Annotated in this window: 281 protein-coding genes, 4 tRNA genes and 1 pseudogene; 115 read left to right on the top strand and 171 right to left on the bottom strand. The window is 34.2% G+C overall.

The genetic code is table 11. The features are described from left to right. The first annotated feature begins 61 nt into the window (after positions 1 to 61). Positions 62 to 289, top strand: a complete 228-nt coding sequence (locus C5F50_RS03920; protein ID WP_179372379.1) for a hypothetical protein — start codon at positions 62 to 64, stop codon at positions 287 to 289. A 316-nt stretch (positions 290 to 605) separates the two neighbouring features. Here C5F50_RS03920 and C5F50_RS03915 read toward each other — a convergent pair whose 3' ends face one another. The 4 genes from C5F50_RS03915 to C5F50_RS03900 all read right to left on the bottom strand — a co-directional run bounded on the left by C5F50_RS03915 (position 606) and on the right by C5F50_RS03900 (position 2,220). Beyond that, positions 606 to 845, bottom strand: coding sequence for a hypothetical protein (locus tag C5F50_RS03915; RefSeq protein WP_246282136.1), 240 nt, complete (start codon positions 843 to 845; stop codon positions 606 to 608). A 66-nt stretch (positions 846 to 911) separates the two neighbouring features. After that, complete coding sequence (locus tag C5F50_RS03910; RefSeq protein WP_179372378.1) at positions 912 to 1,214, bottom strand: DUF8036 family membrane protein; 303 nt, start codon at positions 1,212 to 1,214, stop codon at positions 912 to 914. 27 nt (positions 1,215 to 1,241) lie between these two features. Continuing rightward, positions 1,242 to 1,730 carry an ArsR/SmtB family transcription factor gene (locus C5F50_RS03905; RefSeq protein ID WP_246282135.1) on the bottom strand — a complete coding sequence of 163 codons (489 nt, stop codon included), beginning with the start codon at positions 1,728 to 1,730 and terminating at the stop codon, positions 1,242 to 1,244. A gap of 37 nt (positions 1,731 to 1,767) precedes the next feature. Beyond that, positions 1,768 to 2,220 (bottom strand): DM13 domain-containing protein, encoded by a 453-nt coding sequence (locus C5F50_RS03900; RefSeq protein WP_246282134.1) that lies wholly within the window; start codon positions 2,218 to 2,220, stop codon positions 1,768 to 1,770. 247 nt (positions 2,221 to 2,467) lie between these two features. Here C5F50_RS03900 and C5F50_RS03895 point away from each other — a divergent pair, with 247 nt between their 5' ends. From C5F50_RS03895 to C5F50_RS03870, 6 genes are all read left to right on the top strand, one after another. Continuing rightward, positions 2,468 to 3,199: a cytochrome c biogenesis CcdA family protein gene (locus C5F50_RS03895; protein ID WP_179372377.1), complete on the top strand. Its 732-nt coding sequence runs from the start codon at positions 2,468 to 2,470 to the stop codon at positions 3,197 to 3,199. Positions 3,200 to 3,202: 3 nt separating this feature from the next. After that, positions 3,203 to 4,309, top strand: coding sequence for a redoxin family protein (locus C5F50_RS03890; RefSeq protein WP_179372376.1), 1,107 nt, complete (start codon positions 3,203 to 3,205; stop codon positions 4,307 to 4,309). 710 nt (positions 4,310 to 5,019) lie between these two features. Further along, the gene (locus C5F50_RS03885; RefSeq protein WP_179372375.1) at positions 5,020 to 6,081 is read left to right on the top strand and encodes a hypothetical protein; all 1,062 of its coding nucleotides are present in this window, start codon (positions 5,020 to 5,022) and stop codon (positions 6,079 to 6,081) included. A gap of 79 nt (positions 6,082 to 6,160) precedes the next feature. Continuing rightward, positions 6,161 to 7,252, top strand: a complete 1,092-nt coding sequence (locus C5F50_RS03880; RefSeq protein WP_179372374.1) for a phosphotransferase family protein — start codon at positions 6,161 to 6,163, stop codon at positions 7,250 to 7,252. A 6-nt stretch (positions 7,253 to 7,258) separates the two neighbouring features. Further along, the gene (locus C5F50_RS03875) at positions 7,259 to 8,215 is read left to right on the top strand and encodes a T3SS effector HopA1 family protein (protein WP_179372373.1); all 957 of its coding nucleotides are present in this window, start codon (positions 7,259 to 7,261) and stop codon (positions 8,213 to 8,215) included. Continuing rightward, positions 8,216 to 9,469, top strand: a complete 1,254-nt coding sequence (locus tag C5F50_RS03870) for a lanthionine synthetase LanC family protein (protein ID WP_179372372.1) — start codon at positions 8,216 to 8,218, stop codon at positions 9,467 to 9,469. Positions 9,470 to 9,919: 450 nt separating this feature from the next. Here C5F50_RS03870 and C5F50_RS03865 read toward each other — a convergent pair whose 3' ends face one another. Next, complete coding sequence (locus C5F50_RS03865; RefSeq protein WP_048117026.1) at positions 9,920 to 10,111, bottom strand: cold-shock protein; 192 nt, start codon at positions 10,109 to 10,111, stop codon at positions 9,920 to 9,922. Between the two features lie 60 nt (positions 10,112 to 10,171). After that, positions 10,172 to 10,483 carry a translation initiation factor eIF-1A gene (locus C5F50_RS03860; protein ID WP_179372371.1) on the bottom strand — a complete coding sequence of 104 codons (312 nt, stop codon included), beginning with the start codon at positions 10,481 to 10,483 and terminating at the stop codon, positions 10,172 to 10,174. Between the two features lie 99 nt (positions 10,484 to 10,582). On the opposite strand from C5F50_RS03860, the gene C5F50_RS03855 reads away from it, so the two are divergent. Continuing rightward, positions 10,583 to 11,146, top strand: a complete 564-nt coding sequence (locus tag C5F50_RS03855) for a YkgJ family cysteine cluster protein (protein ID WP_179372370.1) — start codon at positions 10,583 to 10,585, stop codon at positions 11,144 to 11,146. Between the two features lie 268 nt (positions 11,147 to 11,414). Here the strand turns inward: C5F50_RS03855 and C5F50_RS03850 are convergent, their stop codons facing one another. Further along, a complete protein-coding gene (locus C5F50_RS03850) occupies positions 11,415 to 12,491 on the bottom strand; it encodes an alcohol dehydrogenase (protein ID WP_179372369.1) in 1,077 nt (358 codons plus the stop codon). 95 nt (positions 12,492 to 12,586) lie between these two features. On the opposite strand from C5F50_RS03850, the gene C5F50_RS03845 reads away from it, so the two are divergent. From C5F50_RS03845 to C5F50_RS03795, 11 genes are all read left to right on the top strand, one after another. Then, on the top strand, positions 12,587 to 13,264 hold the full coding sequence (locus C5F50_RS03845; RefSeq protein WP_179372368.1) for a chromosome segregation protein ScpA: 678 nt from the start codon (positions 12,587 to 12,589) through the stop codon (positions 13,262 to 13,264). Between the two features lie 53 nt (positions 13,265 to 13,317). Then, positions 13,318 to 13,893: an SMC-Scp complex subunit ScpB gene (gene scpB / locus C5F50_RS03840; RefSeq protein WP_179372367.1), complete on the top strand. Its 576-nt coding sequence runs from the start codon at positions 13,318 to 13,320 to the stop codon at positions 13,891 to 13,893. Positions 13,894 to 13,957: 64 nt separating this feature from the next. Beyond that, positions 13,958 to 14,341 (top strand): 30S ribosomal protein S8e, encoded by a 384-nt coding sequence (locus C5F50_RS03835; protein ID WP_179372366.1) that lies wholly within the window; start codon positions 13,958 to 13,960, stop codon positions 14,339 to 14,341. Between the two features lies 1 nt (position 14,342). Next, on the top strand, positions 14,343 to 14,642 hold the full coding sequence (locus C5F50_RS03830) for a signal recognition particle subunit SRP19/SEC65 family protein (RefSeq protein WP_179372365.1): 300 nt from the start codon (positions 14,343 to 14,345) through the stop codon (positions 14,640 to 14,642). Between the two features lie 74 nt (positions 14,643 to 14,716). Further along, positions 14,717 to 14,983: an H/ACA ribonucleoprotein complex subunit GAR1 gene (locus C5F50_RS03825; protein WP_179372364.1), complete on the top strand. Its 267-nt coding sequence runs from the start codon at positions 14,717 to 14,719 to the stop codon at positions 14,981 to 14,983. Next, a complete protein-coding gene (locus C5F50_RS03820) occupies positions 14,983 to 15,939 on the top strand; it encodes a transcription initiation factor IIB (protein ID WP_179372363.1) in 957 nt (318 codons plus the stop codon). The genes C5F50_RS03825 and C5F50_RS03820 overlap by 1 nt, the downstream gene beginning before the upstream one ends. A 96-nt stretch (positions 15,940 to 16,035) precedes the next feature. Further along, entirely contained in the window at positions 16,036 to 16,812 is a 777-nt protein-coding gene (gene sufC, locus C5F50_RS03815; RefSeq protein WP_179372362.1) for a Fe-S cluster assembly ATPase SufC, read from the top strand. Between the two features lie 28 nt (positions 16,813 to 16,840). Further along, complete coding sequence (locus C5F50_RS03810; RefSeq protein WP_179372361.1) at positions 16,841 to 17,053, top strand: DUF167 domain-containing protein; 213 nt, start codon at positions 16,841 to 16,843, stop codon at positions 17,051 to 17,053. 45 nt (positions 17,054 to 17,098) lie between these two features. Further along, the gene (locus C5F50_RS03805) at positions 17,099 to 17,773 is read left to right on the top strand and encodes a chlorite dismutase family protein (protein WP_179372360.1); all 675 of its coding nucleotides are present in this window, start codon (positions 17,099 to 17,101) and stop codon (positions 17,771 to 17,773) included. A 153-nt stretch (positions 17,774 to 17,926) separates the two neighbouring features. Beyond that, positions 17,927 to 18,925: an aldo/keto reductase gene (locus tag C5F50_RS03800; RefSeq protein WP_179372359.1), complete on the top strand. Its 999-nt coding sequence runs from the start codon at positions 17,927 to 17,929 to the stop codon at positions 18,923 to 18,925. Between the two features lie 7 nt (positions 18,926 to 18,932). Then, positions 18,933 to 19,271, top strand: coding sequence for a hypothetical protein (locus C5F50_RS03795; RefSeq protein ID WP_179372358.1), 339 nt, complete (start codon positions 18,933 to 18,935; stop codon positions 19,269 to 19,271). On the opposite strand, the gene ahbA is transcribed toward C5F50_RS03795, so the two are convergent. Further along, positions 19,268 to 20,284 (bottom strand): siroheme decarboxylase subunit alpha, encoded by a 1,017-nt coding sequence (ahbA, locus tag C5F50_RS03790; RefSeq protein WP_179372901.1) that lies wholly within the window; start codon positions 20,282 to 20,284, stop codon positions 19,268 to 19,270. The two genes, C5F50_RS03795 and ahbA, sit on opposite strands and share 4 nt — an antisense overlap. A gap of 103 nt (positions 20,285 to 20,387) precedes the next feature. On the opposite strand from ahbA, the gene C5F50_RS03785 reads away from it, so the two are divergent. Genes C5F50_RS03785 through C5F50_RS03770 form a run of 4 tightly spaced genes read left to right on the top strand, consistent with a single transcriptional unit; the run spans position 20,388 to position 23,622 of the window. Then, positions 20,388 to 21,041, top strand: a complete 654-nt coding sequence (locus tag C5F50_RS03785; RefSeq protein WP_179372357.1) for a precorrin-2 dehydrogenase/sirohydrochlorin ferrochelatase family protein — start codon at positions 20,388 to 20,390, stop codon at positions 21,039 to 21,041. Next, complete coding sequence (gene hemA / locus C5F50_RS03780; RefSeq protein ID WP_179372356.1) at positions 21,038 to 22,303, top strand: glutamyl-tRNA reductase; 1,266 nt, start codon at positions 21,038 to 21,040, stop codon at positions 22,301 to 22,303. The genes C5F50_RS03785 and hemA overlap by 4 nt, the downstream gene beginning before the upstream one ends. 30 nt (positions 22,304 to 22,333) lie before the next feature. Continuing rightward, on the top strand, positions 22,334 to 23,314 hold the full coding sequence (gene hemB, locus C5F50_RS03775; RefSeq protein WP_179372355.1) for a porphobilinogen synthase: 981 nt from the start codon (positions 22,334 to 22,336) through the stop codon (positions 23,312 to 23,314). Then, positions 23,311 to 23,622 carry a hypothetical protein gene (locus C5F50_RS03770; protein WP_179372354.1) on the top strand — a complete coding sequence of 104 codons (312 nt, stop codon included), beginning with the start codon at positions 23,311 to 23,313 and terminating at the stop codon, positions 23,620 to 23,622. Before hemB ends, C5F50_RS03770 begins: the two co-directional genes overlap by 4 nt. Here the strand turns inward: C5F50_RS03770 and C5F50_RS03765 are convergent. Then, positions 23,619 to 24,239 carry an HD domain-containing protein gene (locus C5F50_RS03765; protein WP_179372353.1) on the bottom strand — a complete coding sequence of 207 codons (621 nt, stop codon included), beginning with the start codon at positions 24,237 to 24,239 and terminating at the stop codon, positions 23,619 to 23,621. The genes C5F50_RS03770 and C5F50_RS03765 overlap by 4 nt on opposite strands. Then, complete coding sequence (locus tag C5F50_RS03760; protein ID WP_179372352.1) at positions 24,240 to 24,857, bottom strand: hypothetical protein; 618 nt, start codon at positions 24,855 to 24,857, stop codon at positions 24,240 to 24,242. A gap of 187 nt (positions 24,858 to 25,044) precedes the next feature. Here C5F50_RS03760 and C5F50_RS13185 point away from each other — a divergent pair, with 187 nt between their 5' ends. Next, complete coding sequence (locus C5F50_RS13185) at positions 25,045 to 25,167, top strand: hypothetical protein (protein WP_280924469.1); 123 nt, start codon at positions 25,045 to 25,047, stop codon at positions 25,165 to 25,167. 37 nt (positions 25,168 to 25,204) lie between these two features. Here the strand turns inward: C5F50_RS13185 and C5F50_RS03755 are convergent. Next, positions 25,205 to 25,305: transfer RNA gene (locus C5F50_RS03755), tRNA-Leu, on the bottom strand. A 119-nt stretch (positions 25,306 to 25,424) separates the two neighbouring features. Here C5F50_RS03755 and C5F50_RS03750 point away from each other — a divergent pair. Further along, positions 25,425 to 25,739 (top strand): single stranded DNA-binding domain-containing protein, encoded by a 315-nt coding sequence (locus C5F50_RS03750; RefSeq protein WP_179372351.1) that lies wholly within the window; start codon positions 25,425 to 25,427, stop codon positions 25,737 to 25,739. Here C5F50_RS03750 and C5F50_RS03745 read toward each other — a convergent pair. Both C5F50_RS03745 and C5F50_RS03740 read right to left on the bottom strand, forming a co-directional pair. Beyond that, positions 25,733 to 26,335 (bottom strand): hypothetical protein, encoded by a 603-nt coding sequence (locus C5F50_RS03745; RefSeq protein ID WP_179372350.1) that lies wholly within the window; start codon positions 26,333 to 26,335, stop codon positions 25,733 to 25,735. The genes C5F50_RS03750 and C5F50_RS03745 overlap by 7 nt on opposite strands. Positions 26,336 to 26,390: 55 nt before the next feature. Further along, positions 26,391 to 27,314: a histone H1-like repetitive region-containing protein gene (locus C5F50_RS03740; protein WP_246282132.1), complete on the bottom strand. Its 924-nt coding sequence runs from the start codon at positions 27,312 to 27,314 to the stop codon at positions 26,391 to 26,393. Between the two features lie 136 nt (positions 27,315 to 27,450). Between C5F50_RS03740 and C5F50_RS03735 the strand changes: the two genes are divergently transcribed. Then, on the top strand, positions 27,451 to 27,762 hold the full coding sequence (locus C5F50_RS03735; protein WP_179372348.1) for a hypothetical protein: 312 nt from the start codon (positions 27,451 to 27,453) through the stop codon (positions 27,760 to 27,762). On the opposite strand, the gene C5F50_RS03730 is transcribed toward C5F50_RS03735, so the two are convergent. Further along, positions 27,751 to 28,419, bottom strand: coding sequence for a phosphatase PAP2 family protein (locus tag C5F50_RS03730; RefSeq protein ID WP_179372347.1), 669 nt, complete (start codon positions 28,417 to 28,419; stop codon positions 27,751 to 27,753). The genes C5F50_RS03735 and C5F50_RS03730 overlap by 12 nt on opposite strands. Positions 28,420 to 28,540: 121 nt before the next feature. On the opposite strand from C5F50_RS03730, the gene C5F50_RS03725 reads away from it, so the two are divergent. Beyond that, the gene (locus tag C5F50_RS03725; protein ID WP_179372346.1) at positions 28,541 to 29,767 is read left to right on the top strand and encodes a phosphoglycerate kinase; all 1,227 of its coding nucleotides are present in this window, start codon (positions 28,541 to 28,543) and stop codon (positions 29,765 to 29,767) included. Here the strand turns inward: C5F50_RS03725 and C5F50_RS03720 are convergent. From C5F50_RS03720 to C5F50_RS03660, 13 genes are all read right to left on the bottom strand, one after another. Then, positions 29,760 to 30,107, bottom strand: coding sequence for a hypothetical protein (locus C5F50_RS03720; protein ID WP_179372345.1), 348 nt, complete (start codon positions 30,105 to 30,107; stop codon positions 29,760 to 29,762). The genes C5F50_RS03725 and C5F50_RS03720 overlap by 8 nt on opposite strands. Position 30,108: 1 nt before the next feature. Further along, complete coding sequence (locus C5F50_RS03715; protein WP_179372344.1) at positions 30,109 to 30,552, bottom strand: iron-sulfur cluster assembly scaffold protein; 444 nt, start codon at positions 30,550 to 30,552, stop codon at positions 30,109 to 30,111. Further along, a complete protein-coding gene (locus C5F50_RS03710; protein ID WP_179372343.1) occupies positions 30,549 to 31,793 on the bottom strand; it encodes a cysteine desulfurase in 1,245 nt (414 codons plus the stop codon). The genes C5F50_RS03715 and C5F50_RS03710 overlap by 4 nt, the downstream gene beginning before the upstream one ends. Positions 31,794 to 31,796: 3 nt before the next feature. Beyond that, on the bottom strand, positions 31,797 to 32,105 hold the full coding sequence (locus tag C5F50_RS03705) for a Rieske (2Fe-2S) protein (RefSeq protein ID WP_179372342.1): 309 nt from the start codon (positions 32,103 to 32,105) through the stop codon (positions 31,797 to 31,799). A 5-nt stretch (positions 32,106 to 32,110) separates the two neighbouring features. Next, positions 32,111 to 33,511, bottom strand: a complete 1,401-nt coding sequence (gene sufD, locus C5F50_RS03700) for a Fe-S cluster assembly protein SufD (RefSeq protein ID WP_179372341.1) — start codon at positions 33,509 to 33,511, stop codon at positions 32,111 to 32,113. A gap of 19 nt (positions 33,512 to 33,530) precedes the next feature. Continuing rightward, entirely contained in the window at positions 33,531 to 34,931 is a 1,401-nt protein-coding gene (sufB, locus tag C5F50_RS03695) for a Fe-S cluster assembly protein SufB (RefSeq protein ID WP_179372340.1), read from the bottom strand. A gap of 113 nt (positions 34,932 to 35,044) precedes the next feature. Continuing rightward, a complete protein-coding gene (locus C5F50_RS03690) occupies positions 35,045 to 35,842 on the bottom strand; it encodes a uroporphyrinogen-III synthase (protein WP_179372339.1) in 798 nt (265 codons plus the stop codon). Further along, the gene (gene cobA, locus C5F50_RS03685; RefSeq protein WP_179372338.1) at positions 35,842 to 36,582 is read right to left on the bottom strand and encodes a uroporphyrinogen-III C-methyltransferase; all 741 of its coding nucleotides are present in this window, start codon (positions 36,580 to 36,582) and stop codon (positions 35,842 to 35,844) included. Before cobA ends, C5F50_RS03690 begins: the two co-directional genes overlap by 1 nt. Beyond that, positions 36,579 to 37,505 (bottom strand): hydroxymethylbilane synthase, encoded by a 927-nt coding sequence (gene hemC, locus C5F50_RS03680; RefSeq protein ID WP_246282196.1) that lies wholly within the window; start codon positions 37,503 to 37,505, stop codon positions 36,579 to 36,581. The genes cobA and hemC overlap by 4 nt, the downstream gene beginning before the upstream one ends. A 5-nt stretch (positions 37,506 to 37,510) precedes the next feature. Continuing rightward, positions 37,511 to 38,785, bottom strand: coding sequence for a glutamate-1-semialdehyde 2,1-aminomutase (hemL, locus tag C5F50_RS03675; RefSeq protein WP_246282130.1), 1,275 nt, complete (start codon positions 38,783 to 38,785; stop codon positions 37,511 to 37,513). A 752-nt stretch (positions 38,786 to 39,537) separates the two neighbouring features. Then, positions 39,538 to 39,960 carry a hypothetical protein gene (locus C5F50_RS03670; protein ID WP_179372336.1) on the bottom strand — a complete coding sequence of 141 codons (423 nt, stop codon included), beginning with the start codon at positions 39,958 to 39,960 and terminating at the stop codon, positions 39,538 to 39,540. Positions 39,961 to 40,041: 81 nt separating this feature from the next. Beyond that, complete coding sequence (locus C5F50_RS03665) at positions 40,042 to 40,719, bottom strand: MIP/aquaporin family protein (protein WP_179372335.1); 678 nt, start codon at positions 40,717 to 40,719, stop codon at positions 40,042 to 40,044. Continuing rightward, the gene (locus tag C5F50_RS03660) at positions 40,719 to 41,123 is read right to left on the bottom strand and encodes an arsenate-mycothiol transferase ArsC (RefSeq protein WP_179372334.1); all 405 of its coding nucleotides are present in this window, start codon (positions 41,121 to 41,123) and stop codon (positions 40,719 to 40,721) included. Before C5F50_RS03660 ends, C5F50_RS03665 begins: the two co-directional genes overlap by 1 nt. A 40-nt stretch (positions 41,124 to 41,163) precedes the next feature. On the opposite strand from C5F50_RS03660, the gene C5F50_RS03655 reads away from it, so the two are divergent. Beyond that, positions 41,164 to 41,463 (top strand): ArsR/SmtB family transcription factor, encoded by a 300-nt coding sequence (locus C5F50_RS03655; protein ID WP_179372333.1) that lies wholly within the window; start codon positions 41,164 to 41,166, stop codon positions 41,461 to 41,463. Here the strand turns inward: C5F50_RS03655 and C5F50_RS03650 are convergent. The 8 genes from C5F50_RS03650 to pstC all read right to left on the bottom strand — a co-directional run bounded on the left by C5F50_RS03650 (position 41,460) and on the right by pstC (position 48,027). Next, the gene (locus C5F50_RS03650) at positions 41,460 to 41,762 is read right to left on the bottom strand and encodes a P-II family nitrogen regulator (protein WP_179372332.1); all 303 of its coding nucleotides are present in this window, start codon (positions 41,760 to 41,762) and stop codon (positions 41,460 to 41,462) included. The two genes, C5F50_RS03655 and C5F50_RS03650, sit on opposite strands and share 4 nt — an antisense overlap. Next, positions 41,759 to 42,844 (bottom strand): sodium-dependent bicarbonate transport family permease, encoded by a 1,086-nt coding sequence (locus C5F50_RS03645; protein WP_179372331.1) that lies wholly within the window; start codon positions 42,842 to 42,844, stop codon positions 41,759 to 41,761. The genes C5F50_RS03650 and C5F50_RS03645 overlap by 4 nt, the downstream gene beginning before the upstream one ends. A gap of 51 nt (positions 42,845 to 42,895) precedes the next feature. After that, a complete protein-coding gene (locus C5F50_RS03640) occupies positions 42,896 to 43,882 on the bottom strand; it encodes an inorganic phosphate transporter (RefSeq protein WP_179372330.1) in 987 nt (328 codons plus the stop codon). Positions 43,883 to 43,891: 9 nt separating this feature from the next. Then, the gene (locus C5F50_RS03635) at positions 43,892 to 44,569 is read right to left on the bottom strand and encodes a DUF47 domain-containing protein (protein WP_246282129.1); all 678 of its coding nucleotides are present in this window, start codon (positions 44,567 to 44,569) and stop codon (positions 43,892 to 43,894) included. 70 nt (positions 44,570 to 44,639) lie between these two features. Beyond that, positions 44,640 to 45,299, bottom strand: a complete 660-nt coding sequence (locus C5F50_RS03630) for a phosphate signaling complex PhoU family protein (protein WP_179372329.1) — start codon at positions 45,297 to 45,299, stop codon at positions 44,640 to 44,642. After that, positions 45,300 to 46,127, bottom strand: coding sequence for a phosphate ABC transporter ATP-binding protein PstB (gene pstB, locus C5F50_RS03625; protein ID WP_218843337.1), 828 nt, complete (start codon positions 46,125 to 46,127; stop codon positions 45,300 to 45,302). Then, entirely contained in the window at positions 46,124 to 47,053 is a 930-nt protein-coding gene (pstA, locus tag C5F50_RS03620) for a phosphate ABC transporter permease PstA (protein ID WP_179372328.1), read from the bottom strand. Before pstA ends, pstB begins: the two co-directional genes overlap by 4 nt. Then, complete coding sequence (gene pstC / locus C5F50_RS03615; protein ID WP_179372327.1) at positions 47,050 to 48,027, bottom strand: phosphate ABC transporter permease subunit PstC; 978 nt, start codon at positions 48,025 to 48,027, stop codon at positions 47,050 to 47,052. Before pstC ends, pstA begins: the two co-directional genes overlap by 4 nt. A 117-nt stretch (positions 48,028 to 48,144) precedes the next feature. On the opposite strand from pstC, the gene C5F50_RS03610 reads away from it, so the two are divergent. Then, complete coding sequence (locus tag C5F50_RS03610) at positions 48,145 to 49,188, top strand: phosphate uptake regulator PhoU (protein ID WP_179372326.1); 1,044 nt, start codon at positions 48,145 to 48,147, stop codon at positions 49,186 to 49,188. A 40-nt stretch (positions 49,189 to 49,228) separates the two neighbouring features. Here C5F50_RS03610 and C5F50_RS03605 read toward each other — a convergent pair whose 3' ends face one another. The 6 genes from C5F50_RS03605 to C5F50_RS03580 form a co-directional block, all read right to left on the bottom strand. After that, complete coding sequence (locus tag C5F50_RS03605) at positions 49,229 to 50,863, bottom strand: hypothetical protein (protein ID WP_179372325.1); 1,635 nt, start codon at positions 50,861 to 50,863, stop codon at positions 49,229 to 49,231. Positions 50,864 to 51,053: 190 nt separating this feature from the next. Continuing rightward, entirely contained in the window at positions 51,054 to 52,307 is a 1,254-nt protein-coding gene (pstS, locus tag C5F50_RS03600; protein ID WP_179372324.1) for a phosphate ABC transporter substrate-binding protein PstS, read from the bottom strand. Between the two features lie 86 nt (positions 52,308 to 52,393). Beyond that, positions 52,394 to 53,968, bottom strand: a complete 1,575-nt coding sequence (locus tag C5F50_RS03595; RefSeq protein ID WP_179372323.1) for a 6-bladed beta-propeller — start codon at positions 53,966 to 53,968, stop codon at positions 52,394 to 52,396. Between the two features lie 95 nt (positions 53,969 to 54,063). Further along, complete coding sequence (locus C5F50_RS03590) at positions 54,064 to 54,849, bottom strand: ABC transporter permease (RefSeq protein ID WP_179372322.1); 786 nt, start codon at positions 54,847 to 54,849, stop codon at positions 54,064 to 54,066. After that, on the bottom strand, positions 54,846 to 55,844 hold the full coding sequence (locus C5F50_RS03585) for an ATP-binding cassette domain-containing protein (protein WP_179372321.1): 999 nt from the start codon (positions 55,842 to 55,844) through the stop codon (positions 54,846 to 54,848). Before C5F50_RS03585 ends, C5F50_RS03590 begins: the two co-directional genes overlap by 4 nt. Before the next feature lie 228 nt (positions 55,845 to 56,072). Then, the gene (locus C5F50_RS03580) at positions 56,073 to 56,579 is read right to left on the bottom strand and encodes a hypothetical protein (RefSeq protein WP_246282128.1); all 507 of its coding nucleotides are present in this window, start codon (positions 56,577 to 56,579) and stop codon (positions 56,073 to 56,075) included. A gap of 33 nt (positions 56,580 to 56,612) precedes the next feature. Here C5F50_RS03580 and C5F50_RS03575 point away from each other — a divergent pair, with 33 nt between their 5' ends. Continuing rightward, positions 56,613 to 56,936 carry a nitroreductase/quinone reductase family protein gene (locus tag C5F50_RS03575; protein ID WP_179372320.1) on the top strand — a complete coding sequence of 108 codons (324 nt, stop codon included), beginning with the start codon at positions 56,613 to 56,615 and terminating at the stop codon, positions 56,934 to 56,936. A gap of 1 nt (position 56,937) precedes the next feature. Here C5F50_RS03575 and C5F50_RS03570 read toward each other — a convergent pair whose 3' ends face one another. Further along, positions 56,938 to 57,762, bottom strand: coding sequence for an ArsR/SmtB family transcription factor (locus C5F50_RS03570; RefSeq protein ID WP_246282127.1), 825 nt, complete (start codon positions 57,760 to 57,762; stop codon positions 56,938 to 56,940). A gap of 89 nt (positions 57,763 to 57,851) precedes the next feature. On the opposite strand from C5F50_RS03570, the gene C5F50_RS03565 reads away from it, so the two are divergent. After that, complete coding sequence (locus C5F50_RS03565) at positions 57,852 to 60,059, top strand: beta-propeller domain-containing protein (protein WP_179372319.1); 2,208 nt, start codon at positions 57,852 to 57,854, stop codon at positions 60,057 to 60,059. Between the two features lies 1 nt (position 60,060). Here C5F50_RS03565 and C5F50_RS03560 read toward each other — a convergent pair whose 3' ends face one another. Then, positions 60,061 to 60,705: a hypothetical protein gene (locus C5F50_RS03560; protein WP_179372318.1), complete on the bottom strand. Its 645-nt coding sequence runs from the start codon at positions 60,703 to 60,705 to the stop codon at positions 60,061 to 60,063. Positions 60,706 to 60,786: 81 nt separating this feature from the next. On the opposite strand from C5F50_RS03560, the gene C5F50_RS03555 reads away from it, so the two are divergent. Continuing rightward, positions 60,787 to 61,260, top strand: coding sequence for a hypothetical protein (locus C5F50_RS03555; protein ID WP_179372895.1), 474 nt, complete (start codon positions 60,787 to 60,789; stop codon positions 61,258 to 61,260). Positions 61,261 to 61,272: 12 nt separating this feature from the next. On the opposite strand, the gene C5F50_RS03550 is transcribed toward C5F50_RS03555, so the two are convergent. Continuing rightward, the gene (locus C5F50_RS03550) at positions 61,273 to 61,632 is read right to left on the bottom strand and encodes a tetratricopeptide repeat protein (RefSeq protein WP_179372317.1); all 360 of its coding nucleotides are present in this window, start codon (positions 61,630 to 61,632) and stop codon (positions 61,273 to 61,275) included. A gap of 61 nt (positions 61,633 to 61,693) precedes the next feature. Further along, positions 61,694 to 63,199, bottom strand: a complete 1,506-nt coding sequence (locus C5F50_RS03545; protein WP_179372316.1) for a peptidase — start codon at positions 63,197 to 63,199, stop codon at positions 61,694 to 61,696. 106 nt (positions 63,200 to 63,305) lie between these two features. Between C5F50_RS03545 and C5F50_RS03540 the strand changes: the two genes are divergently transcribed. Continuing rightward, entirely contained in the window at positions 63,306 to 63,449 is a 144-nt protein-coding gene (locus C5F50_RS03540) for a hypothetical protein (RefSeq protein ID WP_179370588.1), read from the top strand. A 245-nt stretch (positions 63,450 to 63,694) separates the two neighbouring features. Here the strand turns inward: C5F50_RS03540 and C5F50_RS03535 are convergent, their stop codons facing one another. Then, positions 63,695 to 64,567 (bottom strand): hypothetical protein, encoded by an 873-nt coding sequence (locus C5F50_RS03535; RefSeq protein WP_179372315.1) that lies wholly within the window; start codon positions 64,565 to 64,567, stop codon positions 63,695 to 63,697. Between the two features lie 111 nt (positions 64,568 to 64,678). Between C5F50_RS03535 and C5F50_RS03530 the strand changes: the two genes are divergently transcribed. Beyond that, positions 64,679 to 64,753 (top strand) — tRNA-Glu (locus C5F50_RS03530). Positions 64,754 to 65,277: 524 nt separating this feature from the next. Here the strand turns inward: C5F50_RS03530 and C5F50_RS03525 are convergent. Beyond that, positions 65,278 to 66,000: a hypothetical protein gene (locus C5F50_RS03525; protein WP_179372314.1), complete on the bottom strand. Its 723-nt coding sequence runs from the start codon at positions 65,998 to 66,000 to the stop codon at positions 65,278 to 65,280. Between the two features lie 324 nt (positions 66,001 to 66,324). On the opposite strand from C5F50_RS03525, the gene C5F50_RS03520 reads away from it, so the two are divergent. Then, positions 66,325 to 66,618, top strand: a complete 294-nt coding sequence (locus tag C5F50_RS03520) for a hypothetical protein (protein ID WP_179372313.1) — start codon at positions 66,325 to 66,327, stop codon at positions 66,616 to 66,618. Beyond that, positions 66,611 to 67,054, top strand: a complete 444-nt coding sequence (locus C5F50_RS03515) for an SHOCT domain-containing protein (RefSeq protein ID WP_179372312.1) — start codon at positions 66,611 to 66,613, stop codon at positions 67,052 to 67,054. The genes C5F50_RS03520 and C5F50_RS03515 overlap by 8 nt, the downstream gene beginning before the upstream one ends. Before the next feature lie 77 nt (positions 67,055 to 67,131). On the opposite strand, the gene C5F50_RS03510 is transcribed toward C5F50_RS03515, so the two are convergent. From C5F50_RS03510 to C5F50_RS03495, 4 genes are all read right to left on the bottom strand, one after another. Then, positions 67,132 to 67,845, bottom strand: coding sequence for a hypothetical protein (locus C5F50_RS03510; RefSeq protein WP_179372311.1), 714 nt, complete (start codon positions 67,843 to 67,845; stop codon positions 67,132 to 67,134). Between the two features lie 458 nt (positions 67,846 to 68,303). Beyond that, entirely contained in the window at positions 68,304 to 69,158 is an 855-nt protein-coding gene (locus C5F50_RS03505) for a PEFG-CTERM sorting domain-containing protein (protein WP_179372310.1), read from the bottom strand. A gap of 248 nt (positions 69,159 to 69,406) precedes the next feature. Next, positions 69,407 to 70,072 (bottom strand): hypothetical protein, encoded by a 666-nt coding sequence (locus tag C5F50_RS03500; RefSeq protein WP_179372309.1) that lies wholly within the window; start codon positions 70,070 to 70,072, stop codon positions 69,407 to 69,409. Between the two features lie 148 nt (positions 70,073 to 70,220). Next, positions 70,221 to 70,865 (bottom strand): DsbA family protein, encoded by a 645-nt coding sequence (locus C5F50_RS03495; protein WP_179372308.1) that lies wholly within the window; start codon positions 70,863 to 70,865, stop codon positions 70,221 to 70,223. Positions 70,866 to 71,009: 144 nt separating this feature from the next. On the opposite strand from C5F50_RS03495, the gene C5F50_RS03490 reads away from it, so the two are divergent. After that, positions 71,010 to 71,855, top strand: coding sequence for a sulfurtransferase (locus tag C5F50_RS03490; RefSeq protein ID WP_179372307.1), 846 nt, complete (start codon positions 71,010 to 71,012; stop codon positions 71,853 to 71,855). A gap of 17 nt (positions 71,856 to 71,872) precedes the next feature. Here the strand turns inward: C5F50_RS03490 and C5F50_RS03485 are convergent, their stop codons facing one another. Beyond that, positions 71,873 to 72,409 (bottom strand): DUF192 domain-containing protein, encoded by a 537-nt coding sequence (locus C5F50_RS03485; RefSeq protein WP_179372306.1) that lies wholly within the window; start codon positions 72,407 to 72,409, stop codon positions 71,873 to 71,875. A gap of 147 nt (positions 72,410 to 72,556) precedes the next feature. Here C5F50_RS03485 and C5F50_RS03480 point away from each other — a divergent pair, with 147 nt between their 5' ends. The 3 genes from C5F50_RS03480 (at position 72,557) to C5F50_RS03470 (ending at position 74,672) form a co-directional block, all read left to right on the top strand. Then, positions 72,557 to 72,997 carry a hypothetical protein gene (locus C5F50_RS03480; RefSeq protein ID WP_179372305.1) on the top strand — a complete coding sequence of 147 codons (441 nt, stop codon included), beginning with the start codon at positions 72,557 to 72,559 and terminating at the stop codon, positions 72,995 to 72,997. 557 nt (positions 72,998 to 73,554) lie between these two features. Further along, on the top strand, positions 73,555 to 73,803 hold the full coding sequence (locus C5F50_RS03475) for a hypothetical protein (protein ID WP_179372304.1): 249 nt from the start codon (positions 73,555 to 73,557) through the stop codon (positions 73,801 to 73,803). A gap of 170 nt (positions 73,804 to 73,973) precedes the next feature. Then, complete coding sequence (locus C5F50_RS03470) at positions 73,974 to 74,672, top strand: ferric reductase-like transmembrane domain-containing protein (RefSeq protein ID WP_179372303.1); 699 nt, start codon at positions 73,974 to 73,976, stop codon at positions 74,670 to 74,672. A 28-nt stretch (positions 74,673 to 74,700) separates the two neighbouring features. Here C5F50_RS03470 and C5F50_RS03465 read toward each other — a convergent pair whose 3' ends face one another. Both C5F50_RS03465 and C5F50_RS03460 read right to left on the bottom strand, forming a co-directional pair. Beyond that, positions 74,701 to 76,326, bottom strand: a complete 1,626-nt coding sequence (locus tag C5F50_RS03465) for a spermidine synthase (protein ID WP_179372302.1) — start codon at positions 76,324 to 76,326, stop codon at positions 74,701 to 74,703. Between the two features lie 736 nt (positions 76,327 to 77,062). Further along, positions 77,063 to 77,365, bottom strand: coding sequence for a hypothetical protein (locus tag C5F50_RS03460; RefSeq protein WP_179372301.1), 303 nt, complete (start codon positions 77,363 to 77,365; stop codon positions 77,063 to 77,065). Positions 77,366 to 77,795: 430 nt separating this feature from the next. Between C5F50_RS03460 and C5F50_RS03455 the strand changes: the two genes are divergently transcribed. Continuing rightward, the gene (locus C5F50_RS03455) at positions 77,796 to 78,137 is read left to right on the top strand and encodes a winged helix-turn-helix domain-containing protein (RefSeq protein WP_246282125.1); all 342 of its coding nucleotides are present in this window, start codon (positions 77,796 to 77,798) and stop codon (positions 78,135 to 78,137) included. A 319-nt stretch (positions 78,138 to 78,456) separates the two neighbouring features. On the opposite strand, the gene C5F50_RS03450 is transcribed toward C5F50_RS03455, so the two are convergent. The 3 genes from C5F50_RS03450 to C5F50_RS03440 form a co-directional block, all read right to left on the bottom strand. Beyond that, positions 78,457 to 79,491, bottom strand: coding sequence for a cupredoxin domain-containing protein (locus C5F50_RS03450; RefSeq protein WP_246282124.1), 1,035 nt, complete (start codon positions 79,489 to 79,491; stop codon positions 78,457 to 78,459). Positions 79,492 to 79,729: 238 nt separating this feature from the next. Continuing rightward, positions 79,730 to 79,975 carry a hypothetical protein gene (locus C5F50_RS03445; RefSeq protein ID WP_179372300.1) on the bottom strand — a complete coding sequence of 82 codons (246 nt, stop codon included), beginning with the start codon at positions 79,973 to 79,975 and terminating at the stop codon, positions 79,730 to 79,732. Beyond that, complete coding sequence (locus tag C5F50_RS03440; protein ID WP_179372299.1) at positions 79,963 to 80,700, bottom strand: high frequency lysogenization protein HflD; 738 nt, start codon at positions 80,698 to 80,700, stop codon at positions 79,963 to 79,965. Before C5F50_RS03440 ends, C5F50_RS03445 begins: the two co-directional genes overlap by 13 nt. Before the next feature lie 230 nt (positions 80,701 to 80,930). Between C5F50_RS03440 and C5F50_RS03435 the strand changes: the two genes are divergently transcribed. After that, entirely contained in the window at positions 80,931 to 81,815 is an 885-nt protein-coding gene (locus tag C5F50_RS03435) for a ribose-phosphate diphosphokinase (RefSeq protein ID WP_179372298.1), read from the top strand. On the opposite strand, the gene C5F50_RS03430 is transcribed toward C5F50_RS03435, so the two are convergent. Together C5F50_RS03430 and C5F50_RS03425 are read right to left on the bottom strand one after the other, a co-directional pair. Continuing rightward, positions 81,816 to 83,357: an AMP phosphorylase gene (locus C5F50_RS03430; protein ID WP_179372297.1), complete on the bottom strand. Its 1,542-nt coding sequence runs from the start codon at positions 83,355 to 83,357 to the stop codon at positions 81,816 to 81,818. Positions 83,358 to 83,361: 4 nt separating this feature from the next. Further along, complete coding sequence (locus tag C5F50_RS03425; protein WP_179372296.1) at positions 83,362 to 85,527, bottom strand: heavy metal translocating P-type ATPase; 2,166 nt, start codon at positions 85,525 to 85,527, stop codon at positions 83,362 to 83,364. A gap of 466 nt (positions 85,528 to 85,993) precedes the next feature. On the opposite strand from C5F50_RS03425, the gene C5F50_RS03420 reads away from it, so the two are divergent. Then, a complete protein-coding gene (locus C5F50_RS03420) occupies positions 85,994 to 87,127 on the top strand; it encodes an alpha/beta fold hydrolase (protein WP_179372295.1) in 1,134 nt (377 codons plus the stop codon). 166 nt (positions 87,128 to 87,293) lie between these two features. Here C5F50_RS03420 and C5F50_RS03415 read toward each other — a convergent pair whose 3' ends face one another. The 3 genes from C5F50_RS03415 to C5F50_RS03405 all read right to left on the bottom strand — a co-directional run bounded on the left by C5F50_RS03415 (position 87,294) and on the right by C5F50_RS03405 (position 89,247). Further along, a complete protein-coding gene (locus C5F50_RS03415; RefSeq protein WP_179372892.1) occupies positions 87,294 to 87,473 on the bottom strand; it encodes a hypothetical protein in 180 nt (59 codons plus the stop codon). Positions 87,474 to 87,836: 363 nt separating this feature from the next. Beyond that, positions 87,837 to 88,520, bottom strand: coding sequence for a DsbA family protein (locus C5F50_RS03410; RefSeq protein ID WP_179372294.1), 684 nt, complete (start codon positions 88,518 to 88,520; stop codon positions 87,837 to 87,839). A 13-nt stretch (positions 88,521 to 88,533) separates the two neighbouring features. Continuing rightward, positions 88,534 to 89,247, bottom strand: a complete 714-nt coding sequence (locus C5F50_RS03405) for a hypothetical protein (RefSeq protein ID WP_179372293.1) — start codon at positions 89,245 to 89,247, stop codon at positions 88,534 to 88,536. 457 nt (positions 89,248 to 89,704) lie between these two features. Here C5F50_RS03405 and C5F50_RS03400 point away from each other — a divergent pair, with 457 nt between their 5' ends. From C5F50_RS03400 to C5F50_RS03375, 6 genes are all read left to right on the top strand, one after another. After that, on the top strand, positions 89,705 to 90,370 hold the full coding sequence (locus C5F50_RS03400; protein ID WP_179372292.1) for a hypothetical protein: 666 nt from the start codon (positions 89,705 to 89,707) through the stop codon (positions 90,368 to 90,370). Positions 90,371 to 90,433: 63 nt separating this feature from the next. Then, a complete protein-coding gene (locus C5F50_RS03395; protein WP_179372291.1) occupies positions 90,434 to 90,895 on the top strand; it encodes a cupredoxin domain-containing protein in 462 nt (153 codons plus the stop codon). A gap of 82 nt (positions 90,896 to 90,977) precedes the next feature. Further along, positions 90,978 to 91,643: a DsbA family protein gene (locus tag C5F50_RS03390; RefSeq protein ID WP_179372290.1), complete on the top strand. Its 666-nt coding sequence runs from the start codon at positions 90,978 to 90,980 to the stop codon at positions 91,641 to 91,643. An 89-nt stretch (positions 91,644 to 91,732) separates the two neighbouring features. Further along, positions 91,733 to 92,725, top strand: a complete 993-nt coding sequence (locus C5F50_RS03385; RefSeq protein WP_179372289.1) for a cytochrome c biogenesis CcdA family protein — start codon at positions 91,733 to 91,735, stop codon at positions 92,723 to 92,725. Further along, a complete protein-coding gene (locus C5F50_RS03380) occupies positions 92,722 to 92,862 on the top strand; it encodes a YHS domain-containing protein (protein ID WP_179372288.1) in 141 nt (46 codons plus the stop codon). The genes C5F50_RS03385 and C5F50_RS03380 overlap by 4 nt, the downstream gene beginning before the upstream one ends. Then, positions 92,852 to 93,079, top strand: a complete 228-nt coding sequence (locus C5F50_RS03375) for a thioredoxin family protein (RefSeq protein ID WP_179372287.1) — start codon at positions 92,852 to 92,854, stop codon at positions 93,077 to 93,079. The genes C5F50_RS03380 and C5F50_RS03375 overlap by 11 nt, the downstream gene beginning before the upstream one ends. A 1-nt stretch (position 93,080) precedes the next feature. Here C5F50_RS03375 and C5F50_RS03370 read toward each other — a convergent pair whose 3' ends face one another. From C5F50_RS03370 to C5F50_RS03325, 10 genes are all read right to left on the bottom strand, one after another. After that, positions 93,081 to 93,323, bottom strand: coding sequence for a hypothetical protein (locus tag C5F50_RS03370; protein WP_179372286.1), 243 nt, complete (start codon positions 93,321 to 93,323; stop codon positions 93,081 to 93,083). 308 nt (positions 93,324 to 93,631) lie between these two features. Beyond that, positions 93,632 to 94,765, bottom strand: coding sequence for a S1C family serine protease (locus C5F50_RS03365; RefSeq protein WP_246282123.1), 1,134 nt, complete (start codon positions 94,763 to 94,765; stop codon positions 93,632 to 93,634). A gap of 61 nt (positions 94,766 to 94,826) precedes the next feature. Next, a complete protein-coding gene (locus C5F50_RS03360; RefSeq protein WP_179372284.1) occupies positions 94,827 to 95,261 on the bottom strand; it encodes an AsnC family transcriptional regulator in 435 nt (144 codons plus the stop codon). Between the two features lie 60 nt (positions 95,262 to 95,321). Beyond that, entirely contained in the window at positions 95,322 to 96,500 is a 1,179-nt protein-coding gene (locus tag C5F50_RS03355) for a ZIP family metal transporter (protein WP_179372283.1), read from the bottom strand. Between the two features lie 3 nt (positions 96,501 to 96,503). Then, positions 96,504 to 97,505: a multicopper oxidase domain-containing protein gene (locus tag C5F50_RS03350; RefSeq protein ID WP_246282195.1), complete on the bottom strand. Its 1,002-nt coding sequence runs from the start codon at positions 97,503 to 97,505 to the stop codon at positions 96,504 to 96,506. Positions 97,506 to 97,699: 194 nt separating this feature from the next. Continuing rightward, positions 97,700 to 98,188 (bottom strand): metal-dependent transcriptional regulator, encoded by a 489-nt coding sequence (locus C5F50_RS03345; protein ID WP_179372281.1) that lies wholly within the window; start codon positions 98,186 to 98,188, stop codon positions 97,700 to 97,702. 135 nt (positions 98,189 to 98,323) lie between these two features. Next, complete coding sequence (locus tag C5F50_RS03340) at positions 98,324 to 99,121, bottom strand: DsbA family protein (protein ID WP_425340049.1); 798 nt, start codon at positions 99,119 to 99,121, stop codon at positions 98,324 to 98,326. A gap of 261 nt (positions 99,122 to 99,382) precedes the next feature. Then, a complete protein-coding gene (locus tag C5F50_RS03335; RefSeq protein WP_179372279.1) occupies positions 99,383 to 99,913 on the bottom strand; it encodes an OsmC family protein in 531 nt (176 codons plus the stop codon). Between the two features lie 13 nt (positions 99,914 to 99,926). After that, entirely contained in the window at positions 99,927 to 101,234 is a 1,308-nt protein-coding gene (locus C5F50_RS03330; protein ID WP_246282122.1) for a DUF4175 domain-containing protein, read from the bottom strand. Positions 101,235 to 101,340: 106 nt separating this feature from the next. After that, complete coding sequence (locus C5F50_RS03325; RefSeq protein WP_179372278.1) at positions 101,341 to 101,847, bottom strand: hypothetical protein; 507 nt, start codon at positions 101,845 to 101,847, stop codon at positions 101,341 to 101,343. A 249-nt stretch (positions 101,848 to 102,096) separates the two neighbouring features. On the opposite strand from C5F50_RS03325, the gene C5F50_RS03320 reads away from it, so the two are divergent. The 3 genes from C5F50_RS03320 (at position 102,097) to C5F50_RS03315 (ending at position 104,506) form a co-directional block, all read left to right on the top strand. Next, positions 102,097 to 102,870 carry a SurA N-terminal domain-containing protein gene (locus C5F50_RS03320; RefSeq protein WP_179372277.1) on the top strand — a complete coding sequence of 258 codons (774 nt, stop codon included), beginning with the start codon at positions 102,097 to 102,099 and terminating at the stop codon, positions 102,868 to 102,870. A gap of 733 nt (positions 102,871 to 103,603) precedes the next feature. Further along, positions 103,604 to 103,732 carry a universal stress protein gene (locus C5F50_RS12975; RefSeq protein WP_218843336.1) on the top strand — a complete coding sequence of 43 codons (129 nt, stop codon included), beginning with the start codon at positions 103,604 to 103,606 and terminating at the stop codon, positions 103,730 to 103,732. A gap of 117 nt (positions 103,733 to 103,849) precedes the next feature. Further along, complete coding sequence (locus C5F50_RS03315; RefSeq protein WP_179372276.1) at positions 103,850 to 104,506, top strand: phospholipase D-like domain-containing protein; 657 nt, start codon at positions 103,850 to 103,852, stop codon at positions 104,504 to 104,506. Here the strand turns inward: C5F50_RS03315 and endA are convergent. After that, entirely contained in the window at positions 104,503 to 105,066 is a 564-nt protein-coding gene (endA, locus tag C5F50_RS03310; RefSeq protein WP_179372275.1) for a tRNA-intron lyase, read from the bottom strand. The two genes, C5F50_RS03315 and endA, sit on opposite strands and share 4 nt — an antisense overlap. A 98-nt stretch (positions 105,067 to 105,164) precedes the next feature. Between endA and C5F50_RS03305 the strand changes: the two genes are divergently transcribed. Then, complete coding sequence (locus C5F50_RS03305) at positions 105,165 to 105,674, top strand: 50S ribosomal protein L16 (protein WP_179372890.1); 510 nt, start codon at positions 105,165 to 105,167, stop codon at positions 105,672 to 105,674. On the opposite strand, the gene C5F50_RS03300 is transcribed toward C5F50_RS03305, so the two are convergent. Beyond that, entirely contained in the window at positions 105,666 to 105,929 is a 264-nt protein-coding gene (locus tag C5F50_RS03300; protein WP_179372274.1) for a hypothetical protein, read from the bottom strand. The two genes, C5F50_RS03305 and C5F50_RS03300, sit on opposite strands and share 9 nt — an antisense overlap. Before the next feature lie 63 nt (positions 105,930 to 105,992). Here C5F50_RS03300 and C5F50_RS03295 point away from each other — a divergent pair. Next, positions 105,993 to 106,069 (top strand) — tRNA-Gly (locus C5F50_RS03295). Between the two features lies 1 nt (position 106,070). On the opposite strand, the gene C5F50_RS03290 is transcribed toward C5F50_RS03295, so the two are convergent. Next, positions 106,071 to 106,502 (bottom strand): hypothetical protein, encoded by a 432-nt coding sequence (locus C5F50_RS03290; protein WP_179372273.1) that lies wholly within the window; start codon positions 106,500 to 106,502, stop codon positions 106,071 to 106,073. After that, positions 106,495 to 107,820, bottom strand: coding sequence for a cation:proton antiporter (locus C5F50_RS03285; RefSeq protein WP_179372272.1), 1,326 nt, complete (start codon positions 107,818 to 107,820; stop codon positions 106,495 to 106,497). The genes C5F50_RS03290 and C5F50_RS03285 overlap by 8 nt, the downstream gene beginning before the upstream one ends. Positions 107,821 to 108,248: 428 nt before the next feature. Between C5F50_RS03285 and C5F50_RS03280 the strand changes: the two genes are divergently transcribed. Next, on the top strand, positions 108,249 to 109,775 hold the full coding sequence (locus C5F50_RS03280; protein ID WP_179372271.1) for a chemotaxis protein: 1,527 nt from the start codon (positions 108,249 to 108,251) through the stop codon (positions 109,773 to 109,775). On the opposite strand, the gene C5F50_RS03275 is transcribed toward C5F50_RS03280, so the two are convergent. From C5F50_RS03275 to C5F50_RS03260, 4 genes are read right to left on the bottom strand one after another with little or no spacing between them, the layout of a single operon-like run. Further along, positions 109,772 to 111,838: a cellulose synthase family protein gene (locus C5F50_RS03275; protein ID WP_179372270.1), complete on the bottom strand. Its 2,067-nt coding sequence runs from the start codon at positions 111,836 to 111,838 to the stop codon at positions 109,772 to 109,774. The two genes, C5F50_RS03280 and C5F50_RS03275, sit on opposite strands and share 4 nt — an antisense overlap. 51 nt (positions 111,839 to 111,889) lie before the next feature. Beyond that, positions 111,890 to 112,837 (bottom strand): 4Fe-4S dicluster domain-containing protein, encoded by a 948-nt coding sequence (locus C5F50_RS03270; protein WP_179372269.1) that lies wholly within the window; start codon positions 112,835 to 112,837, stop codon positions 111,890 to 111,892. Positions 112,838 to 112,873: 36 nt separating this feature from the next. Further along, positions 112,874 to 113,182, bottom strand: coding sequence for a hypothetical protein (locus C5F50_RS03265; protein ID WP_179372268.1), 309 nt, complete (start codon positions 113,180 to 113,182; stop codon positions 112,874 to 112,876). Between the two features lies 1 nt (position 113,183). Further along, on the bottom strand, positions 113,184 to 114,029 hold the full coding sequence (locus C5F50_RS03260) for a sulfurtransferase (protein ID WP_179372267.1): 846 nt from the start codon (positions 114,027 to 114,029) through the stop codon (positions 113,184 to 113,186). A 93-nt stretch (positions 114,030 to 114,122) separates the two neighbouring features. Between C5F50_RS03260 and C5F50_RS03255 the strand changes: the two genes are divergently transcribed. Together C5F50_RS03255 and C5F50_RS03250 are read left to right on the top strand one after the other, a co-directional pair. Further along, on the top strand, positions 114,123 to 114,938 hold the full coding sequence (locus tag C5F50_RS03255) for an NAD(+)/NADH kinase (protein ID WP_179372266.1): 816 nt from the start codon (positions 114,123 to 114,125) through the stop codon (positions 114,936 to 114,938). Continuing rightward, the gene (locus C5F50_RS03250) at positions 114,928 to 115,407 is read left to right on the top strand and encodes an NOB1 family endonuclease (protein WP_179372265.1); all 480 of its coding nucleotides are present in this window, start codon (positions 114,928 to 114,930) and stop codon (positions 115,405 to 115,407) included. The genes C5F50_RS03255 and C5F50_RS03250 overlap by 11 nt, the downstream gene beginning before the upstream one ends. Here the strand turns inward: C5F50_RS03250 and C5F50_RS03245 are convergent. The 5 genes from C5F50_RS03245 to C5F50_RS03225 all read right to left on the bottom strand — a co-directional run bounded on the left by C5F50_RS03245 (position 115,393) and on the right by C5F50_RS03225 (position 119,639). Then, the gene (locus C5F50_RS03245) at positions 115,393 to 116,151 is read right to left on the bottom strand and encodes a sulfurtransferase (RefSeq protein ID WP_179372264.1); all 759 of its coding nucleotides are present in this window, start codon (positions 116,149 to 116,151) and stop codon (positions 115,393 to 115,395) included. The two genes, C5F50_RS03250 and C5F50_RS03245, sit on opposite strands and share 15 nt — an antisense overlap. Positions 116,152 to 116,175: 24 nt before the next feature. After that, entirely contained in the window at positions 116,176 to 116,865 is a 690-nt protein-coding gene (locus C5F50_RS03240) for an ERCC4 domain-containing protein (RefSeq protein ID WP_179372263.1), read from the bottom strand. 52 nt (positions 116,866 to 116,917) lie between these two features. Next, entirely contained in the window at positions 116,918 to 117,310 is a 393-nt protein-coding gene (locus C5F50_RS03235; RefSeq protein WP_179372262.1) for a prefoldin subunit beta, read from the bottom strand. 331 nt (positions 117,311 to 117,641) lie between these two features. Then, complete coding sequence (locus tag C5F50_RS03230) at positions 117,642 to 118,310, bottom strand: hypothetical protein (RefSeq protein ID WP_179372261.1); 669 nt, start codon at positions 118,308 to 118,310, stop codon at positions 117,642 to 117,644. 30 nt (positions 118,311 to 118,340) lie between these two features. Next, positions 118,341 to 119,639, bottom strand: a complete 1,299-nt coding sequence (locus tag C5F50_RS03225) for a hypothetical protein (protein ID WP_179372260.1) — start codon at positions 119,637 to 119,639, stop codon at positions 118,341 to 118,343. A gap of 146 nt (positions 119,640 to 119,785) precedes the next feature. On the opposite strand from C5F50_RS03225, the gene C5F50_RS03220 reads away from it, so the two are divergent. Next, entirely contained in the window at positions 119,786 to 120,751 is a 966-nt protein-coding gene (locus C5F50_RS03220; RefSeq protein ID WP_179372259.1) for a UbiA prenyltransferase family protein, read from the top strand. Between the two features lie 101 nt (positions 120,752 to 120,852). Here C5F50_RS03220 and C5F50_RS03215 read toward each other — a convergent pair whose 3' ends face one another. Then, positions 120,853 to 121,839 (bottom strand): phospholipase D-like domain-containing protein, encoded by a 987-nt coding sequence (locus tag C5F50_RS03215; RefSeq protein ID WP_179372258.1) that lies wholly within the window; start codon positions 121,837 to 121,839, stop codon positions 120,853 to 120,855. Between the two features lie 236 nt (positions 121,840 to 122,075). Here C5F50_RS03215 and C5F50_RS03210 point away from each other — a divergent pair, with 236 nt between their 5' ends. Beyond that, positions 122,076 to 122,360, top strand: coding sequence for a hypothetical protein (locus C5F50_RS03210; RefSeq protein WP_179372257.1), 285 nt, complete (start codon positions 122,076 to 122,078; stop codon positions 122,358 to 122,360). Between the two features lie 44 nt (positions 122,361 to 122,404). Here the strand turns inward: C5F50_RS03210 and C5F50_RS03205 are convergent. From C5F50_RS03205 to C5F50_RS03170, 8 genes and pseudogenes are all read right to left on the bottom strand, one after another. Continuing rightward, a pseudogene (locus tag C5F50_RS03205) lies at positions 122,405 to 122,653 on the bottom strand (hypothetical protein); the annotation flags it as partial. A 248-nt stretch (positions 122,654 to 122,901) separates the two neighbouring features. Continuing rightward, the gene (locus C5F50_RS03200; RefSeq protein WP_179372255.1) at positions 122,902 to 123,048 is read right to left on the bottom strand and encodes a hypothetical protein; all 147 of its coding nucleotides are present in this window, start codon (positions 123,046 to 123,048) and stop codon (positions 122,902 to 122,904) included. A 207-nt stretch (positions 123,049 to 123,255) separates the two neighbouring features. Continuing rightward, the gene (locus C5F50_RS03195) at positions 123,256 to 123,519 is read right to left on the bottom strand and encodes a KEOPS complex subunit Pcc1 (RefSeq protein ID WP_179372254.1); all 264 of its coding nucleotides are present in this window, start codon (positions 123,517 to 123,519) and stop codon (positions 123,256 to 123,258) included. Beyond that, a complete protein-coding gene (locus C5F50_RS03190) occupies positions 123,503 to 123,715 on the bottom strand; it encodes an eL43 family ribosomal protein (protein ID WP_048117285.1) in 213 nt (70 codons plus the stop codon). Before C5F50_RS03190 ends, C5F50_RS03195 begins: the two co-directional genes overlap by 17 nt. A 1-nt stretch (position 123,716) precedes the next feature. Next, the gene (rrp42, locus tag C5F50_RS03185; protein ID WP_179372253.1) at positions 123,717 to 124,535 is read right to left on the bottom strand and encodes an exosome complex protein Rrp42; all 819 of its coding nucleotides are present in this window, start codon (positions 124,533 to 124,535) and stop codon (positions 123,717 to 123,719) included. 2 nt (positions 124,536 to 124,537) lie between these two features. Then, entirely contained in the window at positions 124,538 to 125,272 is a 735-nt protein-coding gene (gene rrp41, locus C5F50_RS03180; protein ID WP_179372252.1) for an exosome complex exonuclease Rrp41, read from the bottom strand. Beyond that, on the bottom strand, positions 125,272 to 125,952 hold the full coding sequence (gene rrp4 / locus C5F50_RS03175) for an exosome complex RNA-binding protein Rrp4 (protein ID WP_179372251.1): 681 nt from the start codon (positions 125,950 to 125,952) through the stop codon (positions 125,272 to 125,274). Before rrp4 ends, rrp41 begins: the two co-directional genes overlap by 1 nt. Then, complete coding sequence (locus C5F50_RS03170; protein ID WP_179372250.1) at positions 125,952 to 126,638, bottom strand: ribosome assembly factor SBDS; 687 nt, start codon at positions 126,636 to 126,638, stop codon at positions 125,952 to 125,954. The genes rrp4 and C5F50_RS03170 overlap by 1 nt, the downstream gene beginning before the upstream one ends. 60 nt (positions 126,639 to 126,698) lie before the next feature. Here C5F50_RS03170 and C5F50_RS03165 point away from each other — a divergent pair, with 60 nt between their 5' ends. The 5 genes from C5F50_RS03165 to C5F50_RS03145 are packed head-to-tail and all read left to right on the top strand — an operon-like array spanning position 126,699 to position 129,383. Continuing rightward, positions 126,699 to 127,364 carry a DNA-directed RNA polymerase subunit D gene (locus tag C5F50_RS03165; protein WP_179372249.1) on the top strand — a complete coding sequence of 222 codons (666 nt, stop codon included), beginning with the start codon at positions 126,699 to 126,701 and terminating at the stop codon, positions 127,362 to 127,364. A gap of 45 nt (positions 127,365 to 127,409) precedes the next feature. Then, a complete protein-coding gene (locus C5F50_RS03160; RefSeq protein ID WP_179372248.1) occupies positions 127,410 to 127,757 on the top strand; it encodes a 50S ribosomal protein L18e in 348 nt (115 codons plus the stop codon). After that, on the top strand, positions 127,750 to 128,214 hold the full coding sequence (gene rplM, locus C5F50_RS03155; RefSeq protein WP_179372247.1) for a 50S ribosomal protein L13: 465 nt from the start codon (positions 127,750 to 127,752) through the stop codon (positions 128,212 to 128,214). Before C5F50_RS03160 ends, rplM begins: the two co-directional genes overlap by 8 nt. After that, a complete protein-coding gene (gene rpsI, locus C5F50_RS03150; protein WP_179372246.1) occupies positions 128,211 to 128,660 on the top strand; it encodes a 30S ribosomal protein S9 in 450 nt (149 codons plus the stop codon). Before rplM ends, rpsI begins: the two co-directional genes overlap by 4 nt. Before the next feature lie 3 nt (positions 128,661 to 128,663). Next, positions 128,664 to 129,383 (top strand): nucleotidyltransferase family protein, encoded by a 720-nt coding sequence (locus C5F50_RS03145; RefSeq protein ID WP_179372245.1) that lies wholly within the window; start codon positions 128,664 to 128,666, stop codon positions 129,381 to 129,383. Here the strand turns inward: C5F50_RS03145 and leuD are convergent. The 4 genes from leuD to C5F50_RS03125 are packed head-to-tail and all read right to left on the bottom strand — an operon-like array spanning position 129,361 to position 133,123. Next, entirely contained in the window at positions 129,361 to 129,945 is a 585-nt protein-coding gene (gene leuD, locus C5F50_RS03140; protein WP_179372244.1) for a 3-isopropylmalate dehydratase small subunit, read from the bottom strand. The two genes, C5F50_RS03145 and leuD, sit on opposite strands and share 23 nt — an antisense overlap. A gap of 1 nt (position 129,946) precedes the next feature. Further along, complete coding sequence (gene leuC, locus C5F50_RS03135) at positions 129,947 to 131,362, bottom strand: 3-isopropylmalate dehydratase large subunit (RefSeq protein WP_179372243.1); 1,416 nt, start codon at positions 131,360 to 131,362, stop codon at positions 129,947 to 129,949. Position 131,363: 1 nt separating this feature from the next. Then, positions 131,364 to 131,855, bottom strand: coding sequence for a LeuD/DmdB family oxidoreductase small subunit (locus tag C5F50_RS03130; protein WP_179372242.1), 492 nt, complete (start codon positions 131,853 to 131,855; stop codon positions 131,364 to 131,366). Continuing rightward, the gene (locus C5F50_RS03125; RefSeq protein WP_179372241.1) at positions 131,852 to 133,123 is read right to left on the bottom strand and encodes a 3-isopropylmalate dehydratase large subunit; all 1,272 of its coding nucleotides are present in this window, start codon (positions 133,121 to 133,123) and stop codon (positions 131,852 to 131,854) included. Before C5F50_RS03125 ends, C5F50_RS03130 begins: the two co-directional genes overlap by 4 nt. An 86-nt stretch (positions 133,124 to 133,209) precedes the next feature. Between C5F50_RS03125 and C5F50_RS03120 the strand changes: the two genes are divergently transcribed. Continuing rightward, a complete protein-coding gene (locus C5F50_RS03120; protein WP_179372240.1) occupies positions 133,210 to 133,884 on the top strand; it encodes a TIGR00266 family protein in 675 nt (224 codons plus the stop codon). A 333-nt stretch (positions 133,885 to 134,217) separates the two neighbouring features. Here C5F50_RS03120 and C5F50_RS03115 read toward each other — a convergent pair whose 3' ends face one another. Further along, positions 134,218 to 135,276 carry a baeRF10 domain-containing protein gene (locus tag C5F50_RS03115; protein ID WP_179372239.1) on the bottom strand — a complete coding sequence of 353 codons (1,059 nt, stop codon included), beginning with the start codon at positions 135,274 to 135,276 and terminating at the stop codon, positions 134,218 to 134,220. 126 nt (positions 135,277 to 135,402) lie between these two features. Between C5F50_RS03115 and C5F50_RS03110 the strand changes: the two genes are divergently transcribed. Continuing rightward, on the top strand, positions 135,403 to 136,173 hold the full coding sequence (locus C5F50_RS03110) for a coenzyme F420-0:L-glutamate ligase (RefSeq protein WP_179372238.1): 771 nt from the start codon (positions 135,403 to 135,405) through the stop codon (positions 136,171 to 136,173). Between the two features lie 53 nt (positions 136,174 to 136,226). Further along, positions 136,227 to 136,781, top strand: coding sequence for a hypothetical protein (locus C5F50_RS03105; RefSeq protein ID WP_179372237.1), 555 nt, complete (start codon positions 136,227 to 136,229; stop codon positions 136,779 to 136,781). A gap of 2 nt (positions 136,782 to 136,783) precedes the next feature. Here C5F50_RS03105 and C5F50_RS03100 read toward each other — a convergent pair whose 3' ends face one another. Continuing rightward, a complete protein-coding gene (locus tag C5F50_RS03100; protein WP_179372236.1) occupies positions 136,784 to 137,110 on the bottom strand; it encodes a hypothetical protein in 327 nt (108 codons plus the stop codon). Positions 137,111 to 137,209: 99 nt separating this feature from the next. Between C5F50_RS03100 and C5F50_RS03095 the strand changes: the two genes are divergently transcribed. Further along, positions 137,210 to 137,743: a hypothetical protein gene (locus tag C5F50_RS03095; RefSeq protein WP_179372235.1), complete on the top strand. Its 534-nt coding sequence runs from the start codon at positions 137,210 to 137,212 to the stop codon at positions 137,741 to 137,743. Here C5F50_RS03095 and C5F50_RS03090 read toward each other — a convergent pair. The 4 genes from C5F50_RS03090 to C5F50_RS03075 are packed head-to-tail and all read right to left on the bottom strand — an operon-like array spanning position 137,736 to position 141,288. Further along, a complete protein-coding gene (locus C5F50_RS03090) occupies positions 137,736 to 138,176 on the bottom strand; it encodes a hypothetical protein (protein ID WP_179372234.1) in 441 nt (146 codons plus the stop codon). The genes C5F50_RS03095 and C5F50_RS03090 overlap by 8 nt on opposite strands. A gap of 50 nt (positions 138,177 to 138,226) precedes the next feature. Further along, positions 138,227 to 139,189: a 2-oxoacid:ferredoxin oxidoreductase subunit beta gene (locus C5F50_RS03085; RefSeq protein ID WP_179372233.1), complete on the bottom strand. Its 963-nt coding sequence runs from the start codon at positions 139,187 to 139,189 to the stop codon at positions 138,227 to 138,229. Next, positions 139,179 to 141,089, bottom strand: a complete 1,911-nt coding sequence (locus C5F50_RS03080) for a 2-oxoacid:ferredoxin oxidoreductase subunit alpha (RefSeq protein ID WP_179372232.1) — start codon at positions 141,087 to 141,089, stop codon at positions 139,179 to 139,181. Before C5F50_RS03080 ends, C5F50_RS03085 begins: the two co-directional genes overlap by 11 nt. 49 nt (positions 141,090 to 141,138) lie before the next feature. Continuing rightward, positions 141,139 to 141,288 carry a hypothetical protein gene (locus C5F50_RS03075; RefSeq protein ID WP_179372231.1) on the bottom strand — a complete coding sequence of 50 codons (150 nt, stop codon included), beginning with the start codon at positions 141,286 to 141,288 and terminating at the stop codon, positions 141,139 to 141,141. Between the two features lie 52 nt (positions 141,289 to 141,340). On the opposite strand from C5F50_RS03075, the gene C5F50_RS03070 reads away from it, so the two are divergent. Further along, a complete protein-coding gene (locus C5F50_RS03070; RefSeq protein ID WP_179372230.1) occupies positions 141,341 to 142,309 on the top strand; it encodes a 2-hydroxyacid dehydrogenase in 969 nt (322 codons plus the stop codon). Between the two features lie 193 nt (positions 142,310 to 142,502). Here C5F50_RS03070 and C5F50_RS03065 read toward each other — a convergent pair whose 3' ends face one another. After that, entirely contained in the window at positions 142,503 to 142,877 is a 375-nt protein-coding gene (locus tag C5F50_RS03065) for a ChuX/HutX family heme-like substrate-binding protein (RefSeq protein ID WP_179372889.1), read from the bottom strand. 26 nt (positions 142,878 to 142,903) lie between these two features. Then, a complete protein-coding gene (locus C5F50_RS03060) occupies positions 142,904 to 143,185 on the bottom strand; it encodes a hypothetical protein (protein ID WP_179372229.1) in 282 nt (93 codons plus the stop codon). 87 nt (positions 143,186 to 143,272) lie between these two features. On the opposite strand from C5F50_RS03060, the gene C5F50_RS03055 reads away from it, so the two are divergent. After that, positions 143,273 to 144,583: an NAD(P)/FAD-dependent oxidoreductase gene (locus C5F50_RS03055; protein WP_179372228.1), complete on the top strand. Its 1,311-nt coding sequence runs from the start codon at positions 143,273 to 143,275 to the stop codon at positions 144,581 to 144,583. A gap of 3 nt (positions 144,584 to 144,586) precedes the next feature. Here the strand turns inward: C5F50_RS03055 and C5F50_RS03050 are convergent, their stop codons facing one another. Beyond that, positions 144,587 to 145,786 (bottom strand): cupredoxin domain-containing protein, encoded by a 1,200-nt coding sequence (locus C5F50_RS03050; protein WP_179372227.1) that lies wholly within the window; start codon positions 145,784 to 145,786, stop codon positions 144,587 to 144,589. A 195-nt stretch (positions 145,787 to 145,981) separates the two neighbouring features. On the opposite strand from C5F50_RS03050, the gene C5F50_RS03045 reads away from it, so the two are divergent. From C5F50_RS03045 to C5F50_RS03035, 3 genes are read left to right on the top strand one after another with little or no spacing between them, the layout of a single operon-like run. Then, positions 145,982 to 146,152, top strand: coding sequence for a hypothetical protein (locus C5F50_RS03045; RefSeq protein ID WP_179372226.1), 171 nt, complete (start codon positions 145,982 to 145,984; stop codon positions 146,150 to 146,152). A 39-nt stretch (positions 146,153 to 146,191) separates the two neighbouring features. Further along, complete coding sequence (locus tag C5F50_RS03040) at positions 146,192 to 146,662, top strand: universal stress protein (protein WP_246282119.1); 471 nt, start codon at positions 146,192 to 146,194, stop codon at positions 146,660 to 146,662. 60 nt (positions 146,663 to 146,722) lie between these two features. Then, entirely contained in the window at positions 146,723 to 147,190 is a 468-nt protein-coding gene (locus tag C5F50_RS03035) for a universal stress protein (RefSeq protein ID WP_179372225.1), read from the top strand. Positions 147,191 to 147,242: 52 nt separating this feature from the next. On the opposite strand, the gene C5F50_RS03030 is transcribed toward C5F50_RS03035, so the two are convergent. After that, the gene (locus tag C5F50_RS03030; RefSeq protein ID WP_179372224.1) at positions 147,243 to 147,623 is read right to left on the bottom strand and encodes a hypothetical protein; all 381 of its coding nucleotides are present in this window, start codon (positions 147,621 to 147,623) and stop codon (positions 147,243 to 147,245) included. 104 nt (positions 147,624 to 147,727) lie between these two features. Beyond that, a complete protein-coding gene (locus C5F50_RS03025; RefSeq protein WP_179372223.1) occupies positions 147,728 to 148,735 on the bottom strand; it encodes a TIGR00341 family protein in 1,008 nt (335 codons plus the stop codon). Between the two features lie 345 nt (positions 148,736 to 149,080). On the opposite strand from C5F50_RS03025, the gene C5F50_RS03020 reads away from it, so the two are divergent. Both C5F50_RS03020 and C5F50_RS03015 read left to right on the top strand, forming a co-directional pair. Further along, positions 149,081 to 149,350 carry a hypothetical protein gene (locus C5F50_RS03020; RefSeq protein WP_179372222.1) on the top strand — a complete coding sequence of 90 codons (270 nt, stop codon included), beginning with the start codon at positions 149,081 to 149,083 and terminating at the stop codon, positions 149,348 to 149,350. Between the two features lie 173 nt (positions 149,351 to 149,523). Then, complete coding sequence (locus C5F50_RS03015) at positions 149,524 to 149,730, top strand: hypothetical protein (RefSeq protein ID WP_179372221.1); 207 nt, start codon at positions 149,524 to 149,526, stop codon at positions 149,728 to 149,730. Between the two features lie 149 nt (positions 149,731 to 149,879). Here C5F50_RS03015 and C5F50_RS03010 read toward each other — a convergent pair whose 3' ends face one another. Then, positions 149,880 to 150,143: a helix-turn-helix domain-containing protein gene (locus tag C5F50_RS03010; protein WP_179372220.1), complete on the bottom strand. Its 264-nt coding sequence runs from the start codon at positions 150,141 to 150,143 to the stop codon at positions 149,880 to 149,882. Between the two features lie 83 nt (positions 150,144 to 150,226). Here C5F50_RS03010 and C5F50_RS03005 point away from each other — a divergent pair, with 83 nt between their 5' ends. Together C5F50_RS03005 and C5F50_RS03000 are read left to right on the top strand one after the other, a co-directional pair. After that, a complete protein-coding gene (locus tag C5F50_RS03005; RefSeq protein WP_179372219.1) occupies positions 150,227 to 150,403 on the top strand; it encodes a hypothetical protein in 177 nt (58 codons plus the stop codon). Between the two features lie 111 nt (positions 150,404 to 150,514). Beyond that, a complete protein-coding gene (locus C5F50_RS03000; protein ID WP_179372218.1) occupies positions 150,515 to 151,510 on the top strand; it encodes an IS110 family RNA-guided transposase in 996 nt (331 codons plus the stop codon). Between the two features lie 627 nt (positions 151,511 to 152,137). Here C5F50_RS03000 and C5F50_RS02995 read toward each other — a convergent pair. Next, positions 152,138 to 153,064: a transcription initiation factor IIB gene (locus C5F50_RS02995; RefSeq protein WP_179372217.1), complete on the bottom strand. Its 927-nt coding sequence runs from the start codon at positions 153,062 to 153,064 to the stop codon at positions 152,138 to 152,140. A gap of 252 nt (positions 153,065 to 153,316) precedes the next feature. Between C5F50_RS02995 and C5F50_RS02990 the strand changes: the two genes are divergently transcribed. Beyond that, positions 153,317 to 153,538 carry a hypothetical protein gene (locus C5F50_RS02990; protein WP_179372216.1) on the top strand — a complete coding sequence of 74 codons (222 nt, stop codon included), beginning with the start codon at positions 153,317 to 153,319 and terminating at the stop codon, positions 153,536 to 153,538. A gap of 370 nt (positions 153,539 to 153,908) precedes the next feature. On the opposite strand, the gene C5F50_RS02985 is transcribed toward C5F50_RS02990, so the two are convergent. From C5F50_RS02985 to C5F50_RS02965, 5 genes are all read right to left on the bottom strand, one after another. Beyond that, positions 153,909 to 154,115 (bottom strand): hypothetical protein, encoded by a 207-nt coding sequence (locus C5F50_RS02985; protein WP_179372215.1) that lies wholly within the window; start codon positions 154,113 to 154,115, stop codon positions 153,909 to 153,911. Positions 154,116 to 155,367: 1,252 nt separating this feature from the next. Beyond that, positions 155,368 to 155,781: a hypothetical protein gene (locus tag C5F50_RS02980; RefSeq protein WP_179372214.1), complete on the bottom strand. Its 414-nt coding sequence runs from the start codon at positions 155,779 to 155,781 to the stop codon at positions 155,368 to 155,370. A gap of 427 nt (positions 155,782 to 156,208) precedes the next feature. Then, on the bottom strand, positions 156,209 to 156,367 hold the full coding sequence (locus tag C5F50_RS02975) for a hypothetical protein (RefSeq protein ID WP_179372213.1): 159 nt from the start codon (positions 156,365 to 156,367) through the stop codon (positions 156,209 to 156,211). Between the two features lie 690 nt (positions 156,368 to 157,057). Next, positions 157,058 to 157,564, bottom strand: a complete 507-nt coding sequence (locus C5F50_RS02970; RefSeq protein WP_179372212.1) for a hypothetical protein — start codon at positions 157,562 to 157,564, stop codon at positions 157,058 to 157,060. Between the two features lie 64 nt (positions 157,565 to 157,628). Continuing rightward, the gene (locus C5F50_RS02965; RefSeq protein WP_179372211.1) at positions 157,629 to 159,908 is read right to left on the bottom strand and encodes a beta-propeller domain-containing protein; all 2,280 of its coding nucleotides are present in this window, start codon (positions 159,906 to 159,908) and stop codon (positions 157,629 to 157,631) included. Positions 159,909 to 160,056: 148 nt separating this feature from the next. On the opposite strand from C5F50_RS02965, the gene C5F50_RS02960 reads away from it, so the two are divergent. Continuing rightward, positions 160,057 to 160,893 carry an ArsR/SmtB family transcription factor gene (locus tag C5F50_RS02960; RefSeq protein ID WP_179372210.1) on the top strand — a complete coding sequence of 279 codons (837 nt, stop codon included), beginning with the start codon at positions 160,057 to 160,059 and terminating at the stop codon, positions 160,891 to 160,893. A gap of 228 nt (positions 160,894 to 161,121) precedes the next feature. Here the strand turns inward: C5F50_RS02960 and C5F50_RS02955 are convergent, their stop codons facing one another. The 24 genes from C5F50_RS02955 to C5F50_RS02845 form a co-directional block, all read right to left on the bottom strand. Further along, entirely contained in the window at positions 161,122 to 161,880 is a 759-nt protein-coding gene (locus C5F50_RS02955; protein ID WP_179372209.1) for a cupredoxin domain-containing protein, read from the bottom strand. A 313-nt stretch (positions 161,881 to 162,193) separates the two neighbouring features. Next, entirely contained in the window at positions 162,194 to 163,267 is a 1,074-nt protein-coding gene (locus tag C5F50_RS02950) for a hypothetical protein (protein WP_179372208.1), read from the bottom strand. A 4-nt stretch (positions 163,268 to 163,271) separates the two neighbouring features. Next, complete coding sequence (locus tag C5F50_RS02945; RefSeq protein ID WP_179372207.1) at positions 163,272 to 163,505, bottom strand: hypothetical protein; 234 nt, start codon at positions 163,503 to 163,505, stop codon at positions 163,272 to 163,274. Between the two features lie 110 nt (positions 163,506 to 163,615). Then, the gene (locus C5F50_RS02940; RefSeq protein ID WP_179372206.1) at positions 163,616 to 164,284 is read right to left on the bottom strand and encodes a DUF6438 domain-containing protein; all 669 of its coding nucleotides are present in this window, start codon (positions 164,282 to 164,284) and stop codon (positions 163,616 to 163,618) included. After that, the gene (locus tag C5F50_RS02935; protein ID WP_179372205.1) at positions 164,281 to 164,535 is read right to left on the bottom strand and encodes a hypothetical protein; all 255 of its coding nucleotides are present in this window, start codon (positions 164,533 to 164,535) and stop codon (positions 164,281 to 164,283) included. The genes C5F50_RS02940 and C5F50_RS02935 overlap by 4 nt, the downstream gene beginning before the upstream one ends. Positions 164,536 to 164,538: 3 nt before the next feature. Beyond that, complete coding sequence (locus C5F50_RS02930) at positions 164,539 to 165,048, bottom strand: hypothetical protein (RefSeq protein WP_179372204.1); 510 nt, start codon at positions 165,046 to 165,048, stop codon at positions 164,539 to 164,541. Between the two features lie 15 nt (positions 165,049 to 165,063). Further along, complete coding sequence (locus tag C5F50_RS02925; RefSeq protein WP_179372203.1) at positions 165,064 to 165,231, bottom strand: hypothetical protein; 168 nt, start codon at positions 165,229 to 165,231, stop codon at positions 165,064 to 165,066. Positions 165,232 to 165,607: 376 nt separating this feature from the next. Further along, complete coding sequence (locus C5F50_RS02920; protein ID WP_342448760.1) at positions 165,608 to 165,946, bottom strand: type II toxin-antitoxin system death-on-curing family toxin; 339 nt, start codon at positions 165,944 to 165,946, stop codon at positions 165,608 to 165,610. A 259-nt stretch (positions 165,947 to 166,205) separates the two neighbouring features. Beyond that, positions 166,206 to 166,328: a hypothetical protein gene (locus C5F50_RS13180; protein WP_280924468.1), complete on the bottom strand. Its 123-nt coding sequence runs from the start codon at positions 166,326 to 166,328 to the stop codon at positions 166,206 to 166,208. Between the two features lie 422 nt (positions 166,329 to 166,750). Then, positions 166,751 to 166,851, bottom strand: a tRNA-Ser gene (locus C5F50_RS02915). 64 nt (positions 166,852 to 166,915) lie between these two features. Then, positions 166,916 to 167,362 (bottom strand): hypothetical protein, encoded by a 447-nt coding sequence (locus tag C5F50_RS02910; protein WP_179372886.1) that lies wholly within the window; start codon positions 167,360 to 167,362, stop codon positions 166,916 to 166,918. A gap of 23 nt (positions 167,363 to 167,385) precedes the next feature. After that, positions 167,386 to 168,387, bottom strand: coding sequence for an RNA-guided pseudouridylation complex pseudouridine synthase subunit Cbf5 (locus C5F50_RS02905; protein WP_179372202.1), 1,002 nt, complete (start codon positions 168,385 to 168,387; stop codon positions 167,386 to 167,388). Next, positions 168,384 to 168,944, bottom strand: a complete 561-nt coding sequence (locus C5F50_RS02900; protein ID WP_179372201.1) for a cytidylate kinase-like family protein — start codon at positions 168,942 to 168,944, stop codon at positions 168,384 to 168,386. The genes C5F50_RS02905 and C5F50_RS02900 overlap by 4 nt, the downstream gene beginning before the upstream one ends. Beyond that, positions 168,941 to 169,573, bottom strand: a complete 633-nt coding sequence (locus C5F50_RS02895) for an EMC3/TMCO1 family protein (RefSeq protein WP_179372200.1) — start codon at positions 169,571 to 169,573, stop codon at positions 168,941 to 168,943. Before C5F50_RS02895 ends, C5F50_RS02900 begins: the two co-directional genes overlap by 4 nt. 3 nt (positions 169,574 to 169,576) lie before the next feature. Further along, the gene (locus C5F50_RS02890) at positions 169,577 to 170,164 is read right to left on the bottom strand and encodes an adenylate kinase (protein WP_246282118.1); all 588 of its coding nucleotides are present in this window, start codon (positions 170,162 to 170,164) and stop codon (positions 169,577 to 169,579) included. Next, positions 170,142 to 171,572: a preprotein translocase subunit SecY gene (secY, locus tag C5F50_RS02885; protein ID WP_179372198.1), complete on the bottom strand. Its 1,431-nt coding sequence runs from the start codon at positions 171,570 to 171,572 to the stop codon at positions 170,142 to 170,144. Before secY ends, C5F50_RS02890 begins: the two co-directional genes overlap by 23 nt. Beyond that, entirely contained in the window at positions 171,565 to 171,990 is a 426-nt protein-coding gene (locus C5F50_RS02880) for an uL15 family ribosomal protein (RefSeq protein WP_179372197.1), read from the bottom strand. Before C5F50_RS02880 ends, secY begins: the two co-directional genes overlap by 8 nt. A 1-nt stretch (position 171,991) precedes the next feature. Then, entirely contained in the window at positions 171,992 to 172,459 is a 468-nt protein-coding gene (locus C5F50_RS02875; protein WP_179372196.1) for a 50S ribosomal protein L30, read from the bottom strand. A 6-nt stretch (positions 172,460 to 172,465) separates the two neighbouring features. Further along, entirely contained in the window at positions 172,466 to 173,185 is a 720-nt protein-coding gene (locus tag C5F50_RS02870; RefSeq protein ID WP_179372195.1) for a 30S ribosomal protein S5, read from the bottom strand. A 2-nt stretch (positions 173,186 to 173,187) separates the two neighbouring features. Then, positions 173,188 to 173,670: a 50S ribosomal protein L18 gene (locus C5F50_RS02865; protein ID WP_179372194.1), complete on the bottom strand. Its 483-nt coding sequence runs from the start codon at positions 173,668 to 173,670 to the stop codon at positions 173,188 to 173,190. A 36-nt stretch (positions 173,671 to 173,706) separates the two neighbouring features. Further along, the gene (gene argF, locus C5F50_RS02860; RefSeq protein ID WP_179372193.1) at positions 173,707 to 174,621 is read right to left on the bottom strand and encodes an ornithine carbamoyltransferase; all 915 of its coding nucleotides are present in this window, start codon (positions 174,619 to 174,621) and stop codon (positions 173,707 to 173,709) included. Next, positions 174,618 to 176,081: a signal recognition particle-docking protein FtsY gene (gene ftsY, locus C5F50_RS02855; RefSeq protein ID WP_179372192.1), complete on the bottom strand. Its 1,464-nt coding sequence runs from the start codon at positions 176,079 to 176,081 to the stop codon at positions 174,618 to 174,620. Before ftsY ends, argF begins: the two co-directional genes overlap by 4 nt. A gap of 3 nt (positions 176,082 to 176,084) precedes the next feature. Further along, a complete protein-coding gene (pfdA, locus tag C5F50_RS02850) occupies positions 176,085 to 176,513 on the bottom strand; it encodes a prefoldin subunit alpha (protein ID WP_179372191.1) in 429 nt (142 codons plus the stop codon). Positions 176,514 to 176,611: 98 nt separating this feature from the next. After that, a complete protein-coding gene (locus C5F50_RS02845) occupies positions 176,612 to 177,232 on the bottom strand; it encodes a superoxide dismutase (protein ID WP_179372190.1) in 621 nt (206 codons plus the stop codon). A gap of 78 nt (positions 177,233 to 177,310) precedes the next feature. Here C5F50_RS02845 and C5F50_RS02840 point away from each other — a divergent pair, with 78 nt between their 5' ends. Continuing rightward, a complete protein-coding gene (locus C5F50_RS02840; protein WP_179372189.1) occupies positions 177,311 to 179,332 on the top strand; it encodes a S8 family serine peptidase in 2,022 nt (673 codons plus the stop codon). 1 nt (position 179,333) lies between these two features. Here C5F50_RS02840 and pckA read toward each other — a convergent pair whose 3' ends face one another. Further along, positions 179,334 to 180,938 carry a phosphoenolpyruvate carboxykinase (ATP) gene (gene pckA / locus C5F50_RS02835; RefSeq protein WP_280924482.1) on the bottom strand — a complete coding sequence of 535 codons (1,605 nt, stop codon included), beginning with the start codon at positions 180,936 to 180,938 and terminating at the stop codon, positions 179,334 to 179,336. A gap of 148 nt (positions 180,939 to 181,086) precedes the next feature. Between pckA and C5F50_RS02830 the strand changes: the two genes are divergently transcribed. Both C5F50_RS02830 and C5F50_RS02825 read left to right on the top strand, forming a co-directional pair. Further along, a complete protein-coding gene (locus C5F50_RS02830; protein ID WP_179372188.1) occupies positions 181,087 to 181,491 on the top strand; it encodes a 50S ribosomal protein L32e in 405 nt (134 codons plus the stop codon). Continuing rightward, a complete protein-coding gene (locus C5F50_RS02825; RefSeq protein WP_179372187.1) occupies positions 181,475 to 181,930 on the top strand; it encodes a 50S ribosomal protein L19e in 456 nt (151 codons plus the stop codon). Before C5F50_RS02830 ends, C5F50_RS02825 begins: the two co-directional genes overlap by 17 nt. Here the strand turns inward: C5F50_RS02825 and C5F50_RS02820 are convergent. After that, positions 181,927 to 182,226: an MGMT family protein gene (locus C5F50_RS02820; protein ID WP_179372186.1), complete on the bottom strand. Its 300-nt coding sequence runs from the start codon at positions 182,224 to 182,226 to the stop codon at positions 181,927 to 181,929. The genes C5F50_RS02825 and C5F50_RS02820 overlap by 4 nt on opposite strands. After that, on the bottom strand, positions 182,223 to 182,999 hold the full coding sequence (locus C5F50_RS02815) for a D-aminoacyl-tRNA deacylase (RefSeq protein ID WP_179372185.1): 777 nt from the start codon (positions 182,997 to 182,999) through the stop codon (positions 182,223 to 182,225). Before C5F50_RS02815 ends, C5F50_RS02820 begins: the two co-directional genes overlap by 4 nt. A 39-nt stretch (positions 183,000 to 183,038) precedes the next feature. Here C5F50_RS02815 and C5F50_RS02810 point away from each other — a divergent pair, with 39 nt between their 5' ends. The 6 genes from C5F50_RS02810 to C5F50_RS02785 all read left to right on the top strand — a co-directional run bounded on the left by C5F50_RS02810 (position 183,039) and on the right by C5F50_RS02785 (position 186,782). After that, positions 183,039 to 183,212: a protein translocase SEC61 complex subunit gamma gene (locus tag C5F50_RS02810; RefSeq protein ID WP_179372184.1), complete on the top strand. Its 174-nt coding sequence runs from the start codon at positions 183,039 to 183,041 to the stop codon at positions 183,210 to 183,212. A gap of 2 nt (positions 183,213 to 183,214) precedes the next feature. Further along, complete coding sequence (locus tag C5F50_RS02805) at positions 183,215 to 183,673, top strand: transcription elongation factor Spt5 (RefSeq protein WP_179372183.1); 459 nt, start codon at positions 183,215 to 183,217, stop codon at positions 183,671 to 183,673. Positions 183,674 to 183,708: 35 nt separating this feature from the next. Continuing rightward, positions 183,709 to 184,188, top strand: coding sequence for a 50S ribosomal protein L11 (locus C5F50_RS02800; protein WP_179372182.1), 480 nt, complete (start codon positions 183,709 to 183,711; stop codon positions 184,186 to 184,188). A 201-nt stretch (positions 184,189 to 184,389) separates the two neighbouring features. Continuing rightward, positions 184,390 to 184,590, top strand: a complete 201-nt coding sequence (locus tag C5F50_RS02795) for a hypothetical protein (RefSeq protein ID WP_179372181.1) — start codon at positions 184,390 to 184,392, stop codon at positions 184,588 to 184,590. 190 nt (positions 184,591 to 184,780) lie between these two features. Next, positions 184,781 to 184,963 carry a hypothetical protein gene (locus C5F50_RS02790; RefSeq protein ID WP_179372180.1) on the top strand — a complete coding sequence of 61 codons (183 nt, stop codon included), beginning with the start codon at positions 184,781 to 184,783 and terminating at the stop codon, positions 184,961 to 184,963. A gap of 130 nt (positions 184,964 to 185,093) precedes the next feature. Beyond that, the gene (locus tag C5F50_RS02785) at positions 185,094 to 186,782 is read left to right on the top strand and encodes an acetolactate synthase large subunit (protein ID WP_179372179.1); all 1,689 of its coding nucleotides are present in this window, start codon (positions 185,094 to 185,096) and stop codon (positions 186,780 to 186,782) included. A 245-nt stretch (positions 186,783 to 187,027) separates the two neighbouring features. Here C5F50_RS02785 and C5F50_RS02780 read toward each other — a convergent pair whose 3' ends face one another. The 3 genes from C5F50_RS02780 to C5F50_RS02770 all read right to left on the bottom strand — a co-directional run bounded on the left by C5F50_RS02780 (position 187,028) and on the right by C5F50_RS02770 (position 188,180). Continuing rightward, positions 187,028 to 187,441 (bottom strand): DUF6659 family protein, encoded by a 414-nt coding sequence (locus C5F50_RS02780; protein WP_246282117.1) that lies wholly within the window; start codon positions 187,439 to 187,441, stop codon positions 187,028 to 187,030. After that, the gene (locus C5F50_RS02775; protein ID WP_179372178.1) at positions 187,442 to 187,606 is read right to left on the bottom strand and encodes a hypothetical protein; all 165 of its coding nucleotides are present in this window, start codon (positions 187,604 to 187,606) and stop codon (positions 187,442 to 187,444) included. Between the two features lie 136 nt (positions 187,607 to 187,742). Then, positions 187,743 to 188,180 (bottom strand): Lrp/AsnC family transcriptional regulator, encoded by a 438-nt coding sequence (locus tag C5F50_RS02770; protein ID WP_179372883.1) that lies wholly within the window; start codon positions 188,178 to 188,180, stop codon positions 187,743 to 187,745. 189 nt (positions 188,181 to 188,369) lie between these two features. Here C5F50_RS02770 and C5F50_RS02765 point away from each other — a divergent pair, with 189 nt between their 5' ends. The 4 genes from C5F50_RS02765 to C5F50_RS02750 all read left to right on the top strand — a co-directional run bounded on the left by C5F50_RS02765 (position 188,370) and on the right by C5F50_RS02750 (position 192,019). After that, a complete protein-coding gene (locus C5F50_RS02765; protein ID WP_179372177.1) occupies positions 188,370 to 189,032 on the top strand; it encodes a 50S ribosomal protein L1 in 663 nt (220 codons plus the stop codon). After that, positions 189,025 to 189,891, top strand: coding sequence for a 50S ribosomal protein L10 (locus C5F50_RS02760; RefSeq protein WP_179372176.1), 867 nt, complete (start codon positions 189,025 to 189,027; stop codon positions 189,889 to 189,891). Before C5F50_RS02765 ends, C5F50_RS02760 begins: the two co-directional genes overlap by 8 nt. Positions 189,892 to 189,960: 69 nt before the next feature. Then, on the top strand, positions 189,961 to 191,610 hold the full coding sequence (locus tag C5F50_RS02755; protein ID WP_179372175.1) for a sensor histidine kinase: 1,650 nt from the start codon (positions 189,961 to 189,963) through the stop codon (positions 191,608 to 191,610). A gap of 46 nt (positions 191,611 to 191,656) precedes the next feature. Further along, the gene (locus C5F50_RS02750) at positions 191,657 to 192,019 is read left to right on the top strand and encodes a response regulator (RefSeq protein ID WP_179372174.1); all 363 of its coding nucleotides are present in this window, start codon (positions 191,657 to 191,659) and stop codon (positions 192,017 to 192,019) included. A 4-nt stretch (positions 192,020 to 192,023) separates the two neighbouring features. Here C5F50_RS02750 and C5F50_RS02745 read toward each other — a convergent pair whose 3' ends face one another. Further along, positions 192,024 to 192,881, bottom strand: a complete 858-nt coding sequence (locus C5F50_RS02745; protein ID WP_179372173.1) for a hypothetical protein — start codon at positions 192,879 to 192,881, stop codon at positions 192,024 to 192,026. Between the two features lie 49 nt (positions 192,882 to 192,930). Here C5F50_RS02745 and C5F50_RS02740 point away from each other — a divergent pair, with 49 nt between their 5' ends. The 3 genes from C5F50_RS02740 (at position 192,931) to C5F50_RS02730 (ending at position 193,877) form a co-directional block, all read left to right on the top strand. Beyond that, the gene (locus C5F50_RS02740) at positions 192,931 to 193,098 is read left to right on the top strand and encodes a hypothetical protein (RefSeq protein WP_179372172.1); all 168 of its coding nucleotides are present in this window, start codon (positions 192,931 to 192,933) and stop codon (positions 193,096 to 193,098) included. Positions 193,099 to 193,203: 105 nt separating this feature from the next. Beyond that, entirely contained in the window at positions 193,204 to 193,401 is a 198-nt protein-coding gene (locus C5F50_RS02735) for a hypothetical protein (protein ID WP_179372171.1), read from the top strand. Next, positions 193,398 to 193,877, top strand: coding sequence for a hypothetical protein (locus C5F50_RS02730; protein WP_246282116.1), 480 nt, complete (start codon positions 193,398 to 193,400; stop codon positions 193,875 to 193,877). The genes C5F50_RS02735 and C5F50_RS02730 overlap by 4 nt, the downstream gene beginning before the upstream one ends. Positions 193,878 to 194,040: 163 nt before the next feature. On the opposite strand, the gene C5F50_RS02725 is transcribed toward C5F50_RS02730, so the two are convergent. Then, positions 194,041 to 194,358, bottom strand: a complete 318-nt coding sequence (locus C5F50_RS02725) for a hypothetical protein (RefSeq protein WP_179372170.1) — start codon at positions 194,356 to 194,358, stop codon at positions 194,041 to 194,043. Between the two features lie 132 nt (positions 194,359 to 194,490). Further along, the gene (locus tag C5F50_RS02720; RefSeq protein WP_179372169.1) at positions 194,491 to 194,916 is read right to left on the bottom strand and encodes a Fur family transcriptional regulator; all 426 of its coding nucleotides are present in this window, start codon (positions 194,914 to 194,916) and stop codon (positions 194,491 to 194,493) included. A 98-nt stretch (positions 194,917 to 195,014) separates the two neighbouring features. Here C5F50_RS02720 and C5F50_RS02715 point away from each other — a divergent pair, with 98 nt between their 5' ends. Both C5F50_RS02715 and C5F50_RS02710 read left to right on the top strand, forming a co-directional pair. After that, complete coding sequence (locus C5F50_RS02715; RefSeq protein ID WP_179372168.1) at positions 195,015 to 195,188, top strand: hypothetical protein; 174 nt, start codon at positions 195,015 to 195,017, stop codon at positions 195,186 to 195,188. A gap of 392 nt (positions 195,189 to 195,580) precedes the next feature. After that, positions 195,581 to 196,174 (top strand): hypothetical protein, encoded by a 594-nt coding sequence (locus C5F50_RS02710; RefSeq protein WP_179372167.1) that lies wholly within the window; start codon positions 195,581 to 195,583, stop codon positions 196,172 to 196,174. A 79-nt stretch (positions 196,175 to 196,253) separates the two neighbouring features. On the opposite strand, the gene C5F50_RS02705 is transcribed toward C5F50_RS02710, so the two are convergent. Beyond that, the gene (locus C5F50_RS02705) at positions 196,254 to 196,394 is read right to left on the bottom strand and encodes a hypothetical protein (protein ID WP_179372166.1); all 141 of its coding nucleotides are present in this window, start codon (positions 196,392 to 196,394) and stop codon (positions 196,254 to 196,256) included. A 135-nt stretch (positions 196,395 to 196,529) separates the two neighbouring features. Between C5F50_RS02705 and C5F50_RS02700 the strand changes: the two genes are divergently transcribed. Continuing rightward, positions 196,530 to 196,814, top strand: coding sequence for a hypothetical protein (locus C5F50_RS02700; protein WP_179372165.1), 285 nt, complete (start codon positions 196,530 to 196,532; stop codon positions 196,812 to 196,814). A 122-nt stretch (positions 196,815 to 196,936) separates the two neighbouring features. On the opposite strand, the gene C5F50_RS02695 is transcribed toward C5F50_RS02700, so the two are convergent. Beyond that, entirely contained in the window at positions 196,937 to 197,359 is a 423-nt protein-coding gene (locus C5F50_RS02695) for a DoxX family protein (protein ID WP_179372164.1), read from the bottom strand. A 360-nt stretch (positions 197,360 to 197,719) separates the two neighbouring features. Then, a complete protein-coding gene (locus tag C5F50_RS02690) occupies positions 197,720 to 198,244 on the bottom strand; it encodes an Lrp/AsnC ligand binding domain-containing protein (protein WP_179372163.1) in 525 nt (174 codons plus the stop codon). A 277-nt stretch (positions 198,245 to 198,521) separates the two neighbouring features. Here C5F50_RS02690 and C5F50_RS02685 point away from each other — a divergent pair, with 277 nt between their 5' ends. Further along, positions 198,522 to 198,857 (top strand): hypothetical protein, encoded by a 336-nt coding sequence (locus C5F50_RS02685; protein WP_179372162.1) that lies wholly within the window; start codon positions 198,522 to 198,524, stop codon positions 198,855 to 198,857. Here C5F50_RS02685 and C5F50_RS02680 read toward each other — a convergent pair. Then, positions 198,843 to 199,178 (bottom strand): hypothetical protein, encoded by a 336-nt coding sequence (locus tag C5F50_RS02680; RefSeq protein ID WP_179372881.1) that lies wholly within the window; start codon positions 199,176 to 199,178, stop codon positions 198,843 to 198,845. The genes C5F50_RS02685 and C5F50_RS02680 overlap by 15 nt on opposite strands. Before the next feature lie 755 nt (positions 199,179 to 199,933). Here C5F50_RS02680 and C5F50_RS02675 point away from each other — a divergent pair. Both C5F50_RS02675 and C5F50_RS02670 read left to right on the top strand, forming a co-directional pair. After that, positions 199,934 to 200,098 (top strand): DUF1059 domain-containing protein, encoded by a 165-nt coding sequence (locus C5F50_RS02675; protein ID WP_179372161.1) that lies wholly within the window; start codon positions 199,934 to 199,936, stop codon positions 200,096 to 200,098. Positions 200,099 to 200,122: 24 nt separating this feature from the next. Continuing rightward, positions 200,123 to 200,776, top strand: a complete 654-nt coding sequence (locus C5F50_RS02670) for an EMC3/TMCO1 family protein (protein ID WP_179372160.1) — start codon at positions 200,123 to 200,125, stop codon at positions 200,774 to 200,776. Between the two features lie 34 nt (positions 200,777 to 200,810). Here C5F50_RS02670 and C5F50_RS02665 read toward each other — a convergent pair whose 3' ends face one another. Then, positions 200,811 to 200,966 carry a hypothetical protein gene (locus tag C5F50_RS02665; protein ID WP_179372159.1) on the bottom strand — a complete coding sequence of 52 codons (156 nt, stop codon included), beginning with the start codon at positions 200,964 to 200,966 and terminating at the stop codon, positions 200,811 to 200,813. 83 nt (positions 200,967 to 201,049) lie between these two features. On the opposite strand from C5F50_RS02665, the gene C5F50_RS02660 reads away from it, so the two are divergent. Then, a complete protein-coding gene (locus tag C5F50_RS02660; protein WP_246282115.1) occupies positions 201,050 to 201,535 on the top strand; it encodes a cupredoxin domain-containing protein in 486 nt (161 codons plus the stop codon). 77 nt (positions 201,536 to 201,612) lie between these two features. Then, the gene (locus C5F50_RS02655; RefSeq protein WP_179372157.1) at positions 201,613 to 202,335 is read left to right on the top strand and encodes a VIT1/CCC1 transporter family protein; all 723 of its coding nucleotides are present in this window, start codon (positions 201,613 to 201,615) and stop codon (positions 202,333 to 202,335) included. A 53-nt stretch (positions 202,336 to 202,388) separates the two neighbouring features. Here C5F50_RS02655 and C5F50_RS02650 read toward each other — a convergent pair whose 3' ends face one another. After that, positions 202,389 to 202,697, bottom strand: coding sequence for a hypothetical protein (locus C5F50_RS02650; protein ID WP_179372156.1), 309 nt, complete (start codon positions 202,695 to 202,697; stop codon positions 202,389 to 202,391). A gap of 58 nt (positions 202,698 to 202,755) precedes the next feature. Continuing rightward, positions 202,756 to 203,043 (bottom strand): hypothetical protein, encoded by a 288-nt coding sequence (locus C5F50_RS02645; protein WP_179372155.1) that lies wholly within the window; start codon positions 203,041 to 203,043, stop codon positions 202,756 to 202,758. An 86-nt stretch (positions 203,044 to 203,129) separates the two neighbouring features. Here C5F50_RS02645 and C5F50_RS02640 point away from each other — a divergent pair, with 86 nt between their 5' ends. After that, positions 203,130 to 203,378: a hypothetical protein gene (locus tag C5F50_RS02640; protein ID WP_179372154.1), complete on the top strand. Its 249-nt coding sequence runs from the start codon at positions 203,130 to 203,132 to the stop codon at positions 203,376 to 203,378. A 138-nt stretch (positions 203,379 to 203,516) separates the two neighbouring features. On the opposite strand, the gene C5F50_RS02635 is transcribed toward C5F50_RS02640, so the two are convergent. From C5F50_RS02635 to C5F50_RS02615, 5 genes are all read right to left on the bottom strand, one after another. Beyond that, positions 203,517 to 204,149: a trimeric intracellular cation channel family protein gene (locus C5F50_RS02635; RefSeq protein ID WP_179372153.1), complete on the bottom strand. Its 633-nt coding sequence runs from the start codon at positions 204,147 to 204,149 to the stop codon at positions 203,517 to 203,519. A 95-nt stretch (positions 204,150 to 204,244) separates the two neighbouring features. Then, positions 204,245 to 204,541 carry a 50S ribosomal protein P1 gene (gene rpl12p / locus C5F50_RS02630; RefSeq protein ID WP_109876401.1) on the bottom strand — a complete coding sequence of 99 codons (297 nt, stop codon included), beginning with the start codon at positions 204,539 to 204,541 and terminating at the stop codon, positions 204,245 to 204,247. A gap of 101 nt (positions 204,542 to 204,642) precedes the next feature. Then, positions 204,643 to 204,819, bottom strand: coding sequence for a DUF1059 domain-containing protein (locus C5F50_RS02625; protein ID WP_179372152.1), 177 nt, complete (start codon positions 204,817 to 204,819; stop codon positions 204,643 to 204,645). 206 nt (positions 204,820 to 205,025) lie between these two features. Further along, entirely contained in the window at positions 205,026 to 205,535 is a 510-nt protein-coding gene (locus C5F50_RS02620) for a hypothetical protein (RefSeq protein ID WP_179372151.1), read from the bottom strand. Positions 205,536 to 205,761: 226 nt separating this feature from the next. Further along, positions 205,762 to 206,019 carry a CFI-box-CTERM domain-containing protein gene (locus tag C5F50_RS02615; RefSeq protein WP_179372150.1) on the bottom strand — a complete coding sequence of 86 codons (258 nt, stop codon included), beginning with the start codon at positions 206,017 to 206,019 and terminating at the stop codon, positions 205,762 to 205,764. Positions 206,020 to 206,596: 577 nt separating this feature from the next. Between C5F50_RS02615 and C5F50_RS02610 the strand changes: the two genes are divergently transcribed. Next, positions 206,597 to 207,472 (top strand): Fic family protein, encoded by an 876-nt coding sequence (locus C5F50_RS02610; protein WP_179372149.1) that lies wholly within the window; start codon positions 206,597 to 206,599, stop codon positions 207,470 to 207,472. Positions 207,473 to 207,803: 331 nt separating this feature from the next. Continuing rightward, on the top strand, positions 207,804 to 208,529 hold the full coding sequence (locus C5F50_RS02605) for a hypothetical protein (protein ID WP_179372148.1): 726 nt from the start codon (positions 207,804 to 207,806) through the stop codon (positions 208,527 to 208,529). 45 nt (positions 208,530 to 208,574) lie between these two features. Here C5F50_RS02605 and C5F50_RS02600 read toward each other — a convergent pair whose 3' ends face one another. Beyond that, on the bottom strand, positions 208,575 to 209,726 hold the full coding sequence (locus C5F50_RS02600) for a hypothetical protein (RefSeq protein ID WP_179372147.1): 1,152 nt from the start codon (positions 209,724 to 209,726) through the stop codon (positions 208,575 to 208,577). A gap of 335 nt (positions 209,727 to 210,061) precedes the next feature. Between C5F50_RS02600 and C5F50_RS02595 the strand changes: the two genes are divergently transcribed. The 3 genes from C5F50_RS02595 to C5F50_RS02585 all read left to right on the top strand — a co-directional run bounded on the left by C5F50_RS02595 (position 210,062) and on the right by C5F50_RS02585 (position 213,031). Then, complete coding sequence (locus C5F50_RS02595; RefSeq protein WP_179372146.1) at positions 210,062 to 211,873, top strand: WD40 repeat domain-containing protein; 1,812 nt, start codon at positions 210,062 to 210,064, stop codon at positions 211,871 to 211,873. 111 nt (positions 211,874 to 211,984) lie between these two features. After that, complete coding sequence (locus C5F50_RS02590; protein WP_179372145.1) at positions 211,985 to 212,512, top strand: hypothetical protein; 528 nt, start codon at positions 211,985 to 211,987, stop codon at positions 212,510 to 212,512. Between the two features lie 330 nt (positions 212,513 to 212,842). Beyond that, positions 212,843 to 213,031, top strand: a complete 189-nt coding sequence (locus tag C5F50_RS02585; RefSeq protein ID WP_179372144.1) for a hypothetical protein — start codon at positions 212,843 to 212,845, stop codon at positions 213,029 to 213,031. A 571-nt stretch (positions 213,032 to 213,602) separates the two neighbouring features. On the opposite strand, the gene C5F50_RS02580 is transcribed toward C5F50_RS02585, so the two are convergent. Further along, complete coding sequence (locus tag C5F50_RS02580; RefSeq protein ID WP_179372143.1) at positions 213,603 to 213,824, bottom strand: hypothetical protein; 222 nt, start codon at positions 213,822 to 213,824, stop codon at positions 213,603 to 213,605. 96 nt (positions 213,825 to 213,920) lie between these two features. Continuing rightward, positions 213,921 to 214,814 (bottom strand): IPT/TIG domain-containing protein, encoded by an 894-nt coding sequence (locus tag C5F50_RS02575; protein ID WP_179372142.1) that lies wholly within the window; start codon positions 214,812 to 214,814, stop codon positions 213,921 to 213,923. 244 nt (positions 214,815 to 215,058) lie between these two features. On the opposite strand from C5F50_RS02575, the gene C5F50_RS02570 reads away from it, so the two are divergent. From C5F50_RS02570 to leuS, 3 genes are all read left to right on the top strand, one after another. Then, positions 215,059 to 215,919: a DUF6973 domain-containing protein gene (locus C5F50_RS02570; protein WP_179372141.1), complete on the top strand. Its 861-nt coding sequence runs from the start codon at positions 215,059 to 215,061 to the stop codon at positions 215,917 to 215,919. A gap of 97 nt (positions 215,920 to 216,016) precedes the next feature. Continuing rightward, positions 216,017 to 218,686 (top strand): alanine--tRNA ligase, encoded by a 2,670-nt coding sequence (gene alaS, locus C5F50_RS02565; RefSeq protein WP_179372880.1) that lies wholly within the window; start codon positions 216,017 to 216,019, stop codon positions 218,684 to 218,686. A 6-nt stretch (positions 218,687 to 218,692) separates the two neighbouring features. Next, a complete protein-coding gene (gene leuS, locus C5F50_RS02560; RefSeq protein WP_179372140.1) occupies positions 218,693 to 221,572 on the top strand; it encodes a leucine--tRNA ligase in 2,880 nt (959 codons plus the stop codon). A 3-nt stretch (positions 221,573 to 221,575) separates the two neighbouring features. On the opposite strand, the gene C5F50_RS02555 is transcribed toward leuS, so the two are convergent. Then, on the bottom strand, positions 221,576 to 221,752 hold the full coding sequence (locus C5F50_RS02555; RefSeq protein ID WP_179372139.1) for a hypothetical protein: 177 nt from the start codon (positions 221,750 to 221,752) through the stop codon (positions 221,576 to 221,578). 157 nt (positions 221,753 to 221,909) lie between these two features. Between C5F50_RS02555 and C5F50_RS02550 the strand changes: the two genes are divergently transcribed. Beyond that, positions 221,910 to 222,230 (top strand): hypothetical protein, encoded by a 321-nt coding sequence (locus C5F50_RS02550; RefSeq protein WP_246282114.1) that lies wholly within the window; start codon positions 221,910 to 221,912, stop codon positions 222,228 to 222,230. 26 nt (positions 222,231 to 222,256) lie between these two features. Here the strand turns inward: C5F50_RS02550 and C5F50_RS13175 are convergent, their stop codons facing one another. The 5 genes from C5F50_RS13175 to C5F50_RS02530 all read right to left on the bottom strand — a co-directional run bounded on the left by C5F50_RS13175 (position 222,257) and on the right by C5F50_RS02530 (position 224,929). Further along, on the bottom strand, positions 222,257 to 222,385 hold the full coding sequence (locus C5F50_RS13175; protein WP_280924467.1) for a hypothetical protein: 129 nt from the start codon (positions 222,383 to 222,385) through the stop codon (positions 222,257 to 222,259). A gap of 34 nt (positions 222,386 to 222,419) precedes the next feature. Then, positions 222,420 to 223,442 carry an LEA type 2 family protein gene (locus C5F50_RS02545; protein WP_179372138.1) on the bottom strand — a complete coding sequence of 341 codons (1,023 nt, stop codon included), beginning with the start codon at positions 223,440 to 223,442 and terminating at the stop codon, positions 222,420 to 222,422. A gap of 46 nt (positions 223,443 to 223,488) precedes the next feature. Then, positions 223,489 to 223,695, bottom strand: coding sequence for a hypothetical protein (locus C5F50_RS02540; RefSeq protein WP_179372137.1), 207 nt, complete (start codon positions 223,693 to 223,695; stop codon positions 223,489 to 223,491). A gap of 79 nt (positions 223,696 to 223,774) precedes the next feature. Beyond that, positions 223,775 to 223,945 (bottom strand): hypothetical protein, encoded by a 171-nt coding sequence (locus C5F50_RS02535; protein ID WP_179370587.1) that lies wholly within the window; start codon positions 223,943 to 223,945, stop codon positions 223,775 to 223,777. A gap of 384 nt (positions 223,946 to 224,329) precedes the next feature. After that, on the bottom strand, positions 224,330 to 224,929 hold the full coding sequence (locus C5F50_RS02530) for a nitroreductase family protein (RefSeq protein ID WP_179372136.1): 600 nt from the start codon (positions 224,927 to 224,929) through the stop codon (positions 224,330 to 224,332). 301 nt (positions 224,930 to 225,230) lie between these two features. On the opposite strand from C5F50_RS02530, the gene C5F50_RS02525 reads away from it, so the two are divergent. After that, positions 225,231 to 226,244 carry an NAD(P)/FAD-dependent oxidoreductase gene (locus C5F50_RS02525; RefSeq protein ID WP_179372135.1) on the top strand — a complete coding sequence of 338 codons (1,014 nt, stop codon included), beginning with the start codon at positions 225,231 to 225,233 and terminating at the stop codon, positions 226,242 to 226,244. Here the strand turns inward: C5F50_RS02525 and C5F50_RS02520 are convergent. Further along, positions 226,241 to 226,945, bottom strand: a complete 705-nt coding sequence (locus C5F50_RS02520) for a YkgJ family cysteine cluster protein (protein WP_179372134.1) — start codon at positions 226,943 to 226,945, stop codon at positions 226,241 to 226,243. The genes C5F50_RS02525 and C5F50_RS02520 overlap by 4 nt on opposite strands. Positions 226,946 to 226,980: 35 nt before the next feature. Here C5F50_RS02520 and C5F50_RS02515 point away from each other — a divergent pair, with 35 nt between their 5' ends. Continuing rightward, positions 226,981 to 227,301 (top strand): hypothetical protein, encoded by a 321-nt coding sequence (locus tag C5F50_RS02515; RefSeq protein ID WP_179372133.1) that lies wholly within the window; start codon positions 226,981 to 226,983, stop codon positions 227,299 to 227,301. Positions 227,302 to 227,360 lie beyond the last annotated feature (59 nt).

Below are 227,360 nucleotides of genomic sequence, written 5' to 3'. Positions count from 1 at the left end.
AGGATGTTTTCATAGGAGCGTGCAATTATATAATAATATATTCATAAATTTATGAATACTAGTGGCATTTAAAGTAAAATATAGATTTGTGGATGAAGAAAAATACCATACGTGTGTTTTGACTCTTGAGCAATTCAAGAATTTTAGAGAATTACCAGTGGTAGAAGAATGTGAAATAGTCAAGAATACTAAAGAGTATAAAGATTACCAAGAAAAAATGCAAAAGGCAATAAACTTGGCAGTAAAAAACAACACAACACATATCCTCAAATTATCTGAAAATGCATAAGATTATTTCAGTGATAGAAATCAGAGAATATGTTTTAAACAAGTATAATAACTAACAGCAGTATGCAATTTCCTAAAGAGTGTAAATTCTGCAAGTCTACAAATACTGAGGCCTTTTCTGAGAATTCTTTTCTTCACAAGACCTTGGCCGTTTTTTGCAAAGACTGCGGTCTTGTAACAAGTGATAGCCCATAAATCAGACAGGAGTAGATTACAAATAATTCTAAAACCATATCACAGATTTTTGCTCTCATGATAGAAAAGAAGAACTTGAGACATATGAAAAGATCCTCCAGAAACTCCCTTTGATCTAATTATTAGTGACAACTCGATGCCCGAAATGAATGGAGTGGAAGCAGGAAGAAAAATCCTGTATCTTTTGAATGAGTTATCAAGAGTGGTGGTATGATTGGTTGTCCAAGAGTAAGATTGGTTATCGTAACCTCATACATCTGTGACTTTGCTGCGTTTGATGCAGGGATTCCTGCTACGCTTACAACAGATAACATTGTAACTATTGTAGTCATTGCTAGAATTCCTGTCTTTTTTGATTTCATTAAACAAGTAATGTGAAAAAATCACCTTAAGGATTTATCCATTTTTGACCCCAATCTTTTTTGGAATTATCTTCTTGTAATCCAGACTAGAATGGATAATCCAACGGTCTGAATTATATTAATTACAAACAAGTAATGTGAAACCATGTCAGCTGACATCATCAAAGATTTATCATCCATGTAAAGGGTAGACCAAAACAATACAATCACAATATTTTGAAGCATTAACAATGCTGCCACTAGAACTAATCCTGAAGTATAGTATGATCTAATCACCTTCATGTTTTGTAGATAGGTTCCAATAACCACTAGCAACAATGCAATGTTAAGAAATGCAGACACTACAGCAGCTAGCATAAAGTCTATCATGGTTCATCTCTCCTGAGATGTGTTAATTTACTTTGTTCCAATTTTTTGCATAATCTCCTCTAATACGGTTTGATTTTCTTTCATGATTTGTGTTAATTGATATTCTGCACCATAGTCTTTTTCTGCTTTTGAAACCAGTTCATTTTTTGAAAGAATTTTTACGTGATGAACTACTGTTTTGTGATCTAAACCAAGTACGGTTGCAATTTTGTTTGCATTCATAGGTGTATCCTTAATTAAATTGAGGATTTTTGCTCTGTTTGGCCCTCCACGAGTACCACAGATTATTGACCACAAAATAATCTTGAATCTTCTAGAATCATTGAAATCATTATGAGATACATTATTTCCAAAGCTGTGAAAAATAACAGAAATGAATGATGAGATAGATGGGACACATATGAGTGAAATTGAAGTAGAAAACATCCTATGAAAATAACTTTTAGATAAAACAGATAAACCTTTCAAGGCAGGTTCTTTTTTAAATTCTAAATCATTATGATTTAGTTTTACCATATGATAAAGAATCAGATTTGTTTTCATGTTAAAAAAATTAGGAGTGGGAGGTTAGATCTGCACTACCAAACAACGTACTGAAGGATTTACACCAGATCAAAACATTATTGTATTTTTCTAGGTCTGTTCCTTCAGGAATTCCATAATTCTGATTTCCCATATTGGCCTTTAATGCTCCGAGATTTACAATATCTGTTGCTTGAGTGTCTGTTGAGAGATATACAAAGAGATCGGGGCCGTTTGTAGATTTAAAATTCTCCAATCGAAGTATATCTCTACCGTCATCCAAGAAAATAACTCTGGATTGTCCTTCTGCATTATGTATTCCATCGTTTACTCCCACAAAAGTTCCTTGGTATGATTTTGGCATCATAGTGTCGTCCATCATAGTGTCGTCCATCATAGTGTCGTCCATCATAGTGTCGTCCATCATAGTGTCGTCCATCATAGTGTCGTCCATCATAGTGTCGTCCATCATAGTGTCGTCCATGGAATTGGCTCATTGATTTCTGTATCATAAAATAGCGGACTAGCAAAGGCAATAGATATTCCTACAAGTGCTACGACAACTGTAACTATTATGAATTTATTCATTGACAAAATTAATACAAAAAAGTATTAAACGGATTTTCCAGTTTACACCCCAATCTTTTGGACTTTGAAAAAATAATTCCTCAAAAAAAGATTGGGGTCTAATGTGGACGAATTCTAATAAGTTAAATTTAGTAAATTGCTTTATGTCAGAAGTAACCATCGCAATTGCAGTTCTTGCAGGATTAGGCTCATTTGTTGCTCCATGCATCCTGCCAATGGTTCCTGCCTTTATTGCGTATATTTCTGGAAGTACAGTTAGTGAGTTGAGCGGAAACAACAAAACCATTGTTTCCATAAACAGAGTAAAGGTAATACTAAACTCCATATTTTTCGTATTGGGATTTTCAATTGTTTTTTCATTTCTAGGCATTTTGATTAACGGTTTTTTATCAACTGGAATTTCAGAGTTTGTTTCAATTCTAAACTATGTTGGAGGAATAATCATCATAGGGTTTGGAGTGTTTATTGTTCTAAGTACAAAAATTCGTCAGCTTAACATGGAGAAGAAATTTTTCCCACAGGGAAAAAACACTAGTTTTCCTATGTCATTTCTTTTCGGATTAGCTTTTGCAGTAGGTTGGACTCCATGTGTTGGTCCAGTGTTAGGAACCGTTCTCACACTTGCAGCCACTACTCCATCTGTAGCATTTAATCTTCTTTTAGCATATTCACTTGGTTTAGGAATACCATTCATACTAATCGGGGTGTTTTTCTCAAGGGCAACTAAAATAATACAAAAAATGTCAAAACATCTAAAGTATTATTCATTGATTCTTGGTGGATTTATCATTATTCTTGGAATTTTAGTAATGACAAACCAATTGGCATACATTGCAAATTTTCCAATCCTAAACGAATTGGTATTGTGGGGATAAGACATGAATTCAGATAAAAAAAATGCAATAGTGTTTGGAATATCAATAGTTATAGCGATAGCTGTAATAAGCTCAGCCCTTTCGTTTTTTGATACTCAAAATACGGATGTTATTGAAAAATCTGAAATTATAACATCAAAAATAGACAAGAGCCAATTCAAAAAAGCCCCCGAATTAAAAGGAATTGCAGGATACATTAACACTACACCAGATGAACTCAAAGAAAAAATCAAAGGCAAAGTTGTGCTATACGACATCTGGACATACAGCTGCATCAATTGCATCAGAACTCTACCTTTTATCACAGCATGGGATGAAAAATATTCAGACCAAGGATTACTGATCATAGGAGTCCATTCCCCTGAATTTGAGTTTGAAAAAGATATTGATAATGTAAAGATGGCAGTTACAAAATATGGGATCAACTACCCTATTGTTCTAGACAATGACAAAGAAACATGGGATGCTTTTGAGAACAGATACTGGCCAAGAAAGTATATTGCAGATCATGAAGGGTTTATTCGATATGATCACATTGGTGAAGGCAGATATCAAGAAACAGAGAAAATTATCCAGAAGCTACTTCAAGAAAGATCAGATTCTATGGGAATGGACATGCCAGTTGCAGGAGAATTAGTTCAAATAAACGAATTTGAACATTCGTGGATTAGAAGTCCAGAATTATATTTTGGATTTAATTTTGCGTCTGGAAGAAATCAGTTGGGAAATTCTGAGGGGTTTTCTCCAAATCATAATGTTACATATTCTGTACCAGAATCACTTAACAGGCATTACTTTTACTTGGATGGAACATGGACCAATCTTGAAGGTAGCATGAGACTAGTTTCAGATTCAGGAAGAATTGTTTTGCCATACAGTGGTAAAGAGGTAAACATTGTGACTGCAGGAGAAGCAGATTTACAGATACTCTTTGATGGAAATATAATACAGACGGATAATGCAGGCGATGATGTAGGTACAAAAGGCAGAGTACACACACATCATCCTGGCCTATACAACATTATCAAAACAAACGAGTCCGAACAACATACACTTGAGATTTTGGTGAATAATCCCGGATTTGAGATTTTCACATTCACGTTTGGGTAAAAAATTAGTTCCTTGAACGGGATTTACAAAATCACTTCAAATCTCTAACTCCTAAAGGGTGTTGAACTTTTAGTTTGATACTCGTAGACCATCAAAGGATCTTATGTTTTAGGTTAGAACTCTAACATCTGCAAATATTTTAGAAAATAATGTCCAAATTTACAAATTCAATTGAATTCTTTATAAACAAAGTAGATGGACATCTGACTAATTTAACAAAACTTGATGATATCTCAATCAATCAATTGCATTGCAACTAGACAAAAGCGCCTAAGAACACGCTTCACTATCAAGATCCCTAAACAAGAATTGCTAGGTGCTTTAAAAAAGGACATCAATAATTTGGTTTTCAGAATAACGGATCGATTTCCAGATTCGTCTCTAACTGAAGATCCAGATCTCATTTAATAACTTTCATATCATATTAACAAAGTATTTTTGTATATAAATACAATGACAAAAATTCAAATTTTTTATTAAATCTAGCTACTGTGTTATTTTTCGGGGTATTTGTACTATAAAAAATATAGTCCATATAAGGTCATTGATCAAATTTGATTGGGAATTTTTAAGAATGTTTTTGATGGTTGCCTTAATGTTGAATAATTATTTCAATACATATATCACATCACCGTAAAATAATACTTAAGTACGTTATTATAAATTATTTTGTAATGATTTTAGAAACATCACATCTGAGAGAGATCTAAATGGCAAAGAAAAGTACGAAAATCTTAACCAGAATAGGTCCACGATGTATCAAAACCGTACTAGGTCCACGATGTATCAAAACCGTACTAGGTCCACGATGTATCAAAACAATCATTGGTCCAGGTTGTACCAAGACAATCGTAGGTCCACGATGTGGAAAGACATTGATTGGCCCAGGTTGTAAGACAATCATCGGTCCAAAATGTAAAACAGTGATTGGTCCACGATGTAAGACAATCATCGGTCCAAAATGTAAAACAGTGATTGGTCCACGATGTAAGACAGTCGTAGGTCCAGGTTGTAAGACAGTCGTAGGTCCAGGTTGTATCAAAACAGTCGTAGGTCCAGGTTGTATCAAAACAATACCTGCTCCAAGATGCAACATAGTAACAGTTGTAGGTCCACGATGTAAGACAGTCGTAGGTCCAGGTTGTAAGACAATCATCGGTCCAGGTTGTATCAAAACAATACCTGCTCCAAGATGCAACATAGTAACAGTTGTAGGTCCACGATGTAAGACAGTCGTAGGTCCAGGTTGTAAGACAATCATCGGTCCAGGTTGTAAGACAATCATCGGTCCAGGTTGTATCAAAACAGTCGTAGGTCCAGGTTGTAAGACAATCATCGGTCCAGGTTGTAAGAGAACAATTGTAGGTCCAGGTTGTAAGACAATCATCGGTCCAGGTTGTAAGAGAACAATTGTAGGTCCAGGTTGTATCAAAACAGTCGTAGGTCCAGGTTGTAAGACACTTTTACCACCAGGTTGTAAGAGAACAATTGTAGGTCCAGGTTGTAAGACAATCATCGGTCCAGGTTGTATCAAAACAGTCGTAGGTCCAGGTTGTAAGAGAACAATTGTAGGTCCAGGTTGTAAGAGAACAATTGTAGGTCCAGGTTGTAAGACAATCATCGGTCCAGGTTGTATCAAAACAGTCGTAGGTCCAGGTTGTAAGAGAACAATTGTAGGTCCAGGTTGTATCAAAACAAGATTGGGTCCACTTTGTTCAAGAAAACCAGTAAAACCAAAACGAAAAGTACGAAAAACAAGACGCACAAGATAAGGGAGTTATGGACGTAGCCACCTTTAACCCCTTATTTTTTTTTATTCACACATATTAGCAAAATGGAAGTAATGTGATCATGGATAGTGCAAGATTAATAATAGAATTAGAAAACATTGTACCTTATTTGCTTAAAAATAATTTAATTCATAAAAAATCAGTTGTTGAAGACAGGGTTACAATCAAAGATGTGTCCAGAATGAATAAAAATATTCAAGTCATTCAAGGTTCAGAAAACAGCTATATTGTCAAACAACCTCAATTATCAAATAGTTATGATAACGAATTTGTAAATCGTGAAGCAAAGTTTTACAACGTGATACAAAATAAAACTAATCTATTAACTAATAAAATAATGCCTCAGTTTATCAAATATGATAAAAAAAACGCCATTTTATTATTAGAATTTATTCACAATGCAGAATCTTTTGCCACATATTATGAATCTGTAAAGAATAACAAGAAACAGATTCTATTGGCATTAGCAGATCTTATTGCTCTGTATCATAATGAGTTTAGCGATTATATCGATGATTCCTTATTTTCTTTTTTACCAGATACACTTCCAATTACATTGTTCATAGTTAGACCAAGACCCGAAATTATGACGGTCATAAGTCCAGGCAATTATCAATTGTTGAGGGCAATGCAACAAGAAACAGAGATTTATCCATACATTCAGGATATTCCCAATATTTGGAACAAATCCACCATAATTCATGGAGATATGAAACTAGATAATGTATTATTAAAAAATACTCAGGACACAGATGATTATATTCTCAGGGTAATTGATTGGGAACTTGTTTTAAAAGGAGATCCACTTTGGGATGTTGCATGCATAATAAGCAACATCATTGAACGGAATCTACATCATAGGATATATGAATCGGACAGAGATTCATTAACATATGATTCGCTAATTGAGGAAACGGGGATTACAACCAGATTATTTTGTAAAGAATACAAGAAAAATATCAAAGAAACACTAGTGTCTTCAAATTTTTTCTCAAAATTAAGCAAATTATGCATTGCCAAATTAATTCATATGGCATATGAATCTGCTTATCAATCAGATGAAATAACTATTGATGCAAAAAACATAGTTCAGTATTGCGATTATTTGGTCAAAGATAACGGTAGAAAAATTAAAAAAATGTTAGAGGATTAAGCAAAAATGACACAATCCAATCTCATTAATGAAATCTTAGATGCCATCACCATAACATCTCCCACCACATATCTTTATGATGGAATAGAATATAGTAACAATGCAGATGACTCTGGATCATATTTTGATCTTACAGATATGATTTATCATATTTTTCATTGTAGAAATTTACTTGTACATAATTCTGAAGAATACACATCCAATGAAGAACTTCTAGAAACATTTTCACAACACAATACAGGTATTGGAACATGGGATATAGGTTGGACCATCACCGGAACATATGATGGCCAATTATTGGTGGAAAAAGACGGTCTTGTGATTTGGGCAACGCCTGAGGAGTTTATGAATTTAAACGACACACAAGAAATCGGTTGTGAAGGATTGTTATTCATACAAAAAGAATACAGACTCTTGAATTCAGGATTCTACATGGCATTAAGTGACGCTACTTTTTCTTATCAGTCACCCCATGTCAAAATATATTGGAACATACAGATAGATGCAGCTGCATTATTGCTTTATGAAATAACATACAGATTAAATGAAAAAGAAATACCTTTTAGGTTTAAAATTCTAAATAATAAAAATAGTTATCCACGTTCTGACGCGGCAGTATTATATGTGGATATAGAGAATATCCCCCACATACAAAAATCATTATGTGAAATTTATAATGAAGTTAAAGAATTTTTAAATCCTTCAACGTCATTGTTTGCAAAAAGATTAGCACCAGGTATAGGATTGGCTGAAGACGTAATTGATGATGAGGGATTCGGATATAGAACAAGCAGAATTATTGCAGAATCAATGATTGAATGTTATCGTAAACAAATATCAATAAAAAGGGAGATCAGGATGGAGATAGACAAGGTTTTTAAAAAACGAGGTCTTTCATTGACATGTCCTTATCTTAATCAAGACTCTATAAATAATTACGAGCAATTAAGTGGATTTACATAAATGGTTAGAGAAAATTTCCTAAACATAGCAGAATCTATTGGCAATGAATTTTGTACAAATGCCATTTGGTACGAAGATAAATGTAATTGGATAGGAAGAATGGAGAATCCAGATGATGATTGGGAAAATTATATAAAAAACTATTCAGTGATAATTTCATATGATTCATTAGGATATAGTTTCTATGAAGGAACTTCAGGTATTGCATATTTTTTATTACAACTTTTTAAGATTACAAACAAACCGGTTTATCTCAATACCGCAAAGGGTGCAATTCGTCATGCATTGTACAAAATTTCAAAGGAAAAAGATTTGAGTTTTGGATTTTATGAAGGTATAACCGGAGTTTGGTTTGTATCTAATGAAATAAGTTTGACATCAAAAGACAGTAAACTCGCATTGCAAGGATATAAAATTCTCAAGAAAATTCAAACTTTGATTAATTCAGAACATATGTTAGACGTGATTGCTGGAAATGCAGGTGTAATTCCACCTTTATTGTCATTGTATAAGAATTTACAAGATGAGAAAATTCTAAATATTCTAAAACAATTAGGAGAAGAGATCATTAGTAGAGCAAGTGTTGAAAAAATAGGCATATCATGGGATGCTAAATGTAATGGAGCAGATAATGCACTTCATAATTTGACAGGATTTGCACATGGCGCTGCAGGAATTGGTCATAGTTTAGTTAAACTCTATACATTAACAGGTGATAAAAAATATCTCGAATCTGCAAAAAAAGCATTCGCATATGAAGATTCTCATTATATTCCCGAGCAAAAAAATTGGCCAGATTTTAGGAGAGATACTAATACCGAAGAAGACTTGTTAGATCTTACAGGTGCTATGGGATGGTGTCATGGATCTCCTGGAATTTGTATTTCCAGACTACATATTTTTGAATTACTTGAAGAGGAAAAATATGCAAATAAGGCACAAAAGGCATTAGAAGAAATAAAAAATCAAATTCAAAAAAATCAAGATGTCTTTCGAGATTATTCATTATGTCACGGACTTGGAGGAATTGGAGATATTTTTTTGTATGCTAGTAAGATATTAAAAAATAAAGAATATGAAGAATTTGCAGAATTTATTGGGAATAAAGGATTTGAAACATATCAAAAATCAAACTCATGGGAATGCGGAAACAGTGGAGGGGAATTATTAGATCTAATGACTGGAAAAGCAGGAATTGCATATTTTTATCTTCGACTGTATGACAAGAGCATTCCATCCGTTCTTGCAATGTAAAATTGAATATGTTTGGAATTCTTTAGAGACAATTACTCCATAGTTTCACCAAAGATCTAAAGTACCTTCAAAAATAATTCTAGCCACACAATACTTTAGAAAATAGTATCTAATTTTTACTTGATTTGTTGATTCAAACTAGAAAATTTGTCATTTCATGAATAGTATTGGGTCGGTATCAAACTAATTTCACAAAACTCGTCCACGGCATTTGAAAATTTAATCCCCTCACATATCGAATATAAAATTATTCCAGTAAGATAAGAGAAAATATGCTTAAACATGTTACAAATAGTTTGTGCCTAGGTAGCACAAGAGATTAAACTAGTTGAGAAAACCTTGCTTGGAACCACAAATTTTTCTAAGGAAAAAAATGAAATTAAAAATAATAAAAAGATAGACTGATTTAAGAAAACAATGTTGAACTCTTAAATTAAAAAAACTTGTTGCCTATGCTGATTTTTTGACTTTTTGGGCTGCGGGTCCTTTTTGACCTTCGCCTACTTCAAACTCGACTTTATCGCCTTCGTTGATGAATCCGTCAACGTCTGATTTATGAACAAACAGATCGTCTCCACCTTCTCTTTCGATAAAACCAAAGCCCTTAGTACGGTTAAACCACTTTACGGTGCCTTGTTCCATTTGATACTCAAGTAATTTATTCGCTATATTAACTAAGCAAAGCAAAACAATGTAACAAAACTAGAAATCTTTTGGAATGTGATTGTTATCTTTTAACCACTCAACTTGAGGAAGTGTAAATCTCCAAACAATGTCACCACGTTCTGCTTCTTTAAAATCCCAAGGAGCAATAATTACAATATCGTTATCTCGAATCCAAACTCTTCTTTTTAGTTTTCCTCTTATTCTTCCTCTTCGAGTCACATTATCAGCACATTTGACCATAACATTTTCACCACCAAGCATCTTCAATACACGCCCAAAAAGTTCACCTTCTTCAGGAAGACGAATTTCTTTTAATGCACTTTCATTTTTTACTTGGCGCTTACCCATGACCTACATTAACAATTTGAGCATATAATTGGTAGGGTTTTTGATTGGAAAAATTTGGTCATGCGCAAGAGATTTTATCCAATATGATGAAAAAAATATGTGGAATTCAAATGTATTGATGAATGCTCACAGTGTTGCATTGAGAGAGAGTATTATCCAAGTAAAGAATTTGGAAAAATTGGAGTTCTCATACTTCCTGAAGAAAAAGAAAGGATTGAAAAAATTTCAAAAGTACATCAAACCAATATCAAAATTCTTCCTAGAATTGGTGTTTCAACAGAAAAAGATTCCTTGCCAACAAAAATTTTAGCATATCAAATGATGGGGATTGAAAAAAATGGGAATACTTGTCCTTTCCTAGATACTGCTAGTGGAAACAAATCACCACATGGCGGATTTCCCTGTAAAATTTATAACGAGAGACCACTTGCATGCAGAGCCTATCCACTGATAGAATCAGAACCAATCACACTTGATGAAAAATGCAAGTTTTGTAAAGAACATGGTAATGCAGATCAGAATCTGAATTCAGAGATGGAGTCACTTTTAAAAATTAAAGAAAGGATGAATACAGATGCCCCCATCATTTGGAGATTTGCCACAGGTGTGGGAGAAGACAATGACCTAGGGATTTTAAAATCAGGTTGGATTTTAGAAGACTAAACTAATCCTAGAAATTTGATGTGCAATATAGAATCAACCAAAAATTCAAAAGGCATTAGAATTTGTAAAGGATCTAACCGAATTGATAAAAAGATGAACAGATAACAATCATGATTGAGGTTAAAAAATGAAGAAGAAATGGGTTGTCGTTTAATTTAGAAATAATAAAGACTGTAAACATATCATATATTATTGTAATAAAGAATATTCAGATTTTGTAATATCGATATCTAATTTTTTATTTTATAAGATTTTGTAGTTTTTCAAACTATGGATTAATTACAGCACGGCCAACTATTTTTCTTGCTTTTAGATCCTCCAAAGCTGTATTTGCCTCATCAAGGGTGTATCTTTTTGAAATCATAGGATTAATGATTCCTTTTCTAGCAAGATCAAGAAGTTCCACCATGTCAGCGTAATTTCCAGTATATGCACCCTGAATAACAATTGATTTTAGTGGAATTGTAACAAGAGATATTTCAAGGGATCCTCCAAATAATCCCACTAGAACAATGTTTCCTCTTTTTCGTACAACACCTAATGCAGTTCTTACAGTTTGAGGTGCATTTACAAAGTCAATAACACTGTCAGCTCCTTTACCATTACAAATAGAAATTATTTTATCAACCGGACTTCCAGTTCCACTAGATAAAGATCCTGACACACTTGTATTTACAACAAAGTCTGCACCCATCTTTTTTGCAGTGTCAAATTTTTTGTCATCATTGTCAATACAAATTATTTTGGCTTTGGTTATTGCTTTTGCAATTTGAATTGCCATCAATCCTAAACCTCCTGCACCAATGATTAGTAAAAATTCAGGTAAATTCTCGTTTGCTTTTTTGACAGCACTGTATGCGGTAAGACCAGAACAAGCAAGCGAAGTTGCAGAGTCAGAATTAACACCATCAAGTTTAGCTAAATATTTGTAATTTGGAATCAATACATAATCAGAATAACCACCATCTTGAAAAACACCCATTGATCTTGGCGTATCACAAAGATTTTCATTTCCGACTTTACATGCAGGACATTTTCCACAGCCAATCCACGGAAAAACTAGAACCTCATCACCTTGGGATATGCCAGAGACATCATCGCCTAGATCTTCAACAGTGCCAACAATCTCATGCCCTGGAGTTACAGGATATTTCACTCCTCTATCGGTGACTTTCATAAATTGTCCATCCCCAAGATCATATCCGCCTTCCCACAAGTGTAAATCACTATGACACACACCCACAGATTTTACTTTAAGCAGAACCTGACTTCCTTGAGGTTTTGGTGTCTCAGATTCAGATATTGCAAGAGGCTCATTTGGGCCTGTGATCCTAGCAGATTTCACAAAGTGGTTTTTTTTCTGAACAATATAAGAGTTGACTGGAAGTGAGAAAAAAATAGAGCCCTTAGATATTATTGAATAGGTAAGAAAATTACCATGTGAGCGAAGCACAAACTCCAAACAGTATTTCTCAGGAACCAGTAAACATCCTGTTTAGCCCATCATCAGTTGCCAAGAAAGATGTGTGGGAGATTGATCTAATCCAAATTTTAAATTTATTGATAAAAATTCTTGAAAAAACAGGTAAGAAAGATCTCAAAGTAGCAGGAATGGCAGCATTATCATCATCATTAATTTACAGAATGAAAGTTGAAAGTATTTTTGCATTACAAAAAGCTGCAATGGAGAAAAAGCCAATGCATCAAAGAACAGATGTAGATATTGAATTAATAGATATTCCATATAGACATGAATCTACTTACCCAGTTTCATTAGATGATTTGCTAGGATTACTTCAAAATCTTATTGGAACTATAGCAAATCCCCAATCAAGAAGAAATAGACAAGTGGACATTGAGCCAATTGTAGCACCAGATTTCCAAGAATATTTCATTTCACTTGAAAGCATAATAGGAAAATATGAAGATTTAGTGATGAAAAAAATTTCATTGACGGGATTTGGATTACTTCAAGACATTATTTCGGAATTAGATCAAGTCGATTCAATAAGATGCTTCTTTGCAATACTATTTCTAGCAAGAGACCAAAAAGTAGATCTTGAACAAATAGAAGACGACATCAAAATTATCTTGATAAAAGAAGAATTAACAAACTGATCAAAAATGGAGAAAAGATTTCTTTAACTAGATTTTAGAGGAAATATAGATAATTGACTAAAATTGAGAATATGAATGAGGCAACTGCAAGAATAGAGGCGGCACTTTACTCAGCAGGCAGACCACTTAGATTGGAAGATATTATCAGAGCATCAGGCACAGAATCAAGGACCAAAACACTAGAATTACTTGAGAGCATCATGAAAAAAACCAAGAATGTCTTCAAAGCACTTGAAGTAGTCATACTACCAGACGGATCATATGTAATGCAACTAAAACCAGAATACAGTTCCACTGTCAAAAGATATGCATCAAAACCAGTTCTTCCAAATGCTACACTTAAGACATTGTCATACATTGCATACATGCAACCAATCTCATCAAAGCAACTTGTAGAGACAAGAGGTTCTGGAGTATATTCTCATCTTAAAGAACTACGACAATTAGATTACATCAGCCATCAAAATGTTGGAAGATTGAAAATTTACAGCACTACAGAAAAATTCCAAAAATACTTTGGAATTCAAGGAGACGTAGAAGATCTAAAACAGCGACTATTTTCCAAAGTCAGAAAAACAGCAAGCATGAGCAGAACAAATCCTATTCAAATAGTTACAGAGACAAATTAAGAAAAAGTAATCATGGCTAATTTTTTGCGTTTTGTATAAATTAGAGTAATTCAGACAAGTTTTCGTGAGAAAATCCGTAGAGAACTTAGCAACAAGTAAAATTACTGGAGGAAGAAGGCATCCGCTAAGAATTAGAAGAAAATATGAAACTGACAGATACCCAAATGAACCAAACACTGGAGCTCAAATAACTATTACAAGAAGAGTTCGTGGAAATAATAAAAAAACAGCATTGAAATCAATTGATTTTGTTAATCTAGCAACAGGGGATGCTAAAGTAAAGAAAACAAAAATTCTCAAAGTATTAGATAATGCAACAAACAATGATTACAAAAGAAGAGGCATTATTACAAAAGGTGCAATACTTGAAACACAAGAAGGTAAATGCAAAGTTGTTTCAAAACCAGGGCAAAACGGAATAGTTAACGCAATTTTACTAAAGGAATAAAATGAAAGATTACGAACACATCGTAATCTGGTTGGATTATTTTAACAAAAATTTAAAAAAATCAAAAGGTAGACGCGTTGGATTAGAAAGATGTGTTTTTGATCCTTCGCTAAAAGAATTAATGGATGCAACAACAGCTGCAGGATTTGAGATTACAGAGTCTGATGACAAAGTAAGATTTCCAAAACGACCCTTTGTCAGGTCAGGGTATATTATTTTACCAAAAGAATCTTCAAAGACAAAAATTCTTAACAAGATTTCAGAAAAACTCGTATCAAAAAGAAGCAAGCAATCAAGATAAAATCAATTCTAGCTCTTAGCTAAAGTAAAGTTGACAGAAGTCTATGATAAGAATATCATGATTAGTACTTTTAATTGCAGGAGGTAGGCGAAATAATGCACCTAGCCGGTAGTGGCAGGGTAATCATTCAACTATCTAAAGAATTAGTTGAAGGACAAATACTCTGTGACGAGAAGGGAACTAGAGTTGCAAAAGTAAATGAAATGATTGGTCCAGTAAGTAGACCATATGCGTCAGCAACGCCATTAACAAATAGTATCAAAAAATACATTGGCAAAAGCGTTTACGCAACAGAGCAATCTCCTGCCAATAAACCAAAAAAATTTAGGAGAAGAAAATAATGAACATACTAGAAAAACAAAACTGTCCTGAATGTAAATCTACATTAGTAGATGACATGCAGAACGGTGAAATCATCTGTTCTGGTTGCGGCGTAGTAGTCGATGATCAGATATCAGATTATGGTCCAGAAACTATTAGCTCAAATTTCGAAGACAAAATGAAATTAGCACGAGCTACAGGACAAACAACTTATTCTCAACATGATTTGGGAATAACAACTGAGATTTCAATCAGTGCAAAAGACTTTAGCGGAAAAACAATCAATCGTGAAGTTGCAAATCAAATGCACAATCTCAGAAAGTGGCAACAAAGAGTAAGAGTTTCCTCACCAAAAGAGAGACGACTTGCAAATGTTTTAACAAAAATGGGAGAAACATGCGATAGTCTTAGTCTTTCAAAAAATGTTTTGGAAACTGCTTCTATGATATACAGAAACTTGGACGGACATGTTGATGTGAAGGGAAAATCAGTAGTTAGCATAACTGCTGCTACAATTTACATGGCATGCAAACAATGTGACGTAGTAAGATCACTAGAAGAAATTTGTCGCGGAATTTGTCCACCAAAAGATGTAAAATCTAAAACAAAACTTGCAGCAAGATACTACAGAACCATGGTAATGGAAATGGGACACTTAGCATCCCCAGTTGTAACCATGGACAAATACATCTCAAAGATAGCAAATATGACGCAAACTGAGGTCAGAGTTGAAAGACTAGCCTTGGAAATTGCAGAAAAAACTAAAGATAGTAGCATTGCAGACGGAAAAGCTCCAAATGGAATTGCAGCAGCATATCTGTATGTGGCATCGGTACTACTTGGACAAAACGTTCTACAAAGAGACGTTTCAAGTATTGCAGGAGTAACAGAAGTTACTATCAGAAATAGATGTAAAGAAATTCTAACATGCTACAAACTCAAAATTACTTTAAGACCATCTCTGGCCAAATATTAAACCCCCCCCCCCTCTTTTCATTTTATTATTAAAAAATCACATTAGGATTAGCTAAATTTCGTCGGTATTATATAGAGAAACAAAGGAATGTGCATTATGGCAGTTTTAGAAATTAAAGATCTACATGTATCAAGAGAAGGAAAAGAGATTCTCAAAGGCGTGAATCTAAAAACTGGACCTGGAGAAGTACATGCCATAATGGGACCAAACGGTTCTGGAAAAAGTACACTGGCCTACACATTACTTGCACATCCAAAATACGAAGTTACAAAGGGGGATATTTTGTTAGATGGCGAGAGCATTTTAGATTTAACAGCAGATGAAAGAGCAAAGAAAGGATTATTCTTAGGATTTCAGTATCCAACTGAAGTTTCAGGTGTTGGATTCTCTCACTTTCTAAGAACAGCTTACAATGCTCTTAGTAAAGCACTTGAAGGTGACGATAGAGAAGTATTCATCACAGTTAGAGAATTTCAAAAATACCTAAAAGAGAATTTAGAAAAAGTCGGATTAAAAGAAGAATTTCTATCAAGATATCTCAATGAAGGATTCTCAGGTGGAGAGAAAAAGCGTGCTGAAGTTTTGCAAATGGCAGTACTAAAACCAAAGATTTCAATTTTAGATGAGCCAGATTCAGGATTAGATATTGACGCAGTCCAAGCAGTTGCACAAGCAATCAGTAAAGTATCCGGCAAAGATGCAACAGTGATTGTAATTACTCATTATGCTAGAATTTTGAAATTCTTAGATAAACTAGATTTCGTTCATGTATTTGCTAGAGGTCAAGTGTTAAAAACAGGTGACGCATCCCTTGCAGACAAACTAGAAGCAGAGGGTTATGATTGGGTTTTAGAACAACCACAGATCAGTTAGATTTAACGGAAAATATTTTCTAGATACATTGATTTACAAAGTACACGTAGAATTTTCTAAAGAATTTTTAGAAATTATTGATGAACAAATTAACATAGGAATAAAATCAAAACCACTCAAAGGAGAGGCAAATAAGGAGATAATTAAAAAGATTGCAAAACGATTTGAAATATCTACTGCATTAGTTCAAATAAAATCAGGCCATAAATCACGAGATAAAATTATAGAGATTCGAGAATAGAGAATCTAGTTTTTGTTTAAATAGGGTTTCAAAATTGTAAAAAGCATGTCAGAAAACAATAATCAATATTTTTTCAATTTTTCATTTTTCAAAGTAGATCCTAAATGGAGATGGATGGCAGATTTGGCAAAAGAAGAATCTGCAAAAGAGGTTGAAAATGTAATTAATAACTCAGGAATAATGTTCAGGTCATATTCAAATTTAGGATTAAGAGACGATGCAGACTTTTTGTTTTGGTTTGCAGCAAAAACAGTAGAAGAAATTCAAATAGTAATTGAGAAAATTTACAAAACAGTTTTTGGAAAATACATTCTTCCTTCTAGGACATATTTGTCATGTACAAGACCATCAATTTATGTCCAAGAACAAAAAGCCCATGGATTTGTAACAGGAAATGAACCAAAAAAACATGTAATTGTTTACCCATTTACTAAAACTAGAGAATGGTATCTACTCCCAAAAGAAAAACGTCAAGAAATAATGGATGAGCATATCGAGGTAAGCAAGAAATACCCTCAAGTGATTCTCAATACAACATACTCTTTTGGAATACACGATGAGGACTTTATGTTAGCCTTTGAAGTTGACAATATCAGAGATTTTCAAGATCTCATAATGGATTTAAGGGAAACACAAGTTTCAACATATGTGAAAAACGATATTCCAATGATTGTATGTGTCAAAAAAGATATCGTTCCATTGATTTCAAGTTTGGGATAATTATTCAAAATTTAGTTTCGAATACAGGCCAATTTTACCTCAAAAACCAAAATATCATGTTTGCAAATCTTGGATAAACATAAATGATGAAATTGTAAATGAGGAAATAGTTTTGAAATACATGATACAAACTCAACTTAAGGAGATAAAAAATTGAATTACAATAAACTAGGAAAAACAGACATCAAAGTATCTGAACTCGGATTTGGCGCATGGTCTATCGCACTTGATTGGTGGGGCAAAAAAATTGAAGAAGATGAAGCGAAAAGAATGCTCAAAAAAGCATATGATTTAGGAATTAACTTTTTTGAAACAGGAGATATGTATGGTAAAGGAAAAAGTGAAAGACTAATCGGCGAAGTTTTCAAAGACATGAGAGATGAAATTGTAATATCTACTAAATACGGGTATGATTTTTCAGAAGTAGAGCAAATTGGACACAGTGAACTCCCACAAAGATTTGATGAAGATTTCACTAGAAAAGCATTGAGAGATAGCTTAGAGAGATTACAAACAGATCATCTAGACATGTATGGGCTACACAATCCAAAATTAAAACACATTAGAGATGATTCCATTTTTAATGTCTTAGACAGTTTCATAGAAGATGAATTGATTAAGACATATCAAGTTGCACTAGGTCCTGCAATTGGCTGGACACAGGAAGGTCTAGAAGCAATGGAGAGACCAAATGTTAGTGCAGTTCAAACAGTTTACAATATTTTAGAGCAAACACCTGGAAATGAATTGATGAGAAAAGCAGAAGAGAAAAATGTTGGAATTCTAGTAAGAGTTCCAGAGGCATCAGGAATTTTAACGGGCAAAGTAAATGCAGAGACCAAAATTGATGAGAAAGATCACAGATCAGTTAGAAAAGGTGAATGGATTAAAGCATCGTTAGAGAAAGTTGAACTGTTAAGACCAATTGCAGAAAGAAATGAACTAACAATTACAGAATTGGCAATGAAATTTATCATGACAAAGAAAGGATTTGCATCAGTATTCCCCACTGTTGTTAGTGAAGAAGAGATTGTAAATTATGTAGAGATGGCTAAGGTAGGATACATTCCAGCATCAGATATGAAAGAGATTGAAGAATTGTATAACACATGGCCTTCCTATGAATTAAAGGCAACACCTCAGGCAAATTAATCAACAGATGGACATTCCAATAGATTCAGAAAAAACTTTAGAAGTTATAGAAAGAATGAAGCTTGCCAAGATTGGTAAATATAAAAAATGGAAGGCAATAATTAAAAAAATCAAAAATAAAGAGCCATTAAATCCTGGAGAATTAGAATATTATTCAAACCTGACTAGAATTTACAAAGATTCAGGCATAACGAGTAGGAGTAAAGTATACCATACAAAACTCTCAGAACTGGATGAAAGACCAACATGTAATTTATGTGGAGAGGATTCAGAATTTTATTGCAATATGAACGACCAATATTTTTGTACAGTTCATGTCGTTGGACATGATGAAAATGAGTTTTAGGAAGCTGGAACTTTTTCTTCCAAACTAAAGGAGTTCTCTACAAAATATTCAACTCGTGTTTTTTTAAATTCACGAGAACTGAAGAGTATTTTATAATCATCAACATGTATTTGATCTTGGATTGTTTTTGCCATTTCATTTGCCTCATCATGGGTTTTGCAATGTATCATTGAAAACACGTTGTATGGCCAGTCAGGATATGTAGGACGTTCATAGCAATGACTCACCTGAGGAAACGATCCCAGAGTTTCTCCAACTTTTGAAATTCTATCTTCAGGCACTTTCCAAACAATCATACCATTTGCAGTAAATCCAACTTGTCTATGTCTCAAGATGGCTGCAAATCTTCTCATCACACCAATTTCTTCATAGTATTTCATTTTTTCAAACAATTCTTCTTCAGTTATTCCAAGATTCTTGGCAGTCTTTACAAAAGGCTCATCAATTATTTCCATATCTTTTTGTAATTCACGGATAAAATTTTTGTCTTCTTCGTTAGGATCAAATTTAATATTTTTAATTTCTTTTTTCTCTTCTGTTGGTGCAATTTCATGTTTTTTATCATCTACCATGTCAAGCTTTACACCAATCTTGAACAATTGTAAAGTTGGAAGCATTCTTACTTTTTTAATTCCTGGAAGAACATTGAATTTATCAAGTTCATCTTTTAAATCAGTACCTGGAGGAACAGCCAATGTGAACCAGAGATTAAATTGATGATCTCGCTCATAATTATGACTAACACCAGGATGATGATTGATTTGACTAGCAACATATTCTAGTTTACCATCTTCAATTTCCATTGCAACTAATGAACTAGTATAACCAAGTTTTCTAGTATCAAAAATTGCGCTGAGCTGTCTCAAAACACCAATCTCTTTTAGATGATTAAGGCGTTCTTTGATGAATTCGGGCGTAGTGTTGAATTTTTTAGCAATAGCATCAAAAGGTCTTGTAACGAGTGGAAAAGTCCATTGAATTTCATTTAGGAGTTCTTTATCAGATTCATCCATTGAAGTCATCAAGTCAGTATCTTGGTCATTCAATTAAAAATGTAGCTAGAAATTTACTCGTTGATTTTTAATACATAAATAGAAACTCCAGCCCCTTTGATCGATGATAGTTAATCTTAATCTTCAAAATAAGACAGTGATAGTCATAGGAGGGGGAAATGAGGCAGAAAAAAGAATCAATTCTCTATTAAAGCAAAATTGTGAGATTCTAGTAATCAGTGCTTCAGTAAATCCCCAAATTAACAAATTATACAAATCCAACAAAATCAAATTAAAAAAACAAAAAATTCAAGATATAAAATTTATTTCAAAATTCAAACCACATATGATCATTACAACAACAAATGACAAAAAGATGAATCAGAAAATAATCAATGCCGCTAAAAGAAAAAAAATTATTGCATATAGTTCAGATAATCCTGAAGATAGTGGTTTTTCAAATCCATCAATTATTGATTTTGACAATATGATTCAGATTGCAATATTTACAGGCGGTCAAAGCCCAGCAATGTCAAAGAAAATAAAAGAAAAATTAGAAAAAGCACTCAAGAAAATAATTTCAAAAGAGGACATTGCTCAGATTAGAATTCAGAAGATCGCAAGAAAATTTGCAAAGGAATTCATCCCCTCTAACACTCAGAGAGGAGAATGTCTGCGTAAAATCATGAGTGATAATGAGATTGATCAGTTAATAAAAGACGGTCATGTAAAAAAAGCTGAAAAGCGAGCAATTACAATATTGAGGAATTGGAAATGAATCAAAACATCATCAATGCACGTGTTACTTTTCGTAACTCACCAATTCACATTCTTGAACAATTTACAATAAAAAATATGGAAAGTGCATATGAACAATTCAAAAAACATTCAGGATTAGATGAATGTGTAATTATTCAAACATGTAATAGAATAGAATTATTTGGAAAATCAAAGACGTATGATATAGGTAAAATTAAGAAAACATGGGCATCAATTACTGGTCTTGAAGAAGAAGCATTTGATGAAAATATAGAGTGTGTGGAAAACAAAGAAGCACTTCATCATTTGTTGAAACTAACATCGGGATTAGATTCAATGGTGTTAGGTGAAGAACAAATTCTGGGTCAAATAAAAAACTCTATCACTTCTGCCAGAGAAGTTAAAGCATCAGGACAACATCTCAACAAATTATTTGACAAGGCAATTCGAATAGGTGCAAGGATTAGAAACACTAGTGGTATTGGTGCTGGAGGAATATCAGTAGGTTCTATGGCAGTAAAGCTTGCAGAAGAGAATATCGATGAATTAAAAACAAAGAAAATGTTGTTAATTGGAACAGGCGAAGTGTCAACTCTTGTTGCAAAATCATTACAAAGAAGAGGATATGCATTTGATGTCACAAGCAGAACACTTGGAAGATCAGAGGCGTTTTGTGAAACAATGGGAGGAAATCCAATTAAATTTGAACAAGTTCTATCGGGATTTGATAATTATGATGTAATATTTGTAGCAACAACAGCACCATATTTTCTTGTAACAAATGAAAGAATAGCTAATGCAATGAAAAACAAAAAAGGTGGAATGATGATCTTAGATTTATCAAATCCAAGGACAGTTGATGAAAAAGTTGCAACTGTAGGAGGCGTTAAACTGATGAATCTAGATCAAATTGCAGAAATGGTTGAAAAAAATATGAATGCACGATTAAACAAAGTAAAGACCGTTGAAAATATAATTAATGAGGAAGTTTGTGTATTAGAAGCCTCAATGAAAAGATTAGATGCAGAACCACTTGTTAAAGACGTATTCAAAAACATAGAGAACCTAAGAGAAAAGGAATTGCAGAAAGCACTTCAAATGCTTGATGAAAAAGATGAGGAAAAAATCAAGATTATCGAAGAACTAACAAAAGCCGTTGTAGAAAGCATCGTATCAACACCCATGAACAATATCAGAAAAGCCTCTGAGCAAGGAAAGCCAGGCATTTTAGAATTGGCAAGCAAGTTATTTGACTATAAAAAACAAGACCAGGCAGACTAGGATTATATTTTACCCAAAAAGAATTTCAATATGTCATTTCCTGCAAGACGTCTCCGTAGACTAAGAACGACTGAAAAAATGAGAGAGTTGATTCAGCAGATCACTCTATCTCCAAGGGATTTCATTTGTCCAGTATTTGTTCAAGAAGATCTAAAGACTAGAGTCAAAGTAGAATCGATGTCAGAAATTGAAAGGCTCCCATTAGAAAACGTAAATGACGAGGTAGGAACAATTAGTGAGTTAGGAATTCCTGCAATCATGCTTTTTGGAATTCCAACCCAGAAAGATGAAGCTGGAACTTCGGCATTTGATGACAACGGAATAGTTCAAAAGACAATATCTCAAATCAGGGAAAATTTTGGGGATAAAATTGTAATAATGGCAGATGTGTGTTTATGCCAATTTACATCTACAGGCCATTGTGGAATAATTCAAGGTGATAAAATCGATAATGATACCAGTTTGGACACTCTTGCAAAGATTGCAGTTAGTCAAGCAAAAGCTGGGGTAGATACAGTATCACCATCAGCAATGATGGACGGTCAAGTTGCTGCAATAAGAAAAGCACTTGATGATGAAGGATTTACAGATGTGTCAATAATGTCACATTCAGCTAAACACAGATCAAACTTTTATTCACCATTTAGAGATGCAGCAGAATGTGCACCAAAATTTGGTGACAGAAAAACATACCAAGTGCCATACACAAATGCAAGAGAAGCCATGATGGAAGTAGAAACAGACATCAATGAAGGGGTAGACATTGTAATGATAAAACCTGCATTATCTTATTTGGATTTAATTGCTGAGACTCGAAGAAAATTCAACATCCCAGTTTCTGCATACAGCGTATCTGGAGAATATGCATTAGTAAAAGCTGCATCACAATTAGGATATGTAAATGAAAAAGACATCACAGAGGAAATTTTATACTCGATTAAAAGAGCAGGTGCAGACATGATAGTAACATATTTTGCAAAATCTGCCTCTAAATTTCTTCAAGAATCATGAGAAACGACGAACGATTTGAAATTCAAAGAGCATTTGATTTATTGCCACATGTGGTAGGCTCAAGCTGGGCAGTGGTATGGTTTAGAATGAAAGGAATCAAAAAACCCACAAGGGAAGAATACCGAGAGAAAACATTAGAATTTTTAAAGAAAATGGAACCAGTCTTTGACTCTTATCCAAAAGAAGCGGAATTTTTAGATATTATGAAATACATTGAATTTAGAAAAAATGAAGAATATGAGAAGATAAAATCAGGAGAAAACAAAGAGGTCGAAACTCGATATAATAGATATGTGGATTATGGCTAAATCTCATGTTTTAGTTGTTTTAAAAATTCCTTCAAGATTTTAGTTCTTTTCTTTGCCTCTTCTTTTCCAGATTTTGTATTCATCATAGACTCTAGTTTCAATAATTTTTTGAAAAAATGATCAACTGCCCATATTTTATCATCAGGAATTCTTTTTTTGCAAAAAGGATCATCCATGTTATAAAATTGACGCTTGAGTAAACCACTCGTAGCAAAAACTCGAGCAATTCCAATTGCACCTAACGCATCCAACCTATCTGCATCTTGAAGAATTTTTCCTTCAATAGTAGTTGGAATTTTATTTTGTGAAAAACTATGATCACGAATAGCATCAGAGATGAGGGATATTTCCTCAGTTGAGAAACCATATTGTTGTAAAATACTTTGTGATTTTTTTGCACTTTCAATTGAAGACATTTTAGAGCGTTTGTCAGATTTTGGATGCGATATTAAATCATGTAATAATGCAGCACACAAAACAAATTTTTCATTTACTTTTTCTTTTTTACAGATTTTTTGAGCATTTTTGTAAACTCTCATAATATGATCAAAATCATGAGCAGGATCATTTTCGATTCTTTTTTTTATTTCTTCTTTAATCGAATCAAGTATTCTCATTTAGATTCTCCATATTTTTGGTTTAACAAACTTTAATTTTTTCTGAGTTATTAAAACAGTCCAATTAATAGATGCAAAAAGAATGATAGCACCTATCCCAGCGCCATCAATAAGCAAAATTCCAGTGAGGCGATCTTCAAAGATTTCAAAAAATGGCCTCAAAACTGTATCACCAAAATAAATCATCATTACATAAGAAATGGTTCTACCAAACCAAAATCCCACATAGATACTTAGACTCTTGGCACGCATTAATCCATAGGCAATAAACAGCATATTGCTTGGGAGGGGAGTAGCTCCAAACAGAAAAGATGCAATTACGTATCCATATTTTTTTTGATTTAGATATTCTCCAATAATGTCTAGATTTGATTTCTGTTCTTCTCCAACAAATTTTCTAAATAATCCACTAATTTTTTTGAGAAATAATCTTCCAAGAGTAGCACCTGTAGCGCCAACCATAGCAAGTAGGACAATATTCAAGCTAGGATCAAGAAGATAAAAAGATGTCAAGATAATCCAGCTGGGAGGCATCAGTATTGGCGCAGTATTTACGCCAATCAAAACTAGAAAAATTCCCAAATACGAAAATTCGCTAAAAATTTCAAAAATATCCAATTTCTCTCAAAAATTCTGTCTCTTTTTTTATTTCTAAACCCTTGGATCATCGTTTAGTCATAAAAAAATTTTATTATGATCTAAAAAATTAAAAGAATTACAAGATTTTTACAACAATGAACATGTTTTGTAACAAATTGGATCAATCATGCAATATCTTTATAAGTAATTTGTGACTACACTGAACATGTCAGAGATAGTTTGGAAATGTTTTAGATGCAATCTATCTTTCAAGGATGAAGAATTGGCTGAAATGCATAAAAAAATATCAAGGCATTCAACAACCAAAGTAAAAGCAATTGTTGCTTAATTTTTCAATAATTCAGCATATTCAAGTTATAATAAAATGCAGAGGGTGGGATTTGAACCCACGAACTCCTGAGAGAAGGGATTTCCTATTATGAAGATCTTGAGTCCCTCTCGGTTGACCGGGCTTCGATACCTCTGCAATGAGAATGTGTATGGACCAATATTTCTCAATTACTATTATGAAAAAATAGAATATTGATCCAAATTTTCATTATTTTTGAGAAAACTTATAATCGTGCTAATTTGATTCAAAAATGCATGACAGAGTTCATACCAATTTCACAAGCAAAAAAAATGCGAAGTGGAGTTAATGTAAACGCCGAAGTGAAAAGCAAAGGAGATCCAAGAACTGTAAATCTAAAAAGTGGAGGAACAGTTGATGTCTGCGATGCAATCATATCTAACGGTGAAACTGAAGATGACCAAATGAAACTCACATTGTGGGGCGATGACATTAAAGCAGTCAATGTTGGAGACACCGTTGTGATCACAAATGGATACACAAATGAGTTTAAAGGTGAAGTATCCCTTACCAAAGGTAAATTTGGTCAGATGGAAATAAATCCTCAATAACTTCTTTTATTGTTTTGATTATTTTTCAAATCTACGAGCATCACTATTGTTCCAATAACTGAAATAATTATTCCAAGAATTAGTAAAAATCCAGAGATAGCAAGAACCAAAACCACATTCATGGTCGAGGAATCGGAATTAGACAGAGGATCAAAATTGTCTGGATCTTCAGAAAACATTGCTACGACGTTGACATTTCTTGTTCCAATATTTTTAACTTCTAGATTTAATGTGTCAGATTGAGGAATTTCCAGCATCTCAAAAAGAATAGGATTATTTTGAATAAAATCACCATAATCATCTCCAAAAATATTTGAAATGTTTATGGATAATTTATCACCAGGCTGATAATCAACTATTCCAATACCCCACATTAGTGACACGTCTGATGAAAATGTACTATAGGAAAAAGAAGTGGAATCGCCAGACATAATTTGAATTTCATCGGTAATTTCATTAAACATTCCTTCAAGTAACGAATCAGAAAAATTGTTTATTTCAGAAATGTTATTTGGCACAATAGAAGATGCAATTGAAAGTGAGATTACTACCAATACCAATCCAGATATAGAAATTATTGGGCCACGTTTTTTCATAATCATATTATGAAACCAAACCTACTTTTATGTTCTAGAAATCGTATTATGAGACTTATCGTTTAGACTTTTTTGATACTTTCTTTTTAGCTGCAGTCTTTCTTGCTGGTTTCTTTTTAGCTGCAGTCTTTCTTGCTGGTTTCTTTTTAGCTGCAGTCTTTCTTGCTGGTTTCTTTTTAGCTGCAGTCTTTCTTGCTGGTTTCTTTTTAGCTGCAGTCTTTCTTGCTGGTTTCTTTTTAGCTGCAGTCTTTCTTGCTGGTTTCTTTTTAGCTGCAGTCTTTCTTGCTGGTTTCTTTTTAGCTGCAGTCTTTCTTGCTGGTTTCTTTTTAGAAGACTTGTGTTTCTTTACCAAAAGTTCTCGTAATTTTGATGATGCCTTTTCCAATGTGTTTTTAATAGATTCTTCAGTTTTAATTCGTCTTTCTAATTCTTTTTCAAGTTTTTGAGTTGTCTTATGACTTTCAGTTATTGTCTCACGCAAAGTTGGTTTTGATTTTGTTTGTTTTTGAATTTTTGAGTCAATTTTTGATTTAACATCTGAATAATTTGAAATATCATCTGAGATTTTTTTGGCAGTTTTTCGCCTGTTTTTAATTTCAGATTCTAATTCTTGGATATGATCACTTAATGAGTGTAATCGAGCCTCAGCATTCTCCTTTTCTTCAGGATTTTCAGCAAATTCTATTTCTTGTTGGGCTTGTTCTATAGCCTCTTTTTCTCTAGTTAGTTTTTCTTGTGCTGCAGCCACCAGTCTTTCAATACTCTCCAATTGAGAGGTTTTTTGTGTAAGGACAGTAGACACATCAGACACATCCTCTCGTTCAGATTCAATTTTTTTATCGATGCTGGTTAAACCAGATGAAGAACGTCTTTCAGCTGAACGAGCTTCTTTGAATTGTTTTTCAGCTTTTTGCCTAAGCTTGGATGCGTCCTGTTTCTTTTTTCTTAATTGAATTACTAATTTTTCTAATGATGTCAATGATACAATCAAAGAAAAAGAGTCGGTTAAGTTGTTAATATAATCAGGATTTGACTTACCAGTTAAGAAAATTAACTAATTTTGATCGCAAAAATCATTTTTTAAAAAATATTAGTTAAGAGAATTCAAGAAAAGTATGGATTTTCATCCAAAAAATTTGCCAATATCAAAGACATATGATCTAAAAGACGAAAAAGATGCAGTAGATGCAGTTGAAGATATGGTAAAACTTGGATTTAAAGAAAGAAAAGAAGGATTCAGAGTTCTCATGCCAAAAGAATCAAAAATTGCTAAAAGAATTGGGCACTCGGTTACAACTGGAGTAACTCATGGACTCAGACAAAAAAATGAAATCCGAGATATTAGATATTGGACATATCATCATGATGATGAACATTATGCAATTGTTCTGATAAGTAATTCTGCTTTAACTGAATTAGGTTTTTGATCTCTCAAAAAGTTTGTAAAGTTTTGTTCGTTTAGCCATTACTCCGGCAAGCATTATTCCAATTACAGTTCCACCAATGACATCCATAGGATAATGCTGTAAAACATAGATTCTGCTAAGTGAAATCATTGCAGGATACAAGAACATCAAATATGCACCACGTGGGAATCGTTCTGAAAGTGCATAACCCAAAATTATTGCGAAAATCATTGATCTTGCAGCATGTCCAGAAGGATATGATGCATCAAATCCACCCTCACAGAATAAAGCAAAGGTATCACGGCTAATTGTAACAGGGAATTCCACGCCTTCATACTCAAAATTAGGTCTATCCCTATCCACACCGCATTTGATATAGCCTGTAAGGAGCGTAGATATTACGATTAGAATCATAAGAGTAATTCCGATTCTTCGAGTTTTGGGAATGATTAAAACCACAATTCCAAACATCAACATATTGAAGACATCACCACTTTCTGTGACATACTGCATAATGATGTCAATTGATGGATTTCCGACATTTTGTGAGAAAAATAAAACTACATTTTGATCAAAGATATCAGTTATTCCCGAATAAACGAATCCAGTAAGAACAAGAAATAATGCAGTCAGTAAAACAAAGGAGCGGGACCTAATATCAAAAATCCAATTTTGCAATTAATTAAACCTCAAGTTAGTAGTTTTTAATTTTTGTCAGTAGATAAGTTTTGAAATTATGAATTACTGTTTGTAAATAATATTAGTGAAAATAAATGATCGGCTCAAAGAATTTAACCAAGTGGATAATAGAAAGGGCGTGAAGGTACTCACACTAGATGATTTTGACCTAAAAGGCAAGACCGTTTTTTTAAGAGTAGATATGAATTGCCCAATAGATCCAGATACAATGGAAATTTCAGGTACCAAAAGAATTGAAGAAGCCATTGAAACTTTACAATCACTAAAAGAAGCTAAAGTTGTTGTTGCATCACATCAAGGAAGAGTTGGAAATGACGATTATACAGGAATGGACAAACACGCAAAAGTTCTTGAGAAATTGATGAACAGAGAAATCAAATATGTTGAAGATACAATTGGTGAAGCTGCACAAAATGCAATTAAAAATTTAGAAGACGGAGACATTTTACTTTTAGATAATCTAAGATTATGTGCAGAAGAAAATTATGAATTCACACCAGAAAATGCTGCAAAAACAATCATGGTTTCACGATTATCAAAATTGTTTGATCTATGTGTATTAGATTCATTTCCAAGCGCACACAGATCACACCCATCAATTGTCGGATTCCCACAAGTCATTCCTGCTTGTGCAGGAAGAATTGTTGAGAGAGAAGTTAGAAATCTAGATGAGATAATGACTGTAGCCAAGGCACCACATGTAATTGTCCTCGGAGGCTCCAAAGTACCAGACAGATTGGAAGCAATCAGACTATTGATTCAAAATGGACGTGCAGATCATGTTCTATTAACAGGATTAATTGCCAATGTGTTTATGCGTGCACAAGCCAGAATCAAATCCCCTCTTGGAATTAAAAGAGAAGATGAAGTAGTATCAAAAGCTCATTCGTTGATAGGAGAATATCCAGATGTTTTTGCCACACCTGTTGATATTGCAATTGATAAAGATGGAGCAAGAGTCGAGATGGATGTCAGAGAGATTGCCAAAACTGATAAAATTTATGATTTAGGTCCAAAAACTGTAGAATATTATTCAAAACTAATTGCTGGTGCTGGAACCGTCTTTATCAGCGGACCTGCAGGATTTTTTGAAAAAGAAAATTTCAGTTTTGGAACAAAAGCATTACTTGATTCAGTTGCAAACTCCATGGCAACAACAATCGTTAGTGGCGGACATTTGACATCTGCTCTAAAAAAACTTGGACTTGCAGAAAAAATCAATCATGTCAGCACAGCAGGCGGGGCACTAGTGCTTTATCTTACAGGAGAAAAATTGCCAATGATCAAAGCACTTGAGGATGCTGCAAAAAAATACAGATCTAAATAGAAGATTTACAAGAAGAGTTTGGACATATTCTTTCTTCAGATGGTCCAAGATAGACATCATTGTTACAAGAATTGCAATGAAGTTTTTCAATTGGATCAAATAGTTTCATCCATATCGTTGTAAAGTTCTGGGCAATATTTCTTGCAAGACCAGAATCACAAATTTCGTTAAAAAAGGATTCAGTGTCATCAATTATCCAAGAAGGATCAAGATCACCATTTTCTTTTATGATTTCAAAAATTTCATCATTTGTGAATTTACCATCAGGATCATTAAATTTTTCAAAAATTATTTTTCGTATTTGCAATGAAATTGGCATTGTGGGAGTAAAATCACTCATACTAGTACAGATTTGCTGCCTCTTCTTTTAGTTTATCTACATCAGGAGTATCTTCTAAATTCTTTCCAATGTAGGTATAAAGAGCAGATTTCAGTACTTTAAGAGAAAGCAAGGCACATTTTATTCGTACAGCCTGAAGATGCTCTAGACCCAATTCACTTAACACATCATTTTTCTCTATTGCTCGTGCTTCATCAAGAGTCTTACCCTTTGTGATTTCAGTTAGGACAGAAGAACACGCCATACAAATTGCACATCCCTTTCCATGAAATTTAATATCTGTCACTTTGTTATCATCAATTTTCATGTCAATATCTATACTGTCACCGCATAGTGGATTTGAATCATGAAAAGTAACATCATGATTTTCAATTTCTCCATAATTAATTGGGTTTCTAGAATAATCCACAATCATTTCATGATAAATATCCGCATTGCCACTCATAGTTTGAACACCTTTGCCACAATTTTTAATGAATTTACCAGAATATCAATGTCTTCTTTAGTATTGTAAATGTAAAAACTAGCCCGTGATGTTGCTGCAACATTTAGTCGCTCCATTAACACTTGTGCACAGTGATGTCCAGAACGTACCGCAATACCTTCTTCATCAATAATTTGAGCAACATCGTGAGGATGTACATCTGCAAAATTAAATGAGATCACACCACCACGTTTTGACATATCCTTTGTACCGTAGATATGAAGTCCTTTGACTTCAGATAATTTTTTCATAGCATATTTTGTTAGTTCAATTTCGTGCTCCCTTACATTATCCATTCCAATCTTTGTAAGATAGTCAATTGCAGCTCCTAATCCCACAACATCTGCAATGTTTGGAGTACCTGCTTCAAATTTGTATGGTAAATCATTCCAAGTGGTTTCATATTTGTGAACTTCTCGAATCATATCACCACCACCATGAAATGGCACCATTGTTTCCAAAATAGACTTTCTAACCCACAAAACACCAATTCCTGTGGGGCCTAACATCTTGTGTCCAGAAAATGCAAAAAAGTCACACCCCAATTTTTCAATGTCAACTTTCATGTGAGGTACTGCCTGAGCACCATCAATTAGGGTGAGAACGCCTGCTGCTTTACATTTTTCAATGATTTTTTCAGCATTAGTTATAGTTCCAAGAACATTTGACATCAGACTAAAGGTTACAAGTTTGACTTTACCTGTTGCAAGATATTTGTCAAGATCATCTAAAATTAATTCACCATCATCATCCATTCCAATGTATTCTAATTTGGCATGTTTTTCTTGAGTAACAAGTTGCCAGGGTACAATGTTGCTGTGATGTTCATATTCAGTAGTAACTACAATGTCACCTTCTTTGATGTGAGGTCTACCCCATGCATATGCAACTAGATTAATTGCTTCAGTGGTGCCCCTAACAAAAATAATTTCTTGACGATTTTTAATGTTAATGAAATTTACAATTTTATCTCTAGTTGCCTCATAAGCTTCAGTAGCTTCTTCAGCTAGTGCATATACTGCTCTGTGTATGTTGGCATTGTGATTTTGATAATAGTCAGTAATCGAATCAATTACTTGATTTGGTTTTTGTGTGGTAGATGCATTATCAAGATAAACAAGTTTTTTGTTATCTCGAACAGTTCTTTGAAGTATTGGAAAATCTTTTCTTATATTTTCAAATAATGATTCTGTACTTTGCATATTTTAAAGCTCCACGTAAATTTCGTTGTCATCTATTTTAACATTGTATACTTTAAGAGGAATTTCTGCAGGAAGATTTTGAGGCTCGCCATTCTCTAAATTAAAAACAGAAAGATGTAATGGGCATCTCACGCCTTCATCACTGAGAAAGCCTGTAGAAAGATCGGCATCAGCATGAGTGCATATTAAATCAGTTGCATGAATTTTTCCTTTAAGATTAGCTAGTAGAAGTTTTTTATCATCATGTACAAATCCAAAAAGCTGTCCTTCTTTTACCTGCTCCAAATTGCAAGCTTTAATCCATTCTGACAAATTAATCACCGATACTTGTAGTGTTGTTCAATTTCTGCGTCTTCGTTATAACGTGTCTCTTCTACTTCAACAAATTTAGTTAATTCTGCATCAGTGTTAATAGTGAGTTCACGATTTTCCCATTTAGATTCAATAAGATATGCAATCCATGCTCGTACTTGGAAGGACATTTTCCTTGAAAGTGGTTCTAAGAATCCCTCAACAATGGTTCTTTCTGCCTCTTCGTGAGTAAGACATCTAGTTTTAAGATAAAATATTTGCTCTTCGTCAATTTGTGCAACAGATGCAGAGTGCGTAGCCTTTACATCATTTGTAAATATTTCCAGTCCAGGAATTGCATCAGATTTTGCATCTTTATCTAAAAGAATAGAACGACCAGATAAAAATGAATTTGATTTTGCAGCGTGTTCTTTAATTCTTATCATTCCCTTGAAAAGAGACTTTGATTTGTTTCTAAGAATTGATTTTTCAACTACCCTTGCATCAGTAGATGGACTTTCATGATTCACATTAGTTTGGATATCAAATGATTGCTCATCATTTCCAAATATTACTTCAGAGTCATTTACAGATGCACCACTACCATTAAGAAAATATTCAATTTTGTATCTAGATAAAATAGAACCAAACAAGCCAGAATACCAATTTACTTTGGCATCTTGTGCCAAATCAGTTCGTCTTGTTGAAAAGTTTACTGTATGCTGATCCATTAACTGTAAAGTTGTAACATCTAGCTGTGCATTTGCTGCAAGATTTGTGTTTAGTAATTCAAGATATGCTGGTTGTTTTTCTGTTTTAGGAGAATAGATTTCTTGGACAATTGTGGCTTTGCTGTTTTCATCTGCAAAGACAATATTTCTAGCAATAGTAGAATTACCATCTTCTGAGAGACATGCCAAAAAGTGAATTGGTTTGTCCAAGACGAGATTACGTGGAATATGGATGAATACTCCTGAATTAAAGGCAGCATTGTTTAACGCAGTAAATTTATCATCATTTGAGTTTGAAGATTCTAGTGCTTTTTTTACCAGGTCAGAATTATTTTTAATTGCATCAGATATTGAAGAAATTACAAGTCCTTTTGATTTTAATTCATCAGAGATATTGATTTTGTGAACATTTGTTCCAATCTGAATAATACAAGTTTCATTTTCTAGTTCGGTTAATCTTTTGTTTAGGAAACTTGGAATTGTTTCAGTAGTGGATGTTGAAAGTAATACTTTTTCTGGGTCCATTTTTTTGGCATCAGTGTATTTGTTGTAAAGAGGAGACATTTCAATTGGAAGACGATCATAGATTGTTAGTGAATTTTTTCTGTAATCTTTGAGCCATTCAGGTTCATTTCTTGATGAGGAAATTTCATCGATATGGCTTGTGTTGAGTTTTGAGAGTGTTTCTTGAGACATTTTTAATCAAAGTGGGAGTTTACCCCACAGAGTCATCCATCTCTAATTTGATGAGTCTGTTGAGTTCTACTGCGTATTCCATTGGAAGTTCTTTTGTAAATGGTTCCATGAAACCATTTACAATTAATGAAAGGGCTTCCTCTTCAGTGAATCCTCTAGTCATCAAGTAGAAGATTTGTTCATCACCAATTTTTCCAACTGTTGCTTCGTGAGTAATTGTTGCATCTTCCTGATTGATTTCCATGTATGGATATGTATCAGTCTTGGACGTATCATCTAAGAGTAATGCATCACATCTTACGGTTGCTTTAACATTTGTAGCACCTTTTGCCACATTGAGTAGTCCTCTGTAAGTTGAACGTCCATCTAGTCTGCTTACTGACTTTGATGTGATTTTAGAGGTAGTATTTGGTGCAAGATGAACCATTTTAGCACCTGTATCTTGGTGTTGCCCTTTTCCTGCAAACGCAATAGAGAGTGTCTCACCATATGCTCGCTCACCCATAAGATAGATTCCAGGATACTTCATTGTCAGTTTACTTCCAATGTTTCCATCAATCCATTCTACTGTTGCACCCTCATATGCATAAGCACGTTTTGTAACCAAGTTATACACATCGCTACTCCAATTTTGGATTGTCGTATATCTTAGTTTAGCATCTTTGTGTGCAACTAGTTCTACAACTGCAGAGTGAAGTGATTCTGAAGAATAAACAGGAGCAGTACATCCTTCAATATAGTGAACTTCTGAGCCTTCATCAGCAATGATCAATGTTCTTTCAAATTGACCGATGTTTTCAGCATTAATTCTAAAGTATGCTTGAAGAGGCATGTCAACTTTGACACCTGGTGGAATGTAGATAAACGAACCACCACTCCAAACCGCACTGTTTAGTGCTGCAAATTTGTTATCTTCTGGAGGAATAATTTTACCAAAGTATTTCTTGAAAATCTCTGGATGTTCTTTAAGCGCTGCATCAGTATCTAAGAATAGAACACCTTGTTTTGCCAGATCCTCTCTTAGACTATGATATACGACTTCAGATTCATATTGTGCGCCAACACCTGCTAAGAATTTCTTTTCAGCTTCTGGAATTCCAAGTTTGTCAAATGTTTTTTTGACATTGTCTGGTACATCATCCCAGCTCTTTTCTACTTTGTCAGATGCTTTTGCATAATAGTAAATATTTTGGAAATCAATAACGCTAAGATCTCCGCCCCAAGTTGGCATTGGTTTTTTCATAAAAATTTCAAAAGAACGTAATCTAAATTCAAGCATCCATTCTGGTTCATCTTTCATTTTACTGATGCTAATCACAGTTTCCTTAGACAGGCCTTTCTTGCTAAGGTGAACATAAAGTTCTGTAGAGTCTTTAAAATCATATTTGGAATAATCCATGTCGAGGTTTTCAGTTGCCATGCCCATCATAACCCCGTTATATTATAAATACATGAGGAAAAATAGGCACAGCTAAATAGGTTTAGCTAAGATTGTGGTTTAGAAGATCAAGTTAAGCGCAATCAATGTTCAGATTATGCAGTAAGAGTATTTTTCATTGCATCAAACGCCCCTGCAACTGTATGAACTTGAGATACAATATTTTTAACATTGAATTTTTTCAATTCATCTGAAGTAAATGGACCAATAGAAACTACAGATAATTTTGCAAGATGTTCAAGTAATTTGTCTTCACCATAATCTTTTGACATTATCTCAAAGAATCCACGTACAGATGATGCACTGGTAAACACTATACCATCCACTTTATTTTGAGAGAATAATTCTCTGAATTCATTCCATTGAGTAGTATCTCTGAATGCACAAACATCATAGAGATGAATTTCTAGCACATCAATTCCAATTTTGTTTAAAAGTTCTTTGAGAAATGGTGTAGATGCGCCACTTCGAGGAACAATAACTTTTTTCCCAACTGCGTTGATTTGTGTGAATTCCTCACCCACTCCAACAGATGAAAATGTAGTAGGTTGAAGATTAACTTTGATTCCTTCGTTTTCAAGCGCAATTGTTGTTTTTGGGCCAACAGACATTACGATAGTATTTGCAACAGCTAATTGTAGATTATCTAATTTACCAACATGTTTTGCAGTATCAAAAAGTAGTTTGACTGCTTTTGAGCTCATAAAAACAGAATAGTCAGGATTGTATTCCTCCATAGATTCTAAAAACTCATCAACTATTTTTTCACCCTTACTTACAAGTTCAATTGTAGGTAATGGGAGTGGTTTTGCATGATTTTGTTCAGTAAGTGAAATGAATTCAGTAGCATCATCCTTAGAACGAGTTATAGCAATAGTTTTTCCATCAAGCATTATTTCCACCCAATAGTATCTGACAAATCAACGACATTTCCAATAATAATAATTGTGGGAGGGGTTATTTTATTTTCTTTAATTTTTTTTGCAATATTTGTTATTGTTCCTTTGATCATTTTTTGGTTAGGAGTAGTTCCATTTTGAATGACTGCAACAGGAGTCGTCTTATCCATTCCTCCTGCAATAAGCTGTTTGCAAATAACATCAATTCTTGAAAGCCCCATCATAATCACAATTGTATCAACAGATTTTGCAAGTCTTTGCCACTTTACGATCTCTTTTTTCTTTTCAGGATCTTCATGTCCTGTAACAAAAACTACAGATGAGGCATATTTTCTGTGAGTCAAAGGGATGCCTGCATATGTAGCAGAACCAATTCCAGAAGTAATTCCAGGAACAATTTCGTATTTTACTTTATTGTCTTTTAGAAATTCTGCTTCTTCACCACCACGTCCAAAGATTATAGGATCACCGCCCTTTAGTCGAACAACATTTTTTTTGGATTTTGCATGTTTTACCATCAAATCGTTTGTGGTATTTTGATGAGTGGTGTCATCCCCTACTGCTCTGCCAACGTAAATTTTTTCAGCTGATTTTGGAATCATTGAAATTATTTTTTTACTTACTAGCCTATCATACAAAACAACATCTGCCTTTTTGAGTAATTCAACTGCACGGAGTGTAATTAATTTATGATCTCCAGGTCCTGCTCCAACAAGATACACTTTTCCAGTCATGTCTTATTCCATTCCTCTACTTTTTCTCTCCAATTTAATGCAAGATCATTTACGCCTTTTTCTTGCAATTCTTCGCCAGCATTTTTTCCAAGAGATGTAGGATCATTTTTGCTACCAGTTTTACTGACTTGCAATGATTGTTTTCCATCAACAGAGAATGCAGATACTGTTAATGTCATTTCAGAACCATTTGATTTTGCATATGCACCTAATGGAAATCTGCAACCAGAATCAACATAGTCAGATAATGCTCTCTCTGCCTCTATTTCCAATCTAGAATCTGCATCTTCAATTTTTTTTAGCATAGAAATTGTGTTTGAATCATCTACTCTAGCGACAATTGCAATTGCGCCTTGCCCTGGAGATGGAGAAAAATTATCGATAGATAAAGGAGTAAATTTCACATCAACTTCTAATCTTGAGATACCAGCTTGCGCAAGAACTATTGCATCAAAATTTTCACCTGATACTTTTCTTATTCGGGTTTCTATATTTCCTCTTATTGGTTTTACTGTAACATCAGGCCTGATTCTTGAAACCTGAACTGCACGTCTAAGTGAACTTGTTCCAATTACTGCACCTTGTTTGATATTTTCCAAAGACGAACCATCTGATGAAATAAAGACATCATTTACTGATTCACGTTTTGGAATAGATGCAATGATCAGACTCTCATCTAACTTTGAAGGGACGTCCTTTAGACTATGTACTGCAAAATCAACTTCTTTTTGAGCAACTGCTCTATCAACTTCTTTTTCAAAGATTCCTTTCTGATTTATTGTAAATAATGGCCTAGAATCAGTATCACCTTTTGTAGTGATGGATTTAATTTCATATTCACAATCAGGATTTACTTTTTTTAGTTCTGAAATCACCCAGTTTGTTTGAGCTATAGATAATTGACTTCCTCTTGCACCTACCACATACTTCAATTTTTCACCGATTTTAGTGCTGCATCATATGCATCAAGTGTTTTGTTTAGATCATTTTCAGTGTGAGCATCAGATAGAAAGACCACTTCAAACTGTGAAGGGGCTACGAATATTCCTTTCTTTAATAGTGTTCTAAACATTTTTTGAAATTTCTTAGAGTCTGCTTTTTTAGATGTCTCATAATTAGTCACAGGTTTGTTTGTAAAGAAAATCTGAAACATAGATGCTGTAAAGTTGATTTGGTGTTGGATATTCATGTCAGTGGCCATATCATCAAGTGCAGTAGTAAATAACAGATTGAATCGTTCCAGTTTAGAGTAGAGTTTGTTTTTTAGTTTGTTAATTGTCTTAATTGAGCTAATTGCAGCACTAACAGAGATAGGATTTCCCGCAAAAGTACTTGCTTGGTAAACTTTACCTCCGGGAGATAGTAAATCCATGATTTCTTTTCTACCACCTACGGCAGCAATTGTAAATCCATTGCTCAAAGCTTTTGCCATTGTAGTGATATCAGGTTTTATTCCAAAATGTTCTTGGGCACCACCAGGTGCAACTCTAAATCCAGTAACAACTTCATCGAAAATTAACGGGATGTTGTTTTCTTTGGTAATTTTTCTCAAATCATAAAGGAAATTATTTTCAGGCAAAATCAAACCCATGTTAGCCAAGATTGGCTCTACAATTACTCCTGCAATATCTTTATTTTTTTGTATTGTCTTTTGTAGATCTTCTATATTGTTATACTGTACAACCAAAGTGTTTTTTGAAACTTCATCTAATCCACCATCTGAAACTGAAATGCCATTATGTGCAGAACCAGATCCGGCTTTTACCAGCACAGAGTCATGTGCACCATGATAACATCCTTCAAATTTAATTATTTTCTTCTTTTTTGTAAAACCACGAGCTAGTCTAATTGCAGTCATTGTTGCCTCACCTCCCGTATTTACCAATCTGACTTTGTCAATTGATGGAAAGTTTCCAATGATTAGTTTGGAGAGTTCGATTTCGGATTCTGTCGGGGTACAGTAAAGAGTTCCCTTTGAAAGTTGATTTGATACAGCAGAGATAATTTCTTTTCTTCTATGACCTAACAGTAATGCACCATAACCATTACAAAAATCAATGTACTTTTTGTTCTCAGCATCCCAAAGATATGCACCGTTTGATGATTTTGTAAAGAAAGGATATGGTTCGAAATATCTAACAGGGCTGTTTACTCCTGAAGGAATGACTTTCTTGGAATCTGAAAATAATTTGGAATTAGTCATCAACATAGGCTAAACTAGGCCATTATTATTCGTAAAAGACAGAATTTTTTGGATTTTCAGGCATGAATCATCCAATTAAGGAATCATCAGATGTTTCTTGTTTGCACCAGCATTTTGGACTACATGAATACTTTGGTTTTTCAGACATCATATTCTCCTTTATTGATCTTCCCGTCATTGCTTTCAAGATGAATCGTCTGAATAGACTCCCGTACAACCTGTTTAATGATGCCTGCTACTTCTTTTGACAATAGAATTTTTGAAAATGAGGTATTGTCATGCTCAGGGAAGGGAATAGCACACACTGAATATGATTAGATGAAATTTGATAAAACATGATTGTAGTTATTTTCCATAATGAACTAAAAAGTTGTAATCTATATAGAAATTAAACAATCATGCAATTTTGTTACATATATCATCACAGTAAGGACAAAACAAAACGTCTTCTGCAAATTTGCCACGCCTTAAAATTTCAGCCTCATCATTACCACATTTTTGACATGTCACTTTTTGCATCATAGTGTTTACTCGGTTTTGATCTAAAAAAACATCCTAAAGGATTTATGATAAATATGTAAAGTAATACAATTTACGTAAATCAAAATGTAAAACCATATTCTTGTTTACAAATATGATATCGCGGTAATGTTTTTTGGTTACAATTAAAACAAATATCTTGAAATAACATATTACATATTTTACATTTCAAATGATTCTTTAGAAACAATCCACACTTTCGGCAGCTTTCATCAGGCATTATACATATGAGTGTTCTTTAATGTCCAATCAAAATCATGTAGAATAAATAATATTTTTTTTGCAAGATAATACGGAATAACATCCAAATCACATACTGCCAACATTAGTCCTTTAGAGTAGGGAAAAATTAATTCCAAAACAGTTTCTCTGTGAATAGTTATGAAATTTAGTGGACCAATCAGATCATCAAATTCTTTGCAAAGAGATGTTTGTAGAGCTCTTTGCATGTAAAACATTTCTATTTCAGGTTTGGACATTTTTGTAATAATTCTATCATTTCGAAATTTTGACTCAACGGCTCTTCCATTTTTGTTCAACGATGATACAAAAAAAATGCGTTCATTTGAAGCCAAAATATCCTTACACAGGCGTGAAATTCTCAAATCTTGAACAAAATCAGATGATATCATCATTATATCTACCACCAAGAAAGACTAAAGCAGACCGTCTTTAGATTTGATAAAACTCCGTAGTCTATGTAGTAGATAGTATCACTATGATTCTTGTTTTCGCTGATTCTGAAATTTTTTCCTAAACAAAAATGCAACAATAATTGTTCCAACATAGGGTGCACTCCAATAAAGCCATAGATTATCCAACATTCCAGACAATAAAGCAGGTGCTAAGGCTCTCGCAGGATTCATTGATGCGCCAGAAATAAATGCCAAGAAAAAGATATCCAGTCCAACAATACCACCAATTACAATTCCACTAAATCCTTTCAGACCCTTAGTATACACCACAGTAAATATTACTGCCATAAGTAATGCAGATGCTAAAACTTCTACTGGAAATATTAGAAATATAGAATAATCATAGTTTGGAGCATTTGCCCCAAGGTTTGCATCTCTTCCGATAAACATCATAACAAACAGAGAACCAAGTATTGCGCCAATGATTTCAGCTGCAAAATACCAGAGAATTTGGATTTTTGAAATATGACCTGTAATGTAGTACCCAATGGTTACTGCTGGATTGAAATGAGCAAGGGAGATTTTCCCAAAGGAGTAAACACCAATGATTAATGCAATAAAAGGAGCAACAGCTGCAAACCATATTCCATATGGACCACCGATTTGAACATCATACACAATAGAGCCTGTTGCAAAAATTACAAGAATGAATGTACCAATTAGTTCTACAATAAAGATTTGGAAATTAGAATATACCATTATTGGTCATCTAATTTTGTAATGAGGTTTAACACCTCATTTTTTATTTGATCACGGATTTTTCTTAATTCTTCAATGTCCTTGTCTTTGGGATCAGAGATATTCCAATCAATTACATCATCTACAAATAATGCAGGGTATGACTTTTTATCCATACATCCCATATTGACAGTGATTGATTGTGCAATCATTTCATTTGTTAATTCTTTTGGTTTTTGTTCAGTTATGTCAATTCCAATCTCTTTCATTACATCAATTACATTTGGGATGAGTTGAGATTTTGGTTTAGTTCCTGCACTAATAACATCAAACTGAGGAGCAAATTTTCTAAGAAGTCCCTCTGCCATCTGGCTACGACCGGCGTTTTCTACGCACACAAAAAGGATTTTTTTGGATTCTACCATAAGATCAAATAAATAGTGGTTTATATAAATTTAAATTGATATGAATGGAATCAGCCTCTTAAAATGCATTTGTGATGAAACAAGATTTGAAATTCTAGAGATATTACAAAAAAACAAAGAGCTGTGCGTAAATGATTTTGTTGAAAAATTAAAGAAAGACCAACCGCTAGTATCACATCATCTAAAAACATTGAAAAAATGCGGTATTGTAAAATCAAGGGATGAAGGTAAAAAAGCAATGTATTCAATTTCAAACAATCAACTATCAGTGTTGATTTCAAGTATTACAAATGCAAGTAAGAAGATTCCAGTTCTTTGTTCAGATGATTCTTGCTGCTAAAATTTTTCAGTTCTAACTACATCAATGTCACTGACATAAAGGACTATAGCAAAATTTGCAAACAATGTTCTTGAGATCTCCTCAACAATATCAGATAGTTTTTCTTCACGCATGATTACTTCAACCTTAACGTTTTTTTCATTCTTGAATCCTTGACCACGTAAACCACGTGCCCCATTTCCATCTACCTCATAAGTCGTATATCCTGTAATTTCATGATTTTTTAAAATTTCAATTATATTTTTTTGAGCAAGAATTTCACAAGTAATTGTAAGTAATTTTACGTTGTAGAGTTTCATATCCAGTCCTTTATGATATAATCGAATAAGTCTATCGATCCTTCTCCTGTGTGAACAATAGATGAAATTGTAAACATTATTGGCAACAATACAATGATGTTGTAAGGGAATGTAATTCCTAATGCAGAAGTAATGTAAAGACTAGGCTTTGCTTGAGGAATTGCATGACGTAATACTGCAGGTGCTGCAATAAATGATGCACTAGCTAACAACAATCCAAACATAACTGCACCGCCAAGACTCAAGCCCATTGCAGTTGCAACTAGAACACCTATAATTCCATTAAAAGTAGGCATGATTACAGCAAATGCAGTAAGGAAAATTCCAACTTTTTTAATATCATCTAGTCTTTGACCTGCAATTATTCCCATCTCTATCATAAAAATTACAATTGCTCCAGTAAACATTTCATCAAATACAATTTTGATTGAGCCAAATCCATCCTCACCTATTATGTATCCTATTACGATACTACCAAGTAGAATTACTATTGCCTTACCAGTGATTGATTCATGTAAAACCTGAGAGAGCTTTGTTTTGGCACCCTGTATCCCAATTTCAATATCAGATGTATCATCACTTGTGAAATATTTTTTCTTTGCTTTGATTTGTTTTGACACGGTCATATTTGTCAAAAAGATAGCCAAGATGAACGCTACTGGTTCTAGTACTGCTAAAATGGCTGCAAGAAATCCTTCTGATGAGACACCTTGATTTTTGAGAAAAGACAAGCCAACTGAAAATGTCACAGCTCCTACTGCACCATATGTTGATGCTAGTGCATAAGAATCAAAAATATTGAATTTTCCCAATCTTCTTAAAATTTGATAATGATTCAAAGTAAACAAAAGCGAAAGTCCAATTGCAACCAACATAGGAATCAACATATTTTCAAATCCAGTATTTCTCATCTCAATTCCACCATGAAGACCAATTGCGGCAAGAAGATAGATTGGTAAAAATTCTGAAATTGCCTCAGGGATTTTCAAATCAGATTTTATTCTAGCTGCAATAATTCCAAACAAAAAGAATAGAATGATAGGAGTAAGAAGATTTGATTGAATTAATTGTAAAATATCCATTTGAACAATACAAAAAATTTTTGGCAGAATAAAAATTAAGACATCAAAAAATCAAACAAATAGGTGAATTAGATAAGTAATGATAATTCCCATTAAGGCACTACCAGGGATGGTAATAACCCATGAAAAAACAATCTGTCTACTAACTTTCCATCTTACAGCATGTTTTCTGCGTGCAGCACCTGCACCCATGATAGTACCAGTTATTGCGTGTGTGGTACTAGCAGGAATACCAAATACTGCAAATACTGCCAACATCAACCCCCCACCAGTTTCTGCTGCAAATCCTTGGTATGGTTTGAGTTTTGTAATTTTTACACCCAAAGTTTTGATTACTTTGTATCCACCAAAGAAAGTTCCCAAGCCCATTGCAGTTGCTGCCGCAATAATTACCCATAATGGCATTTCAAGTTCAGGGATCATACCTGCTGAGAATAAAATCAAGACAATAATTCCCATAGTTTTTTGCCCATCATTTGCTCCATGAGTTAATGCAAACCAAGCCGAAGAAATTATTTGTAATTTACCAAAAGTTTTGTTTACTGGTCCAGGTTTGCGACCTGCAAAAATTGTAATTATTAATCCAGTCAACAATAATCCAAAAATGATTCCACCCATAGGCGCAATTACAATACCTGCAAAGATTTTGGTTAGGCCACCATAAACTAATTTTTCAAACCCTAATCCTGCAATACCTGCACCCATAATTCCTCCAACTAAAGAATGGCTGTTTGATATGGGTAATCCAAAATAAGTGCAAAGGGTACTCCAACCAATTGCACCAGCTAATCCACCTATAATCATGTAAACAGTAATGTCATCTGGACTGACGATTCCTTTTGCAATAGTAGTTGCAACAGCAACACCAAAAACAAAAGGGCCAATAAAATTCATGGCCGCAGATAAACCTACTGCATGGATTGGTTTTAGAACACGTGTTCCAATTACAGTAGCAACGGAATTTGCAGAATCATTGAACCCGTTTACAAAATCAAAGATTAATGCTACAATGATTGCACCTATTGCTAGCTCTAACATTTAATCATCTCAGGTGTATTTTAGAACGATGTCTTCAATGACATCTGCAACATCAACACATCTGTCAGAAGCAGTTTCCATTGTTTCATAGATATCCTTTAGTTTGATGATTTTGATTGCATCATCACTTTCAAACAGTTCTCGGATGGCTTCCCTATACAAATCATCAACGGCATGCTCAATATCACCCGTATTTCTGCAATGTTCAATCATATCTTTTGAATTTTTTATTCTCTGTAATTTTGAAATCATGTACTCTACTTCTTTTGTAGCTTTGACTAGTTCTTTGGCCATTTCTTCACAGTATGGAGGAGGAGTGGTGATTTTGTAGCTGTATACCCTTGCAGCAATACCATCCATGAAATCAATCACATCATCAATTTTTGATGCAATTCTTTGCATGTCTTCTCTATCTAAAGGAGTAATGAAGGTCTTGTTTAGTTCCGCAAAAATATCGCGTGTCAGGACATCAGCTTCAGTTTCAAGTCTATGGATCTTTTTAGTTTGATCAATATTACTAAGATCTGAGAATAAAACCACTACGGCTTCAGAAGTTTCAACTGCTTTTTTTGCTAAATTATCAAGAATCGTTAAGAGTTCTTTTTCATTGGATTTTATCCAGGATAACCATTGCCCCATAGATTTTTCAGATATCATGGAAGTAATAAACTGATATAGAAAGAACATGACACCTATATAGAAAAATCATCAGTGAAATGTTTTGATCGCAATTATTCAATAAAAATTCAATTAATTATTACTGGTTTTTTGTATGAGATGCTATTCGCTCTTCACTTGGTCTGTGTTTTCCAGTTACAATGTAATTAATTGCATCACTCATGAATACAGCATGATCCCCAATTCGTTCCAAATATCTTAAAAGTAAAGCTTCAGCTAAAGCACACTTTGTATTATTTGATTCAATTAGTTTTGGCAGTCTTTCTTTATATATTCTATCAATGACTTTTTCATCCTCTCGAATTTTGATTGCTTTGCGTACATCAAGTTCAGCAAATGACATTACAGCTTCTTTGATCATGTGCTTGACTTTTTTTGTAGATTCAACAAGAGAGGCGTTGGTACATTCAGATACATCACCAAACAAGTCTCTCACTTGTGTTATATCATATGCATATCTACCAAATCTAGAAAATGCATAAGAAATTTCAGTAGATGAACGAATAAGTCGAAAATCATCTGCAACAGGTTGATATTTTAAAAGCATATCAAATGTCAAATCTTCAACTTCATAGTATTTTGAGCGAATAGAATCAGACAGTGACAGAACTTTATCCATAGTGTTTGTACCATCAAGGTAAGAATCAATTGCTAAAGATACGGATTCAATTACCATATCGCCCATTTCAGCCATAATGAAAGAAAGTTTTTGCAAGGAAGGATCAATTAATCGAGTCATTTATCCGAATTGTCCTTGAACGTATTTTGCAGTTAATTCATCTTTTGGATCTGTAAAGAGTTTTTTCGTTTCTCTAAATTCAATCAAATCACCCAAATACATGAATCCAGTATAATCTGAAACTCGAACTGCTTGTTGCATATTATGAGTTACAATGATTATGGTGTACTCTTTTTTTAATTCTGTAATAGTTTCTTCAATTTTTTGAGTCGCTATAGGATCAAGGGCAGATGCAGGTTCGTCCATCAATAAAACTTCAGGCTGTATTGCAAGGGCTCTTGCAATGCAGAGACGTTGTTGTTGACCTCCAGATAATTCAATTGCAGATTTATTTAGATCATTTTTTACTTCATCCCAAAGATATGCCATTTTTAGGGAATCTTCTACAATTTCATTTAGAATTTTTTTATCTCGTATGCCGTTTAGTTTCAAACCCGCTGTAACATTGTCATAAATTGACATAGTTGGAAACGGATTTGGTTTTTGAAAGACCATCCCGACTTTTCTTCTGTGGTAAATAGGATCTATTGCTTTATCATAAAGATCAATGTTGTCAATCATTACTTTTCCTTCAACTTTGGCATTTTTTGTCATATCATGCATTCGGTTAAGACAACGTAGAAAGGTAGTTTTACCACAACCAGATGGACCAATTAAAGCAGTAACTGATTTTTCTTTGAACTTCATCGTGATATTTTTTACTGCTGCAATTCCATCATAACTTATTGTTACATTTTCTGCAATCATTTTGTATTTTTCAGAATCGACAGTAAAAGAGGGAGTTACCTGCTCTTCAGTATTTGCGGTTTTAACACTCAATGCCGTCAATTTTTAGCATGTATTCCTTTCTTAATTAATCGTCCGAATATTCCCTGCTTTCTCTTTCTATTTGCAAAGTGGTATCTAACTGCAAGATTGATTCCCAGAATAATTATTATCAAAACTAGTGCTGATCCCCACCCTTGTAATTGTGCACTATCATAAGGTAGCAAAGATAATCTCCAGATTCTAAGAGGAAGTGCATCCATTGGAACATCCATGCTGCTGAAGAATTGACTGCTTCCAAGAATAGTCATTATTAATGGAGCTGTTTCACCGCCAATTCTTGAAACAGATAGTAAAATTCCTGTTATCATTCCACTTTTAGCTGCAGAAATTACAATTCTAAAAGTAATTACCCATTTTTTCAAACCTAAAGCAGTTCCTGCCTCACGATAAGTCACTGGAACCATTTTTAGAGATTCCTCAGTTGTTCTTGCAACAATTGGGAACATGATTAAAGATAGTGCAAAGGCGCCTGCCCACACTGAAAAATGACCCAGAAGCAAAACAATTACTAAAAATGCAAAGATTCCAAGAACAATAGATGGGAATTCCATGAAAACATCATTGAAGAATCTAATAGTTCTTGCAAGCTTATTGTCTCCATATTCAGAGAGATAAATTCCTGACATTACACCAATCGGAACTCCAATCAAACTAGATAATCCAATTATTATCAGAGTCCCTTGAATTGCAGGGCCAATACCACCTTCGCCTGAACCAATAGAGCCAGGAGTCGCAGTTAAAAATTCAAAACTGATTGCCATAATACCATTTTTGAAGACTTCGACTAGAATACTTCCAAGGGGGATAATTGCAATTATTACACATGCAAATACTATGATTCGAACTATTTTATCAACAACAAGTCTCTTCCCCACATTTTGTTTGAATAATGTCCTATACTCTTGTCGTCTCTCATTAGTAGTCAATTGTTAATTGCACCCTCTTTTACTTTCATCATTCTAGTTACTAGAAGATGAGCCACAATATTGATTGCAATTGCAATTAGTAGTAGAACCAAAGCAACTCCAATTAATGCAGGAAGATGTAGTGATGCAGGCGAGGCTTCAACAAATTCATTTGCAATAATGCTAGACATTGTTTGACTTGGTTTGAATAATGATGATGGGATTGCAGCAATTCCTGTTGCATTACCAATCAACATTGTCACTGCCATTGTTTCGCCAACGGCTCTACCAAGTCCAAGAATTGAAGCACCGATTAATCCAGTTTTAGAATATGGAAAAACAGCTAGTTTGAACATCTCCCATTTTGTTGCACCCAGCATGTATGCAGCCTCTTTTTGTTGTTGAGGAACTGCCTTCATTACTTCACGAGATACTGCTGAAACTGTCGGGATGATCATTATAGCTAAAATCACACTAGCAGTAATAACGTCAAGACCAAATGGAGTTCCGGAAAATAAAAATATTGAATCACCAAATAAATCATGAAGTGGCTCTTCAACCCAATCCTTAAAGTAAAGTCTAAAAACAAAGAGACCCCAGAGACCATAAATCACACTTGGAACTGCAGCTAAAAGTTCAACTAGAAATCCTAATGGACCACCTATTTTTGTAGGAGCATCTGAGATAAACATTGCAATTCCAAGACTTAGTGGAACTCCAATCAGCATTGCAAGGGATGCAGTAACTAGAGTACCCAAGATATAGGGTAATGCGCCAAAAGATTCCCTGCCTTCAACTGCGTTCCAATCAGTACCAGTGATAAATGACAATCCATCTTCTTCCCAGATTGGGTAGGATTCAGAAATTAATTGAAAGACTAACAAAGTAATCATTACTAAAACATAAACACCTGCAACAGTTGCGCCGATTTTGAAGATTCTATCAGAAATTTGGCGCCTGCCTTGCTTTTCAGGTGTGAGATTTATCTTTGCCACACATTCAGGCGTGAAAATGGAGTTATCTAAGATTTGATCATATTTTATGAGAACGTCATAGTTCTATATAGATCCTCAACTAAATTGTAAATAAGTAACTAACCAAATAGATCATAATTGGAAACATTAGAAAGCTCAAAGCAGACAAGGCGGATGCAGCTTAGCGGGGGTTCCACGTACATTATTTCCCTTCCGAAGAATTGGATAGAAGAGTTAAAGATCAAAGTTGGGGAAAATGTCACCATTGTAAAAAATTCTAACCATTCATTAACACTAATTCCAAAAGAAGGCGAAAATAAAACAGAAAAAAGTACTGCAGTTGTTTTTTCCAGTCAGAAAGACTCTGGTGAATCAATCAAACGAAAAATAATTGCAGCTTATCTTTCAGGTTACAAGACAATTAAAATTAGAACAAAAGGAATGAGAATTCCTTCAGAGCATTCTAGAAGTATTAGAGAATTAGTTCGCTCTACAATGATTGGTACTGAAATTGTAGAGTCAAGCTCAGAAACTATTACAATTCAAATTCTTACAAGACTCCCTGAATTGTCGTTTGATACAGCATTGAAGAGAATGTATTTAATGGCAAACAATATGGTTATAGAAGCAATAGAATCACTAGAAGATGCAGACACAATTCATGCAGATGAGGTTGTAAGTATGGATGATGAAGTGGACAGATTTAGCCTCTATATGAGACGCAATTTGGTTCTAGCAGTTGGAAATGAGAATATTTTACAAGACATGGGATTGAGAAAACCATCTGATTGTCTAGGACATAGGGCTATTGTTAGTAGAATTGAGAGAATTGCAGACCATGCAGCACTAATTGCAAAAAGAACAAAATTCATCGAAGATAAAATAGATTCAAAAACTTTTGCAAAAATAAAAAAACTCTCAGAGAAATCACTTGAAGTGTTTGAAAAATCAATTACAGCAGTTCAAGAGCATGATTTTGAAAAGGGAGAAAATGTTGCAGAAAAAGTCAACAAAGTAATTGATGAGGAAAAGCAGATTATGAGTAAAATCAAAGAGACTGAAAAAAATGCCACAATTATAAGATTTGTCTTGGAGGATTTGAGAAGAATAGCAGAATATTCAAGCGATATTGCCGAAGTTGTAATAGATGAAAACATTCAAAGTATCATTTCAGAAGAATAAATAGATAAAATTTTAATTTAAAAATAAAAAGAAAAAAAGTCTACTCTACGTAGAATCCTGGAGCCCAGTCATCAGTCTGTCTTAAATCACCGCTGCTGGTAGTTTTTGCTTTTTCGACATTAAACATTGCATCATAGATGGGATTGTTTGGATGGTATCCTTGGCATTCAAAGTCAAAAATGTTTTCTAGTGCAAATGTGCCTTTGACATAACTCTCTTCGGTGTTTGGATTAGTAGAAACAACATAATCAGTTGATCTACAGTTTGAATAGTTAAAGCCACGAATTACTTCATTACCAGATACTATCTTGACATCAATGTCAACAAGATTGCGATTGTTATTTCCAATCACACCCTGAATGGATAGATTGTCATCAACATGGTTGTATAGTAATGGATAATCACCAACAATTCCTCTCAACTCTACAGTTGGATATGTCGTTTTTCTTGTAAATTGTTGAGTTCCAGCAGTATTTTTACCACTTGCAGTATTAGTGTTTTCTGTTGCTGTAAGCACTTCACTTTGTTTGAACATGGAGAACTCTACAGTTTCAATACCATTTTCAAAAGTGAATGTAGTAAAAGCACTCAAGCCTTTGGCAGTGTTCTGAAGTGGCTCTACATATTCATGTGTAATTTGAGTTGTTTTCCAAGAAGGGCCATCACCATGAAGTTCATCATAATACATGTTTAATGCGTCAATTCCTGAACATTCAAATCCTAATTGATAAGCGGTTACAAATCCGCTCTTTCCGGTAAATCCCTCTTCTTTGTCTGTCAGAGTAGTTATTTTTGCATCAGATACACGACAACTTGAGAAATCAAATCCCCTCAATGTTTTTTCGCCATTAGTAAATTCAACTAATGCATCAAAATCATCATTAGAAGATCCTGAATAACCTGATACTTTTCTTGCATTATCGATTTTGCTCTGCAATAATGGATAGTAATCTAAAACTCCCTCTACAGAAAATTCGGCTGAAACATTTCGTCCAGATTCAGCATATCCCGATACTAGATCAAATACGGGAAATTCAATTTTTTCTTGTCCTTCATTAAAGGAGAACGTAACAGATGTTTTCATACCATTAATGAATTTAAATCCAGATTCACCATGATCAATTAGAGTTCCCGGAGTTACAGGTGTTGAATCATTATTAGAATTTACTCCACTGCATACAAAGTCAATTTTATCTACTATTGCAAATCCAACTTCTTTGGTATAACTTTCATAATCATTTGAGTCAAGTGTTTCAACTTGATAGTTATCTACTCTACAGTTGTTGTAATCAAGAGAGATTATAGATTCGCCGTTTTTTACAAAATCAGCATAAATATCAAAGTATTTGAATTGATGATCAAATGCTGCATTTGAATATCGATAAATGTATGCATCATCCAGTGCTTTATGTAGTAATGGTGATTGTGTAACAGTACCTTCTACTGAAAATGAAACACCTGAATCATCAACAAAGTTTTCACCCATTTTAAAAACAGGGAATTCATGGGTTTCTATTCCATCTCGAAATGTAAATGTCAATACTGGCATTACATCGCCAACCATTTTGTAGCCTTCACTTTCTTCAGCGTATGCATTTGAAAGCCCAAAGGAAGTCACAGTGAATAATGCAACAATACTAAAAATTGCAATGTTCTTTGCGTTTTTGTAAGTCATTGGGAATCAAAAGAAAAAAACTATCTATAAAATGGATCCTCATTTTATACGAGTAGAACATATGTGTAGATAGTATTCGTAACACTATATAGATAAATTCTAAATTTAAAAACTTGTTATAAAAAATTAAAGTAAAACTTTGGGAGTAAATCTAATGGAAAAAAATTAGAAAAGAAAGTAAAAAAAGGATTTAGACTTTGAGAATTCCTTCTTTAATGAGGAATTGTAGTCCGTTGATGTAGTCTTGATCAGATATCAATCCTTCTGACCACCATTTTGCATTATCTCGAATCCATTTTGGAATTTCTAAAGAGCCAGAACTTGCAGCTGCTTTGTAATCCCATAGTTTTTCGCCACCATAGGTTACTTTGGATAATCCTTGTTTTCCCAATTCTATTACTTTGTCAGCTAGTGGAACATACAGTAAACTTGATGAGAATTCTTGACCATCAGTAATCATCCAATAAATCATGTGGATTATAGCTTTTGCCTGATCTTTGTTTTTAGTTACTGGTTTTAGATCATCATACACTAGAAGGTATGTGAAACTAGCAATTGGGTAAGATTTGCTTCCTGGTGCATTAACAAGGGATACATCAACCCAGCTGTCTTCTGCTGCAGGTAAAGTATCAGCCACCCCACTAGATGCAGCAGAGATGCTGTCTAATGTAGGCTCGACAAATGCAGTTTTGTCAGCATTTTGAATTGATGCATAACTCATTCCTGTTTGGAATGCATATGCTAGCTCAATGTAGCCAATTGCATATTCAGTAGACTTTACAATTCCAGCAACACCTTCGTTTCCTGCAGCGGCTAGACCTGTAGGCCATGGCACAGATTTTCCTTTACCTATTTGTTCATCCCATGTGGGACTGACAGTTGATAGATAATCTGTAAAGATGAAAGTGGTTCCAGAGCCATCTGATCTATGTGCTGTAACTATATCTTTGTCAGGAAGATTCAATCCGGAATTCTCTGCAGTGATTGCAGGATCATTCCATTTTGTAATTTCTCCTAAGAAAATTTTTGAGACAGTATTTGCAGTTAGTTTCAGTCCTTTATTTGGTACTTCAGGAATGTTGTATACTACAACTACACCTCCGATTGATTCAGGGATGTGTAATGTTCCTTTAGCCAATTCTCTTTCAGATTCACTCATTGGTTTATCTGATGCTGCAAAGTTTACAGTTTTCTCAATGTGTTGTTTAATTCCACCACCACTTCCAATTGATTGATAGTTTAGATTTACATTGTCGTATACATTTTTGTATTCAACTCTCCACAAATCAATTAGAGGGAATGGAAATGTTGCACCAGCTCCTGTTAGATTGAATTCTAAATTTTCAGCAGGTGCATCTGGCATTGAAGAAGCATTTGCGTGTAATGTGGGCAAGATTGCAACAAGTGTTGCGATCAACAATATTGACGTTATTTTTGTTCTCATTGAGATAACATGATTTGAAATTTATTTACAAATAGCAATAATAGATTACGAAAAAACAAGATCACACTATTGACTATATAGATTACTTATGATTCACAATTTATCAGCAGATCAGTTGTAGAATCTACTGGAGAATAACATCCATCAGAATCATCTCCACCATCCATTACATCAGAGCCAGAATTTGAATAAATTATATCAAATCCCGAACCACCCTTTAAAACATCATTTCCAGAGTTACCCATAATGGTGTCATATCCATTATTTCCATAAATGACATCATCGCCATTTCCGCCAAAAATACAGTCATTTCCGTCATTGCCACTAATAATATCAGCACCATCCAATCCAAAGATGAGATCATTTGCAGCAGTTCCTTGGATGAAATCATCATCAGCAGTGCCTACTATCATGTGATAGTCAGAGTAAACATGGCCACATGCATTAATTGTGATGGTTTGATATGTTTCTGCAGTATTGCCAGCATAATCAAATGCAATCCAGGTAACCTTGTTGACACCTAGAGAGAATTCTTCAGGAGCATTATTCAATATGGCTTTGATTCCACTTTCACTATCAGCAGCTATCGCCTCACCAATATTAACAAAAGTGGACAATCCGGTTGCATCTAGAATCATATCACTTGGGGCCATGATGGTAGGATTGATTTCATCTCTTGCGAAAACTTCAGTCATCTCAGGTGTAATAACTTCAATAATTTCTGTAACTTCTGAAATTTCAGGTTCAACATAAAATGGAGTTTCAAGGGAGTAAATTTTGTGCCCTGCAGAATCTACAACTAGTAATTCACCATTAATTCCTAACGCGATATCAGTAGGAGAGCTAAACATTTGAGGATAGGGTCCATTTTTTTCAAAGATGTTAAGTGTCAAACCAATATCTTGCTCAAGATACAAGATTCTACCATTGTCAGAATTTATAACATATATTGTTCCGTTAGGATCAATTTCAATTCCTGAAGGTGAAAAAACATAATTCAAACCACGAAATGGAAATGACTTTATCAATGAACCATCTGAATCAAATTTTTCAATTTTACGATTTCCTTTATCAGTTACATACACATTACCTTGATCATCAACATCTATTCCAATTGCTGTAAGGAATTGACCAGGACCCATTCCACTTGTACCAAAAGATAAAACAAATTCACCATCAGAAGTGAATTTTTGAATTCTTTGATTACCTGTATCTACAACATAAACAAAGTTCTCAGAATCAACTGCTATGTCGTTTGGATACTTGAATTCTCCATCATGAATTCCTTTACTTCCCCATTGATCAGCAAATGTTCCATTGAGATAAAATTTCTGAATTTTATGTAAATCGTGGTCTGCAACAAAAACAAAATTACTACTCACTGCAATTCCAGAAGGATAATGAAATTCTCCAGGCAATGTTCCACTTTGTCCCCAGTGAGTAATGTATTGACCATCACTGGAAAATTTTTGAATTCGTTTATTTCCCAAATCACTTATATAGGAATTTCCTTGCTCATCAACTGCAATAAATTCGGGATATGAGAAATGTCCAGGTTTTGCAATTCCAAACTGACCCCACTCTGAGATTAAATCATAATTTCCAAGGGCAAATGAAGATGGAATTAAAGCACTAGATACTAGGAATATTGAAAAAACCATGACAAGTAGGACAAACTTTGACAACAAATACTTGTTCTAAAATTTGGCAAATATCATCAGAGTTAACAATTATTTCATTTTTTGTCAACTTTGTGTCAAAATGGTTTGTTTACTTCACGCGTGAACACATAGCTTGCAAGACCCACCATCACAAGAACAAACACAGAGATGATTCCAAGGCTCAGAGCAATTGAGATTCCACCTTCTGAGACTCCCGTCATCAACTCTCTTACCAGTAATACGGTATATGTAACAGGATTGAGTTTTGCAATTACTGCAAGCCAATCAGGTAGTAATTCCAGTGGAAATAATGCAGGACTTAGCATGAATAGAGGCATTCCTAGGAAATTAATCACACCCCAAAAAGTCTCTTGAGACTTTGCAGTAGCTGCAACAATTACTGAGATTCCAGAAAATCCCAATGAAAACAAAATTACAATTGCCATGATTGGTGCAATCATTAATGGATTTGGAAAGTTAACACCTATTGCCAGTGCAATTCCCAAAATCAAACTAGCCTGCATAGCTGCAATCAAAGAAATTGCGGACATTTTTCCAAGTGCAATTGCTGAACGAGATATTGGAGAAGTTAGTGCTTTATTCATAAAACCATAACGTCTATCCCAAAGAGTATTGACACCGCCGAAAATACTTGTGAAAATTGCAGTAAGAATAATGACACCTGGTGCCATAAACTCAATGTATTCACCTTCAAATCCGACTGATTGAATGAGTGGTTGAGTTCCTGAAAAAGTATTTCCAATAACGATAATCCAAATTGCAGGTTGAATTAAACGAATTAAAACGCCGCTTCTGGATTTTTTGTATCTCTTTAACTCTCTCCAAAAAATTGTATAAGTGTCATACATCAAGGTATTCATGCACGTAACCTCTTCATTTTTGCATGTTCTCGTTTTCGATTAAACTTTGAATCATCATCTCTTATTTCATGTCCAGTATACGAAATGAAAACATCATCAAGTGTTGGTTGAGTCAAAGCAATGGAAACAATTTTTATTTTAAGATCAGATGAAATTTGGAAAATTTTTGGAATAACTTCTGTTCCATTTGATGCAAATAGTGTAAGCTTGGGGCCATCGACATTTATTTTATTCACAAACTCTATCTTTTGAAGTTCTGATGAAAATGAATCAAGGTTTTCTTCATCCTCTATAATGATTGAGATTACTTCATTGCCCATTGCATTTTTCATGTTTTTAGGAGAATCAATTACTTGTATCTGTCCGCCATCAATAATTCCAACCCTATCGCAGAGCTGATCTGCCTCTTCCATGTAGTGAGTTGTAAGAAAGATGGTCATCTCAAACTCATCGTGGATTTTTTTCAGATATTTCCAGATCTTTCTACGAGTCTGAATATCTAAGCCTACTGTAGGCTCATCAAGAAACAATACTTTTGGCCTATGCAGTAGACCTCCTGCAATATCGAGTCTTTTTCTCATACCACCAGAATATGTTACTACAGAGTCATGTTGTTTGTCAGTTAGTTCAATTAATTCTAAAACAGAATCAATTCTTTGGTTGATTTCATTTTTTGGAATATGATTGAGTTTTGCTTGCAATATCAGATTCTCTCTGCCAGTAAGATATTCATCAACAGTAGTCTCTTGTTGAACATATCCAATGCTTTCTCGTACTTTTTTTGCGTCAGTCATGACATCAAATCCAGAGATCAAAGCTTGTCCCGAGGTTGGTTTCAGTAGAGTGGTAAGAATCATCATAGTTGTACTTTTTCCAGCACCATTAGGTCCTAGAAATCCAAAGATCTCCCCACTTTCAACTGAAAAAGAGATATCATTTACAGCAATCACATTCCCAAATGATTTTGTGAGAGATTTAGTCTCTATAGCGGACAACGCTTTGATCGCATTGCGCAATTATAAATTGCTAAGTATTCATTTGAGAACACAAAAAAAAATTTAAAGAGCAATCAGATGACTTGTTGTATGATAGGATTATGTCAGAAATGCCACTCATCAAATGTAGAGATAACAGTTCAGGAAGGAATTCCTGTTTGTGAAGTATGTTCTAAAAAAACAGACTAAATAAAAAAGGTTATTTTGAAAAAAGAAAAGTAAAAGAGATTATTCAATTTTTTTGAATTCTTCTTTGCTCATTCTTAAAATGACTTTTTCGCCTATTCCCCAAATTTCAGATTTGGATAAGATTTTCGAATGCATCAAGCCATCAGTTACTTCAATTGATTCCAGTTCGTTGGTGTCAGGATTTCTATGTAATCGTTTGACTTTGCCAATTTTATGACCATCAATGTCAACTACTGGAACTCCTGTTCTTACTGGAGGTCTGCTAAGAAGCAAAGTTTCCTCAGAAAATTTGTCAATATAATCCTCTGAAAGAAAATAATCCTTGTTGAATCCCTGATGGATTGTCACGCCAGATACTGTGAGTGTATCTTGGTGAATGTGTATGTGTTTGACTTTGCCATATTGAATTCCCTCTCTATCTATGACTTTTTTTCCAGTAAACGAATCAGCTGTTGCAATGTTTGTAGGCATGCCTTCTAGTTTTACGGACATGATATCAGATATGCAGATTTGCTTATCATACCAGATATCAGAAATTTCTATCAATGGGGTTAAATTACTTGACAGAAAAAATTACGCATGGAGATAAAGGAGACCATATTCAGACCAATTCTAACTACAAAGGGAAGGAATACTGGCAACCCACATTCAGTTATGCTTCGAGCAGTCAACTATAATGGTAAAATTTACTTTTCCAGACACAGGCCAGATGGAGACTGGTTCAAAAATGCATTGGCAAATCCTGATGTCAAAATAGAGTACAATGATATAGTTTTTTCAGGAAAGGCAAAGTTAGTTACTGATGAGGAATTTAGCAAGAAAATTTCAGAATTAAAATATCCAGATGAAGAGAGAGCAAAAGAGAAGCGAGTGACAATCGAGATTACACTTGATAATGCATAAATTATTTTGAATTTTTTAGATACTTTATCAAATAGTAAACAGTTAGTCCGCCAAGTATTACCGTAGCTATTACAAATGGGATATACAAGTCAGTTCCTAAATTAACAATGTCGGAGTCAATTACAGTCTCTGCAATATCCAAATTTTCTTGAGTAAAATCTTGTGGTGCAACGCTTTTTTCAAATTGCATTTGGGATTCAGATTCTGCAACCATTGGTGCAGAGGCTGCAACAGATTCGGCAGATTCGTCCATTCCAATAGATTCAGTACTTTTTGCAGAAAACTCAGGAGATGCCATCCTACTTGCAATCTTACTTGATGGAATTTGTTTATCTTGTAATTGAGATATTGAAAGCAATCCAGACAGACCAGTTGCAATTCCAAGTCCTGTAACTTTGTAAATATGTCTAAAGGAGCGAACAAGTAATTTACTTTCTTTAGTTTTTTCTGAAAAACTTGGAGGAACAATAACAATACTAAATTTTGTTGCAGTGTAAATTTTCATATCTTGAGATTTTGAGTTTTTTTCAATCTTTGAAATTTTAACCACGCCCAAATCCTGAAGTTTGTTTAGATGATACTTTACGAGTTGAAGTGAAACCTCAGTCTTTTGAGCAATCTGAGTTGCAGTTAATTCCTCATTGAAAAGTAGTTGAAGTATTTCACGGCTAGAATCGTTAGTAAATAGTTCACCAAACATCTTTATTTTTTTGTCATCTGTTGCAAGAATTTTGATTTTTTCAGTAAAATCATCATCAGGGATTTCAGAAGACATTAGAGTTGATAGTACAAATCCAGCATATGTAAGTTGTTTGGTAAAATCCAAATTTCACTAAACCTTTTATCTCAAACTACAAAATCATAGTAATCACTAAATGTCAGTTTTCAAAAAACTGAACTAGTAAGGAGAGAAAAATGAATTCAAAAATAACAATCCCAATTGCAATTGTCATTTCGGTCATAGTTACTGCAGGGATTATGTACTCAATAGAGTTTGAGCAACCTCAAGTATCACAAGTATCAGAGCCAGAAATTATCTATGTCGACAAATCAGTGTCAGAATACTTTGAGGGTACGCACGACATCAAGCAAATATCATCACAAGAAGAGCTAAAAAAGATTCTAGAGGCATCAGCGTTTTTTGGTGGGCAATTTTTCGATAATAGAGTATTTTCTACTAGAATGATGGTAGAGGAGGCAGTTATGATGGAGTCAGATGGATTTGTCGGAGTACCAGTTCCAGAAGGAGCAGTTGCTAAAACAGAATCTGGAGGATCTGACTATTCAACTACAAATGTTCAAGTTGAAAATGTTGATGAGCCAGACTATCTGAAAAATGATTCAAAATACGTATACATCGTATCTCGAAATACGCTTTCTATTATTGATGCATATCCTGCAGATTCTGCAAAACTGATTCTAAAGATTGCACTTGACATTGAATCACAGCATATTCAAAATATGTTCCTAAATGATGATAGACTAGTAATATTTTACAATGGACAAAGCAATGATGAGATAATTCCGCTTTATGACTTTGTTCCAAGGCGCTCTTACAGTTCAGTTACTCATGCGTTAATTGTAGATGTATCAGACAAAGAGAACCCAACCATTCTCAAAGATTATTCAATAGATGGCTACTTTAGTGATGCTCGAATGATTGGAAATTATGCATACTTTGTCACAAATAGTAACATAGACTATCAGTATCCAAGACTTCCAGTAATTTTAGAGCGTTCAATTCCTATACTGACACCTGATGCATTTTACTTTGATAATGCAGAGCAGTTTTCTAACTTTAACACATTAACTGCAATCGATATTTTTGGAGATACGATAAATTCTGAGACATTCCTTATGGGGCATTCAGGATCAATTTACGTCTCTGAAGATAATTTTTATTTGACTTATCAGCAAAATATGCCGTTTGGGTTTTATGAAAACTCATCACGTGACAGATTCTTTGATGTCATAGTTCCATTATTATCAAATGAAATTCAAGAAAAAATTAAGGAGATTCAAAATGATTCTTCAATTAGTTCATCTTCTCAATGGATGAAAATTTCAGAATTAATGCAAAATTCATACAATAAAATGAATAAAGAAGGCAAAGAAAAACTATTTGACAAAATTAAAGGCGCCCTAAACAAATATGATGCAAAAATTCAAGAAGATACAAACAAAACAATCATTCACAAAATTTCAATTGATGAGGATAAAATAGAATATGTTGCAAAGGGTTCAGTTCCAGGTAGACTGTTAAACCAGTTTTCAATGGATGAAAATGGAAATAGATTCAGAGTTGCAACCACTACAGAATACTATGTTCAACATCAGGGAACTGTTCGTGCAAACGCAGTTTATGTATTAGATGAGCAGCTAAATATCGTCGGAGGATTAGACAAGATTGCGCCTGATGAGAGTATTTTCTCAGCCAGATTTATGGGCGATAGACTATACTTGGTAACATTTCAGCAAATTGACCCATTCTTTGTAATTGATTTGTCAACAGACAAACCAAAGGTTCTAGGAGAATTGAAGATTCCAGGATTTTCAAACTATTTGCACCCATATGATAAAGAGCATATAATCGGAGTTGGCAGAGACACCAAAGAAATTGAAAATGGTAGAGTTCAGCAATTAGGAGTAAAGATTGCATTGTTTAATGTAGCAGACGTAAAAAATCCAAAGGTTGTAGATGACATAATAATCGGAGATAGTTCCACTTATTCTGAATCACTAAATAATCACAAAGCATTCTTTTTTGATAAAAAAAGAGACGTTCTTTCAATTCCAATAAATAGTGATGCTAATAGTTTGAAGGAAATTCCAAGTTCAAAAATGATTGCACCAGATTATAATCGCTGGAGTGGATTCTATGTTTTTGATTTAGATAAATCAGACGGATTTAATCTCAAAGGGACAATAACTCACTCAGCTGAGGACTCTCGCTATTACGGAATGGGATATGCAAGAACATTCTATATTGATGATGTGCTGTATACTGCATCTGAAGAATATCTAAAGATGAATTACTTTAACAATTTAGAACAAATCAATTCAATAAAACTTGAAAACACTGGAAAGTTTATTGAATATATGGAAGATGGGATTTTACGTTAAATCATACAAGATGAACGATAGTTGAAATTCCTCTTCGGTCAATTTCAACATCATTTTCAATTTCACAAACAGTTACAGTAAAGGAAATCACATCACGAGTATTTGCATTTTCTGCATGAAGTTTAAGATGAATATCCAAGAGATCAGATTCTTGCGTTGGTAAATTATTCTCATCTATGTATGCATCACAAGTAGATTCTATTCTAAATCTATCATCTTTAAAATGAAATCCAAGTTTTGTTTTTCTTCCTTCTCTTCCGTTGGCTTTAACATTTACGTCAATTATACCAAGCCTTGTTTCTGTGTAACTCGATTTTTGATTTACAAAAACTCCAATTTGAAATGGTTTTCCAGCAGTTGATTCGGCCATTTTTTGTATTCCATCATTCATCACTACATCTACTGCCTTGATAGACTGGGCAACCTTTGCTATCCACTCATTTGTTCTAGTAATTGTTGCACGAATACCTGCACGTCTTCGTTTGTCTTCATCTTCAGGCAATTTGTAATAGTCTACCCATGCCTCATAATCATGTGATATATCTTCGATAAAATCAATGCAGGTTCTTCTGTATTCATCAACGTTGTCTGTTCTCTCTGATGCATCATCAGTGCGCATTCCATCAAAATCCATTGGCATTGCCATGCTCAGAATTAATCTAAGTTCTAAAAAAACCAATCTTGAGATAGATTAATGATTATAATAGGAATTTTGGTTAGAAAAAGTATGATATTTTCAGAAATTGTCACTGATCTGCAAGAGCAATTAAAAAAAGACTTGGCACAAATCAGATTTCTTTTAAAGAAAAATCCAGGAATGGGATATGCAAGAATTGTTGAAATTGGAAAAGAAGTAGGTAAAAAATACAATATCAAATTAATTGTCAATTTTCCAAAAGAAGGAACAATTGAAGAATTTGACATGTATGGAAAAAGAGATTTAAGTTTAATTGTTAACTATGATCTAAAGAGATTTCCCATAGATAGAGAAACAATTAAACAAAAAGCAAAAGAGATGCTCGGAGATGTTCAAACAGAAGATGCTTACATGTATGAAAATAAAGAAGGTGTCAGAGTATTTACAAAAAATTGGAAGATAGACATACTACCACACTCGATTCACATCTGGACTGAGTTTACTGAAAATGTTACAGAATTTTGTAATTGGTTATTAGAGAATGCCTATCCTATGAAGAAATAAAAATTTTTCAAATTAGAGACTTTCTAGTTGCTCAAGTAAGGATTCAGCTTCAGAGTTTTCTGGTTGTAATTTAAGAATACGTCTACAACAATCAATGGCCTCATCTTTTTGCTCCAATGCCAAATGAACATTAGTTTTCAGTGTAAGGTTTTCTATGTCATTATTGTCAAGTTCAAGGGCTTTCTCAAAATAGGGTAATGCTTTTTTTGCGTCATCTACAATAAAATAAACACTTCCCATGATGAACATAAAATCATGATCATCAGAATATTCAGATTCCAGATTCTTTCCAAATTTTACAGCCTCATCATATTCGCCATCCTTTAGTAATTTTTTCAGACGACGTTTTGGATGTTTGAAAAGACCCACCATTTTAATTCATTATTTTAAAGAAATTTAGTAATTTGAATGTAGAACATCAAATAATTGGTTTTTAATCAAACAGGGATTCGGGCTGATAGCCAGTTGGTTTTTTAGGAGTTTGGGGAATCTTCATGATTCCTTCTTTGATTAAGAATTGTATTCCTTGTACAAATGAATTGTCATCGATAGAGCCATCTGCCCACCATCCTGCATTGTTTTTAATCCAGGATGGGATGTTTTTTGCACTACCATCAGAGCCTTGAGGGGTTTGTGGAATCTTCATGATTCCTTCTTTGATTAAGAATTGTATTCCTTGTACAAATGAATTGTCATCGATAGAGCCATCTGCCCACCATCCTGCATTGTTTTTAATCCAATCAGGGATTTTTTGTACAGTAGTTCCATCAGGAGCATAGATTTGAACAGGGATTTTCAAAAAATCAGAAGGAGACTTGGATGGATTTGGGACAACTCCCTCAGGAGCTAATCCATAAATCCATATCACATAATTTGCAGTTCCAGGTTTTTCTTTGATAATAAAATCAAGAAGTGCTTGTCCAGATGGGGAATAAAGATATTGTTTACTTTCTTCTTGCGCAAGTGATCTTATTGGATTTGAATTCTTATCAACAACTAGTAAATCATATTGAACCTGATTCAGATATTCAGTATCATCGAATTTACTAATGAAACTAACTAGCCATTGCATTTCACACCCTACAACAGGATCTTCAGGACCATAAAATACATGAACTTGATAAGTGAATTCTGTTGTAGGTTTTTTAACACTGACAGATTTTTCAAAATTAGTTTCACATCCTGCTGCTGCAAACTCATCTTCAGTGGATATAATTCCTTCAAAGGGACTGGTTTGGACATTTTCTCGATACTCTAATAATGTAAATTCGTATTCAGTTGGAGGTATTCCCTCTGATACATGTGTGTAAGTTTTAGCTTTTATTGGAAATGGAAAATCATCTACAATCCAAACTTTACTTCCAACTCCCCCAGTTTTCCAATACATTTGTACGGTTTCCCAAGTACCTGCTGGAACTGTAATGGTCTCTATTGCTTTTGGAAGTACTTGTTCTCCACCAATGTTTCCAATTTTACCCCATGACGTAGCTTTGAATTCTTTAGGACCTTTTCCGCCAGAGCTGGCATCAGATGTTGCAAATGCGGAAAGCCAAACTACAGATGATTTGAATGCACCTCGGTAAACGCCCAATTCAATACTACCACCGGTTGGCTCTGGCGCAATTTTTCCGAGCTCCATTTCACCTACAACTCGTTTGTCACCATCATAAACGACAACTTCAGCTAACCACTTGGTTTCGCTTCCCACTTGTTTGTCACCTTTTATCCACATATCCATTTCAAATTTAGTGCATTCTTTGTAATCAACATGACACATTGAATAAGAAAAGAAATCTCCTTTTTTGAGACCTTCACCTGCATACCATGATCCTTCTTTATCTACACCACCTGATTGGAATTGCGCAAATGCAGATGGAAGTGATAATGAACCTAACAGTAAAGCAGCAAATAGTGGAATTATTAGTAATGATCCTTTCAAATCTGAAAAAAATTGGCAAAACGGATAGTTAAAGGTTATTCAAATAAGCAAATATAGAGGAAAATGTACAGGAATTCCAGAAATGTGTGAATGCTCCAAAGTACACTTGTTTGAAGTAGAGTTCAAACTAGATGGTATGACAGTTGTTCCAACACACAAGAACTGCGGATTTGGATTAGATGAGAAACAAGCAGACAAGTTCCAAAAAGAATTAGTAAAATCTTGGGGCTTTGAGGAAGATGAAGATTAATTAAAAAAATAAAAATAAGATTGTAATAAACTATCGAACTACATATTTCCGACAGCTTCTTTACAAACGTCAGTTGAACATTTGCAATCTGCGCTGCATATACAATGACCTTGCATAGCACAATCGCATGAGTATTCAGGATCGCCGCTATCAGCTTCGCATCCGCATGCTTGATCTACCATGAATATTGAGTAATCTTACTTGTTTTAAAAGGTTAGTACAAGAGATGAGAAATTACTCATCCTTCAAAGAATGCCAAGTATGGAATTGCATGACTTTTCTACAGTATTTGCTTGTTGTTCAACTAAATTCATGTCAGCCTCAACATCAAAGGCCACCTTTAGAATATGAATAAGATCCTGTTCCCTATTCAGATTATTCTTAATTTTTATGAAATTTTCTTTGTTTGTCCAACCCAAGTAAAAATAACAGTCAGAGAGCATCGAGTTGTTTACAAAGAAATCGTATTTTTGCTGAATTATTTGAGAGTGGTTGTTTTTTTCAACCAAATCAGAAAAACCAATCGTAGATTTTAGCATCCTTTCAAGTAATGGAGGAGTAGCTCTCTCAATTCCCACAGTTTGAGTAACAGTAGAAATATGCTCATTGATTTGATTTTTTTCTAACTTTCGTAGAAGATCAAGCATGTGAGAAGGACTGATTCGCTGATAGTTTAGAGAAGAGATAGCGTCTGCCAAATAAAACGCAGCACATTTTTGCCAACAAGGACCAAATACATCAGAGAATTTAATTGATTCTTTAGTTTTTTGACAACAAAATAGTGATTCAATCAGAGAGTTTTTGGCAAAATCAGAATAAAGTAATGTACGTTTTTCATTGATCTTTGATAGAAACATTCTAAGTTCCCAAGACTCATCTTGAATAATTTGCAGTTTATCATATTGCAGTAGCTGTTTGGATTGGGTTTCAGATAAGGATGCATGATGAATCATAACAATCCCATTTTCAAACTTTAGAATTTCTTGCCCTGATTTATCATCAAAAACGAAAACATCATAGCCACATGAATTATCAGTTATCTCAGATATTCTACAACCGCCCAAACCAACTGGAAATCTAGTTAATTCATGTTCTACAATGAATTTTTGAATATCCATAAATTGGTACCTTTGCTTTTTTCTATAAAGGAACTAACTCACAAAGTTTTACAAATTCATGCAAAGTCAAAACATTTCCTTTAAATTGAGATTTGATTTGTTTTTTATCAAGCTCCTATAGTGTAGTCCGGTTAAGCATTTTGGCTTCTCAAGCCAAAGACTCGGGTTCAAATCCCGATGGGAGCATTACACATCGGGGGATATAGACAACCCCCTCTCATTTAACCATTAAGGAAAACTATAGATAAAAAAAATTGATCAAATTATGCTCCATAGACTGATAATCAAAGAGTTTTCAGTTTCTATATCGACTAGTCTTTTGTTTAACTTTGTGATATTGGAATTAATGATGTCAGAATCTTCCTTGAGCCTTAAACACTTTCAGAATCAGAATAAGCCCATTCGTATCTTAAGATATTTTGTTCATCAAACTATATCTGTGCACTCAAGCAATGATGGGAAGAAAATACAGATCTTGGGAGTTTACTGATTGCCTGATGAATCATGTAGAAAATATGGGAATAAATTATATGATTTTTCAAAATGTTCTGAATGTAGAATTTCATATATTGAAATTTGTTTGAAATGTGGACAAAAAACTTTGCCTAAATATCATGATTGTATGATATCTGAAAGAAATGTTGCTATCTGTGGATACTTATGTAGTTTCATTTTATCTCTCAAGAGTAAAAATAAGAAAAAAGAAGTGATTAGAAGTGAGGATTTCTCATATTGAGAAATGATGATTTGAGTTCATGTAGTTGGTCTTTGATTGATTGTGCAGTTTCAGTATCTCCATTCTCGTATGCATCTCTTAATTGTTGCATCAAGTCTAGAAATTGAGCCCTTGCAGCATCAACTTCTGCATCACCAGTTGGTTCAGAGAATTTTTGTTGGAATTTTTCAAACTTTGCAGTTTTATCACCATGCATTCTCTCTTTCATTTCTGAATGATCAAATGATTTGGTAATCGTAGTAAAGTTTACAGCATCACCTGCATCTACAACAAAGATATTCTTAGTTATTGTTTCAGATTCTGTATCCTTGTCTATGCTGGTAATGGTCCATACAACATACTTGTTGCCTTCAGCATCTTTTACAATTCCAATACTTGCTTTCATTGCATCAGTAACACCGTTATCCTCAGCAACAGAAACAGCTTGACTTAGAGAAACTGTAACTTGGTCTTTTAATTCACTATGTGTTTCTCTGGTCATCTCTTCAGGAACCTGGATTGAACCAGTAAATCCTTCAACTAGGATTGCCTTTTTTCCATGATTTCCTTTTTTGAAGTGTTTTTCACCACCCCATTTTGCATGTTTTTCATTTGTATATTCCCCGTCTTCTTCTGCCATAACAAATGGCGTAAAGGCAAACATCAAAGCAAAAACTGCTGCAAATGCTGGAATCATGTACTTTGTTTTTCCGTTCATTGCTAGTTTCATTGTATTTTGAATAAAAGGCCTTGTTATCAAATGATACGTAACAATGTTCCTTCATCCTTAAGTTTCAAAAGTCAATTTTGTGCCTATGGGACAAATATGTAAGGGAATTTGTGAGAGATTAAAACCAAATTCTATGCCAAACAATTTACGTTATAAATCAGGACAGAAAAGATGTGGACTGTACAACTGCTTTCTTGAATATGAAGGAGCATTTTGTCCATGTTGTAAAACTAGACTTAGATCTAAACCTCGGAGCAAAAAAGTATGGAATCAGTTGTGATAAAACATGGCAAAGATTAGTGGTGAATCATATTGGGTCGTGAATATCGTGATAGAATCTACATTAGGAAGGATGTATTGTTGAAACTTTTTGAATTTGGCGAGATGAATCAAAGTAGATTGATGAGTATTTGTGGATTAAACAATGTAAAACACAAGGGAATTTTAGATGATATGGTAAAAAAAGAGATGATAGAAAGAAATATTGAACCTTGGGGAAACAAATCCATAATCAAATACAAGATATCTGATAAAGGTAAAGAAATTTTCAAACAGGTTTTAGAACCATACGAAGAACTATTTCCAAGAGGAAATAAAAATGAGTAAACCCAAAGACAACAACCATGAAAGCATCTTTGAGATACTAGATGGGATGATGTTCCAATTAAGCAGAACAAAAAAGATGTTCATGGTGATGATTCTAACCGTTTTGATTATTCCTCCTATTGCTTTACTTGTTATGACATCTACTTTGGAATCTCCCTTCCATGAACAATTTGAAGAACGTCTTCAAGAAAGATTAGCAAGTGGAGATATAACTGAAGAAGAATATCAGGATATGAAACATAAATTTGGAGAAAAAAGATCTAACCACTTTTTTCGTCCCCCACAACTAATTATTTTTGTAATTTCCTTAGTGTGGTTAGGGGTGGGAATTAGACAATGGATAGTTTTATCTAAATGGGATAAAAAATACCAACAATTCAAAGAAAAACAAGAAGAGATTGACAAAAAATTTGAAGATGAATCTAATGATGAATAATTTGCTTATTCATACTTCAGAGAATGAAGTAATTACTTAAGGGGATGAATCATTTTTGTGGATGAAAATGGATGCGATTAGGCATGAAAAAGATCTTCAGTCAAAGTAATCATTTTGTAAAATTCATCTTCATTTGGAACATACTTGACAAATTCAACTAAACTTGATAGTCTGAAACAATTTGCAATGTCAGCCACAGGATACTTGGTATTGGTAAGATCTAATAAAATATCCTCATTGGCGATTTCTTTATTCAACTTTAATTCATAACTCAAGAAAAGTTGAATAGCTTGATTGACTTTTCCATATGTTTCTTTGTATTGCTTTTCTTCAAAATTCTCTTTTGCTTGTAGGATAAAATTATTTGATGCTAAGATGTAATCAAATTTTTTTGATAAACTCTTTGAAATCACAGGTTTTACTGGCATTTTCTTTTTTATTTTCAGTTTTTTGTACAAAAAGTACACTGTAACAACTATTGGCAATATACCTAAAAGAGGTAGTAAGTATGAATAATCACTTTCAGGTTTTTCAAGATTAATTTTGGTTAATTCATCTACATCAAATTCAGCATTTATGGTTGCAGTTTGAAATTCTTCATTTTGATATTCTAATAAAATAGATGTCATATTTTTATCGAAAGTAAATTCCAAATTTTGTTCTGCAAATCTTTCTGTGGCTAGTTGTTTTTCACATTCTTGAAAGGTAGAATCTTCTCTAAGTTTTGATAATAAACTATCCCTCTCTTCTTGAGTTTGCTTTTGTAGTTCAGTTAATGTTCCATTTACCATACTGCCCTTAATTTTGGCCCATTTCCCTTGTTCATTTTCATAATTTACTTCAAATTAATAAAATTTGCTTAACAATGTATTGTATTCTTTTAATTTAATATTGTTAGAAAATATCACATTAGAAAAATATGTAGACATATACTTAATAATCATAGTTTACAAATGTAAAAAAATAATTTTTCTAAGATTCAACTCCCATGGATTTGAATAATTTTCAGGAATAATTTTTTTTAGATTTACAAATGTAAATCGAAAGTATTAAACAAAGAATAGAGAACGTATTTTTGATGGATAATGGATAAAAAAGATGGTTTGGTTTTAGTTGGAATTTTAATAGGAACTGGCGTTCCAGTAGCATTGATGTTTCTAGTGGCAAATGGAATAATCAAAACTCCATTTTCATAGATTAGACTTTTGTTTATGATGCAACATATTTTTAGAAAAGTAACAGAAGTTATCTAAATTCTTGGCATGATGCTGAGTTTAGACTTTGTAGTTACTGCAACCATACTAACTATTGCAACTACGAGAATCATCATTACTATGGTACCAAATTCTGGAACTACTTGTTTTGTGGTTATCTCACTTGAAAAATCCACATATTGTTCATCGTGTCCAAATCCTACAGATTCAACGCTAATTACAACAGGCATGTCATCTGACGCATCTACAGGTAAAGTAGAAGTCACATGATTATTAGTAATCGTGCCCTTGTGCATATGACCCTCTTCATTTAGTAAAATTTCAGAACCTTGAGTTGCCTGGATATTGTATGTAATGTGTTCTACGCCATTACCTTCAAGATCGGTAATAATAAGATCAATTGTCATCGCCTCATTTGCAACTCCATCACTAGCAATAATTTCTGCCATCATTTCATCAGGTTGTACTATAGTTGCCATTTGAAGTACAGGTTCAGCCATAGCTTCTTGTACTGTAATTGTACCTTGCATCCAAGTATGTAACATACAGTAGTATGGATATTCACCTGCAGCATCTGCAGAAAATTCAAAGGATTGATCTGCGTTTAATATTCCAGAATCAAACTTTCCATCAGAGCTAGGAGAAAAACCATCTACGGTTCCAGAAGTAAATGTGTGTATTCCTGTAGTGTCAATGTTGGTCATTATTATTTTTTCACCAACAGGTACTATTAGTTCACTTGGAGTGTAGCATTCATTTGTTTCCTCACATCCAGGAGTACTCAAATTACCAGGCCCTGTTGTAATGCTGACTTGTGCAAAAGCAGATGGAAAAATACTGATAACAGAAATTATTGTAAAAAGCAATAAGATTGAAGCTAATGTCCTCACACACATCATCTATACATGGTAAATAAAAGGATGTTGATATTATAAAATAAGAAATTGGAATAGAGGATTAACCCCATTACAATCAATGAAGACATCAGCTTTGGGCCAAGTCTACAACATACAAAGTCCCATTAAATATAAGATTGATGATCTTAGATGAGGATTAATCTCAAGACGCATAGAAGTTCAAATCCTAAATTTTTATCTTAAGGCTGCATTAATAAGAAAAAGTTCGATTTGAAACAAGTCTAAAGTTTAGCCCAACCTCGTTCAATTAATTTATCTACAGTTGTTGTTTTCACACAAGCAGGATTATCATCCATATTTTTGAATACTAGTTGCAAGTCTTCTTTACATATTACATCTATCGAAGATATTCCATTTGCAATTTGTTTTAGAGGAGGCATTTTAGAATGGAAACGCCTTTCATCATTTTCTTCTATAGAATTATTATTCATATTATTGATTAAATAATTTTCTTTAGATTCTTCTGTAATTTGTTTTACCATGAATTCAAAGGTTAACGTTTCTGTGTTGTTTGTTATTAGAATAAGCTTGTATGTTCCTGGAAGTTCATTGAAAAAAAACGTTTGTGGTATTTGCCATTCACTATGAGATGTTGATGGTGAAATTCTCGTTTCTTTATTTATTGTTGTCCAAAGATGATTATCTCTAAAAAATTTTATTTTATCAGGAATTGTTCCATTTCCTCCTATTCCATAAAATGATCCTAAATCTACTATTGTTAATTTTGTATTGGGATCTTTGATAATCCCAATAGAGCTGTCAACAACACTAAACACGTCTACTGATTGAGTTCTAAATTTTTCTTCTTCAGCAAGTATATCACTACTAAATATCAACGTCAACAAAAGTGTAAACAAAGAAATCACATTAATTTTTTGTAAAACCATACTTGTTTAAACCTGAACTAGGAACTCATAAAGTGTTCTAATCTTAGTTACAAAATATTATAAAATTGAATTATATTTTTTACAATATCCAAAGCAATTTTATATGCATGAATTGCATATTTTGTAAATCCGTTTATTGTGACTATAATTAATCCTGCATAGATCTTATTTTTTCTTTAAAAATAGAATATGGCTGTGCTCCCAAAATTTTTTCATATTTTCCACTGGAATCCATTATTATGAATGTTGGAAGTCTATTAATCCCATTCTTCTTTGCCTCATATATGCTGTATTTTATCTTCTTTTCATATTTTTTAGTGTCTAGACATTCTTCAAATAACTTCATATCCAATCCAAGTTCCACAGCATATTGTTTTAGGTGATTAACATCTATTTTATTTTCTAGCACATTACGAAATAATGCGTCATGATAATCCCAGTATTTTTTCTGATCATTAGCACAGTATGAAGCAAAAGATGCAAGTGGAATGTCTTTTGTAAGTTGTGTATCAATAAAGATCATATTGATTTCTCCCTGATTGATATAATCCCTGATTATATCAGGCCTAGTTTCCTGAAACCATGTTTGACACTCAATACATGGATAATTTCCAAATTCAATTATTGTGATAGGTGCTTGAGATGAGCCTAAAAATGGAGAACCTAATGATGTTGTGATGGTTCCAAAATTTTTACTAATTACGATTTCTGAAGTATAAGGTTGAGTGAAAAAAACACCATATGTTACAAATCCGGCAACTATCAATAAAATTATCACAATGGATGTTTTCAAGATAAAAATTAGTTTTTGAACTTATTATTTCTTTTTTAATAAATAATTTCATTACAACATATTTCATAATGCTTAGACTTTTTGAATTTTAATTTTTCAATTGTAAAGTAGATAAACTAAATATCTCACAATATTATCTAGATCATGAGTTACGCACATCCTGAAGTTTTAGTTGATACTGAATGGGTATCACAAAATCCCCCAAATGAACATAGAAAAATAGTTGAAGTTGATTATGATCCAGTTAATGGATATCAAAAAGGTCACATTAATGACGCAACTCTGATTTGGTGGAAACGTGACATTAATGATCCAGTTACAAGAGACATCATTAGCAAAAAACAATTTGAGGCTTTAATGGCTAAAAACGGAATTACTGCTGACACTGAAGTGATTCTTTATGGTGACTTTAACAACTGGTTTGCAGCATTTGTTTTCTGGGTTTTCAAAATCTATGGTCATGAGAATCTCAAAATAATGAATGGTGGACGAAAGAAATGGGAATTAGAAAGTAGAGATTACACTACTGATGAACCACAATTACCATCAACAACATATGTTGCACAACCTCCAGATGAGGGATTACGTGCATACTTGTTTGATGTAAGCAGAGCATTAGACAAAGAAGACACTGTAATGGTTGATGTTAGATCGCCTGCAGAGTTTACTGGTCAAATCACTGCTCCGCCAGAATATCCGATGGAGCATGCACAAAGAGGCGGGCATATTCCGGGCGCAAATAATATTCCATGGGCAACTGCAGTCAATGACGCTGATGGAACCTTCAAAGCAGTTGAAGAACTACGACAAAACTATGAGCCAAAAGGTGTAACTCCAGACAAAGATGTAATCTGTTATTGCCGAATTGGAGAAAGATCTTCTCACAGTTGGTTTGTCCTAAAATATCTACTTGGATATCCCCAGGTTCGAAACTATGATGGTTCTTGGACTGAATGGGGTAACATGATAGGAAATCCTGTGGAAAAATAAATTGCTTGTATATTTTTTTATATTTTAGAATGCCATGTTACCAAATCTCCAATTTCAATATTATTTGTCATGGTAAATCCACCATTGACTTCTAAGACGTATTTTGCAGGCATGTTAGAAGTATAATTTGGACATGATTCAATTATACATGGAGGTACATTTTCTTTTATGTCGATTATTCTAAAGTCTTCATCTATAAACAACATATCTAAGGAAATCAATGTATTCTTCATCCAAAATGATCGTTTCTTTTCACTATCATACACGAACAACATACCTGAATCCCAATCCAGATTTTGTCTAAACATCAACCCATTGATTTGTTTTTGAAGTTCATCTGCAATTTCCACATTTATTAAAATTACAGAGTTATCTGATTGTATTGATAATGTTGCAATATCCTGAACATATGATGGCTCTTCAATAATTTCAATACAATCAAAAAAGCTAAAATTTTTTCCTTGTAATGAACAGTCATACATAATTCCAATTTGTAAAGATCCTAAAACAAGAACTGCAATAATGATTGTAAGAAGCCATCCATCTTTCTGCATATATGTATAGTTTCACGTTGTAATAGTTTTTTATTTATTGTTGCTCTAAAAACATCATATTTTTTACAATTGTAAAGTAATATCAATTAATACTTGAGTGGTTTTATTTCTAAAGAGTTAATGTGTCAATAAAATTCTACGAGCAATATGGCAATTGAGAAATGGCTTGCGATAACCAGTATGGGGTTATTTGTAATGTTTGCAGGAGAAATAATTTCTGTATATAATTTTATGATTTATGTACCTGAAAATATTGAATTTATACAGGTATTTGAACCAGATCCCAAAATATTTCAATTCATTTCTATTGGAGTTGCACCAGCTGGGATTTTAGCAGCAGTATCATATATCATGTCAAAACAATATGGTTCTAAATCAATTGGTAGTATGATCATGATTGGTGGTGTGATGATGTTTATCGGAATGTATGTTTCTTACTCCATGTTAGATAAAATTAATGAAAATTATCTTACAGATGTAGTCATGTATGTACCGATTTTGTTTATGGTCCTATCGGTTCCAGTAATTAGTGTGGGATTTTTCTTAACTAAACAAAAAAAGAAACGTCCTAAAAAAGAATATTTCTAAAATTAGCGTAGTAAAAATACCAATGAGAGGTTTAGGAAAGATGAAGTTTTCTTTATAAACAAAAGTGAGAAGTGTTTAACTGATCTGACAAAATCCGATAGGAGCATTATTACACTTTTGGGAATATAGACAGACCAAAAGAAATGTCACAAATTATCCAGTAAAATGTATGAAAAATTAAGAGAGTAGTTCATCCTACACCAATCATTTCTATTTATTGATCCTCCCTCTTCTCAGAAAGCTGTTAATTTTCTATTATGTGGTATGAATGTATTTTAAAAAGAAAATGATTTAAACACAAAAATTAGCTTGTAATTGTGACGAACCCTATACAAAAAACAATTCCTATTTCAGAGTTTTGAATTTGAACGATAATTTAACATAGAAAATATTGACTGTTTCTTTTAATGAGTGACTTTATCAGAAATTAGAATTATTCATTTTAGATCCTCTTTAGGGAGAATATGCATGCATTTGGTGATGAAAATGGATGTAGATAGGCATGAAAATAAAAATTACAGTAATCATTTTATTAAATTCAAATAAAGTGTGAAACCATGAAACCAATAATTATTATCGTAATAACAATTATTGTTTCAGTTGTTGTGTTATGGGCAGTTTTTGGTCAAGAGTTTTCAGATTCAGAAGGATTACAAAATGCAATTGATGCATGTACTAAGGAGATTGACAATATGGAAACAACTGGTCGTGATTTAGAAAGTTGTTTGGATGATGCTTATAATCAACATGGTAGTACAGAAGAAAAACAAAGTTGGTTTGATGATGAGCATCAAGACAAAGATTAAATTAATAATTCTTTACATTTGAAAAAAATAAATGATGATAAACAAATTATAATTTTACAATTGTAATGTACATAAATTAAGTATTAGAAAAAAATAAAGTGATTGTGAATAATGTAGGTTCTAAACATCAACTGGAATGTCATTTATCATGATGAAAATTTTAATAAAAAATGAACAAAATTAAAATAAAAAATAATTTTGTTAGGCGACATATACTGGTTGGAATTATTGCTATTTTTCTAATGTTTATTTTTTGGGTTTCACATTATGAATGGGATGATGAAATGCGATTATGGCGTGCATTTGGTGATGTTGGCTATTCATTACTTTTTGTGGTATTAATAATTGGACCATTAAGTAAATTGTGGCCACGTTTGAATTCTTTGCTTTCATGGAGAAGAGAAACGGGCATATGGTTTGCAATTATGGCATCAATTCATGGAATCTTAATTGTGAATGGATGGGCAAATTGGGATGTTCTCAAGTTCTTGGGTTATGAGTTTGTTCCACAATTAGATAGAATTGCTAGAATGGAGCCAGGGTTCGGATTGGCAAACGTGATAGGTTTTGTAGCAATCTTGTGGATTGCAATTCTTGCATTAACCTCATCAGACAAGGCCATGAAATGGTTAGGAGCATCATCTTGGAAGTGGCTACATACAGGTTCAAACATTGTGTTTTATCTTGTTGCAATCCATACAGCATACTTTCTTTTTATGCATTATACAGAATCATTTCACAAATCGGTCCCTCCACAAAGCACATTCACAATTCCATTTATTGTAATGAGTATCATAGTCATAGTTTTACAAATTGTATCATATGTAAAAATTGTAAAATCAAAGAATAACCATATTAAACAAAAATAATCGTTTATGTTTTTGATTTAGAAAAACATTAATTCAAAGTATTTTTCCACGTACTTTTGAAAAATACTAACCATGTAAATACGACTGCAATCAAAAGTCCAATTTTTACTGAAGTACTTTCACTAAACCAAATTCTTGATTCGTCTTGTGAAAATATAGAATCTTCATCGAAAAAAGGTTGGCTAGTAACAGGATTTATCATAATTTCTACTGGAGAAAAATTATCAGTAAGAATTGGAATAGAATCAGTTCTCATTCCAGACATATGGTAATTTTCCAAATATTTTGTATCTGCTAACAAGTTATTAGCATTGTTTTGTATAGACAAATTTTCAAGTTCAACTCTAGTCAATTGTTCATTATTATTAATAGCTACAAAAATTAGATTTTGTACAATATTTAGATTGTTCTCGGCAGTAGTAAAAACATAGACAGTTGGAAATAAACTAGTCATTGTTTTGTATACGGAACTAGGCAGATTAGAGGTATCTCCTTCAAGTGAGCCTATCATGTTTGAAACAACTACGCCGTCAGGTTGAAGATGATCTTGTAATATTTGAAAATACTCTTGTGTTAGCAAGTGAAATGGAACATAGTCAGTAGCAAAAGCATCTAAAATTATTAAATCATATTTATCATCAGAATTCATCAAAAATGTTCTTGCATCTTCATTGAAAATTTGTAACCTAGAATTATCTTTTAATGAAAAATAGGTTTTTGCCACATCTATAACTTGAGAATCAATTTCAACAACATCAATAAAGGAATTGGGATAAGTGTCTAAGAAGTTTTTTGGGCCTGAAAAACCACCACCCCCTACAAACAAGATTTTTTCGAGTGAGGAATTAAACAATTGCCCCAAATGAAAATACTTGGTATACGTTAAAGTTAGGTCATTCGGATTGTCTTTGTCCATTTGACTATGTCGCATTCCATTAAGATATAGAGTTCGTTTGTTATCAGAATCTACAACATCAAGATGACTATACTCAGTTTCTGTTTCAACAATCACAGTTCCAGTATGAGGCATCAAACCTGTAACTATGGAAGATGAAGGAGTAAACAAAATTAAGATTACAGCAATTGTTAATATTTTAGGCAAATTCTTTAATCCTAACAAAGAGACAATCATCAATGTAATTCCCAATCCAAAAAGAACAATTCTTACTTCGAGGGTTGGAATCAAAACAAAAATGGTCAAAAAGGTTCCAAAGATACTACCTACAGTAGATATAGAATACAAAGTTCCTGAAACATTTCCAACTTGACGAAGTGTTACAGTACCAAGTTTGATCACATAAGGAGAAACAAATCCCAATAAAGTTGTAGGAAAGAAAACTAAAGCAAAAGTTGCAAATAAAGAAGAAAATTGATTTTGAGGCAAGTCATTTAATGTGAATCCCAATATCGCAGGTGCAATAAATGGCACAAATACAATGTACAGTCCTGCAGTAAATACAACAGAGCAAATTTTTCTAAATGTAGGATCTCTGTCGGAAATCTTACCACCAAGAAAATATCCCAGACTCAAGCCTGTCAAAATCAGACCTATCAAACTACCCCACGTGTAAGTAGAACTACCAAAAACAGGCGTAAGAACACGACTGATAATTAATTCCATGGACATAACTATAGCACCAGAACCAAATGCCAACAAACAAAGATGGAAAAACTTCCCATGAAAGATATTTAGCTGTTTTAAGTTCATAGTAATGGTAAAATCAATAAATTATCATTACTTTTTAAAATTTGTATTATCAATCTTTTCTATCTTGAATTCTTTTTGTTTTACCTGTTTTCCCACAAAATTTGTAAAAAAAATAAATATTAAACATTAGTACTTTACAAATGAAAAATTACTATTTAAAAAAACTATGAATTTTAAAATTATACAAAAAAAGATATTAATCTAAGAAAGAGTTTACTGTGTATTTTATTTTATATGTGTATGATTGTGATTTTCACTTTACAATTTGATTTTACAATTGTACATGAAAAAATATATTCAACGATGATTTTAACAACAATGAATGAATTTCATTTCAAATATAACAATTAAATTCTATTGCAACATGGAGTTAATAGTTTGATATAGGGATAAACGAAATAGTTTAGTTTTATCTGGAATTTTAGTAGGAGATGGAATACCCGTAACACGGATGATGTTAGTAGCAAATAGAATTATCAAGACTCCGTTTCCATAAATTTAATTTTTCTGAAAAAATATTATTTTAAAAATACCCTACACATTAAGATTCAAAACATTTTGTTTTAGATTTTAATGTCTAGGGTAAACTATCTCTAGAAAAGTTCAACTCCACGAAGATTCACCTACCTAATTGGGGTTCAAATTGGATATAGATAGGCATGAAAATAAAAAAATGGTTGGATCAACGAGACAATACGGACAAAATTGGCATTGCATCCCATTGGTGCAGGTAATAATTCAAAATATCAGAACAGATATTCTCATATTTTTTGAAAAATTCTTTTGCTTCATTTTCTGTTGCCTCAAATACTGCCATTGATGATTGTTCATTATCAAATGCACCAGACCACATGATTCTTCCCTTTGATTGCCATTCATCCACAAGTGCTGTAATTTGTGGTGCAATCATTTGCAAGTCTAGAGAAGTCGTATCTTTTTTGACATTACTTACTAGTACCCAAGGTTTTGTTTCTTCTTGACTCATAACTAATCTGATAGAAATTTTATTTTAAACATAATGATGAATTTCTTATTCTATAACAACGATATAAAATGAAAATCCAACAATCACAATATGGTTTATGTTTTTAGAATACTATTGTAAAATACTAGGCATCTATAATAATTCGGCAATGATAAATCATATTGGTCTTGAATGTTTGGTCTATCATTCCTTTACATGGCATTACAAGATCAAGAATCATTGAAAAATGGGTACATTATAGTTATTCATCCTGACCTACCAGGAAGTATTTCTATTGGCACTATTGGTTCAACAACCAATTTTTCCAATGTATTCTATCTAAAGAAAAAATACCTACGATTGCTGTACACCAAAAATTGTTTTAGATTCATATTCCAGGCTTTTAAAATCACTAGATTTCTTAAATTACAGATAACTCTACAATTTTCACTTGGCAGCAAAACTCAAACCATCACTAGTAGAAAAATACGATATTTCTCATAAAATGTTCAATGAACTTATACATTTAGAATCAAGATACATTTTATTTTCAATAATTAAAGAACCAAAAACAGTTCTAGATATTTCTAAAGAATTGAAAATTCCACTCAGCTCAGTATACAAACAAATCCAAAGTCTCAAAGAATGCTCCTTAATTACAGAAAAAACAGATTTTACAGAATCAGGACATATTGCAACATTTTATCAGAGTTTAATCAAAGATGCCAAAATCAGCATTACAAAATTTGAGCCCTCAATTTCATTTTCCAAAAACAAGATTACAAAAAAATGACCAAGCAAGCATCTCCAAAAATATGTGTTTTGTGTGCGCAGGTGTTTATACGATATACCCACTAACAAAATCAAAAAATTGCGTCCTAAATGCAAAGGACTCTTGGTTCCATGAGAATTGGCTTGCGGGGGAATTTGTGAACGATATAGGTCAGAAAATAAAAGATATGGTCAGGGAGTAAAAAGATGTATTTCATGTGATGCATATTTAGAGTATGATGGAATACAATGCCCATGTTGCAGAACACATCTTCGTGGAAAGAGAAAAAGTAAATGATTGATTGATCTTTGAAAAAATTTGATGTTTTAGTTCAGAATTCTCAGATTGGTGTTGAATGTGTTTCCTGTGAAGAAATTTCATGTTTTTTAAATTTCATGTATAAAACTATTCCAAGCAGCATTAATGCAGGAACTAGTATTATGGCAACTAAAAGTTCGTAATAGATATCTAGTCTCTGTGCAGGCTGCACAACAGTTTCAGACGAAGTAGTTTTTTCTGAATTGTCATATACTATTGTGGTAAATACAACTGTACGAAATATTGGTTGATCAACAGGTGCCCTTGCAGCACTAGATATGCCAGAAGAGCCACTGCTCACGATATTTTGAAACATGATTTCTATCGGACCTGATGTCTCAAAGATGACATTTCTATAATCCCCACCAACTTGGGTTACCCCAGAATCTTGGAATACTTTTTTTCCATTTTGAGTTATGATTAGGTCATATTGCATCTTGTCTAGATTTGAGTTTGTCATGGCATCATATGTCTGATAAATGAATTTAGTTTTTTCAAATGTTTTGATAACATTTGGCTCCCATGTAATATCAAACTCTATTAATTTATCAGGAGTATATTGTATTATTGGAAATGTTTCTATTTTATTTCCTGCCGCATCATGAGGAAAATCAGGTATTATTTGTTTTACAATTACAGTTCCGCTCATCCATGGGTGAATTACACAAAAATAATTGAAGATACCTTCTTTTTCAAAAGTATATGACCAAGACTCATTTGGCATGAATCTTTCACTATCAAATAATCCATCAGGCTTACCAAGATCTTTGGCATCCATCCATTCAAATCTTCCTGAACCCTCACCACTAGTTACAGTATGTCCCTCTCGATCATCATTAATCCAAGTTACGGTATCCCCGGTCTGAATTGATAGTATTGGTGGATTATACCAAACCACTGCAGGAGTGTTTAATTCGGGATTAAAAGCACCAAAGGGAATGCCAATAGTAAATTCTTCAGCATCAGCATCCAGTACGTTACCTATAGCAAATAAGATAACGATATAACTAGAAAATACAAAATACATTGAAAATTTTCTAAACTTTGTTGCAAGCATAGAAATTAACTACTCTGTGCCGCGATAAATAATTATAGAATTTTACAAATGTAAAGTCGATGATTTAATTATCATAAACCAATTTTAACAAATGTAAAGTTCTCAATCTAAGTATGTATTACTCCTAAATCAAATAATGCGGAAAAATCTAATCTGTATAACTACGTGCAAAAAATTCAACAGTCTTTGCAAGGAGGCGATAATGAAATAGAATAGTCGTTTCCCTCTCCAAGTTTTTTTATTTTTTTAATTTAGCTAGTTGTTCATTTATTTTTTCAATATTTTTTTTCCAAATGGCAATTATCTCATTTTGTTTACCTATTTCTTTTTCCAAATTTATTTTTGATTCATCACCAATTATTTTTATCTCATTTTCTAGACGTTTCTTTAGCTCTTGATGAAACTTTAGTTTTTGTAATGCCTCATTTAGTTTTTTTGCATGATATTTTTGGACTTTTTCTGTAAAGAAATTTAAAATAACCACCCAATTTGATACATTATGTTAAATCCAATAATAAGACTTAGTGTTCCTGTCACATAACGAAATATTTTTTGGATTGATGTAAATCTAGTTCCAAATGCAAATGGAATGCCAATCAAGCTTCCTACAAATACCATTCCAGCCATAGAGCCAACCCCAAAGACTGCAATAAATCCCAAAATCATACCAATATCATTCATGGAAAAAGCAGTCAAAACTACCAAACTTCCACTTCCCGCCAATCCATGTATCAGACCAATTAGATATGATTTGTGAGTGTGTCTATGTTCAGAGTCATCATGAGTATGTTTTTCAAGATGAATGGTTCCATCTTTATGCTGATGTGGATGTTTGTGTTTTAATTGGATTTTTTTATTAAGAATTGTTGTTACCCCTAAAAATACAAGCATTATCCCAACTATGAATTCAAATCCTGAAAAGATTTTGTCCTGTATTGTTAATGCAAATGCATATACCAAAAATCCAATTAAAACAAGGGTTGTAGTATGCCCAGATCCCCAAAGTACACCTAAAATTGATGATTTTGTTATGGATTCTCTGATTAGTTGTTTTGTAGATTTTGCCATAAATTTTGATTTTAAGATCTGAGTACTTACCGCTGTAACATGATCTGGCTCAAATGCATGTTGTATTCCAACTGCAAGTCCCAACCCCATTATCAATAAAGGTGAAAGAATTCCAATGTGTTCAAGAGTTTCTTCAATCATATCAGATGTTATTCATTATGACATCGTATTTACAATTATAAAGTATGTAATTATTGTACCAAAAATTATCAGCAAAGAAATTTTTGTGTTAGATTTTATCTTCAATTTGATTTACTGACAGATTTTATTGTAGATAATTACACTATTTTACAATTGTAAAGAAGAATTTCAATGATCCCAGTTCATTTTATTTCATTAAATTTAAGACATATGATTAGGCATTACATGTATTGGAAAAATATCTTGTTATTGGAGGACCATCATCAGAAGGTTTAGCTCAAAAAATTTCAAGGAAACTGAATTCAAAATTCTTGAAGACGGAATTAAAGAAATTTCCTGATGGTGAAAGTAAAATCACAGTAAAAGGAATGATAAAAGCTCAAAAAATTATAGTAGTTCAATCAACACACATTCCTGTAGATACGAATCTTGTACATGCCTTTTCATTAATCTATCAGGCAAGAAAAATGTCAACAGTGGTATATGCAGTAATTCCATATGTTGGATATGCAAAGCAAGACAAGGAATTTTTGAAAGGAGAAATCATCACAATATCTGTCATTGCAAAACTGTTCAAGGCTGCAGGGGCAACTAAACTAATTGTAGTGGATATTCATAGTGGTGAAGAGCTGAATTTTTTCAAAATTCAATCAAAAAATCTGTCTGCAGTACCATTACTTGCAAATTATTTTAAAAAGATAAACCTTCATCATCCACTAGTTGTATCTCCTGATCTTTTTTGGGAAAACAAAGCAAAGGAGTTTGCAAAAATTCTGAATTGCAACTCAATTGCATTAAACAAACAAAGGAATAGAAAGACAGGAGAATTAGTCATTAAATCATCTAAATTGATTAATGTGGATTTTCAAGACGTGGTTTTGTTAGATGACATGGTAAGCACGGGAGACAGCATTGTAAAGGCAATAAAATTTTTTAAAAAGAAAAACATTGGAAGAATTTATGTTGCATGCACTCATGCAGTGTTGGCAGGTAATGCTGAAAAAAATCTAAGAAATGCAGGGGTATACAAAATTGTCAGTACGAATGCTATTTCTGGAAAACATTCACTTGTTGATTTGTCAGGTATTATTTCCAAGGCAATTCAAGAATGGTAATTATCTATCCAAAATAAAAGATCTTCTTACAACTGGGGATTCTTTTACTCTATGGATCAACATTTCCATTTTGTCCCCTATTCCCATAGGCATTTTTTCATCAAGAATTTGTTCTGCTCTTGAGAGTTTCGGGGATTTTTCAGCGTAAACAGTAAAAAGAACATCATTTTTGGAAACTTTGTCTCCATTTTTCTTATTAAATATAATTCCAGAGCCTTTGTTTTTTGGAGCACCTGCAGCTCTTGCTATTTCGACCATAATGTTGTTATCCATCCATAAAACTTGTCCTTCATTGACAGAACGGTATTCAAATGTATTAGTACCGATAACAAAATCAAATGGTTTAATTTCTGATTGACCCCCTTGTTGAGATATTATTTCTCTGAGTTTTTTTTCTGCTTTTCCTGAAAGAAGAATATCTCTTGCTAATTCAAATCCATTCTTTTTTCCAGTTATTTCAAAAATTGAACCTGCAACATGACATGCTTTGTCAAACAAATCCGGAACTTGAGATGTCTTCATCAATACCTCAAGTGCTTCTCGTGCTTCAAGAGATGGACCTATGGTATTTCCAATTGGTTGCTCCCCATAAGTCAATACGCAATGACAGTATATTCCAAGTCGTTTTCCTAACTCAATAATGTCTTTTGCAAGTAGATCTGCCTCTCCAATTGTTTTTACTTTGGCGCCTCGCCCTGTTGGAATGTCAACTACCAAATGAGTTGCGCCAACTGCTTTCTTTTTACTCATAATCGAAGGTAATAGTAAAGGATCAATACACAATGAATATTCTGTTTTTACAAAAATATCATCAGCAGGTGCTAAATCTAGAGCGCCACCCCACACAATACAACCATTTGTTTTATGAACCACTTCTTTCATTTCTTCAATTCCTAAATCCACTGGCATCAATGTCTCTGCCCTATCAGCTGTTCCAGCAGCAGATGTGATTGCCCTAGAGGATGTTTTTGGTATAATCAGTCCAGAAGCTGCAATGATGGGAACTACAAGCAAAGTCGTTTTATCTCCAGGAACACCACCGATACTATGTTTGTCTACAATTTGAGGAGAATTAAGAACAAGTTGCTTTCCAGTCATCACCATTGATGAAGAAAGACTAGTGGCCTCATCAAGACTCAATCCTTGAATATGTAATGAAGTTACAAAAGCGGCAATTTCATTTTCATTGAGGTTCCCATTAACAACCCCATTTACGATTTCATGAATTTCTTTATCGGTGAGTTTTTTCCCATTTAGTTTGTTACGTATGAATTGTAAAGATTTTGGAAATGGTGAAATTTGTACATCAACAACTGAATCTTGTTCTAACTTTAAAATTTTTTGCACTTCCTCGCTAATTCCCAAATATCCTTTTTGTACAGTAACTGACGCAATGTTAACTATCACTGTTAACGATCTTCCAGAATTAATCTGCAGCCTTCCCGATGCAGATACACCTAGTTCATCAGCATCCAAAACATTAAGAAATACAATTGGTTTTCCACCAGATTCAATACCTAGATTCTTAATTATAAGATCCATATGATTATCTCATAGCCTCAAGTTTTTGTTTTTGAAACATCTCAGATTTCATTAATTTTTCTTCTCCACTTGTAATATTGTATCGCTTAAGCATAGAAGAATTTGCAATGACTGAAATTGAACTTAGAGCCATAGCAGCAGCTGCAAAGATTGGACTAAGTAGACCTAGAGCTGCAATTGGAATTCCGCCAGAGTTGTATGCAAATGCCCAGAAAAGATTTTGTTTGATTTTCTTCATGGTTGCTCTGCTCAATCGAATTGCACGAGAAACATCCATTAGATCATCTCTGATCAGAATTATTCCTCCTGTTTCCTTTGCAATGTCAGAACCACTACCAATTGCAATCCCTATATCAGCTTGTGCTAAAGCGGGGGCATCATTAATTCCATCACCCACCATTGCAACAAATTTTCCTTGTGCTTGTAGTTTCTTGATCTCTTTGGCTTTATCTGCGGGTAAAACATTTGCAATGATTTTCTCAATACCAACTTTTTTTGCTATTGCTTGTGCTGTTTTTTCATTGTCACCTGTAATCATAATTGACTCTATCCCAAGATCAGTAAGTGCAAAAATTGCCATTTGAGAGGTTTCCTTTAATGAATCTGCAACTGCAATGATGCCCTCTATTTTATCATCAATTATCACCATTATTGCTGTCTTTCCTTCTGACTCTAGTCTTTCCATGTTTTGTTCAGCAAGACGAACATCAATGCCAAACTGTTTCATCATTTTCCTGTTTCCAGTATAGATTTTTTTCCCATGAACCATAGCTTTCACCCCCAATCCGTTTAATGATTCAAATTCTTCAGGAGTAGTAAGAGGAATATTCATTTCTTTCATTTTATTCACAACAGCTTTAGCGATAGGATGTTCAGAACCCGATTCTACTGTTCCACCATATTCAATAATTTGTTTTTCACTTAGTTCATTCAAAGACACTATGTCTGTAACCTCTGGCTCTCCTTTTGTTATGGTGCCTGTTTTGTCAAATACGATTGTGTTGATTTTTTGTGAGCGTTCCAAGTATTCTGCGCCTCTGATTAGAATTCCTGATTCGGCACCCTTTCCAACTCCAACCATTAATGCAGCAGGCGTAGCTACCCCAAGTGCGCAAGGGCATGCAATAATCATAACTGCAACAAATGCAAGCAAGCCTGCAACAAAATCACCTATAACAAAATACCAAAGTAGAAATGTTATGACGGCTGCTCCTACCACAGAAGGAACAAATTTCGCAGCAATAGAATCAGCCATCCTTTGTACTTTAGCAGTAGAAGACTGTGCTTGCTCTACTACATGAACAATTTGAGATAATGCAGTATCTTTTCCTATTTTGGTTGCTTTGATATGAAGCAATCCTTGTTTGTTAACAGTAGCCCCAATAACTTGATCACCCGGCTTTTTTCCAACAGGGAGGCTTTCACCTGTAATCATTTTTTCATCTATAGAGGATTCACCTGTAATGATAATTCCATCAGTTGGAATTTTTTCACCAGGTTTTACGATCATCACATCATCCATCTTGATCTGATTAGAAGGAATTTCCATTTCTGAGCCCTCACGAATCACACATGCCATTGGTGGACTCAAGTCAAGTAATTTTCTTACAGCAGATGAACTTTTCTTTTTTATTGCCTCTTCCATGTATTTTCCCAAAAGAACAAAGGCAATAATTACAGCAGATACCTCAAAATAGACGAACTTTTCTTCGCCTGGAATTGCATCAGGAAAGAAAAGAACTATGGTACTGTAGATATATGCAGTGAGTGTTCCAATTGAAATTAGCAAGTCCATGTTTGCAGTTCTTCTAATAATTGCATGGTACCCTCCAACATAGAACGTCCACCCTCCAATGAATTGTACTGGAGTCACAATTATGAAAAGAAGCAAGCCATATGAGAGAAACGGTATTTCTGGAAAAGGAACCCATGTAACTGTGATTGCACCAGCTGCAACACCAAGATACAGAGCTCCACGAATTATTGCAAGGGCCAAAGCTCCTGAAGTAGCCACATAGATTCGCTTCTTCATTCGTGAAAGCTCTTTTTCAGGTTCTGTGAATGTTTTCTGGCAAACAGGACTACAAAAGTAGAATTTTCTACCACCAAATTCAGAAGATATTCCTGTTTTTTCATTTACAATCATGCCGCAAACAGGATCTTTTGCCATACTAATCTCCGATAATTTTAATGAGTACGATTTGTCTTAAAGACAAATGATGATTCTCATGCTTGATTTCATTTTTCAACAAAATCTATTCATCATATTTCAATATTGTATTTTACAATTGTAAATTAATTTAATGTCAAAGATGATAATCATGACATCATTAAATTAACCTCAGATAGAAATTTTAGTATGTTATTCCAGAATATTTTAGTATCTTGGGATGGTTCCAAGTACTCCAACCATGCGTTCAAGATTGCATTGGATATGGCAAAAAAATAAACATAAAATGAATAATTATAATTATGATACATTACGTGAATTTTCATCTTCATACATAGATTATGTCCTGAATCAAAACCAATTATTTATTAAATACAATATCATTTTATCGGATTCAGTTTCAAAAACTTTGTATGAAAATAACATTACATTAAGTAATTTTTTATCCAACAATTCACAATCAAAAATGAGGAAGACTTTTGATCAAGAGTTCCGGAAAGGAATAAAAAAAGATGATTTTGTGAATTCCTTTTCAAAAACCATTGACTCTTGGTTTACATTGTCAAAGTTTTTTGGAATTGGTGAGTTGTATCAAAAATATACTGAACAATTTTTTCTCCTTAACAAAATACTTGAACCCATACGGGACAATCTAAACAGAACAGACTCTGAATCAATAGAGATGAATGGACAGTATCATTTACTTCACTACAAATCTAAAAAGTCAAACAAGACCCCAATTCTTATTGTTTATTCATTGATAAACAGGCATTACATCCTTGATTTGCTACCTAAAATCAGTGTTGTGCAACATTTTATCAATAAAGGATTTGACGTATATGCAACAGATTGGGAAACACCCACTACTTTTGATAAAGATATGACTCTTGAAAAATACATTCATGAATATGTAGAAAACTCTGTTAAAAAAATTCAAGAAATTACAGGTTTTAAGAAAATAACGTTGTTTGGGTATTGTTGGGGAGGAATTCTTTCACTTATTTATACTACAATGCATCCAGAAACGGTAAAAAATCTCGTCTTACATGCAACACCGCTTGATTTGGAAAAGCCAGACACAGTAATTGAAAAATGGACAAAACAAATCAATCTAGATATTATGATAGAAAAATTAGGAAATGTTCCAGGACAACTTTTGAATTTTGCATTTATAATGAGAAATCCCTTGGAATCAGTTCTAAAATATCCAAACTATTTCAAAAAACCACGTTCTTTAGATGAGATTCAACAGTTTATGGCAATTGAAATGTGGTTGTATGATAGTAGACCGATTACAGGCAAAGTATACAAAGAGATTATCAAAAAAATCTACCAAAAAAATCAACTAATCCATAACAAGATGAAAGTGGGTGGAAAATTTGTTGATCTTAACAAACTAACTATGCCTGTTTTAAACATAGTTGGACAAAATGATGATTTGGTCCCATCAGATTCTAGCAAATATGTTATGTGTCACATTCCTAGTACAGATAAAGAACTAATAGAATATCCAACAGGACATGTAGGCTTATGCATTAGTAAAAAAGCACATGAAGAATTATGGCCGAGAGTTACCGAATGGATTACAAAAAGGTCATAACAAAATAATTTGAATCAGGAGAAGAATATTTTCAACATAAAGCATGAAAATCAATTGAAAAATATTCTGAGAAGAATTCTTATCAAGAAGAATGGTAAGGATTTTTGTATATTTCAATTGGAGAAAAATAAAGATGCATCTTCGAAACAAATGTCATTTCAATTAATTAAGTAGTCAATTCAGGCTTTAGACTCCATGCCACTCCCAACATAACAAATGGAATAGACATGATGCCGATAATTCCCAATATTGTATAAAAAGAAGATTCAGAAACAAGGGGATTGTTAATTATCCAAGGCAATGGCAGTGTAATAATAAACCAAATCAATGAAAGTAAAATGATCATTTTTGTTTTTTTGTTAAAGTGCAATTGTATGATTTACAATCATCATGTATTAATTTGATACACTTTACAGATGTAATCTAGTCTAGTTAAATATCTAAAAAAATTGTAAAATAACATCAAGATGGTAACTACATGTAAAGGAGTCTGTACAAAGTACAGAGCGACAGGATATGAAGGACGACACAGGTATGAAAACGGGCAAAAATTGTGCCCAGTATGCGAGATATTCCTCACATATCAGGGCATTCGATGTCCTTGCTGTAGTGTAAAATTACGAATTACGCCTAGAGGTAATAGAGCCAGAAAAGAAATACATGAAAAAAGAAACTGTGTTTGGCAGTAGACATAAAGCCTAAAGACGAATTATTGAAATTGTTCCACAATATTTTCAAAAACTGTACTTGAAATGCCTCCTTTGAGAACGTGTTCTTTTCCTTCAAAATTAACAATTTTGAAAATTGGAATTTTTTCTACTCCGATACTTTTTGCATAATCTATATTTGTTATTACATCTTTTTCATATTTTCCAGAGTCTAAACATCTCTCAAATGACGCCACATTCAGATTCAAATCCATTGCAAAATTCTTCAATTGAACCGATTTTGCCCATCCATCAATTTTTTGTTGTGAGGAAAACAATACTTCTTGATATTCTGAATATTTTCCCTGTTCATCCGCACAAAATGTTGCTTGTGATATCAAAATAGAATCATTTCCTACAGGTTCTGAATCTAAAAATATTATTTTTGCTTTTTTCGTTTCAATTAATTTTTTTGAAATATCTTCATAGGAATTTTCATACCATGTTTTACAGGATAAGCATTGATAGTCATTAAAAACGATAATTGTTACAGGTGCATCAGAGAAACCAATTACGGGCGAATTAAAAGAAGACAACGTATCAAAAGATGTGTTTGTTGAAACTTTATCAAGTTCGTTTCCAGATTGAACTGAAATAAAATGTTGAAATAAGAATGAGGATAGAAACATTGCAATCAAGATTCCAATAGGAATTACAATTAAAATTGTTTTTCTACTATTCTTCATGATAATTTTTCTTCTACTTCATGGATTGATGCATTGGTTGATTTGGCATTAGAACTTGCATTTCTTTCATGTGATTCTGCATCAATTCTGTCATCTGTGTGTTAAACTCACCATCAGGTAATTCTGAAGAAAGTAATTCTTGCATTTCAGATACATGTTTAGACATTATCTGAATCATTTTTTCTCTTGTTTCAGGATCTTGCATTATTTGCATCATCATGTCTTGATTCATCATACCTGAATTCATCATTCCTCCTGACATATTGCCCATCATCATTCCAGAATCCATCATACTCTGATTTGCCATACCTGAATTCATCATATTCATCATTTGTTGCATCGCCTCAGGATTTTCTGTCATATGACCTATCATCTGCAATCGTAAAGCAGAGTCTTCAATCATTGTATACATCATCCTCATAGCAAAATCATGATTCTCTCTCATTATAGTGGCCATTTCCTCTACATGTTGAGTATTTTCCATCCATGATCTCATGGCAGATGGATCTTGTGTCATAGTGTCCATCATTTGATTTCTGGTTTCAGGATCATTTAGTAATTGATTCATCATTTGTTGTTGAAATTGTGGATCTTGCATCATTGCTTGTTGGTTTTGGATTGGCATATTTCCAATATTCATGGTACCTGTAAAAATCCCAAATCCAATGACAAGCCCCACAAAAAAGACCCCAATAGCAATTCCTATCCATGCAGATTGGTTCACCATTTCTATATTTACTATCTATTTTTAGTTATTAAAAACAAGTACTTTACAAATGTAAAATTCTAAATTAATACACATAATCTACACTATAATATAAAATCAGAAATAACGATATTTCATTTTTAATCACATCGTTTTTCAAAAATAGTTAGAAGAATTATCAAATTCTGAATTTTGAAGGGGGAAATCCCATTAGGATTAAGATTTCATAAAAAATCCCCATAAAATATTTCTGCTCAATAACATGTGAAACGAACAGAGTCATTAAGCATGTATGACATGAATCTAAAAGATACTTAATGGATATAGTTTACAGTTGTAAAATCAAGCAGTAACAAAATATCAAAAATTGAATGTTACTTTACAAAAAAATACTAGAAAAAATTTACAGTGCAAATAATTTTTATTATCATTATCATTTGTTGATTAGATTTTTATTCAATCAAACTTGTTTCTGCTTGTGAAGTATCTGTTTGCAGTATTGTTTTTAGGACTTTTCATCACTCCCGCATTTGCCCAAGAAGTAAAAAACCCGTCACTGCTCATTGATACAATAGAGATTCCTGCAGATGAGTTCAACAGAGTCTTGCGAGATGCGCCAATAGTATCCCTTGATGACGTTCATGCCGTTAGCTGGCAGGTGACAATTGATAACAATCTGCTATATGCAAATCCAAACGGAAACGCAGTTCTCAGAATATATGATGAGGAGACTCACGATGAATTTGTCGAAGTTGGCATGGGACCTCAGCCTGACAACAAGTTTTGGGTTGCAGTCCAAACTCCAAAAGAAGGATACGTCGTAGTTCACAGTGCTCCGGACAGGGGCTGGTATCCGCAAGCCAAGTCCATCGTATCATTTACTGACAGGGCAGGACTTACCGTGAATAATGGGGCAAGAATTGTAGTTACCAATTTGGATATTGGCACGTTTGCAATTGATTCGTATTCAGTACATGGGATGGAGGGCTCCACTGATCCTCCGGCAGTTAACTCTGGGAGCATGACTATAGAAATTCTTTCAGGCGATCCTGCAAAGAATGTGTTTGCACTGTTTCCATTTTACATAGCAGCAGGTGTTGGAATAATAGTCGGAGTGTTGTTTCTAACTAAGAAGCGTTCTTAGTTTTGTAATATTTGCAATTGTAAAGTATCATCATTAAATACACAACTTCAACAAATTCAGTAATTGAGCTCTCCATCATCGAGTCATGCATATGGCATAGGAGTTATTGCAGTAATCATTGGCATGTCTGCATCTGTAGTTTTTTACACATCATTTTATCTTCCTGAATCTTTAGCAAAACCCTCTGTAGCTGAATATATCTTAAATCCTGAAGAAGAATTTACAATTGAAATTGTTCCCGGTGCGGTAATTGAAGGAAATGAAAACTATGTTCCAAACACATCCAATGTACTGTTGGGGATTAATAATAAAGTAATTTGGCAAAACAATGATGATGCTGCGCATACGGTAACTCCTGATCACAGAACAACGGATAGTTACAGTGGAGATTTTGGTTCTATTGGCGTCATAAAACCGGGGGATTCCTACGAGTTTCTGTTTACTGAGCCTCAAGAGGTACCTTATCACTGTGAACCTCACCCATGGATGAAAGGAAAAATCATTGTTGAGCTAAGTAGATTCTAAATCCCATTTTCATTTGTAAAGTACTGTGATTAAGTATAGCTGGTTTTTAAAATATTATGAATGTTGGAGAGGGTAAAATAAATTGAAACCTAAACATATCATCTATGCATCTAGCATAGGTCTTGTATTGGTGATACTTGTTTTATTTTATCAAATTCCTACAAATTCTGAAGACATTAATCTTGATATGAATAGAAAAATCGGTACTATTGACACCTCACTGGGTTCTCCAATCAGGGGGTCTTCAAATGCACCAATCACAATAATTGAGTTTGGAGACTATCAATGTCCAAACTGTAAAAAATGGTTTCTAAATACAAAACCTGATATTGTAACCAATTACATAGAGACCGGAAAAGCTAAACTAATTTTTGTAGATATTGCATTCCTAGGAAAAGATTCCATACCTGCATCAATTGCAAGTTATTGCGCAGAAGAGCAAGGAAAATATTGGGACTATCACGGATTCTTGTATTCAAATCAGTTATCAATTGATAATGGTTGGGCAAATTCAGACAGCCTAAAGGGATATGCATACAATCTAGGATTAAACATGGATATGTTTGTGAGTTGCCTAGATTCTGCAAAATACCAAAAACGTGTACAATTTAACACATCTGAGGCACAAAATAATGGAGTTACTGGCACCCCTACGTTTTTCATTGTAGGTCCAGATGGCTTCCAAGAGACAGTTGTTGGACCACAGCCATATTCAGTATTTGAAAAAATAATTGAATCCATGCTATGACGACATTAATGTGGGCCTATTATTTCAGAAACTATTATTTTACATTTGTAAAGTCTACTTGTTAAGTATAGAAATAGGATTATGATAACATGTCAACAATTGTACTAGCAAAAAAATCCATGGTGATTATTTCATTTGCTTTATTTTCATTAATTTTTCTTGGAATTGTATTTTCGTTTGGAACAAATTTTACAATTGACGGAAAAGAACACACAACATATCTTTCGTGGATTGTAATTGCATATGTAGCGGGATTGTCCATGATAGTTTTACCATGTACGTTACCACTTGTTTTCATTATTGTTCCATTGAGTATGGGTAAAGGTTACAAGAAAGGATTGTCCATGGCTTTACTTTTTGGTTTGGGATTAACCATAACTATTGCGTCTTATGGTATAGCAATAGCAGCTATCGGGCAAAGCGCATCATTAGATCAAGCATCCACCATCATGTTTTTGATTGCAGGAATTGCTGCTTTTATTTTTGGATTATCACAATTAAAAATTATATCTCTAAGACTACCATCATATTCAGGCACTCCTAAATTTATACAAAAGCGAGGTGAATACACAAAATCATTTTTCATGGGTTTGCTGTTAGGGAATGCAGGAGTTGGATGTCCTAATCCTTTATTTTACTGGCTTCTCATTTACATTGCTGGTACTGGTAGTATCGAAGTAGGTGCTTCATTAGGAGTAGTTCATGGGGTTGGAAGAGCAATTCCATTGATTTTGATGTCAGTACTTGCAGTGATTGGAATTAACGCAACAAAAAGTCTTACAGTTAAACGAGAATCAATTGAGAGAGCATCTGGTTGGATGCTGATAGTTATAGGTGCATTTTTGATCATTAATGGACTTCCGGAGGGTCATGAATGGTACGAGGAAACATTCATCCATCAAGGGTGGAATACTTTGATTGAAATTACTCCAATTCCAGCGGAATTTGAGATGGATGAGCACGAACATGGCCATAATGATGTACAGATTTTTAAGAATTTTTTCACAGTTTTGTTAGCAATACTAATAGCAAGTCCAATTTTTGTACTTTCGGTTCGTAGACTAAGGGAGGCAAATAGATGAAAGATCCAGTATGTGGAATGGAAGTTGGTGACAAGGGAGAAAAATTATCCTACAAAGGAAAAGAATACCATTTTTGCTGTGCTAGTTGCAGATGGGCATTTGAGAGCAATCCAGGACAATTTGAAAATGAATCATAAGATTGAAATTTTGACAACACCATCTTGTGGAAATTGCAAAGTTGTAGAACAAATGTTAGATGAGATGAACATGCTCTATGACATAATTGATGTCACAGAAAAACCAGAATACTTGGAAAAATATCCCATCTTCACAGCACCAGGAGTTGTTATTGATGATAAATTAGAATTTACTGGAATTCCAAAAAAACAAGAATTATTGGAAAAATTATCATAGACTATTGGCAAACTTTATTGTCATAACTTGTAACACAAAATGTTTCATCTAGTTTTCCTTCTCCAGCAAATAGATCAATATATTTTCCTTTAATGGAGTCATACCAACCCAGATAATTGCCAGATAGTATTTTGCCCCAGTCCTTTATCTTTATGGCATCGGTAAAATCTTGTCTAAATTCTCGTGGTTCTTCATCAATGTTGATTCCAATAAATTTCCCGGCACAATCTTTCTCTACAGGCACAAAATATCCTGCAACATACCAGCCGTCACTACAAGATGAATATTATTCAGTGTTTTGATTTTGCGTTAGACAGTAAAAAATTTGTTTTAACACAATAGGTTTTATGCAAAATAAGATCCACAACATCATTTTTCTCCAGATAAGTTAGCATAGTGGCAATTCTTCATCAGGAATTTTCTCATCAGTCCAAAAACCATGTACTGTAAAAACTCATTCAGGAATTTTGACAGTTTCAGCACTAGCTGGATTAAAAATTAAAATTAAAAACAAGAAAAAATAAAACCGAATACTTGAATATTGTCATTTTATTATTGTGGTCTTTCTTCAAGAGTCAAAATGATATTAATTATTTTTCCATCACGTAGTATTTCCAGATTTAATTCATCTCCCACAATTTTATTGCGCTGCAGATGAGTTAAAATGTCATCAATTTTTCTTACCTCGTTTCCATCGACTGATAAAATGATGTCTCCCCCTACTGTATATTCAATATCATCTGCAACTGCTGTTTGAGAGGATCCTACTAGTCCTGCCTTGTCAGCCGGACTATCTTTTACTACTGTCATGATCAAGACACCTTTTGCATCTTCAAGTTTCAATAATTCTGCAATATCAGGAGTAATATTTACACTAGATATTCCAACCCATGGGTGTTGATAACTTCCTTCTTTGATCAGTATTGGTACAATTTTTAAAACAACGTTAGACGGAATTGAAAACCCAACACCTGAGAAACTACCATCATTAGAATAAATCGCAGTGTTTATGCCTACTACCTCCCCTTTCATGTTAAGTAGAGGACCTCCTGAGTTTCCAGGATTAATGGCAGTGTCTGTTTGAATTACATCTGGAATTGAAAACCCAACACCTGTTGGAAGTAATCTTTCTAGTTGACTCACAATACCCGAAGTCATAGAACCTGATAACCCAAATGGATTTCCAATTGCAGCTATTTTTTCTCCCACCCTAAGACTTGAGGAATCTCCTATAGGTAAAGGATAAAGTTTTTCAGGACTCACATCTAATTTGATTACTGCGATATCCGCATAGGGATCAGTGCCAACAATTTGTGCACGATATGAAGTTCCATCTATAAACGTGACAGAAATTTTCTTTGAGTTTTCAACAACATGGTTATTTGTGATTATGTGACCTTTTTTGTCAAATACAAATCCTGAACCAACACTGTTAGAATCACCAATCTCTGATGCTTTTGTAACAGTAATACTTACTACTCCAAATTCAGAACGATCAAAAAGTTCAGTTAATGAATAAATTTTTTCTGATGATTGAAAGTCATTTCTTGTTTGTAGATTCTCAGAGGAGTAAGAGTTGTCTTGTGCTAATACAGGGGGCAGTATGACCAGCGAAGCCAACGATAGCAAAACAACACTAAAAACTACTCCTCCAAGCAAAACCTTTGATCTATTTGAATAAAACAATCTAATACACATAGATTGTAAATTATGAGATAAATAACAATAGTATTTTACATTTGTAAAATCATTTATCTTCTGCTTTGTCTATGATTGACTGAATTCGCCCTTTGTTTTTTTCTTTATACTGTGTTTTGCAGGTATTACAACAAAAAAATCTCTCAAAAGTTGCAAATTTTAAAACATGAGGTTTATCTCCAATTTGACCCTCACACAAATCACATTTTATTTTTACAGACATGCCTGATTTCAAATCTATGTTATGTGGTTCATTGCAACCACATGTCTCTAGTTTGTTTTTTTGTTCATTTGCAAGATTAGTAGAATCAATAACAGGTGAGATTGACTTTATCAATCCGATATTGACTAATCTTTGATATCTTGCTTGGACTGTGGGGGTACTAATGCTGAGCTCTCTTGAAATTTGTCTAAAGGATTTTCTTCCGTCTTGTTGTAATGACGTCACTATACCAATATCAATATCATCTAACTCATGAGGCATGTATTTAATGTGCAGTGACTGTATTTATTATCACAACTTTACAAATGTAAAATATTTTGGCTAAATTAGAATGCCAGTAAGATACATTACCACCATCCCCACAGATATGCCTGAGACTACAGCTGCACTTGACAGATTGTTGTTACATTCTACTCGTATCATATTCAATATGATGATAATTACTTGAAATATAGCACCCGCACCTATTGAGAGAAATACTACAGAAGAAAACGGTGAATATACAAATCCTCCTACCCATGCACCAAAAATGGCAGGGGAACCTGCAATCATTCCCATAATTGCTAATTTTCCAATCACTTTCCTCTCTCTAGACATTGGTGCTGCAATTGCAATTCCCTCAGTAGTATTATGCAAAGCAAATCCCACTATCAAAAAAGTACTAAATGCAATTGACCCAATGCCAACGGCTGCTCCAATTGCAAGTCCTTCTCCAAAGTTATGCAGTCCAATCCCTATTGAAATCATCAATGCAATTGCTACAGGTTTTGTAAGTCTGGATGACTCTGATTTTTTTAATAATTTTTCACCAGCATAGTATAATCCAAGAAAAGAAAGCGCAGTAACTGTAGCAACGAGTAGTATTCCATTGAAGACATCTGCAAGGTTTTCTTTAGAAACTTCTATTGCTTCTTCAATAGAATCAATTCCCAAGAACAACAAGAGTCCAACAGTTAAAGCCAAAAAGAAATGGTATTTACTTTTGTTAATTTTTTTGATAAATGGAAGCCATAATAATCCAATCATTACTGGGATTATTCCTACATATGTTCCAATTATTGCAAAAAAGATTGCAAGATCAAGAGTTGGTTCTAAAGCAGGGGCCGCAGCCTCGATTTGTTTTTCAAATCTAGTTCCATCCTCAACCGTAATCCCAATAGCATATGGTTCTGCCTCATTCCATTCAAAGGGAATTCTCACTAATGCTGTCTCATATCTTTCTAAGAATCTATCAGGTTCTATTGCAGATGGTTGAATTCTATCATTTACATCGGCCATAGCTATTTCGACAGGAATTGGACCAGTGTTTCTAATGGTAGCTTGAATCTCCGACTCAATAAAATCTACTTTTTCAATAGTTATTTCGGGTAATGCAACTCCAAAATCTAACAATCCTGCACCAGGGCCAAAAATATACGCCATCATGAGAATGATGAAAAAAAATGGGATTATTCCACTTACAACAACTTTTACTTTGGATTTATTATTATCAAGTTCCATTCTCTATTCCTTGATACCTATGTTATCTTTTACTAGAAATATCCCAACCCACCCTTTTTCTGAAAACTCGACTTTATGAGCATGAAACAAATATTTTCCAGGATACTGATACTTGAACTCCATTATTCCTCTCTCTGTTTGGGATAAAGTGATCATGTCTGTAAATTCAGATGGAATAATATCCGTTCCTGTTGGGTAGTACTGATACAAATTTCCATGTAGATGTAAATTATTTATTGGATCAAACTCCACCATGTTTACAACATACACTCGAATCAGTTCATCTTTATTGATTTGAATAGGATGGTGTTGATAGTAAAATGGGATTGTGTTTGCAGCATAAAAATTATTTTCAGTATCAAAGTCTGTGTCAAATCCATTTAGCACCATGACCATCTCATCAGCCGCAGGTCTTCCTTCTTTTGGATCAACTATGAAAACACCATAAAGTCCATGTGAAATGTGTTCTTCAAGTGGCATCACATGACAGTGATATGGATGAACTCCTGCTGGCCCTGCTTCAAATTCATAAGTGAACCTACCTCCATTTCCTCCAACAATCTCAAAGACCCCATCCATTTCAGCAGGATGAATCCCATGAAAATGCATTGTGTGTTCTTTTGAGCCATTGTTGATGAAATTAATTTTTAGTAAATCTCCTTCTGTTGCTCTAAGGGTAGGTCCTGGAACTGTTCCGTTAAATGTCCAAACATTGTAAAAAACACCTGGAGAAATTTCCTGTACTCTGTCATCTTCAGCTATTATGGTAAACTCTCTTAATGTCTGACCGTTTTCTAAAGTGGACACTCTGCCGTAATTGAATTCCCTCAAATACTTGTCAGGATCAAACTCTACTTCAGATACCTGGTAAACTGGATCTAATACCTCGCCTGAAGTTTTTACAACAGCACCCGTATGGGTAACAAATGTTTGATCTTCTTGTTGAGCACTGATCCCTTCTGAAAATATAAAATAAAATGCAAATATCATAAACACTGGGATCATAAACACGATCATGATATTAGAGCGTGATTTTTCCATTACTGATAATTGATAGTGTTATGGTCATATAAAGTTAGCCTAGGCTAATTTTTTTAGCATAATGCAATATTATTAGTACAAGGCAATTTAGAAAGGATTCAATCTGAATCAGATACATTTAGGACATGGAAATCATAAATAAAAAATTAATTTTTTCATTAAAAATCTGTTTGGTTAAAACGAATAAGTAGATCAGGTTTTGACTTTAGAAAAGTTATAAATTTTCTTAATTGTTTCATCGTTTTTGGATTCATGTGGTGTTCAATTCCTTCTACATCTTGATTTGCAATAGAACTGTTTACTCCGATTATCTCAAAAAATTCTAAAAGATCACTGTGCTTTTGACGAATTTCATTAGCTAGATTTTTTCCTTTAGGATTCAGATTTAATCCATGATATTTTGTATATTCCAAGTAACCATCATCACCCAATCTTTTTAACATCTTAGTAACACTAGGAGGGCGGACACTCATGTAATTTGAAATATCCATTGGTGTTGCATATCCTTTCAGTTCAACTAATTCAGAGATTACCTCAAGATAATCTTCCATTCTAGTAGTAAACTTGGTATTTTTTTGACTATGGGCTTTTTTTATAGATTCTAGTCGTTCTCCTATTTTAGCGGATATTTTGTTTTGTTTTAACATCGTTATTGTTATCTTCTTTAATCAATCATAAATTTTTAATGTATTGAATTTTTCTAATTAAATGGAATACTGTTGAAATTCAAGTAATGGTGTCTTCAAAAAGAACTATCATTGATGAAATTATTAACTTATATTTTATTGTGCTAACTGCTGCTCAATCACTCTTTGAAATGATGAGAAGGGTTGGGCTCCGATTAGTTTGGTAAATCCAATTTTTTCATTACCTACAAAAAAACCAGGAGTGCCAGTCACACCATATGCACGACCATCATCCAGATCATTACTAATCTCTTCAAGATATTTTCCAGAATCAAGGCATAAATCAAATTCTTTACCATCAAGTCCTATTTCTGATGCATATTGTTTGAAAAGACTTACTGACTGGGGAATTTCTAAGCCTTGCCAAGCCACTTGATTTTTAAAAATCATATCGTGTATTTCCCAGAACCTTCCTTGATCATCAGCACATTCTGAAGCAAGTGCGGCTGGAATTGCATTTGGATGAATGCTCTGAATTGGAAAATCCCTATACACAAAATTTACTTTTCCTGTAGAAATGTAATTTTGTTCCAGCTGTGGAAGAGTATCTTTATGAAATTTTGCACAAAATGGGCATTGAAAATCAGAAAATTCTACTATAGTAATGGAGGCATCAGGATTTCCTTTCATTGGATCATCATCAAAAGATATGTTTCTAATGATTTGAGATCCAAACTGCTCTTGTGTTGTAGGTTTTGTTTGGGAATTTTGTATAGATTCTCTCACGATTACTTCTTTTGGCTCTACTGTTTCCCCACCAACAACATAGCCGCCTAAAAATGCTGAAACAATAGCTACTGAAACTATTGCTGTTATTAGTCGATTATACGTTGATTTGGTTATAGAAACATGGGTCTTTTGTTTGTCATCCTCAATAAATTTAAAATCATCCACACCTAACATAATTTTTCAAGGAATATAATTACAGGTCTTTACAATTGTAAAATTTTGTAATCATTTATTTCCTAATCAAACAATTAATGTGATACTTGCAAGAATGTTTAAAAATTTTCAGGATCTGGAGTTCAATCGTTACATATTGGAGTTTAAACTACTACGCTCATGGGCATATGTTGCTATTAAATTCAATTTCACGTGGACTCTAAACCCTATTTTTAGGATAAAAATTGACGCAGATAGGTATGAAATTTTGAATTAAACTATTTTTGCGTTAACATCAACTTTGTGTGACATACTATACATGGCAGGACAACGCTCTTCTGCCATTTTCAATATTGCTTGTAGTTTTGAATTATCCGCATTTTCACTTTGAGCTTCTATTTGGAAATTAATGCCCTCAGTAATTGGTTCATCAGCTAAATCAAAGGTTTTTGCAAAATTGATGTTACATTCTGTATTTACTTTTAATTTTGTTAGTTTCACTCCTTGCTGTGCAGCAATTCCCACAAATGTACCAATAAAACAGGATGTTATTCCTGCAATGCAGTAAGCCATTGGTCCCAATCTGTTACCACCCCCACCCAGAAATGATGGAGAATCTATTTCGATTACCTCTTTTCCATTTTCAAAAGATAGTTCTGTTTTGAATTGGCATTCTGAATCTGGGTCTAAATTCCATTCCCCTTGTAGATTGACTGGTTTTTTTAGAGTGTTTTTGTCTTCTTTTCCCTTTGCCACAGTGTTGGAAACTTTGTCAAGATCAACATTATTTATTTTGTTTGTCATATCATTCAAAAAATTATGGATTCAATTGTTGCATGAAGGATTGATTATCCATCATACTTTGCATCATCTGTGGATTCATCATTATGTTGTTCATCATCTGTTCTCTTAGTTCAGGATCATCCATTATAGAGTTCATCATGGGACTCATCATGGTTCCCATCATCCCTTGCATGTTCCAAGGGTTATTCAACATCATTTCATTCATCTGTGACATCATCTGAGGATCATTCATAATTTGATTTATCTTGTCTTGCATCATCTGGGGATTGTTCATCGTCCAGTTATCGTTCATGTTTGAATTCATCATACCCATATTACTCATCATTTGTTTATTCTGCATCATACTATTCATCATCTGAGGATTCTTCATCATATTATTCATCATGTCTTGTCTTACTTGAGGATCATTCATCATTGGGACCATGTTTGTCATATTCATGGTTGATATCTTTCCTTGGTTGGTTCCCATCATTCCTCCTTGCATTCCTTGTCCCATGGACGACCCCATCATTCCTTGTTTCATTCCAGTCATGTTACCCTGCATCATGTTACCCTGCATCATGTTACCCTGCATCATGTTACCCTGACTCATGTTACCCTGACTCATGGAGTTCATCATGCCTTTTCCTTTCATCATGTTCATCATTTGATTATTGTTTTTCATATCTTGCATCATTAGTTGATTATTCATCATATTATCCATCATCTGTTGTCGTGAATCAGGATCATTCATCATGCCAGACATGCCTTGGTTCAGACCCATCATATTTCCTGATTGCATCATGTTCATCATCTGACTGTTTGTTTTTATTCCTTGCATCATCTGAGAATTTTGTAACATCTTATCCATCATCTGTTGACGTAGGTCAGGATCATTCATCATAAAATTCATCATTGGTTGCATTTTCTGTGGATTTTGTTTCATGTTTGAATACATTTGATCAACCATGTTTTGGACATTTTGTTGGTCAGTAGTAACTATATCATACCAAAGTTTGCCAACTTGAGGATTCTTCATCATATTATTCATGACTCCTTGCATTTGTTGATTATTTGTCATCATGTTCATGTCAAAATTACCCCACCCACGATCTGCTAATCTTAGATAGCTATTAGGACTTACACAAACAGGGGTTCCGGAAGATTTCATCATAAGGACTTTATCATTAGTACATGTAATCTGGTTTGGATTTGTTCCCATCATCATTTGTTGTTTAGGAGACGTCATAGTTTGAGCCATAACTTGTTCAGAAATTAATGACAATGAAATTATTGTAATGGTAAAAACTAAGATTCCAGAAGACAGATGAGTTTTCAACATATTGAAAATATGATAATAAAATATAAATGAAATTCCGAATGTCAACAATGATTCTAAACTAAGAGAACAGATACTTTACAAATGTAAAGTTGTTTTAAATTAAGAATTAATTGTTCTCATCAACAGTATTCAAATTTACTTTGCATCCTTTTGTTATTCCCTTAATCATGGCAAAGTAGGTGCCAGAGAGTATTGCTATGGCAATTAATCTAATGGGAATCTCATATGCTGTTAAAAATGATAGAGATGTAGCACCTGCAATTCCAAAGGTAGAGATTATTGTGAATCCGATTTGCCCACAACTAGTACACACTCCCGCACCTACACCAATAATAGAACCAACTACTCCAGTTCCAGCCTTCCTGGAATTTGCTTTTATAGTTCTCATTTGAAAAACAGCTAGACCAGTCACTAGTGCAATAAGTCCTGAAACAATTATGATTAGAACAAAGCTTAGAATCCAATCCATTGGAAGATGAAATGTAAAAAAGGGCTCAAAAAATAAAAATTCTCTAGCATATAACATGAATATAAAAAGAACCGAGAATAAAGAACCTGAAATTATCCAAGAAGAGATATCAGCGTAAACTAGTTTGAGAGTTTGTTTATGCAAAATTATCACATCTAACAGTTACAGTCACTACTTTTATCTTTTTTAGGATCACATATTTCACAATCTAAAAGACGCTTGTCTTCAGGGCAGTAACCACCAATTTGTTTTTTCTTTGATTCCAAACCTTCTATTTCCCAAAACAATTACAAATATGAAATCTTTTTTCCACATATCAATTCTATACATTACAATTGTAAATCACAGTGAATAAATATACAAATTAAAATTCATTTTACATCGTGAAAATTTATGGAAGATGAAAATAAAGAAAAGATAATTAATAATACCAACAATGTGGTGATGGAAAAATTAACATTTGTGGGATTACTTGTTGTTCTGGTATCAATAGCTTCAATAGCATCTTTTTTTGTAGGCGCCTACACTATAGATTTTGATTCAGATAAAAACGTGCAATTTGATTTCAATAATGAAATTTCAAAATTAGAATCACAAACAGAAGACAATCCAATTGTAGCAGAAGTTAATGGTCAAGAGATAAGACTAGAAGAAGTAAATGATGTCATCAAGGCAGGATTCACTCAAGGGCAATCTCTGGACGGTACATCTGCACTGGATATGATTATTACAAAGGTTTTGCTTCTTGACGAGGCACAAAAACGCGACATTGTAGTAACTATGATTGATGCAGAAGAAAAACTAACTGCATCATATGTCCAAAATGGACTATCCAAGGAACAATTTGAAGAAAAATTAGGAGAGTTTGGAACTACATATGATCAAACTTTGGATAGGTTTAGAGATGAATTGATCATAAATGAGATGTTGACTAGTGAGATCTCAAATGTAGATATTCAAATAAGTGATGAAGAAGCAAAGATTTTCTTTGATGATAATGAAGACATGATTAAAGCTCAAGTTGGAAACAGCACAGTTTTTGATGATATTTCATCTCAGATTAAAACAAATTTGTTACAGCAAAAACAACAGCAAATGGCACTAGACTTTATTGAGAACCTTGAAAGCAAAGCAATGATCATAACATATCAAGAGAAATTACAATAGGCTTAAAAATTATATTTACTTCATGGCTAAATTAACAATTTTTTGGCAAATTAATAATCACATGATGATTTACTATCTTTCTTTGGATGACAAATTTTAGTCTAGCAGACATTTGTTTTCAGGGCAATAATCACAAAATTGTTTTTTCTTGTGTAATTCCAAGACGATCAGTGTTCCCAAGATCAGATGTATGATCATTTGACAGAACATACATTTACAAAATTTACTTAAAACCCAACATACAAATCGTCCATAGGAATCATTAACATTACCTAAATACTATTTTGGAAAAGTCCATACAGTTGGAATTGTCACTAGACAACAAATCGTTGTTGGTCTTAAGTTCCAATTTTATTTCTTTAAATAAAATTTTTTGAAAATAAAAGTAGGGAGTGTTTAGCTGATCTGACAAAACCCGATGGGAGCATTACACATCTAGAGATATAGTTAGCGGTAAAGATTTTGCATTAACTTCCCTGATCTCATAATTTAGAGGTTCAGATTGTATGATTTGCTGAAGATTAATCTTAAATCACTCGGATTGTTTCAGAAAGTGAATCTTGATGGGGCATGGTTCTGATGAAAATCTTTGTGACTGTGGAGAAAATTGTGATCCATATAGATTCTGCAAAAAATGTGATGCAAAAAAGTCCAAGACTGTAAAAAGAAAGTAGCAGATATTACACAATGATGATTTCTGCATCATGTCAAATAATACACATATTCAATAATCATGTTGTACAAAAAAATTCTTGTTCCTCATGCAGAAACAAAAGACGGTGACGAAGCATTAAAACATGCAATTTTTGCATCAACTGACGCTTCCAAAATCATTATTTTACACATTGTAGAAGCAATTTAGTATCATGTATCTTTTGCATTATCTTCATCTGAACGAAAAAGTTTGTTAAAATTTGATGGTTTACACACGACCTCCCAAGATTGTTTCTTTAAATAATAAAATTAAGAGAAATAATTATTGGGGTTAAGAGACATTGAATTAAAAGAAGAATATCGTTCAGACAGAGACGACATTGTAGCGGAGTTTTTCTTTCCTTGCCTCAGTCATTGTATAGAATATGATAGGTGTGTTGACTTTTTATCGATTCAGACTTTAGCCACAATTTCAATGGCATTTGACAATTTTTCAGGAGGTAAGGCAAAATTAAGAATGATTACTGGTCACAGATTCAGGACAGGTGATCTCAACCTATTTACAAAATTATTTTCAGAAAAATTTACAAAATCATTTGAAGGAAAATTTATCAGAAATACTAAAATCCAAAAACTCCAAGACATAGTAAATAATGGACAAATTGAATTAAAAATTGCAATTACAAATTCAGAACAAGTGTCAAATTCATTTTCGGAGAGAATTGGAATTTTCAGAGATGACGATGATGAAGCAGTTGCATTTACAGGAACTTCCAGAGAATCATTTTCTATCCAATCAAGAGATTTTGAATCAGTAGATGTTTTCACATCGTGGAATGATAAATCAAGAGTTGAAAGAAAGATGAAAGATTTCCAAGATCTCTGGGACAACAAGACAAAGTATGTAGATGTCTATGATTTTATGTTTGCAGAAGAAAATAATCTTTTAAAATATTCATCAGAGTGGATACTGCAAGATTAGATCTGAAATGATTCTTCTAATCTAGCTTTATTCTCATAGAAATTCATCCTGTTGATTTTGTAATAAATTACTTCACCACGCCGCTCAATTACTGCAATTATTGGTTCTTTTCCCATTTGAGTGATGTCTTCAATCTTTTTCTGTAGACTACCCATCTTCTCTTGTTGGCCTTCATTTAGTCCAAAGATCAGAAATTTTGCTCCTTTCTCACCAAAATGTCCTCTCTCATAAACTCTAAAGTCAGAACCAAATCCAAATCCATCCTTAACAACATAACCACGATTTCGAAGATCACGATATATTAGAAATTTAGTAAGAATATCAGAATCAGTTTTTTGACAAATGCTCATAAAAGTATCAAAATCAATTTGCTTTTTGCCTTTCTTTAAAATCAGCCTTTTGGAATATAACAGAAATAGAGTCTCAAATTGTTTTAAGAATAATTTTTCATTTTCAATTTCCCCGTATCCCTTTAGATCAAGTTCATGAATCATATTTTTATCAGAAATACAAGTTTGATCAGAAATCATCTCACCGTTAACTATTGGGGTCTCTTCCATGATGATGAGAAAATCAAAGAATTTCCATATAAGCATTGGAAAATACGAATGCATATCGGCTCACCGTTAAAATATGGGCGTTATGGTTTGAGAATGTAATGCATGGCGCCAATTATAGAACTGCAACGGGGCAAATCTTTACCAGAAAAGAGTACATCAAAGGTAAACCACAGATCAAAATTGCAAAATTTCAGGGCGGTAAAAGAGGAATTTACAAGTATTGTGTTCAGTTACTAATTAATGAAAAGATTCAGATCAGACACATGGCAATTGAATCAACTAGATTGGCAGCAAACAAAACGCTAGAGAAGACTACAGGTGAAACAGGCTACTATTCTAGATTAAGAATTTATCCACATAATTTACTTCGAGAAAACAAACAGATTGCAACTGCAGGTGCAGATAGGGTTTCTGAAGGAATGCGAAGATCATGGGGCAAAGCAGTTAGTTTGGGTGCCAGAGTCAAACAAGGGCAATGCATTATGGAAATGTATGTCAATACAGAGGCCCACTTAGAGGCAGCAAAAAAAGCACTTCATGGTGCATGTGTGAAATTGCCAGGAACCCCCACCATCAAGGTTATTGAATGGGATAAATCATCACCATAAATTTTCTAAATCAGATTTCTTATTTTTAACAAATTCTAAAAACTCTTCAAATTCATCTTTTGTTGGTTCTCGATTTAGAATTCTTTTTGATTGATAGTAAAAAGCGTTGTAAATTCTTCCAACCATTACACCCAGTGCAAATGATTTTGAATCATCAATGTTTGAAAGCGATTGAATTAGTTCTTTAATTTCATCTTTGTTGGAAAGTGTATCTTGAATTTTTTGTTCTATTTTAGCAAGAAGAGTTTCATCCATGGTATTTCTTGATTGAAATAGTTAAAAACAGTTTAATATCCAAATTCAACCTCTAGGGGTGTTGCAGTTATAGTACAGTCTGGTTAGTACTCGTGCTTGCCAAGTACGTGACCCGGGTTCAAATCCCGGTAACTGCACCACTTATTTTTGATTTTTTGGAATTAGTGCATTATTAATAATTTCTAATGCGTCCTGAGCTTTTTCTGGACGAGGCAACTGAATCATAAACACATTGTCTTTTCCATAATTTGATTTTGGAGATGATAGTGCAAACATTGATGTTTTTGCAAGAGTTTCAAAAAAGTCAAGATGGGTTTTTGCATTTATCATAAATGTCTCAACAATATTTCCTTTAGAAAATGTCAAAACAACTTCAACGAAGACATTACCCAATCCATCTTGCAAGATGTTAAGATCAGTGTTAATAGACAAAGATTGTCCTGCAATCTTTGCAAGCATGTCATCATATTTTTTTTCTTCAATTATGATACATGGTGTTTTGTTACCATCAAAATCAAAAGTAGTGATTCCGTCGTGTGCTTGCTCTGTTAGTTTTTTTAATTCATCAGACATCTTTTTTTTCTAGCATAGGTACTATTTTATCTCCAGCTTTTACTAAAAATGGAGAAATAAATGCAGTGACTATAGAAATTATACCTATCAATGGAAACAAGAAAGCGCTAACTGCCCCTATGTCCACCCCAACCTTTACAATTACAATTGAGAATTCACCCCTTGGAGCAGCTAACGTAAATGCCGAACGGATTGCTTTACCACGTCTTTGCCGAAAGACAATATTTCCAACCAAGTTACCACCAAACTTCATTCCAGTAGCAACTGCTATCAAAGCAATTGCAATGAAAATATAATTTTCAAGTTCTGACACATCCATCAAGGCACCAACTGAAATAAAGAAAATTGCTACAAACATGTCTTTGATTGGACTGGAAAGCAATTTTGCAACTTCAGCAGATTTTGATTCAGCCACTAGCACCCCTGCCAAAAACGCTCCAATTGCAACTGATAATCCAACGATGTTTGCAAGTAACGCATAGCCAAAGCAGACACCCAGAACACTAAGCAATAGAATCTCGCGATGCTCAGCTGCTGCAACCTTGTCAATTAATGGCGGGATTATTCGGGTTCCAATTGTGAATGTTCCAACTATAAGACCAGATGCGACCAGTGCAATTATTATTACGGACTCAATAGATACAGTTCCAACTAAAGCAATTGATTGCAATGATGAAATCAGAATAACTGCGATTATGTCCTCTACAATCAAAATTCCTAAAACAAGAATGGAAGATTCATTTTTGATCCTTCCCATCTCTTCTAAAATTTTGACAATTATGGCAGTACTGGAAATAGATAACGCTGCTGAAATAAACAATGCATCTAGAAATCCCAAACCCAATGCAGTTGCAGCATAAAATACGACACCTAATGTTAAAAATAATCCCAATGTTCCAACACCCACTGCCACTCGCCCAATGCTTTTGATTTTAGCATATGGAAACTCAATCCCAATTACAAAAAGAAGTAAAATTACACCAATTTCAGCAAAAAGATTCAATGCAGAGATGTTAGATAGTATTCCAACACCTCCCAACGCATCAGTAGATGGACCACCTTCAGGCAATACCCAGGACCAAAACGGTGAGAGAGGACCAATGAGCATTCCAGCAAAAAGATAACCAATTATCAGTGGTTGTCTAATTTTAAAAAAAGCCAAAGTAACTACGGCACCAATTATCATGATAAATGCCAAATCAGTTACAAATGTTGCATGAGGAAGTTCAGGAGTAATCTGTTCAATTAAACTAGTAACAGTTGTGTTAAGTGAGCTATGAATTTCACTAGTATCTAACTGAAGTGAAATGCTTTGCATGTTTTCAGTTGACAAATTTCTTTAAAAATGATTTCTGACTAGAAATTCTGAAATCAAATTAATGAAATTACTAATAATTGAAAATAGGCTCAACAGACATAATCTTTAACCTCTTTATGATCATTTATCATAATGATTTTGCAGAGTGATGATTAGGTCATCTGAACATTATGTAGAAAAATGACCTGGGGTATCTGACTGCATCATTGGTTACGTTATAATCACCTGAGTATTAATAGTACGGTACCATACCGTACTATATGATTCAATGTGAATATTGTACAAGAGGGTTTATCGAAACGGCAAATGGGCTGGCTGAGAAGACCTTTCATGAGTTACTACACGAACCAACTGTTGTAAATAAGTAACTCTTTACATTTTTTATTTTAGACCCAACTTTTTTATCATCATTTTTTAATTGACTGTATATGGCAGCTAAAACTACAAAGAAAAAGACGTCAGCGCAAGCAAAAAAAGTTGTAAAAAAAGTTACAAAAGAGCCAACGCCATCAGCAGTACTAAAGAAGGTAGCATCAGTTTCAGATTCTAACAAGGCATTACAAAAAGAGATCAAAGTAATGTCAAAAATTTTCGGAGAAAACCAAAAAGTCCTACTATCAATGAAAGATATGATTGACACACTAACATCAACATTAGAGTATATTCAGAAACAATCAAAACAAATCAACATTATAGAAGATGATACTCAGAAACTGTATGCAGGGTTAAATCAAGTAAGAACCCAATCTAATCTAGTAAGTAAGATCAATGATCAAACTGCAAAACTACAAGATGAGATAAATAAAATTTCAGAGATTCAAAAAACAACAAAGCCTCAAGAAATATCTCAGCAAGTACAAGACAGTATGAATTCAATTAAGAATAATTCCCAAATGATAATAAAAATTGCACAGAGAATCGATGAAGTAAGAGATGATCTCAGAAAAGTCTCTGGAAAAACAGATTCATTTTTAGAGATTAGCTCTGAGATGAACAAACTAAAAAATAATCTTGATGAAATCTCAGATAAAACTGCAAAACTAGATACTGGAAATCAAATCATACAAAGCCTCAAACAAGAATTTGAAAGGATTGCAGAAGGTGCAATTTCGACAACAGATCTTAATGCAGAACTTGAAGCAATCAAAATTACAATTGATTCAATTTCTTCAAAAGCATCAAAAATTGATTCCCTTGGAGGAGTAATTGATGGTCTTAAGCAACAATTTGAGACAATCTCTACAAATGCAAAATCTGCTGAAAATCTAAGCATGCAGACAATTAGGGATTTAGGAGGCAAAATTGATAAAATTGAGACTGAAATTGGAGGATTATCAAAAAGGGCAGACTCTACAGCATTTGTGGGAGAAGGACTCAAATCAGTTCAGGAAGACATTTCAGATTTCAAGCAAAACGTCTTTGATAAAACAAACAGCATAGAGCAAAAAATAGCATCAGCTTCAGATATTCTAAAAAGACAAGACGCGTCAACTGCAGAATTTCATAAAAAATCAGATAAACTATTTGAAGAGATACAATCAATCAAAAACGTCACAAACAAGGCAACAAGTGATTCATCAAAAGAGATGATGGCATTGCTAAAACTTTCAGAATATCAATCAAATGTCAGAATGAATACTGAATCAAAGTATGGCGAATTAAAAGACATTGAAAATATGGCAACACAAACTGCAGACATTGTAAATCTATTTGATAGGATATCAATAGAGTCTGGTGAAAAGATTCCTCTACCTCAAGAAGTAAGACAATGGGCAGTTAGTAAAATTTTAGATTGTGCAGACAAGTGGGAAGTTCGATTCAGTGATGTCTATTCAATTTTAACTAATGCGATAGGCAGAGATATGTTAAAAGAAACAATTAGAGTTCAGCAAATAAGAGACATTTATGGAATTAGAGCAGTAGATGAACTAAGAAAAGATCTAAATATTCCTTAAACTCCAGTCTCATCTATTTCTTTGAATTGTTGTTTCTTTTTCTTTAATGCAGCAAAGATTCCCAAAATTGCTGCAATCCAAATTGTACTGAATATAATGTTTGCAACACTTACATACATGTATGGAGTCGCATCCATGATATTGGTTTTCAAGGATAGTGCTCTGCCGTTAATATCTAGCATTCCTGTATGATATGCAGAACTATCCTTTGGAACAGTTGAAATTTTCTCAATACTTGCAGCCATCGTATCTACATCATTTTGTATTCTAAGCAAGTTTGTAGATTCTGTAGCGAATATCCAAACGGGGTTTTTAGAAATAACCTCACCATTAGCATCGGTGGTTTCAGGTACACGATCCATTACTAGTTCCAGATCTTCTTGAATTGCCAATAGATGACTCTTTATTGTAACAGGATCAGATGAGCCTACAATTCCATCAAGATGGCCCCTGATTCGGTCTAGAGGATAGATATCAGTATTGTAACCATAAATTGCCATAAATCCTCCAAAAATAATAATTCCCACAATTCCAATCATGGAAAGTTTGTAAACAGTATTTGCCATTTTTTCTTTCTTAGTTTTTGGTCGGGGCTTACTTGATTTATTTCTTTTAAATCGCGTATGAGACAAACTCATGTATGCAATATAGAAAAATCCTGTAGCCTGAAGTCCAATTATAGGGACAAAGATAGGATTATTTGAAAAAACTGCAACAAAGATGCCCATTATTCCATATACGCCAAAAAAGATCTCAAGCAGTGTAACTTGTGAGAAAGGTAAATTGTATGCATTGTCTTTCCAATCATCTTTTGTTTTTAGGACACCGTATTTTGGAGTTCTAAGAAACTCGTTTTTCTTCCCAATTACTGCATCAAATACTGCAACTGTATTGTTTACAGACATTCCTGCATTGTAAATTAGCAATGCCGGAAGTATCTTGGCTTTAGACTTCCATGACTTTTGATACATGCTTTGCATGATCATAATGTACGCACCAGGCCCCATTGCAAGATATGTTGCAATAGTTATTGCCGGAAGAAAGCTAATCACGTAGAGATTGACTTGTCCTGCCAGTAAAATGGGCAATGCCAAAAACTGTATCAGCATTAATGGGTAAACAACATGACGAGTTAGTTGAATGAATGCTTGAACTTTTGCTTCAATTGCAACTTTACGTTTTAGTGCAATGTCAGTAAGTAATTTTATTGCACATTGGATAGAGCCTTTTGCCCAACGGAATTGTTGTCTTTTTGCAGCATTCATCTGCACAGGAAGTTCTGCATCAACTACAATGTCAGGTAGAAACAAACATTTCCAGCCTTTCATTTGTGCTCTGTAACTTAGATCAAGGTCTTCAACTAGTGTTGCAGTATGCCAACCTCCTGCATCCTCAATGCAATCACGTCTCCATATTCCCGCAGTACCATTGAAATTCATAAACAGATGAGAATTGCTTTTTGCTTTTTGTTCTATAAGAAAATGAAAGTCAAGACTCAGTGCTTGTGCCTGAGTGATTGCAGAATAGTTTTCATTTACATGTCCCCAGCGACATTGAACAAGACCAATCTTTGAGTTTGTAAAGTGGGGGATTGCTCGTTTAAGAAACCATGTTGGAGGAATAAAGTCAGCATCAAAAATTGCAACAAGTTCTGTATCAGTTGATTTCATTGCATGCTTTAGTGCTCCTGCCTTGTATCCGCTTCTTGTTCCACGTCGTACATGTTCTATTTGAAATCCCTGATTTTTGTAATCATTAACTGCATTTTCAAGTAAATCAACTGTATCATCATCTGAATCATCTAACACCATTATTCTCATTTTGTCTTTTGGATAATCCAAGTTGCAAACAGCATCAACCAATCTTTTTGCAACGTACTTTTCGTTGTATATTGGGAGTTGAATTGTAATTGATGGATTTCCCCAATCAGTAGTGGTGAGAACATCTTTTCTTTTTCTTGAAAGAAATGCCAAATAGTAAAAATTGCAAGTATATGCCGTGATGATAATAGCTGATAAGATGAACAGATCAAAAACAAACTGGGTGAAAGGATTGATTGCCATATCCCTAATCTCACAAAATGACTAGTCGCTATTTATAGTTGCAATAATTGATTATTTTTGCTCAAAGATCTTGATTGCTTGTGGGGGGCATACACCTTCACATGCAAGGCAAAAGATACAATCTGGCTCTTTTGACATCAATGGTTTCTTGTCAGATGCTGGATTTCCCGGAGTATCAAACCACTCATAGACTCCAACTGGACATGCTTCAATACAACCGCCATCAGCAATACAAATATCATAATCTACTGAAACAAATTCTCCCCAAATACCCATGATGCCATTGCTCGTACCCTTTCTGCCCCAAGTCTTGATTGTATGTTCTGGTGCTTCATATGCTGCAGAAGATTTCATCTTTGATTTGTATTCAACATCAATAGGTCCTGGTTTCGCACCATCTGGGATTTCAATATCTGCATCATCATCTTCAGCATCATCTTCTTTTGCTTCAACTGGTTTTGGTTTTGCACCAAGAACAATTTTAGCCAATGGAGTGAGTTCTTCTAGTTTTTGAATTGCGGCAACTTCAGAAATCTTTTCAGTTTTTGCCAAATAAGATATCATCTTGTCTGCCAAGATGGTATTACGTAAAATAGTGTCAATTACCATTTTTGCAAAATGGTCTGCTTTCTTTCTATAGTCTTTTACCCAGTTTGGATCACCGAATTTTTCAATTGGAAATATTTGATAAATAATATCAACTACTTCACCTGTAACAATTTCTACTGTAACTGAAAGTTCAACTTCTTCGTATCCTTTGGCATCAACATCATCCATGTTTTGCTCCTTCCAACGATATGTTGCGTAAATTCTATCAGCATACATGTCCATTTCAAACGTCTTTTTGAGACCATCATGGACGGATTTTAGCTCTACAGGTTCTTCTAGTTTAATTGGCAATCTGTATAATCCAAGTTTGTAACCATGTAAAGGATAAACTCCACGCTTTGCAGTTGGGGCCTCCATGGAATAAACTCGATCTTTTAAAAGTAAAGACATCTGACTTTGATGATTCGATTTTATTTAAAAAGGTTATCAGTCATCATCTGGACACGTCAACTCTCTGAGCTCAGTGTATTTTTTTTCCATGGCTTCTGCATGCTCTAAAACTTTGGATAGATCATGTGAATCCTTTGCAAAATACCACCTAATCACTACCCAGTGTCCAATACCATCCATGTCATGAATCATGCCCTTGTCTGCTTTGACGTTTAGTTTTTTATCAACAGAGGTCTCCTTTATGGTAAGGCCTCGTTTTGTTTTATCCTCTAAAATAAAATGAGTATTGTCATCTTTGATAAAATAAAAAGTGCCTTTCTCAAGAATTGGAAGGTCTAGTAGCAATTTATTTTTCCACAGGATTTCCTATCATGTTACCCCATTCAGTCCAAGAACCATCATAGTTTCGAACCTGAGGATATCCAAGCAGATATTTTAGAACAAACCAACTGTGAGAAGATCTTTCTCCAATTCGGCAATAACAAATTACATCTTTGTCAGGAGTTACACCTTTTGGCTCATAGTTTTGTCGTAGTTCTTCAACTGCTTTGAAGGTTCCATCAGCGTCATTGACTGCAGTTGCCCATGGAATATTATTTGCACCTGGAATATGCCCGCCTCTTTGTGCATGCTCCATCGGATATTCTGGCGGAGCAGTAATTTGACCAGTAAACTCTGCAGGCGATCTAACATCAACCATTACAGTGTCTTCTTTGTCTAATGCACGGCTCACATCAAATAGATATGCCCTAAGTCCTTCATCTGGAGGTTGTGCAATGTATTTTGTTGGCGGCAGTTGTGGTTCATCAGTAGTGTAATCTCTACTTTCTAATTCCCATTTCTTTCGTCCACCATTCATTATTTTGAGATTCTCATGACCATAGATTTTGAAAACCCAGAAAACAAATGCTGCAAACCAGTTGTTAAAGTCACCATAAAGAATCACTTCAGTGTCAGCAGTAATTCCGTTTTTAGCCATTAAAGCCTCAAATTGTTTTTTGCTAATGATGTCTCTTGTAACTGGATCATTAATGTCACGTTTCCACCAAATTAGGGAAGCTCCATTAATGTGACCTTTTTGATATCCATTAACTGGATCATAATCAACTTCAACTATTTTTCTATTTTCATTTGGGGGATTTTGTGATACCCATTCAGTATCAACTAAAACTTCAGGATGTGCGTAACTCATGATGTTTTATCCATTGTTTTCATACTTATTTGTTTTTTTCCAAAAATCTCCAAAAATATCATTTTTAAGTACAATGAAATTCAGTAGAACTGCTTGAAGCTTCAAAAAGTTGCAGTTGTAAGTAAAGTAGGTTCAAAGGATTCAGAAAAAGCTGCAAGGGATGTCGCAAAAAAGTTTTTGGCAAAAAAATCTATAGTTTATACAATTTCCCCAATTGAGGTTGAAGGGGCAAAAAAAATAGAAGATTTAGCAGAGTTGAAAAAAATAAAACTTGACCTAGTCATCACTCTTGGCGGGGATGGAACAACTCTCAGGGTTTTTAGAAATCTGCAAAACGAGACACCAATTTTGACCATAAACGTAGGTGGAAACAGAGGAATCTTGGCTGAAATTACAATTGAAGAAATCGATGATGCAATAAATCAAATTTTAAAAGGCAATTTCTTTTTAGATAAAAGAATCAGAGTTGTTGCATCATGTGGCGGAGTAGAATTCCCTCCTGCATTAAATGAGATATACATCAGTAGAGTTAACTTGACTAAAACTGCAGAGATTGAAATTAAATTTCAAAACGATACAGTAAAACAAAAAATGGATGGAGTAATCATTGCAACCCCAAGCGGATCAACTGGTCATTCCTTTTCACTAGGAGGTCCAATCTTGCATGAGAGTTTGAATGTTTTAATAATCACACCTGTTGCACCAGTTTACAGATTGGCATCAATAGTAGTTCCAGATGAGAAAATTGAAATTATTTGTTCTCAGGATTGCAACATTGCAATGGATGCGCAAGTAATCAAAACAGCAGGATATGAAGAACCAATAATTATCAAAAAGTACAACAAACCAGCAGTCTTTGTAAGATTAAAAAAACGTGGACTGAGGCAAATGAGCAAACTTGGATTTTAGAATTTTAGACGCTAGTGCATTTTATGCTGGAGTTCCGTTTGGATCAGCTGATGATTGCTACACAACATCTTTAGTTTATGATGAAATTAAACACATAAAAAAAAATCAAGATGCATTGGGAACATTACTTGAAACTAATAGATTGAAAATCAGAGAGCCTGAAAAAGAGTCAACAATAGCTGCAGTAAAGGCCGCAAGAGATACAGGGGACTATCAACAACTATCAAAGCAAGACGTCTCAGTCATTGCATTGTGCATTGAGCTAAACGGGGAGATAATTAGCGATGATTTTGCAATTTCAAATGTTGCAAGAAATCTTGGCCTAAAAATTTCACCAATAATGACTCAGGGGATTGCAGATGTTGGAAAATGGGTTCATTACTGTCCTGGGTGTAGAACTAATCATACCTCTGGAAGTGAATGTCCAATGTGTGGAACTCCATTAAAGAGAAAATTACTCAAGGGGTAAATTTTTTCCATTCCACTCTACAAAAGAGCCGTCATATAGTTTTACATTTTCAAATCCTGCAATTTTTAGTTGCAAAAATAGATTTGATGCTCTGTGTCCATGCATACAATAGCAAACAATCTCTTTGTCCTTTGAGACATTGTTTTGCAAAAATAACTCATCAAGGAATCCCTTGTCACGAAATAGATTTCCGTCATAACCAATCCCTTCAGTGAATGGAATAAGTTTTGAGTTTGGAAGATGACCTCCCATGAATTCCTGAGAACTACGTGCATCTAAAATTACAAAATCATTCAAATGATCTTTTAGAAAATCAGATTCTATTCTGATTTTGTTGTTAATTTTTGGAGAGAATTTTGCAGGTTTTGGAGTTGATGTTTGGCGTGTTAATTCTAATCCGTGTTTTTGTAAATCAGATGCATTTGCACTGAGTAGACAAGTTTTTTCATGTCCAAAATACAAAAACGTCCAAACAATTCTTGCAACAGATGGATCCATTGCATCTCCAATCAATAGAACTGTTTTTGATTCATCAATTCCTAAACTACCAAAGAGATCAGTAATTTTTTCTTGCTCAGCTACTAGGTTAGACCCGAATTCATCAAAACGAATTATCTGCTCTATGGAAAGGAACTGAGCATTTGGAATATGCCCATAAAGGAAGATTGTTTTGGGACGTGTATCTAAAATTACAACATTAGTATCAGCCAGGTGTTCTTTGAGCCAATCAACTGATACTAACATGATAAATTCATCTTTGTTAAATTATTAATTTGTATCATGCAAAGTTTTTTGATTAGATTTTTTTAGATGTTTACTTTTAGAGTCTAACATGTTTTTTATTTTCTTGGCTCGTGCTTCACCTAGGCCCTCAACTTTTGCCAAATCAGCAGTTGTTGCAGTAAAAACCTTCAGAGGGGTTCCAAATTTCTCAAGCATTCTAATTGCAAATTTCTCTCCAATTCCAGGTAAACTGCAAAGTGCCGATAGTTGCTGTCGTTCTAGATCAATTGATTTTTTTATTTTTTTCAGATAGGGTCCTTTATGTGATTCTTTTCTAGAGCACATCGATACCAACAATTTTGCAGTGTGAGCAGCGCTTGGCGTAGGAATGACGGGGATTTTAAAATCAAGAACAACTGTAGATATTGCACCATAAAATATCAGAGGGTTTTCAGTAATTTCTTCAATCTCATCGACATTTCCCTCCATGAGAACAATCGGATTCTCAAAGTGCTCCTTTAGTCGTGAGCACTGATCAAATAGTCGTCCATCAAAGACTGACGCCATAAGATCACGGATACTTTTTCGCTCAACAATTGTTTCAGGTCCAACAATATAATCTCCAATAGGAAGTGTCTTCATCTCAAGATTCATTCCAACTGATTTTAAGAGTTCAGGAATTCCACTTTTGCGCTCTCGCTCATCGACAATGATGCGGAGATTTTCTAATTTCACAAATAGTACTTGGAATGAATTGTTAATATCTTATATGAAATAGGATTGAGGATTACTTTCTAGGATTATCTTCTGCTGGGGGCGTAGAACTTGTAGAACCGCTTTTCATCATTTCGGTAATTTTTGTTTCTTGTTCTTTGAGTGATTCTTTGAGACGTGCTTCTTGTTTGTCAAGTACAGTTACACGTGTTTTTGCCATCTCTGTTCTCTCTTCTAATTCATCAATTAGTTCTTGTTTTGTTGATTTTATCAAAACAGTTCCTGCTTGTTTAAACACGGCATCACCATCTGCAATTTTTTTTAATTCATCTAGTGCCTTTGCAGTTTCTGCTTTTTCCATCTCAAGATGTTGTTTTTGAGTCATAACTGATTGGAGGCTTTGCTGAGATTGTTGTAGTTTCATTATTTGCTCTTGAAGCCACGGAGGCATTTGTGGTGATGACATGGTTACTCAAAAAATCTGTTTCATTATATCTTTACCGATGTATGCCAATATTGTGTTGGATCATGCCTAATCTACGAATAATATATCTGGATTAGTGGCCAAAGAAAAGCACTTCATGCTGGGTTACCAAGAAGTTATCTCTAACACGGGTAAAAATTCCTTTTGAGACAAATCAGATAAGAAAATTTGCAGACAATATGTCATGATAGTCTAGATTTTTGCCCAACCACGTTCAAGTGAAGATTCAACAGATGTAGATTTTATTCAAACTGTTTGGTTTCCAATGTTTATCCAAGGTTCGAGCTCTGTAGAATCAGGTTTTTTGTAACTATTATACAGGTTCAAGATCAAAACCACGTTCCAGCAGCTTTTCATATGTTTGGGGTTTGACGCATACTGGAATATTTCCGTTATGCTTGTACAGATCAAGTCCGTCATTGCAGCGTATCTCGTTTGGCTGTATGTTAAACTCGTTTATCTGGATTTTTGGTGATGTATGTTGGTCCAAGATTCTTGCTGCTATCTCATATTTGTCTTCTCCAAATACTCTCAGGTTTTCAGTAGCATTGCTTGTCTGAGGATGGCGTATACGAAATTCATCTTGTTCTTTTTCTGATGGGAGATAATCATAGCTTGTAATATCTGCACATGAATTAAAGGTAACTGCAAAACTGGGATATGGAATTATCATGTCCTGCCTCTTTTCCCGTATTACCCATACACTTGCAGGATCAAAACTCAAACCCGATATCAGTGCCTCATCTAATGACATATTGGGATTCTTGTGCAAAAATAGTTGGGTCAAATAATCATTCTCCAACATACTTCTCTCATCATCTGTTGTGACTTTCAATCCCTCACAGTTTAATCTGTAAAGACAAGAAAAAGTTAATGAGCCAGGATGTGTGAGTGTCCGTTCATAATCATACTTACATTGATCCTGTTTAGCATCGTCCTCTGATGCTTCTGCAAAAACGGCAGTGCTATACAAAAGAACCAACAAAAAAAAGAGAGGGGAAAAATATATCATTTATTGTGTTTGTCCGGTGACACCTATTTGGTTTACTATTGTGCTGTATGTCATGAACTTTGAGTATGTATCACTACCAGAACAAGATGGTTGATTGAAGAACGGTCCACTACCAACAGTACCAAGGTGCATACCATAGAAGGTAAAGTCTGCACCCAAAACTGTTCCAACTGGGGAACCGCTGTCTCCTTTACATTGGGTGTATGAGGCATAAACACCATCAGTATTGACAGACTGTACGAATCCAAAAGTTGTACCAGTGGCCAGTCCTGATTTATAGACATAGTGACCTATGGTCGGATTGCCTGTTAGATAACTTGCAATGTTATAGGTGGCTCCATTAATATCGACTTCTTTGTTTACTGTCTTGCCTAGCGATAGCTTGACAAATGCGGCATCTTCATTCTGACTTGCATCATATACTCCATATGAGAGCGTACCAAGGATCTGTGCTTGCCAATTCAAATCTGTTAGAGATTGACCGGTAGGCACAACTCCAATTCCATTACCATTAGTATCAGCCGGACCTGGTTGATATACTGGTAGTTGGTTTATTGCGTTGGAGGGATATGTGTTTAGACCTTCTTGTAATGCATGGCCTACAGTGACAAATCCATTAACACTACTTTTTGTTGCTGGAAATGAGATTGTAGCCTTGTTACATATTTGATTGTATCCAGAATTACCAGATCCAACTCCTGCACAGGCTTCATCAGAAGCCATGACAGCGCTTGGAGTAAAGTGTTTGATTCCAACTTTAATGTTGCCTACATCATCAGCAGGGGTTGCTGGTTTTTTAGAGGCAATAGAATCTGCTTTGCTTTTGACAGTATCCTTGTGTGATTCGAAATAGTCTGAGTACAGGATGACCTGAATTGATTCGTCTGAATGATCAATGAATATATCATCTATCATTCCAGTACCATCGTATTCTTCGAGTATCTGTTGCTTGGCTTCAAGCAGTTTTTGGTATCTTTTTTCAGGAATCTCAAATAGCTTGTAGGCTTTCGCTTGTAACCTGTCTAATTCACCATAGGATGCAGCAAGAGTTTTTTTGATACTCTCTTGTTCATCTACATTTCCTTCTGATTCTAGATTGGCTAGTGTTGCCTCAAGGTCAAAGATTTTGACAGAAAGTGCTTGCATTTTGTCTCCCAGGTTTGCGATGTTTTGTTTTTTTGCTTCCATTCTCTGATTGTTGTCTTGTATTGCATCTGCGATACCCATCATTGAGAATGGCAGAATCATTGCAGCAATCAAAGAAGCAAACAAAATTGTTTTTGCGTTTTTTGTAATCATTGTCATTCCAACTAAACAGCTTAAATATAATAATTACTATTTTTGGTAAATTATATCACTATTTTCCTAGTATTAGTAAATAATTGATCTTATAGAATGAGTAATTTTACACACTATCAATTATAGTATAATACTATTTCCCATTATTGGTAAATAATATCAGTAATTCACCATATTTTAGATATAATGACAATCAGACGTCAGTAAAATCAATCTATCTTACACTATTACCGTTTGTAACATCACGAATCAAGATTACCTATGTCTTTGTAATGATTGCCCTGGTGTCTGGTCTGATTGCCCTTGGAATGTTCTCAAATGATACTAATCAACTGAATTCTATAAATGCAGCAATTATAATTTTTGGAACAGGGGCATGCGTTACCATGGCATCGCTTGCAACATACCTGTATAACGATCTTTATGACATAAAATCTGACAGTAAAAACAATCGCAACATCAGACTTTCAGATGTACAATACCAGTATAATGTGATATTTGGTGCAACTGTTTTGCTTTTTGTATCATCTGGAATGATTGCCTTTGCGTTGAATTTTTTTTCAGGCATTGCGTGTCTTGCATTTATTGCATTGAGTGTTGTGTATTCACATCCAGCAACATCACTTAAAGACAAATTCATGGTAAAGACAATAGTTACAGCAGCTGGTGCGTCACTGGCATCAATGATTGGGATCTTTTCATATTCAACATCATTGGAAGCATTTGTTGTTTCAGATGTTTTATGGACTTTGCCTTTGTTGTCATTTTTGTTTTATTTTGTGTTAGGTCCGTTGGGAGACATTTCAGACTTTAAGGGAGACAAGTTTGCAAACAAGGTTACAATCCCAATAAAAATTGGAGTGACAAACACGTTTTATCTAATGTTTGGGGTCATTTTTACAATATCCCTAGTGTTGATATTTTTGTATGTAATGTATGATACACATATCATTACGCCAATTATTGGAATTTGTATTTCTTTGTTGTTGGCATCATTGTTACAAAACACAAAAAGCAATCCAGACAAACAGAGAATCAAGCATGCAAGGAAATATTCCAGGTGGCATCTTCTTGGGATGCTGTGTTCGGTCCTTGTAGGGACACTGTTGTAATTAGATACTGTTACTTTTGGTTGAGTGTGAAAATTCTTTGTCATTGATTAATAATTTCTGTAATTAAAAAAATACAAAAATAGCTAAAATCTGTGCCTGTTTTATGTCTTTTTTGACATTTTTTGCACTATTGGTGATTCTTCTCTTGCCAGTTTCCACCAACCAGAAAATGTCTCTATCATGTCTTTTGCAAGCATGAAATTATAGCAAAACATTGCCTTGTCAAATTTTGTAACATCTGAGCTGTCAACTAGCTCCCATCCGACAAACTTTTGGTCTACAATTAAAATGCAAAACGGAATATTTCCGTATTTTCTCTTTATCTTTGCAGGATAAAATGGATCAGACACTATTTGTATGCGTTCTTTTTTGTTCTTGTCATTTTTGATTTTTTCATTTTTGTTATAGTTTTTGACCATGGATTCATCTGCTAGAACGGTAACGCTTACTCCTCTTTGTGCTTTTTTTATCATTGCGCCAATTATTGATTCATCTGAGAATCTAGATGCCAGTATTATCTCTTTTGTTGCGTCATTAATTGCATCAATTATAATTTGTGACATTTCATTATACTTTGCAGCAATAAAAAATGTATCATCTTTTGTATTGGTTGTAGTTGTCTTTTCGTGTATTCCAATCTTTGATGCAATCTTTGTAATTTCTGCATCATCGAATTTTTTGCTGCTCTTTAGTACTTCAAGTATCTCAAGTTCTTTTGAATCCTTTATTGTGTGCGGAAGATTTTGGACATAGTTTTTGTATATCATATTGCCAAGTCCAGAATGGATATATTGTTTTTGTAATCCTCTTTGTTTTTTTGTGGTCGTTTTTGTTATTAATCCTGAATCTACAAGCTGGTGCAGTCGGGTGTAGTACTGTTTTTGCGTAATGCCTATCTTTGAATGTGACTCTATCTCAGAGGGAATGCCGTCTTGTGCCAAAATGAATATGCTTAGCGCATCAGGCTTTGAGAGGATAGATAAAATATCAATCATGGAGCCAAGGTATGAGCCATCCACTTTGCCCATGACTTTGGAGCAGATCCTCTCCAACGGTGCAATACTGGGATTACTGGATTCCTGCTGCATTGTCATAGAATGGGAAATCCTGTGATTTATACCTGTTCTATGGAAAATATTATCGAGTATTCAGGCATGCCAAAGCATGAATATACCAGTTGGCTCAATTTTTGTTTTAATCACTAATTGGAAGGTGATGGTCAGTATTCCCCAGTTATCCTCTCATCATTTCTAGTAAATTATGTTAAAATGTGTCTTTAGATATATACATAAATGTATATATACATTAATGTACATTACATAGTATGAATGAGAACGCTATTCTGGAAAGGAAAACCCATAGTCCTAATCTGGATACAATACAGATGATAGAGCAAACAATTGAGAAAAATCATGATTTTAGAACTGTAACTAAATTATATGATGCATTACCACGCGGGGTACAACATGCCACTTTCAAGAAAGTTTTAGTCTATTTAGAAGACTCAAATAAAATTGCATATGATAAGAATGGCGCAGTATTCTGGATCTTTGCAAGAAACAAACCAGGGTTAATTGAATTAGAACAAAATTCAACATTATTGAGATAATCAATAACCAAATAATCTATCATATTCTTTGTGTGGTATTGCCATCAGAACATGTATTTTTTGTTATTTGGATATCCGACTAAGGTATACAATAAACGCCAATCTCTTGTAACTTTTACTCTTAACAAGTTATCTAAATCTGGATATTTTTTCTTAATGGATTTAGGAATCAATTTAAATTCGATAGATTCGCCCATTCTTGGATTCTCAGCAATCACATCCAAAATTGCATCTATTGTTTTGTATAATTGATCTTCTTTGTTCATTGATTTTAAAAATTTGATAAATTCGGGGGTCCACCTAAGGTATTCTCATGAGGAAAACTCCAACATTATGCATTTAAGAGATTTCTTTTTAAAAAAACGGAGAAGATATGTAAAATGAAGAAAATTATAAAATTTACCTATTACAAGATTATCATAAAAGAAGATTATTCGGTAGGTTGGTAACAATAGAATAATATCTTATGTGTATTTTTAAAAAAAGAGATCAGAAATCCCAATTGCAATTCATACAATACAGATTATTTTTGAAATCTACATCATACATATTTTTTGGATGGGTACATTTTGGAATCAATCCAGTTAGAATCTGCTTTTGTTCGTCTAACTAACTCATTGACTCTAATTTCAAAATCTGCATCATAGTACTGTTTTTTATAATGTAATTTTTTTCCAGAGAACATCATATCTTGTTTTTGTTTTCCACAAGAAGGGGATCTCCAATTAGAATGGTTTTTAGATATTTGCAGACTGTTTTTTTCATCATGTTACGATATGTAGTCCATGTTGCCTTGTTAGATACAACCAATTATTTCAAAAAGGTGGGTGTCTCATTAATTTCAATAATTTCTTTTGCTGAAATTTCCAATGTTATGCATAACCATTGAATCTATTTATTCAACACTATTGGATTGAATCTTTACCGATTCAATTGAATCGTAACTTGCCTGGATTAGTCTAAGAGTTGAATTGAGATTCGCTCGGAGATGAGTCAATTGTTCTGATTCGACTGAAATTTCAATTTTTTCATCAAACTTTATCTTGGTTTTTACAGGATTTTCAGGATAAAATTCGTTGTCAGTATTTACAGAATCAAAGATTGCCTTTGTTTTGTCTTTTGCATCAACTGTAATTTTTGCACTAAAGCTTAATGTCATATGCGGTTCCGGCTACTTTATAGCTGCATTTCTTACAAGACCAGATACCTACAGCGTCTCTGCCAAAAGTTTTTGAACCGCATTCAGGGCATGTTCTTTTTTCTTTTAGTTGGAGATGGATTTTTGTATATTGTTTTCTAAGTTTAATTCCGTAACGAGCGCCTAATCCTTTCAGTGATTTTTTTGCTTTTGCCATTTTATTGACCTGCAGTTTGGGCTTGTTTTAATTTTTCTCTTATTTTTGTGCCTATTCGTACTGAGATTTCCCCACATTGATTAATTTCATCTTGTGAGAATCCATCAGAGCCCCCTTTTTGTAAGGCACAGATATTTCCATCAGAGTCAGTCGTAATTGTAATTCGTGAATCCATGCTTGCCCATTCATCTCCATTTGGATCAACTATGATGTGATTTCCAATCTTGCCCATTGTTACGGATACTGGGATGGTAGCAATTGGTACTGGAGTTTCTTCACCATCAGCTAATGTTGGAGCATCATCAACCCAATTCCATTTGGGAGTTTTTGATGAAAGCAATGCTGCAGCTGCAGCATAAGAACACGCATCAAATAGATTGCCATCATAATCAACAACCACATTATCTGCAAAGACGCCAACTACGGATTTATTCTTCTCAATTACTAGTTGAGAAACATCAATCATGTGGCTTTCTCTAATTCCTCTATCAACTACTCTTGCCAACTCAATTACGTCAGGTCCCGGTGGACCAGTTTCAACAGTTGGATGAGATAGTGGTAAAAGTTCAGCAGTACAAATGAAAATTCCTTTGTCACCCATATCCGGGAAAGGTCTGTCAGGTTGGATTTTTACTCCACAAATTACTTCTGTTTCACCAAGACGAACTCGTGCAGAACCATTTGCTTTAGGGATTGCATTAGTTTCAATTGAAATTTCTCTTGGTTCGTCTAGTGCCCTACCATCTACTCTTTTTCCTTGCTCAAGTAATCCAAGAATTTGTGATTTCTTTAGATCATCAAGAACGGAAGTAGATGTCATTTCTAATCTCCTCCGTTTCCAAAGTATTTGTCTTGTAGTGCTTTCTTTTGAATATCATAAACAATTTTGCAACCGTCTACTCCCACTTGAACACATTTCTTGTACTCTTCTGGAGTAAGAACACCATCTAATTGTAATAATGTAATTTTTTCTAGATTTGGCATGTAACCAATTGGCATGTCTGCCTGACCTGCTTGGTCTTCTTCGTTGTTAACATCAAGAACTATAGTATCTGCAACTTTACCTGCAGCAATTGCTGCTACCATATCCCTCATTGGAATTCCGGCATCGGCTAATGCAACAGAAGCTGCTGAAAGTGCAGCACATCTAGTTCCACCATCTGCTTGTAATACTTCAATGAAAACATCAACTGCGGTTCTTGGGAATTTATCCAACATTACTGCTGGCTCTAATGCTTCTTTGATTACTTTGGAAATTTCAATCTCTCTTCTTGAAGGAGCTGGATTTTTTCTTTCTCCAACAGAGAAAGGCTCCATATGATACCTTACTCGTAAAATTCCTGTATCAGTATTTGACATGTGTTTTGGATGAACATCTCGTGGACCAAAAACACCAACTAGGATTTTGTTATCACCAAATTCAATGTATGCTGAACCGTCTGCATTTTTTAGTCCGCCAGCTTTAATCATGATACGTCTTGGCTCGTCCACTTTACGGCCATCACAACGTATACCATTCTCGTCCAATAGGACCATTGTTGCGTCTCTTCCGCCCATTATGATTCACCTTTTGATTCTAACATTTCTTTCACTTGATCAGTCAAATTAGCAACATGTGCTTTTTCATTAACCATCTCAATTGCCTTTTTAGCCTTTAATAATCCCTCGGGCGCCTCACATGAAACCACTACCCAGCCATTCTGGCCAATTGTAATTGCAGCGTCTGTTGCCATCTCTATCATTTGGATCATGGTACCTCGTTTTCCAATCAGGCGTGGGACCTTACTTGGAGAGATTTTTACCAAGTCGCCAGTATCAATTTTACCTAAATCTCTATCAGAAATTGTAACTAGTGGATCTCGTGTTCTATCGAAATTTGCAATTCTTGCAGCAACCAAGTCTCCTGATTTTAATTTGGATGTAAGTTCATCTGCATGAGCAGAAAAGTCACGTCCAAAGACATCTTGTGCAGGCAAGAATCCAACATAGCATGAATTTATGTCAAGTTCCCATGACAGTGATGTATGAGAAATGACTTTGCCAATAACTAAATCATTAATTTTTGGAATGTATTTTCCAGTAAGGGGAATTACTTTAACTGAATCATCATAAATTTCAGAAATGCCAATTGTAGTTGAGATTATCTTATTTCCTACAAGTTCTACATTTTGTTCAGGTCTAAATGGTCCTGTGGTTACTACATCGCCTGGAATAACGTATTTTCTTTTATTATCCATTATTTCATTACCTCAACTGTAGCAGAGCCTTTGGTTATAGAGCCTAATTTATCAATCACGTTTGGCCTTGCTGCAGCGGGTATTTCAAGTATTGCTTTTAGTGAACCGTTATTTTGCCATTCTTCTTTGTTTAGAGAACCTACTGATTTCAAAACGGCATATGATTGAGATGCATATTGTGCAGGAATTGTAATTTCTAATTTCAGATTCTCAGATTTTAGAGCAATGATAGAACGCAATTTTTCAACGATATCCTTTACTTGCTCATCTACAGTTTTGTGAGGATCAATTGAGACTCTACCGTCTTTCATGGCCTGCTCAATTCTGAGTGGTGGATGCGGCAGATGAGTTCTAGGATCTACGTATGTTTTGGCAATAAAGGTCACAATCTGTTTTTTCTTCTCTTCAATCATCTTTCGTCTTTGATCAGTTGTGAGATTCAGATCACCTTTCTTGAGAATAATCTCAGCAATTTCGGCTGGGTCTTCAGTTTTGAAAGCGTGTAGTAATTTTTCAGCAGTAGGCCTCGTGCCTTTACTAGCATCAGTGTAAATTTCATCAGAAACTAGAATTGCTGAGAGGTCCTTTTTCTTACCCAATCTGTAATCAAGTGCCGGGTCAGGCTTTACCATAATTTCAAATTTTTCTCCCTCATAGGAATATCTAACCAATGTGTAATCTGTCATTTCTAAAATATCTATGATAATTTGGTATTTATCTATACGTAAAACTAGCTAGATTTTTATGTGGACTTTGAAGATTTTGTTCAAGATTTGTCATCCTTAGAGGTAATTAGCAAAGATAATCAAAAAATAGCTATAAAGCTAAAAGGAGTTCCGTTACAATATGCAAATGCACTCAGACGTGTATGTCTTAATGGTGTACCAGTCTTTGCAGTTGATACAGTAGATATTATAGAAAATTCCTCAGTACTACCTGATGAAGGACTGGCACACAGACTGGGACTAATTCCATTAAAGACTGACTTGGGTAGATTTAACGAACCATCAAAATGTGAGTGTAAAAGTGAAACTGGATGTTCAAACTGCAGAGTAATGTTAGTTTTAGACTCTGGCGACTCTGATGTCACAAGAACCATCCTGTCAAACGAGTTATCTTCTGAAGATGAGTCAATTAAGCCAGTTTCAGATAAAATTCCAATTGTTCAACTTGCACCAGGTCAAAGAATCAAAGTCGAGTGTTATGCAAGACTTGGACGTGGAATAGAACACGCAAAATGGAATTCTGCAAATATTTCAACAATTATCGATACAGACAAGGAAGATGAGAAAATTCTCACAGTAGAATCTACTGGCGCACTAAATCCAGAGCAAATTATTCTTGCGGGAGTAGATGAGGTCAGTAATAAATTAGGCCAATTCAAAGAAACGATTGACCAGATTCAAGAATAAATTAAGCATAGACATTATATTTGGGTTTCAAGGCGGATTATTCACATGACTAATCAAGTAGTTATACGCATGGCAAAGGATCTGAAAAAAGCATCAGCTAAAAATGACGCTCCAATTTGGGCAAAATTAGCCGAATATGCATTAAAGCCATCCATTGCAAGAAGAGATCTTAACTTGAACAGAATCGGTCAATTAACAAAAGAAAACGACACAGTCGTATTTCCAGGAAAAGTTCTTGGAACAGGTAATGTTCCTCACAAAATTACATTATTCTCATTTGGAATCTCAAGTTCTGCTGCAAGTAAAATTATTGAAAAAGGTGGAAAAATTATAAGTTATTCAGATTTGATTGAACAAAACCCAACAGGAAAAGGAGTCGTACTACTTGGCTGAGCAAAAAACAGTAATCAGAACTGACAGACCAATTGTAGTTGACGGAACAGATCACATCGCAGGTAGACTATCATCGAATGTTGCAAAATTGCTAATTCAGGGAAACAGAGTTTCAGTTGTAAATTGTGAAAAAATTATGATGAGCGGTACAAGAGCAAACCAAATCAAAGAATATAGAGAATTTTTAGAAATTAACAGCATTATTAATCCAAAACACGGACCAGTCCACTATAGAAGACCAGACACTGTAATTGCAAAAATGATTCGTCAAATGTTACCATTTGATAGAAAACCATCAGGAAAAGAATCATATCAAAGACTAAGAACTTACATTGGCTCTCCAAAAGAAATTAAATCACTTGAAAAAATTCAATTTGAAAAAGCAAAAATTAAAAAATCTGCAGCAAACTATACATCAGTAGGCGAATTATGCAGAGTAATAGGGTGGACTGAATGACAACTCCAAAAACTGAAATTTATTTTGCAACTAGAAAGAGAGCTAGTGCACATGTTTACATTACAAAAGGACAAGGCAAAGTAAGAATCAACAATGTTCCAGTTGAAATGATTCCTCAAGAAACTGTCCGTGAAGTAATTTTAGGACCACTAGAAATAACAGGTGACTTGAGGGACAAAATAGATATTTCTGTCAGAGTTAGAGGCGGAGGTTTTATGGGTCAAGCCAGTGCAGCTGCAACTGGAATTACCAGAGCACTAATTGGATGGACTAAATCTAAGAAAGAGCCAAAAGAGCATCCACTTCCAAAATCAACTAGAGAAGATCTTCGAAAACGAATCACTGATTTTGACAAATACCTAGTCAGCGGAGATGCCAGACAGAAAGAACCAAAGAAATTTGGCGGACCTGGTGCTAGAAGAAGAAAGCAAAAATCATACCGTTAGGCTGTGAAGGCTATAATTTTAGCTGGCGGCAAAGGAACTAGAGGCAAGCCATACACCGAATATTTTCCAAAGGCAATGACGCCAATTAATGGAAAGCCGCTAATTGACTATGTTGTAAAATATCTAAAATCATTTAGTTTCATAAAAGAGGTCATCATAATTTCTGATTTTACTGGATTGGGAGGTCAAATCAAAAACTATTACGAGAATCAAAAAGGCACCGCCTTTGTTCAAGACTCACAAAGTGGTACAGGCGGAGATTTGCTGCACATCGAGAATAAACTCAAAGGTGAATCAGAATTTGTCTTGTGGTTTGCGGATAACTTGTGTGCCATCAATCTAAAAAAGATGCATGAGCAGTTTGTCGATAAAAAAAGTGTGGCATGTATTGCAACAAGATCAAAAAGAAAAGAAGAGACAGGATTTGCAGTAGTTGAAGATGGAATAATTAAAGAATTCAAAGAAAAACCACTAATGAAATTGCAGCTCTCCGAATGTCTAGGAATCTACATGTTAGGATCGGATGTTATTGAAAGAATAAAGGCCAAGTCAAAACAAAAAGAGATCAATTTGTCATTTGATATTTTACAGCAACTATCAAGAGAGGGAAAAATTAGTGCATATGACATTGGAGAAATAGAATGGATTGATGCAGAATCTCCAATGGTTTTAGAGAGAAATGAGAAAACAGTAAAGAAGATTATAAAACAGATGGGATTTTAGAATTTTTTTCAAACTCTGTAATTTTATCTTCATATTGAAAAGTTTGTGCAATGTCATCTAGTCCTTCTAGAAGAATTTTTCTCATATGAGAATCAATATCAAAATGAATTTCTTGAGTGGAAGTTTTGATGGTTTGCTTTTCCAAGTCAACGCTGACTGGGCCTGTTTCTTTTTGTAGAATATCAACTGTTTCTTCATCAAGCGAAATTGGTAAAAGACCATTTTTGAAGCAGTTGCTAAAGAAGATATCAGCAAAGGATGGTGCGATTATTACTGAAAAACCATAGTCTTTTAGAGCCCAAACGGCATGCTCACGACTAGAACCGCACCCAAAATTATCTCCAACTACTAGGATTTTAGAGCCACCATATTTTGGATCATTTAAGACAAAATCAGATTTTTTGTTTTCTGCCTCATCATATCGCCAATTAAAGAACAAGAACTTTCCAAATCCGGACTTTTGGACTAATTTTAGGAATTGTTTTGGGACAATTTGATCAGTGTCCACATTTACCTTATCCAGTGGTGTAATGATGCTTGAGATGTTTTTAAAAGGCTCCATTCTAGTTTAAATCCAATTTCCTAACATCTACAAAGTGTCCGTTGATTGCAGCAGCTGCTGCCATCACTGGACTAACCAAGTGGGTTCTTCCACCAGTTCCCTGTCTCCCTTCAAAGTTTCTGTTTGAGGTACTGGCACATCGCTCACCAGGAGATAAAATATCAGGATTCATTCCAAGACACATGCTACATCCTGCTTCTCGCCATTCAAAATTAGCATCAATGAAAATTTTATCAAGACCCATTTCTTCTGCTTGTTTTTTTACCATTTGAGAACCTGGAACAACCATTGCTCTAACATCTGATGAAATTTTTTGTCCCCTTACAACTTTTGATGCTTCAATGAGATCTTCTAATCTTGCATTTGTACATGAACCAATGAATACTCTATCAATTTTGATATCTTCAATTGGAGTTCCGGGTTTAAGATCCATGTAATCAAGTGCTTTTTCTGCACCTTTCTTTTGATTGGGGTCACCTTTTGCAAACTCATCAGGGGATGGAACTGATTCAGTTACATCACACGTCATTCCAGGATTTGTTCCCCAACTAACTTGAGGTGCAATGTCATCAATGTGTAAAGTAAATTGTCTCTCAAATGTTGCATCACTGTCAGTCTTTAGATTCTCGCGCCACGTCTCAACTAGAGACTCGTAATTTTTCGGAGTGTATTTTCGTCCTCGAAGATAATCAAATGTCTTCTCATCAGGTGCAATCAATCCTGCACGGGCTCCTGCCTCAATTGACATATTGCATATAGTCATTCTCTGCTCCATGGAGAGATCCGCTATTCCCTCCCCCATATACTCTATTACTGTGCCTGTCCCGCCTCCAGTTCCAATATTTTTGATAATAGAGAGAACGATGTCTTTTGCAGTAACTGCGTGAGGATTCTTTCTTTTTCCATCTACTCTAATTTCAAATGGTTTTGGTTTTTCCAACCACATGGTTTGAGATGCCAAGACATGCTCAACATCGCTTGTTCCAATACCCAATGCCAGTGCCCCAAATGCTCCGTGAGTTGATGTGTGACTATCTCCGCAAACTATTGTAGAACCAGGCAGAGTAATTCCCAATTGAGGGCCAATCACGTGGACTATTCCTTGATTGGGACTGTTGATATCAAATAGTGTGATTCCAAAATCTTTGCAATTTTTTTCAAGTGTTTGGATTTGGATTGCAGAAGTTTGGTCCAAAATTGGAAGAGACCTGTCATTTGTTGGAACGTTATGATCCATAGTGGCTATAGTAAGATCAGGTCTTCGAACCTTTCTGTTATTCATTCGCAATCCATCAAAAGCTTGGGGAGAGGTTACTTCATGTACCAAATGCCTGTCAATATAGATTAGAGAAGGACTGTTTGGTTTTTCAACTACAACATGGGATTCCCAGATTTTTTCAAAAAGTGTTTTTCCCATTTTAATCCTGGTCTGGCCTGTACTTGAAGAGGCCACCTGCAGCAATAATTTTTCCAATGATGTCTGAAAATGGTTTCATTTTGTACGTCCGGTTTTTTGTAAGATTTTTAATTTCGTTTGCAGAGACATCAATGTCTATTTCATCTCCTTCTGAGATTTCATCATATGCGTCTTGTTCAATTTCAATTGGCAACAAAAATGCGCCATCTACTGCATTTCTGTAAAAAATTCTTGCAAAAGACAATGCAAGCACTGCCTTTATTCCTGAATGAGACAAGGCAATTGGTGCATGCTCTCGACTTGAGCCACATCCAAAATTTTTTCCAGATAAGATAAAATCACCTTCCTTTACTTTGGAATGAAAATCAGGATCTAGTCCTTCCATTGCATGTGTTGCAAGTTCGGCATAATCGTGTACCTTGAGATACTGACCAGGAATGATTACATCAGTATCGATGTTATCTTGTGCGTATTTTATGATGTTTCCTTTCATTGCAAATCCCTCGGATCAGTGATTTTGCCAGTAACTGCAGATGCTGCTGCAACCAGTGGAGACGCAAGATATGTTTGGGATTCAACATGGCCCATTCTTCCTGGGAAGTTTCTATTTGTAGTACTGATACAAATTTCATCTTTTGCCAAGACGCCCATATGAGCACCACAGCATGCACCACATGTTGGTGGTCCAATTGTCACTCCAGCATCTAGAAATATTTTCAACAGACCATTTTCCATGGCACGTTTGTAAATTGAAATTGCCGCAGGTAAGATTTCGGTTCTAATCTTTACTTTTCTGCCTTTGAGAATTTTTGCAACAGCCATCAGGTCTTCGTATTTTGCACCAGTACATGAACCGATGTATGATTTATCCAATTCAACATCAGGAGCTTCCCTTACAACTGAAATATTTTCAGGAGAGAATGGTTTTGCAACAGTAGGTTCCATCTCTGATGCTTCGTATTCAAAGACTCTGGAATATTCTGCATCATCATCGCCTGTTATTAAATTAAAATTGGAAGCTCCGCGGCTTGAAAGATAATCAACTACTTTTTGATCAGGCTCTACAATTCCGTTTTTTGCACCAGCCTCAGTAGTCATATTACACATTGTCAATCTGCTCTCAACGGACATTTCATTAATGCCACTTCCGCCAAACTGCATGGTTCTGTAAGCACCACCATCAGTTCCAATCTCACCGATAATTTTTAGAATCAAATCTTTTGCCATCACATGATCTGGCAATTTTCCATTAATCTTAAAGTACATAGTTTCTGGAACCTTAAACCAAATCTTTCCATTTAACAACACATATGCAACATCAGTGTGTCCCAATCCACATGCAAATGCACCTAATGCACCTGTAGTGTTTGTATGAGAATCTCCACCGACATATACCTCACCTGGCATTACCATTGCCTCTTCGTGAGATATGGTGTGACAAATTCCATACTGTCCCATTCCATACTTGAAGTGTTTTTCAATTCCATATTGCTTAGTAAAATTAGATAGTTTCACAATATTTTCAGCTGATACTTTTTCTGCTGAAGGCACAAAATGGTCTTCTGCCACCCAAACCTTAGTGGGATCCCATAACTTGTCAACTGAGATTCCTTGTTTCTTTAGTTTGTCAAATACTTTGATTACGCCTGGTCCTGAGACATCATGAACCATAACCTTGTCAACATTAGCAAAAATTACATCATCAGGTGCAACGGAAGACTTTCCTGATGCACGTGCAAGAATCTTCTCAACAATATTCATAATCCAAAAAGCCTATTCTACAGATTAAAAGCTTTACAGAATGATGTAGGATACGATTTATCTTAAAGTGATAATATAGAAAAATTGTGAATTATGAGATTCTAAAAAACCCCATGGGAATGATTCATGTCTCAATGAACAAAGGAGAAAAAGTCACTGCAGAAGCAGGATCTATGGTATTTATCAAAGGAGGCATTGAGACTGTAACTTCAATGAGAAAGGGCGGTTTTCTCAAGACACTAAAGACAGTTGCATTAGGCGGCGAGTCGTTTTTTGTAAATAATTTCATTGCAAGAGAAGACAACTGCATGTTAGGTTTAACTGGAAATATGCTAGGCGATATTGAAGTGATTCATGTAAACGAGGAATTTATTGTTCAATCAGGGGCATATGTTGCATCAACTGATGATCTTACACTTGATACTCAATGGCAGGGATTCACAAAAGGAATTTTTGGAAGTAATCTATTCATGCTAAAAACATTAGGTAATGGAGACATGTTTGTCAATGCATGGGGAGGAATTTTATCAATGAATCTCAAAAGTGGCGAAAAGATGATTTTAGATAATTATCAGCTAGTTGCAATGAGTGCAAGTGCGGGTTACAGGGTAACAAAACATGGAGGACTAAAGACATCCATATTTGGAGGAGAGGCGCTAGTAATTGAGATTACTGGGCCAGGAACAGTATATTATCAAACAAAGAACTTTACAGGATTTGTCAGAACATTAATTCCATTTCTTCCTAAAAGAAATAACTAATTCTAAAATCTAATTTGCAAAATTCAGATATTGTTTTAGATTTACAAAACATTCGGATTTTCTAAAACTGTAGTAACAGAATCCAAATATTGCTTTCTGGTAGTGGGAATTGACTTTTATTTTGATACCATTATTTCATCTAAAATTTTACAGACTGTGGTGATTTCTGTTCTGGATTCTAGTTTTTCTATGGCAATATTTGTCAGTTCTTCTATTCATAATTTTCTTCTCTAGGTTTGCACACAGTCAGCCATATGGATTTTTTTAATTAGTGATCTAAGTGTCACTATCAAATTATTACAAATATAATTTGAGATTCATCAGTTTTTGAAATTATTTTATCTTGTATCGAAGTATGGCTAAAACTGAATTATCAAGTTCTAGTTTTTGGATAATTTTTGGAGAAGATGCAAACTCTATTTTGCATGAGGTATTTTTTGCAATCTCTAACATCCTCATTATTTTTTTGAATTGAGAATCAGTGTAATAGTTTGCAGATACAATTAGTGTGTCTACTGCCCCAATTTCTAAAGCCTTGAAAATAACATCATTTCTTTTTGCAGTTAATCCTTGTTTGACTAGGTTTTCATATTTTTCAATAATTTCTGTAACGTATTTTCTTCTGTGTTGATACAAATGGCGAATAATTTTCTTTTCAATATCATTAATTGATGTGGCAAAAGACAAGTTTTCTACAAACCTGCATTTTTTTGCCAACTTTGAATCAAGTTCTCCATAAAATTCTGTTTTTGCAGGACCAACGCCTCCCAACAGAATCAAATCTGAATTCAAATCCATCTCTCGAACTTTGTTTGCTATTTTCTTAAAGAAAACATGAATTTTGGTTTGTCTTGCCCTTAGAAATCTTCCTTGACTCTGCCCTCCCTTTCTATGTCTTCCTTGCAAGTCAATTCCAAGTTTAGATTCTAAAACTATCTGACTTCCATAAAATTTTTGTATTCTCGCAGATTTTTGATCTAGTGTGACTAGTAAAACATTGTAGTTGGTTTCCAGTATATCTTTGAATGGTTTGATGAATGGCTTTTTGCTTGCCATGTAAACATAGGGGAGTTTTTTTGAGGTGCCAATCACTTTGATGGTTACTTTGTTGTTTTTTATCCATCCAAAAATACACAGCGTATTTGTAAACTTGCCAGCAGAGACTGGATTGTCTTTGAGTTCGGCTATCCTTTTTTCAATTTTTGATTCGATTTTTTCAAGAGATTCGTTTCGCTTTGTTTCCTCCAGCAAAGACATGGTTTCTTGTCCCTTGCCATAGGGATAATATACTGATATGCATGGAGAATCAATCTGTTTTATCTCATATAGAAATCGATTAATCGATAGCCATTCAAGTGGAGAGATTTCATCAGGATTTTGATTATTTTTCACAAGAGTAACTTTTTTTCTTTCGTAAATAACTAATTCCTTCTTCTATTGAGCACCATACCTAAAATTCAGCTCATCAGTGAAAATATTGTCCATAACAATAAAAAAGAAACAGAATATTGAGAAATTGTGCAATTAACAGTCTTACCGCTTTTAGCAGAAAGAAAGCAAGAGACATTTGATGTTTTTGAGACATTGCTTGAAACTTTAGAAAAAAATAATGCAAAATTACAAGAAGGTGACGTTTTAGTAATTTCAACAAAATACATTTCAAACTCACAAGGAAGAATAGTTGATCTTTCAAAAATTAAAACATCAGAGCAAGGATTAGAGATTGCAAAAAAATATCAACTAAAGCCAAAGATTGCAGAAATCATAATCAGAGAATCAGACAAAATTTTTGGAGGAATAGGAGGATTTGTAATTACATCAGCTAACAACATCATGGCACCAAATGCAGGCATCGACAAATCCAATGCAAAAAAAGGCAAAGCAATACTATATCCCCAGAATCCTTATCTAATTTCAGAGCAAATTCGTAGAAAGATTTTCTTAAAGATGTCAATTCATGTTGGGGTTATTCTAGTGGACAGCAGACTAATGCCTGCAAGAATTGGAACATCAGGAGTTGCAGTGGCTTGTGCAGGAATTGAACCAGTTTTAGATATGAGAGCAAAAAAAGATCTTGATGGAAATCCACTAAAGGTTACATTTCAAGCAGTAGTGGATAATATTGCAACTATTGCAAATTACAAAATGGGAGAAGGTGGAGAATCAAAACCATTTGCCATAGTTAGAAACTCAGAAGCAAAACTTACTGATAGAAAAATTAGTCCTTCAGAGATGGCAATATCCCCTGATCAATGTGTCTATGTCAGAGGACTATCAAATCCACCATAACATTAGGGATTTTTTGGTTCTGCTTTAAATAGAGGTTTTTTGGTGAAAAAAATATGGAATATTTTACCACATATCCAAAGACAGTTTCATTTTTTGATGGACTAAAACACAAAATTGATGTTGATAACAAACATGGCGTAGAACAACTTCATGTAGTGGTAAAGAAAAGTTTTGAAGAATTGATGAAAATCTTTACTGAAGAAGGATTCACCAAAGTGAAACTTGAACACAAGCAACCAAGACAAATTGGAAGCGGTCTAAATCTAAAATTAAAGAAACCATGGGAGATGCACATTAGAATGGTTGATCTAAAAAAAGGATTAATCGGAATTCATGCAGAAGTTGAAGTATCAAGAGATTATCTTCAGCACTTGTTCTCACAGAGAACTCCAGTAGTTTACGAAGTAGAAGAGATTCTAAAAAAATATCATGTAGAGTATAGTTTCTGGCATGACAAAATTAAGAAAAATGTTAATGCAATTGTAGATAATTACAAAGTGAAACTTGCAACACCGAGCATTCCAGTGTTTGCATGGAAGCCCATGTTATTTGTAATTGGAACAATTGCCGCCCTTTATGGTTGGAAATATTTCAACACAATCTGGTAAATTTAAACGCCCAGACTTTCAGCTTTGGTCATTTCTAAAAAGACCTTATCTCCAACTGAAAGGCCCATCTCTTTGTATTCATGCATCTCAAGTTTTAATTGGGTTACACCTTGCATGCCCATTCCACCACCCATTCCGGACATCATCTTGTTTAGGTCCTTCATCATGTCATTCATGTTTGAGAATCCCATGACTTTGGGAGTACCAAAAGGTGATTGTGGGTTTTGAGTTGCTTCTTTAAGATCTTTAATTGATGATAGTGATACTACAACATATGGTGCCCCATCTGGTGCCGAATCAATACTTTTTACTACAAATTCTTTCTTCATGAATATAGTAATTTTATTCATGTAATTTTAATTTTAAGGTCAATTTGTCCCAATTTACAAGGTTTGAAGATTTAATTACAATTTTTAAGAGTTCATAGTATGACAGATGGATTGAAAACAACACTGACATACTATGGTATTTCACCATGGGAAATTGAAGTACTCTATGGATTTCTAAACTCACATTTTATAATTATTCAAGAGGAGATTGAGCAAGATGATAGTGATTTTGTTAGTTCACTAGATATGAAAATTCCGCTTGCATTTAATGAAGAATTCTTTCAGTGGTTTGATTTTAGACGCTGGGAAAAAATAAAAGCAGTTTTCAAGGAGATGAAGAGAAGGAGAGGCAGCGGCAATGCATTAAAGGTTAAAATTAATTTTGCTGGAAATCCCAGAATTGTTTTTAGTGTTGATGTGGAAGACAAGCAATGGTTTGATAATGCAATTGAAAAAATTGATTTTGTTTTAGAATTACTTCCACATCATCTTGATCCTCAAAAACTTCCTTCAGAAATTTCAGAAATAATCTACAAGTTTGATTCAAAATCAATTAGATGGAGACTGGATACTGCATCATCTGAAAATAGAAAATATATGTTTAGTGGAAACGCTTGGAAAGAAATTACTTGAGATCTTTTTGCAACGGTTCTAGTAATTCATGAAGTTCTTTGTATTTTGACTCTAGAAATTCTAAAGCATCATCAAGCTTTTTTGATTTTCCATACTTGAAACGAATCAGTTCGCGATGATGCCAAAATGTTTTTTTCTCATCAACTGAGAGAGTTGTAAAATAATCAGTACCTTTCAAATTGTCAGGAAGTTTCACATCATGTGGGAATAACAATTCCACAATAAACCATTCATCCCCATCAGGGTAATCACATCCTGTATCCACATCAAAGAAGACATGAAGTAGATCAGACTGCATAAGACCGTCATCATTAATTGAAGGATGCTTTATTGCAGATTTTTTAAAGTCAAGATTTACCAATTGGGGTTCAAAGAATCCCTTGATTATTGATTTTCGAAATATTTTGTTTGCCTCGTAAATATTCAAATGCAAAATACACTACTACGAAACTTGCCTATAACTTGTTAGGTTTGAAGCAGAAATTATACTTGAAGTGAATCCAATATTGCAGAAATATCAGTAATTGGTTTGCCATTTTGGGAGATGTTTTGTTTTGCAGGTGGATTTTCGTAATAATTCGGAATCTTGTCTTGTAGTCTTTGGGTGTAAGGTGAGATTAGTTCATTTTTGTAAAAGACTCCAGTAGGTATCTTGGTATCCCACTCTAGTGATTTAATGAGGGATTGAGATAGTTTTTCATTTACCTCTGGTATTGAATCATAATGGACAACTGGATCATATCCCTGTTCTTCGAGTTTGTAAATTCTCGAATGTCTTTTTTGTGCCTCATCTACTAAATCAGATCCTGCATACCAATCTCTTGTATTGATATCATTGTAAGTAGGACAGGGTTGCAGCACATCCAAAAATGACAGGCCTTTGTGTTTTACTGCTTGAATAATCAAATCTTTGAGGTGTTTAACATCATATGAATATCCACGTGCGACAAAAGTAAAACCACTTGCAACTGCAAGACCTATTGGGTTAACATTGAAATTTGTATTTGGAGAAGGCAATGACTTTGTCTTCTCTCCTAGTTTTAGTGTAGGGGATGCTTGTCCCTTTGTTAATCCATAAACACCATTATCAAAAATAATGTAAGTCATATCTACATTACGTCTTCCAGCTGCAACAAAGTGACCTGCACCAATTCCTAAACCATCACCATCGCCACCAGCAGCAATTACTGTCATCTCAGGATTTGCAATCTTTGCACCTTGTGCAAATGTCAAAACACGTCCATGTAATGTATGAACACCATAAGTGTTGATGAAGTGCGATGTTTTACCAGAACAACCAATTCCTGAAAAGATTGTTGTCTTGTCTCGTTGTACTCCCATCTCAGCTAAAGCCATTTGTATGGCATTGACAATTCCAAAGTCCCCACATCCAGGACACCAATCATTGTGTACATCTGTCTTATAATCTGCAAGTTTAAGCGCCATGCATCAACACCTCACGTTTGTCAGCTTTGTTTTCAACAATTTTTTTAAGTGAATCATAAACTTCAGTACTAGTCATAGCCCTGCCAGAGTATTTTAAGATGAAGTAATCAATATCGCGACTGACATTTTGTTTGAATATTTTTCCTAGTTGCCCTGACTGATTAGCTTCAATGTCAATAATTGTCTTGGCATCTTTGAGTAATGATGTAATATAGTCTGCTGGAAATGGATGCATTAGTTTTAGTTGAACATATCCAATTGAGATTCCTTCTTTTTTGAGCATATCAATTGCATCAAGAATTGGACCTTTGGCAGAACCCCATGAAATGACAGTATGCGCTTCAACCCCGAAAGATACTGCTTGTTGGGATTCAGGAATATCTTTTAGAATTAAATCAAGTCTTGACATTCTTTTGTCCATCATTTTTACACGTAAAACTGGGTCTTCAGCGATGTGACCAAATTCATCTGATTCATCACCAGTATTCCAAAATATGCCATTATCCATTCCCAATCTAGAACGAGGAGATACCCCATCATCTGTAAATGCAAATCTTCTATAGCCATCTTCTACTTTTTCTAATAGTTTACCGCGATTAATTGTGATTTTTTGAGGATCAAATCTTTTACAAGTAATTACAGAACTTGCATGGAATTTATCCATCATGTGAATTACTGGAACTTGGAAAATGTCTGCATAATTAAAGACATTACCAGTATCGTAAAAGCTCTCCTCAATGTCACCTGATGCATAAACAATCTTTGGAAAGTCTCCATGTCCAGCATAAATTGCAAAGAGTAAATCGTCTTGACCATGTCTTGTTGGAAGTCCAGTTGAAGGACCGCTTCTCTGATAGTTTGTAATTACAATTGGCACCTCATTCATTCCAGCCCACCCTAGCATTTCAGTCATCAATGCAAATCCTGGACCTGAAGTACATGTTGAAGAACGTGTTCCAGTTAATGCTGCACCAATAGTCATTCCCATTGCGCAGATTTCATCTTCGCATTGAATGACTGCAGTGGAGCCAGGTCTGTCACCATTTACTTGAACTATTTCATTTGATTCAAGAAATACTGATTCATCAGAAGCTGGTGTAATTGGATAGTAAGGTTGCATTCTACAACCACAGGCCATCTTACCTAGTGCAGTTCCTTGAAAACCTTGAACTAAAATTGTGTCAGGTTCTTTTTCAGTACCAATCAGTAAATGATTAAAAGATTCAAACTTTGCAGAGGCATAATTGTATGAATAGTTTGCAGTATCTTGATTAATTTTTGCAATCTCTGGCTTTTTTGCAAAAATATCTCCAATAGTTTTTTTCAATGAATCAGGAGGCATCTTTATCAGTCCCAAAGATAATGCAACACCAATAACATTAAACATTCTAACTAGTCCTTTCAGTCTAGGATTTTCCGTTTCTTCTGCAAGTGTAGCAAGAATTGATTTGAAAGACACAGGATACAGTGAAACTCCTTTTTCTTTTGCAATCTCTAAAACTCCTGCAATTGTAAATGGCTTATTTTTTGATTCTAATTCTTTGTGCAATCTTTCTTTGAATGGTCCATCAAGTGTGTGAACATCATCTGTTTTTGATTTTTCTAAATCAGAATCATAAATTATTCCACCACCAGAAATTACTTCATCATAATGACGGAAGATAGTTTCTGCATCAAATGATACCATCAGAGTCACGTCATTGACGTTTGAATTAATTTTCTCATTACAAATTCTTACTGTAAAGTAACTGTGTTCACCTTTGATGTTAGAGTAAAATTCTCGCTTTCCAAATATCTGGTATCCCATCTCGGCGCATACTTTGGAGAAAATATTTGCTCCAGACTCCACACCACTACCCTGTGGACCGCCTATTAACCAAGTAAAATCAGCTGTGCTCACAGTAAATTACCTCTTTGTTGAAGTATAATATTCTGTATTATCAAAATGATCAACCTCCAGTAGCTGCATCAAACAATGCACATTCACATTTATCGCGTTCCCCACAATAAGGGCAGACGCATCCACATTTGTCAATAGAATTGCCACACTCTACACAAATGGCAAAATCTTCCTCTTCTTCTTCGGCTTTAGAAGACATACGTGATTTAGAAAGAAATCGTATAAATGGTTTGAGATGAATCTCAAGACTGATGAAAAATAAAGTCTTTCTTACAAGAACACTACATGACTTTGCATTAAAAGAATTAAAAAAAAGATACCAGATAGAAGTTCATTCAGGAAAAATTCCAATTCCTCAAACAAAGCTTCGATCAAAAATAAGAGAGGTAGATGGCATCATCTGCTTTCCGTATGACAAAATCAATAAAGAGACTATCGATTTGGCAAAGAATCTAAAAGTGATTAGCACCTTCAGCGTAGGTTTTGATCATATTGATGTCAATTATGCCAAGAAAAAGAAAATTCGTGTTGGGTATACCCCAGAAGTACTCACTGATGCAACTGCAGATTTGGCATTCACATTATTACTTGATGTATTAAGAAGAGTTTCTGAAGGTGACAGAATTATTCGAGAAGGCAAATGGAAAGTAATCTATGGAGCACACGATTATGTAGGAGTGGATCTGCAAGGAAAGACTCTGGGCATTTTAGGTCTAGGAAGAATTGGCAGAACACTTGCAAAAAGAGCAAAAGCGTTTGATATGAATATTGTATATCACAATAGAAATCGCATCTCAAAGAGTAAAGAAAAGACATTGGGTGCAAAATTTGTCTCATTTGAAAAACTAGTTGCACAAAGTGACATCATTTCAATTCATGTTCCACACACCAAAGAGACAGATCATTTGTTTGACATCAAAGTTTTTAGAAAAATGAAAAAATCTGCATTTTTAATCAATACTGCAAGAGGAAGGATAGTAAATGAAAAAGAGCTTGTAGTAGCTCTCAAGAAAAATATCATTGCAGGTGCAGGGTTAGATGTGTTTGAGGAAGAGCCAATCAGTACAAAAAATCCATTAACAAAATTGCAAAATGTCGTACTTGCACCACACATAGGCAGTTCAACTAAAGAGACAAGGGCCAAGATGGCAGAAATTACAGTAAAAAATTTGAATCTAGGTATGAATGGAAAAAAGCCGATCTATTCGGTAGGATACTGAGTTTTACGCTTGAGTGATCATCTAAAACAATGTGCGGTTTTTATATTGAAATCGTAGTATAAAATTAGATTGAAAAAATTCAAACATACTAATGAAGAATTAGAATTAGCTAAATTACAATCTGAGAAAGAAAAGAAGAAAAAAGAATTAGATTAGTATTTTTTCTCCTTGTCTTTTTCAGACAAGGTTTTTTTTAAAATTTGATTTTAGAGGAAAATTTTTGGTTTAAAGCATCATATGCATTTTTTCTTGCAGGAATTAGTTTTTTAGAGTCATCATACATTTTTGTAAAAAATGCAGCCAAAACGCGCTCCCCATGTTCATCAAAGAACTGTACACTAAAACTAGTTCGTTCAGACTCTGCTTCTTGAATAAATTCTGCAGATTTTATTATTTCAGAATTCACATGCATGTGTGCAGGCCCATCATTATTTCCAATAGTAATCCACTTTTCTTTTTGCCTGATACTAAGAGAATTACTCCTAGTTTCACTTGTGGCGCCATTGTTTTTTACAATAAGCAAAACATCATCATTTGCAACTATATCAGACAATAATTCAAAAAGCATCATAAACTATTCAAAACAAAATTATTTCAATTTTTAGAAGATTTCATGTCAATTTGAACAAAATCGTTGGAATCGCCATGAATACAATCGGTTCCAACTGCTTTAACAGGCGAAAAGATAATTTTGCCATCACGTATTTTTCCTTCATTTTGAAGTAATCCAATTTTACCTGAGACTATTTGTTTGTGCTTTTGGCATGTCACACCAAACATGTATTCATCTTGATCTGCAACAATAGACACAATAAATTCTGGAGTATTGACGCACTGTTTTCCTTCTTCCATTACTGAGCATCTATCAGGTAACACGACTTGAATTGAAATTTTATTGAATATTAATCTTAATTCTCAAAGATTTGATTTAATATTGACAAAGACGTAACTAGGATGAGGTCAATGGTACATAATTTTGATGTAGTAATTATTGGAGGGGGTATTCTTGGAACATCCATATCGTATTTTCTATCACAGCTTAACAAATCAAAAAAAATTGCTGTAATTGAGCAAGCACATAACGTTGCATTTCATACAAGTGGTAGAAACACAGGTAAAGTTCACGCACCATACTTGTACAATCCTGAAAAGAAGAAATTTTTTGCAAAAGCTGCATTTCATGGATATGAGATGTGGGAAGAATATTCCAAATTAAAAAATTTGCCTTTCAAAAAAGATGGAGTAATTGAAGTTGCTTTAGATAAAAAAGGCACATCAGTTCTTGAAAAATATCTAAAGTGGGGTAAACAAAACGGGTTAGAAGACAAAGATATCAAACTAATGGACAGTGCAGAGTTAAAAAAAATAGAACCCGAAATAAAATGTGAATCTGCACTTTATGTTTACAAGGACGGATCTGCAGATTATTCAATATTCACCAATTCAGTTATGAAAGACAGTGAATCAAGTGGTACAAAATTCATTTTAGATACAAAGGTAACTAAAATAAAAAAAGAAAATGACAAGTGGACAATTACATTAAATGATGAACATAAGATATTTGCAAAATTCCTAATTAATGCTGCAGGTGGAGAGGCAATAAACATTGCACATAATGCCGGCGTTGCAGAAAAATTTACAGATGTACATTTTAGAGGAGAGTATTGGAGAGCTCCAAAAGAATATCATGGCTTGACTAAAACAAGTGTATACTCTGTTCCAGAATTTCCAGACTATCCATTTTTGGATCCTCACTGGATCATCAGAGTTGATGGTAGCTGCGAGATAGGCCCTAACGCAGTTCCAGTGTTTAGTCCATATGGATACAACAAAACAGAAAACATCAAGGAGTTTATCCCAAAGATGTTAGAAATGCTAGGTTCTGGTGCAAGAAAAGCAATTTTTGACAAACAATTCCAAGAACTTGCAATGAATGAGATACAATCATCAATGTCAAAATCTGCAATGATTGACCGAGTGAAAAGGTTTCTACCAAAAATTGATGCAGACAAAATTACTGAGAGAGGCACTGCAGGAATTAGATCATCAGTAATTGATGATGATGGAAAGTTTGTTCCAGATGTGATTTTAATTGATGATGATGCATCATTTCATATTCTAAATTACAATTCACCTGGAGCCACTGGTGCATTGCCATTTGCATCACACATCATCAATCATCTAAACAAAACAGGACTATTTGAGAGCGAAAACCTAGATGCTCAGTGCGGTCCTTGGAATTTTTCTCAAATAATAGAGAAGTTAGAAGAATAAGAACTAAAAGTAGTCAGCCCAACCGCGCTGCATCAAAATAGTTGCAGTGGATTCGGTTAAACAGACTGCTTGTCCATTAGAATTTTTCATGAATATTTCCAATCCTTCGTTGCACACTACATCACCAGGTTCAGTACCGGTTCTCATCTGTTTTAGTGGAGAGTTGAATTCTTTTGGAGCAATTCCAAAGTCAAATGGTAAAAACAGGCTCTTTGCACTAGGACCAGTAATTTTCACCATGTATTTGCCAAAGTCTCGAAATAAACCACTTGTAGGCACCTTTTCAGAAAATTTTGTAGAATCCACAAGGGGTATCACTTTATGATAAACGGTATGACCTTGTGGAGCAATTACGTCCAAAATTAATTCGTATAATTGGACAGGATTTTTTATTTCACCTGAAATCACTATTTCATCACCACTCTCATAGAACTTTTTGTCGGTCACTCCAAACATTTGATTTATCAAAACATGTTTTTTTGGATCAGACGTTCCAATAACTTCAACACCAACAACTTTGACCTGCTCAGCAGTTCCACGTAACACTACGGTGAGGATAGTGATTCCATCTGTCTTTGTTAATTCATAATTTGTGATCTGTTTATCATCTACAAATACAGATTGAGGGTTTTTGATTAGTTCCTCTGGTAAATAGACTACAAATTTGTCATTATCTATTTTTCCTACAAAACTAAACGTGATGCTATTTCTTATGGGATCCACATTAACTTCTACCAAATTTCTTTGAACCTTGTACACTAAATCTACAGGAGACTCTGAAAATTCAGAGCCCACATTATGAAATACTTGATAATCTGCAGCAAGATTAACTACATTTACAATTCCAATCATCCACGGATGAATTGTACAAAAATATTTAATTTCTCCTGCATCTTTTTCACTAAAGAGAACTGAAAATCTACTTCCTGGACCCATATGTCCACTATCAAAGATGGGGGTAATTCCCGACTCTAATGTTCCTGAAGTCACAGTATGTGCTACAGAATCTGCATTTCCCCATTCAACTCTGTCTCCAAATCTTACTGAAATTTCAGATGGGGTAAAATGTACGGGGGATTCAGGCACAGAAGAACCTGCAGGAATTTGCACTTTCCACGTTTCAGCATACACAGCAGCAGGAACAACTGCAAACATCACAACTATTGTAATACTAAGGAAAAGCAGTCTGAAAAACATTGACATGTGATTGATTTCCAAGTATATTATTAGAGATAGTGATTTTCAAAAATGAGAAGACCAACACGCCTAATGTTCCTCAAAGAATTAGTGGATTCTGATTTTTAAATTGAAATGATTAACTTTGGTTAATTTCAGAAATGAATTTTCAAGTGTGGATTTGGGCAATATGTAAAATAAGCAGTATACGTAAATCTTCATATGACAACATTAGATGAATTAAGGATTTGCAAGTCTTGTGGAAATGTGTTTTCTAAAAAGGCAGGAGTGACAATCATTACAGAATGCCCACAGTGTAAGGGAATCAGTTTTGAACAAATCACAGCAAACCAATCAGAAAGTGAAGAAGAGTATTTAGATGAATTAGACTAGTACTTTACAACTAATAAAATTAGATAATTAAATATTGGAATGGTGGAAACTGCTTACCAAGGAATAATGTCAAAAATATTCAAAAACATAGCAGTTGCAATAATCACTCCAACTCACACAAAAAAATCATTTGATGTGGGGCTAGAACTTTCAAAAAAAATTGGTTCAGATTTAACCATCATTGAATGCATGTACAAAATTCAACCAAAACTATATTTTTTTGAAACAAAATCTGATAAAAAAATAGCTCAAAATCAGATGTCTAAATTAAAGGCAGAGTTAGAGAATTGGAAAAAAATTGCTCAAAAAGAAGGAGTGCAAATTAAAACAAAATTTGCATTAACTGATTCTATTGCACATTGGGTAATTGATTATGTCAAAGATAACAAAATTGATCTGTTAATTGTTGACTATCCCAAACTATCCATGGTAGAAATGTCACTTTATGATGACATCATAAACACCATTCATCATGAGTCGCATTGTCATCTATTAACTACAAAACCGTAAGATAATCCTAATTGAAAAATAACTCGATAGTTTATTTACAAAGTGATTGACAACATAATCATGTACAAAACCATTCTTGTACCCCATGCAGGAACAGCAGCAGAAGATGAGGCATTAAAACATGCCATTTATGCAGCAAACGATACATCCAAAATTATTATTTTACATATAGTAGAAGAAATACAATATCCGCCATCATTTGCATTATCTTCATCTGAACGAAATAGTCTCCTAAAAAACATTGATGAAGCAAATGAGGAAATTAGAAAAGACATGGAGAAAAAGATGGAAAAATATACTCAACAGTGTAAAGAAAACGGGATTACATCGGACGCCAGAGTAATGCTTGGAGATGCAGCTGAAAAGATTGTAGATGTTGTTAAAAAAGAAAAAGTAGATTTAATAGTTATGTCAAAACGAAGAAAACTAAAAGGAATGAAAAAATTGTTATCGTTAGGTAGTGTTTCAAGAAAAGTTGTTGAAAATGTAACTTGCCCTGTTACTTTGATTGATATAGAAAATATCTAAATCGATTCCTCAATAGGTTCTAAAATAACCGTATAAGATACAGTAATGGGATTTAATGCACATGTGTAATGTCAAACTTTTTTTTCTTAGAAGTGAGTGATTTTGATACTGGGACCATCTTGTCAGATAGTTGTCTAATTTCGTATTCACTCTTTTTTGGATATTTTATGTGCAAACATTCGTGATATAGTGTATTTACTGTTTCAACTTTAGGTTCGTTTGCCAAGTGAGGGTTTAACCAAATGGTGCCACATTCTTTTATACATTCAGCCCATACAGCATTAGGTTTGGTACTATTTTTGTAGAGATAGTTTGAAAAATGTTTTCGATCATAAACTAAAACAGGCTGAATTTTCATATTTAAGATATTTTCAAAAGTATTGAGAATTGTTTGGTGCCATTCTTTATCATTTGCTGAAAATTGAAATTTCACATATCAAAATAAAGACATTCAAGTAAAAACTTTAACATTTTTTATTCCTGCAAGAATATCAATGCCATCGTATCAAAGTTTGTACCATCACAATTAGGACAAATTTAGGATTGAGGTTTGAGCAATAAAAATCCCAAAAGAATGCTCAATCCGATAAAAACAGTTATTGTGATAATCATATGTTTCTGAGCTTTTTCTTTTTCGTAGAACTTTCTTGGAGTTACACCACCTATGAAAAAAACAATCATCATTCCTAGAACCAGTCCTATGATATTAGCTGCAGTGAGTGTTAAAGCATTTGAAAAAATATCAAAATTCCACAATGCAACTCCAATTCCTGCAACCGTTGCTGGTGGAACTAAAGCAGCAGCTATTGCCACACCGACTAAAATTCCAGGAATATTAGTAGACATTGCAATTCCACCTGCAAAGCCAAGTGCTACTGCAACTGCCAAGAACACGGGCGATATTTCGGTTCTAGATAAAATTTCATTTGTTAATGGCAAATCAGCAAATTGAACTGCAATTACTGTTAAAAGAGCACCAGTGCCTATAACAGCTAGTAATAATAATAATCCAGAAATAAAAGCCTTGATCATTTTATCTGTTTTTCCAACTGCCGTGTTAAACGAAAAAGCTGAAAGTGGTCCAAGTAAAGGGGATATCAACATTGCACCAATAACCAAAGATGCATTGTTTGCAAATAATCCAACTACTGCAACCCCAGCAGCTATTACTATCATGAAAAGGAGATTTTTATTAAATTTTACATTAGGTTCTATCAGGGATTCATATTCTTCAATTAGTTTTTTCTTTTTTACTTTGACTTGTTTTGTTTCAAGCTCTTTGGTGTAATTTGTAAGGTAATCAGACAATGTAGCTTCAATTGCAAAACTTGTGACATACAGATCTTTTGTTCTGGTGTCTATGATTTTATTTAATTCATCAGTTAATCCATTTGCTAATGAATCAGGACATATTCCTGTATACCGTAATAACTTTTCGTTTTCTGCCATAGTTAACTCGACATGAAAAGGAATCTTGTATTTTTTAAAAACAAATACAATGCTTTGACTTTGTTGCTCATAACAAATAACTTCAATTTTTCTCAATTTCTCACACCATTTTAAGTGGTAGAGATAATATCTTTATTGATTGATCAAAGATTATCAGATACGAAATCCATCAATTCCTTTATCAATTAAACAAGATAATTTCTTTCATGAAAGATTCAATTGATTCATTGGTAAATGATGTCAAAATTTATTCAACTGGTCTGATTACAGCGTTATAAAACAAATATCATCTGAAGCTCAAGAATATGTACAAAAAATGAAAAACTGCTTGAAAACAATTGAAGAATATTTAGTAATGAAAAAAGACATCAAAGAATAAACTAGAATTTTTAGAATATTTTAAAATTATTTAACAATTAAAACAGCGTTAAAAATCTCATAATGTTAGATTCTCCAAATTTTGATGCTCCTGCAGTTTATAATTTTCTTAAATTTGGTGAGCGTCAGTATGGCATACCAATTCCACATTTGCTGAATCTTGAAAGACACTTTCCTGTTGCATATGAATTATTATTCGATGATAATTATTTTGAAAATATTGTAAAAGAACTGAATAACATATGGGTGACAGTTGATAAAAACAATAATTCTGTAAAAAATACACATGAAACTTATATTGACAATGATGGAATAAAACTACCACAAGAATAAGAGGAACATATTGATTACGTAAAAAAATTTGTCAATAATACATTGTCATTCAAAAAAATCTTAGGGAGCAAAACCAATCACAGTATTTTCACTGTTTCATTTTATTCAACTAAACACCATACAGTTGGGGGATATAATTTCTCAAAGAAACATTACTTAGAACCATGGAATACATGGGAAAAAGTTTGTGGAGAGGGGGATGTACCATGGGCAAGTGTGCATTACTCGAAAATGTAATATCAAAGAAAAGTGCTGACAAAAAACAACATGATGTCATCAAAGATCTTCCGATAATTGAAGATTGCAAAATCATCGATGATGAATCTATCAATAATAATGATCAAACTAAAAGATATACAATAAACGGATTAAAAAAATAATCAAAACAAAATTAATTATTCAAAACCAATAAGGATGTTGTTTTGAAACATTTTATCAGTCGTCCCTGTTGCAGAAGAAAAGATGAACATAACACAAGAAACAGGAGAATCAAAAACCAACACAGTATAAGAACATTATAGAAACCAAATCATGTCTCCTCCATTGTCTTTATTGTAGATATTACCTCATTTCCTTTCTTTGTAAGTGAATAAATCTTGCCAACACGTTGATCGGGAGTAAGACATTCAACTATTCCTTTTTCTTCTAATTCTGTTAATGCCCTGCTAATATTTGCAAGATTGATTTTCAAGTTATTTGCAAGAAAGGTGGGCGTTCGTGGAACTGTCAACTTTAATACGACAGATTTTCTTGTTTTACTGGCGACAGTATAGCTAATTTCATCCCATGGCATTTACGCATAATAATTCATCAGTTTATATTCATTCTATTATCATTTAACTATCAATCTATTATCATATATTCAGTAGAATTAGAATGGAAGATTTGGATAAAGACAAACTCGGAACACAAGTCAAAATACAATACAAATTCAAAGATGATAAAACCGTGCACACTTGTCATGTCACTTTTCAACAATATGAGAATTTGCGAATACTTCCAATGATTGAATATTGTAAGATCATAACCATGAAAAAAAGTGACAGTAAATAACGAATAATAAAATTAACAGGTTCCAATAATTATCAATTTGTATATGGACCACATCGCTTTTAGATTACGCAGACTAAATGCTATATTACGCTTTGGAGGTGGGATCAGAATATGATCTACGTCGGGATGGATTTGCACAAAAACTATCACCAAATCGCTTTAGTGGATGATAGTGGAGAAGTGCTTGCAAATGAAAAGATAGATAACACTACCAGAGCGATCAACAAGTTCTTCAAGGAAGTACCTTTGGATTCCAAGGCAGTGATGGAGTCATCCAGTGTTTGGTACAATGTCTATTCGATGTTAGAAGACAAAGGATATGATGTTACGCTATCCAATCCACTCAAAACAAAGGCAATTGCATCTGCCAAGATAAAGACAGATAAAATAGATGCAGTAACGCTTGCCAACCTCTTGAAAGGAGAGTTAATTGCAGAGTGTTATGTTGCACCTCCACAGTTGATGAAGTATAAAGAGATTGTAAGACACAGAAAATTTATCGTGTATTCAAGGACTAACATTAAAAACAAGATACATGGGATTTTACTTCTAAATGGAATAAAAATTCCTGGCGATACATTTACACAGTTATATGTAAAACATCTACGGAAATTAAAAGATTACAGAATTGATGGATATCTAAACGTAATTGACACTATGAATATTGAGATAGATGCAATTTCAAAGAGGATAGACAAATTAGTTAGGAGTAATGAGGATGCGCAGCTGTTGACTTCCATTCCGGGGATAGGAAACTATACTGCATTGTCAATTGTTGGTGAAATCGGGGATGTCAAGAGGTTCCCAGATTCACATAAACTGTGTTCTTATGCAGGATTAGTGCCATCAACTCATAGTTCAGGTGGAGTTACACATCATGGACCAATAACAAAATTTGGAAGTACTCACTTGAGATGGGTACTGACAGAGGCTATACGAGTTCATGTAAGAGTACACAAAGATACTGAACTAGCACATTACTATTACAGAATGTTCAAAAGAAAAGGAATGTCTAAATCAACAGTGGCAGCTGCTGCAAAATTATTGAGAATTATTTACTGGATGCTCTGGGACAAGAGAAAATATGTTGCATCCTATTCCGGTTAAGTTTCAACCACCATAGACTTTTTGAGGGCAAAAGCCTCAGTTATCAATTTGTGGAGTATCTTGACAAAAGGACAAAGACAAAAGTGAGAGTAAAGATCTCGAAAGGTAATATGTTCGCCCGTCCTTTGATATGCTAAAGGAAATTTCTAGTCGAGACTCTACTCCATAGTGATTTTATGAAATAGTTTTATATAAAGAAGTCCATAAGGTAAGTCTAGTTTTCATTTTCTAATCCATATTATAGCTAGTCCAATATGCCACATGCTCAAATTAATGTAAAAAACGTGTTTGATGCACTTCCATACAAAAATCCTTTTGCATCTGCAATATTTTCTCTAATACTATCTGCCCTAGCATGAATATCAAGCAATCCTGTATGACAAGCAGAACTATACTTTGGATAACAGAAATTTTTTCAATACTTGTAATCATTATACTTACATCACTTTCAATCCTAAGAAAATTCGTAGACTCTGTAGGGAAGAACCAAACAGGGTTTTTAGATTAGGTGCAAAGTCCCTTGAGTGAATTAATCATAAGAGACTAAACATTGAAACTTTATTCCATACTCAGGATATAATACTAATTTCTTGTTTGGGTTTTGGCCACGCATAAAAATGTAAAAAATTAAATCAATTTAACATATTTTGAGTATTCTCTATAGCGATTACGAATGGATACTGCTGTTACTCCAGATACGTTTGAAATCTTTTGTTGAGATAAATGTTCTCCTGTTTTGATGCTTGCCATGTAAATTATAGTAGCTGCAACTACATCGGGTTTTTTACCTGCAATTAATTCCTGCTCTTTTATAGTGTCAAAAATACGTATAGCTTCTCGTTTTATCTTCTCTGAAATTTCCAGATTATTTGCAATCTTTACAATACCTTTGAGGGGGTCTGGTACAGATACAGTCAATTGAAGATTTTGAAACAACATTCTATAGTTTTTTGCAATAGATTTTCTATTTTCTTGAAGATTGTGTGAAATGTCCATAATTGTTCGTGTTGCATCCATTTCTCTACATGCAATATACACACATGCCCCTACTACTCCTTTTATACTTCTACCACGAATTAATTGAGCTTTTGCAGCTTTTCTATAAAGATAAGAAGATCTTTCCATAATGGCGTCTGTCAGTGACAATTTTTCTTTTAATTTTTCCATTTCCAACAGGGCCTGTCTTAAATTTTGTTCCGAAGTGTTTTTTGTTTTACTTCGTGCATCCCAAAATCTCATTCTTTTCATTGTCTGTTTCATTTTGTAATCAATTGGCCTTCCTGTGGAGTCATGATTAAATTTGCCAACAGTTGTTGCTAGTCCCATATCATGAAGTCTTAGGGAAGAGCGATTTCCACCATGTAAAGCAAATACATTGTCTGAAAACATATCATCGTCTTTTCTATCCTGAAAAATCATATCCGATAAGACCACACCGCAATTTTGACAAAAAGTTTCTCCTGTTTCAGAATCTGAAATTATAATACAGCACACACATGAAGAATTATTCCCTTTATCTGAATCAATTTTTTGAAGTTTAGGTACCCTAACCATATGAAAAATCTAAATAGTAATTTTACAAAGCCAAGCAATCATCCTTTGACCATATCGCTCATAGATACTCTTGTTCTCCAGACGTTTTCTTGCAGATTACTATGAATAATTTTGTTTTCATGAAATAAAAACCATATTCTAGAAATATGGACAATTGTTTAGTTTTAACATTGTTACTAAATGATTTTAAAATATGGTTTGGCACATAGCAAAAAATGGAATGATTATTTATGATAATGCGTATTGTTAGATATGGATCCAGAATCATCTAAGAGAATTGATGAAATAATGTTTGAGACTAGTGACAAAATCACCGCCATTGTAGATGAAATAAGATTGATTAGGTTCTCAGAGATGGCTGAGAAAGAAAAACAAATTAAATATGATAAATTGCGAAAAGAATTTGAACATGTTATGCATGTGGAAGAAAGAAAAATTGAAGAAATAATGAAAAAATCCTCTGAACTTTTATAGATTTATTATCAATATCGTGGATCATAATGACAATCACAATTACAATTTACCTCGCACCTAATTCTCATACAATCAAGACAGGGTTTTTTGTAATGTCGTGACATATCCCAAATTTGCTAAAATGCTATTTGAAGTTAATCTGTAAATTTCTCGATGTTTGTAAAATTTAATTCATTTTTCTTTACAAATGTTAATGCCTTCACATTGCCTAATTTACTCACAAAATAGAAATTTATTTATTTCATCCAGTCATGTGATGAATTCAAAAACTAAAAAGACAATTTGCCAGACCACATTGATTCACCAAATGAGGGATTAAACCATATTTTTATTAATTATTTTTCCGAAGCTAGGTTTCTAGGCAAGATGATCATAAAGTTGTAGGGTTATTTTTTACCGAGATTGTTCTGCCGTGTTGCTCTACTATTCCTGTATATACAGCAAATCCCAATCCGGTACCAAAGATCATAGTTGCAAACAGTGGATCAAATATTTTAGATACCATTGTGATTACATTTTCAGTCCCTGTTAATGCAAGCTTTGTATCTGGAACCATATGATAAATGTAGAATTTCAAACAAACTTTGCAAATACCTCATAGTAGAACTAGATGAATCAAGAAAACCAGTGTTTTAATATTTAAACCATGAGAGAGATTTACAAAATTAGTTTAACTCCCTAAAAACACCCACGTAAGTTTATAGTATTATTTCTTATTTGGCGTATAATTTGGATTATTTGCAAAAATACACAAGATCGAGAGTTAAAAACTAGTTTGCAATATTTTGTCATTACTTAATTTTCTATCATCATAGTGTTTTCAGAATATTTTAGAATAATACCAAGTACAAGTTAGAAATCTAACTCATACTTTAAGACAATCCCTGCAGTCAGGATCAATACACACAGGATTATGTTTTCCATCCCGTGTAGGATGTGCCGTATCTCGTCTTCTTTGGGTTCTGGTCATAATTACTATAGGAGATTATAATTAAAAAGAATGATCCTGGGTTTTAGTTCTTTAATTCTGTGATCAGATAGGATATTGATTCGTGATAAATTTCTATTAGCCATTGAATTGCATGAGTCGACAATTTTGGTTCAGCAAGTTAATTGTTCAGATCATGTGCCTTAGCTACAAATCTTTTCATGAAATAGCAGTTTTGGGATGATATCTGCAAATCCTTCAATAGTGTAATTACATTTTTTACAAATGTATTTCATACATAACATACACAGTCATCCTTAATGAAACTTTTTGTAATTGCTCAGATTCTATGCATCAAGAATTACGATAGTGGGATTAAAAATTATTTGTGAACTAATGAAAAGTGTTTACATTCGGATATCTCAATCATTTTCTTATCGCAGTTTGTACATGATATATTTGTCATACCACCTGTTAGAATAGATTTCATATCACAAACCTTACAATACCATGTTTGTCTCATACACAAGGTAGGTGAGCATTAGATATTAAATTGTCGATTATCGAAATTAAAAATCAGATAGTAACCAAAACCACTTTGCCATCCCTTGACAACAAATCACTGCAGCTCCGTTTTTAACAATGCAATGTTTGGAATTACTTGATTGCTATCCATTATAACGATCAAATCATAGAATAAAAAGACAGTTTAGAAAATATTGAACATTTGTTAATTTTTCATTCTATTTTCAAATGAAATTAAAATAAACAATATTTAGATATCAAAATTGTACTTTTCATGCCTGTATTTCTGAGATAAATTTTGTATTGTTCAAAAAGAAATTGTCAAATTTTAATCTGGACCATGTACTGGAATTTTTTATAATTTGATTTTATATTTTTATTTTTGTTCAAATACTTCTATTAGATATTCCATTATTTCCTTATTTAGCGAAGAAAATGACTTTGTATTTTGAATAAATGTATCAAAGGTTCGTTTAGTTATTTTAGTGGTATCAAAAATGAACTGATTTTGTTGAAGATATGTTAATATCGATGCTTCAGTCATCTCATGAATGGTTTGTATTGCTGATTCAGGTATGTCTGTCAAATATCCCACATTCTTAGCATATTCTTGTTCTAGGAGAATAGTAGAGTTTATCACAGATCTCCATACATCTACATAATCCTGTTGAAGATTAACCATAGATTGATGATATTTGGGAGTTGTTTTTTTAACTTGATTGAAAAATCTATTAGTATTTTTTCTAGACGTTGAAAAGATGTCTTTAGTATCTTGAATGGATTTACTCAATTATATTAAGAGGACAACATTTTAGATAAGATTGGTCATTCCAAAATCAAACAAATGTTTAGAGAAATATGCAGAAACAGATAATTTTACAAGTAATTGTAATGAATTTTCAGAAATTCCATAATTTTTCTGCCTTCATTTTTGTCAATTGAGGCCCCATTTGCAAGAATACCAAGATATGTGAAATCTGATTCTAGTTGATGTAAAGATTTTCTAATTCCTTCATCATATTTGCCTCAAAAATTCTAAGATGTTGTCCTCTATTCATAATATGTTGGCCTCCAAATCCCGGATATCTTGATGAATATCCACTGACATTAGTATTTTAAAAATAATATTGAATATAATTTTGATTCTTTAGTTTCTTAATTACTGTAAAAAAATTTTTGAAAAAAATTGAACAGACATGTTCTTAACATCAATTCATCTAATGTGAAATCAAGTATGGCATTTTGTCTTTAAAATGCGGGGTTGGATTTGAACACTGACCACATTTTGGACGAATAATTTCTGCATCGTAATCTACTTCACCAATTACTTGTCCACAACTTACACATGATATTGATTTTGTGTCATAAATGTTCAATCTGAAATTATTATGAACTCATCATCAATAAACTATAATATCCAAATGATGAAAATTTATCAAATTTCAGTATCTAAAATTAAACAAATTTTTCATTTTAATACCGTCATGCTTATTGTCAATCTCGTAGTAATTGATTCATGGCAGAAGCTGGACTTGCTGCATATGGTGCTGCTATTGGAGTTGCAATAACTCTGGCGATAGTTCTTTTTTCACTCCGTGGAAAAGGACATCCTGAATCTCTTGATTAACGTGAGTTATGATGGAACTCAAAGAATGTGTATGTGATTGCAAAGAATATGATTCTGAAAATATTTGCAATATTTGTAAATCTGAAATTAAAAAATCAATCAACGGAATAGGATTGGATTATTTCCTGATTTTTTGGAGATATTTCATTTTGAATCAGTATCAGAGTTCTTGCAATCCTTGAATCATAGTCATAGATTGATGATTTTGTAGATGAGTTAACTCTTGTTTGATGTACCGTAGCCAATAACAGCACAGTACGGACGGTGGAGGTTTATACTAATTGGATGGCGCCGGAGTGCTATCAAGCATTTCCGATAGGCGCTATGAATAGAAAATGTATTAGTTTGAAAGTGAAATTATGAAAAAGTTTTCAGATATTGTTTTCCTGTATTTTTACATTTCATCATAGTTGCAATATTCTGCTACCATTTTAGATTATTAGTTACAACTAGAAAAATTTTCTCTATCTTCAAATCCCAACAGGTTTGAATGGGGGACACATGTTTGAACTCTAGTTTTCAAATCATCGTTATCCTCCAAAACCTGTCCAGTATGCCAAACCAAACTAGACAGTTGTGTTGCAACCAGATAGATGTAAAGTATTCTTCTCCATTTTGGAATTCCAGTGGTTATCTTTATCATCAACGGTATAGATATCCAAGATGACAAAAAGAAGATAATTCCTGGGAATGGTGGAGTGGTAGTGCTGTTTGTTAAAAGCAATGCAAATACGGATGCTCCAGCATATAGTGCAACACCTCCAAGTGCAAAAAGATCCATACCAAATGAATATGACCAATTTTGATAATACAGATTGCTTAATGGAAAAGAATCACCCATTGTAAAATGATAGTATAATGGAGTAAAGACATTGTAAATCAAATATGTAATTGAAACTATTGACATTATGATAATAATGGGATATTTGTCACGCGGATTCAACATGGTTGTTGATTCTTGTTTTTAAATTTGAGTTTTGGTATTGGCAGTGTTCTAATCTTTTGGCATGTCACTTTAAAACATCCATAAATTTCCCGGTAGGTTCAAAACCAATGGAGTTTATCTCGTTTTGAATGTCATCAAGATCATTCATCCTTATTCCCTTTGAGGATACGGTATAAAGTACATCGTTTATGTAAAACGAACGAGGATCCAAATACACGTCAAACCTGTCTGAATTGTCATAGTGTTTTATGTTTCCAAGTTTGTCAAATCCGTTTTCTGTGTCAATTGTGTATACATAGAATCCATACCAAAAGTCATACTGTTTTCCAGAAGGGGACTTTATGTTTTGATCAATTGGAATTGAGAGTATACCGTTTCTCTTGGCAAACAAAAATGCCTTGTGATCTCGGGCAGCAGCAGAATTGGAGTCACGGTTATCAAAAATCACCTCGTCTAGCACTTTAGGATTTTTCACGTCAGACACATCAAACAGTGCAATCTTTACCCCCAGCTGGCGCACTCCTCCATTTTTTGTCTCTTCTGTATGTTTGCCCAATCCAATTATGTGGTCTTTGTCATATGGATGTAGATAGTTTGAGAATCCAGGTATCTTCAATTCACCCAATATTTTGGGAGTGTCTTGAGACAAGTCAATCACAAAGAAGGGATCAATTTGCTCAAATGTCACAAGATACAGTCTGTCATTGATGAATCTTGCAGAAAAAATACTCTCATCAGGTGCAATTCCATCAAGATTTCCGACTATATCAAGATCCTCATCTAACACATACACTGCATTGTACCTGCGATTCCCCTCATCCTTTGTGAAATGTTCATAAGTTGTCGCAATCCTGAACCTGTCATCTTTTTCATCCATTGAGAACTGGTTTAGCAGCCTTCCTGGAACCTCCCCTTTTGCCTTGTATTCTATATTGCTTCCATCAAGTGAGATTTTGTGAATTACGGTATTTTGCATATCTTCTCTGATCTTGGTCTGGTATTCAAAAGCCCGTTCCTGTATTTCAGATATTAGTTGCTCTTTTTCATTTTGTTTCATTTTGTTAAATGTCTGCTGCAAAACATCTGATATGGTATTCCATTTTTGTCCCCAGTCAAGGGATGTGTTATTTTTAATTTCAAGTATTTTTGATTGAATTTCTTTTGGAAGCATTGGCACCATCACATCAAAAAAGATGTCTTTTTTGATGACATCATAGTATAACGAATGCATGTTTTTTTGATATGTGATGTAAAGACTATTCTCAGATACAAATAGAGTACCAGTATTACCCATGAGAAAAGTTTCAGAGTTTATCCGGTCAGAATCAAACATGTCAATTGCAGTTATGGTGTTAAAGTTGTATGATTGCTCAAAGGAATCAAAGTAAAACACATCGGGGGTCATCACAGTTTCAGAATTTACCAATATGCGAGGAATTGGAGAATTGTAATAATCCACGTTGCTTACAGTTACAAAGTATATCTGCTCTTCAATCATTCTTGCATCAAAAAAATACCCTTCAATAGAATAATCATCAACAATTTTTGGAGATTCTTTGTCAGATACATCTACAATTAGTGCATGAGTTACTGGTCTGCTAACTGAATGTGATTCTATCTCAAAAAGAGGAATGGTTTCTTTTGTATCATAACTGCTATAAAATATTGCCAGTCTCTCACCATTAAGAAACATGTTCTGAAGGTTTTGGTTCTCAATGTCCAGTGAAACTTTTGAAACAACTTTGGCATCTTCTGCAGGATATGCATCAATGATTGTTAAATTTCTATCATATACCACATACACAAAGGTTCCATCTGTCTTGATGTAGTCAGGCTCATCGACTTGTCTTACCTGCACATTTGTTTGAGAGTACTGGTTTTCAGGCCCCCAATCCTCATAGTCAGATATGCTGTTTTGATTTATGTCAAAAGGTGAAGGATAGACGGTTCTGTCTAAAGATACAGAACCTGTATTGATAGAAGCAGAAGTGCGTATAGCTGGAATTCGGATTGAGCCCGTTGCGTCTCCACTTTCTCTGAAATTAACTGGCTCCATGAATGGAGGTAGGGTGGGTCTTGGATACTTGAATGAACTATCCAATGCAATTTCTTGCGTAAATGACTTTAGAAATGCCCTTACCTCTTCTTCTGATGAAAACTTGCGAATCTCATTTGTACCTTCAATTGTGATTGTATCAGTTATTGTCATTGGGGGAATGTTGATCTTGACTGTGTCAAATCGAGATGAATCAGAATTCTGATCCAAGGATATGGCATAAAACATTCCTACAGATCCAAGTATGATGATTGCCGCAATGACTGAAAATGTTATTTTATTATCCAACTAACTCACTTTTCAATAATCCTAAAAACAAGTATGTGTACTTTGTTATTCATTTGTATTGTAACTGATGATATTTTGTTTATAACGTTTGATGAAATTTGGATTTTACCTAACACTTAATTCATAAAATATGAGTAGGTTATTTGTCATGTCTAACAAAGATTCAGAAGATAAAGTGGAAGTTATCTCAACTAATGATGATAAAATAAAACTGGTCGGGGAAATCTTTAGTAATGATTCTAGCAGAAAGATCTTAAAATTAATCTCAGATAACGAGATGACTGCAAATGAAATAGCACAAAAAAACGACATGTCTCTGACATTAACAATACATCACTTGAAAAGGATGCAGAAAGCAAAAATGATTAAGATATCTAAAACTGGAATATCTGCAAAGGGACAGGAAATGAAATACTATGTTGCCACAAACCAGTCATTTCTTATCACTCCTGAAAAATCAAACTATTCCATCATTAACTCACTAAAGAAATTCTCAAAGTTTGCAGCAATTGGCATGGCAGGATTTGTATCATGGATGACACTCAAACATGGTGATGGTAATTACCAGATGCAACAATCTGGACAGGATGATTTTATAGTTGATGTGAGATCAACTGTTGATGAAAGTGATACGCAGTCCTCCTCTGAACCACTTCCTGAAGTTAATCTAGAAGATTCAAATGCTGAAAGGACGCCTAGACCTGAATCAGAACCCACACAAATTCCAGAATCTGAATCTCCTCATACAGATGTAGAAAATTTTGATTTTTCAGATTCAGGTGCTGCAAATACAGGTTCTGTTTCCTTAGATAGAACCGTTTATCCTCAATCCTTTGATGGTGCTGGTGTAGACTCAGTAGAACCATTAATACTCTCAATTATAATTCCAATTGGAGTTGTTGTGGGAGGCATACTCCTAGAAAGAATACTGACACGTTGGCATGACAAAAGAAAACAAAATAAACATCTCCGTGAGGAATCTTAATTGACTTTATGCAAAGGACAATGTACTAAATCAGAATCAACATCAAGACACATTGCATATCGTACAGGTGGGTGCTACTGTACGAAATGTGATTATTATTTCAAAGAAAAGTTTTTGCGATGTCCATGTTGCAATGTTCGTGTACGTTATTCAACTAGATCAAACAGAAGAAAATTAGAATCAGAGATAGCGAGAATATGAAAATTAGACTTTTGATAAATGCATTTTCTATCCATCCAGGACTTTTACGGTACCAGTTGCCCAAGGACCAGGCATTCCATGATAACTAAAGATTCCCGTATTGTTAAATGTCACAGAGGATGACTGGCCAGGCATCATAGTATCAGTCCACCATGGATTATTTTTATCATCACTACCAAATGTATGGACAACATCATCTTCATTAATCCAAGTTACAGTGTTGTTTATTCCCATAACCACGGTGATTTCTTGAGGGTTCAAGCGTTGGTCTCCCTCGACAGATGCATTTTGTGGAATTGTAACAAGGGAATATTTCTTCAGGTTCTTTTTCATTGATTCAAGGTCTGAGAAATCAGGACATTTTAACTCTACATATTGACCAACAGAATATTTTTGGTGTTTTATTACGTGCAATTCAGCAGTAGCAGAACCATGAGTTCTTGAAATTTCTCTAATGTCTTTGTAGGTTTTTAGACATTGCAATTCCCTTGATTGCGTTTCAGACAGTATGTCAAATGGAACATCAAGCAAATCGTCGATTTCTTGCACGTATTTTTCTGAATTCTCATCAGTCATGTATATTGTCAGAACAGCTATTTTTTCATCCACGTCTACCCCAATAATTGGAACAGATGAATTACGAAGTTTTTGAGCAGCATCCATATTGTCTCGAAGCCATTCCGGATAAAATGAGGCCGTGTACTTTACAGGTATGATCATGTATGTGGTTGCGCTGGATGCAACAACTGCAACAATTACAATCATTATCAACACTCTACTTTTCATTTTCTTTTTCTCCAATTAAATTGATAACAGTATTACTGTAGTAATAGTCATTATTGTAAAAGCCGAGCAAAAAATTATCTTATTTCGTCTATTTTTATGGAAATTATATGAAATTGGCAATAATAGAAGAATAATAATTGCAAAGATAGCCAATGTTAGATGGATTGGATGATTAGCTGTTCGCTCCAACACTCTAAGAATACCACCACCTATCCAAATACTGAAAACAAAAACCATAATCGTAGAAAATACTAGGAAACCTGCAATAGTAAATTAATGCCAAATGTTATGCATCTAAAAATTAATGGTTTATTCATTTAATTCTCCCTAGTAAATTTATAATTAATTTTGATTTTAGCAGTATAATCATACCAAATAGTGCAAGAATAAAACCAATAGATGCCATAGCAGTTAGATTTGCAATAAAGTCCAATGAATGCAGTCTTTCTTCTTGTATTAGCAAAATAATTATTTCTAATCCGTTAATTAGACTTGGTATTCCAAAAAATAACATGATGGCAGCAGCAATAAGTGATATGTATGGCCTGCTAGGAATTTTTTTTCTTTTCAAAATTAAATGTGGAATAATAATCAATAAGAAAACAATTGATAATATCATTGGGAGAACTACAAAAATTGAATTTGTAGAGGTGGCAAAATCTAATGCATAAGATGGTGACAAGTCTGGATCAAGGTCAATTGTATCTCCCTGAGGATATGCAAAATTAACATACATCAAGATTGAAACAGAAACAACAATTGTAATTATCATCAAAGGCCTAGTTTTCGTTTTCTTTTTATCTTGAATTACCCATCCTGTTATTATCAAAGAGGGAATTATTACCAGAAAGAAAACAAATCCAATATTGTTATTTAAAATATTATCAAATCCCGTTTCCTCCATCATCTCTGCCGTACCAGTCCATGCACCAATACCATTACCAGCATCCCATAGTGGGGTTGTCTGAGATACTAAAACTATCATGATTAAAACAAAATATGTTGCGACAATAGTTATTGTGGCAATTATCAGGGATTGATTTTTTGCAGGGGGCATCATCTTTTTTTGAAGCATAAAAGCTGCAAATCCGGCCACAACCCCAACAATAACTCCTGTCATCGGCCCTAAAACTTGGGTAAATGGAATTACTAAAGATGCACCTGTAATTATGCTCAGTAAAACTCCTGCGAATTTGATATTTTTGGATGCCCATGAAAACAAAAACCACGATACTAGAGAGAAGACAATGGTGATGCTCATAACAACAGTGGCACTGATTGTAATACCATCCACCATGACTTGATTGTTTATGCCAAATTCCAATCCACTAATCCAAGGAAGTAATACAAGTAATATTGCAATAATTATCAAGAACCTAGTTTTCATTTTCTCACTCCACAGAAATGTACTCTATTTTTTCACCACAAAAAGGACAATAATCAATTGGCGTAAGAACGTCTTTTTCTACAATGCAAAATTTTCCAATTTTTCCACTCCAAGCTTTTACAATAGAGACATATTTCTTTAATTTCTCACAGCAGAAATCTAATTCATCTTCATTTTTAAATTCAGTAAAAGAGACATATTCAAATGCCTGAACCTCTTTGCGTACATATACTTCCATTACTTGAACTAAATTTGAGAAGGTCATAAAGTGTTCTAATGAATAGTTCAAATCCCAATAAGGTTTGAACTGTGTGGACTGGAGAATATTTGAACTCTGATTTTTATTTACTATTCCTCAATAGATCTATGCTTTTCTGGATCTATGTCATCCCATGGCAAACTAGAAATCGTTGCATCATCAATCATTTTTTCTAATGATTGTAGTTTTTCTGGTCCTTTTTTTGCATAGTTGTATACGCTTTTTGAATAATTGCCAATGGTGATCGTGGTACTTACAGCAGAACTGTCATCAACAGGTGACTCATAACGATCATCTAATAAAAAATAATCAATCTCATAAAATCTGCCAACTAATTCGGCTACTGTGTCAGGTGAGATATGGATTGTTTTTTTGCCAAGCGGATTCACAAAACTAAACCCATCATAATCTACTGTGCCATTGCCATGAATCGTAAGTGAATACGCAGGACACGGGCCAAAACATGGGTGTCTTTCCATCGTTATCATGATATTATCGAGATTAGTTATCTTTGGTATTGCGTTTGGAATTATTGTTACATTGGCAATATCGGTATCTTGAATAACATATACAGGTCTGCAATTTTGTGGGGGTTGCCACAACCATTCATCACAGATTATTTTCATGCCGGGTGGAGGAAGTGCATAAAACAATTCGTTATTTCCCCAAGTTCTATAATTTATTGTAGGATATACAACTGCAACAAGTAAAAAAACGGTAGTGATCATTGTAATGATTATCAAAAGTCTAGTTTTCATTCTTTTTTTCTCCTTTTCAGAAAACCAACCAAAGAGTAAATTCCTGTTCCAATCAAAACAAGAATGCTTGCATAAATTAGATAAGGTCCTGCTGGAGTTGATGTCTTTCCAACAACTGGAGTAATAGGAGTCATTCCTTCAGGTAAATTCTCTGGAGGCTCAGAAGGAATTGTCTCAAAGCTAAGTATTGTTATAGTAATACCTATCAGAAGAGAGATTGCTGCACCAATGACTATGTATCTAGTTTTCATTTTCTAATCACGTGTTCCGCTAAAACAATGTTTTTTCTTTAGATGTTCCAAGATTTTCTCTTGATCAACAAGATAAAGTGCAAATTCAGAGTCATCTGATTCATACTCTGAGATATTTCCTTCTTGGCGTTGTAATTCTGAATTCTTGTGATACTCTTGATGAGACTGAATGTCATAGACGCATGATAATTGCATCCTGATATCCCCATGTAGCATGTTCTTTTTTACAAAAAGATCTGCAGCCTGATTGCCATCTGGACCCTTTACGCTATAGTAGATCTCTTTCCATGCTATGATGTCAGTGGAATGACCTGTTGTAGACTCGCCATATTTTTCATGAAATAATTTTACTTCAGTTAGCTGTCTCATTTCTTTATCAAAAGCATCATCGGACACAATACTTGCCAAAACTCCCCCTATCTGAATAGAGCCCGCAAGAAACACAATCTGACCTCCAATAACTACAACAGGAATAAGAGCAATTATGATGATTATTTTGTACCTAGTTTTCATTTTAACATCTCAAACCTAAAGACATGCAGCATTGGGATCAACTAGCCCTAGAGACTTGCGTAATTCCAATCCTGGACAATGTTCTGATCCAAATTGTGGCAATGTCAAGAGGAAATTTAATGAAATCATAATGCTAATTATCAAAATTACAATTATAATGATTATCAAAAGTCTACTTTTCATTTTCTAATTGTTTCTGTTGGTGTGTATTCATAAAGAATGCTATCTTATTGAGTTCAAACCTGTATGGATTCACTAATCATTAGAACACTTTATGAACATCCCATTATTTTGTTAGTCATATTATGAAATATTTTGTAATTTTTCATTTATGATGAGTCCTTTTGGTTGGAACGTCAGGGAGATTTGTCAGATCAGTTTGACACCCCAATAGGAATAGATATGACTCCATGGGATTCAGCCACCATTTTGGGGATGAAAATGGACGGCATAAGTTGTTAAAATAAGAAGAGTTGAGATCAGTCGTCAGTAGCGAGATCAGTTAAAAGTTTAGAGTATTTTTTGATAAGTTCATTATTACTTTTTTCATGTTTTGGACTCATAATGGTTTCATTCTTTTTGAAATATAAAAAGACAACTGCTTCATAATACTTGGTTCAAGGTCAGCGTAATGTTTCTTGATCTCACTTAACAATTTTCTTAATTCCAGGTTCTCATCTTCTGGATTAATATCTAAATCATATCCATTATCACGCAGAAATGTTCCTGCTGCGATAATTCCAGTTCTTCTATTACCATCAAAGAATACTTGAGCCCAAGGAATCACAGCTATTATACACGCTGTTTTTTCAATCAAATCCTCTTCCTTATTTCCAGAATTACCAACATTGTTTATTTTTGGAAATACATTAATGATGTTTTTAGGAATAACCTCAATCCATACCTGCTGACCAGTTAATTTCTCATGATTTTTGAGAATTTATTCATTAGTCTCAATTAGATATTGTTCATCAAGATTCATTATTATATTATTTGATGCCACAATATTTTCCCTAGATGATGAGATTTAAGGCTTGAACCGTTTTTAGGGAAAAATTAGTTCCTTGATCGGGATTTGTGAAATTAGATTGGCACTCTAATTCTCTGAAGGGGAATTGCTTGATTAGTTAAAATCCCTAACAATTAATTCTTGTAAATTATTTACGTAGTTGAGAGATTAGATCATTAATTTTTAATTTACCCTTCTTGTTTACTGTAAAATAACCATCATCTTCTTTTTCAAGAAATTCATCGAAAACTCTGTTTAAAATTTCCTCCAATCCACCACGATTTTTTATATTTTTTGCTCCATTTTTTTAGAATGTTTTTGTGATCATAACTTGTGTAGGTCTCCTGTCCGTTATCATTTGCATAGCGCCTAACAATTTCAACAACTAAATTTCCAATATCATTTGTAGTAGCCACATCCCAATCCTTTTTCAGGTATCAAGTTAGATTCAAGATAGTTTGAAGATGCTTGTGACGTGTTGCTTTGGCCATAGATGCACACGTCATTAGATCATCATATCGTCGTATGATCTTCTGATTTTTTGGGGATGTTTCATTTTGAATTAGTATCAGAGTTCTTGTAATTCTTGCATCATAGTCATAGATTGACGATCTTGTTGGGACATTAACTCGGGTTTGCTGTATTGTAGCTAATGACAGTACAGTATGGGCGGCGGAGGTTTATACTATTGGATGGCGCCGGGAGGGAGATTTGAACTCCCGTTCCCTTGCGAGAACGCGCTTTATGGTTAATAATTTCCAGGCGCGCGCCCTACCAGGCTAGGCGACCCCGGCACAAGTCTAACGACAAAAGTACTTGGTAAAATGTGATTATAAATTATGTTACTTTATTGAGAGTCTACTTCCAAATTGTAACAATAGTGGATTTCTCAACGGGAATTCCTTGCTCATCCATTCCCTTTGCAGATATTTTGTATAGACCCTCTAATGCGACATCACCATCATTTTTTATTTGATTCCACGATAATTCAATTTCATCACCAGGATCAAGATGGGAAACAACTTGTACACTAACTGGTGTATACATCAATATTCCAGATAATCCGGTAATTCTAAGACCATAAGATGCATCAGAAAAAATTAGAGAAGTTGTGCCAGAATTTACAATTCGAATTTTTATCACCTCGCCTTTTTTAAAATCAAATTTTTCAGTAACTAAAGATATTGAAGGACCTTCAACAAATACCAGTTGATTTGTATTTTTTACATCCATCAAGTAAATACCATACACAAATCCTGAAACCATTCCAATTACAATAAAAATTACTAGGCTTTTTGCTAACATGTCTTTAGAATAATTATTTGATGTTAATCCTTTGGATGCGTTGGTTTGGTTCTCCATTTTTTAGGATATGTGTTTGGAGCCATAATGATTCTCTTTGTTTCAAATGCGTATCCCTTTGTTGCATCACGAATCTCTTCTTCAGACATTGTAGATTCAGCCAAAGCTACTGCTTCTCCTTTTTGTGTGTAAATTCCAACAAGATCACCTTTCTTTAGATTCGGAGAAATTTTCAAAATGCCAGGAATTGCAAGTTGAGCACCATGACACATTGCATCTACTGCAGAGTCACGAATCATTACGGATTTTAATTCACTTAAAGCATACTCTACAGGTTTTATCATTTTCATTAATCTAGAATCATCTTTGTTTTCCTCCCATAACGCAAATGCATTTGCCAGTTCATGAAGAGTGACTAGGCCATCAGATTCATAAAATTGGTCCACCCTGGTTCTTCTAAGCTCAATCATTGTAGCGCCAGGTCCTAGAATTTCTCCAATATCATAGTATAATTTTCTAATATAGGTTCCAGCCTCACACAACACTCGAGTTAAGAGAAGTCTTTCTTTTTGCTCTATTAATTCAAATTCATAGATAGTTCTTGTTCTTGTTTGCCGTACAACTGCTGAACGTTGCGGGGGTTTTTGAAAAATCTCTCCTTTAAACAAACCAATAATTTCAGCAAGTTTTTCTTTTGACGGAAGAGAATGCACTCGTCCTAATGCAACGTACTCTTTAGGACCTAAAAGTAAAACTCCTAATGCTTTAGTTGCCTCACCTAATCCCAATGGCAGTACTCCTGAAACCTGAGGATCAAGTGTTCCACTGTGACCAATCTTTGGAAGTTTCAAAATTCGTTTTGTCCATGCAACTGTTTCATGACTTGTAGGGCCAGGAGGTTTATCCAATAGAATGATGCCGTAGTTTAGTAATTGTTCAAGTGATCTTTTGTCATAATATGTCCCAAATGCATCATCAGTGATGTCTTGATCAATTTCAATTAGATTTTCTAGTTGTTTTAGAGTCATAGTAGTTTTCTCACAGTTTCTTTTGCAACATCGATTACTTGTTGTGCTGAAAGATTATCAGTATTAATAATTAAATCAAACACAGATTTATCTTCACCAAAATCAAAATCATAAAGTTTTTTGTACAATGCCTTATTCTTGTCAAATCGTTCTTTTGTGATTTCATAAGCTTCTTGAGGACTCATGTTATCCCTTCTTTGCATTCTCTTAGTACTGCTTTCATGCGATCCCTCTAACCAAATTTTAATTCCGTCTTTGATTAGCCATGGTAAAGTGTAACTGGTAATCACCACACCTCCTCTTTTGAAGAGTACAGTTAATTTTTCATCTAGTGCTCTATCGTATTTTGAATTTTTTTCGCGTTGATTTAGAAAACTCATTCCTTCCTCAGTATCCCACCAATCATCTCCATCAGAATCATAACCTTCCTCTATTGCCATCTCTTTTAGAACATCTCCACCACTAAGATACTCTAATTGAAATTCTTCTGCCAACCCTTTGGCAACAGTTGTTTTGCCTACTGCGGGAGGGCCAGAAATTACTATAGATTTTGTCAACTGAGATCCATTGAGGTTTTCGTCAGTTTCATAATAATGCCACTAAATGCAATAGATGAAAGGAAGTACCAAGCCCAGAGATACAATGCATTTTCATGACCAAAGCAGACATGACCTTCTTCCATTGCTTGTGCAGCGGTACAAGTTAGCTGAAAGAAATCTCCTGGGATTACATTTAGTGGGATTGGAGATAGTGCCACAGTATAAGAAAACAATTGTGGCAGTACAAGATAAAATATCAAAATTAAAGGTACAAAAGTAATCATCATTGGACGCATGTTCATCTGCATCATCTCCATTGACATTTTGTTCATGTAAGATGATTTTTTGCTCAGCTCGTTAATTTTGGCTTGATCTTTGGCTCTCATTGCAGCCATTCTTTCTTTTTGCCATCCTCTTGTTTCTTTCATAATTCGTTTTAGTTTTGTTTGGTCCACCATCTTCTTTCGAACTCCAGCGTTGAAAAGATTCAGTACAATTCCAAATCCAGAAACTGCAAACATTGAAAGAATTATCCCTTTGATGATTGGATCATCACTACCAAGGGCCTGTCTTCCCTCCTCACCACCGAAGATATCAAATTGCAGGTGTATTGAATCGAGAAATAGTAGAATAAAGTTAAAATCCATTTTTTACAGTCCTATCGCATTAATTATTTTGTCTATGGCTTCATCAATCTTTCCTTCTCTATTAAGAATATGTTTCACAGGTGAGCCTGTAAGCACAGTGCAAGCTGAGATCATTGCCGATTGAATGTCTAGTTCTTTATTGATATTAGGTAGAGTGATTTTATCTCGATTTCGTGTTTCATCTTTCATTCGTCTGTTGTAGATTTCTTCAGGTTTTGCTGAAACTGAAACAAAGTTTGTAGGTTTGATAATTTTCAAAACATGTTCTGGCAATCCAGGATAGTAACCTTCTGGTGAATTGATAAATGCATGAGTATCTATAATCACTACTTGTTCATCGTATGCAGCAATTTTTTCAGCAGTGATTTTTTGAAGATGTTGTTGTTCACTTACAGGCAAATGTCTGAGCTCATCTCTATCTTTGAGACCATTTTCTTTTGCAACTTCAAACATCAAAGTTCCAAAACTTACTACATGGACGGTTTTATCATGATTTTTTAGAATTTCTACCATTTTAGATAAGATGGTAGTTTTTCCAACACCGGGAATTCCTACTAGAATTATTCTCTTATTTCCTTCCAAGTAAAGCACCCAAACGCGGCATGACGACTTCTACTTGTTCTCTTACTAACTGTGTGTAATAGTTGATGAGAATATCCACCATAAGTAAAATTCCAATTCCAGAACCAAATACGCCAAGAACATCAGATACGCCGGCCAACAGACCCAAAATCATAGAACCAATAATTGTAACTGATGGAATGTACTTGTTAAGTAATGCTTCAACTGGAGCATTTGATCTTCTAAATCCAGGAATTTGCACATCAGCATCAAGTAAGTTCTGAGCTGCACTCTTTGGTGACAAACCTCCAAGCTCTACCCACAATCTACCAAATACAACTACAATTCCTATCATAAACAGAATGTAACCTACTGCACGCATTGGATCCAATGCGGCCACATCCAAACCTCTTGGAGGAGTGATGTAGTAGATGATACCACCTATAGGTGTAGAGGGGCTAGTCGGATCAAACTGCGCGACAAAGTTCATGAAGAAATTATTATTTCGCGGGTTCATGTTTGCCCACAACATTTGGAATATGAAAACAGCATTTGCCGTAAGTGCAGATGCCAAAATTACAGGAATGTTAGATACATACATCAATTTGATAGGATAGACTGCAGAGAAGCCTCTGTATTTTGTAGATACAATTGGAATCTCAATTTTCATTCCCTGCGTGAATACAAGAATTAGCAGGATTCCAGCAGTAAGACACAATCCAAAGATGCTCGGAAGTTGATTTGAACGGAATAGAATGTTTGACAAGTCACCGCCCATTATTGATTGACCAATGTATGGAATGATACCAATCGTTCCACCATCACCTGCAGGCAACGGGCTAAACATGCTCCAAAGAATTTGCTGAGCAACACCTGCCATAATGAAAAGACTGATTCCACTACCTAGACCCCAGCCTTTCTGAATTAATTCATCTAAGAACATAATGATAATCGATGCTGCCATCAGCTGTCCAATCATCACATACAAAAAGTATGGCTCTGTAACTCCAGGTCCATATACTGCAGTAGCATATACAATAGATTCTGCAACAATTACAATGTATGTTACAATTTTAGTTGCTGTCTGAAAGATACCTCTTTCTTCAGGTTTTTTGAAATCAAATTTGAGAATGTCTGAGCCTCTCAGCAATTGCATCAAGAGTCCAGCAGTAACTATGGGTCCAATACCTAACTCAACAAGAGTTCCTTGTTGTGATGCAAAAATAACTCTGGCAAATGCTAAAAAGTCAAACTGTGGTGCTGTTGCCCCAAATAATGGAGTCTGACCCATTATCATGTAAATGAGTAATGCCACCCCACACCATAACAATCTGGTTGGAAGTGGAATTTTCTTTTTTGGTTTTGGTACTTGAGGAAGATAGGGTTCTGCTTTGAAAACTATTTTTCGAATAATTGTGGTAATACTACCCTCAGCCATTATCAGATAGCACCTCTCCCCCAACAGCTTTTAGCTTTTCTTCTGCAGTTGCAGTGAATTGTTTTACTTTGACGGAATATGCATTAGTTAATTTTCCGCCACCAAGGAGTTTTTCGTATCCTGCACTTTCAAGGTCTACGATTTTCTTTCCTCCTTCTTCTTTACCGAACTTTAAGAACAAGTCATCAAGATCTCTGACGCTAGTCCATGTTTTTGTAATATTTGGGTGAGGTGGTTTAGTGGAATCATGACCATAGTGATCTGGTTCATATTTTAAAGTAGAACTCCAATGATGCTTCATCATACCTGTAACTCCAAGACCACCTTTGTGACCACTTGCTCGGTGTTGACCTACTTGTCCCCATCCCATGTGTCGTCCTCCTCTAAGTCGTCTTGTTTTTCTTAATCTTGTTGCCATCTCAAATCATTCTCCTTACAATAGCGTCAAGCTCTTTGTTTTGTCCAAGAATACCTTTGTTTCCATAAAGTTTCTTTGTACTTCTTTTGAATCCAAGTCTTGGAGGGGATAAAGCAAACCAAGGTTTTAGAGGTTTTAATTTAGATAGAGTAGCTTTTCCTTCAGCCAATGCAGTTCCTAATTCATCAGAACTTGCAAATCCTAGTTCTTTAAGATCTTCAGGAGTGATTTTTTGATAACCACCTTTTCTTGCTTTTTTATCAATCAATTCTTTTGCCAATGATGCATCAAGTTCAATCCAAGAAACATAGTGCTGTACTTTTCTCAGCATTCCCAAAGTGTTTTCTTTGATAGGTAAAATTGTTGCACGGTATTTTTTATCTAATTTCAACAAAGTCATTGTATGAGTTGCCCAATAGGGACAATCGGCTTGACCTTTTATTCTAACAACAAGATATGCATTTGCCATTTTCTATCAACCTTGACTAAATGTCTGTCTTAGACAGTCCAAAATTGCTTTAGAAGTAGAGTTCATCGTAGGAGTAGAGCCCTTTGCAGTAGTCCATGCATCCTTGAGACCAGCCAATTCCAATAGTCGTTTAATTTTACCACCTGCAACAAGACCCAATCCACGAGGTGCAGGAATAATTTCAATTGTAACACTTCCGCCTTTTCCTTTAACTTTGAATGGAACAGAATGTTTTTGATCACATCTGCATTCCCAACTGCCACATCCTAATTTGATTGGGTTGACATTAAGGTAAGCTTGACTAGTTGCTTTTTCAATTGCAATTCTCATCTGTTTTGATTTTCCTTGACCAATTCCCAAGTAACCATTTTCGTTTCCAGTTGCAACAATTGCTTTGAATCGAGTTGATTGTCCATTTGAAGTCATTTTTTGAATGATACCAACATCTACAACTTCACTTTTCAAATCAGGCAATAGTTTTTTGATAATTCCAGATTCTTGAATTCTTAATCCAGATTCAATAATTTCTTCAAGCGAAGTAATTTCTCCAGATGCAACTTTTTGACCTAAGATAGTTTTTGGAACCCAAACTTCTTCTTCAGGTTCTCTTCTTGGTCTTCTTGGACGGTCTCCACCTTTAACTCCGCCTGGTGGACCACTCCCATATATTGGTGGACCTCGTCCTCTTTGACCTGGTTTACCTTTAGATTGTGCAGCTTGGCTCATGTCTATTTGACCTCACTGTCAATTGTAGATTTTATTTTTGAGACTTCATTTTTTACTGTAAGATGTTCACCGTTCAGTCTATCCTCAGGTGGAAATGTTTCTTCGTTGGCCGGTACTTGAACTCCAGCATCAATAACTCCTTTGAGAGCTGCTGCCATTCTTTGAGTGTATCTTCTAGTCCCAGTGTAAAGAATAGCATCCTTTGCACCTTGACCAAGCGCTTTCTTTCCTGCTAAATATCCAGTAAGATATGCTGCAGGTACACTTTTTCTAGAACCCTTCCATCCTTTCTCAAGAAGATATCTAGAGTGTGCAGATGCAACTACTTTATCTCCTGCCATTCCAGGCTTTAGAATTTGGACTTGAGTATTTTCATTAGTAATATTTACAGTGATAAAATCGCGTTTACCCATCAACATGGTACCACGTTTTTTATAATTGGTCTTTTCCTCTCTAAGTCTTCGCAATATTTTCGAATAGGCCATCTATAGAAACCGAGTTTGAATCTGCTCTTATATACGTTAAGCGCGAATTAGGGCAACAAGCAAAGCCTTCTGAGTATGTAGACGATTTTCTGCCTCATCCCATACAACAGATTGAGTACTGTCAATTACAGATGACGTTACTTCTTGTTCTCGCTTTGCGGGAAGACAATGCATAAAGATCGCATCCTTGCTTGCGGTTTTCATCAGTTTTGGATTGACTTGATATTTTGGAAGGAATTTTTTGATTCTTTTTGGATCACTGTTATGAATTGATGAATATGTATCAGTAACTACAACGTCTGCATTTTTAGTTGCAGTGAATGGATCAGAAGTTAATTCAATTTTAGTTGATTTCTTTGATTCTTTAACAACATCCTTGTCAGGTTCAAACTCTTTTGGAGTTGCAACAGACATTTCTATTCCAGATAATGCTGCACCATAAATCATAGAATTGCACACGTTATTTCCATCTCCAATCCATGCAATCTTTAGTCCCTTGAGTTTTTTCTTTTTTTCTTTAATCGTCATAAAGTCTGCTAAAATTTGACAAGGATGAAAAGAATCAGACAGTCCATTAATTACGGGTACACTGGAATGCTCAGATAATTTTTCTAGCAAGTCATGTGAATACACACGTGCCATAATACAGTCGGTGTATCTTGAAAGAGTTTTTGCAGTATCTTCTACTGATTCGCCACGGGATAATTGCATGTCATTTGATGATAAATTAACTGCATGCCCGCCTAGCTGAAACATTCCTGTTTCAAAACTTACACGTGTTCGAGTCGATGGTTTTTGAAAGATCATTGCCAAAGTTTTATTTTTCAAAATAGGTTTGTTTACACCTTTTTTGAGTTCTTTTTTTAGTTTGATGGATTCATCGATTAATCCTAAAAATTCCTTTGGGGTTAGTTCCGCTAAAGTGAGTAAATTTTTTGTTTTGAGTTTCATTTCTTAAAGAATCCAAACATACCTCGTTTCTTTTTAATTTTTTCTTCTTTATCATGTTTTTGTATATCTTCAATTTCATCGTCTCGTTCTTTTGATTCACCGGGTTTAGGCCTGTCGTTCTTAATCCATTCACGAATTTTATTTCCTAGCTTGATTGCATCATTGTCATTTTCAGGTGGTGGAACATCAAACAGATCTGAATAAGTTGCAATATCATCATCTTTAATTCCATCAAAGGGATCATCGGATAAAATTTTCTGTTTTGGTTCTGGTGTTGGTTCTGGTGTTGGTTCTGGTGTTGGTTCTGGTGTTGGTTCTGGTGTTGGTTCTGGTGTTGGTTCTGGTGTTGGTTCTGGTGTTGGTTCTGGTGTTGGTTCTGGTGTTGGTTCTGGTGTTGGTTCTGGTGTTGGTTCTGGTGTTGGTTCTGGTGTTGGTTCTGGTGTTGGTTCTGGTGTTGGTTCTGGTGTTGGTTCTGGTGTTGGTTCTGGTGTTGGTTCTGGTGTTGGTTCTGGTGTTGGTTCTGACTCTACAACTTTCTTTATGTCAACATCATCTAATGAACCAAAAACAGTTTCCAAGAAAGTTTTCTTATCAAAAGCTTTTAGATCAGGATATTCCTGCCCCACACCAACATAAAGAACCGGAGTTGAAGTGATTTTTACAATAGATAAAGCAGCACCGCCTTTTGCATCTGCATCACTCTTAGTCAAAATAGAAGCATCAAATTTTACATGTTCATAAAATTCTCGTGCTTGATTAACAGTATCATTTCCAGCCAATGAATCACCTACAAAAATTTTCATGTCAGGATTTACAACTTTGGTAATTTTTGCAATTTGCTCCATCAAGTTTTTGCTTGTTTGCATTCTTCCTGCAGTATCAATCAAAACACAATCTGTTCTGTGAGAATTTGCATAAAGAACGGCATCTCTTGCAACAGCAGCAGGATCAGATTCATAATTCTGAGCAACAAGTTTTAGATTAAGTCGATTTGTGTGTTCTCGTAATTGCTCAATTGCACCAGCTCTGAAAGTATCTGCTGCTGCAACAACAACAGAATATTTTGCTTGTTGTAACAAATGTGCAACTTTTGCCAAAGAAGTAGTTTTTCCAGTTCCATTAATTCCAACAAACAAAATCAAAAAGGGTTTTCCTTGTTTCTTTTTTTCATCAATTTTTGCAAACAAATCATATGTTCCAGCCGAATCAAATAGTGCAGAGATGCTTGAAATTAGACTATCTTTAACAAATTTTTCAATTTCTTTTTTATCAACTTTAGAACCAATCAATTTTTCCTTGAGATCAGCTTTGATTGAATCAATTACTTCAGTAGCTACATCAGATTCCATAAGAGAGATTTCTAATTCAAAAAGAATGTCTTCAATGTCTTTTTCATTAAGTTCTTTTTCACCAAGACTTTTCGCTGCATTAGAAAACGCACTACGAAGTTTATCAAACATATTTTATCCCGATGGCGGTGGTTGTTGCATTGCCTGCATCATTTGATTCATTTGTGCTTTTCCTTGCTCTAATCTATTTGCTGCATCTTGTTTTTTTACAGCGGTATCTTGCAAAGCAATCTCAATTTCTTTAATTCTGGCTTCAAGATAATTAATTGCTGAAGGAAAATCTTTTTCAACTGCTACTCCGGCTCCAATATTCAAAATGATTTTGCTATTTGATGAAATTTTTGTTGGAACATATGTTCCCATTCCAATTGGAACTAGAGTTTCTGATTCAGGGCTTTTACCAAGTGACTGAATGGATTCAATTGCAGCAGTGGCTTCTCTCAAAATACTATAGAAAGTTGCCTCTCTTTGAGATAAATCAGAAAAATATGTTTCAAGCATCTGCATTTGCTGCATTAATTGTTCTGCCTGTTCTTCACTCATTTACAACCAACCTTCCTCAGACGGTTATAAATTCATTCATGGATAGGGACTGAAAAAATCAAAAATATTTAATGAATAAAAAAATAAAGATTAGAACTTTATTTTGCTTTAGAGAATCTATCTTCTACTTCATCCCAGTTTACTACATTCCACCATGCAGCGATGTAGTCTGGTCTTTTATTTTGGTAGTTGAGATAGTATGCATGTTCCCAAACATCACAGCCCAATAATGGTACTAGTCCTTCAGTTCTTGGACTGGTTTGGTTTGGCATTGATTTGTATTCAACCTTTCCTGAAGAAGGATTGTAAACTAACCATCCCCAACCGCTACCTTGTATTACTGCCGTAGTGGATGAAAATTTCTCTTTAAAGTCAGAGAAGCCTCCAAAAGAACTATTAATTGCATCAGCAATTGATCCTCCAGGTTCTCCGCCTCCGTTTGCTTTCATGTTGTTCCAAAATAGCCTGTGGTTATCATAGCCACCACCATTGAAATTAACTGCGCCTCTTTGAGCTTCTGGTACTGATTTAATATCAGACAAAATGTCGAGTATATCTTTTGCTTGAATATCAGCAGGACATGCTTCAAGAGCTGCATTTAGTTTGTCAGTGTATGCTTGATGATGTTTTGTATGATGAATCTCCATTGTTCTTGCGTCAATGTGAGGTTCTAGTGCATCATATGCATAGGGCATTTCAGGAAGAGTGTATTTTCCCATGAATACGTTGAATGATTTATTCAATTTATTGCTTTATGAAGCAATTCATTTTTACTTGTAAAAATTGTTAAAAAATTTGTGAAATTCTTAGTTTTTTCAGCAATCATAGTGATATCAGGAGGATTTGTTTTGTTTCAGTCATTTCAAACAGAAAATGAAATTCAAACATATCTAGACAAAAGCGTACCATACATTGGAACCGAAATTCCCAGAATGGATGGAATTAATGGAGCTGGAATCAAAGTAGCAGTGATTGATACAGGTGTCGATTTTAACCATCCAGATTTGTTTGGATGGGGACCTGATGGTAAAGTCATAGGAGGATACAATTTCATAAACGAAGGTCAGCCACCTATGGATACTAACGGTCATGGCACTCAAGTTGCAGGAGTAATTGCAGCTGATGGACAAGCAAAAGGAGTTGCACCTAAAGCAAAAATTCTCGCTTACAAAGTTTCAGAAAATGGTGAAGAAGTTTCATCAGATTTGATCATCAGAGCAATTGAAAAAGCAATTGAGGATGATGCAGACATTATCAATATTAGTTTAGGAGTTAACAAAACAAATGCAAAGATTGAACGTGCAGTTAATCTTGCATTAGAAAAAGAAATTTTTGTAGTAACTGCAGCTGGAAATGACGGTCCTGCATCAAGGACAATTGGGAGTCCCGGAAGAAATCACGGCTCAGTTACAGTTGGAGCAACATACAACAATCTTACTTCAAGCTTGGTTGCAACACTAGAAGTTAATGACAAACCATTTACAGTAATTCCAATGGTCGGCTCTGCAAAATTGCAAGATCCTATTACTGGAAAAATAATTTTTGCAGGATATGGAAAACTACAAGATTTTGAAGATCTCAACGTCAAAGATGCAATAGTAATTGTTGAGAGAGGAAGTGACGTTAAAGGAGAGATGTTGTATTTTTCAATCAAAGAGAGTAATGCAGCAAATGCAGGTGCAAAAGCATTGATAGTCTATAATAACTCTCCAGGAATTTTTCTTGGAGAGTTGATTCATGAATTTACGGATACAGGTTATAGTCCGCAGATTCCAGTTGTGTCAATTGATAGAACAGAAGGGTTAGAAATCATAGAATCAATCAAAGAAGATAATCATGCGTCAATGCATTTGTTTTACAATCCAGACTTTGTAGCTCATTTTAGTTCAAGAGGTCCAGTTTCACCATTTTACATAAAGCCGGAAATTGTAGCACCTGGTGCATACATCAATACCACTCAGAACAATGCAGGGTATAATTTCACAAGTGGAACAAGTTACGCGGCGCCTCACGTCAGCGGGGCAGCAGCACTATTGCTTCAAAAAAACCCACTTTTTCACCATCATGAGATAAAATCGCTACTATTAACAACAGTTGAGCCTGTTTCTGATGCCTACGGTCAGCAATTCTCCCTAAATGATGCAGGTGCAGGAAGGCTTGATATTGGAAATGCATATGGTGCCAATCTAATCATCATACCACCAAATTTTGTAATCAATGTTTCAACAGATAATAGAATTGCAGAAAAACAACTAGAGTTAAAATTGATTGAAGGTACGCTAGATAATTTTGATGTAAAATTTGAAGGACCAGACTTTATAAAATTTACATATATTCTTGAAGGAAATAATTTACAAATCAAAATAAGTATGACTGAAGAAAACTTTGGAGATCATGAAGGAAAAATAATTATCCATCATGAGGATACTCGTTATACCATTCCATTTTTGATACACTATACACAAGGTTCAGTTTCTGTAATTCAACAAAATCAAAAACTTTCATTTGAGATTTATCATCCAGATGAATGGAATTTTGCAAAAATATCAGTTACAAATAGCAAAGACGGAAAAGTCGACACAACAACTATGCTGCCAAACAAAAAAGCAACAATAGACATCTATGAAAACGCAGAATATTGGATTGATGTCAAAATACGAACAAATCAAAACACAACAAGTGCATACAACACAATTAAGATAACTACAATTCCAGAAAATATTCAAAGATGGGACATTAATATTCCAGAAAAACAGATTGGAATTATCGTAGTAATTACAGTTGTTATAGGAATTTTCGGAATAATTAAAAGAAGATAGTCTAAAGAGAAGCTTTTGGACCTGCTTCAATTATTTCAGGTGAGACATTATCAAACTTCTTAAAGTTCTCAACAAACATCTGAGATAATTTTTTTGCAGATAATTCATACGAGTCTTTGTCAGTCCAAGTATTTTTTGGGTCCAAGATGTCTGAAGGGACACCTTCAACTTCAGTTGGAATATCTAAATTGAATAAATCATCATGACGGTACTTTACAATATCTAGTGCCCCTGAAAGAGCAGCTGTTACCATAGCACGACTATACTGGATCTTAATTCTTTTTCCAACTCCGTATGGGCCACCTGACCATCCAGTGTTTACAAGATAAACCACAGTATTGTGCTGATTGATTTTTTCTCCAAGTAATTTGGCGTAAACTGAGGCAGGTCTAGGCATGAATGGGGCACCAAAACACTCTGAAAATACAGATTTAGGCTCCTTGATACCACGTTCAGTTCCTGCCAATTTACTGGTGTAACCGGACATGAAATGGAACATTGCACCTTCCTTTGTTAATCGAGAAACTGGTGGCAAAACACCTAATGCGTCAGCTGTCAAAAATACAATCACTTTAGGATTTCCTCCAACGCTTGGAATTACAGCACCTGGAATGAAATCCAAAGGATATGCAACTCGAGTGTTTTCAGTTAACGCGTTATCATCATAATCAGGAACATTGTCTTTGAGTACTACATTTTCTAAAACTGCACCAGGTTTGATTGCATTCCAAATTTCAGGTTCTGCTTCTTGACTAAGATTGATACACTTTGCATAGCATCCACCTTCAAAGTTGAATGTACCATTATCAGACCAACCGTGTTCATCATCACCAATTAATTTTCTATTAGGATCTGCAGAAAGCGTAGTCTTACCAGTACCAGATAATCCAAAGAATAATGCAGTATCTCCTTTTTCTCCAATGTTTGCAGAACAGTGCATTGGAAAAATACCACGTTCTGGTAGAAGGAAATTCATTACACTAAACATTGACTTTTTCATTTCGCCGGCATATTCAGTTCCTCCAATCAAAACAATTTTTCTTGTCAAATCAATTAAGATGAATACATCTGTTCTAGTTCCGTCAACTTCTGGAACTGCTACAAAGTTGTTAAGACATAAAATTGTAAATTCTGGTTCATGGTTTTCGAGTTCTTCTTTTGTTGGTCGGATAAACAAATTCCTTGAGAACATACTTTGCCAGACATGATCATTAATCACCCTAATTGGTAATCGTGTATCAGGATCTGCTCCTACAAAACCATCAAAAACAAAAAGTTCCTTGTTATCAACAAAGCTTTTCATTTTCTCTAAAAGTTTCTTAAATTTGCCAGTTGGGAATTGATGGTTGATTTTGCCCCAATCAATGGTGTCATGGGTTTTATCATCAAATACAATGAATCGGTCATCAGGGGATCTGCCCGTATATTTTCCAGTATTGACTGAAAGAGAGCCTGTGGAATTTACTATGCCCTCTTTTCTTTCAACTGCTAGACGAACCATCCCCTCAACACTGAGGTTTCTGTGGACTTTGGAGGGATTTATTCCAAATTCTTTGAGCTGTGAGGAAAATTTGTCAGTTACTGCAGCACCTACTATTTGAGTCAGAGGATTTGGCCTCCAAAAATAATTTTATCAATCCCAGGCTTGTTCATGAGATATCGATCCGCCTAAAGTTTCCTTATTATCTTTTTCCTATCAAAAATTATTTTTTTGTCTAGGAACGTATTTATTCCAAAATTCAAGACTCAAAACAATGCCTATCAACAAGGACAAGATTGCAAAGAGACAGGAAATAAAAGAACACAATCCAGACTTTGTAAGACCAGAAAGCTGGCGTTATGTTAGGCTACAGACTAACTGGAGAAAACCAAAAGGAATTGATCATCATCAGAGAAAGCAAAAAAGTAGAGGCCGTCCAGGACTTGTCAAAGTCGGATATGGAGGACCAAAAGATGCCAGAGGATTACACCCATCAGGATATACAGATAATTTAGTATTCAATTTATCAGACTTGGAAAAACTAGATCCAAAAAAAGACGGAGTTAGATTCGGACACAGTGTTGGGACTAGGAAAAGAAAGGAAATCATTGTAAAAGCAATTGAAAATAAATTCAAAATTTTTAATGCGAGAGTGAGTGCAAGTGGTAGTAAATCTTAACGCAAAAAAAAGACTCGCATCTAGAGTCACAGGTGTGGGTATTCACAGAATTAAATTCGATACTGATCATCTAGATGATATTGCAGATGCAATTACTAGAGAAAACATTCGAAGTCTAATCACTGCAAATACAATCAAAATCAAACCATTTATTGGAACATCTAGAGGAAGAGCACAATTCAAGAAAGACCAGAAAAATAAGAGAGGCACAACTCAAGGATCAAAACAAGGTAGAAAGGGTGCAAGAGTTGGCAAAAAGGAAGTTTATGTTGCTAAAGTTCGTTCATTGAGAAGATTACTAAAGATTGCAAAAGACAGAAAAGATTTAACCAATCCAGAATTCTGGGCACTCTACAAGAAAGTTGGTGGCAATACTGTTAGAAACAAGGCACATCTCAGACTGCTAATGGATGAAATCAGAGAAAAGAGAAAAGATTAGAACCGATAAACGGTATTTTCTAAATTCATAATTTTACCATTTTTAATCTCAATGCCTTCATCACTGAGCATCTTTGTTTTGATGTGCTCCCCATATGCATAACCACCTATTTTGCCTGTAGACATTACAACTCTGTGACAAGGAATAATCGCAGGATATGGATTTTTGTTCATGATTTTTCCAACAACTCTTTGCCCGTTTTTTAATCCAACAGCTTTTGCCAATTCACCATATGTTGTGATTTTGCCTTTAGGGACTTCGAGCAATTTTTTGTAAATCTTTTGTTCAAGATTCAAAGTTTGATCACCTCAAGATCTGTTGATTCAAGCAAGTCAAGTACTTTTTGTTTGTCAGATCCTAATCCTCTCCAATCCAAAAGTGCGGCAGTTGCCATTTTGTTTTGCAAGAGAATGTGAGAAAATAGTTCTTCATCAAGATTTTCTAATGCATGTTTTGGAATAACTGTTCCAAGTGCATATTTTCCATCAAGTAATTCATCTGTAAACTTTGAAGGATAGTGTGTTCCACCAAAACAAATTGCCACAGGGTTTTCTTTGATTGGATGTGTTAGAACCTGATGGACCAGAGTTGCAACAGAATTGCACAGAGATTCATCAGTCCATTGTTTTTCAGTAGTGCCTATCTCTATGAATATTGATGGCTTTTTCAATGCAGTTGGGCCGTGGTGTGTTGCCTCTATAGTTATTTGAAAATCTGAAAATTTTGATTGATTTTTCTTTAATGTCTGAAGATATGCTTTTTGAAGATCAGGATGAGGGATTGCAACTTGTCTGTCATTTCCTCCAAACTTTGCTTCAGAAAAATTTCCAGTGCTATGACACGTCAATGCCAATTGGCCAGACTCTGCAGCATGTTTTGACAAAAAAATAAATCCATCATAATCATATTTTTTTTCCAACCAATCAGCTGAAATTACAGGGGTTGGAATAATTACCAAGTCATAGTATTTTCCATGAAAAATATCACCATCTTTGGTCATTTCCTTTGAAAGGGATTTTGCTATATTGTGACCTGCGGGGTCATCTTGATACGCAATTAGCAGTTCCATGAGATAAGGAATATAAGGACACCATATTAATTTCCACCAATGAACCCTAGGCAGACTTTGAAAAACATGGCAAATACCATGAAAATGGCTAAAAAACCAGACAAAGACGAGTACCAACAGCACCTCAGATTAGTATTGATGGGAATTTTGGGCGTTGGAGCAATTGGATTTACCATACAGTTTGTCTTTTCGGTAATTACATTTGGACGGTAAAATTGTCAGAGGAAGTAAAATCACATTTGTTTGCAATCAGAACCACCGGAGGACAAGAAAAAGTGGTTATGCGATTATTAGAAGCAAAAGCTAACGCTAATCAAATTAACATTCAATCAGTACTGCTAGTAGATAATCTAAAGGGATATGTCATAATTGAAGCAATCAACCCAAGCGATGCATATATGGCAGTTGAAGGAGTAAGACACATTCGCGGTCAATTAAGAGGAGAACTAGAATTCAAAGATATCGAAGGGTATCTAATCAAGAAATCAACAGTTTCACAATTAGCAGTAGATAATGTCGTAGAAATTACAGGAGGTCCATTCAAGGGAATGAAAGCAACAATCACTAGAATTGATGTTGACAAGGAAGAGGCAACTGTAGTTTTACTAGATGCATCATACCAATTACCAGTAACAGTAGACGCAAACTACCTAAAACTTTCAAGTGAGGCTTAGGAAGGATTAAATTTTCAATTTGAGTTTGATTTAACATGGGAGAACAAAAAGTATCATCACTTGTGACAGGCGGAGGAGCATCAGCAGGTCCACCATTAGGCCCAGCACTAGGCCCATTAGGTGTGAACATCATGGAAGTCATTCAAGCAATTAATGATAAAACAAAAGATTTTGCTGGAATGAAAGTTCCAGTTACAGTAATTGTTGATACTGATACAAAAAAATATGAGATTGAAATCGGCATCCCATCAGCTGCTGCATTGATCATGAAAGAAGCAGGAATCCAAAAGGGTTCAGGAGCTTCGGGTGCGGAATGGGCAGGAGATGTCACAATGGAGGCAGTAATCAAAGTAGCAAACACAAAACTTGAGAAATCCTATGCTTCATCATTAAAATCAGTTGCAAAAACAATCATTGGCACATGCCTTGCATTAGGAGTTAAAGTAGAAGGAAAGACTCCAAAAGAAATTACAGCTGAAATCAATGAAGGCAAATGGGATTCAAAATTTCAATAGTTATTTGGAAAAAAATTATCAATAATCACGTTTGTGAGATATATGAACAAAGTAGTACACTAAAATTTCATATGATGATCAAGGGAGAACATAGAAATTCTATCAAGAGGTATTCGGATGGCAAATAACAAAATCTCCAGAATGGACTATCACATGGTAACAACCACTCAAGTGATGAGAAAATGAAACCTAAAGAGCCAGGTGCAATCAACGGAGGATTGCTTTCAGGCAGACAGAATTTCTGGCTCTAATAATTTTCGCGATTGGTTTCATTTTGATGCTGCAAGACCCACAAAGAACAAAGCAATTGTTCTTGAAACTGATTTTAAAATTTTCAAAAGATTATGGATTACTCCTGAAAGACAGGCTAATGCACTTAATGTATTGAAAAAATTGGTGTGATTCTTTTGGATAAAAAATGGGTTTTCATAATATTGGCAATGATAGGTTTTACATCTCTTGAATTACTATTGTACTCAGGCTTGATTTTATTTTAATTCTATAGAATGAGAACATAAAATTATTAGCTGAATCTAATTAGTCCCATCTAATTTTCATATTGTTTAAATTAAAAAAGAACGTACAACATACAATGAGAATTGATTCATGCAGAAAATGTGGAACTGAACTAGAAGAAAACAAAAAATGTGATGTTTGTGGGAAAATAAATCAGCTTTTCTGTCACAACTGTGGTTACACTACTGATGAACAAATTCATTCAAAGTGTTATCTTGTAAGGACTAACCACAATTTGTTGAATGCAACTATTGTGTAATTCTGGTAGTCCAGCAAATTTGAATTCAAAAAATCAGACATTTTATTCAATCATTGTAAATATTTTCTCATAGAAATGGAATTAGTAAAAAGAGAATTGTTTAAAGCCTAGGATTTGAAAAGGGATTAGCTTGAAAGCTTCTGATTTGTTTGTAAAATGCCTTGAAAACGAAGGTGTGGAATACATTTTTGGAATACCTGGTGAAGAGAACGCAGACTTTATGATGTCACTAGCTGAGTCCAAAATTAAGTTCATTTTAACTCGACATGAGCAGGGAGCTGCATTTATGGCAGATGTTTATGGCAGACTAACAGGTAAGGTCGGAGTATGTCTGGCCACTTTAGGCCCAGGTGCAACCAATCTTGTAACAGGGGTTGCAAATGCAAACATGGATAGATCAAGATTACTTGCAATTACTGGGCAGACTGATTCGCATCTATTACACAAAGAATCTCATCAAAACATGGATGCAATAACAATGTTCAAACCAATTACAAAATGGAATTGGTCAATACGTAATCCACAAAACATTCCAGAAATTGTAAGGCGAGCATTCAAAATTTCACTTGAAGAAAAACCAGGAGCTGTACATATTGAATTACCACAAGACATTGCAAAAAGGGAAGCAGATATTCCTCCAATTGAACCTCAACCCATCTTTAGATCAGAGGCAAATGAAAAATTGATAAAACAAGCTGCACAGATAATTCTTGAAGCAAAAAACCCCATAATTTTTCTAGGAAATGGTTGTGTTAGAGAAAATGCAAGTCAACATATCAGAAAATTTGTAGAGAAAACAGGAATTATAGCAATGAATACGTTTATGGGGAAAGGAGTTGTGTCTGATGATTCTCCACTTCATCTGCATACAATTGGCATCAAGGATGCAGACCATGCTTTACTTGCAATGAAATCAGCTGATGTGATAATTGCAGTAGGTGTTGATCTTGTTGAATACAGTCCTAAAAATTGGAATCTAAATTTAGACAAGAAAATTATCCATATTGATTTCACTCCGTCTGAAGTTTATACCTATTACAGGCCAATAGTTGAGATAATTTCAGATATTGAATATGCAGTTGATGCAATATTAGATGAATTAGAACAGCAAAAGAAATTACATCCCGAATTAGATATATTTCCACGAAAAGAAATTCCCGAATTATTTAAAAAAATTATTAGAGAAGTAGATGAAAGACGAGATTCATTTAGTGATGACATGTCATTTCCAATAAAACCTGAAAAATTAGTTATCGATGTTCGAAATGCTTTGGGTGAAAATGATATCGTGCTATCGGATGTTGGTGCTCACAAGCTTTGGATTTCAAAAATTTACAAAACATATCAACCAAACACATGCATAATTCCAAATGGTTTTTGTTCAATGGGATTTGCGTTTCCAGGAGCAATTGCAGCAAAGATTGTTCATCCGGACAGAAATATAGTAGCAATGTGTGGGGATGCAGGATTTTTGATGAACATTCAAGAACTTGAAACGGCAGTACGTCTTAAACTTGGGATTATTACTGTAGTGTGGTGCGATCTTGATTTAGGAATGATTTCAATGAAACAAAAAAACGAGTTTGGCAAAAGTGTCTTTACGAGATTTAATAATCCCGAATTCATTACTTTGGCTCAGAGTTTTGGTGCAGTTGGGTTTGTAGTAAAAACTACTGAGGCGTTTTCAAAGACTTTGGAGGATGCAAAAAAAATCAAAGACAAACCAGTAATCATTGCAATTGATGTGGATTATTCGAGAAATAATGTGCTCTTAAATGATAGCAATTATGAAAACATAGAATCAAAAAACAAACTCTAAATCACACATTAATGAGATATTTCCCATTTTCTTATTAAAGGAAATTTGATAATTTTTTCATCATGTTCTATTATCTTAAAGCAGATAGATATATGATATCGTTCAGTAGTAATCATTCCACAAATTCTACAAATAAATCGTGTAGGGGCTTTGCATTTACCACACAACGAATAATCCAATAGCAACCCCCCACATTTTCTACATGACTCATCAGGCAATTCCATACACACCTAATTTTCAGAAAATTAAGCTACTTGAGGAATTTTAACCAGAAATTTATCTTGATGAGTGCTTGAAGCAGCAAGACAACGGTATGCAGCCTGAATTATTTTACAAGTATCCAATCCAGGTTCTACTGACAACAGAATCAAATCCTCTTGATGTGGAATTGTAATCATAGTAGTGTTTTCTCTAAATGAGACAATGGCAGATATTCTTCCAAATGAATTGTCAAATTCTTTTCTCATTGACAAATCAAGTGTTGTCTCCATAAACAGCATCTCCATTTTTTGTTCATCACTTTCCAAAGGAGCTACTTGAGTTTTACACTCAGACACCTTCCGTCCACGGCTGTTTACCATTACTGCGAATCTAATTCCGATTACTTTACACATATTTTTACAGATTTCATCATAAAGAGACATTTGCTTTGCTTCCAATCAAAAGTCATCCTCCTTATCTAGTAGAATCCAGGACAATCCTGCTACATCTTCCCAGTTGAATTGTTTCAAATTCTCTATTGTTAATACTTTTTTGTATTTATTTTTCGAAGGATTCTGAATCTGATTAATTTCAGATTGCTTGTGAATTAGTATTGCTGACATGTTATCATTTTAGTCTTGTATTATATTGAAATGGTTATTTGTTTGTGGTATGCCTTTTTGGCTCTAATATAACAAGTCAGATAGAGCTTTTTTTGTTTTAATTGAGGATTTGAAATTTGAGTAAATTGTTCAAATTCTAAATTGTTTGAGTAAGATAGACAGGATCCTTGTCAGTTTTTTGTAGTTCAACAAAGGTTTCAGAATTTTGAATACCTGGTACTTTGCCAATCTTCTCGATGACTATAGTATGAAGAGCCTCAAGATCTTTTGCATAAACCTGGATGATTATATCAAATCTACCGGTAACTTCTGAGATAGAGACAACTTCTGGGATGCCCATGAATGTTTTGTGAATTTCATCCTTGTGTTTTGGGTCTCTGTTGATTCCAACTGAGGCCTTGACACCGATTCCCAAAAGAGAGTCATCAATTTCGACCGTGAATTTTTTGATTAGTTTTTTCTTCATCAATCTCTTGATTCGGCTATATAGCACTGATGCATTAATTCCAAGTTTTTTAGATAGAGTAGGAACCGAAATTGAACCATCCTTGGTCAATTCAAAAAGTAATTTCATGTCTAGTTCGTCAAAACGATGCAACGTATTCGAAAAAAGAATTTATGATTTAATATATGTAGGTTTTTACAAATAATTCGGCCAGATTTACAAGATTTAATTGAAAATTTGTAATTTTTCCAAAAATATCGATAATCAAAAACCCTATCTCTAAACGATTTTAAGTAGGCTTTTTTGAAAATGTTCGTAATGATTACAGAGTCTCAGCTAGTCGATATGATCAAAGAGGCAAAGGCTGCTACAAAAAAGAAAAAGTTTACGCAGTCAATTGAGTTAATTGCTAATTTCAAAGATATTGATGTAAAGAAAGGATTTGCACTAAATGAAGTAGTTCAACTTCCAAAGACTAGTTCACCAGCTACTGTTTGTGTAATGGCAACAGGCGAGATGGGTCAGAAAGCAAAACAAGCAAATGCAGATTCTGTAATCGGAACAGAAGAATTAGATAAATTCGGAGCTAACAAAAGAGAATCTCGAAAATTCATCAACAAATATGATTTCTTTTTAGCAGATACCAAAGTAATGCCAACAGTCGGTAAAACTTTGGGTCAACTTTTAGGCCCTAGAGGAAAAATGCCAACACCAGTTCCTTTTGATGCACCAATTGATGCATTTTTGTCAAGATTTAGATCATCAATTAAAGTGAGAACAAGAGCATCACTATCTGTTTCATGTAAAATTGGAGATGAAACTATGGAGGATGCAGATTTAGCAATCAATGCACACACTGTTCTAAATGCAATTGAAAAGAAATTGCCAAACGGTGAGAAGAACATGAGAAGAATTATGATTAAAACTACAATGGGTAAGCCAATAAAACAAATCCAAGAGGTTAGAAAGAAATTTGCATGAGAATAGAACCACTTATCCTAAAAGAAAAACCCAGATGTATCAGCAATTACAAGAGCTACCAAAAAAATACAAAGTAATAGCTGTCATCAAACTGAACAAGGTACGTTCAACACAGATTTTACCATTAAGAAAAGTTCTCAAAGGCGATGTAGAGTTTGTTGCAATCAAAGATAAGGTTGCACAAAAAGCACTCAACACAATTGACGTTCCAGGAATCAAAGGAATTGCTGACCAGCTTGAAGGTCAATGCATGTTCTTGTTTACAAACATGTCACCATTCAAACTCAACGTTCTTTTAGCTAAAAACAAAGTAATGATGGCAGCAAGAGGTGGAGACATTGCCAGTATAGATATTGTCGTACCTGCAAAGAACACAGGAATTGCACCAGGACCAATGCTTACAGAATTCAAAGAGGCTGGAATTCCAACAAAGATTGATCAAGGAACAATTTGGATTGCAAAAGATAGCACCCCAGTGTTAAAGGGAGAGACCATCAATGAAAAGTTAGCATCAATTTTAGGCAAACTAGACATCAAACCAGTCGAAGCTGGAATTTCACTATACTCAGCGCTTGAAGAAGGCAGCACATATGCAGCAGCAGAGATGGTAATTGATGTTGAAAAGATAAGAGCACAATTCGGCCAAGCCCATCAAGAAGCAGTTTCATTATCTGTAGAGGCAGCATACATTACTGCCGACAACATATCGCAGATTCTCAGCAAGGCCGCACAGTATGCTCGCTCATTATCAGTAGAATCAGGATTTATGACAGACGAGACAAAGGAGCAAATCTTGCAAAAAGCAGATGCACAAGCAAGAGCAGTTGCCGGCCAAGCAAAAGACTACACACCAGCATAAACCTAATTACTTTTAGTTTTTAATTTATACTCGAAACAATTTTGGTGGAATTAATTAGGAGATACTAGTTTGTTAGCAGCAGTGAATAAAAAAAAATGGACATGGTATGGAATCATTTTTGCAATAATCATATCATTAGTAATTGCCACGATCCAAATTTACAGTATAGAAGAAGAAAGTATCAAAACATCAATCATAGAAAATCAGATTGAAATTCAAGAAATCATTGCAAAATCAATATCCAAAAACATTACTTCAGAGATGGAGTTAATAATATTTGAATTAGAAAACTTGGCAAAATCAAGTGAACTACAAAAAGACATTGGAACTGTAGAATCAAACAGATTAATTGCCCAGACATTTATTCGTCTAAACTCTATCTCACCTACTGCACAAATTCTTGCCCTTGATGAAGATTTCACAGTTTTATCTCAAGCAAGTAAAACCTACAATTCGTTTGTTGGTGCCAAAGTTAAGGGATTATCAGAATTAATTGATTTAGAAAAGAACGATCTAGATTCAGAACCAAAAATTCTATCCATAAACACGCTGCTCTTTGATGAGCCAGAAATTGCAATCACATTTCCAATAATCAATGAGGAAACAAACAAACCAGCAGGAATGTTTTTAGTTACATTAGCATCAAGTGAATTTTTCAAAAGGCACGGAAACATTTACGATATAGAATCTCAATTTTTGACTGTCACAGACGAAAATTATGTACTGTTAATTCATCCTAACAATAAGAATATTGGAAAAAATTTCTTTGATGAGGAAATTCAACAAGCAAATGGAAATGATCCGTTAGTAAATTATCACATCCAGAATGTGCTTGAAGGTAATCTCTCTACGATGATTTTTACAGCAAATGACAATATCGGTGAGAGGATAAACACAGGAATTCCAGTTACTGTCAATGGAAAAAATGAATTCATGTTCGGAGTGGTTACCCCTACTCAGTCAATTAACAAAGAGATCGACGAAATAATTTTCATAACAAAGATTCAAAGCGTTTTTTTGTTGTTATCTACAATAGTTGTTTTGTTAGCATTTTTGGTTAAACGCTCACAAAGCTTCAAAAAAGAAAAATTAACAGTGATTGGTCAGCTCTCATCAAATATTGCACATGACATACGAAATCCATTGGGTACAATAAAAAATGCAGGAGTAATAATTGAAAAAGAAAATAATGACAGCAACAAAATCATATCAAGGGAAATTAACCGAATTAATCTGTCTGTACGACGAATTTCTCATCAAATTGAAGAAGTATTAAACTATGTAAGAACAACTCCTTTGATTCTAAAACCACATTCAATCAATCAAACTATTCAAGAAGCAATAGATACATTGACTGTTCCAGAAAACATTACGATAAGCACTCCAAAAAATGATGTAACTATAAAATTTGATCACGATAAAATACTCATCGTATTTGTAAATATCATACTAAACGCAATTCAATCCATCGGAGATACTAAAGGAGAAATCAATATCAACATGCATAAAACTGGATCTCATATTACAATTGAGTTTGAGAATTCTGGCCCCAACATACCATCAAAGGATCTAAAACGTATCTTCGATACCTTGTTTACTACCAAATTGGAAGGAACGGGTCTGGGTCTTTCTAGTTGCAAAAACATTGTAGAGCAACACAAGGGTGAGATATTTGCCACTACAAATCCTGTGAAATTCTCAATTAGGTTACCAAAATGATCATTCAAGTAATGTTGACTAGCAATCAAAAATTTAGGAGAAAACAATGATAAATTCCCGTATTCTTTTGGTAGATGATGATATTCAGTTCTTGGAGGCTACAGAATACATGTTAAGATATGAGAATTATGACGTAATCACGGCCAAAAATGGGGAAGAGGCCATAAAAAAATACAAAGAATCAAAGCCAGATATCGTTCTAATGGATTTGAAGATGCCTGTAATGAACGGATATGAGGCATTTTTTAAAATAAAAAAAGAAAATCCTGATGCAAAGATAGTCTTTACGTCAGCATATACGATTAACAATGAAGAATTTGAGAAAGCAAAAAAAACAGGACTGTTTGGATTGCTTACAAAACCATTTGATCTTAATGAATTAAACAGCATTATTGAATCAAAAAATTAGATTTTCATTTAACGTCTGACTTTTTTAATACACTATATCTTTGCTGATAATATTTTATCGTATCTCTAAAAAAAATCAGAAACCATTTTTTTAGATCATGATCATCCTCAAATACTGCATCCAAACTTTTTATCCCATTGGATTTTGAATTATTTTTTCCAACTGGATTGTATAATAAATTAGTGTAAAACCAATACGAAATCTGCTCTGCCAGTTGCTCTTCGGAAATAGATTCAAAATTTCTTTGGTATTTTATGTGCACGTATGACATTAATTCATAAAATGGAATTCCAGGTTGAACTTGAATTTGAGGATTGTCTGCAAGCAAACCGTTTGCTAATAACTTAATTCCATAAATCCTGTCACCGATTTTTGATTTAAGATAATCCCATTTTCCAAAAACTTTTGGCAAGACCTTTGAATATTTTTCTGCAATTTTATCAATTTCATTATTTGAAAAATCCAACACATCAATACAATACAAAATTCCATACAATGACAGTCTATACTTGTCAGCAATTCCTGTTTTGAGACTTTTTCCATCTTTGATTGCCAATCCCAAATCTAAAATTCCATCGGAATGTTTTCCGTTGTCTTTTCTTCCAACAAGCAATCTTCTGTAAATTTTTTCACGTTCACGTAATTTTGCCATGTCATTAGGTATGGATATTTTTGCTAAATCCCATGTAGTTAATGACTCATTTTTGCTCATTATTTTTAATAGAGTTTGGACATTTTGCTGATGTTTATTGAGTTTTGATTTCTGTTCACCAGGTGTACCATAATGAAGGTGGGCATTTGGTCGCAAATACATTTTGTAGTTTTGCAAGTTACCCAATGCAAAATCTGATTCAAAAGGCATACCGTAATACGGTATCTCTTGTTATATATAACTCAGCCCCAGTAATTCCATGAAGCAGCAAACCATACACAATTGGCAACACTCGCCTTCCAAAACTCAGGTTGCAAGCAACCCTGTAAAAGCAGTGTCAAAATCCTTGCATAAAGCCAAGATCCCTACTTTCTCCACTGAGGATTTGATGGGGCTTTCATGGGTTCTGTTTGAGGAGAGATACTAGAATGCAAACACAATATTTTTTCCCAAATGTCAGGATTGTGTATAGCAAGATGCCGACCCATCTTGTTATGTTGCATCGCCAAGATTGTGTTGGGGAGATGATTAAATGAAACCTGCCAACAACAAAAAATTCCCCAGCGGTAGATTTTCATCTTCGCTGCTGACCCACATCGAACAAATCGAGAATTCAGATAGCGTCGATTCTCAATATGAGAACAAAGTAATGCTAGATGATTTTGATTTGTTTGTAAATCAAAAAAAATCAAGAAGAGGCAATCTAGTTAGGAGTGGCACATCAGCATGAGCGTAGTTTCTGTATCAGACATACTGAGGGCTTGCAAAACAGGAAATACGAAAAGTTTTGCAACATCATGTATTTTTGGAATGATGTTGAGTTTGTCTGTCTTAATGTTTGACGTTTCTGCGTTTGCAGAATCAACTCAAACTACAGTGACAAGACTTGATGATGAGATAAGTCTTGAAAAGACGATTCTCTCCATGAATATACCTGAAACAAATACACTTCCTTGGGGAACAATCAAAGGTAAAGTAAATGATCCTTCACAAGGATATCCTGTGATTATTCAAATCTTCAAATCCGATGAAGACGTCCCTATTCATGTTGCACAGGTTAGCTTGAAAGGAGATAATTCCTTTGAGTACAAGTTCCGATTGCTGTCAATAGATGAAGGCAACATCACCCATTTTTTTGAAGGAGACTATAATGTCAAAATCTTCAAGGTGATAAATACACCAAGAGATGATCTAGAATCTGTCTAGATCATCTTCATTTTTTTTAAAATTAAGTGATTTTGAGTCTATTTTACGCTTATAATATATTTTCAAAGAAGATAGTGTAGTTGCGCAAACATCTACAGACTGGAAAGTTTCAATGTATGCAAATGTATGACTGAATTTATCTAAAAATTAGAAATGATAGAGTTTATGGTTGAACTATATCTACTCTATCTTGAAGTCTATCATAGTATCCATTCAATTCCATTGAAGGAATGTAAAATGTAGCAGATACAGTATCACCTACTTGTAAATTACATTCAGGTACAACCACACTAGTGCCATACTGAGATTCTCCCACACATCCATATTCTGTGACTGCTATAACTGTTACATCTTCAGTAACTTGAGTTGGCATAATATTCCAAGGTGTAACTGTAAACACTATAACAACAGCTAAACCTATTATCATTAACGCCATTATTGTACGTCTGGATAATCTTTTTTCCATTTGTTTTGTTGTCATTTACTTTCACTTTGTTTACGCAGATATTCAATAAAAGGGAACTGGATGGATCATAGAATGAATTGAGAAAGAATAGGCCTATCTTTTTTCATAATTTTGTTTACAGAATAAAATTTGCATTGTTTACAAATTCTAGTTGAATTTAGATTTACAGTTATTACAATAACCAAACATCTCAAAACTACCCTTTACAATAAGATATTTTGACTTTTTTGCAACCCTATTTTGAATTTCTTTAAGGGAATCCTCATCAATGTCTTCTATTTTTCCACAATTCATGCAAACTAGATTGATATGTTCATCTGTATGAGCATCAAATCTTGCCTCTCCTTCAACTTCAATCTCATTGACTAGTTTTTTCTCTTTTAGAAGATCAAGGGTTTTGTATACGGTAGATAGGCTCACCATGGGGTATTTTTTTTGAATTGTCTTGTGAATGTGCTCAGCACTGGGATGCTCTTCAGTCTTTAAGAGATAATCTACGATGGCTATTCTTTGGGGCGTGATTCTAAAGCCTTCCTCACGCAGTGATGCTACTAATTCCTCTAATTGCTGCATGTCGGTTTTACCGGTATTTCATATTTATAGTTATTATCTATTAGGAACAATTCCTAATTAATAATAACACTTAATTAGGAATTGTTCCTAATAAGAATATGCAAATACAATCAGTTCAACAAAATCAATTAGAATCAGACAAAAAAACAGTAAACCGAGCAATTAGAATTTGTGTGAATTGTGGCAATACAGCAGTTCATGTTCAAAAATATGGAGTATTTTGCAAAGATTGTGGATCGTTTTTTGATGTGGAGAAAAAACACGATGAGTGAACATTTCTGCAGGAGTGTATGTGCTTACTATGATGCAGATGCAGAATTTAGAAATTCAGGAAACAATACTTTTAGAAAATATTGCACAATATGTGATCTAGAATTAATATCAAGATACTCCATTTGTCCATGCTGTCACAAATCTTTTGAGGATGTAAAATAATGGGCTATTCTTGTAAAGGTGTATGTAATGATTTTAAAGGAGAAAAAATTCCAAATGGATCAAGATATCTATATGGGCAAAAGAGATGCACTCTTTGTAGTATTTTTTTAATGGTTCAAAGCGTACGATGTCCATGTTGTGGTGCTCTTTTGAGAACAAATCCAAGAGGTAAAAAACAATAAAGAAAATTCATCTGGCTTTAATTGTTCTAGTATCTTTTATTGTTGTTGTGTTTGTCAACAGCTATATTCCTCACACGTATGATTTAGTTGAGCAACAAACAGAACCAGTTGATATTGAAAAAAGACTAGATGTTCTTTATGAAAACTTGGAACCATGTAAAGATGAAGAGAATTCAAGATTAGTTGCAATATGTGAATATCCAATTAAAAACGAAATTAAGATGTTAGAATTCAAGCAAAAATCCAAAACATTTGTCGTAGGACCAATAACATACTATTATGCTGGTGGAGAAGCTGAAATTTCTGAACAAGGAATGGCAGTTTTCAATTTAGAGATGTTGGCAGAAAATACAGGCTCATCAGATGTCGTATTGCTTCACTGTTCAGGAGCATTGTCTTGTAATTACCATCTCTCAGATGGCAAAATCAAATTCAAATTCTCTTCAAACAATTTTGCTGCAGGCAATATCGGAATAAATCCAGGTCAGACAAAATTACTCAACATTATTTTTGGACCAGGACAGGGATACGGAAACTATATTGATTTTGAATATGATCCTTCAAAAGAATACTATCTTTTGATTGATGAATCATTTGGGAGGGCAGAAATTCCTATGAATTTAGTTTCTAAAACAGGATGATTTTTAGTTCAAACATCTATGAAATTGAACCTAAAGTTTTAAACTAACATCTACAGCTTTTGAAGGATTCTTGTAATGCTCAAAGTATTTTTCGCAATACTTCGTTTAATGCTTGAGAATAACTAAATGATGTCTGGCTTTGTTGTATTATTTTTGCTTGATGGATTCGAAGTTTCTTGTACAAATCTTCGTCAATCATTATTGTAACACGTTTCTTCATATTATATGATATGAATATATGGAATATAAGATGTACTCAAATGTTCCAAATATGGTATTTATCTTTTTAAAATTCTGAGAACTGCTGAATCTTTTCTTCTTTATTTTTAAATAATATAATTCTCAAATTTTTGTTGTGACTAGATTTCAAAACAAAAAATCTGTTGGACTGACTGCCATAATGGCACTAATTGTCTTAATGGCAATGGGTGTAGATGATGTGTTTGGCGACCATGAGGCAGACAACCTAGTTCACGAGTTTGGAGAACTTTTAGAAGGTGTAGAAGCAGAAATTCTATCCATCCCAAATGATACGAAACCTTCTGTAGACACAACGGACACGATGCAAACTGAAAATATTTTGTCTCAGATTGTATACGTTGAAGCCTTTGACGAAGTAATTCGACAGCAAATTCTCTAAAGTACTCGTAGTTTTTCCCTAGTGGAAACTAAATTCTGAGTACTTGGTTTTACATTGATTTTATTTGAAGCCCGTACTCTAACCCCAATTTTTTCTCAAAAGATTAGAAATTTTTCAATGAGTCATTGCAAAAATTTTGGCAGTCTTTTAATTAAACTTGCAATAGATATTCTACCTGGACCTGCTGCAATAATTGACAAGACTGCTGCAAGCATCACAAGGTCCCATTCCCAGCCTCCTTGGGATACAAAAAACCCATTTTCCCATCTAATGTGAAATATCGCTCCAAGTAATATCACAGAAAATACTGCACCCGTAATTCTGGTGAGAACTCCTACAATTAGAAATATTCCTCCAATAAACTCGGCCAATGCAATCGGAAGTTGCATTTCAGGAGGCATGCCGATTCCTACAAGCCATTCCTGCCAGATAGGATCAAATTTCTTTAAACTGTGAACGATAAATATTGCACCAATTGATGCACGAATTCCCCAATGAGTAATGTCATGTAGAATGTTTCCCTTCATCTTGGTTTCAGTTAGCATTTGAAATTAGGCTGAAATTTTTAATTAAAAGGGTTTATCCAAATCCTGTTTGAGACTATAGGATAGTTTCAGTGGGAAAATGTGTACCATTTGCTATCTTGATTACAACATCAAAAATTTCCAGATTCATTATAAAATTCACAAGTTGAATGTTTTTCTAAAAAACGAATACTAGTATCATGGTGCCAGAGAGTCAGAAATTTTTTGTGAATGGTGTCAATAACAGAAATACTAAATGATTAAAATAAAAGATTCCCAAAAACTTGAGCAAGAATTGCCACGATTCCAATTATTAGAAGTTTAATTCCTAATTTCATGTAATTAACTTCTCACTTTTTGTTATTATTACGATGAGTCGCTTCAATCTTGTTCATTGATTATGTTCAGAGTCATACTTGATTTAATATGAGGTAGCGCCCGTATTGCTTTAGTAACGATATTTTCCAATGTGGTGTTATCAGGAGTCTCTATTTTACAAATAACATCATAAAATCCAAACACCACATCAACTTCTTTTACTTCAGGTATGTGACTGAGATTTTTTAATGTCGGATACTCTTTGCCTTTATCACAGTGAATCACCACATATGCTTGTGCAAGATTTTGTCCAAGCATTACTCCAATTAATTTCTCAGATGATTGAAATAATTCTCCCGATTCTGAACGAGTCAATGTCACTGTAGTGTGAATTTTTGGCATTTTACGAATAGTCCTAGTTACAATTTCTCGAATTTTCTCTTCAGAATCTAGTTCAAGTTGTGCTACAATATCATAAAGTCCAAGTGTCCCACGAGCTTCTTTTATCCCATCAATTTTTTTCAATGATGAAATTACTTCTTTCTCAGAACCCAAATCACAGTTCATCATGACATATGCTTTTGCCATTTTCAATGATCTTGTTTTTCGCGCTTTGGCTTTGAATGTGCTTTTATCATGTGCTTTTTGGTTCTTTCTGGATCAGTAAATTCCATATTACAGATTTTGCATGTGTTTGAAAAGATAGTTTCTCTTTTTAGAATGCTTTTCACCACATTCCTGTTAAAAGGCAACTTTGATTTCATATCAAAATTAATAATTTAACATTATAAGGCGTTGCTTAACATTGTTAATCTATCATAGATTAGTAACAATAGTTAAAGTCCCTTGAATTCTATCATCAGTATTGACAAAATCCAAAAAATATAGAGATCGAATATACATTGTAAAAGACATCATTCTTACTCTTTCAGAGTACGGACATCTGAATCAAACTGCTTTGTTTAGTTTTTGTGGATTAAATATTTCAAAACACAAAGAAATTTTAGATAATTTAGAACAAAATGACATTTTACAGAGAATAGAGACTGTTGAAGGAAAAAGAACAATTACAATTTTCAAAGTTACGCCCAAAGGAATGAATTTTTGTCATGAAATCTTAGAACCTTATGAACAATTATTCCCAAGAAGTGGAAAATCCTCTGATTCTTCAGTAAATCTGGGATGTTTATTCTTCGTCTAAGTGATACTTTGATGAAATGTCTCGATCTAAATCCTCACGTTTCTTCAGATAATTATAATATCTTTTGTTCCAGGAATTAAGAGATCTAAATTGTTGTATTCCGGCAACTAGCCAAATTCCAGAAGTTACTAAGACCACAGTCAATAAAACGGTCAATAATATTGCAAATTCACCCTCATTTTCTACCAGATGGAGGAATTTTGGGTGTGTCAACAAGTAAAGGGATATTCCTATTGCAAGTGGGGCCAAAATAACAGCGGATAATGAGACTCCCAACATCAATCCCTTGAGTTGCTGAATTTTTTCAATGAAAAGATCCATTGAACTTAGGATGTTGTTATGATTATCAGGCAAATTCTTCCTCTTTAATATTCAGAGAATTTTGTTTTATGTGTTTTGAATTTATTACGATTAAAGGTATGATGAAATTTTCTAAAATTCTCATTTCTAATCCATTACCTGTTTATAGTATATAGCAAATACTTAACAATGTTAATTCAATTTTATTAAAAATTGAATTAATTACAATTATGAAGAAAAAAATAGATGAAGAAGACAATACTTTGGATAAAAGAAACGATGATTGGTGGAGATTAGAAAAATCTCAGATAGGGAGGAGGAGATTTTGCTAGATATGACTTTTGTTGTAAGGAATATGTGACAGGTTAAAGGTGTCACAATTTCAAATTCATTACGTTATGGATTAGGACAAAAAAGATGTTTGTTATGTTCAATTTTTATTGAAACAAAATATCTCCGAGGTCCTTGTTGCAGTGTTCGTCTTAGAACAAAGTCAAGAAACAAAAAACATTCAAGCAAGTGATTGTTTGATTAACATTGTTAAGCATTCTCTAAATATCAACAACTCAATTATGGACTAATGCAGAAGCAACTACTACTCCAAATGGGAAATAGTGACTGTAATGCCATCCTCTATACATGTCCTAGTTTTCGTTTTCTGTCTATAGACACTAGGTAAAAGTTCCCAACTTGCTTCTGCATTTTAATTTCAATTTGAAATGTTAGTTAACAATGTTAATTGAAGTATATTACTGTCAAGTTATCAAAAACATTAATTGGTAAAATTAGCTTGTGCTGACTATGGTTTTGAGTGTGATTTTGTTACTGAAGGAGAAATGGAACAGGTGTTGCATGAGTTTGGGCAACATACTGAAAATGAGCATGGAATAGATTATTCAAAAGAAGCACTAATGCAGTTCATCTTGAGAAAAACACGTTGAAGAAAAATATCGAAGTGATTTTGCATGATTGAAAGTTTAGACTATAATTCCATATTGTTATTCTTAGATTCTTTCTTTCTTCAAGGGGATAATGGCGGAATTTTTGAATTTCTTGGACAAAATAGAGGTACACTGGGCAGTGACAATCCCATAGTGAAGGGGGTAATTCCAACATTATTTGGCGTGACAGGATTTGGAATTTTACTGAATTTCTTTAATTCCACTGTCAGAAAAAAATTAGTTGATCAAACAAAGCTGAAACGAATAATGACTGAAACTAAGGCATGGCAAAAAGAAAGAATGGCTGCAATGAGAGCAAAAGATCAGGCAAAAATAGCCCAACTGAGCAAAAAGTCATCTTACATGAACAAAATGTCAATGGAGATGATGCAAATGAACATGAAACCTATGATGATTACTTTTGTACCATTAATCTTGATTTTTTATCTTGTGTTGCCACAGTTATTTTCACACACAGTTGCATTGTCTCCAATTCCACTAAACATTTTCCCAGGGGATTTCTTTCACTTAACATGTACTGCTCAACAAGTATCTGATTCGGCCAATGTTTGTACACAAGAAAATGCACTCTATCTTTGGGCGTGGTATTTTCTTTCATCTATTTCATTTAGTGGAATTATAATGAAAGTAACAAAAACCTCAATGGGGTTATCTTAAAAGGACAAATTATTTTTAATGTAATAAGAAATATCTAATCATTACTTCTAAAAGACCATTTTAATTCACCATTACTTTTCACAAATTCTTCTGGTCTAACTTTGTCGTGATTACTTTTGATATGAGACATGTAAGTTTCAAGTGAAATAAAGTCTTGTTTGCATATGGGACAAGTTTTACTAAATACCATAAGAAATATTGGAAAATTTTGCTTTTAGTGGTTCCTTAACAATGTTAATTATTGTATATATGCATGAAAATTATTTCTCATCATTGGATAAAAAAAAGAAAAAACCATCTAAACTATCTAGGACAAACTTAATCTCAATTGCCATAATTGCCGGAGTTGTTGTTTTGATTGGCGGCATTGCATTGAACTCTTTTAGCCCAGTTAATTCTGATGGTCTTGTTTTTGCCCCTTCATCAAACATTTTTCTAAAAGCAGTAAAATCGGCTCAAGGAAGTTATCATTATCAGCATACAAAAGGAGGCAAAGTACTTCCTTTTTCAGAAGGCACATCCCCTCCAATCACTGCATCAAAGGGAAATCTAATTCAAATCCATTTAATTAATGAAGAAGAAAATGAGTCAGGAAATACATCAAAGCATAATCTCAATATTGATGAATTTAATGTCCATATCAAAGATCTCAGCTATTTTCAAAGTGAATCAGCCACATTTTTGGCAGACAAGGAAGGCAGTTTTGATTATTACTGCACAATTCATCCAGAAATGAGGGGAATCATCACAGTATCTTGAAAATTCATCAACGCCTTAATTGAATAATCAATCAGAATTAAACTAATTCTAAATAACGGCATTTTATCATAAATCCATTGAAAGACATTTCAGAACCAAGACATCTTGAACCTCATCTAAAGGAATCAAGTGCAATGCGGGATTTTGTATTTGGATTTGGAGATGGTATTAACACATCATTAGGAATTGCTGCAGGTGTAGGAGGAGCTGACATTTCATCTAACATCATAGTACTTGCAGCACTTGTTGGGATGTTTACGGGTGCAAAAGCTATGGCTGTTCAAAATTATCTTGCAGTAAAAACTCAAAGACAATTGCTCACATCAGAAATTAAACGTGAGAAATGGGAGATTGAAAATAAACCAGATGATGAAAGACAGGAAATAGCAGACATCTACAAAGCCAAGGGTTTTTCTGGAAAAGATCTTGAAATGATTGTAAATAAAATAACTTCTGACAAAAAAGTTTGGTTAGATACTATGCTTACAGAAGAATTAAACTTGAATTTAGAAATTGCCGGAAGCCCAATTAAAAGTGCACTGAGAATGTTTGTCTCTTTTTTAATTGGAGGGATGCTACCAATACTGCCATTCTTTTTTTCATCAGGACTATCTGCACTATTTATTGCAATAGGGATTAGTGTTTCAACATCATTTACTGTCGGCGTAATTAAATCAAAAATGGCAAACACAAACAGGTTAGCTGGAGGATTAGAGATGGCAGGTCTTGGAACAGGTATTGCGTTATTAGGGTATGGAATAGGTAGTGAACTGGCCAATTTGGGAATAATCAATATCTAGAAAGAGTTCTAAAGAATAATTTCTGTAAGGAGTTGTCTGAATTCTAATCATTCTTAGTAATCAATCTGTCTTATTCTAACAGAACTTCCTTTGCTTTCCAGATAATGTCCAATAAAATTGGTCATCTGTTCTCCAATTGTATACCCTAATGCACCTTCCATGATTCCAGATTTTTCAATGGTGTTTGCCAATTCTTCACTGATTTGAATATTAAAAAATGTCCAACCAAATTTATCAAATGGTTTTTCAATTTTAAATCCATTTTCCACAGCACATTCATTTTTCAGATCTGTTAATGCTTGAGTTACTATTGGAATTTCTTTATCATAACTTTTAGTACTAAGCTGAAACAAAGGATTCAATTAACTACACACCACATAATTCATCTTTTATCTCAAATGAACTATCTTTTCATTTATCTTATAATTTATCATCAAAATGACTAGTGTGTCGAGTCACTCTGTCTTGAGTGGTTCCGGATTCTTCTGGATATGAATCTCTATGAGATCTTTCTCGCAGTTCCTCCTCGCGTTCCTTTCTTGCATGATGTAGTCTATCTTTTTCATGAATGAATTCTTGACCACATTTCTGACATTTTAGAATGGTTTTATGATGTTCGTGTCTTACATGAACTATCAAATCACCATGGTCTGAGAATTTTGCATCACATTGTGTGCAATTATTTTTTTTACTGAACGGATTTTTCATATTGATTGTAGATCCTAAAAACATGATATAAAGATGGATTAACTATGTTAATTGATGTTTAATATCCACTAAAGATATCAGGCAATATGAAAAAAATGTTTAGAGAAATTTCATTGTTAGTCTTATTGCCACTAATTTTGATGTCAGTATCTCTTGCAGTTGTAGGAACGCACACAATGAAGATAGCAAATATCCCTAGACCTACAAAGATAAAACAAGAGTCTACAGATATTCAGATTAATTGTGATGGTAATTTATGTCACAATATCAAAAATTTAGAACATTCATTGTTTGAATTTGAAAAAATTTTTTTAGTGTTAATCCCAAATTCATGATCAATTAAATTCAAAATCAAGACCTATGAACTATAGAAAAATCACTCCATCAAAGACCAAACAAAACTATTCATTATTAAATTCCAGATTTTATGATGGGTCCAAACAGATGAGCATTAAATTCACTCTAAATTTTACTTATGCTTCTCGTACTTTGGGCAAATTCCAATTAAACTTCATTGCAAGCAGTCTAATTCCAGTAGCAGCTACAATTCCAATAATTGATGCAATCTGAATCTCTACACCAGATGACAAAGTAACATAAAAAATTACAATTCCAATAATTGATGCAATTGCATATACTTCCTTTACAAAGACAATAGGAATTTCTCGAACAAAGACATCTCTGAGAATCCCACCTCCAATTGCAGTAATCATTCCACCAAATAGCATTGGAAGAAAATTCAAACCCACTATTTGGTATGCAATGGATGCACCTAGTATAGAAAACACACCCAAGCCTACTGCATCAAAAATTAACCAGACATTCATCTGCTTTTTCATTTTTGTAAATAAAAAAAACATCACAACTCCTGTAATGACAGTTAGAGTAACATAGATTGGATCAGAGAAAGCTGTTGGGAATCGTCCAAAGATTACATCACGTGTAACTCCACCACCGACTCCAACTACGGTAGCCAAAACAATAATTCCAAAGACATCAGCTTTGTGAGAGATTGCTTTTGATGCTCCAGTTACTGCAAATGCAATTGTCCCCAAGTAATCTAAAATACTGATAAAGCCATCTATTGGAAAAGAGAAATCCACCAATCAATAGAATGGCAGAAATATTACTAATTAAGATTAGTGAAAAAGATCGAGTTTGAAAGAATAAAGATTAAAAATTTAATTGAAAAAAGTATTGTTTAGCCAAATAGTGAGGATAATCCTTCCATGGCTGCTTCTTCGGTTTTACCTTCGTCTTTAGGTGCTTCTTCTTTCTTTGCTTCACCGGCTGCCTCTGCTGGGGCGGCTGCTGCAACTGCTACAGGTGCGGCTTTGACTGCCTCATCGATGTTAACATCGGCCAAGGCTGCCACTAGTGCTTTAACTTGAGCATCATTAACTTCGGCACCAGATGCTTTAACAACTGATGTGAGGTTTGCTTCGTTAACTTCTTTGTCCAGTTTGTGAAGAAGTAAAGCAGCGTAAACATATTCCATTGTATCGAGATTTCCTTAGGGCATAATATAAAACTATGGCGAACTCAGGTTCTGTTACCTCTTAGGTTTTTCTTATCTCTGTTACTTTTTGGTTGCTGAAATCACACTTCTTGAATTTTAGATTTGACCTTTTGAATAACTTCGTCTGGAATGTCTGTCATATTATGAACATTTTTTGCATGTTCTGATATTTGTTCAAACAATTCATTTTCATCTTTTGCAGTAGTTGACCATGCACAACCATCAACTACATCCCCACAAGCGAATTTTTTTGCCATGGTTTGGGTTGTAACTAGGTATTTTTATGATTATCTACAGGCGTTTTGAATCAAGGTTTTCCATTTGTTATCTCCTTTGACTTCAATTCCACATGCTTCTGATGGAATTAGATGGTATCCATTAAAAAATCAGCAACTGAAAAGTAACACGGAGAAAACAACCGATGACGAAACAGAACCCGAACTCACGCCTAGAATTTATAAATCTAGTTTAAAATTTTCAGACTTCGGCAAACAGCATATAGTGTTCGTTTGAGATTTTTGTCAATCAGAGTATCCATTCTGTTTCGTAGTACTCGCTTTGCCTCATCTCGTTCTGTTCCCTGTGGCAATGACAGAACTGTGTTGATAAATTCAGGTAAAGATTCGCGAATCCATCCATCAAGCATTGCATAAATTTTTGGTGGCAAGATATCACATTTGTCAACATCAAGATCTAATATTCCAGTAAAATTCTCATGCTCTACTCTATACACAAGGGCCAATACAACATTGTCCGGAGTTGGATGCTCTAGTATTTCTCGGGAGCGCTCTCCTGTTTTTCCTTGGGCAATCTTGTTTTTCAAACCAATTGGATTTACAATGACGCCATTAATTCCTACTTTACGTCCGTCTACTCCAGTGACTACACCGAAGATAAAGTCGTTGAAGTCGCCATTCTTTTTGATGGAGAAAACTTGAACCCCTTCTTTTAGAACAGGTTTCTTGCCAAACATGAAAAGAGTGCGTTATGTATTCTATTTATTCCTGCTCAATAGGACATAATTCTCACGAATTATATTCATTTCAAAATACCTAAAATCAAAGCAGCATAAAGATTTTTTCCTGAAGACCTTTTCCCTACAATATTTCGAAGCATATTTTTCAGATCTTAGAATCGCTTTTGGATTTTGTAAATTATAATTGCAGGTGCTGCAAAATACATTCCCACATTAAGTACAATCAAAGAAAACCCATTCCCAATACGGATTCATCAGATTCCATGTCAACATAGTTCAATATAAAAAGCGAACTTATCATAGGCGTGATTACAAGTTTGACTGCTTCTTTGAATAGTGGATTTTCTCTTTCATAATCAGATATTATCGTGGAGAATGAATAATAGAGATCATTAAACGAACTTATAAAGGAAGTACCAGATCCTGTTTGCAGTAGTTTGTGATCTCTGATTTCTCTGAGTTGCTGGACTTTAGATGCCATCTCTGAGCCATATGTTGCAGTAGCAATTAGACAGCCTCTACCTTTAGATGAAATCGCATCAGGAGATTCCGATGCCGAATTACTTTGAGTGATTGTTTTAGTTTCAGTTATAGTTTGCTCACCTTATTTGGAATTTGCAACAATATCATATCTTCCTGCCTTTCCAGATTCAGGAATTTTGAATTTAAGATAAAATGAACCAGCATCTCCCAAAGTAACAGTTCTAATCAGAATTGTTTCTCCGTCTGAATTTTAATTTCAAGTGCAACAGTCACCGACACTTCCATTTTCAGCACTACCATTAATTTCTATAGTATCCCCTCCCGCAAATTGTTCCTTGTTGGTGTTAATTGTTATAGTTTCAAAAAATAAAATAGGAATGTCTCACAATAGATTTTCAGACTGATTATTTCTAAAGGAATCCATGATTTTGATATTAGGTGATTTTAAGGAACATATCTGAAAGCATTGTTTAATATAATCAGTCAAGAGATAAAATGATAGAATTATGCCTATTTCCCCACTGTTTTATTAAATAATAAATAATATTTATTAAAAAGCAGTGGGTACTAAAATCGTGGTCTCAGTGATTACCAGGGAGAAAAATGGTAAAAAATACCTTTACCTTAAACACACAACAGGGAACAGACAAAAAGAAAAGTATCTTGGATTGTCAATCCCTCAGAATATTGAGAATATCAAAAAAGAATTCATGTTGGAATTTTATGATGAAGAGTGGGACAAGCAAGTAAATACAATATCTGTTAACTATAAAAAAGAGACAAGGAAAAAACCAGCATCAATAAAACAAAAAGACTTTGAGAGCTTTGGGATATCATTTACATACAACACGCAAAGAATGGAAGGCTCTAGTCTCACAGAGTCTGACACCAAAGACTTGTTGATATACGGAGTAACTCCTGCAAGAAAATCACAGATAGATTCCATTGAGACTGCAAAACACTATGATTTGTTTATGAGATTGGTCACATCCAAAGTTACAAAGATTACAAAGAAAACAATACTACAATGGCACAAGGAAATCTTTGGTCAGACAAAAATTGGTGAGGCAGGAGGCATTAGATCATACAGAGTAGGAGTAACCACAAACAGTAAAATCGAATTTGCAACAGTTACAAAGATTCCAAAGAGACTGCAAGAGTGTTTTTCATGGCTAAACAAGTATGATGGAAAAAACTTTGTAGAACTTGCAGCATTGGCACATTACAAGTTTGTCTCAATTCATCCGTTTGGTGATGGCAATGGTAGGATATCAAGACTGATTATGAATTATATTTTATTTTCACATGGATGTCCTCTAATGCTTATCAAAAATAATGACCGACGTGCATATTTCAAATCACTAGAGAAATCACAGTTGAATCATGATGAGATTCATTTTCTAAAATGGTTTATGAAATATTATATCAAGGCAAACAAGCAGTATTTGTAATTGGTCAAAATACAGTACCCACTGTAAAATATAATTTTAGATTAATAATTTGAAAGTACAGTGGGTAAATTGAGAGTGAATGAGCATATCGGCAATCAGTAAAAAAAGAAACCCTCCTCTTTGTGCGTAAAATGGTCCCTGATAATCTGGTATAAGATTATGAAAAAAAGGTCAAATAGCCATAGAATCATAAGGGAATAAAAATTTTAAACCCAAGAAATGGAATAGAGTTTAATTAATTTAAAGACCATTAAACTTGAAGGAATTGATCAAAGATCACAAAATAAACTGGAAGTATTTAGTAATTTTTCTAACTATTGGATTAATTAGTATGTCATATCTAATTTCTGAAACACAAGCTGATGGATCAGTTGAATTTAAAAAATACAAGGTAATCAATTCCCACAAAGTTTGCGGGGATAAGATATGTTCTGAGATTGACGAGCAAAGATCACAAAAAGGCCTCTCAACTAGAGACACCAAAATATGTGGAGACAGACCATGTCATGATATTACAAGCAAAAAAATAACTCCTTTCAACAAATCAAGCCCACTTGGACAATACAAACTAGGAATTGCACTTGAACTAATTGAATGCAAAGAAGGTCAAACCATCATAATCAAAACAACAAACCTGTTACCAGCTTGTGTCAACGTAGAAAACATTGGGAAATTCAGAGAAAGAAATTGGGCAGTGTCAGAACAAATACAGCAAGAGATTTTTGAAAAACGTGCAGATGACAGAAAAAAAGGGTTGGTAGCAGAAAAAATACTTGCAGACTTTGATGTTGGATTAAATATCATACCCGATGAAATATCAAATCAAAGATACTTGGCAATAGAAGGATTTGGATGGCATAGACTGCACAATGTAGAAATTACAGTTTCTAGTCAAGATTTTGAAGAATCAATAAGAACAAAAACTACAGACAGGGGATATTTGAATACACTATGGCAGATTCCGGATTTAGTCGGAGGCAAAATGTATAATATTTTTGCAACAGATGGAATTCATGAATTCGAGTTAGATATTCCTATTGCAATTAAACTAGATTAACTTTGCAGAAATTACTTAATCTATAGTAAGATTACGAAATCTAGATTATTGTGTTTGCTGAATGTTTGGTTGGCCAAAAGAATCTCTAAAATCATGATAGCGAAGACTGATACTTCCACCTGCAGAAGAAATTAATTCATTACCTAATTTGTTACAAATTTTAGTCGGTACCTTGAAAATTCCCTCAAATATTCCAGTACTTGTACCCGTCTCAATCAATACAAATCCAGTAGATGCTAATCCACCATGCTCCACATCATTAATGGTACATCTTTGATATCGGATATCTTTGATTCTAATTTCTAACAAGATGCCACCACTGCTAGATCCAACAGTATCCACAAATGGAGAATTGGGATCATCAACTACTCGGTAAATGTCTATCAAGTCACTATTTAAATTCAAATCAGGATCAACAAGGGTAACTGTAACAGGTTGACCAAAACGATAACTTTTAGGAGTTAGAAAAAGCGTGGCAGGATCTTCTGGTGCTTCCACATGGAGTAAATATTGAATGGACTTTAAGAATTCAGTATCAGATAAAATCCCTTGACTCCACCATCTGACATTTTTTCTAATCTCTGCTAGGTCTCTTGGAGATTCTTTACTTTCTAAGGATACGTCTTTTGGAAAATTAATTATTTCGTGTTTTATAAGATATTTTATTCCTTCAACAAAATCAGAATTAGATATTTGACTCAATGACCACCATTTTGAGATATTATGGAACCATTGAGGAATAAGTTCTTGGGATTCAGATCTTGTTGTAAAAGCGTTAGTATCATCACCAATATTTTGATTAGGATTAGATTTCTCATATGGATTAATTGTAAAGCTAATTTCTGTGACTTCTGAATATCGTCCAAAATTAGATTTAACATTATATACACCAATTTTTTCGAAATTAACAGTATCAATAAATATAGAAAAATTTTTCTCTGGACTAACATCCGTTTTTAGTAGTGACGCTATTCTTCCAGTAGGAGAGTAAAGAATTATTTGGATGGATTCGTTTTCATGATATTTCTCTACTGTACCTGTAATGTTTATCACATCACCAATCATGTAAGATTCTTTGTCGGATTCAACAAGCAAATATTCGTATTCTGATTGTGATCGATAATTTCCATATGCTTCAGCTTCTATAATTACTTCAAAAGCAAGTAAGATAACAACAGACAGAACAAATATTTTCATACTAGTAGTACATGGTTTTCATGTTAGATAAAATTTGAGAATTTTTACAATCTAACTACATATTATGAACTGGAATCATTTTTGATAAAACACAGACGGTATAAAAAAAGGAAATGATTAATTTCATCTTGGCGGAATTTGATGAGACAGGATATTCGTTTCCATTTATTACAAAAATTACTATAAAGTTTGGGTTTGCGGACCTGTTGAGATTTGTATCTAATACATAAAGCACATCTTTAATTGATTTAGGATCTTTTTTGAAAACAAAATCTGTTTTACATGAAAATTTTTTACACATGAAAATTTTTATCTTATATTATTATTGATGATGTATGAAATTGAGTTCTTATGAGTTTGCATCAAAGCAGTGTACAAGAATTTTTACTTTTATGGTTTTACTTCTATTTTCATCATTATTTGGATTATCAAGTTCCTTTGCAGATCAAGGTGATTTCTTATTTAAAATATCAAATCCCATCACAAATCAAAATATTGCCGACTATAGTCATTTTGGTCAATCCGTAGCTTCTTCAAATGACGGCAAGATAATAGTTGGAGGCTATATGTCAACAGTTATTCCAGATTATACAAATCACGTCTTTGTATTTGATGGTATTAATGGTGATCTTGTTTCTGCAATACCTAACCCAGCACCTCCAACAAATATGCCCGATCAATTTGGATACTCTGTAGCATCTACTCCTGATGGAAATATCATTGTTGGTGATCCAGGTAAAGTTTCTATTCATAACCTTGCAGGTGCAGTTTATGTATTTGATTTTGCACGAGGTATGGTTATCGAAATCATCAGTCCCAATCCAATTGAACACCCGTTGTCTCAAACAAATTTTGGATACTCTGTAGCATCTACTCCTGATGGAAATATCATTGTGGGATCTCCCAGTGCTGATTATGATGATTCTTTTGCAGGTGCAGTTTATGTATTTGACATTAATGGAAATATGATCTTGGAAATCCCAAACCTTAACCCAAATAATTCCGGTTTACCATCATCTCTTTTTGGATACTCTGTAGCATCTACTCCTGATGGAAATATCATCGTAGGTGCTCCAAACACACATTATCCTGCGGTAAATATCTATGGTGGTGCTGTCTATCTCTTTAATGGCACTACTGGCGTATTGATCCATGAAATATTTGATAACACTGTTTTATTTCCACCTGTGATTGATTATTCTAATAGGTTTGGTCAATCAGTTGCATCTACCACGGATGGGAAGATAGTTTTTGGAAATCCCTACATGACCAATGACGAGTTAGATAGAGTTATTATTTTTGATGAGGATATTCGCAGTATACAATATTTACGACAACCATTACGAAATTTTAATGACTTATTCGGTCAATCAGTTGCAACTACATTGGATGGCAACATAGTTGTCGGTGATCCAACAAATATCGATCCCGATGCAATGAATATGGGGTTTGTTCATGTTTACAATAGCACAGGTCACCTTCAACATACCTTATCGTTCAAGGAGACCCCTTTTCTGCGTGTTTATTTTGGTCAATCCGTATCTTCTTCAAATGACGGAAAGATAATTGTCGGTGCACCGCTATCAGGAGGTGGAAGTCATCCTGAAGGAGCAGTATATGTATTCGACTATAAAAAAGAGTTAAATTTCTGTGATGGGGTGCAAAAAATTTCATCGTTAGATACGTCTAGTTCTCTTTCATTGGCCAAGACTGGTTTCATTACTGCATTTTATGATGGATGCATTAATAACATAAAACTAGATCAAATTTTATGCCTCAAGATCATTAATGATTTTGGAACCACGATATCGCCCATCAACATTTGTGCAAATAATGTTAACCCTCAATGTTTGATTGATGGCTGCCCTTGGAATGGACCATACATTGTAGAAGCATTACCTACGATATACACAGAAATTACCATTTCCGAGCAAGTATTACACTCTACTTCAAAATGGATGAATAATGAAATATCAAGTAATTCATTTAACAACATATTGAAAAAGTTTCACGAAAGTGAAAAAATTTCATATAATAATCTAACATCTGTTCCAAGCATTGCTTTTGAGATAATTATTTCATTTGCTACAATGGGCATATCTGTTATAGTTGGGCTCTATTCTATCTTTCACAGACATTCACACTAATCCAAAAATTTCTGAGAATTCATAACTGACTTGATTTTGATATTACGAAAATAATCAAACAAATTCAACTAAAACCATCAATACCTCCAAATCACATATTGAAACAGACAAATGAAAATTTCTGAACTTAGATGGGTTGATCGATTCATAATTGCAGCTATAATTCAGGGTGCAATGATTACAGTTATGGCTATCGTCATCGTAGCAATCCAAGTAACAAATAGCGATATTAACATTATACAATATCTGTCATTATCTTTTGAAGGTACTGCAAAATGGTTCTTTTTGGGAATAATATTTCATCTCATTATAATAATTGCTATAGCAGTAACTGCATTGTTTTATAGCCATCTTGAAATCACATTAAAGAAAAAATTCTCAAGAAAATCAAATGTGTTAGCTGCAATCCACTTGATTGGAATGAATATTGGTGGTGCAGGTTCCATGATGATCATGACTTATGCGGGGCTGGCAGGTACTGGATTGCTTACCATTTTCACTGAAGGAAAACTTGGACCAAAATATCCTGCCATCATGGATTCATTCATAGAGCCAATTGGTGGGTTTATTGCACTTTTAGCATTAGGAGTGATGTGTGGTGGCATGGGTTTTGTATTGGCATATAGGAATGATTCATAATCCGATACAAGATTATGAGTTCAAATCCTTCACGATCCACCAAACATAGTTCGAGTCTGTTGAGGTTTGCTCAGGATTCTATTTTTTAAAAATAAATTCACAATATCGGGGGGGATTTCAGACTTATTTTTCTTGATTTTTAACATAATCCATACAATACAAGATACAGTGAGAACGACTAGAGAATCTCCTTTTTGTAATTTGATCATCCATCCATTCCATAAGTTCTGCATCAATAGACACGCTGATCTTTTCTTTCTTCAACGGTATGCAAAAGTATGCAAAAAGAATATAACTAATGGTGTGTACAATACATACTAGGTAGGTAATATGGTTACGAAAAATGATAAAAATTCAAGGAAATTAAGAGATGATGAACTAACATGGCATGAAGAGATTATCAAGGCACAACTGGAGCAATGGATTGTAGATGTCCAGAAAAAAGCAGAATTAGAATACAGACTGCAAAAAGCATTTGAGAATTCCAAGAGTCATGTTTCATCTCTTAGTCAAGAATAATTCTAAAATCAAAAATTGATTGGATTTTTTACACATACAGCAATCAATAAAGTAATTCACTCTAGTATTGTTAGCATCAATAAACTCTCAAAGACTATCGTATCCTTTACGACTCCACGCTTTGAGAGATTTGATGTTTTTCTGTTCAATAGAGAAAAATTTTATTAAATATTATGAACATAATACTTTTGGAAGCTGTATCACGCAATATCATCATTAGACATTGATTATTCCTGACCAAGACACTTTATTCCATTTAAGGATAATCAGTCTGGATTCCAAAAATAGATTAAACTTACTACATTGGATCTTAAGACCAAAACCGAATCAGGTACTTGGTGAAAGTTCCAATTAATCCTGCTATGACAATCTGGTATTTAGGGAATGCTGATGATTTGTATGGACGATTTATTCATTATGGTTTTATGTAAATTTTGTAAATACATACTATGTCAAAGGATAACACATCTGAATCTTGGGAACAATTATTGGGATTGTCTTGGACAATACTTGATGAAGAATAGTCTCAAAGATTAGAACAACCTATGATGATAAATCACATAAAATACTTTTAGATAATTCTGATTTGGGATTTGTTTAGGCTACCTTCTTGAACATGACGGATTTTGCTTGTGTTTCCTGTCGAGTCCACCACACTGCCAGGAGGAGTAATTATCCAATATTTTGAAAGTGGTTGAGTAGGTTCTCTTGCAGGATCTCTGCCTGCGTCTTTACGGACTTTATCAATGAGAGTTTTCATCGGTACGTCATCTTCATCAGCAATGTATTTCACTAGCAAATCAAACATTACTTTCAATTGTGATTTTGATAAGTTTGGAATAATCCAACAGCGTCTTTCGTGTATGTTGTTTTGGTTTCTTGTTTGTCGTCATGTTGTTTCATATTCCTTTTCATCTGTAAGCGTTCCTTCTACTCCCACTTGGACTTGATGTTTTCCAGATGGGGTTCCTACGGGTATAGTGACCTCAATCTTACTGTTATCCCAAGAATTAATTTTACCGGCAGAAATTACATTATCTCCAAATCTTACAAATCCCTGCGTATTTCCAAAGTTAGATCCAGTAATCACAATGCTTGCATTTGCTTTCTGGTTTGAAGGAAAAATGCCAGTGATTTCTATTTCTTGCTTGGTAACTATTTTACCTCCCAAATATGCACCTTGACTCATTCCCATTAAAACAACAAGTGTAGGATCAATATCAGGAAGAATTAACTCCTCAAAGTTGCCGTTATTTGCAGTATCAGATACATTAGAAAACAATATGATAAGATAGATTACAATTCCAATCCATGTCCAACCAAACATTTGAAATCTAGTAAGTGTTGGTTTGCCCTTTTCTTGCAACATTGATGAAAATCTTGCACCCTTTCCTGTTTCTTTTACTTTCTTGGAGTCAGTTGTTTTGTATTTGATAGAGGAAACTCCACCACTCACAACAGGAACTGCAACGCTTATTCCCATTAATGCAAGTAATGATAGAGGAATTTCTGTTGGTGGTTCAGAAATACCATGAAAAACCCGTATCAAATATACGCCAAAAAATGCAAAGATGATCACCATAGTCCATGCAAAAAATTGCAATATTGCTAAACTAGGGTACCAATCCCTATCACGTAGAATATCTAAGAAGCTTGCCTTTTTGTCACCACGTTTTAGTACAGCCCTTGCAACAAAAACTATCAAAACAACCACTAAAAATGAAATTACAAATGCAATAACAATACGGTCAGTTGAGGCAATATCTGTATTGGATTTCAGCAAATTGTCTTCTTGTGCATAAATGGAATTTGAAGGGAATAGAACCAAAAGAGAAAATGTTAAAACTAAAAAAATGCTGAATTGTTTATTTAGATTTCTCAATATCATAAAGTATTATGAGTAGGATAGATAAAGTTGTTCTTGATTTTCACAATAAAACAGGATTTTGGGTATTTTTTGAAATGGCTGTTATTCATAAAAGGATTTAGGGATTATTTTAAATAGTTAATTTCCAATAACATCATAAATGAATAATAAAATATTTTCTAATGATGATTTCTCAAAAGAATTCAATGAATTGTCAGGTCAACCTCAGAGAGCCCCTCCGGAGATAATTGCAGACAAAAAATGGGAATCATCAGGATTTATTCAAAACAGAATATGGGCTTTGGGGGAGTGGATACAAGTTAACAAGACCACCATCAGAACAAAAGAAGAACTTATTGTCCAACTTGATGAAGAAATTGAATCCTGTGCTTCAAAGGAAGAAAAACGAAAACTAATGAAAGAAAAAATAGAATTATTAGAATCTTTGAGCATCAATCTAAAGGAAAGACATGCTGTAAATATAGGCCCATTACCAACCTTATCTTTTATCAATAATTTTCTTCAAGATTCTATTCCCATATCTAATGAGCACACATCAACAATTGTATCTTCGTATTACAGTAAATATTATGGAGGATATTATGGAGGCGGACCAAATGCAGACGAATGGTGGACGTCTTTTTGGAATCCTTATGATGCATACATAGCTAATACCAAAGCAAATCAAGCATTGAAAAAAACACAGGAAAAATTTCCTAGTGGAGGTCACAATGATGATGCTGATGCATATAGACATGCTTTATGGAACTGCCTTATGGCAAGACAGATTGGAGCATCTGAAGCAAAAAAGTTTGGCGATGCTCACGAAAATTATGACGGAAATCCAGAAAATGAAAAAGAAATGGACTTACATAACAATAAGAAAGGAAGAGACTTGGCTACTGATCCTGAAAGTGTTTTAGGTCCTCCACCTGCAGGAGAACGCTGGCAAGATAAAGAATGCAGTGAACTTGTTGAAAAAGCATTGAATGAAGGAAAATTACAAACATCTCCACGGTAAATCTAAGTTGTATTGATAATCATTAGGAAATAAGATAAATTTCTCGACCAGTTTGTCAGCGGTAATTCTTAATATCGGAATAGGACAGCCTTCATCGTTGGATAAAAAAGAGATTCTAAAAGAATTTTCATCGGATCCTGATAGATATTACAATGTCAAATTGTTCCAAGAACAGGGATTTGTCAGAAAATCATGTACAAAATGTGGCAGATTCTTTTGGACTCTGGATTCAGGACGAGATTTGTGCCCAGATGATGCTGATGACACATACTCGTTCATCGGAGAGCCACCAACGACTAAGCGATTTGATTACACCCAAGCATGGAAACAAGTCGAAGAGTTTTTTGTAAAAAATAATCACACCTCAGTGAGCAGATATCCAGTAGTTTGTAGATGGCGTGATGATTTGTATTTCACAATTGCATCAGTCGTAGATTTTCAAAGAGTGATGGGTTCAAAGGTAGTATTTGAGTTTCCTGCAAATCCATTGGTAGTTCCACAGACTTGTTTGAGATTCAAGGATTTAGAAAATGTCGGAGTAACAGGTAGACACTTTTCGAGTTTCTGTATGATTGGACAGCACAGTATTCCAGAAGGAAAAGGATACTGGAAAGATGAATGTGTTGATTTGGATTATAGACTACTAACTGATCAGTTTGGAATTAAAAAAGAAGAAGTCGTGTTTGTTGAAGATGTTTGGGCAGGTGGAGGTTCCTTTGGTCCGTCACTAGAATACTTTGTCAGGGGTTTGGAACTAGGAAATGCAGTCTTTACTGAATTTCAAGGAGAGTTAGGACAGCACACAACTCTTGACCAGCGAGTAATTGACATGGGTGCAGGCCTTGAACGATTTGCATGGATCACTATGGGAACACCGACTGCTTATGATTGCTGCTTTGGTCCAATTAATCAGAAATTATTTGAAAAGATTGGAATTGATCCAGATTCAGAAATTCTAAGAAGATACTTTACAGAAATTGCAAAGGTACTAGAGGACTATGAGGATCTCAATGACGTTAGACGCCATGCGATAAAGAAGGCAGGACTAACTGATGACCAACTAAACAAAATGATAACACCGCTTGAAGGAGTGTATCTAATTGCAGACCATCTTAGAACTTTGATTTTTGCAATTACTGATGGTGCACTTCCAAGCAATGTTGGCGGCGGATACAATCTAAGAATGATGTTGCGAAGAATTAATGCAACAATTAGCAAGCTAAATCTGAAATTAGACATTGATGATTTAATTGATACCCATATTGATTATCTCAAAGATACGTATCCAGAATTAGACGAGAAAAGAGAAGACGTCAAGAAGATTTTAGAAATTGAATCCAGAAGATATGAAGAATCCAAAATTCACATGAAGAAAAAGGCAGAAAAGATTAGAGAAAAAGGCGTTCCATCTGTGGATGAACTCATCACACTGTACGAATCAGATGGAATTACGCCTGAATATCTCAAAGAAGTCAATGCAATTTCAGAGATTCCATCATCATTTTACTCTAAATTATCAGACTTGCACCAGTCTGAAAAGAAAAAGACAATTACGGAATTGCCACTAGATGAACTACCCGAAACGGATACTTTGTTTTACAAAGACGATCCAATGAAGTTTGATGCCAAAGTAATCAAGATATTTGATAATCAAGTTGTACTAGATAGAACTTCATTTTATGCAAGAGGCGGAGGACAAGAACCAGACCACGGAACCATTGCAGGATTCAGAGTGATTAACGTAGACAAACATGCACACATTATTGTTCACCAGCTAGAAGGTGGCACTCCAAAAGAAGGAGAGACAGTAAAGTGTGTAGTTGATGCAACAAGACGTGCAAACATTACAAAGAATCATACCAGTACCCACATAATTAATGCATCATCTAGAGAAGTATTAGGATCATGGATTTGGCAGCACTCTGCATTCAAAGATGATGATCATGCAAGATTAGACATCACTCATCACTCTTCACTAACTGACCAGCAAGTACAGCAAATTGAAGATGCTGCAAACAAGATAGTAAAAGAAAACTATCCTGTGTCCATCGAATATTTTGATAGAGGAACTGCAGAGCAAAAGTACGGATTTAGAATTTATCAAGGCGGTGTAGTTCCAGTAAAATCAGTAAGAATTGTATCAATTGAGGACAAGGATATCGAAGCTTGTGGTGGAACACATGTCAAAAAGACAGGAGATATAGAGTTGATCAAAATTACAAAGACAAAAAGGATTCAAGATGGCGTAGTTCGTCTAGAGTTTGTCTCAGGTCCCAATGCATTTGAGTATGTCAAACAACAAGAAATAATTTCAAAACAAAAAGAGCAAGAAATAGCAGAAAAAGAAGAACTAGAGAAGAGAAGAGAAGAAAATAAACAAAAAGCAAGAGTGCAGATTCCAATTTTACTTGAAAAGATTCTAGATGGAGAATCAGGAGACATAGATGGCATTTCCATCAAAAACAAGTTGTGCTTTACTGCAAGTGAAAACTATGATGAATATTTTCATCTCAACTTTGGCAAAAAGCTAGTAGCTAAAGATAATACTAGTGCATTTTGCGGGATTTTCGAATCAGGTTCAACTGTTAGGATTTTGGTGTATGCTGGAGAGCAATCAGGAATTAATGCAGGCGTAATAGCCAAGGAAATAGCCTCAATTTTAGGAGGTTCTGGCGGGGGGGATGCAAAATTTGCCCAAGGCGGGGGAAAAGACACATCTAAAATAGAGCAGGCAATAGCCAAAGCAAAATCAATGATTTTAGGATGATGAAATTTGGAGATTAATTGGACAGAAATTGAGAACAAGTGGAGAAGTAAATGGATTGCAAACAAAGACTTTGAGACAAATCCAAATGAGAAACAAAAAAAATTCATTACAGTGGCATATCCGTATCCCAACTCACCTCAACACATAGGACACGGAAGAACATACACACTAGCTGATGTTCATGCTAGATTTTATCGAATGAAAGGGTTCAATGTTTTGTTTCCCATGGCGTTTCATTATACTGGAACACCGATTCTTGGCATGGCAAAAAGAGTTGAAGCTGGAGATGCTGAACTAATTGAGAATTTAAAAAATCTGTATTCAGTTCCTGAAGAGTCGATAAAGACATTTGTTGAACCAGTAAAGATTGCAGATTATTTCCATGAAGAGATTAAAACTGGAATGATTGAGATGGGCTATTCCATTGATTGGAGACGAGAGTTTACAACAATTGATCCAGTGTATTCTAAATTCATTGAATGGCAAATCAACACACTACGTGAGAAAAATTTAATCGTTCAGGGGAACCATCCAGTTGGGTGGTGCCCTAAAGACCAGAATCCAGTGTCACAACATGACACACAAGGAGATGTAGAACCTGATTTCACTGAATATATTTTAATTAAATTCAAGTATGGTGATTACATCATTCCAACTGCAACACTACGACCTGAAACAATTTTTGGTGTTGTAAATTTGTGGGTTAATCCTGAAATAGTTTACAAAAAGATTACAGTGGACAATGAGAAATGGATTGTAAGTGCAGAGTGTGCATACAAGATAGAATTTTTGGATAAAAAAATAACATATGATGGTGAGATAAATGGTTCAGAATTAGTTGGAGAAACAGTAACTGTTCCCCACAGAGAAGAATCAATTGTAATGCTTCCTGCAAGTTTTGTTGAAAGTAAAACAGGTACTGGAATGGTAATGTCAGTACCGGCTCATGCACCATTTGACTATCAGGCATTAGAGGACATCAAAAAGACCAATCTAGAGGCAGATTTGGCCTCAAAAGTAAACAAAATCACTCCCATATCCATTATAGAAACTGAAGGGTATGGTGAGAATCCAGCAAAAGAGGCAGTAGAGAAATTCAGTGTCACATCCCAAAATGACCCAAAACTTGAAGAGGCAACAAAAGAAGTTTATGGAAAAGAGTTCTATGGTGGGAAACTCAAATCAAACACAGAACAATTCTCTGGAATCAAAGTTGCATATGCTAAAGACACCATAAAGGAATGGCTAATTGAAAACAAACATGCAGACATTCTACTAGAACTAACTAATGCATCAATAAAGTGCAGATGTGGAGCAGAGTGTGTAGTCAAAGTACTAAACAATCAATGGTTCCTAAACTATGGTGACAAAGAATGGAAGGAATTAGCTACGAAATGTTTTGATCAAATGAACATTTTACCACAGGAGATAAGATCAGAATTCCAATATGTCATAGGGTGGTTGCATGAAAGAGCATGTGCAAGACAGCACGGATTGGGAACTAAACTTCCATGGGATAAAGACTGGATTGTAGAGAGTTTATCAGATTCTGTAATATACATGGCATACTATACCATTTCAAAATTTGTAAACAATGGCACTATAGCTGCAGATAACCTATCAAAAGAATTCTTTGATTATGTATTTTTAGATAAGGGTGATGTGAACAAAGTTTCAGAGATCACAAAAATGTCGGCAGATATAATCAATGAAATTAAGAAAGAGTTCCAATATTTCTATCCAGTTGATTCAAGACATTCAGGACGTGACTTGGTTCCAAACCACTTGACATTTTTTGTACTAAATCATGTTGCAATATTTCCTGAGAGTAATTGGCCTAAAGAAATTGTAGTTAATGGCTCTGTATTGATGAATGGTTCTAAAATGTCAAAGAGTATGGGAAACATCATTCCATTACGAAAGGCAATTCAGGATTATGGTGCAGATCCAATTAGACTTGCAATAATAATTTCAGCTGAATTACTTCAGGATGCGGATTTTAACATGGAGTCAGTTTCAGGAATTCAAAACAAGCTAGAATCATTATTCCATGAATGCTCGAGGCTGAAACCTGAGAAAATTGAGAATCTAGAGGCTGAAGATAGGTGGATTTTATCAAAATCTCAGAGCATGGTATCTGAAGTTACAGCAGCAATTGAAAAGATGAGATTACGCGAGGCTCTACATGATATTTTGTTTGCATTTGAGTCGGATTTGAGTTGGTACAACAAGAGAGTCAAGGCCAAAAATCGTCAAAACATTTCAGGAATATTGCACCAGATAAATTCCATACGGGTTGCAATGTTATCTCCATTTGCACCACACATAGCTGAAGAGATGTGGGAAAAATTGGGACATTCAGAGATGGTATCAACATCAGCATGGCCAGAGTTCTCAACTGAGAGTCTTGATGCGAACGCAATTCAATCTGAAGAATTGTTAAAATCAACTATTGATGATGTTGCAAACATTCTCAAAGTTACAAAAATCACACCACAGAAAATTACGATATACACAGCTGATTCATTCAAATCCAAAATTTATCATTCTATTTTAGAAAAAGTGATGGCAGGACAAACTAACATGGGAATTGTAATGAAAGAATTGATTGCAAATCCTGAAACTGCTGATGTCAAAAAGATTCCAGACTTTGTTCAAAAGACAATCAAAGATATTCTCTCTGAACCAACAGGAATTAGAGAAACAAAACTGCAGTCAAAAGAATTTGATGAAAAAGAATTCTTGGCAAATGAATTACCAAGTTTAGGAAAGAAAGAATTTGGCGTGGAGATTGATGTCTTTTCTGAATCAGATGACGGAATCTATGATCCTAAAGGAAAAGCAAGGCATGCAAGGCCGTTCAAACCTGCAATTTTGATTGAATAATTTCTAAACTCCAAATGTTTTATTACATTTAGGACAGGCCATTCCGCCAGTCTCAGTTCCACACTTTTTGCAACGCATAGTCATTCCAGCAATCTCGCGAGGATTGGTTTTAGTAGCTTTTACAATCAAAATTACAACAAGCAAAATTCCAATTGCAATTCCAATCCAGACAAGTACCATACTGTATTAGATACCATCTTTCTCATAAAAACCCCAAACTAACAGAAATGAATAACACCATTTAGTCAAGAAAATTGTTTTTATATCCTCTAATTTTTTAAAACAAATCAAAACAGTGCAAGTACTAAGACCAGAAAATCACCTTTGCAGTGAAATTTTGGGCATAAGCAAAACAATTCGATTTGTGGGGATATTATGCAAATGTGGCAGACTCAAGGCATATGACAGAAAAAAGGGAATAACCCCACAGCTAACAGTGCCTGAGACAAAGCTGGTACATCGTGAAGCACTACTCAAGGCAAAAATGAATAGAGTGTTTGATGGAAAACTAGGCAAAACAAACTGGTCTGTAGAATCCAGAGACAACGTAAAGTGGATTACAGTGTATCATGGCAAAGATCTCATACTTTTATCAACAGAAAATTCATCAGATCACAATACCATAGTTCAAAAGATTCTCTTAATTCTTGGAATTTAGAAATTAGATTTTCTTTTTCAAACTAGCTACTTGTTTTCCAAAGCAGTGATTCTTTTTGCCAGTTTTGCAACTCGTTTGTCATCAGCATCTGCACGCTTTTCGAGTTTTGCCAATCTGCGTTCTTGTTGCAGCTCACGTTGTTTGTCAGCTACCATGAATAACATATGTGAATTTGGCATATAGAATTATCTATACACAAAGAGATACGGCCTGAAACTGAACAGTTTTTGTAGATATCATAGAATATTGGTTTGACATTACAATGGAATAATCTCCAGATTCTAAAGTCAAGTCAAATGCTCCGGACTTTACCTTACCGCTGTCATAAAACGAAGTAAAGTATTGATCATTTTCAAATTTTTCAAAATTCATATCATCTAAGACCAGTACAATAATGTCATCTCCAAGGATATCATTTGCAATAAATCCCCCCTCGACTTGCGATTCACATAGCAGAGAAAATGCAATGTGGGCGTATGTCCCAGGACTAACCTGGTAGATAGAGTCTACAAATTTCTGGCCAGACAAAGATATCTCCAACTCATCTCCTCCAAACAAATCATTTACAATACTACCCAATACACTCTCTATTGATTTTCCAACTGAATACATCACAGAGTTTTGCAGTTTGTTTTTCTGTATTTCCTCATTGATTCGCTCTCTAACCTCATCATAGATTGAAATATTTCTTGTTGACTCAAAGGGGACAGGAATGCCAATACCAAAGAATTGGAAATATGCAATTCCCTTTACCTTTATCTCCATTACTCCCTGGGATTCTATTATGGAAAATACAGCTGGGGTCATGCTGTCTTTGTTTACGTTTTGAAATGATGTGATTACTTTGGTTTGGCCCGGGTTTATTGCAAGATCCACATCACTGAAACCTTGTCCTATCAAGATGCCGTTAATCAAAATGTCATAGGACAAATCAGGAATATACACTGGAAGAACGCCATTATTTGAAATTCCAAATAATAAATTCAAATTCACACCCTCAATTAGCATAAATGCTGTACCAAACCACTCCCCAGTAAGAGTTGAGAGTCCAAGGTTTAACAGTTTATCCCAAGACAAAGGAGCCCAGTCAATGCTGTGAAGTCTCACATCATGCAGATTAACTGAAAGTTGGGTGTAAGAGTATGCAAATAATCCAAGTATAATTAGAAAGATTGCAAGAATTATAATTCCTATTGCAACTAGTTTGCCCATTTGTTTTCTGGAATAATTATGAAATTAAGTATGTTGATAGAATTAATCATCTGCGACTCAGAGACAATCTGTTTTTGAGTTTTCTGGCACGGGGTTTTGTTCGCAGTAATCTCCCACAGCAAGGACACCACAGGCCTTCCCATGAAATGAAGACTTCACATTCAGGGCATCGCTTTTGACCTTGCTCGTATCTGCCGCCTTCTAGGGTGTTGCTCTTTGCAACATATTGTTTGCAGACATTATTACAATGCACACTAAGTACACATATATCTTGTAGAAAATATTGTCGGTTTCCCCAAATTTTAAAAATCAGTTACATAGTTTCTGATTTCTCATCTTTGCTCTATTTCTGTATGTGATGAGATGATATCTAATGATATTCTTGAGTTTTCCTCAACTGGCAACTCCTCTTCAATGCAGATGCTAGAAAATCCAGATAGTCCGGGTCTTACATCAAGATTTATTTTTTCCAATTCATAACTTGGATCCGGATTATACTGCAATCTCGTGAAATCAGTTTAGCATGAATAATACAAAACCTCATGATTTGCAGCATGGTTTTCTACTCCCCTCTTCAAAATGGTAAAACATTACTTGGGCGTATGCATGTGTCACACCCCAACATGTTACAAATCATGAGAGAGTATCTAGAAAGAAAGAGCCTAAAAGGGCAGGTTAGAGCAATAACAAAAAAACAAAGACATACCATTAGCTATTGAGTATAGAAATTGCAAAGTCAGCATTATCAGAATGCAAATTATACATACAAGCATGAAAACGCAAAAAGAGACATACAAATTAAAAAAAAGAATTGATCGAAAAACTTACGGGCTATATATCATATGGATTATCCCTTGAGAGTCTCGTGAAAAATTAATTTTTAAAAATTAAAAACTATTCTCAAAGACCACATCAGATAATGGTAATTGTCCACCACGCGGTGCAGGTTCTTTTGCAGACTTGCCAATCACTACCATCATTGTAACTATATGATCATCAGGCAGATTGATCAATTTTCCAACCTTTCCATAATCAAATCCTTCCATAGGACAACTGTCATATCCCATAGATTTTGCTGCAAGCATTATGGTCTGAGATGCAATTCCGCAAGAGCGAATTGCCTGGTCTTTTTCAAGTTCAGGATTCCCTGAATATGCCTGTCTGATTCCATTAACTAGATAATTTCGAGATTCTTCAGGAACATTTTTCCAGTAGCGCTCGGGATTTTTCTCCCAGGCCTTCAAGTCTGCACAGAGTACAATAACTAGAGAAGCTTCAGCAACTTGTCTTTGTCCATAGGATAATTGACATATATGATCTTTGAGTTTCTGCTCTGTAACAATTACGAATCTCCAGTTTTGAATGTTGTATGAAGTTGGCGATAAAATTGCTGCTTCAAGAATCTGATTGATTTCATCTTTAGTAATTTCGTAATTTTTAAAACTCTTAATTGAACGACGAGACTTTATTGCATCAAAGATATCCATGGTAACACAGCTCAGAATACCAAATTTAACTTTATGAAAAGGTAAATGAACTTAAGATCAACTCCCGAAAGGATGTTGATGACAGCTCGTCGCTTAAGATCAGAAACACCTGTTACCTGATGACAGCGATTGTCTTTAGACCTGAAACTATTGTGATCAGACGAAAGACTTACCTTTCAAAATCAATATGGAATGTTCATATTTAACCAGTACTACTTTTTCATACTAGTGACAATCAAGTTAACACTAGGTAAATTTCCAGATAGTGTATTTATTAGGCAAAAGGAAATCGCAAGATGTCTTGAAGATTGCAGTAATGGGAATGGGTGTTGCAGGATCTTATCTAATGGCCAGACTAAAGGATTCAGAGCATGAAGTTGTCGGTTATGAAAGAAATACTGAAGAGAAACACGACTCGATTTGTGCATGGGGAACAATAAAACCAGTACTGGCAGATTTTTGCAAAAAGACTGGCAGAGATTTTAATGACTTTCTAATTCATGACGGCAAAAACATGCATGTCAAAATGAACAATGACGTAAAGTTTGATATCGGATTGAAAGGATTGTGCACATATAACAAATTAGGATTAATCAAAGATTTCATCAAAGATTCCAAGGTAATTTACGGAGAAGCTCCAAAGATTGAAGAGTTAGAAAAAGAATACGACATGATAGTTGACTGTACTGGCTTTAACAGAGTTTATCTGCCAAAGCTAAAGGAGGATTTTTTCCTGCCAACATACGAGTACAAGGTAGAATATGAAAACGGTGTTCCATATGATGACTTTTACATAGAGCCATTTCCAGGAATGTCCGGATACTTTTGGTATTTTCCACTAGGGGAAAAATGGGCACACATTGGAGCAGGAGATTACAATAAAAATCACATAAAGGCAACTGATGAATTTTTGCAAAAACACGGAGGCAAAGTAATTGCAACAAAGGGCAGACCAATCAGACTTGCAACGCCAGACAGATGCAAGCCATACTATTCAGGAAAAGTAGTTGGAGTTGGCGAATCAATTGGAACAGTGTATGCACTTTTGGGCGAAGGAATTATTCCATCAATGCAATGCGTTGAAATATTCTTGGAAAACATGAATGATTTCAAAGCATATGAGAAAGCAGTAGAAGAACACTACAAAGTGTACGCCAAGGTGTTTAATTTCGTTAGAGCAAAAATTCACAAGGACTTTAATTTCTTTAAAGCACTACCAGACTTTATTGCAATATTTCGTTACATGAAAAAGAACGAAGATAGGTTTGGAATGAACATCAAAATTGCAGACTTGATGAAAGTAGCTAAGGCTTAACTAAAACTAACAGAGCCAAACCCTTCTCTATTGGTTCTATTTGATGCCATGTTGTAATCGTAAATTGTTTTGGAATAATCCTTGAATTCATCCTTCATTGGATCCAGAGTATCTGCCAAGTAAAAGCCAGGACAATCACCCGTAAACTGATAGGTGGCATGAACACGTGCAGTGCCTTTTTCGTTTTCAAGCCAGCTAGAAAATGGATAAAGATAGCACACCCCAGGTCGGTCTGGATGCATACTGCACCCACCCTTTTCATCTAGGAATCTACAAGAGATGTGGGTTCCATCATCAACTTCTGTCTCATCTTTTTTTCTTTTCAGATTAATGGTAGTCATTGTAGTTAGTTGTCCTGACGGTCCTGGCTCCTGATACGTTACAGTGAGTGTTTCATTTTTTATAAAATCAGAAGGTTTTTGATATTTCAGACCCTTTCCGATTATTATCAAGTCATCAGATGTTAATGGCAGTCTTCCTTGTCTGTCACAGCAGTTGTGACAGTCAGGCCAAAAGCATTTCCACAAAATGAATTTTTTCTCAGAATTAAGATACGGCACATGAAAGACTACATCTCGGACTTTGAGTGGATAGTCAGAGACATCAGTAATTTTGCCTAGCATGAATTTGCGTAAAATCGGGTCAACATCCCAATCTTTTTCTAACAAGTTTAATGATTCTTCAATTTCGTTTTGAGACAACTATTAAGATATAACATCTTTTGATGATGTTATTAATGTTGAGTGAAAAAGGAAAGCATGCCTCAGCTACACAAAACAGAAGATGGGTATGGAGTGAAATTATCTGGCCTCTGGTTTTAGAAGTCAATGATGTATCATTTACACTAAAGCAATTTCAAAACAAACGTCAACAAATATGTCAAGAACAAAATGTTTCAATCAATGTTCCATCAAGAGGACTAGTATCATTAATGCAAAAAGGAATTTTGTTAAAGGAGGGAAAAATTTATTCAATTCATTATAGATTAATCCCATACATGCGATTAAAAGCAGTGTGTGATTATTCAACTGCAATTCATGAAGTTAGAATAAAGTAATCACAGAAAATTACAATGAAAACATACACAAAAATAATTCATAATAGAAATTCCAAACA

The sequence above is a fragment of the Nitrosopumilus ureiphilus genome (genome assembly GCF_013407185.1).
Lineage (GTDB): Archaea > Thermoproteota > Nitrososphaeria > Nitrososphaerales > Nitrosopumilaceae > Nitrosopumilus > Nitrosopumilus ureiphilus.
The sequence above is the reverse complement of the archived record's forward strand: the minus strand, read 5'-3'. Positions and strand labels throughout refer to the sequence as shown.

What these genes read in the sequence shown, in the direction of transcription:
- C5F50_RS03190 (WP_048117285.1), bottom strand. Translation starts at nt 123,715, where the DNA reads ATGGCAAAAGCAAAAAAATCACTGAAAGGATTAGGCGCTCGTTACGGA.
- C5F50_RS03275 (WP_179372270.1), bottom strand. Translation starts at nt 111,838, where the DNA reads ATGGCAATCAATCCTTTCACCCAGTTTGTTTTTGATCTGTTCATCTTA.
- ahbA (WP_179372901.1), bottom strand. Translation starts at nt 20,284, where the DNA reads ATGGATGAATCTGATAAAGAACTCCTAAATGAAATTCAATGGACTTTT.
- hemA (WP_179372356.1), top strand. Translation starts at nt 21,038, where the DNA reads ATGAATCAAAACATCATCAATGCACGTGTTACTTTTCGTAACTCACCA.
- C5F50_RS03475 (WP_179372304.1), top strand. Translation starts at nt 73,555, where the DNA reads ATGAAACCAATAATTATTATCGTAATAACAATTATTGTTTCAGTTGTT.
- C5F50_RS02880 (WP_179372197.1), bottom strand. Translation starts at nt 171,990, where the DNA reads ATGGCAACAAGATTAAGAAAAACAAGACGACTTAGAGGAGGACGACAC.
- C5F50_RS03405 (WP_179372293.1), bottom strand. Translation starts at nt 89,247, where the DNA reads ATGGTGAACCAATCTGCATGGATAGGAATTGCTATTGGGGTCTTTTTT.
- leuD (WP_179372244.1), bottom strand. Translation starts at nt 129,945, where the DNA reads ATGGAGCCTTTTAAAAACATCTCAAGCATCATTACACCACTGGATAAG.
- C5F50_RS03095 (WP_179372235.1), top strand. Translation starts at nt 137,210, where the DNA reads ATGACAGATGGATTGAAAACAACACTGACATACTATGGTATTTCACCA.
- C5F50_RS02870 (WP_179372195.1), bottom strand. Translation starts at nt 173,185, where the DNA reads ATGAGCCAAGCTGCACAATCTAAAGGTAAACCAGGTCAAAGAGGACGA.
- C5F50_RS03900 (WP_246282134.1), bottom strand. Translation starts at nt 2,220, where the DNA reads ATGGACGACACTATGATGGACGACACTATGATGGACGACACTATGATG.
- hemB (WP_179372355.1), top strand. Translation starts at nt 22,334, where the DNA reads ATGTCATTTCCTGCAAGACGTCTCCGTAGACTAAGAACGACTGAAAAA.
- C5F50_RS02595 (WP_179372146.1), top strand. Translation starts at nt 210,062, where the DNA reads ATGAAATTGAGTTCTTATGAGTTTGCATCAAAGCAGTGTACAAGAATT.
- C5F50_RS03830 (WP_179372365.1), top strand. Translation starts at nt 14,343, where the DNA reads ATGAAAGATTACGAACACATCGTAATCTGGTTGGATTATTTTAACAAA.
- secY (WP_179372198.1), bottom strand. Translation starts at nt 171,572, where the DNA reads ATGGCTGAGGGTAGTATTACCACAATTATTCGAAAAATAGTTTTCAAA.
- C5F50_RS03070 (WP_179372230.1), top strand. Translation starts at nt 141,341, where the DNA reads ATGAAAAATAAAGTCTTTCTTACAAGAACACTACATGACTTTGCATTA.
- C5F50_RS03480 (WP_179372305.1), top strand. Translation starts at nt 72,557, where the DNA reads ATGGCAATTGAGAAATGGCTTGCGATAACCAGTATGGGGTTATTTGTA.
- pstS (WP_179372324.1), bottom strand. Translation starts at nt 52,307, where the DNA reads ATGAGAACAAAAATAACGTCAATATTGTTGATCGCAACACTTGTTGCA.
- C5F50_RS02740 (WP_179372172.1), top strand. Translation starts at nt 192,931, where the DNA reads ATGAAGCAGCAAACCATACACAATTGGCAACACTCGCCTTCCAAAACT.
- C5F50_RS03440 (WP_179372299.1), bottom strand. Translation starts at nt 80,700, where the DNA reads ATGATTGAAGAAACTCTTGAACACATTGGAATTCTTTCACCTTTATTG.
- C5F50_RS03170 (WP_179372250.1), bottom strand. Translation starts at nt 126,638, where the DNA reads ATGACAGATTACACATTGGTTAGATATTCCTATGAGGGAGAAAAATTT.
- C5F50_RS03890 (WP_179372376.1), top strand. Translation starts at nt 3,203, where the DNA reads ATGAATTCAGATAAAAAAAATGCAATAGTGTTTGGAATATCAATAGTT.
- C5F50_RS03635 (WP_246282129.1), bottom strand. Translation starts at nt 44,569, where the DNA reads ATGTTCTTTCTATATCAGTTTATTACTTCCATGATATCTGAAAAATCT.
- C5F50_RS02770 (WP_179372883.1), bottom strand. Translation starts at nt 188,180, where the DNA reads ATGAAATTACTTTTTGAATTGACCAAGGATGGTTCAATTTCGGTTCCT.
- C5F50_RS03525 (WP_179372314.1), bottom strand. Translation starts at nt 66,000, where the DNA reads ATGAACGGAAAAACAAAGTACATGATTCCAGCATTTGCAGCAGTTTTT.
- sufC (WP_179372362.1), top strand. Translation starts at nt 16,036, where the DNA reads ATGGCAGTTTTAGAAATTAAAGATCTACATGTATCAAGAGAAGGAAAA.
- C5F50_RS03665 (WP_179372335.1), bottom strand. Translation starts at nt 40,719, where the DNA reads ATGGTATATTCTAATTTCCAAATCTTTATTGTAGAACTAATTGGTACA.
- C5F50_RS02945 (WP_179372207.1), bottom strand. Translation starts at nt 163,505, where the DNA reads ATGGAAGTATATGTACGCAAAGAGGTTCAGGCATTTGAATATGTCTCT.
- C5F50_RS02545 (WP_179372138.1), bottom strand. Translation starts at nt 223,442, where the DNA reads ATGGGCAAACTAGTTGCAATAGGAATTATAATTCTTGCAATCTTTCTA.
- C5F50_RS02775 (WP_179372178.1), bottom strand. Translation starts at nt 187,606, where the DNA reads ATGTCAGCAATACTAATTCACAAGCAATCTGAAATTAATCAGATTCAG.
- C5F50_RS03065 (WP_179372889.1), bottom strand. Translation starts at nt 142,877, where the DNA reads ATGCTTTTTGAATTATTGTCTGATATAGTTGCAAATGATGATGTTTTG.
- C5F50_RS03565 (WP_179372319.1), top strand. Translation starts at nt 57,852, where the DNA reads ATGAATTCAAAAATAACAATCCCAATTGCAATTGTCATTTCGGTCATA.
- C5F50_RS02720 (WP_179372169.1), bottom strand. Translation starts at nt 194,916, where the DNA reads ATGCAGCAATTAGAGGAATTAGTAGCATCACTGCGTGAGGAAGGCTTT.
- C5F50_RS03590 (WP_179372322.1), bottom strand. Translation starts at nt 54,849, where the DNA reads ATGAATACCTTGATGTATGACACTTATACAATTTTTTGGAGAGAGTTA.
- C5F50_RS02695 (WP_179372164.1), bottom strand. Translation starts at nt 197,359, where the DNA reads ATGCTAACTGAAACCAAGATGAAGGGAAACATTCTACATGACATTACT.
- C5F50_RS03690 (WP_179372339.1), bottom strand. Translation starts at nt 35,842, where the DNA reads ATGCTTGATGGAAAAACTATTGCTATAACTCGTTCTAAGGATGATGCT.
- C5F50_RS03630 (WP_179372329.1), bottom strand. Translation starts at nt 45,299, where the DNA reads ATGACTCGATTAATTGATCCTTCCTTGCAAAAACTTTCTTTCATTATG.
- C5F50_RS02620 (WP_179372151.1), bottom strand. Translation starts at nt 205,535, where the DNA reads ATGTTTGGCAAGAAACCTGTTCTAAAAGAAGGGGTTCAAGTTTTCTCC.
- C5F50_RS03105 (WP_179372237.1), top strand. Translation starts at nt 136,227, where the DNA reads ATGGAATATTTTACCACATATCCAAAGACAGTTTCATTTTTTGATGGA.
- C5F50_RS02600 (WP_179372147.1), bottom strand. Translation starts at nt 209,726, where the DNA reads ATGAAAATATTTGTTCTGTCTGTTGTTATCTTACTTGCTTTTGAAGTA.
- C5F50_RS03430 (WP_179372297.1), bottom strand. Translation starts at nt 83,357, where the DNA reads ATGGATCTTATAATTAAGAATCTAGGTATTGAATCTGGTGGAAAACCA.
- C5F50_RS03000 (WP_179372218.1), top strand. Translation starts at nt 150,515, where the DNA reads ATGATCTACGTCGGGATGGATTTGCACAAAAACTATCACCAAATCGCT.
- C5F50_RS03485 (WP_179372306.1), bottom strand. Translation starts at nt 72,409, where the DNA reads ATGCAGAAAGATGGATGGCTTCTTACAATCATTATTGCAGTTCTTGTT.
- C5F50_RS03330 (WP_246282122.1), bottom strand. Translation starts at nt 101,234, where the DNA reads ATGTTGAAAACTCATCTGTCTTCTGGAATCTTAGTTTTTACCATTACA.
- C5F50_RS03270 (WP_179372269.1), bottom strand. Translation starts at nt 112,837, where the DNA reads ATGTCTTTACTTTTAAAAGATCGAGTTTATTCCATGGAGGCCCCAACT.
- C5F50_RS02690 (WP_179372163.1), bottom strand. Translation starts at nt 198,244, where the DNA reads ATGGCAAAAGCATATGTCATGATGAACTGTGATTTGGGTTCTGAGAAA.
- C5F50_RS03300 (WP_179372274.1), bottom strand. Translation starts at nt 105,929, where the DNA reads ATGGATGAAACTCTTCTTGCTAAAATAGAACAAAAAATTCAAGATACA.
- C5F50_RS02845 (WP_179372190.1), bottom strand. Translation starts at nt 177,232, where the DNA reads ATGGGAAAATACACTCTTCCTGAAATGCCCTATGCATATGATGCACTA.
- C5F50_RS03290 (WP_179372273.1), bottom strand. Translation starts at nt 106,502, where the DNA reads ATGTCTGATGAATTAAAAAAACTAACAGAGCAAGCACACGACGGAATC.
- C5F50_RS02950 (WP_179372208.1), bottom strand. Translation starts at nt 163,267, where the DNA reads ATGAAAACTAGGTTCTTGATAATTATTGCAATATTACTTGTATTACTT.
- C5F50_RS03770 (WP_179372354.1), top strand. Translation starts at nt 23,311, where the DNA reads ATGAGAAACGACGAACGATTTGAAATTCAAAGAGCATTTGATTTATTG.
- C5F50_RS03420 (WP_179372295.1), top strand. Translation starts at nt 85,994, where the DNA reads ATGAGGAAGACTTTTGATCAAGAGTTCCGGAAAGGAATAAAAAAAGAT.
- C5F50_RS02605 (WP_179372148.1), top strand. Translation starts at nt 207,804, where the DNA reads ATGTCATATCTAATTTCTGAAACACAAGCTGATGGATCAGTTGAATTT.
- C5F50_RS03555 (WP_179372895.1), top strand. Translation starts at nt 60,787, where the DNA reads ATGATATTTTCAGAAATTGTCACTGATCTGCAAGAGCAATTAAAAAAA.
- C5F50_RS03385 (WP_179372289.1), top strand. Translation starts at nt 91,733, where the DNA reads ATGTCAACAATTGTACTAGCAAAAAAATCCATGGTGATTATTTCATTT.
- C5F50_RS03650 (WP_179372332.1), bottom strand. Translation starts at nt 41,762, where the DNA reads ATGAAACTCTACAACGTAAAATTACTTACAATTACTTGTGAAATTCTT.
- C5F50_RS03820 (WP_179372363.1), top strand. Translation starts at nt 14,983, where the DNA reads ATGAACATACTAGAAAAACAAAACTGTCCTGAATGTAAATCTACATTA.
- C5F50_RS03750 (WP_179372351.1), top strand. Translation starts at nt 25,425, where the DNA reads ATGACAGAGTTCATACCAATTTCACAAGCAAAAAAAATGCGAAGTGGA.
- C5F50_RS03130 (WP_179372242.1), bottom strand. Translation starts at nt 131,855, where the DNA reads ATGAAAGGAAACATCATAAAATACGCACAAGATAACATCGATACTGAT.
- C5F50_RS02935 (WP_179372205.1), bottom strand. Translation starts at nt 164,535, where the DNA reads ATGAAAACTAGATACATAGTCATTGGTGCAGCAATCTCTCTTCTGATA.
- C5F50_RS03015 (WP_179372221.1), top strand. Translation starts at nt 149,524, where the DNA reads ATGGGAAAAAGTTTGTGGAGAGGGGGATGTACCATGGGCAAGTGTGCA.
- C5F50_RS03210 (WP_179372257.1), top strand. Translation starts at nt 122,076, where the DNA reads ATGAATGAGAACGCTATTCTGGAAAGGAAAACCCATAGTCCTAATCTG.
- C5F50_RS03865 (WP_048117026.1), bottom strand. Translation starts at nt 10,111, where the DNA reads ATGGAACAAGGCACCGTAAAGTGGTTTAACCGTACTAAGGGCTTTGGT.
- C5F50_RS03670 (WP_179372336.1), bottom strand. Translation starts at nt 39,960, where the DNA reads ATGATGATATCATCTGATTTTGTTCAAGATTTGAGAATTTCACGCCTG.
- sufD (WP_179372341.1), bottom strand. Translation starts at nt 33,511, where the DNA reads ATGTCTCAAGAAACACTCTCAAAACTCAACACAAGCCATATCGATGAA.
- C5F50_RS03010 (WP_179372220.1), bottom strand. Translation starts at nt 150,143, where the DNA reads ATGCCATGGGATGAAATTAGCTATACTGTCGCCAGTAAAACAAGAAAA.
- C5F50_RS03765 (WP_179372353.1), bottom strand. Translation starts at nt 24,239, where the DNA reads ATGAGAATACTTGATTCGATTAAAGAAGAAATAAAAAAAAGAATCGAA.
- C5F50_RS03895 (WP_179372377.1), top strand. Translation starts at nt 2,468, where the DNA reads ATGTCAGAAGTAACCATCGCAATTGCAGTTCTTGCAGGATTAGGCTCA.
- C5F50_RS02910 (WP_179372886.1), bottom strand. Translation starts at nt 167,362, where the DNA reads ATGTTAGCAAAAAGCCTAGTAATTTTTATTGTAATTGGAATGGTTTCA.
- C5F50_RS13175 (WP_280924467.1), bottom strand. Translation starts at nt 222,385, where the DNA reads ATGGTAGCTGACAAACAACGTGAGCTGCAACAAGAACGCAGATTGGCA.
- C5F50_RS03380 (WP_179372288.1), top strand. Translation starts at nt 92,722, where the DNA reads ATGAAAGATCCAGTATGTGGAATGGAAGTTGGTGACAAGGGAGAAAAA.
- C5F50_RS02995 (WP_179372217.1), bottom strand. Translation starts at nt 153,064, where the DNA reads ATGGTTAGGGTACCTAAACTTCAAAAAATTGATTCAGATAAAGGGAAT.
- C5F50_RS03915 (WP_246282136.1), bottom strand. Translation starts at nt 845, where the DNA reads ATGAAATCAAAAAAGACAGGAATTCTAGCAATGACTACAATAGTTACA.
- C5F50_RS03285 (WP_179372272.1), bottom strand. Translation starts at nt 107,820, where the DNA reads ATGCAAAGCATTTCACTTCAGTTAGATACTAGTGAAATTCATAGCTCA.
- C5F50_RS03470 (WP_179372303.1), top strand. Translation starts at nt 73,974, where the DNA reads ATGAACAAAATTAAAATAAAAAATAATTTTGTTAGGCGACATATACTG.
- C5F50_RS02715 (WP_179372168.1), top strand. Translation starts at nt 195,015, where the DNA reads ATGCAAATACAATCAGTTCAACAAAATCAATTAGAATCAGACAAAAAA.
- argF (WP_179372193.1), bottom strand. Translation starts at nt 174,621, where the DNA reads ATGAAACTCAAAACAAAAAATTTACTCACTTTAGCGGAACTAACCCCA.
- C5F50_RS02800 (WP_179372182.1), top strand. Translation starts at nt 183,709, where the DNA reads ATGGGAGAACAAAAAGTATCATCACTTGTGACAGGCGGAGGAGCATCA.
- C5F50_RS03885 (WP_179372375.1), top strand. Translation starts at nt 5,020, where the DNA reads ATGGCAAAGAAAAGTACGAAAATCTTAACCAGAATAGGTCCACGATGT.
- C5F50_RS03785 (WP_179372357.1), top strand. Translation starts at nt 20,388, where the DNA reads ATGATAGTTAATCTTAATCTTCAAAATAAGACAGTGATAGTCATAGGA.
- C5F50_RS03880 (WP_179372374.1), top strand. Translation starts at nt 6,161, where the DNA reads ATGGATAGTGCAAGATTAATAATAGAATTAGAAAACATTGTACCTTAT.
- C5F50_RS03305 (WP_179372890.1), top strand. Translation starts at nt 105,165, where the DNA reads ATGCATGGCGCCAATTATAGAACTGCAACGGGGCAAATCTTTACCAGA.
- C5F50_RS02930 (WP_179372204.1), bottom strand. Translation starts at nt 165,048, where the DNA reads ATGAAAACTAGGTACAAAATAATCATCATAATTGCTCTTATTCCTGTT.
- C5F50_RS03020 (WP_179372222.1), top strand. Translation starts at nt 149,081, where the DNA reads ATGTTAGATTCTCCAAATTTTGATGCTCCTGCAGTTTATAATTTTCTT.
- C5F50_RS02830 (WP_179372188.1), top strand. Translation starts at nt 181,087, where the DNA reads ATGCCTATCAACAAGGACAAGATTGCAAAGAGACAGGAAATAAAAGAA.
- C5F50_RS03860 (WP_179372371.1), bottom strand. Translation starts at nt 10,483, where the DNA reads ATGGGTAAGCGCCAAGTAAAAAATGAAAGTGCATTAAAAGAAATTCGT.
- C5F50_RS03415 (WP_179372892.1), bottom strand. Translation starts at nt 87,473, where the DNA reads ATGATCATTTTACTTTCATTGATTTGGTTTATTATTACACTGCCATTG.
- C5F50_RS03050 (WP_179372227.1), bottom strand. Translation starts at nt 145,786, where the DNA reads ATGTCAATGTTTTTCAGACTGCTTTTCCTTAGTATTACAATAGTTGTG.
- C5F50_RS03195 (WP_179372254.1), bottom strand. Translation starts at nt 123,519, where the DNA reads ATGACATTAAGCTTTAGTGCAAAAATTACAGTTGATGCAAAAGACAAA.
- C5F50_RS03655 (WP_179372333.1), top strand. Translation starts at nt 41,164, where the DNA reads ATGAATGGAATCAGCCTCTTAAAATGCATTTGTGATGAAACAAGATTT.
- C5F50_RS03640 (WP_179372330.1), bottom strand. Translation starts at nt 43,882, where the DNA reads ATGTTAGAGCTAGCAATAGGTGCAATCATTGTAGCATTAATCTTTGAT.
- C5F50_RS02970 (WP_179372212.1), bottom strand. Translation starts at nt 157,564, where the DNA reads ATGTTGAATCCGCGTGACAAATATCCCATTATTATCATAATGTCAATA.
- C5F50_RS03550 (WP_179372317.1), bottom strand. Translation starts at nt 61,632, where the DNA reads ATGGTGGGTCTTTTCAAACATCCAAAACGTCGTCTGAAAAAATTACTA.
- C5F50_RS03345 (WP_179372281.1), bottom strand. Translation starts at nt 98,188, where the DNA reads ATGTTAAAACAAAACAAAATATCCGCTAAAATAGGAGAACGACTAGAA.
- C5F50_RS03515 (WP_179372312.1), top strand. Translation starts at nt 66,611, where the DNA reads ATGAGTAAACCCAAAGACAACAACCATGAAAGCATCTTTGAGATACTA.
- C5F50_RS03805 (WP_179372360.1), top strand. Translation starts at nt 17,099, where the DNA reads ATGTCAGAAAACAATAATCAATATTTTTTCAATTTTTCATTTTTCAAA.
- C5F50_RS03450 (WP_246282124.1), bottom strand. Translation starts at nt 79,491, where the DNA reads ATGCTTGCAACAAAGTTTAGAAAATTTTCAATGTATTTTGTATTTTCT.
- C5F50_RS03595 (WP_179372323.1), bottom strand. Translation starts at nt 53,968, where the DNA reads ATGGTTTTTTCAATATTCCTAGTATCTAGTGCTTTAATTCCATCTTCA.
- pfdA (WP_179372191.1), bottom strand. Translation starts at nt 176,513, where the DNA reads ATGAGTGAAGAACAGGCAGAACAATTAATGCAGCAAATGCAGATGCTT.
- C5F50_RS02925 (WP_179372203.1), bottom strand. Translation starts at nt 165,231, where the DNA reads ATGAAAAGTAGACTTTTGATAATCATTATAATTGTAATTTTGATAATT.
- C5F50_RS03160 (WP_179372248.1), top strand. Translation starts at nt 127,410, where the DNA reads ATGACTAATCAAGTAGTTATACGCATGGCAAAGGATCTGAAAAAAGCA.
- C5F50_RS03355 (WP_179372283.1), bottom strand. Translation starts at nt 96,500, where the DNA reads ATGGAACTTGATAATAATAAATCCAAAGTAAAAGTTGTTGTAAGTGGA.
- C5F50_RS02940 (WP_179372206.1), bottom strand. Translation starts at nt 164,284, where the DNA reads ATGAAAACTAGACTTTTGATAATCATTACAATGATCACTACCGTTTTT.
- C5F50_RS03410 (WP_179372294.1), bottom strand. Translation starts at nt 88,520, where the DNA reads ATGAAGAATAGTAGAAAAACAATTTTAATTGTAATTCCTATTGGAATC.
- C5F50_RS02645 (WP_179372155.1), bottom strand. Translation starts at nt 203,043, where the DNA reads ATGAAAAATCCGTTCAGTAAAAAAAATAATTGCACACAATGTGATGCA.
- C5F50_RS02865 (WP_179372194.1), bottom strand. Translation starts at nt 173,670, where the DNA reads ATGGCCTATTCGAAAATATTGCGAAGACTTAGAGAGGAAAAGACCAAT.
- C5F50_RS02730 (WP_246282116.1), top strand. Translation starts at nt 193,398, where the DNA reads ATGAGCGTAGTTTCTGTATCAGACATACTGAGGGCTTGCAAAACAGGA.
- C5F50_RS02810 (WP_179372184.1), top strand. Translation starts at nt 183,039, where the DNA reads ATGAACCCTAGGCAGACTTTGAAAAACATGGCAAATACCATGAAAATG.
- C5F50_RS02530 (WP_179372136.1), bottom strand. Translation starts at nt 224,929, where the DNA reads ATGGATATCTTTGATGCAATAAAGTCTCGTCGTTCAATTAAGAGTTTT.
- C5F50_RS03875 (WP_179372373.1), top strand. Translation starts at nt 7,259, where the DNA reads ATGACACAATCCAATCTCATTAATGAAATCTTAGATGCCATCACCATA.
- C5F50_RS02735 (WP_179372171.1), top strand. Translation starts at nt 193,204, where the DNA reads ATGAAACCTGCCAACAACAAAAAATTCCCCAGCGGTAGATTTTCATCT.
- C5F50_RS02815 (WP_179372185.1), bottom strand. Translation starts at nt 182,999, where the DNA reads ATGGAACTGCTAATTGCGTATCAAGATGACCCCGCAGGTCACAATATA.
- C5F50_RS02625 (WP_179372152.1), bottom strand. Translation starts at nt 204,819, where the DNA reads ATGGCAAAAAAATTCGCTTGTGGGGATGTAGTTGATGGTTGTGCATGG.
- C5F50_RS03055 (WP_179372228.1), top strand. Translation starts at nt 143,273, where the DNA reads ATGGTACATAATTTTGATGTAGTAATTATTGGAGGGGGTATTCTTGGA.
- C5F50_RS03715 (WP_179372344.1), bottom strand. Translation starts at nt 30,552, where the DNA reads ATGAGTGGCAATGCGGATATTTATCATGAAATGATTGTGGATTATTCT.
- C5F50_RS03225 (WP_179372260.1), bottom strand. Translation starts at nt 119,639, where the DNA reads ATGATTACAAAAAACGCAAAAACAATTTTGTTTGCTTCTTTGATTGCT.
- C5F50_RS03535 (WP_179372315.1), bottom strand. Translation starts at nt 64,567, where the DNA reads ATGGATATTCAAAAATTCATTGTAGAACATGAATTAACTAGATTTCCA.
- sufB (WP_179372340.1), bottom strand. Translation starts at nt 34,931, where the DNA reads ATGGCAACTGAAAACCTCGACATGGATTATTCCAAATATGATTTTAAA.
- C5F50_RS03035 (WP_179372225.1), top strand. Translation starts at nt 146,723, where the DNA reads ATGTACAAAACCATTCTTGTACCCCATGCAGGAACAGCAGCAGAAGAT.
- C5F50_RS03260 (WP_179372267.1), bottom strand. Translation starts at nt 114,029, where the DNA reads ATGAGTTACGCACATCCTGAAGTTTTAGTTGATACTGAATGGGTATCA.
- C5F50_RS03605 (WP_179372325.1), bottom strand. Translation starts at nt 50,863, where the DNA reads ATGACTTACAAAAACGCAAAGAACATTGCAATTTTTAGTATTGTTGCA.
- C5F50_RS02705 (WP_179372166.1), bottom strand. Translation starts at nt 196,394, where the DNA reads ATGAAGAAACGTGTTACAATAATGATTGACGAAGATTTGTACAAGAAA.
- C5F50_RS02640 (WP_179372154.1), top strand. Translation starts at nt 203,130, where the DNA reads ATGAAAAAAATGTTTAGAGAAATTTCATTGTTAGTCTTATTGCCACTA.
- C5F50_RS03045 (WP_179372226.1), top strand. Translation starts at nt 145,982, where the DNA reads ATGACAACATTAGATGAATTAAGGATTTGCAAGTCTTGTGGAAATGTG.
- C5F50_RS03425 (WP_179372296.1), bottom strand. Translation starts at nt 85,527, where the DNA reads ATGGCAAAAGATCCTGTTTGCGGCATGATTGTAAATGAAAAAACAGGA.
- C5F50_RS03245 (WP_179372264.1), bottom strand. Translation starts at nt 116,151, where the DNA reads ATGTTAGTATCAGTTGATTGGCTCAAAGAACACCTGGCTGATACTAAT.
- C5F50_RS03870 (WP_179372372.1), top strand. Translation starts at nt 8,216, where the DNA reads ATGGTTAGAGAAAATTTCCTAAACATAGCAGAATCTATTGGCAATGAA.
- C5F50_RS02790 (WP_179372180.1), top strand. Translation starts at nt 184,781, where the DNA reads ATGAGAATTGATTCATGCAGAAAATGTGGAACTGAACTAGAAGAAAAC.
- rrp42 (WP_179372253.1), bottom strand. Translation starts at nt 124,535, where the DNA reads ATGACATCTACTTCCGTTCTTGATGATCTAAAGAAATCACAAATTCTT.
- C5F50_RS02750 (WP_179372174.1), top strand. Translation starts at nt 191,657, where the DNA reads ATGATAAATTCCCGTATTCTTTTGGTAGATGATGATATTCAGTTCTTG.
- C5F50_RS03085 (WP_179372233.1), bottom strand. Translation starts at nt 139,189, where the DNA reads ATGGCGCTTAAACTTGCAGATTATAAGACAGATGTACACAATGATTGG.
- C5F50_RS02745 (WP_179372173.1), bottom strand. Translation starts at nt 192,881, where the DNA reads ATGCCTTTTGAATCAGATTTTGCATTGGGTAACTTGCAAAACTACAAA.
- C5F50_RS03075 (WP_179372231.1), bottom strand. Translation starts at nt 141,288, where the DNA reads ATGTCTTCTAAAGCCGAAGAAGAAGAGGAAGATTTTGCCATTTGTGTA.
- C5F50_RS03500 (WP_179372309.1), bottom strand. Translation starts at nt 70,072, where the DNA reads ATGGTTTTACAAAAAATTAATGTGATTTCTTTGTTTACACTTTTGTTG.
- C5F50_RS02590 (WP_179372145.1), top strand. Translation starts at nt 211,985, where the DNA reads ATGAAAATTTCTGAACTTAGATGGGTTGATCGATTCATAATTGCAGCT.
- leuC (WP_179372243.1), bottom strand. Translation starts at nt 131,362, where the DNA reads ATGGGAAAAACACTTTTTGAAAAAATCTGGGAATCCCATGTTGTAGTT.
- C5F50_RS03910 (WP_179372378.1), bottom strand. Translation starts at nt 1,214, where the DNA reads ATGATAGACTTTATGCTAGCTGCTGTAGTGTCTGCATTTCTTAACATT.
- C5F50_RS03510 (WP_179372311.1), bottom strand. Translation starts at nt 67,845, where the DNA reads ATGGTAAATGGAACATTAACTGAACTACAAAAGCAAACTCAAGAAGAG.
- rpsI (WP_179372246.1), top strand. Translation starts at nt 128,211, where the DNA reads ATGACAACTCCAAAAACTGAAATTTATTTTGCAACTAGAAAGAGAGCT.
- C5F50_RS03660 (WP_179372334.1), bottom strand. Translation starts at nt 41,123, where the DNA reads ATGGTAGAATCCAAAAAAATCCTTTTTGTGTGCGTAGAAAACGCCGGT.
- C5F50_RS02680 (WP_179372881.1), bottom strand. Translation starts at nt 199,178, where the DNA reads ATGGATCTTTTCATTGAAAAAATTCAGCAACTCAAGGGATTGATGTTG.
- C5F50_RS02585 (WP_179372144.1), top strand. Translation starts at nt 212,843, where the DNA reads ATGGTTACGAAAAATGATAAAAATTCAAGGAAATTAAGAGATGATGAA.
- C5F50_RS03360 (WP_179372284.1), bottom strand. Translation starts at nt 95,261, where the DNA reads ATGCCTCATGAGTTAGATGATATTGATATTGGTATAGTGACGTCATTA.
- C5F50_RS03200 (WP_179372255.1), bottom strand. Translation starts at nt 123,048, where the DNA reads ATGATGTTCTCTGGAAAAAAATTACATTATAAAAAACAGTACTATGAT.
- C5F50_RS03100 (WP_179372236.1), bottom strand. Translation starts at nt 137,110, where the DNA reads ATGAAGAAAGAATTTGTAGTAAAAAGTATTGATTCGGCACCAGATGGG.
- ftsY (WP_179372192.1), bottom strand. Translation starts at nt 176,081, where the DNA reads ATGTTTGATAAACTTCGTAGTGCGTTTTCTAATGCAGCGAAAAGTCTT.
- C5F50_RS02670 (WP_179372160.1), top strand. Translation starts at nt 200,123, where the DNA reads ATGATTGAAAGTTTAGACTATAATTCCATATTGTTATTCTTAGATTCT.
- hemL (WP_246282130.1), bottom strand. Translation starts at nt 38,785, where the DNA reads ATGACTAATTCCAAATTATTTTCAGATTCCAAGAAAGTCATTCCTTCA.
- C5F50_RS03235 (WP_179372262.1), bottom strand. Translation starts at nt 117,310, where the DNA reads ATGTCATCACCACAAATGCCTCCGTGGCTTCAAGAGCAAATAATGAAA.
- C5F50_RS03375 (WP_179372287.1), top strand. Translation starts at nt 92,852, where the DNA reads ATGAATCATAAGATTGAAATTTTGACAACACCATCTTGTGGAAATTGC.
- C5F50_RS03320 (WP_179372277.1), top strand. Translation starts at nt 102,097, where the DNA reads ATGGAAGATGAAAATAAAGAAAAGATAATTAATAATACCAACAATGTG.
- C5F50_RS02570 (WP_179372141.1), top strand. Translation starts at nt 215,059, where the DNA reads ATGAATAATAAAATATTTTCTAATGATGATTTCTCAAAAGAATTCAAT.
- C5F50_RS03125 (WP_179372241.1), bottom strand. Translation starts at nt 133,123, where the DNA reads ATGAATATTGTTGAGAAGATTCTTGCACGTGCATCAGGAAAGTCTTCC.
- cobA (WP_179372338.1), bottom strand. Translation starts at nt 36,582, where the DNA reads ATGACTGGAAAAGTGTATCTTGTTGGAGCAGGACCTGGAGATCATAAA.
- C5F50_RS02960 (WP_179372210.1), top strand. Translation starts at nt 160,057, where the DNA reads ATGTCTAACAAAGATTCAGAAGATAAAGTGGAAGTTATCTCAACTAAT.
- C5F50_RS02515 (WP_179372133.1), top strand. Translation starts at nt 226,981, where the DNA reads ATGTTGAGTGAAAAAGGAAAGCATGCCTCAGCTACACAAAACAGAAGA.
- C5F50_RS03460 (WP_179372301.1), bottom strand. Translation starts at nt 77,365, where the DNA reads ATGAGTCAAGAAGAAACAAAACCTTGGGTACTAGTAAGTAATGTCAAA.
- rrp41 (WP_179372252.1), bottom strand. Translation starts at nt 125,272, where the DNA reads ATGGGCGGAAGAGACGCAACAATGGTCCTATTGGACGAGAATGGTATA.
- C5F50_RS12975 (WP_218843336.1), top strand. Translation starts at nt 103,604, where the DNA reads ATGTTGTACAAAAAAATTCTTGTTCCTCATGCAGAAACAAAAGACGGT.
- C5F50_RS03710 (WP_179372343.1), bottom strand. Translation starts at nt 31,793, where the DNA reads ATGCAAAGTACAGAATCATTATTTGAAAATATAAGAAAAGATTTTCCA.
- C5F50_RS02765 (WP_179372177.1), top strand. Translation starts at nt 188,370, where the DNA reads ATGATTACAGAGTCTCAGCTAGTCGATATGATCAAAGAGGCAAAGGCT.
- C5F50_RS02895 (WP_179372200.1), bottom strand. Translation starts at nt 169,573, where the DNA reads ATGGATTTTAACTTTATTCTACTATTTCTCGATTCAATACACCTGCAA.
- C5F50_RS03005 (WP_179372219.1), top strand. Translation starts at nt 150,227, where the DNA reads ATGGAAGATTTGGATAAAGACAAACTCGGAACACAAGTCAAAATACAA.
- C5F50_RS03335 (WP_179372279.1), bottom strand. Translation starts at nt 99,913, where the DNA reads ATGACAAACAAAATAAATAATGTTGATCTTGACAAAGTTTCCAACACT.
- C5F50_RS03735 (WP_179372348.1), top strand. Translation starts at nt 27,451, where the DNA reads ATGGATTTTCATCCAAAAAATTTGCCAATATCAAAGACATATGATCTA.
- C5F50_RS02615 (WP_179372150.1), bottom strand. Translation starts at nt 206,019, where the DNA reads ATGGCATCTAAAGTCCAGCAACTCAGAGAAATCAGAGATCACAAACTA.
- C5F50_RS02990 (WP_179372216.1), top strand. Translation starts at nt 153,317, where the DNA reads ATGGATCCAGAATCATCTAAGAGAATTGATGAAATAATGTTTGAGACT.
- C5F50_RS03215 (WP_179372258.1), bottom strand. Translation starts at nt 121,839, where the DNA reads ATGCAGCAGGAATCCAGTAATCCCAGTATTGCACCGTTGGAGAGGATC.
- rpl12p (WP_109876401.1), bottom strand. Translation starts at nt 204,541, where the DNA reads ATGGAATATGTTTACGCTGCTTTACTTCTTCACAAACTGGACAAAGAA.
- C5F50_RS03645 (WP_179372331.1), bottom strand. Translation starts at nt 42,844, where the DNA reads ATGGATATTTTACAATTAATTCAATCAAATCTTCTTACTCCTATCATT.
- C5F50_RS03905 (WP_246282135.1), bottom strand. Translation starts at nt 1,730, where the DNA reads ATGGTAAAACTAAATCATAATGATTTAGAATTTAAAAAAGAACCTGCC.
- C5F50_RS13185 (WP_280924469.1), top strand. Translation starts at nt 25,045, where the DNA reads ATGTCAGAGATAGTTTGGAAATGTTTTAGATGCAATCTATCTTTCAAG.
- rrp4 (WP_179372251.1), bottom strand. Translation starts at nt 125,952, where the DNA reads ATGGATAATAAAAGAAAATACGTTATTCCAGGCGATGTAGTAACCACA.
- C5F50_RS02665 (WP_179372159.1), bottom strand. Translation starts at nt 200,966, where the DNA reads ATGGTATTTAGTAAAACTTGTCCCATATGCAAACAAGACTTTATTTCA.
- C5F50_RS02905 (WP_179372202.1), bottom strand. Translation starts at nt 168,387, where the DNA reads ATGACTCTAAAACAACTAGAAAATCTAATTGAAATTGATCAAGACATC.
- C5F50_RS03795 (WP_179372358.1), top strand. Translation starts at nt 18,933, where the DNA reads ATGGACATTCCAATAGATTCAGAAAAAACTTTAGAAGTTATAGAAAGA.
- C5F50_RS03040 (WP_246282119.1), top strand. Translation starts at nt 146,192, where the DNA reads ATGGTGGAAACTGCTTACCAAGGAATAATGTCAAAAATATTCAAAAAC.
- C5F50_RS02955 (WP_179372209.1), bottom strand. Translation starts at nt 161,880, where the DNA reads ATGAAAAGTAGAGTGTTGATAATGATTGTAATTGTTGCAGTTGTTGCA.
- endA (WP_179372275.1), bottom strand. Translation starts at nt 105,066, where the DNA reads ATGGAAGAGACCCCAATAGTTAACGGTGAGATGATTTCTGATCAAACT.
- C5F50_RS03490 (WP_179372307.1), top strand. Translation starts at nt 71,010, where the DNA reads ATGAGTTACGCACATCCTGAAGTTTTAGTTGATACTGAATGGGTATCA.
- C5F50_RS02725 (WP_179372170.1), bottom strand. Translation starts at nt 194,358, where the DNA reads ATGACAACAAAACAAATGGAAAAAAGATTATCCAGACGTACAATAATG.
- C5F50_RS03280 (WP_179372271.1), top strand. Translation starts at nt 108,249, where the DNA reads ATGGCAGCTAAAACTACAAAGAAAAAGACGTCAGCGCAAGCAAAAAAA.
- C5F50_RS03745 (WP_179372350.1), bottom strand. Translation starts at nt 26,335, where the DNA reads ATGAAAAAACGTGGCCCAATAATTTCTATATCTGGATTGGTATTGGTA.
- C5F50_RS03560 (WP_179372318.1), bottom strand. Translation starts at nt 60,705, where the DNA reads ATGGCAATGCCAATGGATTTTGATGGAATGCGCACTGATGATGCATCA.
- C5F50_RS03575 (WP_179372320.1), top strand. Translation starts at nt 56,613, where the DNA reads ATGGAGATAAAGGAGACCATATTCAGACCAATTCTAACTACAAAGGGA.
- C5F50_RS03350 (WP_246282195.1), bottom strand. Translation starts at nt 97,505, where the DNA reads ATGATCCCAGTGTTTATGATATTTGCATTTTATTTTATATTTTCAGAA.
- C5F50_RS02875 (WP_179372196.1), bottom strand. Translation starts at nt 172,459, where the DNA reads ATGGCAAATGCATATCTTGTTGTTAGAATAAAAGGTCAAGCCGATTGT.
- C5F50_RS02555 (WP_179372139.1), bottom strand. Translation starts at nt 221,752, where the DNA reads ATGGTACTTGTCTGGATTGGAATTGCAATTGGAATTTTGCTTGTTGTA.
- C5F50_RS03720 (WP_179372345.1), bottom strand. Translation starts at nt 30,107, where the DNA reads ATGAGTGATTTTACTCCCACAATGCCAATTTCATTGCAAATACGAAAA.